Source organism: Peribacillus sp. V2I11 (assembly GCF_030817135.1).
GTDB lineage: Bacteria > Bacillota > Bacilli > Bacillales > DSM-1321 > Peribacillus > Peribacillus simplex.
The window spans coordinates 3,581,273-3,811,958 of record NZ_JAUSYW010000001.1 but is presented as its reverse complement, the minus strand read 5'-3'; the positions used below and the strand labels follow the sequence as shown (position 1 = coordinate 3,811,958).

Annotated in this window: 234 protein-coding genes, 8 pseudogenes, 6 riboswitches and 2 other annotated features (2 of these 250 cut by a window edge); of the genes and pseudogenes, 68 read left to right on the top strand and 174 right to left on the bottom strand. The window is 41.6% G+C overall.

Annotated elements, in window-relative coordinates:
- Window positions 1-158, top strand: partial view of a YtpI family protein gene (locus tag QFZ73_RS18660; protein WP_034309143.1) — the 3' portion only. It extends 145 nt beyond the left edge of the window; 158 of the gene's 303 nt are visible here — the last part of the coding sequence; the start codon falls outside the window, past its left edge; the stop codon is at window positions 156-158.
- A gap of 27 nt (window positions 159-185) precedes the next feature.
- On the opposite strand, the gene QFZ73_RS18655 is transcribed toward QFZ73_RS18660, so the two are convergent.
- The 3 genes from QFZ73_RS18655 to QFZ73_RS18645 form a co-directional block, all read right to left on the bottom strand.
- On the bottom strand, window positions 186-1,505 hold the full coding sequence (locus QFZ73_RS18655) for a DRTGG domain-containing protein (RefSeq protein WP_137018167.1): 1,320 nt from the start codon (window positions 1,503-1,505) through the stop codon (window positions 186-188).
- A gap of 71 nt (window positions 1,506-1,576) precedes the next feature.
- Window positions 1,577-1,801, bottom strand: coding sequence for a hypothetical protein (locus tag QFZ73_RS18650; RefSeq protein ID WP_133349657.1), 225 nt, complete (start codon window positions 1,799-1,801; stop codon window positions 1,577-1,579).
- Window positions 1,802-1,988: 187 nt separating this feature from the next.
- A complete protein-coding gene (locus QFZ73_RS18645) occupies window positions 1,989-2,669 on the bottom strand; it encodes a metal-dependent hydrolase (RefSeq protein ID WP_307269269.1) in 681 nt (226 codons plus the stop codon).
- A gap of 119 nt (window positions 2,670-2,788) precedes the next feature.
- Here QFZ73_RS18645 and QFZ73_RS18640 point away from each other — a divergent pair, with 119 nt between their 5' ends.
- Window positions 2,789-3,886 (top strand): M24 family metallopeptidase, encoded by a 1,098-nt coding sequence (locus QFZ73_RS18640; protein ID WP_251429271.1) that lies wholly within the window; start codon window positions 2,789-2,791, stop codon window positions 3,884-3,886.
- 459 nt (window positions 3,887-4,345) lie between these two features.
- Here the strand turns inward: QFZ73_RS18640 and QFZ73_RS18635 are convergent.
- Both QFZ73_RS18635 and QFZ73_RS18625 read right to left on the bottom strand, forming a co-directional pair.
- A pseudogene (locus QFZ73_RS18635) lies at window positions 4,346-4,992 on the bottom strand (RNA-guided endonuclease TnpB family protein); the annotation flags it as partial.
- Between the two features lie 219 nt (window positions 4,993-5,211).
- Window positions 5,212-5,391 carry a hypothetical protein gene (locus QFZ73_RS18625; RefSeq protein ID WP_307269260.1) on the bottom strand — a complete coding sequence of 60 codons (180 nt, stop codon included), beginning with the start codon at window positions 5,389-5,391 and terminating at the stop codon, window positions 5,212-5,214.
- 238 nt (window positions 5,392-5,629) lie between these two features.
- Here QFZ73_RS18625 and QFZ73_RS18620 point away from each other — a divergent pair, with 238 nt between their 5' ends.
- A complete protein-coding gene (locus QFZ73_RS18620) occupies window positions 5,630-6,064 on the top strand; it encodes a universal stress protein (protein ID WP_214791049.1) in 435 nt (144 codons plus the stop codon).
- A 55-nt stretch (window positions 6,065-6,119) separates the two neighbouring features.
- Here QFZ73_RS18620 and argH read toward each other — a convergent pair whose 3' ends face one another.
- Together argH and QFZ73_RS18610 are read right to left on the bottom strand one after the other, a co-directional pair.
- Window positions 6,120-7,499 carry an argininosuccinate lyase gene (argH, locus tag QFZ73_RS18615; RefSeq protein ID WP_307269257.1) on the bottom strand — a complete coding sequence of 460 codons (1,380 nt, stop codon included), beginning with the start codon at window positions 7,497-7,499 and terminating at the stop codon, window positions 6,120-6,122.
- Window positions 7,496-8,701 (bottom strand): argininosuccinate synthase, encoded by a 1,206-nt coding sequence (locus QFZ73_RS18610; RefSeq protein ID WP_251429280.1) that lies wholly within the window; start codon window positions 8,699-8,701, stop codon window positions 7,496-7,498. Before QFZ73_RS18610 ends, argH begins: the two co-directional genes overlap by 4 nt.
- A 213-nt stretch (window positions 8,702-8,914) precedes the next feature.
- On the opposite strand from QFZ73_RS18610, the gene QFZ73_RS18605 reads away from it, so the two are divergent.
- Window positions 8,915-9,229 (top strand): hypothetical protein, encoded by a 315-nt coding sequence (locus tag QFZ73_RS18605; RefSeq protein WP_307269252.1) that lies wholly within the window; start codon window positions 8,915-8,917, stop codon window positions 9,227-9,229.
- Window positions 9,230-9,281: 52 nt separating this feature from the next.
- Here the strand turns inward: QFZ73_RS18605 and QFZ73_RS18600 are convergent, their stop codons facing one another.
- The 5 genes from QFZ73_RS18600 to QFZ73_RS18580 all read right to left on the bottom strand — a co-directional run bounded on the left by QFZ73_RS18600 (window position 9,282) and on the right by QFZ73_RS18580 (window position 13,231).
- Entirely contained in the window at window positions 9,282-9,794 is a 513-nt protein-coding gene (locus tag QFZ73_RS18600; protein WP_144480523.1) for a MogA/MoaB family molybdenum cofactor biosynthesis protein, read from the bottom strand.
- Complete coding sequence (locus QFZ73_RS18595; RefSeq protein ID WP_307269245.1) at window positions 9,791-10,153, bottom strand: EcsC family protein; 363 nt, start codon at window positions 10,151-10,153, stop codon at window positions 9,791-9,793. Before QFZ73_RS18595 ends, QFZ73_RS18600 begins: the two co-directional genes overlap by 4 nt.
- A gap of 1 nt (window position 10,154) precedes the next feature.
- Window positions 10,155-10,634, bottom strand: a complete 480-nt coding sequence (locus QFZ73_RS18590; protein WP_307269242.1) for an EcsC family protein — start codon at window positions 10,632-10,634, stop codon at window positions 10,155-10,157.
- A 227-nt stretch (window positions 10,635-10,861) separates the two neighbouring features.
- Window positions 10,862-12,067 (bottom strand): acetate kinase, encoded by a 1,206-nt coding sequence (locus QFZ73_RS18585; protein WP_307269239.1) that lies wholly within the window; start codon window positions 12,065-12,067, stop codon window positions 10,862-10,864.
- A 177-nt stretch (window positions 12,068-12,244) separates the two neighbouring features.
- The gene (locus QFZ73_RS18580; protein WP_307269236.1) at window positions 12,245-13,231 is read right to left on the bottom strand and encodes a class I SAM-dependent methyltransferase; all 987 of its coding nucleotides are present in this window, start codon (window positions 13,229-13,231) and stop codon (window positions 12,245-12,247) included.
- A 546-nt stretch (window positions 13,232-13,777) separates the two neighbouring features.
- Here QFZ73_RS18580 and QFZ73_RS18575 point away from each other — a divergent pair.
- Entirely contained in the window at window positions 13,778-14,134 is a 357-nt protein-coding gene (locus QFZ73_RS18575) for a hypothetical protein (protein ID WP_251429295.1), read from the top strand.
- 167 nt (window positions 14,135-14,301) lie between these two features.
- On the opposite strand, the gene tpx is transcribed toward QFZ73_RS18575, so the two are convergent.
- The 6 genes and pseudogenes from tpx to QFZ73_RS18545 all read right to left on the bottom strand — a co-directional run bounded on the left by tpx (window position 14,302) and on the right by QFZ73_RS18545 (window position 18,501).
- Window positions 14,302-14,802: a thiol peroxidase gene (gene tpx / locus QFZ73_RS18570; RefSeq protein ID WP_251429298.1), complete on the bottom strand. Its 501-nt coding sequence runs from the start codon at window positions 14,800-14,802 to the stop codon at window positions 14,302-14,304.
- Window positions 14,803-14,979: 177 nt separating this feature from the next.
- Window positions 14,980-15,456: a GerW family sporulation protein gene (gene ytfJ, locus QFZ73_RS18565; protein ID WP_063232707.1), complete on the bottom strand. Its 477-nt coding sequence runs from the start codon at window positions 15,454-15,456 to the stop codon at window positions 14,980-14,982.
- Window positions 15,457-15,471: 15 nt separating this feature from the next.
- Window positions 15,472-16,164 (bottom strand): DUF2953 domain-containing protein, encoded by a 693-nt coding sequence (locus tag QFZ73_RS18560; protein WP_307269229.1) that lies wholly within the window; start codon window positions 16,162-16,164, stop codon window positions 15,472-15,474.
- A 99-nt stretch (window positions 16,165-16,263) separates the two neighbouring features.
- On the bottom strand, window positions 16,264-16,806 hold the full coding sequence (locus tag QFZ73_RS18555) for an RDD family protein (RefSeq protein WP_251429307.1): 543 nt from the start codon (window positions 16,804-16,806) through the stop codon (window positions 16,264-16,266).
- A 12-nt stretch (window positions 16,807-16,818) separates the two neighbouring features.
- Window positions 16,819-17,820 carry a signal peptide peptidase SppA gene (gene sppA, locus QFZ73_RS18550; RefSeq protein ID WP_307269224.1) on the bottom strand — a complete coding sequence of 334 codons (1,002 nt, stop codon included), beginning with the start codon at window positions 17,818-17,820 and terminating at the stop codon, window positions 16,819-16,821.
- A 307-nt stretch (window positions 17,821-18,127) separates the two neighbouring features.
- Window positions 18,128-18,501: pseudogene (locus QFZ73_RS18545) on the bottom strand (4-hydroxythreonine-4-phosphate dehydrogenase PdxA).
- A gap of 242 nt (window positions 18,502-18,743) precedes the next feature.
- Here QFZ73_RS18545 and QFZ73_RS18540 point away from each other — a divergent pair.
- Window positions 18,744-19,544, top strand: a complete 801-nt coding sequence (locus QFZ73_RS18540; RefSeq protein ID WP_307269221.1) for an NAD kinase — start codon at window positions 18,744-18,746, stop codon at window positions 19,542-19,544.
- 34 nt (window positions 19,545-19,578) lie between these two features.
- Here the strand turns inward: QFZ73_RS18540 and QFZ73_RS18535 are convergent, their stop codons facing one another.
- From QFZ73_RS18535 to QFZ73_RS18515, 5 genes and pseudogenes are all read right to left on the bottom strand, one after another.
- Window positions 19,579-20,343 (bottom strand): TatD family hydrolase, encoded by a 765-nt coding sequence (locus QFZ73_RS18535; RefSeq protein ID WP_251429499.1) that lies wholly within the window; start codon window positions 20,341-20,343, stop codon window positions 19,579-19,581.
- 21 nt (window positions 20,344-20,364) lie between these two features.
- Window positions 20,365-21,108 carry an ABC transporter ATP-binding protein gene (locus tag QFZ73_RS18530; protein ID WP_251429316.1) on the bottom strand — a complete coding sequence of 248 codons (744 nt, stop codon included), beginning with the start codon at window positions 21,106-21,108 and terminating at the stop codon, window positions 20,365-20,367.
- Window positions 21,092-21,875 (bottom strand): annotated as a pseudogene (locus QFZ73_RS18525) (ABC transporter permease). The gene QFZ73_RS18530 and the pseudogene QFZ73_RS18525 overlap by 17 nt, the downstream one beginning before the upstream one ends.
- On the bottom strand, window positions 21,872-22,156 hold the full coding sequence (locus QFZ73_RS18520) for a thiamine-binding protein (protein WP_034309193.1): 285 nt from the start codon (window positions 22,154-22,156) through the stop codon (window positions 21,872-21,874). Before QFZ73_RS18520 ends, QFZ73_RS18525 begins: the two are co-directional and overlap by 4 nt.
- 11 nt (window positions 22,157-22,167) lie before the next feature.
- Window positions 22,168-23,172: an ABC transporter substrate-binding protein gene (locus QFZ73_RS18515; RefSeq protein WP_251429322.1), complete on the bottom strand. Its 1,005-nt coding sequence runs from the start codon at window positions 23,170-23,172 to the stop codon at window positions 22,168-22,170.
- Window positions 23,173-23,307: 135 nt separating this feature from the next.
- Window positions 23,308-23,417, bottom strand: a riboswitch (TPP riboswitch).
- 302 nt (window positions 23,418-23,719) lie between these two features.
- Between QFZ73_RS18515 and QFZ73_RS18510 the strand changes: the two genes are divergently transcribed.
- On the top strand, window positions 23,720-24,547 hold the full coding sequence (locus QFZ73_RS18510; RefSeq protein WP_307269216.1) for a protein-glutamine gamma-glutamyltransferase: 828 nt from the start codon (window positions 23,720-23,722) through the stop codon (window positions 24,545-24,547).
- A gap of 91 nt (window positions 24,548-24,638) precedes the next feature.
- Here the strand turns inward: QFZ73_RS18510 and rarD are convergent, their stop codons facing one another.
- The 7 genes from rarD to ezrA all read right to left on the bottom strand — a co-directional run bounded on the left by rarD (window position 24,639) and on the right by ezrA (window position 34,011).
- Window positions 24,639-25,568: an EamA family transporter RarD gene (gene rarD / locus QFZ73_RS18505; protein WP_307269213.1), complete on the bottom strand. Its 930-nt coding sequence runs from the start codon at window positions 25,566-25,568 to the stop codon at window positions 24,639-24,641.
- Between the two features lie 80 nt (window positions 25,569-25,648).
- Entirely contained in the window at window positions 25,649-27,250 is a 1,602-nt protein-coding gene (locus QFZ73_RS18500) for an amidohydrolase (protein WP_251429331.1), read from the bottom strand.
- Window positions 27,251-27,402: 152 nt separating this feature from the next.
- On the bottom strand, window positions 27,403-28,986 hold the full coding sequence (gene mbcS, locus QFZ73_RS18495) for an acyl-CoA synthetase MbcS (RefSeq protein ID WP_307269208.1): 1,584 nt from the start codon (window positions 28,984-28,986) through the stop codon (window positions 27,403-27,405).
- A gap of 455 nt (window positions 28,987-29,441) precedes the next feature.
- A complete protein-coding gene (locus QFZ73_RS18490; protein WP_251429337.1) occupies window positions 29,442-29,648 on the bottom strand; it encodes an alpha/beta-type small acid-soluble spore protein in 207 nt (68 codons plus the stop codon).
- An 82-nt stretch (window positions 29,649-29,730) separates the two neighbouring features.
- Window positions 29,731-30,942, bottom strand: a complete 1,212-nt coding sequence (gene thiI / locus QFZ73_RS18485; RefSeq protein WP_251429340.1) for a tRNA uracil 4-sulfurtransferase ThiI — start codon at window positions 30,940-30,942, stop codon at window positions 29,731-29,733.
- Window positions 30,939-32,087 carry a cysteine desulfurase family protein gene (locus QFZ73_RS18480; protein ID WP_251429343.1) on the bottom strand — a complete coding sequence of 383 codons (1,149 nt, stop codon included), beginning with the start codon at window positions 32,085-32,087 and terminating at the stop codon, window positions 30,939-30,941. Before QFZ73_RS18480 ends, thiI begins: the two co-directional genes overlap by 4 nt.
- Window positions 32,088-32,316: 229 nt before the next feature.
- Window positions 32,317-34,011 (bottom strand): septation ring formation regulator EzrA, encoded by a 1,695-nt coding sequence (gene ezrA, locus QFZ73_RS18475; protein WP_307269200.1) that lies wholly within the window; start codon window positions 34,009-34,011, stop codon window positions 32,317-32,319.
- A gap of 168 nt (window positions 34,012-34,179) precedes the next feature.
- On the opposite strand from ezrA, the gene hisJ reads away from it, so the two are divergent.
- Entirely contained in the window at window positions 34,180-34,983 is an 804-nt protein-coding gene (hisJ, locus tag QFZ73_RS18470; protein WP_307269197.1) for a histidinol-phosphatase HisJ, read from the top strand.
- Window position 34,984: 1 nt separating this feature from the next.
- Here hisJ and refZ read toward each other — a convergent pair whose 3' ends face one another.
- Window positions 34,985-35,641, bottom strand: a complete 657-nt coding sequence (gene refZ, locus QFZ73_RS18465; RefSeq protein ID WP_251429352.1) for a forespore capture DNA-binding protein RefZ — start codon at window positions 35,639-35,641, stop codon at window positions 34,985-34,987.
- 154 nt (window positions 35,642-35,795) lie between these two features.
- Here refZ and QFZ73_RS18460 point away from each other — a divergent pair, with 154 nt between their 5' ends.
- Together QFZ73_RS18460 and rpsD are read left to right on the top strand one after the other, a co-directional pair.
- The gene (locus QFZ73_RS18460; RefSeq protein ID WP_307269192.1) at window positions 35,796-36,275 is read left to right on the top strand and encodes a GAF domain-containing protein; all 480 of its coding nucleotides are present in this window, start codon (window positions 35,796-35,798) and stop codon (window positions 36,273-36,275) included.
- 549 nt (window positions 36,276-36,824) lie between these two features.
- Window positions 36,825-37,427 (top strand): 30S ribosomal protein S4, encoded by a 603-nt coding sequence (gene rpsD / locus QFZ73_RS18455; protein WP_063232686.1) that lies wholly within the window; start codon window positions 36,825-36,827, stop codon window positions 37,425-37,427.
- Between the two features lie 96 nt (window positions 37,428-37,523).
- Here the strand turns inward: rpsD and tyrS are convergent, their stop codons facing one another.
- Window positions 37,524-38,780, bottom strand: coding sequence for a tyrosine--tRNA ligase (gene tyrS, locus QFZ73_RS18450; RefSeq protein ID WP_307269187.1), 1,257 nt, complete (start codon window positions 38,778-38,780; stop codon window positions 37,524-37,526).
- 66 nt (window positions 38,781-38,846) lie between these two features.
- Window positions 38,847-39,065 (bottom strand) — a binding site (T-box leader).
- Window positions 39,066-39,214: 149 nt separating this feature from the next.
- Here tyrS and QFZ73_RS18445 point away from each other — a divergent pair.
- The gene (locus QFZ73_RS18445; protein ID WP_307269184.1) at window positions 39,215-42,250 is read left to right on the top strand and encodes a transglycosylase domain-containing protein; all 3,036 of its coding nucleotides are present in this window, start codon (window positions 39,215-39,217) and stop codon (window positions 42,248-42,250) included.
- Between the two features lie 132 nt (window positions 42,251-42,382).
- On the opposite strand, the gene acsA is transcribed toward QFZ73_RS18445, so the two are convergent.
- The gene (gene acsA / locus QFZ73_RS18440; RefSeq protein WP_251429364.1) at window positions 42,383-44,101 is read right to left on the bottom strand and encodes an acetate--CoA ligase; all 1,719 of its coding nucleotides are present in this window, start codon (window positions 44,099-44,101) and stop codon (window positions 42,383-42,385) included.
- A gap of 323 nt (window positions 44,102-44,424) precedes the next feature.
- Here acsA and QFZ73_RS18435 point away from each other — a divergent pair, with 323 nt between their 5' ends.
- The 3 genes from QFZ73_RS18435 to QFZ73_RS18425 are packed head-to-tail and all read left to right on the top strand — an operon-like array spanning window position 44,425 to window position 46,910.
- Window positions 44,425-45,057 (top strand): GNAT family N-acetyltransferase, encoded by a 633-nt coding sequence (locus QFZ73_RS18435; RefSeq protein WP_251429367.1) that lies wholly within the window; start codon window positions 44,425-44,427, stop codon window positions 45,055-45,057.
- 28 nt (window positions 45,058-45,085) lie between these two features.
- Entirely contained in the window at window positions 45,086-45,736 is a 651-nt protein-coding gene (locus QFZ73_RS18430; RefSeq protein WP_251429370.1) for an acetoin utilization AcuB family protein, read from the top strand.
- On the top strand, window positions 45,729-46,910 hold the full coding sequence (locus tag QFZ73_RS18425; protein WP_251429372.1) for an acetoin utilization protein AcuC: 1,182 nt from the start codon (window positions 45,729-45,731) through the stop codon (window positions 46,908-46,910). The genes QFZ73_RS18430 and QFZ73_RS18425 overlap by 8 nt, the downstream gene beginning before the upstream one ends.
- A 91-nt stretch (window positions 46,911-47,001) precedes the next feature.
- Here the strand turns inward: QFZ73_RS18425 and ccpA are convergent, their stop codons facing one another.
- The 6 genes from ccpA to QFZ73_RS18395 all read right to left on the bottom strand — a co-directional run bounded on the left by ccpA (window position 47,002) and on the right by QFZ73_RS18395 (window position 51,615).
- On the bottom strand, window positions 47,002-48,006 hold the full coding sequence (ccpA, locus tag QFZ73_RS18420) for a catabolite control protein A (protein WP_063232680.1): 1,005 nt from the start codon (window positions 48,004-48,006) through the stop codon (window positions 47,002-47,004).
- Between the two features lie 381 nt (window positions 48,007-48,387).
- Complete coding sequence (locus tag QFZ73_RS18415; protein WP_063232679.1) at window positions 48,388-49,464, bottom strand: bifunctional 3-deoxy-7-phosphoheptulonate synthase/chorismate mutase; 1,077 nt, start codon at window positions 49,462-49,464, stop codon at window positions 48,388-48,390.
- A gap of 291 nt (window positions 49,465-49,755) precedes the next feature.
- A complete protein-coding gene (locus tag QFZ73_RS18410; protein WP_307269173.1) occupies window positions 49,756-49,926 on the bottom strand; it encodes a hypothetical protein in 171 nt (56 codons plus the stop codon).
- Between the two features lie 103 nt (window positions 49,927-50,029).
- Window positions 50,030-50,356 carry a bacillithiol system redox-active protein YtxJ gene (ytxJ, locus tag QFZ73_RS18405; RefSeq protein WP_307269170.1) on the bottom strand — a complete coding sequence of 109 codons (327 nt, stop codon included), beginning with the start codon at window positions 50,354-50,356 and terminating at the stop codon, window positions 50,030-50,032.
- Window positions 50,357-50,485: 129 nt separating this feature from the next.
- A complete protein-coding gene (locus QFZ73_RS18400; protein WP_307269167.1) occupies window positions 50,486-51,058 on the bottom strand; it encodes a YtxH domain-containing protein in 573 nt (190 codons plus the stop codon).
- Between the two features lie 47 nt (window positions 51,059-51,105).
- On the bottom strand, window positions 51,106-51,615 hold the full coding sequence (locus QFZ73_RS18395) for a DUF948 domain-containing protein (RefSeq protein WP_307269162.1): 510 nt from the start codon (window positions 51,613-51,615) through the stop codon (window positions 51,106-51,108).
- Between the two features lie 229 nt (window positions 51,616-51,844).
- On the opposite strand from QFZ73_RS18395, the gene QFZ73_RS18390 reads away from it, so the two are divergent.
- Window positions 51,845-52,957, top strand: coding sequence for an aminopeptidase (locus tag QFZ73_RS18390; RefSeq protein ID WP_307269159.1), 1,113 nt, complete (start codon window positions 51,845-51,847; stop codon window positions 52,955-52,957).
- 79 nt (window positions 52,958-53,036) lie between these two features.
- On the opposite strand, the gene murC is transcribed toward QFZ73_RS18390, so the two are convergent.
- From murC to QFZ73_RS18355, 7 genes are all read right to left on the bottom strand, one after another.
- Window positions 53,037-54,341 (bottom strand): UDP-N-acetylmuramate--L-alanine ligase, encoded by a 1,305-nt coding sequence (gene murC, locus QFZ73_RS18385; protein WP_251429383.1) that lies wholly within the window; start codon window positions 54,339-54,341, stop codon window positions 53,037-53,039.
- 285 nt (window positions 54,342-54,626) lie between these two features.
- A complete protein-coding gene (locus QFZ73_RS18380) occupies window positions 54,627-57,467 on the bottom strand; it encodes a DNA translocase FtsK (RefSeq protein ID WP_373458956.1) in 2,841 nt (946 codons plus the stop codon).
- Window positions 57,468-57,892: 425 nt separating this feature from the next.
- On the bottom strand, window positions 57,893-59,080 hold the full coding sequence (locus tag QFZ73_RS18375; RefSeq protein WP_307272899.1) for an amidohydrolase: 1,188 nt from the start codon (window positions 59,078-59,080) through the stop codon (window positions 57,893-57,895).
- 201 nt (window positions 59,081-59,281) lie between these two features.
- Complete coding sequence (locus QFZ73_RS18370; protein ID WP_307269154.1) at window positions 59,282-59,716, bottom strand: hypothetical protein; 435 nt, start codon at window positions 59,714-59,716, stop codon at window positions 59,282-59,284.
- A gap of 391 nt (window positions 59,717-60,107) precedes the next feature.
- Window positions 60,108-60,209, bottom strand: a riboswitch (glycine riboswitch).
- A gap of 286 nt (window positions 60,210-60,495) precedes the next feature.
- Window positions 60,496-61,302 (bottom strand): DUF1444 domain-containing protein, encoded by an 807-nt coding sequence (locus tag QFZ73_RS18365; RefSeq protein WP_251429389.1) that lies wholly within the window; start codon window positions 61,300-61,302, stop codon window positions 60,496-60,498.
- A gap of 50 nt (window positions 61,303-61,352) precedes the next feature.
- On the bottom strand, window positions 61,353-61,664 hold the full coding sequence (locus QFZ73_RS18360; RefSeq protein ID WP_207436825.1) for a thioredoxin family protein: 312 nt from the start codon (window positions 61,662-61,664) through the stop codon (window positions 61,353-61,355).
- Between the two features lie 108 nt (window positions 61,665-61,772).
- Window positions 61,773-62,279 carry a hypothetical protein gene (locus QFZ73_RS18355; RefSeq protein WP_307269149.1) on the bottom strand — a complete coding sequence of 169 codons (507 nt, stop codon included), beginning with the start codon at window positions 62,277-62,279 and terminating at the stop codon, window positions 61,773-61,775.
- Between the two features lie 122 nt (window positions 62,280-62,401).
- On the opposite strand from QFZ73_RS18355, the gene QFZ73_RS18350 reads away from it, so the two are divergent.
- Window positions 62,402-62,851: a YtoQ family protein gene (locus tag QFZ73_RS18350; protein WP_251429394.1), complete on the top strand. Its 450-nt coding sequence runs from the start codon at window positions 62,402-62,404 to the stop codon at window positions 62,849-62,851.
- Window positions 62,852-62,980: 129 nt separating this feature from the next.
- On the opposite strand, the gene QFZ73_RS18345 is transcribed toward QFZ73_RS18350, so the two are convergent.
- The 3 genes from QFZ73_RS18345 to QFZ73_RS18335 all read right to left on the bottom strand — a co-directional run bounded on the left by QFZ73_RS18345 (window position 62,981) and on the right by QFZ73_RS18335 (window position 65,645).
- Complete coding sequence (locus QFZ73_RS18345) at window positions 62,981-63,850, bottom strand: AraC family transcriptional regulator (protein ID WP_251429397.1); 870 nt, start codon at window positions 63,848-63,850, stop codon at window positions 62,981-62,983.
- 118 nt (window positions 63,851-63,968) lie between these two features.
- Window positions 63,969-64,490, bottom strand: coding sequence for a DUF84 family protein (locus QFZ73_RS18340; protein ID WP_251429508.1), 522 nt, complete (start codon window positions 64,488-64,490; stop codon window positions 63,969-63,971).
- A gap of 81 nt (window positions 64,491-64,571) precedes the next feature.
- Window positions 64,572-65,645, bottom strand: coding sequence for a M42 family metallopeptidase (locus QFZ73_RS18335; protein ID WP_307269142.1), 1,074 nt, complete (start codon window positions 65,643-65,645; stop codon window positions 64,572-64,574).
- 178 nt (window positions 65,646-65,823) lie between these two features.
- On the opposite strand from QFZ73_RS18335, the gene QFZ73_RS18330 reads away from it, so the two are divergent.
- Complete coding sequence (locus tag QFZ73_RS18330) at window positions 65,824-66,141, top strand: PepSY domain-containing protein (protein ID WP_251429402.1); 318 nt, start codon at window positions 65,824-65,826, stop codon at window positions 66,139-66,141.
- A gap of 58 nt (window positions 66,142-66,199) precedes the next feature.
- Here QFZ73_RS18330 and QFZ73_RS18325 read toward each other — a convergent pair.
- From QFZ73_RS18325 to trmB, 3 genes are all read right to left on the bottom strand, one after another.
- Window positions 66,200-67,359, bottom strand: a protein-coding gene (locus QFZ73_RS18325; RefSeq protein WP_373458955.1) for an IS3 family transposase whose coding sequence is annotated in 2 segments (ribosomal slippage) — window positions 66,200-67,101 and window positions 67,101-67,359 — 1,161 coding nt in all. Because the reading frame shifts where the segments join, the coding sequence is not laid out codon by codon here.
- Window positions 67,360-67,481: 122 nt separating this feature from the next.
- Complete coding sequence (locus tag QFZ73_RS18320; protein WP_307269137.1) at window positions 67,482-68,327, bottom strand: YtnP family quorum-quenching lactonase; 846 nt, start codon at window positions 68,325-68,327, stop codon at window positions 67,482-67,484.
- A 141-nt stretch (window positions 68,328-68,468) separates the two neighbouring features.
- Entirely contained in the window at window positions 68,469-69,107 is a 639-nt protein-coding gene (gene trmB, locus QFZ73_RS18315; RefSeq protein WP_207436817.1) for a tRNA (guanosine(46)-N7)-methyltransferase TrmB, read from the bottom strand.
- Between the two features lie 252 nt (window positions 69,108-69,359).
- Here trmB and QFZ73_RS18310 point away from each other — a divergent pair, with 252 nt between their 5' ends.
- Window positions 69,360-69,635, top strand: coding sequence for a YtzH-like family protein (locus QFZ73_RS18310; protein WP_034309293.1), 276 nt, complete (start codon window positions 69,360-69,362; stop codon window positions 69,633-69,635).
- Here the strand turns inward: QFZ73_RS18310 and QFZ73_RS18305 are convergent, their stop codons facing one another.
- From QFZ73_RS18305 to QFZ73_RS18270, 8 genes are all read right to left on the bottom strand, one after another.
- Window positions 69,636-70,418, bottom strand: a complete 783-nt coding sequence (locus QFZ73_RS18305) for a phosphotransferase family protein (protein ID WP_251429408.1) — start codon at window positions 70,416-70,418, stop codon at window positions 69,636-69,638.
- A 292-nt stretch (window positions 70,419-70,710) separates the two neighbouring features.
- On the bottom strand, window positions 70,711-71,682 hold the full coding sequence (locus QFZ73_RS18300) for a diacylglycerol/lipid kinase family protein (protein WP_307269128.1): 972 nt from the start codon (window positions 71,680-71,682) through the stop codon (window positions 70,711-70,713).
- Between the two features lie 180 nt (window positions 71,683-71,862).
- The gene (locus QFZ73_RS18295; protein ID WP_307269126.1) at window positions 71,863-72,372 is read right to left on the bottom strand and encodes a hypothetical protein; all 510 of its coding nucleotides are present in this window, start codon (window positions 72,370-72,372) and stop codon (window positions 71,863-71,865) included.
- 235 nt (window positions 72,373-72,607) lie between these two features.
- Window positions 72,608-73,165, bottom strand: a complete 558-nt coding sequence (gene thpR, locus QFZ73_RS18290; protein ID WP_307272891.1) for an RNA 2',3'-cyclic phosphodiesterase — start codon at window positions 73,163-73,165, stop codon at window positions 72,608-72,610.
- Between the two features lie 460 nt (window positions 73,166-73,625).
- Entirely contained in the window at window positions 73,626-74,864 is a 1,239-nt protein-coding gene (locus QFZ73_RS18285) for an Nramp family divalent metal transporter (RefSeq protein ID WP_307269124.1), read from the bottom strand.
- A gap of 216 nt (window positions 74,865-75,080) precedes the next feature.
- The gene (gene dat / locus QFZ73_RS18280) at window positions 75,081-75,935 is read right to left on the bottom strand and encodes a D-amino-acid transaminase (RefSeq protein WP_307269121.1); all 855 of its coding nucleotides are present in this window, start codon (window positions 75,933-75,935) and stop codon (window positions 75,081-75,083) included.
- 21 nt (window positions 75,936-75,956) lie between these two features.
- Window positions 75,957-77,369 (bottom strand): dipeptidase PepV, encoded by a 1,413-nt coding sequence (pepV, locus tag QFZ73_RS18275; protein ID WP_307269118.1) that lies wholly within the window; start codon window positions 77,367-77,369, stop codon window positions 75,957-75,959.
- A gap of 156 nt (window positions 77,370-77,525) precedes the next feature.
- Complete coding sequence (locus tag QFZ73_RS18270; RefSeq protein ID WP_307269115.1) at window positions 77,526-78,863, bottom strand: MATE family efflux transporter; 1,338 nt, start codon at window positions 78,861-78,863, stop codon at window positions 77,526-77,528.
- A 515-nt stretch (window positions 78,864-79,378) separates the two neighbouring features.
- Between QFZ73_RS18270 and QFZ73_RS18265 the strand changes: the two genes are divergently transcribed.
- Window positions 79,379-80,062, top strand: a complete 684-nt coding sequence (locus QFZ73_RS18265) for an SDR family NAD(P)-dependent oxidoreductase (RefSeq protein ID WP_307269112.1) — start codon at window positions 79,379-79,381, stop codon at window positions 80,060-80,062.
- Window positions 80,063-80,150: 88 nt separating this feature from the next.
- Here the strand turns inward: QFZ73_RS18265 and QFZ73_RS18260 are convergent, their stop codons facing one another.
- From QFZ73_RS18260 to QFZ73_RS18220, 9 genes are all read right to left on the bottom strand, one after another.
- Window positions 80,151-80,636 (bottom strand): DedA family protein, encoded by a 486-nt coding sequence (locus QFZ73_RS18260; protein WP_063232654.1) that lies wholly within the window; start codon window positions 80,634-80,636, stop codon window positions 80,151-80,153.
- Window positions 80,637-80,895: 259 nt separating this feature from the next.
- Window positions 80,896-81,477 carry a signal peptidase I gene (gene lepB / locus QFZ73_RS18255; RefSeq protein ID WP_307269107.1) on the bottom strand — a complete coding sequence of 194 codons (582 nt, stop codon included), beginning with the start codon at window positions 81,475-81,477 and terminating at the stop codon, window positions 80,896-80,898.
- 64 nt (window positions 81,478-81,541) lie between these two features.
- Entirely contained in the window at window positions 81,542-81,706 is a 165-nt protein-coding gene (locus QFZ73_RS18250) for a hypothetical protein (protein ID WP_307269102.1), read from the bottom strand.
- A gap of 35 nt (window positions 81,707-81,741) precedes the next feature.
- On the bottom strand, window positions 81,742-81,924 hold the full coding sequence (locus QFZ73_RS18245; RefSeq protein WP_307269097.1) for a hypothetical protein: 183 nt from the start codon (window positions 81,922-81,924) through the stop codon (window positions 81,742-81,744).
- A 147-nt stretch (window positions 81,925-82,071) separates the two neighbouring features.
- Window positions 82,072-83,046 (bottom strand): immunoglobulin-like domain-containing protein, encoded by a 975-nt coding sequence (locus QFZ73_RS18240; RefSeq protein WP_307269094.1) that lies wholly within the window; start codon window positions 83,044-83,046, stop codon window positions 82,072-82,074.
- Complete coding sequence (locus QFZ73_RS18235; protein WP_307269090.1) at window positions 83,021-83,986, bottom strand: transglycosylase SLT domain-containing protein; 966 nt, start codon at window positions 83,984-83,986, stop codon at window positions 83,021-83,023. The genes QFZ73_RS18240 and QFZ73_RS18235 overlap by 26 nt, the downstream gene beginning before the upstream one ends.
- 176 nt (window positions 83,987-84,162) lie before the next feature.
- A complete protein-coding gene (locus tag QFZ73_RS18230; RefSeq protein WP_251429449.1) occupies window positions 84,163-84,573 on the bottom strand; it encodes a DUF4064 domain-containing protein in 411 nt (136 codons plus the stop codon).
- Window positions 84,574-84,891: 318 nt separating this feature from the next.
- Window positions 84,892-86,340 carry a uroporphyrinogen-III C-methyltransferase gene (cobA, locus tag QFZ73_RS18225; RefSeq protein WP_307269083.1) on the bottom strand — a complete coding sequence of 483 codons (1,449 nt, stop codon included), beginning with the start codon at window positions 86,338-86,340 and terminating at the stop codon, window positions 84,892-84,894.
- A gap of 13 nt (window positions 86,341-86,353) precedes the next feature.
- Window positions 86,354-87,169, bottom strand: coding sequence for a uroporphyrinogen-III synthase (locus QFZ73_RS18220; protein ID WP_307269080.1), 816 nt, complete (start codon window positions 87,167-87,169; stop codon window positions 86,354-86,356).
- Window positions 87,170-87,248: 79 nt separating this feature from the next.
- On the opposite strand from QFZ73_RS18220, the gene QFZ73_RS18215 reads away from it, so the two are divergent.
- Window positions 87,249-87,551, top strand: coding sequence for a hypothetical protein (locus tag QFZ73_RS18215; protein ID WP_307269077.1), 303 nt, complete (start codon window positions 87,249-87,251; stop codon window positions 87,549-87,551).
- Window positions 87,552-87,726: 175 nt separating this feature from the next.
- Here QFZ73_RS18215 and QFZ73_RS18210 read toward each other — a convergent pair whose 3' ends face one another.
- The 3 genes from QFZ73_RS18210 to QFZ73_RS18200 all read right to left on the bottom strand — a co-directional run bounded on the left by QFZ73_RS18210 (window position 87,727) and on the right by QFZ73_RS18200 (window position 89,381).
- Entirely contained in the window at window positions 87,727-88,008 is a 282-nt protein-coding gene (locus tag QFZ73_RS18210) for a hypothetical protein (RefSeq protein WP_251429459.1), read from the bottom strand.
- A gap of 132 nt (window positions 88,009-88,140) precedes the next feature.
- Window positions 88,141-88,851, bottom strand: a complete 711-nt coding sequence (locus QFZ73_RS18205; RefSeq protein WP_307269072.1) for a DsbA family oxidoreductase — start codon at window positions 88,849-88,851, stop codon at window positions 88,141-88,143.
- 74 nt (window positions 88,852-88,925) lie between these two features.
- On the bottom strand, window positions 88,926-89,381 hold the full coding sequence (locus tag QFZ73_RS18200; protein ID WP_063232644.1) for an RrF2 family transcriptional regulator: 456 nt from the start codon (window positions 89,379-89,381) through the stop codon (window positions 88,926-88,928).
- A gap of 136 nt (window positions 89,382-89,517) precedes the next feature.
- On the opposite strand from QFZ73_RS18200, the gene QFZ73_RS18195 reads away from it, so the two are divergent.
- Window positions 89,518-90,414, top strand: a complete 897-nt coding sequence (locus QFZ73_RS18195; RefSeq protein WP_307269069.1) for a DMT family transporter — start codon at window positions 89,518-89,520, stop codon at window positions 90,412-90,414.
- A gap of 57 nt (window positions 90,415-90,471) precedes the next feature.
- On the opposite strand, the gene QFZ73_RS18190 is transcribed toward QFZ73_RS18195, so the two are convergent.
- Entirely contained in the window at window positions 90,472-90,912 is a 441-nt protein-coding gene (locus tag QFZ73_RS18190) for a ferritin-like domain-containing protein (protein ID WP_251429466.1), read from the bottom strand.
- Window positions 90,913-91,032: 120 nt separating this feature from the next.
- Here QFZ73_RS18190 and QFZ73_RS18185 point away from each other — a divergent pair.
- Window positions 91,033-91,134 (top strand): annotated as a pseudogene (locus QFZ73_RS18185) (hypothetical protein); the annotation flags it as partial.
- A gap of 63 nt (window positions 91,135-91,197) precedes the next feature.
- On the opposite strand, the gene QFZ73_RS18180 reads toward QFZ73_RS18185, so the two are convergent.
- The 3 genes from QFZ73_RS18180 to QFZ73_RS18170 all read right to left on the bottom strand — a co-directional run bounded on the left by QFZ73_RS18180 (window position 91,198) and on the right by QFZ73_RS18170 (window position 93,759).
- The gene (locus QFZ73_RS18180) at window positions 91,198-91,962 is read right to left on the bottom strand and encodes a TIGR03943 family putative permease subunit (protein WP_251429469.1); all 765 of its coding nucleotides are present in this window, start codon (window positions 91,960-91,962) and stop codon (window positions 91,198-91,200) included.
- Window positions 91,962-92,972, bottom strand: coding sequence for a permease (locus QFZ73_RS18175; protein WP_251429472.1), 1,011 nt, complete (start codon window positions 92,970-92,972; stop codon window positions 91,962-91,964). Before QFZ73_RS18175 ends, QFZ73_RS18180 begins: the two co-directional genes overlap by 1 nt.
- Before the next feature lie 118 nt (window positions 92,973-93,090).
- Window positions 93,091-93,759 (bottom strand): YdeI/OmpD-associated family protein, encoded by a 669-nt coding sequence (locus QFZ73_RS18170; protein WP_307269061.1) that lies wholly within the window; start codon window positions 93,757-93,759, stop codon window positions 93,091-93,093.
- A gap of 720 nt (window positions 93,760-94,479) precedes the next feature.
- On the opposite strand from QFZ73_RS18170, the gene QFZ73_RS18165 reads away from it, so the two are divergent.
- Window positions 94,480-94,983 carry a DinB family protein gene (locus QFZ73_RS18165; protein ID WP_251429478.1) on the top strand — a complete coding sequence of 168 codons (504 nt, stop codon included), beginning with the start codon at window positions 94,480-94,482 and terminating at the stop codon, window positions 94,981-94,983.
- A 164-nt stretch (window positions 94,984-95,147) separates the two neighbouring features.
- Here the strand turns inward: QFZ73_RS18165 and QFZ73_RS18160 are convergent.
- From QFZ73_RS18160 to QFZ73_RS18140, 5 genes and pseudogenes are all read right to left on the bottom strand, one after another.
- Window positions 95,148-95,495, bottom strand: a pseudogene (locus tag QFZ73_RS18160) (PhnE/PtxC family ABC transporter permease); the annotation flags it as partial.
- A gap of 136 nt (window positions 95,496-95,631) precedes the next feature.
- On the bottom strand, window positions 95,632-96,249 hold the full coding sequence (phnH, locus tag QFZ73_RS18155) for a phosphonate C-P lyase system protein PhnH (protein ID WP_307269056.1): 618 nt from the start codon (window positions 96,247-96,249) through the stop codon (window positions 95,632-95,634).
- Window positions 96,250-96,264: 15 nt separating this feature from the next.
- Entirely contained in the window at window positions 96,265-96,687 is a 423-nt protein-coding gene (phnG, locus tag QFZ73_RS18150) for a phosphonate C-P lyase system protein PhnG (RefSeq protein ID WP_307269054.1), read from the bottom strand.
- 279 nt (window positions 96,688-96,966) lie between these two features.
- Complete coding sequence (locus QFZ73_RS18145; RefSeq protein ID WP_307269051.1) at window positions 96,967-97,668, bottom strand: GntR family transcriptional regulator; 702 nt, start codon at window positions 97,666-97,668, stop codon at window positions 96,967-96,969.
- Between the two features lie 242 nt (window positions 97,669-97,910).
- Window positions 97,911-98,795 carry a PHP domain-containing protein gene (locus QFZ73_RS18140; protein ID WP_307269048.1) on the bottom strand — a complete coding sequence of 295 codons (885 nt, stop codon included), beginning with the start codon at window positions 98,793-98,795 and terminating at the stop codon, window positions 97,911-97,913.
- Between the two features lie 298 nt (window positions 98,796-99,093).
- Between QFZ73_RS18140 and QFZ73_RS18135 the strand changes: the two genes are divergently transcribed.
- From QFZ73_RS18135 to QFZ73_RS18125, 3 genes are all read left to right on the top strand, one after another.
- Window positions 99,094-99,291 carry a hypothetical protein gene (locus tag QFZ73_RS18135; protein ID WP_307269045.1) on the top strand — a complete coding sequence of 66 codons (198 nt, stop codon included), beginning with the start codon at window positions 99,094-99,096 and terminating at the stop codon, window positions 99,289-99,291.
- Between the two features lie 122 nt (window positions 99,292-99,413).
- Window positions 99,414-100,397, top strand: a complete 984-nt coding sequence (guaC, locus tag QFZ73_RS18130; RefSeq protein ID WP_063232623.1) for a GMP reductase — start codon at window positions 99,414-99,416, stop codon at window positions 100,395-100,397.
- A gap of 91 nt (window positions 100,398-100,488) precedes the next feature.
- A protein-coding gene (locus QFZ73_RS18125) for an IS3 family transposase (RefSeq protein ID WP_307269041.1) occupies window positions 100,489-101,837 on the top strand; the annotation gives its coding sequence in 2 pieces (ribosomal slippage) (window positions 100,489-100,933 and window positions 100,933-101,837; 1,350 coding nt in all).
- Window positions 101,838-101,891: 54 nt separating this feature from the next.
- Here QFZ73_RS18125 and QFZ73_RS18120 read toward each other — a convergent pair.
- The gene (locus tag QFZ73_RS18120; RefSeq protein ID WP_307269038.1) at window positions 101,892-102,233 is read right to left on the bottom strand and encodes a zinc ribbon domain-containing protein YjdM; all 342 of its coding nucleotides are present in this window, start codon (window positions 102,231-102,233) and stop codon (window positions 101,892-101,894) included.
- Between the two features lie 159 nt (window positions 102,234-102,392).
- On the opposite strand from QFZ73_RS18120, the gene QFZ73_RS18115 reads away from it, so the two are divergent.
- From QFZ73_RS18115 to QFZ73_RS18100, 4 genes are all read left to right on the top strand, one after another.
- Window positions 102,393-103,082, top strand: coding sequence for a response regulator transcription factor (locus QFZ73_RS18115; protein WP_251430009.1), 690 nt, complete (start codon window positions 102,393-102,395; stop codon window positions 103,080-103,082).
- Window positions 103,079-104,083, top strand: a complete 1,005-nt coding sequence (locus QFZ73_RS18110; RefSeq protein ID WP_307269035.1) for a sensor histidine kinase — start codon at window positions 103,079-103,081, stop codon at window positions 104,081-104,083. The genes QFZ73_RS18115 and QFZ73_RS18110 overlap by 4 nt, the downstream gene beginning before the upstream one ends.
- A 100-nt stretch (window positions 104,084-104,183) precedes the next feature.
- Window positions 104,184-104,945 carry an ABC transporter ATP-binding protein gene (locus tag QFZ73_RS18105; RefSeq protein ID WP_251429926.1) on the top strand — a complete coding sequence of 254 codons (762 nt, stop codon included), beginning with the start codon at window positions 104,184-104,186 and terminating at the stop codon, window positions 104,943-104,945.
- The gene (locus QFZ73_RS18100) at window positions 104,935-106,881 is read left to right on the top strand and encodes an FtsX-like permease family protein (protein ID WP_307269032.1); all 1,947 of its coding nucleotides are present in this window, start codon (window positions 104,935-104,937) and stop codon (window positions 106,879-106,881) included. Before QFZ73_RS18105 ends, QFZ73_RS18100 begins: the two co-directional genes overlap by 11 nt.
- A 283-nt stretch (window positions 106,882-107,164) precedes the next feature.
- Here QFZ73_RS18100 and QFZ73_RS18095 read toward each other — a convergent pair.
- Window positions 107,165-108,199: pseudogene (locus QFZ73_RS18095) on the bottom strand (NAD(P)/FAD-dependent oxidoreductase); the annotation flags it as partial.
- A gap of 467 nt (window positions 108,200-108,666) precedes the next feature.
- Here QFZ73_RS18095 and QFZ73_RS18090 point away from each other — a divergent pair.
- Window positions 108,667-108,939 carry a DeoR/GlpR family DNA-binding transcription regulator gene (locus QFZ73_RS18090; protein ID WP_307272887.1) on the top strand — a complete coding sequence of 91 codons (273 nt, stop codon included), beginning with the start codon at window positions 108,667-108,669 and terminating at the stop codon, window positions 108,937-108,939.
- 928 nt (window positions 108,940-109,867) lie between these two features.
- Here QFZ73_RS18090 and QFZ73_RS18085 read toward each other — a convergent pair.
- Window positions 109,868-110,218, bottom strand: a complete 351-nt coding sequence (locus tag QFZ73_RS18085; protein WP_207440067.1) for a hypothetical protein — start codon at window positions 110,216-110,218, stop codon at window positions 109,868-109,870.
- Between the two features lie 537 nt (window positions 110,219-110,755).
- On the opposite strand from QFZ73_RS18085, the gene QFZ73_RS18080 reads away from it, so the two are divergent.
- Window positions 110,756-110,977, top strand: coding sequence for a DeoR family transcriptional regulator (locus tag QFZ73_RS18080; protein WP_034309346.1), 222 nt, complete (start codon window positions 110,756-110,758; stop codon window positions 110,975-110,977).
- Window positions 110,978-111,062: 85 nt separating this feature from the next.
- Here the strand turns inward: QFZ73_RS18080 and QFZ73_RS18075 are convergent, their stop codons facing one another.
- Together QFZ73_RS18075 and QFZ73_RS18070 are read right to left on the bottom strand one after the other, a co-directional pair.
- Complete coding sequence (locus tag QFZ73_RS18075; RefSeq protein WP_307269027.1) at window positions 111,063-111,785, bottom strand: pseudouridine synthase; 723 nt, start codon at window positions 111,783-111,785, stop codon at window positions 111,063-111,065.
- A gap of 123 nt (window positions 111,786-111,908) precedes the next feature.
- Window positions 111,909-113,510 (bottom strand): putative polysaccharide biosynthesis protein, encoded by a 1,602-nt coding sequence (locus QFZ73_RS18070; RefSeq protein WP_251429903.1) that lies wholly within the window; start codon window positions 113,508-113,510, stop codon window positions 111,909-111,911.
- A gap of 205 nt (window positions 113,511-113,715) precedes the next feature.
- Between QFZ73_RS18070 and QFZ73_RS18065 the strand changes: the two genes are divergently transcribed.
- Window positions 113,716-114,981: a BaiN/RdsA family NAD(P)/FAD-dependent oxidoreductase gene (locus QFZ73_RS18065; protein ID WP_144477186.1), complete on the top strand. Its 1,266-nt coding sequence runs from the start codon at window positions 113,716-113,718 to the stop codon at window positions 114,979-114,981.
- A 191-nt stretch (window positions 114,982-115,172) separates the two neighbouring features.
- Here QFZ73_RS18065 and QFZ73_RS18060 read toward each other — a convergent pair whose 3' ends face one another.
- The 3 genes from QFZ73_RS18060 to QFZ73_RS18050 all read right to left on the bottom strand — a co-directional run bounded on the left by QFZ73_RS18060 (window position 115,173) and on the right by QFZ73_RS18050 (window position 116,478).
- Window positions 115,173-115,538 carry an MGMT family protein gene (locus QFZ73_RS18060; protein WP_307269020.1) on the bottom strand — a complete coding sequence of 122 codons (366 nt, stop codon included), beginning with the start codon at window positions 115,536-115,538 and terminating at the stop codon, window positions 115,173-115,175.
- Window positions 115,507-116,127: an MEDS domain-containing protein gene (locus tag QFZ73_RS18055; protein WP_307269017.1), complete on the bottom strand. Its 621-nt coding sequence runs from the start codon at window positions 116,125-116,127 to the stop codon at window positions 115,507-115,509. Before QFZ73_RS18055 ends, QFZ73_RS18060 begins: the two co-directional genes overlap by 32 nt.
- Window positions 116,128-116,307: 180 nt before the next feature.
- A complete protein-coding gene (locus QFZ73_RS18050) occupies window positions 116,308-116,478 on the bottom strand; it encodes a hypothetical protein (RefSeq protein ID WP_251429898.1) in 171 nt (56 codons plus the stop codon).
- 147 nt (window positions 116,479-116,625) lie between these two features.
- Between QFZ73_RS18050 and QFZ73_RS18045 the strand changes: the two genes are divergently transcribed.
- Window positions 116,626-117,555: an SDR family oxidoreductase gene (locus QFZ73_RS18045; RefSeq protein WP_307269010.1), complete on the top strand. Its 930-nt coding sequence runs from the start codon at window positions 116,626-116,628 to the stop codon at window positions 117,553-117,555.
- 115 nt (window positions 117,556-117,670) lie between these two features.
- On the opposite strand, the gene QFZ73_RS18040 is transcribed toward QFZ73_RS18045, so the two are convergent.
- From QFZ73_RS18040 to QFZ73_RS18015, 6 genes are all read right to left on the bottom strand, one after another.
- Entirely contained in the window at window positions 117,671-117,856 is a 186-nt protein-coding gene (locus QFZ73_RS18040; protein WP_048682016.1) for a sporulation protein Cse60, read from the bottom strand.
- 63 nt (window positions 117,857-117,919) lie between these two features.
- A complete protein-coding gene (locus QFZ73_RS18035; RefSeq protein ID WP_251429894.1) occupies window positions 117,920-119,002 on the bottom strand; it encodes a tartrate dehydrogenase in 1,083 nt (360 codons plus the stop codon).
- A gap of 269 nt (window positions 119,003-119,271) precedes the next feature.
- Window positions 119,272-119,583, bottom strand: coding sequence for a rhodanese-like domain-containing protein (locus QFZ73_RS18030; protein WP_034309364.1), 312 nt, complete (start codon window positions 119,581-119,583; stop codon window positions 119,272-119,274).
- Between the two features lie 162 nt (window positions 119,584-119,745).
- Window positions 119,746-120,774: an NADH:flavin oxidoreductase/NADH oxidase gene (locus QFZ73_RS18025; RefSeq protein WP_307268995.1), complete on the bottom strand. Its 1,029-nt coding sequence runs from the start codon at window positions 120,772-120,774 to the stop codon at window positions 119,746-119,748.
- Between the two features lie 197 nt (window positions 120,775-120,971).
- Window positions 120,972-121,814 (bottom strand): aldo/keto reductase, encoded by an 843-nt coding sequence (locus QFZ73_RS18020; RefSeq protein ID WP_307268992.1) that lies wholly within the window; start codon window positions 121,812-121,814, stop codon window positions 120,972-120,974.
- A 201-nt stretch (window positions 121,815-122,015) separates the two neighbouring features.
- Window positions 122,016-123,221 carry an MFS transporter gene (locus QFZ73_RS18015; protein WP_251429886.1) on the bottom strand — a complete coding sequence of 402 codons (1,206 nt, stop codon included), beginning with the start codon at window positions 123,219-123,221 and terminating at the stop codon, window positions 122,016-122,018.
- 186 nt (window positions 123,222-123,407) lie between these two features.
- Between QFZ73_RS18015 and QFZ73_RS18010 the strand changes: the two genes are divergently transcribed.
- The 3 genes from QFZ73_RS18010 to QFZ73_RS18000 all read left to right on the top strand — a co-directional run bounded on the left by QFZ73_RS18010 (window position 123,408) and on the right by QFZ73_RS18000 (window position 125,465).
- Window positions 123,408-123,779, top strand: coding sequence for a winged helix-turn-helix transcriptional regulator (locus tag QFZ73_RS18010; protein WP_063232600.1), 372 nt, complete (start codon window positions 123,408-123,410; stop codon window positions 123,777-123,779).
- A 192-nt stretch (window positions 123,780-123,971) separates the two neighbouring features.
- The gene (locus QFZ73_RS18005) at window positions 123,972-124,283 is read left to right on the top strand and encodes a hypothetical protein (RefSeq protein ID WP_307268986.1); all 312 of its coding nucleotides are present in this window, start codon (window positions 123,972-123,974) and stop codon (window positions 124,281-124,283) included.
- A gap of 39 nt (window positions 124,284-124,322) precedes the next feature.
- On the top strand, window positions 124,323-125,465 hold the full coding sequence (locus QFZ73_RS18000; RefSeq protein WP_307268984.1) for a CAP domain-containing protein: 1,143 nt from the start codon (window positions 124,323-124,325) through the stop codon (window positions 125,463-125,465).
- Window positions 125,466-125,554: 89 nt separating this feature from the next.
- Here the strand turns inward: QFZ73_RS18000 and QFZ73_RS17995 are convergent, their stop codons facing one another.
- Window positions 125,555-126,748 carry a NupC/NupG family nucleoside CNT transporter gene (locus tag QFZ73_RS17995; protein ID WP_144477206.1) on the bottom strand — a complete coding sequence of 398 codons (1,194 nt, stop codon included), beginning with the start codon at window positions 126,746-126,748 and terminating at the stop codon, window positions 125,555-125,557.
- Between the two features lie 177 nt (window positions 126,749-126,925).
- Window positions 126,926-127,026, bottom strand: a riboswitch (purine riboswitch).
- Between the two features lie 261 nt (window positions 127,027-127,287).
- Between QFZ73_RS17995 and QFZ73_RS17990 the strand changes: the two genes are divergently transcribed.
- Complete coding sequence (locus QFZ73_RS17990; protein WP_307268978.1) at window positions 127,288-127,992, top strand: DUF421 domain-containing protein; 705 nt, start codon at window positions 127,288-127,290, stop codon at window positions 127,990-127,992.
- A 155-nt stretch (window positions 127,993-128,147) separates the two neighbouring features.
- Here the strand turns inward: QFZ73_RS17990 and QFZ73_RS17985 are convergent, their stop codons facing one another.
- Window positions 128,148-128,894, bottom strand: coding sequence for an alpha/beta hydrolase (locus QFZ73_RS17985; RefSeq protein ID WP_307268974.1), 747 nt, complete (start codon window positions 128,892-128,894; stop codon window positions 128,148-128,150).
- Between the two features lie 310 nt (window positions 128,895-129,204).
- Here QFZ73_RS17985 and QFZ73_RS17980 point away from each other — a divergent pair, with 310 nt between their 5' ends.
- The gene (locus tag QFZ73_RS17980; RefSeq protein ID WP_251429874.1) at window positions 129,205-129,525 is read left to right on the top strand and encodes a PadR family transcriptional regulator; all 321 of its coding nucleotides are present in this window, start codon (window positions 129,205-129,207) and stop codon (window positions 129,523-129,525) included.
- A gap of 426 nt (window positions 129,526-129,951) precedes the next feature.
- Here the strand turns inward: QFZ73_RS17980 and QFZ73_RS17975 are convergent, their stop codons facing one another.
- Both QFZ73_RS17975 and QFZ73_RS17970 read right to left on the bottom strand, forming a co-directional pair.
- Window positions 129,952-130,101: a hypothetical protein gene (locus QFZ73_RS17975; RefSeq protein ID WP_155726451.1), complete on the bottom strand. Its 150-nt coding sequence runs from the start codon at window positions 130,099-130,101 to the stop codon at window positions 129,952-129,954.
- 21 nt (window positions 130,102-130,122) lie between these two features.
- Window positions 130,123-130,665 (bottom strand): VUT family protein, encoded by a 543-nt coding sequence (locus QFZ73_RS17970; RefSeq protein ID WP_307268966.1) that lies wholly within the window; start codon window positions 130,663-130,665, stop codon window positions 130,123-130,125.
- Window positions 130,666-130,715: 50 nt separating this feature from the next.
- Window positions 130,716-130,758, bottom strand: a riboswitch (PreQ1 riboswitch).
- Between the two features lie 273 nt (window positions 130,759-131,031).
- Between QFZ73_RS17970 and QFZ73_RS17965 the strand changes: the two genes are divergently transcribed.
- Entirely contained in the window at window positions 131,032-131,514 is a 483-nt protein-coding gene (locus QFZ73_RS17965) for an SRPBCC family protein (RefSeq protein ID WP_251429870.1), read from the top strand.
- A gap of 29 nt (window positions 131,515-131,543) precedes the next feature.
- On the top strand, window positions 131,544-131,984 hold the full coding sequence (locus QFZ73_RS17960; protein ID WP_307268960.1) for an SRPBCC family protein: 441 nt from the start codon (window positions 131,544-131,546) through the stop codon (window positions 131,982-131,984).
- 177 nt (window positions 131,985-132,161) lie between these two features.
- On the opposite strand, the gene QFZ73_RS17955 is transcribed toward QFZ73_RS17960, so the two are convergent.
- Complete coding sequence (locus tag QFZ73_RS17955) at window positions 132,162-133,133, bottom strand: HD domain-containing protein (RefSeq protein WP_307268957.1); 972 nt, start codon at window positions 133,131-133,133, stop codon at window positions 132,162-132,164.
- Between the two features lie 46 nt (window positions 133,134-133,179).
- Complete coding sequence (locus QFZ73_RS17950) at window positions 133,180-133,461, bottom strand: hypothetical protein (protein ID WP_251429862.1); 282 nt, start codon at window positions 133,459-133,461, stop codon at window positions 133,180-133,182.
- Between the two features lie 250 nt (window positions 133,462-133,711).
- On the opposite strand from QFZ73_RS17950, the gene QFZ73_RS17945 reads away from it, so the two are divergent.
- Both QFZ73_RS17945 and QFZ73_RS17940 read left to right on the top strand, forming a co-directional pair.
- Window positions 133,712-134,281: a TetR/AcrR family transcriptional regulator gene (locus tag QFZ73_RS17945; RefSeq protein ID WP_307268952.1), complete on the top strand. Its 570-nt coding sequence runs from the start codon at window positions 133,712-133,714 to the stop codon at window positions 134,279-134,281.
- A 53-nt stretch (window positions 134,282-134,334) separates the two neighbouring features.
- Window positions 134,335-134,682: a DUF4260 domain-containing protein gene (locus tag QFZ73_RS17940; RefSeq protein WP_307268949.1), complete on the top strand. Its 348-nt coding sequence runs from the start codon at window positions 134,335-134,337 to the stop codon at window positions 134,680-134,682.
- 63 nt (window positions 134,683-134,745) lie between these two features.
- Here the strand turns inward: QFZ73_RS17940 and queE are convergent, their stop codons facing one another.
- The 3 genes from queE to queC are packed head-to-tail and all read right to left on the bottom strand — an operon-like array spanning window position 134,746 to window position 136,602.
- Window positions 134,746-135,474, bottom strand: a complete 729-nt coding sequence (queE, locus tag QFZ73_RS17935) for a 7-carboxy-7-deazaguanine synthase QueE (RefSeq protein ID WP_307268946.1) — start codon at window positions 135,472-135,474, stop codon at window positions 134,746-134,748.
- On the bottom strand, window positions 135,467-135,937 hold the full coding sequence (gene queD / locus QFZ73_RS17930; protein WP_076366231.1) for a 6-carboxytetrahydropterin synthase QueD: 471 nt from the start codon (window positions 135,935-135,937) through the stop codon (window positions 135,467-135,469). Before queD ends, queE begins: the two co-directional genes overlap by 8 nt.
- A complete protein-coding gene (queC, locus tag QFZ73_RS17925) occupies window positions 135,937-136,602 on the bottom strand; it encodes a 7-cyano-7-deazaguanine synthase QueC (RefSeq protein ID WP_034309401.1) in 666 nt (221 codons plus the stop codon). The genes queD and queC overlap by 1 nt, the downstream gene beginning before the upstream one ends.
- A gap of 55 nt (window positions 136,603-136,657) precedes the next feature.
- Window positions 136,658-136,700, bottom strand: a riboswitch (PreQ1 riboswitch).
- A 494-nt stretch (window positions 136,701-137,194) separates the two neighbouring features.
- Here queC and QFZ73_RS17920 point away from each other — a divergent pair.
- The 9 genes from QFZ73_RS17920 (at window position 137,195) to QFZ73_RS17885 (ending at window position 145,553) form a co-directional block, all read left to right on the top strand.
- A complete protein-coding gene (locus tag QFZ73_RS17920) occupies window positions 137,195-138,094 on the top strand; it encodes a methyl-accepting chemotaxis protein (RefSeq protein ID WP_307268938.1) in 900 nt (299 codons plus the stop codon).
- Complete coding sequence (locus QFZ73_RS28970; RefSeq protein ID WP_373458954.1) at window positions 138,012-138,242, top strand: methyl-accepting chemotaxis protein; 231 nt, start codon at window positions 138,012-138,014, stop codon at window positions 138,240-138,242. The genes QFZ73_RS17920 and QFZ73_RS28970 overlap by 83 nt, the downstream gene beginning before the upstream one ends.
- A 747-nt stretch (window positions 138,243-138,989) precedes the next feature.
- Window positions 138,990-139,202 (top strand): hypothetical protein, encoded by a 213-nt coding sequence (locus QFZ73_RS17915; protein WP_251429842.1) that lies wholly within the window; start codon window positions 138,990-138,992, stop codon window positions 139,200-139,202.
- Window positions 139,203-139,980: 778 nt separating this feature from the next.
- On the top strand, window positions 139,981-141,162 hold the full coding sequence (pgsB, locus tag QFZ73_RS17910; protein ID WP_251429838.1) for a poly-gamma-glutamate synthase PgsB: 1,182 nt from the start codon (window positions 139,981-139,983) through the stop codon (window positions 141,160-141,162).
- 15 nt (window positions 141,163-141,177) lie between these two features.
- A complete protein-coding gene (pgsC, locus tag QFZ73_RS17905) occupies window positions 141,178-141,627 on the top strand; it encodes a poly-gamma-glutamate biosynthesis protein PgsC (RefSeq protein WP_048687555.1) in 450 nt (149 codons plus the stop codon).
- A gap of 26 nt (window positions 141,628-141,653) precedes the next feature.
- Window positions 141,654-142,967, top strand: coding sequence for a CapA family protein (locus QFZ73_RS17900; protein WP_307268928.1), 1,314 nt, complete (start codon window positions 141,654-141,656; stop codon window positions 142,965-142,967).
- 69 nt (window positions 142,968-143,036) lie between these two features.
- Window positions 143,037-144,620 (top strand): gamma-glutamyltransferase family protein, encoded by a 1,584-nt coding sequence (locus tag QFZ73_RS17895; RefSeq protein WP_307268925.1) that lies wholly within the window; start codon window positions 143,037-143,039, stop codon window positions 144,618-144,620.
- Between the two features lie 69 nt (window positions 144,621-144,689).
- On the top strand, window positions 144,690-144,839 hold the full coding sequence (locus QFZ73_RS17890; RefSeq protein WP_285847037.1) for a CapE family protein: 150 nt from the start codon (window positions 144,690-144,692) through the stop codon (window positions 144,837-144,839).
- 84 nt (window positions 144,840-144,923) lie between these two features.
- Entirely contained in the window at window positions 144,924-145,553 is a 630-nt protein-coding gene (locus QFZ73_RS17885; protein WP_307268922.1) for a poly-gamma-glutamate hydrolase family protein, read from the top strand.
- Between the two features lie 5 nt (window positions 145,554-145,558).
- Here the strand turns inward: QFZ73_RS17885 and QFZ73_RS17880 are convergent, their stop codons facing one another.
- Window positions 145,559-146,761 carry a C40 family peptidase gene (locus QFZ73_RS17880; RefSeq protein ID WP_307268919.1) on the bottom strand — a complete coding sequence of 401 codons (1,203 nt, stop codon included), beginning with the start codon at window positions 146,759-146,761 and terminating at the stop codon, window positions 145,559-145,561.
- Window positions 146,762-147,171: 410 nt separating this feature from the next.
- Here QFZ73_RS17880 and QFZ73_RS17875 point away from each other — a divergent pair, with 410 nt between their 5' ends.
- Complete coding sequence (locus QFZ73_RS17875; RefSeq protein ID WP_251430000.1) at window positions 147,172-147,453, top strand: hypothetical protein; 282 nt, start codon at window positions 147,172-147,174, stop codon at window positions 147,451-147,453.
- 575 nt (window positions 147,454-148,028) lie between these two features.
- Here the strand turns inward: QFZ73_RS17875 and QFZ73_RS17870 are convergent.
- The 5 genes from QFZ73_RS17870 to QFZ73_RS17850 all read right to left on the bottom strand — a co-directional run bounded on the left by QFZ73_RS17870 (window position 148,029) and on the right by QFZ73_RS17850 (window position 151,219).
- Window positions 148,029-148,544, bottom strand: coding sequence for a methyl-accepting chemotaxis protein (locus QFZ73_RS17870; protein ID WP_307268916.1), 516 nt, complete (start codon window positions 148,542-148,544; stop codon window positions 148,029-148,031).
- Complete coding sequence (locus tag QFZ73_RS17865) at window positions 148,532-148,726, bottom strand: hypothetical protein (protein WP_307268914.1); 195 nt, start codon at window positions 148,724-148,726, stop codon at window positions 148,532-148,534. Before QFZ73_RS17865 ends, QFZ73_RS17870 begins: the two co-directional genes overlap by 13 nt.
- A 913-nt stretch (window positions 148,727-149,639) precedes the next feature.
- Complete coding sequence (locus tag QFZ73_RS17860) at window positions 149,640-150,131, bottom strand: SRPBCC family protein (protein WP_307268912.1); 492 nt, start codon at window positions 150,129-150,131, stop codon at window positions 149,640-149,642.
- Window positions 150,132-150,153: 22 nt separating this feature from the next.
- On the bottom strand, window positions 150,154-150,666 hold the full coding sequence (locus QFZ73_RS17855; protein ID WP_307268909.1) for a GNAT family N-acetyltransferase: 513 nt from the start codon (window positions 150,664-150,666) through the stop codon (window positions 150,154-150,156).
- A 34-nt stretch (window positions 150,667-150,700) separates the two neighbouring features.
- Window positions 150,701-151,219 (bottom strand): YfiT family bacillithiol transferase, encoded by a 519-nt coding sequence (locus QFZ73_RS17850; protein ID WP_373458953.1) that lies wholly within the window; start codon window positions 151,217-151,219, stop codon window positions 150,701-150,703.
- Window positions 151,220-151,712: 493 nt separating this feature from the next.
- Between QFZ73_RS17850 and QFZ73_RS17845 the strand changes: the two genes are divergently transcribed.
- Complete coding sequence (locus QFZ73_RS17845) at window positions 151,713-152,150, top strand: GNAT family N-acetyltransferase (RefSeq protein WP_251429811.1); 438 nt, start codon at window positions 151,713-151,715, stop codon at window positions 152,148-152,150.
- A gap of 59 nt (window positions 152,151-152,209) precedes the next feature.
- On the opposite strand, the gene QFZ73_RS17840 is transcribed toward QFZ73_RS17845, so the two are convergent.
- Window positions 152,210-152,494 carry a transition state genes transcriptional regulator AbrB gene (locus tag QFZ73_RS17840; RefSeq protein WP_053536026.1) on the bottom strand — a complete coding sequence of 95 codons (285 nt, stop codon included), beginning with the start codon at window positions 152,492-152,494 and terminating at the stop codon, window positions 152,210-152,212.
- Window positions 152,495-152,999: 505 nt separating this feature from the next.
- On the opposite strand from QFZ73_RS17840, the gene QFZ73_RS17835 reads away from it, so the two are divergent.
- The 3 genes from QFZ73_RS17835 (at window position 153,000) to QFZ73_RS17825 (ending at window position 155,011) form a co-directional block, all read left to right on the top strand.
- Window positions 153,000-153,971, top strand: a complete 972-nt coding sequence (locus QFZ73_RS17835; RefSeq protein WP_307268897.1) for a DMT family transporter — start codon at window positions 153,000-153,002, stop codon at window positions 153,969-153,971.
- Window positions 153,972-154,182: 211 nt separating this feature from the next.
- A riboswitch (guanidine-I (ykkC/yxkD leader) is annotated at window positions 154,183-154,283 on the top strand.
- 72 nt (window positions 154,284-154,355) lie between these two features.
- Window positions 154,356-154,697: a DMT family transporter gene (locus QFZ73_RS17830; protein ID WP_307268894.1), complete on the top strand. Its 342-nt coding sequence runs from the start codon at window positions 154,356-154,358 to the stop codon at window positions 154,695-154,697.
- Complete coding sequence (locus QFZ73_RS17825; RefSeq protein WP_063232560.1) at window positions 154,697-155,011, top strand: DMT family transporter; 315 nt, start codon at window positions 154,697-154,699, stop codon at window positions 155,009-155,011. The genes QFZ73_RS17830 and QFZ73_RS17825 overlap by 1 nt, the downstream gene beginning before the upstream one ends.
- Window positions 155,012-155,204: 193 nt before the next feature.
- On the opposite strand, the gene QFZ73_RS17820 is transcribed toward QFZ73_RS17825, so the two are convergent.
- The 17 genes from QFZ73_RS17820 to pruA all read right to left on the bottom strand — a co-directional run bounded on the left by QFZ73_RS17820 (window position 155,205) and on the right by pruA (window position 174,464).
- A complete protein-coding gene (locus tag QFZ73_RS17820) occupies window positions 155,205-155,996 on the bottom strand; it encodes a DUF817 domain-containing protein (protein WP_307272882.1) in 792 nt (263 codons plus the stop codon).
- 80 nt (window positions 155,997-156,076) lie between these two features.
- Complete coding sequence (locus QFZ73_RS17815; RefSeq protein WP_307268891.1) at window positions 156,077-156,298, bottom strand: helix-turn-helix domain-containing protein; 222 nt, start codon at window positions 156,296-156,298, stop codon at window positions 156,077-156,079.
- A 10-nt stretch (window positions 156,299-156,308) separates the two neighbouring features.
- Window positions 156,309-156,791 carry a DUF2975 domain-containing protein gene (locus QFZ73_RS17810; RefSeq protein WP_307268888.1) on the bottom strand — a complete coding sequence of 161 codons (483 nt, stop codon included), beginning with the start codon at window positions 156,789-156,791 and terminating at the stop codon, window positions 156,309-156,311.
- A 227-nt stretch (window positions 156,792-157,018) separates the two neighbouring features.
- A complete protein-coding gene (locus QFZ73_RS17805) occupies window positions 157,019-160,228 on the bottom strand; it encodes a DEAD/DEAH box helicase (RefSeq protein ID WP_307268886.1) in 3,210 nt (1,069 codons plus the stop codon).
- A 172-nt stretch (window positions 160,229-160,400) separates the two neighbouring features.
- Window positions 160,401-160,631, bottom strand: coding sequence for a YczF family membrane protein (locus QFZ73_RS17800; RefSeq protein WP_251429798.1), 231 nt, complete (start codon window positions 160,629-160,631; stop codon window positions 160,401-160,403).
- A 19-nt stretch (window positions 160,632-160,650) separates the two neighbouring features.
- Window positions 160,651-161,769, bottom strand: coding sequence for a GerAB/ArcD/ProY family transporter (locus QFZ73_RS17795; protein WP_307268880.1), 1,119 nt, complete (start codon window positions 161,767-161,769; stop codon window positions 160,651-160,653).
- A 21-nt stretch (window positions 161,770-161,790) separates the two neighbouring features.
- On the bottom strand, window positions 161,791-163,014 hold the full coding sequence (locus tag QFZ73_RS17790; protein WP_285847036.1) for a Ger(x)C family spore germination protein: 1,224 nt from the start codon (window positions 163,012-163,014) through the stop codon (window positions 161,791-161,793).
- Entirely contained in the window at window positions 163,004-164,641 is a 1,638-nt protein-coding gene (locus QFZ73_RS17785; RefSeq protein ID WP_307268875.1) for a spore germination protein, read from the bottom strand. Before QFZ73_RS17785 ends, QFZ73_RS17790 begins: the two co-directional genes overlap by 11 nt.
- Before the next feature lie 179 nt (window positions 164,642-164,820).
- Window positions 164,821-165,432, bottom strand: a complete 612-nt coding sequence (locus tag QFZ73_RS17780) for a DedA family protein (RefSeq protein WP_307268872.1) — start codon at window positions 165,430-165,432, stop codon at window positions 164,821-164,823.
- Between the two features lie 83 nt (window positions 165,433-165,515).
- Window positions 165,516-166,166, bottom strand: coding sequence for a phosphatase PAP2 family protein (locus tag QFZ73_RS17775; protein WP_307268871.1), 651 nt, complete (start codon window positions 166,164-166,166; stop codon window positions 165,516-165,518).
- A gap of 312 nt (window positions 166,167-166,478) precedes the next feature.
- A complete protein-coding gene (locus QFZ73_RS17770) occupies window positions 166,479-167,717 on the bottom strand; it encodes a cytochrome P450 (RefSeq protein ID WP_307272879.1) in 1,239 nt (412 codons plus the stop codon).
- A 766-nt stretch (window positions 167,718-168,483) separates the two neighbouring features.
- On the bottom strand, window positions 168,484-168,663 hold the full coding sequence (locus QFZ73_RS17765; protein ID WP_251429783.1) for a DUF4083 domain-containing protein: 180 nt from the start codon (window positions 168,661-168,663) through the stop codon (window positions 168,484-168,486).
- 132 nt (window positions 168,664-168,795) lie between these two features.
- Window positions 168,796-169,473 carry a DUF975 family protein gene (locus QFZ73_RS17760; protein WP_307268865.1) on the bottom strand — a complete coding sequence of 226 codons (678 nt, stop codon included), beginning with the start codon at window positions 169,471-169,473 and terminating at the stop codon, window positions 168,796-168,798.
- A gap of 651 nt (window positions 169,474-170,124) precedes the next feature.
- Complete coding sequence (locus QFZ73_RS17755) at window positions 170,125-170,379, bottom strand: biotin/lipoyl attachment domain-containing protein (RefSeq protein ID WP_307268862.1); 255 nt, start codon at window positions 170,377-170,379, stop codon at window positions 170,125-170,127.
- A 37-nt stretch (window positions 170,380-170,416) separates the two neighbouring features.
- Window positions 170,417-171,682 (bottom strand): Glu/Leu/Phe/Val family dehydrogenase, encoded by a 1,266-nt coding sequence (locus QFZ73_RS17750; RefSeq protein WP_307268858.1) that lies wholly within the window; start codon window positions 171,680-171,682, stop codon window positions 170,417-170,419.
- Between the two features lie 22 nt (window positions 171,683-171,704).
- Window positions 171,705-172,898, bottom strand: a complete 1,194-nt coding sequence (locus tag QFZ73_RS17745; protein WP_307268853.1) for an ornithine--oxo-acid transaminase — start codon at window positions 172,896-172,898, stop codon at window positions 171,705-171,707.
- Window positions 172,899-172,916: 18 nt separating this feature from the next.
- Window positions 172,917-174,464, bottom strand: a complete 1,548-nt coding sequence (pruA, locus tag QFZ73_RS17740; RefSeq protein ID WP_251429773.1) for an L-glutamate gamma-semialdehyde dehydrogenase — start codon at window positions 174,462-174,464, stop codon at window positions 172,917-172,919.
- 383 nt (window positions 174,465-174,847) lie between these two features.
- Here pruA and QFZ73_RS17735 point away from each other — a divergent pair, with 383 nt between their 5' ends.
- Window positions 174,848-176,260 carry a sigma-54 interaction domain-containing protein gene (locus QFZ73_RS17735; protein ID WP_307268848.1) on the top strand — a complete coding sequence of 471 codons (1,413 nt, stop codon included), beginning with the start codon at window positions 174,848-174,850 and terminating at the stop codon, window positions 176,258-176,260.
- Window positions 176,261-176,320: 60 nt separating this feature from the next.
- On the opposite strand, the pseudogene QFZ73_RS17730 reads toward QFZ73_RS17735, so the two are convergent.
- The 16 genes and pseudogenes from QFZ73_RS17730 to QFZ73_RS17655 form a co-directional block, all read right to left on the bottom strand.
- Window positions 176,321-177,006, bottom strand: a pseudogene (locus tag QFZ73_RS17730) (FMN-dependent NADH-azoreductase).
- A 38-nt stretch (window positions 177,007-177,044) separates the two neighbouring features.
- Window positions 177,045-177,893, bottom strand: coding sequence for a VOC family protein (locus QFZ73_RS17725; protein ID WP_307268843.1), 849 nt, complete (start codon window positions 177,891-177,893; stop codon window positions 177,045-177,047).
- Window positions 177,894-177,897: 4 nt separating this feature from the next.
- On the bottom strand, window positions 177,898-178,302 hold the full coding sequence (locus tag QFZ73_RS17720) for a DoxX family protein (protein WP_307268841.1): 405 nt from the start codon (window positions 178,300-178,302) through the stop codon (window positions 177,898-177,900).
- 139 nt (window positions 178,303-178,441) lie between these two features.
- Window positions 178,442-179,095 (bottom strand): nicotianamine synthase family protein, encoded by a 654-nt coding sequence (locus QFZ73_RS17715; RefSeq protein ID WP_307268839.1) that lies wholly within the window; start codon window positions 179,093-179,095, stop codon window positions 178,442-178,444.
- 49 nt (window positions 179,096-179,144) lie between these two features.
- Window positions 179,145-179,357, bottom strand: a pseudogene (locus QFZ73_RS17710) (MATE family efflux transporter); the annotation flags it as partial.
- 76 nt (window positions 179,358-179,433) lie between these two features.
- Entirely contained in the window at window positions 179,434-180,198 is a 765-nt protein-coding gene (locus QFZ73_RS17705) for an ABC transporter ATP-binding protein (protein ID WP_251429740.1), read from the bottom strand.
- Window positions 180,195-180,992, bottom strand: coding sequence for an ABC transporter ATP-binding protein (locus QFZ73_RS17700; RefSeq protein WP_307268833.1), 798 nt, complete (start codon window positions 180,990-180,992; stop codon window positions 180,195-180,197). Before QFZ73_RS17700 ends, QFZ73_RS17705 begins: the two co-directional genes overlap by 4 nt.
- Window positions 180,989-181,828, bottom strand: a complete 840-nt coding sequence (gene nikC / locus QFZ73_RS17695) for a nickel transporter permease (RefSeq protein ID WP_373458952.1) — start codon at window positions 181,826-181,828, stop codon at window positions 180,989-180,991. Before nikC ends, QFZ73_RS17700 begins: the two co-directional genes overlap by 4 nt.
- Entirely contained in the window at window positions 181,819-182,772 is a 954-nt protein-coding gene (gene nikB, locus QFZ73_RS17690) for a nickel ABC transporter permease (protein ID WP_251429734.1), read from the bottom strand. Before nikB ends, nikC begins: the two co-directional genes overlap by 10 nt.
- A complete protein-coding gene (gene nikA, locus QFZ73_RS17685; protein WP_307268829.1) occupies window positions 182,773-184,302 on the bottom strand; it encodes a nickel ABC transporter substrate-binding protein in 1,530 nt (509 codons plus the stop codon).
- A gap of 849 nt (window positions 184,303-185,151) precedes the next feature.
- Window positions 185,152-186,294 carry a mannitol-1-phosphate 5-dehydrogenase gene (locus tag QFZ73_RS17680; RefSeq protein WP_307268826.1) on the bottom strand — a complete coding sequence of 381 codons (1,143 nt, stop codon included), beginning with the start codon at window positions 186,292-186,294 and terminating at the stop codon, window positions 185,152-185,154.
- A 5-nt stretch (window positions 186,295-186,299) separates the two neighbouring features.
- Window positions 186,300-188,390, bottom strand: a complete 2,091-nt coding sequence (locus QFZ73_RS17675) for a BglG family transcription antiterminator (RefSeq protein ID WP_307268822.1) — start codon at window positions 188,388-188,390, stop codon at window positions 186,300-186,302.
- A gap of 86 nt (window positions 188,391-188,476) precedes the next feature.
- Window positions 188,477-190,420, bottom strand: coding sequence for a PTS mannitol transporter subunit IICBA (locus QFZ73_RS17670; RefSeq protein ID WP_307268820.1), 1,944 nt, complete (start codon window positions 190,418-190,420; stop codon window positions 188,477-188,479).
- 207 nt (window positions 190,421-190,627) lie between these two features.
- Complete coding sequence (locus QFZ73_RS17665) at window positions 190,628-191,920, bottom strand: CitMHS family transporter (RefSeq protein ID WP_251429719.1); 1,293 nt, start codon at window positions 191,918-191,920, stop codon at window positions 190,628-190,630.
- 396 nt (window positions 191,921-192,316) lie between these two features.
- Window positions 192,317-193,006: a response regulator gene (locus QFZ73_RS17660; RefSeq protein ID WP_307268816.1), complete on the bottom strand. Its 690-nt coding sequence runs from the start codon at window positions 193,004-193,006 to the stop codon at window positions 192,317-192,319.
- Window positions 193,000-194,595: an ATP-binding protein gene (locus QFZ73_RS17655; protein WP_251429713.1), complete on the bottom strand. Its 1,596-nt coding sequence runs from the start codon at window positions 194,593-194,595 to the stop codon at window positions 193,000-193,002. The genes QFZ73_RS17660 and QFZ73_RS17655 overlap by 7 nt, the downstream gene beginning before the upstream one ends.
- 173 nt (window positions 194,596-194,768) lie before the next feature.
- Here QFZ73_RS17655 and QFZ73_RS17650 point away from each other — a divergent pair, with 173 nt between their 5' ends.
- Entirely contained in the window at window positions 194,769-195,134 is a 366-nt protein-coding gene (locus tag QFZ73_RS17650; RefSeq protein ID WP_251429710.1) for a hypothetical protein, read from the top strand.
- Window positions 195,135-195,168: 34 nt separating this feature from the next.
- Here the strand turns inward: QFZ73_RS17650 and QFZ73_RS17645 are convergent, their stop codons facing one another.
- Together QFZ73_RS17645 and QFZ73_RS17640 are read right to left on the bottom strand one after the other, a co-directional pair.
- Window positions 195,169-195,549: a collagen-like protein gene (locus QFZ73_RS17645; protein ID WP_373458951.1), complete on the bottom strand. Its 381-nt coding sequence runs from the start codon at window positions 195,547-195,549 to the stop codon at window positions 195,169-195,171.
- 181 nt (window positions 195,550-195,730) lie between these two features.
- A complete protein-coding gene (locus QFZ73_RS17640) occupies window positions 195,731-196,657 on the bottom strand; it encodes a DNA-3-methyladenine glycosylase family protein (protein WP_373458950.1) in 927 nt (308 codons plus the stop codon).
- Between the two features lie 197 nt (window positions 196,658-196,854).
- Between QFZ73_RS17640 and QFZ73_RS17635 the strand changes: the two genes are divergently transcribed.
- Both QFZ73_RS17635 and QFZ73_RS17630 read left to right on the top strand, forming a co-directional pair.
- Window positions 196,855-197,451, top strand: a complete 597-nt coding sequence (locus tag QFZ73_RS17635; RefSeq protein ID WP_307268811.1) for a bifunctional transcriptional activator/DNA repair enzyme AdaA — start codon at window positions 196,855-196,857, stop codon at window positions 197,449-197,451.
- Window positions 197,441-197,965, top strand: coding sequence for a methylated-DNA--[protein]-cysteine S-methyltransferase (locus QFZ73_RS17630; protein ID WP_251429704.1), 525 nt, complete (start codon window positions 197,441-197,443; stop codon window positions 197,963-197,965). The genes QFZ73_RS17635 and QFZ73_RS17630 overlap by 11 nt, the downstream gene beginning before the upstream one ends.
- Before the next feature lie 64 nt (window positions 197,966-198,029).
- Here the strand turns inward: QFZ73_RS17630 and QFZ73_RS17625 are convergent, their stop codons facing one another.
- The 4 genes from QFZ73_RS17625 to QFZ73_RS17610 form a co-directional block, all read right to left on the bottom strand.
- Window positions 198,030-198,473 (bottom strand): DUF2690 domain-containing protein, encoded by a 444-nt coding sequence (locus tag QFZ73_RS17625; protein WP_373459016.1) that lies wholly within the window; start codon window positions 198,471-198,473, stop codon window positions 198,030-198,032.
- 85 nt (window positions 198,474-198,558) lie between these two features.
- A complete protein-coding gene (locus QFZ73_RS17620; protein WP_373458949.1) occupies window positions 198,559-199,020 on the bottom strand; it encodes a YjfA family protein in 462 nt (153 codons plus the stop codon).
- Window positions 199,021-199,379: 359 nt separating this feature from the next.
- On the bottom strand, window positions 199,380-200,006 hold the full coding sequence (locus QFZ73_RS17615; RefSeq protein ID WP_307268802.1) for an NUDIX hydrolase: 627 nt from the start codon (window positions 200,004-200,006) through the stop codon (window positions 199,380-199,382).
- A 37-nt stretch (window positions 200,007-200,043) separates the two neighbouring features.
- On the bottom strand, window positions 200,044-200,310 hold the full coding sequence (locus QFZ73_RS17610; protein WP_251429692.1) for a transporter suffix domain-containing protein: 267 nt from the start codon (window positions 200,308-200,310) through the stop codon (window positions 200,044-200,046).
- Between the two features lie 282 nt (window positions 200,311-200,592).
- On the opposite strand from QFZ73_RS17610, the gene QFZ73_RS17605 reads away from it, so the two are divergent.
- The gene (locus QFZ73_RS17605) at window positions 200,593-201,273 is read left to right on the top strand and encodes a copper homeostasis protein CutC (protein ID WP_307268796.1); all 681 of its coding nucleotides are present in this window, start codon (window positions 200,593-200,595) and stop codon (window positions 201,271-201,273) included.
- Here the strand turns inward: QFZ73_RS17605 and QFZ73_RS28965 are convergent.
- From QFZ73_RS28965 to QFZ73_RS17595, 3 genes are all read right to left on the bottom strand, one after another.
- Complete coding sequence (locus QFZ73_RS28965) at window positions 201,262-201,624, bottom strand: UPF0715 family protein (protein WP_373459015.1); 363 nt, start codon at window positions 201,622-201,624, stop codon at window positions 201,262-201,264. The two genes, QFZ73_RS17605 and QFZ73_RS28965, sit on opposite strands and share 12 nt — an antisense overlap.
- 635 nt (window positions 201,625-202,259) lie before the next feature.
- Complete coding sequence (locus QFZ73_RS17600) at window positions 202,260-202,997, bottom strand: MerR family transcriptional regulator (protein WP_307268792.1); 738 nt, start codon at window positions 202,995-202,997, stop codon at window positions 202,260-202,262.
- Window positions 202,998-203,513: 516 nt separating this feature from the next.
- Entirely contained in the window at window positions 203,514-204,362 is an 849-nt protein-coding gene (locus tag QFZ73_RS17595) for a pentapeptide repeat-containing protein (protein ID WP_307268789.1), read from the bottom strand.
- Between the two features lie 285 nt (window positions 204,363-204,647).
- Between QFZ73_RS17595 and yyaC the strand changes: the two genes are divergently transcribed.
- Window positions 204,648-205,220, top strand: a complete 573-nt coding sequence (gene yyaC / locus QFZ73_RS17590; RefSeq protein ID WP_307268786.1) for a spore protease YyaC — start codon at window positions 204,648-204,650, stop codon at window positions 205,218-205,220.
- 151 nt (window positions 205,221-205,371) lie between these two features.
- Here yyaC and QFZ73_RS17585 read toward each other — a convergent pair whose 3' ends face one another.
- The 6 genes from QFZ73_RS17585 to QFZ73_RS17560 form a co-directional block, all read right to left on the bottom strand.
- The gene (locus QFZ73_RS17585; RefSeq protein WP_307268783.1) at window positions 205,372-205,539 is read right to left on the bottom strand and encodes a hypothetical protein; all 168 of its coding nucleotides are present in this window, start codon (window positions 205,537-205,539) and stop codon (window positions 205,372-205,374) included.
- 58 nt (window positions 205,540-205,597) lie between these two features.
- Window positions 205,598-206,908, bottom strand: coding sequence for a CitMHS family transporter (locus QFZ73_RS17580; protein WP_251429675.1), 1,311 nt, complete (start codon window positions 206,906-206,908; stop codon window positions 205,598-205,600).
- A gap of 203 nt (window positions 206,909-207,111) precedes the next feature.
- The gene (locus tag QFZ73_RS17575; protein WP_307268778.1) at window positions 207,112-207,816 is read right to left on the bottom strand and encodes a response regulator; all 705 of its coding nucleotides are present in this window, start codon (window positions 207,814-207,816) and stop codon (window positions 207,112-207,114) included.
- Between the two features lie 2 nt (window positions 207,817-207,818).
- Entirely contained in the window at window positions 207,819-209,423 is a 1,605-nt protein-coding gene (locus QFZ73_RS17570) for an ATP-binding protein (protein WP_251429601.1), read from the bottom strand.
- Window positions 209,424-209,615: 192 nt separating this feature from the next.
- Complete coding sequence (locus tag QFZ73_RS17565; protein ID WP_307268775.1) at window positions 209,616-210,074, bottom strand: VOC family protein; 459 nt, start codon at window positions 210,072-210,074, stop codon at window positions 209,616-209,618.
- 144 nt (window positions 210,075-210,218) lie between these two features.
- Window positions 210,219-210,734 carry a GNAT family N-acetyltransferase gene (locus QFZ73_RS17560; protein WP_307268772.1) on the bottom strand — a complete coding sequence of 172 codons (516 nt, stop codon included), beginning with the start codon at window positions 210,732-210,734 and terminating at the stop codon, window positions 210,219-210,221.
- Between the two features lie 328 nt (window positions 210,735-211,062).
- Here QFZ73_RS17560 and QFZ73_RS17555 point away from each other — a divergent pair, with 328 nt between their 5' ends.
- From QFZ73_RS17555 to QFZ73_RS17545, 3 genes are all read left to right on the top strand, one after another.
- Window positions 211,063-211,629, top strand: a complete 567-nt coding sequence (locus QFZ73_RS17555; protein WP_251429592.1) for a sigma-70 family RNA polymerase sigma factor — start codon at window positions 211,063-211,065, stop codon at window positions 211,627-211,629.
- Entirely contained in the window at window positions 211,626-212,765 is a 1,140-nt protein-coding gene (locus QFZ73_RS17550) for a DUF4179 domain-containing protein (RefSeq protein WP_307268767.1), read from the top strand. Before QFZ73_RS17555 ends, QFZ73_RS17550 begins: the two co-directional genes overlap by 4 nt.
- A 233-nt stretch (window positions 212,766-212,998) precedes the next feature.
- The gene (locus tag QFZ73_RS17545) at window positions 212,999-214,387 is read left to right on the top strand and encodes an L-cystine transporter (RefSeq protein ID WP_251429587.1); all 1,389 of its coding nucleotides are present in this window, start codon (window positions 212,999-213,001) and stop codon (window positions 214,385-214,387) included.
- A gap of 57 nt (window positions 214,388-214,444) precedes the next feature.
- Here the strand turns inward: QFZ73_RS17545 and QFZ73_RS17540 are convergent, their stop codons facing one another.
- The 13 genes from QFZ73_RS17540 to QFZ73_RS17480 form a co-directional block, all read right to left on the bottom strand.
- Window positions 214,445-215,101: a phosphatase PAP2 family protein gene (locus QFZ73_RS17540; protein WP_307268763.1), complete on the bottom strand. Its 657-nt coding sequence runs from the start codon at window positions 215,099-215,101 to the stop codon at window positions 214,445-214,447.
- A 233-nt stretch (window positions 215,102-215,334) separates the two neighbouring features.
- Window positions 215,335-216,684 carry an amino acid permease gene (locus tag QFZ73_RS17535; RefSeq protein ID WP_251429573.1) on the bottom strand — a complete coding sequence of 450 codons (1,350 nt, stop codon included), beginning with the start codon at window positions 216,682-216,684 and terminating at the stop codon, window positions 215,335-215,337.
- Window positions 216,685-216,743: 59 nt separating this feature from the next.
- Window positions 216,744-216,980: a binding site (T-box leader), on the bottom strand.
- A 539-nt stretch (window positions 216,981-217,519) separates the two neighbouring features.
- A complete protein-coding gene (locus QFZ73_RS17530) occupies window positions 217,520-218,215 on the bottom strand; it encodes a cupin-like domain-containing protein (protein ID WP_307268759.1) in 696 nt (231 codons plus the stop codon).
- Window positions 218,216-218,228: 13 nt separating this feature from the next.
- Entirely contained in the window at window positions 218,229-219,302 is a 1,074-nt protein-coding gene (locus tag QFZ73_RS17525) for a TldD/PmbA family protein (RefSeq protein ID WP_307268756.1), read from the bottom strand.
- Window positions 219,299-220,537: a peptide arginase family protein gene (locus tag QFZ73_RS17520; protein WP_307268753.1), complete on the bottom strand. Its 1,239-nt coding sequence runs from the start codon at window positions 220,535-220,537 to the stop codon at window positions 219,299-219,301. Before QFZ73_RS17520 ends, QFZ73_RS17525 begins: the two co-directional genes overlap by 4 nt.
- Window positions 220,527-221,321 carry a hypothetical protein gene (locus QFZ73_RS17515; protein WP_307268750.1) on the bottom strand — a complete coding sequence of 265 codons (795 nt, stop codon included), beginning with the start codon at window positions 221,319-221,321 and terminating at the stop codon, window positions 220,527-220,529. Before QFZ73_RS17515 ends, QFZ73_RS17520 begins: the two co-directional genes overlap by 11 nt.
- Window positions 221,306-222,271 (bottom strand): multinuclear nonheme iron-dependent oxidase, encoded by a 966-nt coding sequence (locus QFZ73_RS17510; protein WP_307268747.1) that lies wholly within the window; start codon window positions 222,269-222,271, stop codon window positions 221,306-221,308. Before QFZ73_RS17510 ends, QFZ73_RS17515 begins: the two co-directional genes overlap by 16 nt.
- Before the next feature lie 29 nt (window positions 222,272-222,300).
- Window positions 222,301-224,184, bottom strand: coding sequence for a B12-binding domain-containing radical SAM protein (locus QFZ73_RS17505; RefSeq protein WP_307268745.1), 1,884 nt, complete (start codon window positions 224,182-224,184; stop codon window positions 222,301-222,303).
- 96 nt (window positions 224,185-224,280) lie between these two features.
- A complete protein-coding gene (locus QFZ73_RS17500) occupies window positions 224,281-224,415 on the bottom strand; it encodes a hypothetical protein (RefSeq protein ID WP_285289419.1) in 135 nt (44 codons plus the stop codon).
- Window positions 224,416-224,467: 52 nt separating this feature from the next.
- Complete coding sequence (locus tag QFZ73_RS17495) at window positions 224,468-224,602, bottom strand: hypothetical protein (RefSeq protein ID WP_260286709.1); 135 nt, start codon at window positions 224,600-224,602, stop codon at window positions 224,468-224,470.
- A gap of 52 nt (window positions 224,603-224,654) precedes the next feature.
- A complete protein-coding gene (locus QFZ73_RS17490) occupies window positions 224,655-224,789 on the bottom strand; it encodes a hypothetical protein (protein WP_285847023.1) in 135 nt (44 codons plus the stop codon).
- 71 nt (window positions 224,790-224,860) lie between these two features.
- The gene (locus tag QFZ73_RS17485; protein WP_307268735.1) at window positions 224,861-226,252 is read right to left on the bottom strand and encodes an MFS transporter; all 1,392 of its coding nucleotides are present in this window, start codon (window positions 226,250-226,252) and stop codon (window positions 224,861-224,863) included.
- A gap of 87 nt (window positions 226,253-226,339) precedes the next feature.
- On the bottom strand, window positions 226,340-226,468 hold the full coding sequence (locus QFZ73_RS17480; RefSeq protein ID WP_285847022.1) for a hypothetical protein: 129 nt from the start codon (window positions 226,466-226,468) through the stop codon (window positions 226,340-226,342).
- A 168-nt stretch (window positions 226,469-226,636) separates the two neighbouring features.
- Here QFZ73_RS17480 and QFZ73_RS17475 point away from each other — a divergent pair, with 168 nt between their 5' ends.
- Together QFZ73_RS17475 and QFZ73_RS17470 are read left to right on the top strand one after the other, a co-directional pair.
- Window positions 226,637-227,542 carry a helix-turn-helix domain-containing protein gene (locus tag QFZ73_RS17475; protein WP_307268732.1) on the top strand — a complete coding sequence of 302 codons (906 nt, stop codon included), beginning with the start codon at window positions 226,637-226,639 and terminating at the stop codon, window positions 227,540-227,542.
- Between the two features lie 505 nt (window positions 227,543-228,047).
- Complete coding sequence (locus QFZ73_RS17470; RefSeq protein WP_251429547.1) at window positions 228,048-229,211, top strand: MFS transporter; 1,164 nt, start codon at window positions 228,048-228,050, stop codon at window positions 229,209-229,211.
- Between the two features lie 489 nt (window positions 229,212-229,700).
- Here QFZ73_RS17470 and QFZ73_RS17465 read toward each other — a convergent pair whose 3' ends face one another.
- Window positions 229,701-230,342, bottom strand: coding sequence for a response regulator transcription factor (locus QFZ73_RS17465; RefSeq protein ID WP_053536075.1), 642 nt, complete (start codon window positions 230,340-230,342; stop codon window positions 229,701-229,703).
- Window positions 230,335-230,686 carry the 3' portion of a sensor histidine kinase gene (locus tag QFZ73_RS17460; protein ID WP_307268719.1) on the bottom strand. Its footprint extends 695 nt past the window's final position, so only the last 352 of its 1,047 coding nucleotides appear in the window; its start codon lies beyond the right edge, outside the window; the stop codon is at window positions 230,335-230,337. Before QFZ73_RS17460 ends, QFZ73_RS17465 begins: the two co-directional genes overlap by 8 nt.

Below are 230,686 nucleotides of genomic sequence, written 5' to 3'. Positions count from 1 at the left end.
TCGGAATCAATCAGCTTTTTCTATTCCACACGACCATCACTTATATCATTGCTGCCGTTTTCATCTTCGTTGGCCTATTCAGTATTTGGGGCGGCTATAAAATGTATAAATTTTACCTGCCGCATGCAATCGAAGAAGCTGCAAATCAAAAAGGATAATCGAATTCCGATTATCCTTCTTATTTTTCATGATCGGTCCAGCAATTGGCAAGTCAACATCGCCTTGCCGACCAGTTTTCCTTGGTTAAACACCTCGACATCCACTTTTCCGAATTTACGTCCTACATCAAGGACACGCGGATGGATTTCAAGCGTACTGTCGATCTGGACTGGTTTGATGAAGTAGATGGTCATGTTTTCCACGACCAAGTCACCGCGCTTATAGCTTCGAAGTGCACGGTTGGCCGAGTCGGTGACCAATGTCGTGAACACACCGCTTGAGATGGTCCCAAGGTAATTGGTCATCTGCGGAGTGACGCCATAGTTATACACTTCCTCGCCCTTGCCACGATTCGAAGTCATCACTAGCTGGCTGGTGATCGTATCGTCGATCGTTTCGCCGACCTGAGGCTGCCTTTGACTCATTTGCAGTGCCTTCAGCACATCCTGCCTGCTCACGATACCCTTTAGGATATGACTGTCATTAACGACCGGGATTAACTCAATTCCTTCCCAAACCATCATATGTGCAGAAGATGCCACACTCATTTTATCGCCTACGGTCATCGGGTTTTTCGTCATCACCTTATCAATGAGCGTCAGCTCTTCCTGTCCGATGATATCTTTTGATGTGACCATTCCTTGAACCTTCATATTGTCATCGACAACAGGGAAACGGCTATGCCCGGATTCCTGATTCAGTTCATGCCAAGTCTGAACCCGGTCACCCACTGTTAAAAAGGTCGTTTCCTGTACGGGTGTCAAAATATCCTCCACCAGCAAGATTTCCTTTTTGATCAATTGGTCATAGATCGCCCGATTGATCATCGTTGCGACGGTAAACGTATCGTAACTCGTTGAGATGACTGGCATCTCCAATTCATCGGCTAACCTTTTAACAGGCTCTTCCGTATCGAATCCCCCGGTGATCAGCACCGCTGCACCCGCTTTTAACGCGTGCTCGTGGGCCTGTGTACGGTTCCCGACGATCAGCAGGTTTCCTGCACCTGTATATCTCATCATGGCATCCAGCTTCATTGCCCCGATGACGAATTTATTTAATGTCTTATGAAGTCCCGTTTTCCCACCAAGAACTTGTCCGTCAACAATATTGACTACCTCTGCGAAAGTGAGCTTTTCAATATTCTCTTTTTTCTTTTTCTCAATACGGATCGTGCCTACCCGCTCAATAGAGCTCACGTAGCCCTGGTTCTCCGCCTCTTTAATTGCCCGGTATGCCGTACCTTCACTAACATTCAATGCTTTCGCAATTTGACGGACGGAAATCTTTTCGCCAACAGGGAGCCCATCGATATGTTTTAATATTTGTTCATGCTTTGTAGCCAAGCGCTTCACCCTTTTCACGGTATTCCTATTCTTCATTATAAGGTCAAAGAGCCTAGTTTATCAAACAACTACTAGTATTGGCGCAACCTTTTGTATTCCAGCTGGCGTTTTACCTTTTGTTTCTTAGGAGAATATAGTATGCCCGTCAAGTTTCCAGCTACCGCCAACAATGCAAACAACAGCCAGGATCCAGCAAACAGACTCTCCAGACCGCCACTTTCCAACGACAAACGCGGCACGGCATAATACAGCATCACACCGCATAAAAGCAAACACAGCAATAATCTCTGTTTCATCCAATCCCCCCTTTTTTCATCTATTCATTTTATGCCTGTGAAAGGAAAAAAGACTTGGCTGCTGAACGAGACTTTACTTTCCTATCGCTGGAATTCTCTGCGTAAAAGGCAAATGCCAAAGGGAAATCCGTCATTTCGGTCGGCTATCCACATAAAAAACGGAAGCCTCTGCAGGCTCCCGCTCTTATTAAAATTCTATTTCATCCCCGGCTTCCATGATCAGCCCATTTCCCTCTTCAAGCAAGTCGATGAATTTGCCAGGATCCTGTTTGATGACAGGGAAAGTATTGTAATGAATCGGCACGACTTGTTTGGCTTGAAGGAATTTCGCTGCAAGTGCTGCATCTTCCGGGCCCATGGTGTAATTGTCGCCGATTGGCAAGAATGCCAAGTCAATCGGATGTCGCTCCCCGATCAGTTTCATATCGGAAAATACCGCTGTATCCCCTGCATGATAGATCGTTTTCCCTTCTATCGTAAGCAATATGCCAGCAGGCATTCCCAGATAAATGATTTGCCCCTCCCCGTTATTGAATCCCGTTCCATGGAAAGCTGGCGTCAGTTTCACTTTTCCAAAGTCGAACTCGAAAGCTCCGCCGATGCTCATCCCGTGGGTCCTAACCCCTTGAGCACCCAGGTAGTCGGCAATCTCTGCAATGCCGATGACAAGTGCATCATGCCTTTTGGCCAATTCGACCGTATCACCGACGTGGTCATTATGGCCATGTGTTAAGATGATCACATCCGGTTTCACATCTTCTACCTTCAAATCGGTCAATTCGTTTCCAGTAATGAATGGATCGATTAAAATCGTTTTACCATTCGTTTCGACTTTTACAACTGCATGTCCATGAAAAGATACTTTCATTTTTGATGCTCCCTTCCCAAACCCACTAATTTTTTTATGTAGCTTTCTTAGGCCTTTCCCATTTACTATACTTTTAAATATTGCTAAGGTAATTATATCTTATTAATGGAGGTATCGTCATGAATGAACGTTTGACAGAACTACAAAATTGGCTACAGGCCAATGGGAATGAAGCCGCTTTACTTACATCTACAGAGAGCATCTTCTATTTGAGCGGTTTTTTTAGTGATCCTCACGAAAGACTGCTGGCACTTGCCATTTTTGCAAATGCCGACCCATTCCTTGTCTGCCCGCAGATGGAAGTTCCGGATGCTAAACAGGCTGGATGGTCTGGAGATATCATCGGTTACACCGACATTGAAGATCCATGGGAAAAAGTTAAGCAAGCAGTGGAGAATCGCGGGTTAACCATTCATACAATGGCCATTGAAAAAGAGCATATGAATGTAGAACGTTATGAAAAGGTCCAACAATACTTCGGAGCACCAAAGCTCGTTTCCGCAGAAGAAAAACTTCAAAGGATGCGAATGATCAAATCGGAAGATGAAATGGTCAAAATCCGTGAAGCATGCCGCCTTGCCGACTTTGCGATTGAAGTGGGTGTCAGCGAAATTCATGAGGGTAAAACGGAAATGGAAATCCTTGCAGCGATAGAATACGAATTGAAAAAGGCCGGAGTCAGCCAAATGTCTTTTTCCACCATGGTCCTGACTGGTAAAAATGGCGCTTCCCCACATGGCACACCCGGGAATACGAAGGTTCAGCGCGGCGACCTTGTCCTCTTTGACCTGGGCGTCGTTCATGAAGGGTACTGCTCTGACATCACTAGAACGGTTGCTTACGGAGATATCAATGATAAACAGGCAGAAATATATGAAACTGTACTTAGAGCACAAGAAGCTGCCGTTGCAGCCAGTAAACCTGGTGTATCCTGTTCCGAGATAGACTTGACTGCCAGAAACATCATCAGGAATAAAGGATACGGTGAATTCTTCCCGCACAGGCTCGGCCACGGACTTGGGATCAGCGTCCATGAGTATCCATCATTGACTGAAACGAATTCCCTCGAACTCCAATCCGGAATGGTTTATACCATCGAACCTGGCATTTATGTTCCAAATGTTGCAGGCGTCAGGATTGAAGATGATCTACTGATCACCGATACCGGCTGTGAGGTTTTGACCAAATTCCCGAAGAGCCTGCAAATCATAAAGTGATGATGATGCATTAACCATTTAATATAAAGACCCGGATACCCCCTCCTTCATTTAAGACGGGGGTATCTATTAATCAAAATTCATTTTACTAATCGGTCCGCAGTTCAAGCTTCACTGCTTTATCACTGCCGTCAAACCAAATGACCAGCCATTCACTATCAATTCTTATGATTTCACTCCCGGCACCAAGAAAATAACTACATTATCATTCTATTTAAAATATTCCGTTTCCGTTGGGGATCCTAAAAGCGTGATCACTTCTTCTTTTGTCTTGCCTATCAATTCATGTTCATTCATTCAACCAGATATACTCTTCCTTCATCATCATTTAACCATCTTTCAGTGGTGAACCTTGATTCATTTTCATTTATTCCTACATAAAAACACTTTGAACTACCCGCCTCTTATCGACCTTACAGTCTGATTGAAGTGGGGGATTCCTAAGAACATTAGCCTATCGGACATTTTTTTTTCGACCGTCCGGAAGAATTTTGGGTTTTGATAGACCGTACCATCTGAAAGAATCGCAAAGTTCTTCAAACCAACATCTACACCGCACGAACGATTCGTTTTAGGAAGTACTGGTACATCGGTTTCCGCTAAAACGGAAATGAAATATTTCCCCGAAGGGTTCCGCCTGATTGTGGCATTGATGATTCGCCCTTCGACTTCGCTCCTTTTAGCAAAGCGTACTAGACCGAGTTTGGGCAATTTGATTTGGTTTCCTATCATTCCGATATTTCCATTCGTATGTTTAGTCGTGTAGGACTGGACCGGATTCTTTTTCGATTTGAAGCGTGGTGACCTGTTTTGCTTTTTATAATATCGATTATAGGAATCTGCTAGATTTTCAACCGATTTCTGTAAGGCTATACTGTCTAATTCTTTCAGGAAAGAATACTCTTTCTTTAAAGCTGGAAGTTCTTTGATCGTTGCGTATTTATTCAGAATAGAACCTTTCCATTCATTAAAGGGTAATTGGCCGTTCTGCTTCGCCTAAAAAGAAAGCTATAGACATAACGGGAGGAGCCAATCGTTTTATTGATGAAAACTAGTTGTTCTTTCGTTGGATAGATTCGAAATTTATAAGCTTTGTTTACAAACATTGGTTTCACCCCCTAACCAGGGAACTTACGTTTTCCAAAAGATTACTTTGGCTTATGCCAACCGCCATTCATCTCCCCCTTATATTTGGGGTCTCCCCCTTCACAAGCTTGAAGAGGAAGTCTTCTGGCGGGAAATGATAAAATAGAAGAGAAAAGCCAAGGCTTGATATGATTATAAATCTAATTTTGATTTTCCTTTTATTATGCTGATCGGTATGTTTACATGAAATCCATTGAAAGAATAGTAAAAGAACAAATGGAAGCAGCAGTGCTGATATACTCATTAAACTGATCGGAAGCATGTACAGCATTGATGAAAGAAATATAAATGAAATAGATCAAAGCATACAAAAGCACGTATAAATATAATGCATAGTTTAATATTCTTGAAACACTCAAAGAAAAAACTCCCCTCCTACATTGAATTTACAAATAAGGTAAAAAAGTTGAGAGTTTCGTTCATTCAATGATTGTGCTATCTTTTCATGATAATAAGGGTAGAATCATTTTTTTCATTTTGCGTTTTCCAGATCATTGGCTAAAACATTCGCTAATTTGTTACAATTGAAATCAGATCCATTAGGTAAATCATTGTATAATAGGAATGAAATAGAAGGAGGAGATTCACTTGAATAGTATAGATTATAAAAATATTCTTGTAGCAGTGGACGGTTCCGAAGAAGCAGAGTGGGCCCTAAAAAAGGCAATCTATTTAGCAAAACTCAGTGACGCTACCCTTGTGCTCACACATATCGTGGATACAAGGAATTTCCCTACTGTCGAAGCTTATGATATGACTATCCGTGATCACTCTGAAACCTTTGCCAATGAGCTATTGGACAAGTATAAAACGGAAGCCATTGCATCCGGGATTGCAAAGGTCCAAACAGAAGTTGCATATGGTTCCCCTAAAGTTCAAATTCCAAGGGATTTAGCGAAAAAGCATTCGATCGATTTAATTGTATGCGGTGCAACGGGCCTTAACGCAGTCGAACGTTTCCTTATCGGCAGCGTGTCGGAAGGCATCGTTCGCCATTCTAACTGTGATGTAATGGTCGTGCGCACGAATTGATAAAAGAAAATGATAAAAAGCTCGTTCGCCAAATTGGTGAACGAGCTTTTTCCTGTTATTCACTTACCAGTTTTTCCGCTTTTTCAATCGCCAGCAAGACTTGGGCAAAACCTGTACCGCCCGCACTGTTACGGCGTTTAACTGCTTCATAAGGATTTAATGCATCATAAATATCATGTTCAAACAACTCGGAAGCTTCCTGGAATTGCTCAATGCTTAGGTCCACTAAATAGCAGCCATTCTGGACACAGAACAATACAAGCTTCCCGACCACTTCGTGCGCCTTACGGAAAGGCATTCCCTTTGAAGCTAGGTAATCAGCTAACTCCGTTGCATTCGAGAAGTCATTTCTTGTTGCTTTTTCCATTACGTCCGTTTTCACCTTCATCGTTGAAATCATGCCGGCAAATATTTTAAGTGAACCAACAATGGTCTTAACCGTATCAAAAACGCCTTCTTTATCTTCTTGCATATCTTTGTTATAAGCAAGCGGCAGTCCTTTCAAAACAGTCAATAACCCCGTTAGGTTACCATATACCCGTCCTGTTTTACCACGGATCAATTCCGCCATATCAGGGTTTTTCTTTTGCGGCATGATGCTGCTTCCAGTGGAAAACGCATCATCCAATTCAATGAATTGGAACTCCTGGCTTGACCAAAGAATGATTTCTTCGCTGAAACGGGATAGATGCATCATCATTGTCGCACTGTTGCTCATGAATTCAATGGCAAAATCACGATCACTTACCGCATCAAGGCTGTTTTCGTAAATCCCGTCAAACCCCAATAGCTCGGCACTGAGGGCACGGTCAATCGGGAAAGTCGTCCCAGCTAATGCCCCAGCACCCAATGGAGAAATGTTGATCCTTTTGAAACTCTCGGTGAAGCGCTGCTTATCACGCTCAAGCATCCAAAAATAAGCCATTAAGTGGTGGGCAAATGAAATGGGCTGTGCACGCTGCAAATGTGTATAACCTGGAATTAGTGTTTCCACATTTTTCTTGGATTGTCCCAAAATCGCTATTTGCAAATCATTGATGAGTTCCAGAATCACTTTCGTTTGGTTCCGCATATACAGATGGAGGTCGGTCGCAACTTGGTCATTACGGCTTCTTCCTGTATGAAGCTTTCCGCCAACTGGACCGATTTCGCTTATTAGCATACTTTCCAGGTTAAGATGGATATCTTCCATCTCAACCTTAAAAGTCAATTCACCCTTCTCAGCTTTTTCCTGCAAACTTTTCAGACCCGCAATGATCTGATCCGCATCTTCTTCAGGTAAAATGCTGCATTTCTTTAGCATGGTTACATGAGCTAAACTGCCTTGGATATCTTCAAGGACAAGTTCCTGGTCAAAGGAAATGGAAGCTCCAAACTCATCTACCCATTCTTCGGCAGATTTCGTGAATCTTCCTCCCCAAAGCTTGCTGCTCACACTGTCACCTTCTTGTTATTGACCATGCTGTTCACTTTCGTTGGAAGTCCCCATAACTTAATGAATCCAACTGCTGCATCATGATCGAACTCGTCTGCTTTTGTATAGGTAGCCAATTTTTCGTCATATAGGGAGTACTCGGATTTTCTTCCTTCAACAATCGCATGACCTTTGAATAGTTTCACACGGACCGTACCCGTTACATTCACTTGTGTTTCTTTCAGGAATGCAGCCAAAGCTTTTTGAAGCGGAGAGAACCAAAGTCCTTCATAAATCAATTCAGTCATTTTCTTCTCGATCACCGGTTTGAAGTGAGCCAATTCTTTTACAAGCGTGATATCTTCAAGTTCTTTGTGTGCAGCTATCAATGTCATCGCACCAGGAGCTTCATAGACTTCACGTGATTTGATTCCTACTAATCTATTTTCAACGTGATCGATACGTCCAACTCCGTGTTTGCCGGCAATTTGATTCAACTCGACAATCAGGTCAGCCAATTTATAGTTTTTATCATTCAATGTAACTGGCACACCTTGTTCAAAACCAATTTCAATGATATCAGCAGTATCTGGCGTACATTCAAGGCTTGCAGTCAAATCATATGCATCCTCCGGTGGAGCTGCCCAAGGATCTTCCAGGATTCCACATTCGTTACTTCTTCCCCAAAGGTTTTGGTCAATCGAGAACGGACTCGCCATGCCAATCGGAACGGGAATGCCATTTTTCGCTGCATATTCAATCTCCTCTTCACGAGACCATTTCCAGTCACGAACAGGTGCAAGAACTTGCAAATCAGGGTTCAATGCCGAGATGGATACTTCGAAACGCACTTGGTCATTTCCTTTTCCCGTACAACCGTGCGCAACGGCTACAGCGTTTTCCGCTTCAGCCACTTCCACTAATTTCTTCGCGATCAGCGGACGAGATAAAGCTGATACCAATGGATATTTCCCTTCATACAAAGTATGTGCCTGAAGAGCAGTCAATGCGAATTCATCAGCGAATTCGTCCTTCGCATCAATGACATAGGAACTTACAGCACCAACAGTGATCGCCTTTTCTTTAATGAAGTCCAAATCTTTCCCTTCACCGACATCCAAACAGCATGCCACAACTTCGTACCCTTGATCTTGTAACCATTTAATTGCAACGGAAGTATCCAAACCTCCGGAATATGCTAAAACAACTTTTTGATTTTCCATTTCCATCGTCCTTTCGTGTGAATAAAAATTCATCGTTTGTTATTTTTATTCAATCTATGATTAGTACTTTATCATCTTTATTAAAGGAATACAAGGGGTATTTTAAAGATTTCGCTAAATAATCCGCTAATATTTTCAGGGAATTTACACATTGGATGCTTCCGCGAGAATATAGTAAACTAGGAGTATGATAATTCGAAAAGCGGAGGGCATATGAAAAAACTATTTACCTATGATGAACGGCTTGGCATCTCAATTCCCGATTTGAATCTGGAGTGGGATGAATATACAAAAGGCGAGCGACAGCAAATACTCGTACACTGGGAGAATATCCGGGGAAGCATCCCGGACCGCATCAAGGAACTGGAATCCACCATTAACCGAAAGCAGTTTCGGCTCTCCGATGAGGGTAATTTCGCCAAATCATGCCAGCTCAATTCCGAAATTGCGGAACTTGCTTCCATCATCAATGATTTATGGCTATGGTATCGTGCCAATCAAGTCGTAAGTGAAAAGATGCATAATTAAGGCCTATTCCATGCAAAAAAACCACAGTTTAAAACTGTGGCTTTTTTTGCTCTTATAAATCCTTGCGAAGTTCACCAACGACATGTCCCAATTCCGGAAGAATCAATTTATTCATCGCTAGCCGAACCGCCCCTGATGAGCCTGGGGTGGAAAAAACCGCTTTGTTGTTCACGACTCCGGCAATCGCCCTGGATAGAATGGCGGCAGACCCGATATCCTCTTGATAGCTGAGCATTCGAAAAATCTCGCCAAAACCGGGAATTTCCTTGGTCATCAACTCTTTGACCGCCTCGATCGTTACATCCCTATTGGCGATGCCAGTGCCACCATTTGTTAATATGACATCAACCATGCTGCTTTGGCTACCAGAAGTGACCGCATCCTGAATCGCTTTCCGCTCATCTTTAACGATTACATATTCCGTCACTTCATGACCATTCGATTTCAGCAATTCCATCATCAGTGCTCCGCTTTTATCCGTTTCTTCATTACGCGTATCGCTGACGGTTATCACCATGCAGCGAACTGCCTCCGTGATGGCTTTTTTATGATTCTTGACACTCATTCTCCATCAGCCTTCTTCTCCAGTAAATAACGATATTGATAGAACTTCTGGGCAAATTCACTGACACTCCGGGTCATTTGATAATTGGATCCAGCCCCGATGGCCATGCTGATGAATGGTATGCCCCGAACCAGTTTTTTTCGAAAAACAATAATGGATAATGCTTTCAACATCTGCTTCAGCGGCTGTTCCATCCAGGTAGGGTTCGTCAGTTCTTCGATCCCTAAATAAAAATAGTCATCTTCTGCGGTCTGGACCTCGCGGATCAATTCTTCCCAGGCTATTCCTTGGAGCCTCTTTGGCATCGCTCCTGCATTGAATACCTTAAGGGCCAACATCATTTCAAACGGCGTATTCACCTCAACACCATAAAGACATCGCAATCAGCTGTACGATCCTTACATTGATGACCATCATGGCTGGAATATCGCTCCCCAGCAGAAGCAGACCTCCTGATCCGCTCATCCCGCCTTGTGCAAATGAATATAAGCGATGCTTAGCGATATGCTGATTGGCTATGTAATTCAACTGATCGATCGATAAGTGATTCAAATCACTCAACGTTTCGATTTCTTCATTAAACACGCGCGCAGATGCTAAAATCCGCTCTCTTGCATCTATTTGAACTTGTGAGCTCTGAACCATGGCATGCAAATGAAAAAGCCAGGTATCAAGCTTTTCAAAAAACTGTTGTTGGACGTTTTCCGGAAGCAGGGCGAACCCCTGCTCCAACCATTTATCATACAATGCAGCAAGGTCCGTTTGTTCATATTGATAAAGTTTTTCCTGCCATTCACTAATTTCATTCCAAACTTTCATTTCCCGGTTCGTGAATTCCATGCATCAAGCCTCCTATGTACAGAATTGGTGGATTCTCCCTTAAGTATACCATAGAAGGAAGCTTTTCAGAGAATAGATAGTGGAGGTCCAGCGTTCCAGGGGATGTGCTGCATGGTCATAAAATCCATGATTTAAGGCGGATTTCCTTGGATGAGATTCGATATACTGCATTCACGGGAAAGACCCCTTACCAGAGAGATAAGGGGATTAGTATAAAAAACAGGAAGTCATGTTTTCCAAGTTTCGCTCAAAGCTATTTTCATGGTATCCCTGACGATCATGATTTCTTCATTAGTGGGGATGACCATGACTTTCACAGGGGAATAGGGAGCATTGATGAACGCTTCCTTACCCTTGGTGCGATTGAGATCCTTATCCCAATATACCCCCATGAATTCAAGTCCCTCCAAGATTAGCCCCCTAATGGTTTGACTGTTTTCACCGATGCCCGCTGTAAAAATGATTCCGTCCACACCTCCCATTTTAGCTGAATAGGAGCCTATGTACTTGTGAATTCGGTCTGCAAACACTTTAAGTGCGAGTTCGGCCCGCTCATTGCCTTTATCCGCTTCAACTTGAATATCGCGCAGGTCGCTGGAAAACCCGGAAAGGGCCAGAATGCCGCTTTTCTTATTCAGGACATCCAGCACTTCATCTGCTGTTTTTCCCGTCTTCTCCATGATATAAGGAATCAGTGCAGGGTCGATGTTCCCTGAACGCGTTCCCATAGTAACTCCGGCCAATGGCGTAAATCCCATTGAAGTATCAATCGATTTGCCGCCCTTTATGGCCGTAATGCTGGCACCATTCCCTAAATGGCATGATATCAATCGAAGCTGTTCAATTGGTCGGCCAATCATTTCGGCAGCCCGCTGGGATACATATTTATGTGAAGTGCCATGGAACCCATATTTCCTTATTCCATAATTTCCATAATATTCAAGAGGCAAACTGTACAAATAGGAACCTGCTGCCATCGTTTGATGGAAGGCAGTGTCGAATACCGCAACCGCCGGCACATCATCCAGAATTTGCCTGAAGGCTTTGATCCCGGTGATATTGGCGGGATTATGAAGGGGTGCCAACTCGGAAAGCTTTTCGATTTCCCCTATTACGTCCTCCGTAATCAAGACCGAGTCGCTGAATATCTCACCGCCATGCACCACCCGATGCCCTACGCCATCTATTTCTTCAAAGGAGTCAATGATGCGATGGTCAATCAGCTTTTTCAACAAAAGCCCTACAGCCACTTCATGATTGGGTATATACATCGTTTCAGAAACCTTTTCGTCTTCGACGCTTAAGGTAAATGCGGAATTTTTCAAGCCGATTCTTTCCACAAGACCTTTTGTAATCACTTTTTCACTTGGCATCTCAAAAAGCTGAAACTTCAAAGAAGAGCTGCCCGCATTAATAGCCATGATTTTTGACATCCATCCTGCTCCTTTACTCTAAGCTAGTTCTTCCAATGTTCATCTCAACGAAACATGCAGTGCATTGTACAATCTTATCATGGCAAGCGGATTCAACCAAATAATAATGAAAAATTGCAAATAATCACTTTTCAAAAAAAAATGAAAGCCAATGCCTGCGGCATCAGCTTTCATTGACTATTTTTCCTCTTTAAACCAATCGTCCATCTGTTGCATGACAGACCTGGTCGCTTCGAAATCCGACAACTTCGGAAGTTGTACGAGCAATGCCTTCTTCGGTGCTTCAATGCCCTCTTTTTTCTTTTGAAGGATCAGGATGCTTTTCGCTGCCGCTTCACTCTTAAACATGGAAAGCGGCAGTTGCACCATCCCTTGGATATGTGTATGCTTCTTCAGGAAATCATTGAGTTTCGGAGCTTCCTCCGAGACGAACAGGTTATTCGGGACAATGAAGAATAGGTGCCCGCCATCCTTCGCGTGTTTAACACCTTGTTCAATAAACAAATGGTGTGCATAAGAATGTCCCTTATCGGCCTTCAATTCATATTCAGCTGCCCGCACATCATTCGGGTAATAACCAATCGGCAAATCACTGACCACAACATCTGAAGGATCTATGAAAAGCGGCTCCAAGCTGTCCTGATTGAAAAATTGCAGCGGATGTTCTTGCAGGTTTGCACCTGCATAAGCAAGCCTGATCAAGGTTTCATCAATCTCGACACCATATGAAGCGATGTTTTTATCAGTAAGTTGATTCAAGATCGCAAATAGTAAATTCCCCGTTCCGATGGCTGGATCGAGCATGACTATCTCTTTTTGGTCCTTGGTGAATTTACCGACTAAATAGCTGACGAACATGCCGACTGCATCAGGGGTCATATGATGATTCGGCTGAACGCTCTGCTGCATGCCTTTTAGAATAGTAAGCTGGTACGCTTTACGGATTGCTTCCTTCTCATATTTCTCTGGTGAAAAATCTGCATAATGCTTCACTAACCTCTTCTTCGATACTTCACTTATTTCCTCCTGCAGGACTTTCCCTTGGAAGAAATTCTCGCCCGTTTCACCCAGGGCATCCAGATACGTACATGATAGTTCGCTTTGCAATATTTGGGCTGTTTCATCAAATTCATAAAATAATTGTTCAACTGGGGTAGACTTCACTTATTAATTCCTCCTGTTTGCTTCTGTCCCTATTTTAAAGGTAAGAAGAAAGAGTTACAAGCCGTACGTCCTGCTTATCATTCTTCGTTTGTTTCACGCACTGTTTTCCGATTTGAAAGTCCGCATATGAGGAAACTCTCGCACGCCACTCTTCTTTCAAAATTTTTAACCATGAGTAATTAAAAGGTAAATAAAATACAGGGTGTACAATTTGGACGTTGATTTCCGCTCCAGGCACGCGCTTTCCGCGAGCGGTCTGCCCTCGGCATACGCCTGCGGGGTCTCCCTAGACGCACTTTTCCCGCAGGAGTCCCGCACCTTCCTCTCCAATCATCTTTGTTATAAAATTTAGATATAAACCATACCGAGGAGTTGAAGATATTGCTTTGGGTCAGTTGGTTCGGGAACATCATTTGCTCACAGTTACGTTTTCCGAAGCCCTTTTGTCTACAAACTGAAATACAGGGGTGTTGCCCTGTATTTTTTATTATTTGGAAAGGCTCAATGAATGCCCAAACAGAATACCATACATGAGGTGGTGATCTTATGGATAATGAATATCAATACTATCATGGGCCGGTTAATCCAATAAATCAGCAACATGGTATACAGTCAGCAGATGAACTGAACAGGCAGCAACACGGTATACAGTCAGCAGATGAATTCAACAGGCAGCAACAAGGGTTTCAACAAGGGTTTCGTCAAGGGTATCGACAAGGGTATCGTCAAGGGTATCGAGATGGATATCGAGCAGGGCAACAAGCGGGGTTTTTTCCAGGACCCCATCAAAGACAAATGCCGTCGTGGCCTAATGAAATTGACATAAAAGTAGGTACACCTAATGGTCAAGAGTGGTCTGGCAAGATTGTTTTACCACTAAATGGTCCGACTTTAGAGCCTTAACTAAATCCAGCATATATAAATGAAACTCGTGAAAAATCATAAAAATCATTGCATTAGAAAACGAACGCCCCTGTCCACTTCAACGACAAGGTGTTTACTCAACAAGAAAATCAACATTAAAACAAAAGAACCGGGCACATTGTGCCCGGTTTCTTAGAATCCGCATCTTATTTTGCCGCTTTAGCCGCTTCGATTGCACCTTCGTAATTTGGATGGTCGGTACCTTCACTCACATATTCTACATATGTGATTTCATCAGAGCTGTTCACTACGAATACAGAGCGAGCCAATAGACGAAGTTCCTGCATGACGACACCATATGCTTCACCGAATGAAAGGTCACGGTGATCGGAAAGAACTTGAACATTGTCCAAGCCACTAGCAGCACACCAGCGTTTTTGCGCGAAAGGAAGATCGTTACTGATCGTCAGTACTTTCACATTATCCAATTTTGCCGCTTCTTCATTGAATTTACGTGTCTGTGCATCACATACACCTGTATCCACGGATGGAACCACGCTGATAATGCGGACAGAACCTTTGGAGTCGCTTAATGTAACCGGTGATAAATCATTAGCCAATACTGTAAAATCAGGTGCTTTGTCCCCAACTTTTAGTTCTTGTCCCACTAAAGTGATCGGGTTGTTTTTAAATGTAACTGAAGCCATTAATAATTCCTCCCTTTTCTGCTATATGTACAAGCATAATAATATTTGTTTTGCCGGAATTTTGCAATTAATTGAATTGGGAAATGTGAATGGTGCTTGCACATGTCCGACATCCAATCTTTTTATGCTGATGGCAGACTGCAGAAAAAAGAAAACTCGGCAGATGCCGAGTCACAGTTAGAAATCTATATCCTGTTTAGGTTCTTGGTACCTCTTGACAGCTGGTTGACTGCCGCCTTGATTACTTCCTTGCTTTTGATTACTGTCTTTCTTGGATAGCATGGACTGAATCTTATCGACGACTTGTGGAGCTAAATCCATCATTTTTTCGAGAAGGTGCGTCCCTTCATCCAGATGAATCATTTTCACCCCATGGGAACCGACAATCAAAAAGGCAATTGGTGTTATGGAAACCCCACCGCCGCTACCGCCTCCAAAAGGCTGCTTGGAATCACCTTGCTGTCCTTGATGGTTACCGTCCATAACAAATTCGCTGCCACCGGCTGCAAAACCAAATCCAACTTTGGATACGGTTAAAATGACACTTCCATCCGGAGTTTCCACCGGATCTCCGATGATCGTGTTGACATCGACCATTTCTTTCAGATTTTCCATCGCTTCTTTCATTAAACCTTGGATCGGATGATCTGACATTTAAATTCCTCCACTCTAGAACGATTGTTTATTGGAATCACCTGATAGCTTCGCTAATTTACTGGACTTGAAATGCGGCTTTCCGCCTTTCCAATAACGAAGCAGTTTTATTCCAGTCACCATAGCCTGCCCGATTCTAAATTGTAATATGCAGGAAATCGACGTGTTTGCCTGCCATTTCTGAAAGTCGGGTGTAATGGAATAGGAGGGCATGATCCGGAAGTTGAAATAGGTTGTCAGCAAACCGATGGTTGAACCTTTAAGTGCCCAGCATGCTCCAGTTAAAACACCGGTGTGTGCAGCGTTTTTAGTACCGACCATACTATGCCAGGTGAACTTTTTGACTTGGACTTTCCCTGTGAATTGAAGGACGATCCTATGAAATCCGATTATATGCTGAAGCATCTCCAGACTGTCTGCGAATCCGTCACGCAAATCTTCGGCTGTGAATTTTTTCTTTTCTTCCTTTTCGGTTTTCCCGTTCATTTCTTGCTCTTCCTTTACTACTACAGTTGCCGAGTCATCTTCCATTTTGATGACCGGAACCTTGAATGTATAGTGAAAAAGCCCATACCAAGCCGATAATTTAATATGTATTAGATCATTCGTTTGGACACGTTTGTAGTCGATTGACACTCTTACTTTAGTGAAAACAACAATTAGCAGCACCAAAATGAGGATACCCATAATCAAAAAAAGCCACTTCATGCACCCACACCCCTTCAGCCTATCATTATCGGCATATGCAAAAAAAATAAACCTGCAAAAGCGAAAATCACGCTCTTACAGATTTATGAATGGAAGAAATCATCTTCTGATCAACACAACGCCCGTGTCTGCAAAGACATCATGCAAAGCCTGTTTCTTCGGTAAAAGGCCTGCCAAGAGATAGCCAATCCAAGTGACTTTTGAAATATAGCGGCCAATCAGCTCCCTGAACAATATCGTACCCCATGAAATGGTTTTTTTCTCTTCCTTCAATGCAACGACTTTCAGTCCAAAAATCATCTTGCCAAGGGTTTGGTTCAAGAATTTGGTCATCAAAACAAAGTATAAGAAGAATACGGCCCCTGTTAAGAAGCCCTCTGCGGAAAACCAGAGATCATCTGTCCCTTCATAAAATTTGAAGATGGGATGAATCAAAATCCGGTTCAAACTTCCGATAACCAATAGATCGGCTAAATAGGCCCAAAACCTCATCCAAAAACCGGCAAAATGCACTTTTTTGACTTCGTCATCATCCACGGCCTTCTTTAATGGTGTAAATTCCTGCTGCTGAACGGGAACCCCTGGATCTGCCATTAGATTGGATGAAGCGATTTGTTCATTGTTTTCATTTCGTTCCGTCATCCTTCAGCCCCCCTATTCCGCATACAAATACATTAAGCGTGGAGAATTTGAAGAGGAAAGGACTTTTGTCAAGACTGCCGTTTCCACATCATTTCCCAACATTTTTTGTGCACCCATACTGAATAATGAACCGAAACCTGCCTCATCTGTATAACGGATTACTTGAGCATCCTTTTTACCGATATCAGTTTTCATCGCGGCAATTACATCATCCAAATGGCCGAAATCATCGATTAGATGGTTTTCTTTAGCCTGACGACCATCATAAATGCGGCCATCGGCTATTTCCCTTACTTCCTTCTCTGTCATACCGCGTCCGTCTGCAATGACTTTTACAAATTGATCATAAGAATTATTAATCATATTTTGCAGTATTTCGCGTTCTTCCCCAGTCATTTCCCGGGTCGGGCTCATAATATCTTTGTGCGGTCCGCTTTTGATGGTTTCGAACTCAACACCATACTTCTTGGCCAGCTTCTCGTAATTATACCCATGCATGATGACGCCAAGCGAACCCGTCATCGTTTCTGGGCTGGCGTATATCTTATCGGCTGGTGCAGAAATATAATATCCGCCTGAAGCCGCCATGGACCCCATTGATACATAGACAGGTTTTTTCACTTTCTTGATATCAAGGATCTTATCATAGATTTCTGCACTTTCGACGACACCGCCGCCTGGAGAATTCACCCGAAGGATGATTCCTTTGATATCGTCATTTTCCTCTGCCATCTTCAGCTTATCCATGAAGGCACGGTGATTATATGTTGCTGAACTAAGTAATGAGGCTTCTCCTGTATCTTGAATCGTGCCCTCTACATCAAATACGGCAATAACATTAGAGATATCATCGCCTTCTATGACTTCCTCGTAAAATGCACTTTCGGAAGCAAATAATTCATCAATGATATTTTCCGTGTCCGCTGTAAATAGAGTCGTAGCTGCCCCTACAGCAATAGAAACAAAAAATAAAACGGCTGCAATTCCAAGTGCCGCCCAACGCTTTCCATTCATCTGTTTTCCCCCTTAAATATATGTATCCTTCTTACCATACGAACTAATGACGAAAATGTTTCATTCCATGATAAACTAAGATATATAAAATTGTAGCAAATAATCCTCTAATTGGAAATGCATTGGTGCATTTTGCACAATCTCCATTTATATTTCATCTCCATTGATACAAGGAGGGATCATGATATACATGGAAATAAATATTTCATTTTTCTCCAAGTTATTCTTAGCCTGAGCAGTAAATGCCTTAAACGGAAAATCAGCCAAACCAAAAAGCTGCCTGGATTCATCCCGGCAGCTTCTATTTTCATTGCTTTGGAGCTAATTCAATTGCTGACTGAATGGCCGCAAGCATACTTTTTTCATCAGCGATGTTCTTCCCAGCGATATCAAAGGCTGCGCCATGATCTACGGAAGTTCGGACAATGCCGCCTGTGAGCCCTACTGTAATATTGACCCCAGCCTCAATTCCCATAACCTTGATTGGGGTATGTCCCTGATCATGATAACAGGCAATGACAATATCAAAATCTCCACGGCCAGCCCTGAAGAACAATGTATCTGCAGGAAGCGGCCCGCTTACATTGATTCCCTCACCCGTGCCCTTTCTATTCCAGGCAATAATTTCTCTTCTTCTTCACCATTTCCAAATAAGCCATTTTCCCCTGCATGAGGGTTTATACCATAAACAGCAATGCTTGGGTTTTGGAAGTCCGCCTTTGTCAGCGTTCAATATCCGCTTTTTCTGCAGTGGAGTTTTCGATACTGCTTCCTCAAACGAATAACAAAAGTGCGTCATTCCATGATAAACTATGTCATGTAAAAGTGTAAGAAATGTGCAGCTGCATTTAGTATTGGCGGCTTTCCCTTCTCAAAAAGAAAAGAAAGCCCTTTCATCACCATACATACTAGGGGGGAACATGATGAACACTCGAAGGAATATTTATTTTTTCCATGCACCGAATGCAGAGCTGCTTAGCAAGGTTGAATACTTGTCAGACTTGGCGAAGCAACATTCGTATGAAGTCATCCAGGATTTCACAAAAGCAAACATCATCGTAAGCATCGGTGATGACGGCACATTCCTGCAGGCAGCCCGTAAAACCGGGTTCAGGGATGACTGTTTATATGCGGGCATTTCCACCACAGGTAACTTGAATATGTATTGCGATTTCCACTTGGAAGACAGTGATAAAATGATCGATGCCATGACAAGAGAGCAAATAGAGGTGCGTAAATATCCAACCATCGATATCCAATTGGACGATCAGCCCTCCTTTTATGCCCTTAATGAACTCAGTATCCGTTCTTCCATCACCAAAACGTTCATCATGGATATTTTCATTGATGAACTCCATTTTGAAACTTTTCGCGGGGACGGAATCATCATTGCGACTCCGACAGGAAGCACCGCCTATAATAAATCGGTCAATGGGGCCGTTGTCGATCCCCTTCTCCCTTGCTTTCAAGTGAGCGAGCTTGCTTCCATCAATAATAATACCTATCGGACCTTAGGTTCCTCATTCATCCTAAGCGGTGATAAGACGTTGACCGTCCACCTTGAACAAAACGGACCAAGCTATCCGATCATCGGAATGGACAATGAAGCCTTAAGCATCAATCATGTCGAAAAGGTAAAGGTACGGTTAAGCGGTAAAGTCATCAAGACCGTTAAGCTAAGAGACAATTCCTTTTGGGAAAAGGTTAAAAGGACCTTTCTATAACGAACTAAAGGTACCGGGATGATAACCGGTACCTTTATATTTGATAAAAATCTTTCGTATTTTGATAAAGGATTTCATAGACATCCTCAATCGGCATTCCTTTAATCGAAGCAATTTGACGCACACTGTCATGCATCATGCCGGGATGGGTCCATTTCCCATTGAAAACCCCTTCAAACGGCCATGGGCCATCCGTTTCAATCATCATCAGCTTAAGTGGGTATGCCGAAACTAATTCCTGTATTTCCCTTTCATAACAAACATCAGGTGTAATCGAAATGCTGTAGCCCTTTTCGGCCATTCTTTCGACTGTCCGGATATCGCCTTTAAACCAATGAAAGTGTGCCTTTGTGATTTGATGCTTATCCAAAAGGTCGCAAACGATAGGTGCATCGTCATGGACGGCATGAAGGATAACCGGCTTTTCAACCTCTTTGGCTAGGGCCAGGAACCTCTCCAGTATCACTATATACGCTGAGTTATCAATATCGGGATTTTCCTGCCTTAAGTAATAGGGCAGCCCAACTTCACCTACGGCAACCATATCTTGATGATGTTCCCGCATCCAGTTCAATAATTCGTTCACTACTTCATCACTCGGAAGGGACTGCTCTGGATGAAAGCCAAAGGCAGGCTTAATTCGTGAATCCTTGAGTGAAAGCTGATAATTGTTAATCGAAGAAGCCAAATTCATGGAAACAGTCAGCAAGGATTCCATATGAACCTTTTCCATGTCTGTCAGGATCTGCTTCCGTTTACTTTCATCATACCGATCCAAATGGATATGGCTGTCGATCATTCTCAAGTTTAATCGCCTCCCTTAAGTAGAAAAAGTTGGCTTTAGTGCTGTATATAATTCTCTCTTCATATGAAAAAATTCATCACTGAGAAGCTGTTCTTCTCTTCTTGGCCTTGGAAATGGAACTTCCACTTCTTTGATGACAGCAGCCGGTTTTGCTGATAACACATAAATTCTATCTGATAGGAAAACCGCTTCATCTATGCTATGAGTAACAAAAAGCACCGACCTCCGATTTTCTTCCCAAACCGACAACAGCCATTTTTGCATTTGCAATCTTGTCAGTTCATCCAAGGCAGAAAAGGGTTCGTCCAGGCACATCAAGTCCTGTGGACTTAAGATACTCCGAATGAATGCTGCCCTTTGCTTCATGCCTCCGGATAATTCATGCGGATATGCTTTCTCGTACTCTTCTAATCCAGCTTTCATCAAAAGGGCTTTTGCCTTTTCTTTATCTCTGATCCCAGCAAGTTCACTTCCAAGTAAAACATTTTCCAATACCGATCTCCAAGGTAAAAGGGAAGGCTGCTGGGGCATATAGCTGATATGGCCCTTTAAGCCATTTATCTTTTTACCATCCAATGAAATGATGCCATGTTCCGGCTTCAAAATGCCGCCAATTAAGTGGAACAATGTACTTTTACCGCTGCCCGATGGCCCAAGGATCGTGACAAATTCCCCATCATCCACATGGAAATTCATATTCTCCAATATATTCTGTTTACCATCGAAAGAATAAGAGACGTCATCAATTTCCAGTTTCATCCTTTTCGCCCTCCTTTCTCTTCCAAGAAACTAAGTATTTCTCCAGGAAGGTGATGATTCCAAAAAAGATCAGACTCATTCCCATAATGATGAAAATGGCAACAAACACCCGATCTGTCCTGAACGCAGAGGAAGCGAGGGTCATATAAACACCAATCCCCGATTTTGCCCCAAGCCATTCCGAAATAACCGCACCCATTACACTATAGGTGGCCGAAATTTTCAGGCCGGAGAAAATGAGCGGGATCGAGTGAGGAAGTTCCAGCTTCCAAAATAACTGGTTTTTTCCCGCTCCCATCATCTTGAAATAATGCTTAAGTTCGTATGGTGTCTGGCGAAAACCGTCCAATGATGCAACCGCTACCGGAAAAAAACATACAAGCGAAATCACTATTAACTTAGGCAGCATGCCAAAGCCAAACCAGATCACCAAAAGCGGCGCCAAAACTATGATAGGTATATTTTGTGATAGTATGAGCAGAGGATAAACCGCGTCCTTCACACCTGGAAATAGGTGTAGGATTGCCGCGATTAATAAGCCGATGCAGCTTCCAATAAAAAAAACCCGACAACGCAAGCCCGGTAGTGGATATAAGTTGTCCGTAAAGATTGCGGTACGACTCCATTCCTTCAATGAAAATGGCCGATGGAGCGGGAAGCAGCCATTCTTCAACTTTCAATAAGACTGTCACTGACTCCCATACTATCAGCAACAATAATAAAAGAAAGAAGGGAGCCCCCTTCTTCCAAATTCCCCTTCCGATCATGCCCGATATTTCTCCGTTAACGTATCCATCGTAATCCCGCTTGGCTGATATAATATTTTCACTTGGGAAATGACATTCGGTGATCCAATTTCAATCATTCTTACATTCATTTTTTCTATCACGGCAAAAAGTTCGGAAAGCTCACCCTCCATTGTCGTTTCAAGCGGGTGAACCTCATACTTGACACCTGATTCTTCAATGATCTTGATTGCTTCATCCACCATGGGGATGACATTTTCCCCTTTAGGAATAATTTGGATACTAATTAATGAATTGGCCATTGTATTTCCTCCTATTTTGGTAAAAATTCATTGGTAAATGCCTTTTCAGGATCGAAATCACCTTCAAGAAGCTTATTTTCAGTCATCCAATCACTGTAATCCTTCCAGATTTCAAGCTTTTGTTCACCCCATCGCGGAGCATCATCCTGATACTTGGCTGCAAGCCACTCCTGGCTTTTCTTCACTAGTTTTGCATCAAGATCCGGTGCAGACTTAATTAACATGTCTGCTGCATCATCAGGATTCTTAATCGCAAACTGGTACCCTTTCGATGCTGCATGAACGAATGCTTTAACAGTCTCGGGATCCTCTTTTATCATCTTTTCATTTGTTGTCAAAACAGGCGTATAGTAATCAAGCTTATCAGAGTATTCGGTTAAGTAAACCATATTAAGCTTTTCATTTCGCAACTCGGCCTCAATGCCTGTCCATCCATAATAAATCCAGGCAAAATCTATATCCCTTTTAACCGAAGTGAAAAAATCCGTGTCTCCTGTATTGACTATGTCCACTTTATTTACATCCGCATTCTCTTTTTTCATGAGTGAATCTATAATGGCCTTTTCAACTGGAGACCCCCAGCCACCATACGTTTTCCCTTCAAAATCCTTTGGAGTTTTAATGTTCTTTGCCTCAGGGGAAGCGAATCCAGAGGTATTATGCTGGATGACGGCAGCTACCGAAACAATTGGCACGCCTTGCACGCGGGCCTGCGTAATGCCCTCCTGGTAACTCACGCCAAATTCAGATTTCCCTGAAGCGACAAGCTTATCAGCTCCAGCTTCACCCGGCATGATAATTTCCACATCAAGACCTTGTTCTTTAAAATAACCTTTTTCCTTGGCTACATACAATCCTGTATGGTTTGTATTCGGTGTCCAATCGAGCACGACCGATACCTTTTTTAATTCTTCATTTCCTTCATTTTTGGATGCTTCTTCTTTTTCATTAGTTCCGCCTGCACCGCATCCAGCCAAAAGGAACAATGAAGTTAACAGTGGTAAGAATTTATTCAAGTTTTTATCCTCCTACACATCATATAAGATCCATATGCCGGAACCATAATGGGGACTCCAGGTTCTATTCAAATACTGGATAAAAAAGCAAAAAACGCCCGAAGATGAATTCGGACGTTAACATACAAAACAGAAAGTCAGTAATAATATGTTCCCTCCGCTGGCATCATCCAGATCAGGTTCAAAGAGTCAGCATCTAAAGGATGCAATCTCAGCCAGCAGTACTGGCCCCCCTACATTTCTCGCACATATGAACATTTCTCTCTCATTATATCAATTCATAGGGAAAAAGGAATACTAATTTGCTTCTTCTCACTAATTGGAAAGGTATTCCTTGCACTTTAGGATATCTAGCAAAACATCTTTTGAACGAAAAATCATTGAAAGCAAAATAATTCTGCCGCTTTTCATTTCCAATCATTCTTGGCTGACACGTTCCAAATAGTCATTTCTTTGCTGGTATTCATATAATGAGCATTACCTGTAGACATTTCTGTTTACTGGTTTTATAAACCCTTAATTTCATAAGCAAAAGGTGGATATGATCATGATAAAGATTAATCACAAATGGTTAGATGTCAGTCAAATCCAACCAGGTATAGCATCTACTAAATCGCTTGAAATTCTTCAATTGCTGGCGGAAGATTCTAACGTTTTTGAATACCGGAACTTTGGAGATTTCAATTTCGAGATACAACTGAGGAACCGAGTCATTGAGGCAGCTTTTGCGTTGGACAAAAGTGATGCAGAATTTTCCACACTTGAGGAATCGGAATGCAATAATCAATATTGGCGCCTTTCCAAGGGTGGCACCTTTACACTTCAGCCAGGGATTCTCCCTCATGCAGCACTCGTTGACATTTTCATAAATGGAAGGCTTTATGCTTTCGAATGCGGGACAGCGATAGTCGTCACTTTTTTAAAGGCCATTTTGGATTTGATCGGCCCTAGGAATTTCGACCATCTTTTTTCAGACCTATTTTTATATGACTTTCGCCCTCCACAGAATATGGCTCTCATTATTCATCAAGGAAGGGATTATTTACCAGGTGATTGCGTTTACTTCAAAAACCCTGATCACGACGAGGCAACTCCTGAATGGCAAGGTGAAAATGCCATATTATTAGGGAGAAACCTCTTTTATGGCCATGGAATCGGGATTACCAGTTCACAGGGAATCATCGATGAATTAAATAGCAATAGAATGCCGAACGCCACCATATCGGCATTCCTGACAGATCATATCATTTTCCTGGATAGTTCCTTCTATAGACAATTCCAAATAAATATCCCCCGTGCAAAGCCCGATCACAGTCCTGTCAGCCTTTCCAATTGTATTGTTTCTGAAATAGGACCGAAGATTTACCTTTCATGACCCTGGCATTTCCCCTATGCCGTAAAACCGTTTTATTAAATACCGGAATAAAAAAATGCTTGGGAGGATCTCCCAAGCATCTTTTTATTATTCACGCACCAATATTCCCTTTGCCTTTGAACCTGCGGGCACTTGCCTGACCCCATTTCGTTATGGATAGTGTATAAACAGCCAAGGCTGACCATATGAACAAAAAGGCTAAAAGATGTGCTTTGGTAAAACTTTCATGATAGACGAATACCCCGATCAATAAAGATAAGGTCGGAGCGATATACTGAAAAATGCCAAGCATCGATAACGGGATCTTCTCCGCCCCTTTTGCAAAATATAAAAGCGGCAACGCCGTGACAATCCCGCCGCCCACCAATAGCAAGCTTGTGCTTCCCTCTGTAAAGAATTGCATTTCCGATCGGTTCATCAAGTATATCAGGTAACCCAGGGCCAGAGGCGTTACCATCATCGTTTCGAGCGTCAGCCCGATCGCCGACTCGGCCTTGATCATTTTTTTTGCCAGACCGTATAATCCAAAGGTCATGGCCAAAACAAGAGAGATCCACGGAATCGTGCCGAAATGAATGCCAAGGATCAAGACTCCGGTTCCTGCAAGCAGGAATGAAATGATTTGGGCCCCGCTCAATTTTTCTTTTAAGACTATCACTCCCAATAGTACACTGACTAGCGGATTGATATAATATCCAAGGCTCGTGTCGAGGATCCGTCCTGAGTTAACGGCCCAGATGAACACTCCCCAATTAGCTGTAACAAGCAGTGACGCCGTTAGTAATGCCACACAGAGTTTGGGGTTTCCCATTATGTTTTTGACATAATCAAGAAACGCTTGCCACTTTTTCATGAACATCAATAAAACCAGCATGAACACGAAAGACCATAATACCCTCTGAGCCAAAATTTCCGTTGCACCGACTCCCTGAAGGAACTTCCAGTAAATCGGCACGATTCCCCACATCATGTAAGAAAGGGCAGCATAGATCGCCCCTTCTTTTTGTTGATCGACTTTCATAACCTTCCTTCTTTCCATTTACATTCCTTTATCTAATTCCATCTAACAATTTTGTATGTCCATTTCTTTTTTAGCAACTGTTATTTTTTATCATACATGATTTTGTCATCGATGACCGTCATGACAGCCTCGGCTTTTAGGAGATCATCCGGCGCTGCAGCAAAGACATCAAGATTAAACACGGTAAAATCGGCATCGTACCCTTTAATGATCACACCGCGACGTTTTTCCTGGCCGATTGCTGCAGCACTCCCTTTTGTATACAGTGCAAAGGCCTCGTAAACGGAAAGCCTTTCACCAAAACCATAAACGGTACGGTCCTCACTGTTGATTTTCATCCTTGTGACAGCTGCATGAATGCCCAAAATTGGATTCAATGGCTCAATGGGTGCATCCGACCCGCCCGCACAAATGATGCCCAAATTCAAATAGGTTTTCCAGGCATAAGAGGACTCCAATAGATTGGCTGGAACCTTTTCTTCCACCCACGGAAAATCGGACGGGACGAAACCCGGCTGGATATCAAAGATTACCTGCAGCTTTGCCGCCCGCTTCAACAGCTCCGGCCGGACAATCTGCGCATGGATGAGCCGGTCCCTCTGTCCCTTTTTCGGGGGGAGGGCTTCAATTGCATTCAAGACGTATTCAAAAGCGAGATCGCCAATCGCATGGACAGCAATCGGCATTCCGGCATCCCTTGCTTTTTTCACCCATTCCTGAAGCTCTTTTTCAGTGAATATCGCGACTCCATTCGTATTCTTTTGATCTACATATGGCTCGCTCAACAGGGCTGTGCGTCCGCCTAATGAGCCGTCGGTAAATATCTTCATGCTGTCGAATTTGATATATCGCGTACCTTTCTGATAGCCGCCGCCTGCTGCCAGCATTTCTTCAAACGCTTCGTGATGGACGAGTAAATTGGCGCGAAAGGCCATTTCCCGGTCCTCGATTACCGATTTAAACGCCTGATATGTCGGCATGAAGCCATTGTAATAATGGAGGTCCTCAGTATGTCCGCCAGTCAAACCTAGCTTATATGCGTCTTCTATGGCCTCTGCGAGCGCGTTTTCGATATACTCTTGATCAATGCCGGGAAGACTGTCTAAAATAAGGTTCTGCGCCTGACTTTCTTTAAATAAACCATTTAAACGTCCGTCAGGATAACGGCAGATCACCCCGCCTGAAGGTTCTTTAATATCTTCTTTAATATCCGCTTCCAAAAGGGCACGGGAATTGACCACCAAGGCATGACGGCAGATCCTTTTCAATACGATGGGATGTTCTTTCGATATTGCGTCAAGCTCATCCCGTAATATCAATTCAGGACTCGGCCATTCGTTTTCATTCCACCCTTCGGCAACAATCCACTTTCCAGCCGGGGTCTTTGAGCACTTTTCCTTCAAGGATTTCATGATGGACTCCCTGCTATCCATCAAAGAGAGGTCTAAACGAAGCAGCCTTTCACCATGCCCGACCAAATGAAGGTGACTATCCACTAACCCTGGCAGCATCGTTTGTCCTTTTAGGTCGATTTCCCTGGAAATATTGCCGGCATATTCATTTTTCAAATGGTCCAGGCTGCCGGTATCAACAATTACCCCCTTTTCAGTGAAGACTGCCTCCACGTGATCGTTTTCTTTAACCATCGTATAAATCGACCCATTGAACCATAACGTTCCCATTCCGGCTTTACACTCCTTATTAAATGATTGTTACTGTGCAGATATGCAGTAAGTGTACCATCTCATATCACGAATTCCCATATTTATGCTTTTATCCAAGCCCCCGTCAATAAAAAAACGCCAGCCATGGGGGCTGACGGCAATGCTTTCGATCAATTGTTAAGGAGTGCTTCTTCCCTTTTCCGTAAATCCACCCGTTTGATTTTACCCGATGTCGTTTTGGGCAGCTCTTCTAAAAATTCGATTTTCCTTGGATATTTATATGGGGCAGTCAATTCTTTCACGTGCGATTGAAGCATCTTGATCAAGTCTTGGCTGTTCGGATCGATATCATCCATCAAGACTACATATGCCTTGACCACATTGCCCCTTATTTCATCAGGACTTGCTATAACGGCACACTCTTTAACATATGGATGCTTAACGAGTGCATCTTCCACTTCAAACGGTCCAATTGTATATCCCGAGCTGATGATGATATCATCAGAACGACCCTCAAACCAGAAATAACCATCCTCATCCTTTTTCGCTTGATCCCCGGTGATATAATAGTCCCCACGGAATTGCTGCGATGTTCGCTCGGGATCTTTAAAATATTCTTTAAAGAGTGCAGGTGTATCGACATGTACGGCAATATCCCCCACTACGCCAGGAGAACAGGGTTTACCGGAATCATCAATGATTTCCACATGGTTGCCCGGAGTAGGTTTGCCCATGGAGCCCAATTTAATTTCCATGCCTTTCGTTACACCTACCAACAGGGTATTTTCGGTCTGTCCATATCCATCACGCACTTCAATATGGAAATGGTTTTTAAAGACCTCGAACACTTTTTGATTTAAAGGCTCACCCGCTGATACTGCACTATGAAGATGTGATAAATCATAGTCATCAAGGTTATCCACCTTTGCAATCAATCGATACTCGGTTGGTGTGGAGCATAATGCATTCACTTTGTAGTCCTGAAGCAGCTGAAGATATTTTTTCGCCTCGAACTTCCCATGATAGGCAAGGCCGGTCGCTCCTGTTCCCAGAACCGCCAGGAAAGGACTCCAGATCCACTTTTGCCAACCTGGGCCTGCAGTGGCCCAAACCACATCCGTTTCGCTGATGCCCAGCCAGTTTGCAGCAGACGTTTTCAAATGGGCATAAGCCCATCCATGTGTATGGACGACCCCTTTGGGATTTCCTGTCGTTCCGGAAGTATACGATAAGAACGCCATATCCTCACTCTTCGTGTCGGCCATAGTCAGTTGATCGGATTCCACATCGGCAAGCTCATTCAAATCCAGCCAATTTTCGATTCGTTTTCCGATTGAAAATTTCAGGAGGCTTTTCGCCCCTTCTATTTCATTCAATTCATGAGTATATTCATGATAACTGATGATTCCTTTGACATCACCATGGTTGACTCGATACTGCAAGTCCTTCGCACGAAGCATTTCAGAACAAGGGATAACAATCATGCCAATTTTCAATGCGGCTAAATACACTTGATAAGCTTCCACCAAACGAGGGATTATGATAAGGACCGTATCACCTTTACCCAGTCCTTTTTTCTTGAAGGCATTTCCAATTTTATTTGCACTTTTTAATAAATTCTCATATGTAAGTTGTTTTTTATCTCCGGTTTCGTTCTCCCAAAGTACGGCAACTTTTTCTGGATCTTTTGCATAACGTTCCATTTCACTCACTAAGTTGTAATGTTCCGGAGCCAATAAGTCTTCACGCTTCATATTCTTCCCCTCCAATTATGAACTCTTAGTACCTACTCATTATACAAGATATTTCCCTAATATTTCTATGTATTTTAACAAATAAATAAAGAGAGCGGGTGTTAGAACCCGCTCTCTGCAGACTGTAGACAAACTCAAAGAAAAGCGAGTTTGCCTGTTTTTTATTTATTTTCAATTGCTTTCAGAAATCCGCTCCCTTTCCGCCGACTGTCTGCCAAGCCTCATCATAGCAAGCATCTGTGGGGTCTCGGCTAGCCAGTTTTTCGGCAGGAGTGTCGCAAATTTCTTCAATCCAGTGAGTTTTCATATTATATACAACAGTAAAAAATCATGTAGTATAACAAAGTTTTGTTTAAAATAATGGTCCGCACTTTATTCGGCCGCTCACGAATTTTGTCCGCAAACTTAAAGAGAGCGGGTGTTAGAACCCGCTCTCTGTAGCCATATTTATTAAATTATCTGTTGAATCCTCCGCCTAATTGTTGTTCAGCCATTTGAACAAGGCGTTTTGTGATTTCTCCACCAACTGAACCGTTAGCGCGAGATGTTGTGTCGGCACCAAGTTGTACGCCGAATTCTGTAGCGATTTCATATTTCATTTGTTCAAGAGCTTGTTCAACTCCAGGTACCAATAATTCGTTTGAGTTGTTGTTGTTTGCCATGTGTTTTTCACCTCCTTGTGATTATAGAGTGTGTTAAAACACATGGCTTCATTCGCACTATTTCATTGGTAATTACAGGATATTAAAATAAGTCTTCCATCGCTTCTTCCTTATCGAAAGTCTGACCAGGTTTAACCGTCAATACTTCTGTTTCGGAGACCGCTTTTTCAATCAAGGATTCAAAGTCGACGAAGCTTTCATAGTAATTGACTTTTTCACGTTTCGGTTTCGTTTTTGGGCTTGCCGGCGTAAAGACCGTACAGCAATCCTCGTATGGCAGGTTGGATATTTCAAAAGTATCAAGCTCTCTTGCAATTTTGATGATTTCTGTCTTATCCATGGTAATCAGCGGACGCAGGATCGGTGTATTCGTCACCTCATTGATGGCAAACATGCTGCTCATCGTCTGGCTTGCAACCTGTCCAAGGCTTTCACCGGTAATCAGTGCCATGGCTTCTTCCTTTTCACGGATTCGATCGGCGACCCGCATCATTAAACGACGGGTTGTAGTCATTGAATAGTTTTCCGGGATTTGTTTTTGAATCAATAATTGGATTTCCGTAAATGGAACGATATGCACTTTCATGCTTCCATTTATTTCTGCCAGCTTGCCCGCCAAATCAATGACCTTTTGACGTGAACGTTCGCTTGTGAACGGTGGGCTGTAAAAATGGATCGCTTCCACGTCCAATCCCCGTTTCATCGAAAGGAATCCCGCAACAGGACTATCAATCCCGCCTGAAAGCATCAGCATCGCCTTCCCGCTTGAACCGAATGGAAGACCGCCTGCCCCTTGGATGATTTCACCTGTCAAATACACGGCTTCGCGTCTCACTTCCACTAGCAGGTTCAAATCAGGGTTCTTTACATCCACTTTTAAATCTTCTGTATTTCGAAGCAAATGCCCGCCGATCGCCCTGTTAATTTCATCGGTATTATATGGAAAATCCTTGTCCGCGCGTTTTGTCGTGATTTTGAACGTGTTTACCTCCTCAAGAGTATGATTAAGGTAATACAATGCTGCCGTTTTCATCACTTCCAGATCACGCTCTATTTTTATCGCAGGGCTTAATGACTGAATTCCAAAAATGCCTTTCAATCGGTCAATGACAGGCTTATGGTCCGCACCGTTCAGGAGAACGTACATCCGCTCCCGGTTGGCTGTAAGAACTACGCCCTCTATATCTTTTAAACTCCAGCGGATATGTGCCTTCATTTTGTCTACAAAGCCTTTACGGTTTCTCTTTTTCGTGGAGATTTCTCCATAACGGATAATTATATGATCAAATTTCATTTTGCAACCCTCATTATTTTTTCTAAATTAGCGACTATTTTCTGTATCGCCGCCAGAACTTGCTTTGCTTCTTCCATTTCATTGCCATAGGTAGTACTAATTCGGATGACGCTTTCGGAACGAGCTGAATTATGGAACATCGCATCCACCGTTTTACTTATCGACCTTTTTTTCGAAGAACAGGCACTAGTCGTCGAAACATATATTCCTTCCGATTCAAGTGCATGCAGCAATACCTCGGATTTAAGTCCCGGAACGGAAAAATTCACAATATGGGGTGCACCCTCTTCGGGACTGTTAACCAACACCCCGTCCATTTCCTTCAAACCTTTATATAAATAAGTTTTGATTTGCTGCAGTTTATCATGATACAGCAATTGATTGTTCATACTAATACGCAAAGCCTTCGATAAGGCGACGATTCCCGCGACATTTTCGGTGCCGCTCCTGATTTTCGTTTCTTGATTGCCGCCATGGAAAAGAGGATCGACCCGAACGCCTTCACGAACATAAAGGATGCCCGTCCCCTTCAAGCCGTGAATCTTGTGGCCGGAGATTGTACATAAATCCACATTGGCATCACGCAATGATAACGTAACTTTGCCTGTACCCTGAACATTATCGACATGAAAGAGCACGTTTGGGTATTGTTTTAACAATTTGCCCACTTCAGCAATCGGCTGTATCGAGCCAACTTCATTATTAACATGCATGACGGAAACCAAAATGGTATCTTCCCTCAATGCATCCTTAAGATCCGTTACATCAATTTGCCCAAATTCGTTAACGGGAAGATATGTGATCTCATAACCCATTTTCGTCAATGATTGGCATGCATCCTCTACAGAAGGATGTTCAATCGCTGTCGTGATTATGTGTTTGCCGCGATTTCCCTGAGAGTGGACGGCCCCTTTAATGGCAAGATTATTTCCTTCCGTCCCCCCGGAAGTGAAATATATTTCCGAACTCTTCACCTTTAATAAATCAGCGATCTGCTTTCTTGCAGCGGAAAGCAGTTTTTCGGATTGCACCCCAAGTCCATGAAGCGAAGAGGGGTTCCCGAAATAGTCCGAAGTTACCTTCATGAATGATTCGATTACTTCGGGGTATGGTTTTGTCGTTGCACTATTGTCAAAATAAATCATGGGTTCACCTTCCATGTTTTTGTATCTATGATGGTCACTCTACTAAATATAAGTTTCAATGTTGCTGTTGCAACTTCTAATATTAACATAATTGAATTTGAAAGAGAATGTAAAACACTGGTCCATGTATGATAGGAGACCTGCTCCTTTTTATTCCCGTAGGATGATTCGACTTCCCACTTATCTATTCAGGGTCCGATAAAAGAAAAAAACCCGCCATGGCGGGTTTTCAGGAAAGGACTTCTTCTATGTTCGCCCCGATTTTTTGTAAACTGCCTGGATCGACCTTTTCTATGGCAGTGGCTGCCGTTTCCAATGCAGCTTGATATTCATAGCTTCGGAATTTGGCTTCGGCTTCCCTAAGGCTCTCGGCAACCATATCGTGACTGCTTCGATAACGATTTCCGAATTGGATCACCTTTTCGGCCAAATACATATGTTCGATCAATTCTTGCGCTTTTTCGTGGACCCTATTCACCTGTTGAATCGCTTTTTCCAAATAAATATAAACAGCGGCCATCTCAAGCGGCTTTTCTTCAAGTTTCCCCTGAACGTCATCCATGCATTCTTTAGCGTCCTGAAGCACCACTTTATACTCTTCTGGAAGACCTGGAATATTACTTTTTGCAATTAAACGTCCAGTATCGACCATTTTGCGTTTCAATTCGGCCAGTGAATCCCTGGCATCCATTTCATCTTTTCGTAAAGCCTGTAATTTAACGGTAAAGTCTTTCTGATTTTCCTGTAATTCCTTCAACTGTACAGACAGCCCCTGCATCTCTTCGCTGATAAGGGAGCTTGCCATCACATTATCCTCCATTTTCAAGACGAGCAATTGATGGCGTTTCGAAATCTGGGCAATCTGCTTTTCCATTTTCCGTTGTGCATCGAGCTCATTTTCCGTCAGATGATATGTGTGTTGAACATGTATGGTTTCAACTTTAAGTTTATCGTTTTCATATTCAAGATCACTTATCGTTTTCCTGAGAACTTCATCATTTTTCAAGATATACTGTTTTGAAAGTACTTCTTTTTCCAAAAGGTCATAAAGCACTTCAATGCTTTCGCGCATTTCTTTAATGCCTTTTTCCACGGCTTCCGTTTCGGCATTTTCCAATTGTGTTTTATATAGTTCCAGTTCCTCCTCAAGCCGTGATATTTCCTGCTCGAATTGGATATGGCTCAACAGATACCCTTGTCCTGACATCTCCTCATAACCATCCTTCAATTCATGAAGCTGGGAATGCAGCTCGGATTGGCTATCCACCAATAATTTAGGGAGCATTTCCATTTTAACTGACAGAACCGCCAATTTTTCCTTAATGGATAGAACAAGCTCCCTCGCATTCAAATAATTGCCGTTCACCGTCTCTTCTTCATACTTCTGAAGGATCTGCAATACTTCATCCAAGGAATTTTCCAGCTTATCAGCCGCTTTCCCGTAATTATGCCTATGCGCAAGCAAGGATTTCTTCAATTGACGGTAGGATTCTTTGATATCCTCAATTTCCAATCGATTCTTTTCCTCACTGCCTACAAGTTCATTCAGTTCGTATAAGATCTTTTTGATCATTTCCTCGATTTCATTCAGCTTGACTGTAATTTTGCGCTGTACCTCTTTTGATCGGCTGAAACGGTATTTATCGACGAATTCCTCGGCATCGAATAAAAGTGCTTCGACTTCGGGCATATGATCCGTAATGATGGCGTCCCATTCAATGCGCCAGTTTTCGAACATTTCCTCTGTTTCACCTGTCATGTTCAATTGTTTGACTTTAGAAAGCTCTTCCAGCACGGGGCGGTGCATGATGCTTATTTTCCAGGATTCCAGTCGATCGATTTCTTTAAAATATCTCTTTTTGAAAAAATAACCCCAAATGATGAAAATCAAAATTAATACAATTACCCCAATTATGTAATCCATGGTAAGCCCCCTGTTCTAGTCCTTACAGTCTTGCTCGTTTATATATCAATTTTAAAAATGTTAAATTTAATGCTTTTATGATACCATGTTAGCAATAATTTTTGACGAGAAAAATGATTTTTTTGTAGAAAATTGCTACAAATACCTATTTTTTGGGAGGGATGGACTATGAAAGCTGACGGTCATGTGCACACTCCGTTTTGCCCTCACGGTTCTACGGATAAATTCGATGAATATATTACGCGGGGAATCGAGCTAGGATTAAAGGAAATCACATTTACGGAACATGCTCCATTGCCACGAGATTTTCAAGATCCTACGCCTGAAAAAGACAGCGGCATGGACGCTGCCCTGCTCCTGGATTACTTTCAAGAGCTCCGCGTACTGAAAGAACGCTATAAAGACAAAATCCTGATCAAAACGGGTCTGGAGGTTGACTTTATAGAGGGATATGAAAAAGAAACAAAAGAATTCCTCGACGAAATCGGAGAATTCCTTGATGATAGTATACTTTCCGTCCACTTCATCAAGCATCAAAACAGCTGGCATTGCATCGATTTCAGCGAAAATGGGTTTGGTGAGATTGCCAATGAACTAGGTTCAGTGGAATCGGTGTATGCCAAATATTACGATACACTGGAAAGATCAATAGAAACTGATTTAGGCATTTATAAACCAAAACGGATCGGGCATATTACGCTTGTCCATAAATTCCAGCATCGATATCCGCCGGCATCAAGTTTTGACGGGCGGGTTTACAAGGTTCTCGATATGATCAAGGATCAAAGGTATGAACTGGATTATAATGGGGCCGGGTTTGTAAAGCCGCTATGCGGTGAACCCTACCCTCCTGAAAGATTTGCAAAGCGTGCTTTAGATCTCGGCATTCCGCTTATTTACGGTTCCGATGCCCATCAGGCTAAAGATTTGGGTCAGGGCCATCAGGCACTGATTGCAGGGTTCAACGGTTAACTCATGTATACACTTCAGGCCGGCCGGCTAACAGTGGCTGTAGGTCTTCGGCAATGAAAAGGGTATCTTGCAGAAAACGTCCGACTTCATTGGCATAAATATTCGTGTAATAGGCTTCCTGCGGGAAGACATGAAGCACATCCATCGCATAATGGGTATGCAGGACAGGGGCCGTCAATAAACCCTTCAATTGCAGCAGATACATGGGTACGGAGACCTGCTGGAAACTCCTGCTCTTGATTCCTTGTTCCAAAACATATTGAAAATAAGACTTTTCCTTTGTAAAATAAGTCGAATGAATTTCGCGGTTTAAATTGGAATCGAGTGATGATTCCCCATATATGAACCGTGCAGCAAGGAAGTTTTCCCTCTGGAAAGCGAGAATTTCCTTTACAAGATTCATCAAGCAATGCTGTGGGCCTTTAAGTTCCAGCAGTGTCATGTTCGTATCAAGGACCAGGATATATTCTTCTAAATAGGAAGTGAAACAGAATTCCAGCAACCCCTGCTTATTCTTGAAATAGTAGGCAATATTTGCAGCGTTCACTTTCGCTTTATTCGCAATATCCCGTATGGATGTAGCATGATAGCCTTTTAAATGAAATAAATGCAAGGCAGCTTCCACAATGGCTTGTTTCGTTGGCGTCTGGCGATTCATTCAGGCAATCCCTCGCTTTCTTTGAGACAAGTCTTGTGGACTACTTCTTCACGGAAGAGCCTGAATCCTTTAGTAAGTTCTCGACAATTTCCCAACAATAAAGCATCATGATTAGAAAGTGCTGTAAAAATATGCGGAAGACAGGTGAACGCTTTTGTTTAATGTCGAAATGTATCAAGGGAAAAAAGAAAAAAACTATGAACTGGTCCAAAAACAACTGCTTGCCTTAATCGAAGATGAAACGAATCGGATAGCAAATTTAGGCAATGCGGCAGCTTTACTTAATCAGTTCCTCGATGAGATTAACTGGGTCGGCTTTTATTTATACGAAGAAGGCCAATTAATACTGGGACCCTTCCAGGGCCTTCCAGCCTGTGTCCGCATTCCAATGGGCAAGGGCGTATGCGGAACTTCAGCGGCAACTGAAAAAACCCTGCGCATAGAGGATGTCCATCAATTCCCTGGACATATCGCCTGCGATGCGGCATCAAGATCTGAAATTGTCATACCGCTCATGAAGGATGGAAAATTGTACGGTGTCCTCGATATCGACAGCCCGGTTACGGACCGTTTTGATGAAATGGATCAGCAAGGACTTGAGAAGTTCGCTGAAATCCTTTCCAACCATCTATAAAATTTAAAGGGAGCGGCAATCCTTGCCTGCTCCCTTTTCCATTCCAGGACCGGATACATGTACATGTATCCGGTCCTTTCCTGAATTCTTCGCAATATATTACGCCTCATCAGCCCTTTTGACATTTTTAGGGAACCTTCTGATATTTCACTTTGAAATGATGCAAAAGAAACAGAATTGAACCACACCCATGGCAGGGGCTCACAAGAAATGTCGGAAACCATCCATTAAAGCTTACAATAGAACCCCCCTAAAAATTGTATTTTTAAAATATATTGTATTTCCTCGCTTCGATTCTCTTTATCTATTCCTTAATTAATCACAACTGTCCTTGACTCATTGAGCAGAATATTATACAATACTCCTTGTGTAAAATATTGCAGCCTATGTGACAGCCTTTATGTTCTCATTTTGTTCCTCAATACAGAGGTGTATCTCGTAACTCTCTGCTGCTAGGGCGAAGGTACATGAAAACAAAATGGTCATGATCGTACATTCACACGGTTTTTATTTTACCAAAATAAAAACATTTAAAGGAGGAGTCATCCTATGGCTCGTTATACTGGCCCAAGCTGGAAACTATCCCGCCGTTTAGGAATTTCCCTAACAGGTACTGGTAAAGAATTAGAAAAACGCCCTTATGCTCCAGGACAACATGGTCCTAACCAACGTAGAAAAATTTCTGAATACGGAATGCAACTACAAGAGAAACAAAAACTTCGTCACATGTACGGAATCACTGAACGTCAATTCCGTTCAATGTTCGACCGCGCTGGCAAACTTAAAGGTGTTCATGGTGAAAACTTCATGATTCTTCTTGAATCACGTCTTGACAACCTAGTTTACCGTCTTGGTTTAGCTCGTACACGTCGTCAAGCACGTCAACTTGTTAACCACGGTCACATCACTGTAGACGGAAGCCGCGTAGACATTCCATCTTACAAAGTGTCTCTTGGACAAACAATCGCAGTTCGTGAAAAATCACGTAACTTCTCAATCATCAAAGAATCAGTTGAAGCAACTAACTTCGTTCCTGATTTCCTTACTTTCGATGCTGAGAAATTAGAAGGTACTTTCACTCGTTTACCAGAACGTTCTGAATTGCCTGCTGAAATTAACGAAGCTCTTATCGTTGAGTTCTACTCTCGTTAATAACTTCAAAAACCCCATCCTTGGATGGGGTTTTTTTTGCACCTAAACACCCTTGCATGACAAAGCCCGGCTGGGATTCAGCCGGGCTTTGAACGATCATTTCACTAATGTGTATTTCTTCTTGCCGCGACGAACGAGGATGAACTCCCCTTCAATCTTGGCAGCTTCCGTCACTATATATTGCAGATCAGTCACTTTCTCCCCATTTATGGAGATTGCCCCATTCTGAATATCTTCACGGGCTTGACGCTTTGATGGCGAAATTTTCGCTTCAACGATCAAATCGACCAAACTGATATCCTCCTTGCTTTCACGTTCGAAGCTAGGGACATCTTTAAAGCCCAATTTGATTTCCGCTGCACTTAAATTCTTCACTTCACCGCTGAATAGGGCGGCAGAGATTTTGATTGCTTGGTCAAGAGCTTCCTGACCATGAATCAATCGGGTCATTTCTTCCCCTAAAGCTTTTTGCGCTTTACGCAAATGCGGTTCGGACTGTACGGATTGCTCTAACTCTTCAATCACTTCACGAGATAGGAATGTGAAGAATTTCAGGTATTTCACGACATCAGCATCGGCTGTATTGATCCAGAATTGGTAAAATTCATACGGAGTCGTCTTTTCCGGGTCAAGCCAAATCGCTCCGCCTTCCGTTTTACCGAATTTCGTTCCATCCGCTTTCGTCACGAGCGGGATCGTCATACCGAATGCTTTAGCACTCTCGTCATTGGATTTCCTGATCATTTCAAGGCCGGTCGTAATGTTGCCCCATTGATCACTGCCGCCTATTTGCAATTTACAGTCGTAATTGCTGTATAAATGACCGAAATCAATTCCTTGTAAGATCGTGTACGCAAATTCAGTGAAGGAAATTCCCGTATCCAAGCGGGAAGCAACCGTATCTTTTGCCAGCATGTAGTTAATGCCGATGTATTTCCCGTAATCACGCAGGAACGTAACCATATCGATTTTGCCTATCCAGTCATAGTTATTGACCATGACCGCACCATTTTCACCGTCGAATTCAAAGATATGGGATAGCTGCCCTTTTATGCAGTCTGCATTATAAAGCACTTTTTCCAGCGTTTGCAGCTGGCGTTCCTCTTTTTTACCGCTTGGATCACCGATAAGTCCAGTCGCACCGCCTACCAGCACAAGGGGACGATGACCGTGCTGCTGGAAACGGCGCAATGTCAAGAATGGCAAAAGATGTCCGATGTGCATACTATCCGCAGTTGGATCTACACCACAGTATAAAGAAATTTTCTCTTTTTCTAAAAGGTCCTTAAAACCCTCTTCATCCGTTTGTTGATAAATAATCCCTCTCCACTCGAGGTCTTTAAGCAATTCCATTAAAAATTCCTCCTCCATCTTAGAAAAAAACCGCAAAAAGCACACAAAAACGCCCCTTCATAAATATGAAGGGACGAATGAATTCGCGGTACCACCCAACTTGAGGACATAATATGCCCTCCGCTCAAGACGAATAACGGCCGTCAACCGTTTCCTGCTACTAATCACATTTCACAGCAAATGCTCAAGGAAGTAATTCATCATACCATTTGTACCGGTTTCCACTAACCACCGGCTCTCTGAAACAGGGATAGTCTGACTACTGGATCCTATCATCGCGATCATTTAATCATTTTATTATTGTTAATAAACTTTTATCATACATAAGAATCATTGTCAACATCACCCTTACAGATTCTAGAAAAATAAGAAAGATGCCCTTTCCCCTATCTGTTATATGCTATAATATATGTGATTTCAGGGGGTATGATACGATGAATAATAATCAAAAAGATAGATTTCTAACAGTCTGGAAGCAGCTGACCCGTTTTTTTCAAAATGAAAAAACACAAAAGAACGCGCGCGTTACATACCAAGTCATTTGGAATTTAACGCTGATCCTCATTATTGTCGGGATTCTAGGATTCTCATTCGCCGGCGGCGTCGGGGCCGGCTATTTCGCTGCCCTCGTCAATGATGAGCCGGTACGCTCAAAAGAAGATTTGAAAAAAGACATTTACAATTATGAAGAGACCTCTGAAGTATACTTTGCTGATAACGTATACTTGGGCAAGCTTAAGAGTGACCTTGAGCGTGAAGAAGTGTCCATCGATAAAGTTTCCGAGCATCTAAAAAATGCAGTCATCGCTACAGAGGATGAATATTTTTATGAGCATGACGGGGTTGTCCCGAAAGCCATCCTGCGTGCCGTTTACCAGGAATTTTCGAATGCAACCGTCCAATCGGGAGGAAGTACATTAACACAGCAGCTCATTAAAAACCAGGTCCTGACCAACGAAGTATCATTTGAACGGAAAGCAAAAGAAATCCTTCTTGCGCTCCGGGTCGAAAAGTTCTTTGAAAAAGAAGAGATTTTGGAAACCTACTTAAACGTCTCCACTTTGGGACGAAACTCTTCAGGCCGTAACATCGCTGGTGTCGAGTCCGCCGCTGAAGGTATTTTTGGCGTGGAGGCCAAAGATCTGACACTGCCCCAATCAGCCTTTATCGCTGGATTGCCACAAAGCCCTTTCGGTTATACACCATATACCCAGAAAGGAAAACTGAAAGAAAATCAAGAGCCCGGCATCAACCGGATGAAAACCGTTTTAAAGCGGATGCATAGTAACGGATACATAACAAAAGAAGAATATGATAAAGCAAACGCATACGATATAACAAAAGACTTTATCGGTAAAACGGAGATGCCATCCGAGAAATATCCATGGCTCACCTATGAAATCGAAAAACGCTCCATCGAAATCCTATCTGTCAGTCTCGCAAAAGAAGATGGATATGAAGAGAAAGATTTAAAGAATGATGATTTAAAAGATCAATATCTAGCACTTGCCGACCGTAAGCTGCGTCAAAACGGCTATCAGATTTATACGACAATCAATAAAAAGATTTATGACAAGATGCAGGAAGTAACGAAAAACTATCCGAATTACGGCTACGATAAAACGGCACAGGTCGTCGATCCGGATACGAAAGAAATGAAAACGGTAAGTGAGCCCGTTGAAGCCGGGGCCATTCTAATCGAAAATAAAACAGGAAAAATCATCAGTTTCGTAGGGGGCCGTGATTTCAAGCGGGAGCAGACGAACCATGCAACCGCATCACTGCGATCGAATGGATCAACGATGAAGCCGCTGCTCGTATATGGACCAGGGATCGAGTTAGGAAAGATCTCACCCGGAAGCGTATCGGCCAACGTACCCATTTCCATTCCAGCAGGAACAATGTGGCGTCCAGGGAACTATGGGGGCGGAAGCTATACGGGAGTAACGACAGCCCGTGAGGCCCTGAAGAATTCCTATAATATCCCGGCAGCGCTCTTTTACATGAAAATAATCAACCAAGGTCCAGCTTCCTATTTGGAAAAAATGGGCTTTACAACAGTGACGAAAGAGGATTACTCTAATCCTTCCATGTCATTGGGAGCTATGTCAAAAGGTGTAACCGTTGAAGAAAACGTCAATGCTTTTGGTACATTTGCCAATTCAGGGGAGTTCGTCGATGCCTATATGATCGATAAAATCGTATCGAAAGATGGCGAGGTCATCTATGAACATAAAGCGAAACCAGTGGAAGTATTTTCTCCGCAGGCCGCTTACCTGACGCTTGATATGATGCGGGATGTCGTAAACAGCGGGACGGCCGCTTCGGTCAGGAACCGACTTGCTTTCTCGAGTGATTGGGCAGGTAAGACCGGAACTTCACAAAACTATTGGGACGCTTGGTTCGTCGCTACCAATCCAAATGTATCATTCGGTACATGGCTGGGATATGACACACCGAAATCCTTGCAAGGGACCTATAATGGTCTTGAATATAATAAACGTAATATGTATTATTGGGCAGATCTGATCAATGCCGCATATAAAGTCGACCCTAAACTCATCGACCCCGATACGCGATTTGAAATGCCGGGCGGAATTGTAAGCCGTTCCTTCTGTGGTGTTTCAGGACTGCTGCCTTCAAGTTCATGCCAAAAGGCCGGACTTGTCAAATCGGATTTATTCATAGCCAAATATGCTCCATCCAAGGCGGATGATAGTTTCATAGATGGACGATATGTATCAGTCGGCAGCAAACGCTACGGAGCCCTTCCGCAAACGCCTGGCGAGTTCACAAGCGGCGGGTTCATGTTGAATCCCGATTCTTTTGCAGATATCGGATTGAAATATGTCGATGACCCGGGATCCGTGATTCCTGGAGGCGAAAAATCAGGAAATGTCGTCGGGGCGAAAGCGAAATTGAATGATAATGGCAAATCACCCGATCCCCTATCCATAACGATCAGTAACGGTAAGATTACATGGGGCCTGCATCATGAAGGAGATGTCGTCGGTTATCGTGTCTATAAAGACGGTAAAAAAGTGGCGAGCATCAATGCTGGGGAGGGCCTTGTTTACAAAGTCGGCTCAGGCGGTTCATATTATGTAACGGCCGTAGACATAGTCGGTAAAGAATCATCCCCTTCTCAACGTGTTGAAAGCGGCGCTAAAAAGACTGGTTCAAAAGAAGATTCCACAAAAAATAAAGATGATAGTGGAAAAGATAAAATAGCTAACGATATTAAAAAACCAGACTCAAAAGAAGAGAACGGTTCAGATAAAGAAAAAGAAACAGATATAGATAAAAATAAAGAGCCGGCTCAAGACAAAGATCAGAACAAAGATCAGAACAAAGAGAATACAGATAAAGAAAATCCAGAGACCGACAAAGATCAAGACACAGTCAATGATAAAGACACAGTCAATAATAAAGAGCAAGACACGGATAAAGCAGAAGAAGAGGAAGAATGACACTCTTTTTTGAACTAAAACAGGCTGTCGGGCCAGCCCGACAGCCTGTTTCCTTATAATCTCCCAAAAAAGGCATCCATGCAAATGACCATGGATGCCTTTTTCTTTCTCAAATACAGCATGAACCAGTTTTCAATCCTCCATCGATGATAAATCACCAGTTGGCAGATCAAGTTCCCAAGCTTTCAAGACACGGCGCATTATTTTACCGCTTCTTGTTTTAGGAAGTTTATCCCTGAATTCAATTTCACGAGGTGCAGCATGTGCTGCTAGACCATGCTTTACAAATGTACGAATTTCCTCAATCAACTCATCGTTTGCATCGTATCCGTCACGAAGGGCGATAAACGCTTTGATGATTTCCCCCCGAACCGGATCTGGCTTACCGATGACCCCCGCTTCAGCTACGGCTGGATGCTCGACCAACTTGCTTTCCACTTCGAAAGGTCCGACTCTCTCCCCTGCCGTCATGATGACATCATCAACCCGGCCTTGGAACCAGAAATAACCATCTTCATCCATATATGCGGAATCTCCGGAAACATACCAATCACCTGGCATAAAGTAAGATTCATATTTCGCTTCATTCTTCCAGACGGTCTTCATCATCGACGGCCATCCTTTCTTGATGGCAAGGTTCCCCATTCTATGCGGCGGAAGCTCGTTGCCTTGATCATCCACTATCGCCGCTTTCACACCAGGAATCGGTTTACCCATCGAACCTGGTTTGATTTCCAGGCAAGGATAATTACAGATGACCTGAGCCCCGGTCTCAGTCATCCACCATGTATCATGGATCCGGTGATTGAATACCTTCATTCCCCAACGCACCACTTCCGGGTTCAACGGTTCACCGACACTTAAAATATGGCGGAGAGAACTCAAATCGAACCGCTTAACGATTTCATCGCCTGCGCCCATCAGCATCCTGAAGGCAGTCGGGGCACTATACCATACCGTGACACCAAAATCCTCCAAGGTCTTGTACCAGGATTCAGGCTTGAATCGCCCGCCTACAATGACATTCGAGGTCCCTGTCAGCCAAGGTCCAAAGATACCGTATGACGTCCCTGTCACCCATCCAGGGTCCGCTGTGCACCAATACACATCCTCATCCTGTAAATCAAGGACCCATCTTGCCGTTTGATAATGCTGGATCATCGCGTTATGAACGTGAAGCACTCCTTTTGGTTTGCCTGTGGAACCGGAGGTATAGTGAAGAATCAGACCGTCATTCCGATCCACCCATTCAATTTCGAATTCTTTGTCTGCTTCTTTTAACTTTTTATTGAAGTGATGGTACTTTCCTTCTTCTTTTATGTTTTCCCCCACCAGGAATACATGCTTTAAATGGGGTAATTCATCCACTGGGACGCGCGGCAAAAGTTCAGGTGTCGTCACAATCACGCTTGCCTCACTATCTTCAAGGCGATCCCTTATGGCGCCTTCCATGAAAGCTTCGAACAACGGCCCTACGACCGCTCCCGTTTTAATCGCACCCAACAATGCAAAATAAAGCTCCGGGGAGCGAGGCATGAAGATGAAAACACGATCGCCTTTTTCAACATTGGCAATGTTCTTGAACACATTGGCCGCTTGGTTCGTATAATCTTTCATTTCCTTGAATGTATACTTTTCATTTCTTTTATCGTCTTTGTAATAAAGGGCTACTTTATTCTTTTTATATGTTTCGACATGGCGGTCAATGGCTTCATACGCAAGATTCACTTTACCGGTTTCGGACCAGGAGAATTCCTTTTCCGTCTCAGACCAGTCAAACTTCTTGTATTTTTCATCATAATTCTTTAAATTAAAATTACCTTCCACTACTGGTAACGCTTTCACATTCATACGACAAACTCCCCCTTCATTCTGCTCTATATTTTCATTATAGTATAAGAGTGGAATTATCTCAATTTTTAAAATATTGAATAATTCCATATTAGGGGAAATCCCGTTTGCTGAATTTTGAAAATTCCCAGTAGTGTTATATAGTAAATTTAAATCATATTGATGGCCGGGAAAGAAGAAGCACTGTAACAAAAGATTCAAATATGCCTTGAACTTTCTGAATTATGCCCCATGTTTTCAAGTATAATTTATGTAAGCTTTCCATTCGGTCAAACGAAACATGCGAGAGTGTAAGATTACTATATAACAAGGGTGATGAAAGAATGGAATATAATAAGACCTTTTATACTAAGGAACTGCAGACATTAAGCGGAACGCTCATCATCGAGGGGCCGTTAAGCGGCGAAAAAATGTCGGTTTATGAGTTTCACGAAGACTTGGTCGCCTTTCGCCCGCCTGCTTTGCAGCATAAAGCGTTAATAGAGATTGCAGACTTACCTGAGGGCAGGATCTTTATCGCCCGTGAAAATGAAACAATCGTGGGTTATGTAACTTACTTATATCCCGATCCCTTGGAGCGCTGGTCGGAAATCGAGATGGAGGACCTGATTGAGCTTGGTGCAATCGAGGTCATCCCTAAATACCGGGGTGCCTCCGTCGGGAAGAACTTAATCCGCCTTTCAATGGAAGACGATTCGGTTGAAGACTTCATCATCATCACCACTGAATACTATTGGCATTGGGATTTGAAAGGGACAGGGCTGAATATTTGGGACTATCGCAAGGTCATGGAAAAAATGATGAGTGCGGGTGGCTTGGTCTACTTTGCAACAGATGATCCTGAAATCAGTTCCCACCCGGCCAACTGCCTGATGGCCCGTATTGGCAAAAGAGTCCCGCCGGAATCCATCCAGAAGTTCGACCAATTGCGTTTTATGAATCGGTTTATGTATTAAAGAGGCGAGAGGAAGAGGAGGAAGGAAAATGATTGTTGAAACAATAATGAATGAGGATATTATCACCCTCACTCCAACGGATACAATCCATAGTGCTGTCTTGATCATTAAGGAGAATCGAATTCGCCATATACCCATTGTCGATGATAGCTTTCAACTTGTGGGATTAGTCAGCGACCGTGATATTCGGGATGCTGCCCCTTCTATATTCCGTACCGAAGAATACAAAAATGATTTACAAAAACCACTATCAAGCATCATGAAAACGGAAATAATCACGGGGCACCCGCTGGATTTCGTGGAAGAAATCGGCGCTGTTTTTTGTGATAACAATATCAGCTGCCTTCCCATCGTAAAGGGAAGGAAGTTAGTGGGCATCATAACAGGTTCTGATTTACTTCATTCATACGTTGAGTTGACTGGAGTCAATCAGCCCGGTTCCCAAATCGAAATCAGAATCCCGGATAAGGCAGGTTCGCTTCATGATATTGCCCATATTTTCAAAAGGCGCAATACGAATATCCTAAGCACCCTTGTTTATCCTGAAAAAAATGGAACCGATTATAAAATTCTTGTAATTCGTGTACAGACGATGAATCCATTTATGGTGGTGGAGGATTTGAAGAAAGAAGGCTATACCGTTTTATGGCCTAGCCTACCGGGGATTTCACATGAATGATACATCCCTTTTCGTCTATTCGGATGAACTCCTTACCTACAAATTCAACGATGAGCATCCATTCAATCAAAAACGGCTTAAACTCACGCTTGATTTATTAAAAAAACACCATGCCATCAATGATGATCAAATTATCAAGCCCAGAATGGCTACCGATGCAGAATTGGAGCTGATTCATGATCACCATTATGTAAACGCTGTCAGATTGGCAGGCCAGGGAAAGCTCCCCCCTGAAAAGGCAGTAAATTATGGGCTAGGAACAGAGGATACCCCTATCTTCCCCAAAATGCATGAGGCAAGCGCCTTGCTTGTAGGCGGTACCTTGACTGCTGTTGATGCCGTCATGACCGGTCAGTCCCTGCACGCACTTAATCTTGGCGGTGGCCTGCATCACGGTTTCCGTGGGAAAGCCTCGGGCTTTTGCATTTACAACGATAGTTCGGTCGCGATAAAATACCTGCAAAAAAAATATGGGGCGCGTGTCTTGTATGTCGATACCGATGCACATCATGGTGACGGAGTCCAATGGTCATTTTATGATGATCCGGATGTATGCACCCTATCCATCCATGAAACGGGGCGCTACTTATTTCCCGGCACCGGCAATATTAACGAGCGGGGCCAGGGAAAAGGCTACGGCTATTCATTCAACATCCCGGTCGATGCGTTCACTGAAGATGAATCCTGGCTCGATTGCTATAGGGCTTCCTTTAAAGAGGTCATTGAATTCTTCAAACCGGATGTCCTATTAACTCAAAACGGAGCCGACTCCCATTATTACGATCCGCTCACCCATTTATCTGCCACCATGAAGATTTATAGGGAAATACCAAAGTTGGCCCACGAAATGGCCCATAAGTATTGCGAAGGACGGTGGATTGCAGTAGGCGGCGGTGGCTATGATATATGGCGCGTTGTCCCGAGGGCTTGGGCGAGGGTCTGGCTTGAAATGACGAATAATGATATTTCAGGTCCCCTATCAAAGGAATGGCTCGATTGCTGGCAGCCTGAGTCCCCTGTCGCCCTACCGAATGAATGGGATGACATGGAGGATATATACGAACCCATTCCGAGGAAGCCTGAAATTACCGAGAAGAATGCCCTGACGCTTGAAAAGGTCCTTTATCCCATCAGGTCTTCCAAGCAAACGTCGAAAAGCAATGAACGAAGTTAACCAAAAGATCGTTGAAAAACGATCTTTTTTTGTTCGGGAATACATTTGAGAAACAAAAAGAGAGTGCCCTCGGGACACTCTCCAAACCAGTTTATTTCGTTGATTGACGGTTTTCAATCCGATGTGGCAGGATCACTTTTTCAAGACCTTCCTCCACTTGCTCTTTATTCATCAACTTTGTAAGAAGCCTCATCGCAACCGCACCTATATCATATAAAGGTTGAACGATCGTCGTGATTTGAGGACGCACCATCAATGTCAATCTCGTGTTATCGAAGCTGATCACTTCAAAGTCTTCCGGTACATTATACCCTTTGTCCTGTGCGGCATGGACAATTCCAAGCGCCATTTCATCAGCACCGGCGATGAATGCCGTCGGTCTGTTTTCAGCTTCCAGGTACTTTTCAAAAGACTCAATTCCTGAATCATATGTATAATCACCTTCAACGATATAACTTTCATCAAATGAAAGTCCAGCTTCTTTCAACCCTCGTTTATAACCAGTCAATTTCATTTCATTAATAAGCGCGGAAGGGTTTCCGCTTACAAAAGCGATATGCTTGTGGCCTTTTTTAGCGAAGAAGGTCACTGCGTCGAATGCCGCCGCCTCATAATCAATATTAACCGATGGAACCTGTCCGCTTTCATCCACCGAACCTGCCAGAACGATTGGAACCGGTGAATTCTTAAACTCTTTGACATGCTCATCAGAAATGTTGCCGCCCATGAATACGATACCATCCACTTGTTTTCCAAGCATCGTATTCAACAAATGGAACTCCTTATCTATATTCTCATCAGAACTGCTTAGAATGATATTGTATTTATACATGGTGGCTATATCTTCTATGCCCCGTGCCAATTCGGCAAAAAAGATGCTCGAGATATCCGGGATGATGACCCCGACTGTAGTCGTTTTCTTTGAAGCCAGTCCCCTTGCCACTGCATTGGGACGGTACCCTAACTTCTCAATCACATCGGAAACTTTCTTCCTTGTTGCAGGCTTTACATTTGGATTCCCGTTAACAACGCGGGAAACGGTGGCCATGGAAACATTCGCCTCACGCGCCACATCATAAATGGTTATATTATTCATTCATCCATTCCTCCATTTCTTTCATTTTCCCCATAAAAGACCCGAATTATTTCGGAAATAAATCTTTTATGCGTTTTCCTCTATAAGGAAGATTATTTTAGGAACGATCTGCCTAGCAAAAAATGCAGTCCTACTCTCTTCTCAGTCAAATATTCAATACCCTATTCAAGTATAAAATTCACATAGAAATCACTTTATGTATGACTCAATCTTCCGAACAGTTCTCATTCTTGTTATTTATCATACGATAGTCGAATCTTTCCTGCAATCCAATAGTGCTTATTTCGAAGCTTTTTCTGCAAAAATAGGTATTTTACCATTAAAAAAAGCCCTTGCCAAGTTGGTAAGGGCCGTAAGTAGATCATTTAAAGACTTTCCAGTTTATACAGTTACCCAGTTCAAACGTTTAATTTCATCGTAGAATTCATCAAATTGTTTGAAATCCATTTGCTGTGCAGAATCCGATAAAGCAACGGAAGGATCCGGATGCACTTCAGCCATAACACCGTCAGCACCGATTGCAAGAGCCGCTTTAGCCGTAGGAAGCAGGAGATCGCGACGTCCAGTTGAATGCGTTACATCAACCATGACCGGTAAATGAGTTTCTTGTTTTAAAATCGGTACAGCAGAGATATCAAGTGTATTTCTTGTTGCTTTTTCGTAAGTACGGATACCGCGTTCACAAAGGATGATGTTGCCATTGCCCTGCGACATGATGTATTCCGCTGCATGAATGAACTCTTCAATCGTTGCAGCCAATCCACGTTTTAAAAGAACTGGTTTATTCACGGCACCTGCCGCTTTTAGCAAGTCGAAGTTTTGCATGTTGCGCGCCCCGATTTGGATGACATCGATATGATCGATGGCCGCTTCGATATCGTTGGCACTCACGATTTCACTGATGACAGCCAAGCCGTATTCATCAGCAACGCGTTTAAGTATTTGTAAACCTTCCAAACCAAGCCCTTGGAAGTCATATGGAGATGTACGTGGCTTAAATGCACCGCCGCGCATCAATTTCAGACCTTTAGCTTTAATGACTTCCGCCACCGCAGCTGTCTGTTCATAAGATTCAACGGCACATGGCCCGAAAACGAAGCTAGGAATCCCGTTACCGATCAATTCACCCTTAATGTCGATGATAGTGTCTTCAGCCTTTTGTTTTCTTGATACAAGAAGCGTTTTCTTCTGATCATCCTTTTGTAGCTCCAAGCCCAATTTAAAGATCTCTTTGAAAATATGTTTAATCGAACCAAGATCAAGCGGTCCTTGATTATTGGCTTCGATAAGATCCAGCATTGTTCTTTCACGGACGGGATCGTAACGGTTTACACCTTGTTTTTCTTTAACGCGACCAATTTCCTGTACAAGTTCAGCACGTTGATTAATAAGATGTAATAACTGAAGGTTCACATCATCCAGTTGATTACGAAGTCCATCAAGCTCTTTGTTGCTCATTACAAATCCATCCCTTCGTTTTTTAAAATAGAAATCGGTTCAGCGGACTCAAACTAAAAAAAATCCCATCTGGATCCTCGAACATCCACCCCAATTGTTTTATCAATGAAAAATTTAGAATATTTCATGTATGATTAAATCAATTATAAATGAAGTGTCCAAAAATGTCACTATATTTTTCTTTAATAATTAAACGCTTTTAAGCATTAAAGTTATAAATGCATAAATGCGGGTGCTGCTCAACAATAAAAAACGATTTAGACTGAATATTGGAACAATCCGTTGTAGGAATTATATTGGAAATAGAACAAGAAAGCTATAATTTAATTGATATTTTATCTCAAGAGCATTTGGAACATGATCAAATAGTCTGCCTCTTGCCTGGAGCCATCCAAGAATGATTAAAGAGTTACAAGCTGCCTGGACTCCCTGCATGCTAATGAACAGGGAACGGCCTTTCAAGAAAAGGTTTCCCCTGGAGATCATTTAAAAATCCTTTTGCCCTCAGTTAATGATGGAATAATAAAAGGCCGGACCCCTTAAAAAAGGATCCGGCCTTCATAAATCATTCAGTAATGGCCTTGCTCAATGAATCATATGTAATTCGCCAATGAGATTCATTCCAGGCAGGTTTTCCACTTTTAAACAGGATGGCCTGAGGTGATTGATGTTTGACATCAAATGTTTCTGCCACATAATTGGATAGTGGACGAGCTTCCTGAACGGCTAAATAGCCCGTTTTAAGTTGTTCGTTACCTAAAATGTACCTCTCATACTGTTCAAATGCTTCAGCACTGACCGGGCATGTTACACTATGCTTGAAAAGCAGGAATGTATCCTCTTTTAGAAGCTCATTGAATTGTTCTTCTGTTTCGATTTTACTCATGACCATAAAACAGTCTCCTTTCCTTGTCCATATAAATTTTACCATCAAAAAGGCGATGAAGCCATCGAAGCACTTCACCGCCTTATTCTTCGTCCCTTTATGCCTCTTCATCCCCATTAAAGGAATCCAAGGAGTTTATTTCTTTAGGTTATTCTCTGTCTCATCAAATGCCTTTTTCGCTTCATCAAGTTTTAATTTTGCCGCATCCTTGTTTCCGCTTGTAGGATCTGCAGGATTATTTTCCGAGTCATTGCCGTTAGCAAAGTTCGTTTCGACGGATACGATAGGAGAATCGGAAGTTCCGGTTACATCTATATCCTTATTGCTTGAATTCGTCGTATCATCAGCCGCATCGCCGTTTTCTTTTCCCGTTTTTAGGCTTTTCACTTTATTGACGATATTTGAAGATTTGTTGGAAACGATTTCCGTGACGGAGCTTGTTTTTTCTTTTGCAGTATCAGCAAGGACTGTACCTTTTTCCATCGCCGTTTGTCTTAATCTTTCTGTTTTCTCTGAAATGTTTTTAGCTTGTTCATTGAAGTCATTCCTTAATTCCTTGCCTGTTTTCGGGGCCATGAACAAAGCTGTAGCCGCTCCGATCATCCCGCCGATCAAGGCGCCAATCATAAAGTCCTTCGAATTGATCGAGTCGCGTTCGTCCTCATAAGATTTCTGATAGTCCTTTGCCGCAAATTCTTTTTGAGTCATAATACATTCCCCTTTCAATTTTCAGTTCATTTTTATTTAACTAGATTTTAAGATCTAGAACGTAAAAACCTTTTTTTAGGTAGGTTATCAGTTTCCAGTGCTTCCCTTTCCAACTCCGCCCTTTCGGTTGGGGTCGGGGCAGCCTGTTTGCTTCTGGATTTCCATTTGTCCCTGATCTCCAAGGCTACATTGCTCCATTGTACAATTTGTGAGATTCGTTCTTGATTATTATCAATCTCTGCCTGCACTTTATGGGAAACCTTTTGGATGGAAGAATTAAAGCTAGAGATGGATGTGCCTACATCCTTCACGGCATCCACCACCGTGTTCAGGTTTTCTGACTTATGCTGTAAATCTTCTGCCAACGTATTCGTTTTATGTAATAACTGAGTAGTTTCGAGCGTTATGCCCTGCATTTGGCTCTCTAGTCCTGTCAGCGTCCGGGCCACACTGTCCAGGGTAGTTTGAAGTGATGTCAGTACCTTTGTTAGGAAAATAACAAGTACCAAAAAAGCTATCGCTGCAACAGCAGCACTTACGTATAAAATAATCTCCATTGGAACACCTCCGTAAAAAATCGACTTATTTAATAGCTGTTAGATATTAATTACCCCTTCCCTATTATTATAAACGTATTTATTTTTTCAATATACCCTATCAAACCCTAATCTGGAAATATTGTTGTCTGCATCCAGTTCCTCCATGAAATTCATGGGTGACACTTATGGCAGGAAATCGGGTATGATAGAAACGATAAGTCGAATTTAAACAATGGAGGTATTTTTTATGAAAGATCCCAGAATTGGTACATTGGCCAAAAACTTAATCAATTATTCCGTGAAGCTTCAAAAAGGTGAAAGAATCTTGATCGAAAACTTTGGTTTGCAGCGTGAACTTGTTAACGCACTTGTGAATGAAGCCTATGCAGCAGGTGGTTACCCATTCGTCCAGTTAAAGGATCACCAAGTGGATCGTGCCTTGCTGATGGGTGCCAAAGAAGAACAGTACAAGATGATGGGTGAGTTTGAAGCAAACGTAATGAACCAGATGGATGCTTATATCGGGCTTCGTGCCGGGGATAATATCAATGAACAATCCGATGTCCCTTCAGAGAAGATAGCGATTCATGGACAGACAGTCGGTAAAGTACATAGAAATATCCGCGTGCCAAAAACAAAATGGGTCGTACTTCGCTACCCGACAAATTCCATGGCCCAATTAGCCAAAATGAGCACAGAAGCATTCGAAGACTTTTATTTCGAAGTCTGCAACCTCGACTATGGCAAAATGAGCGCAGCAATGGACAACCTTGTTGAATTGATGGATAAAACGGATAAGGTCCGCTTATCTGGGCCCGGTACGGACCTAACCTTCTCCATCAAAGACATTAAAGCCATCAAATGTGCGGGTGAGCTGAACATTCCTGACGGTGAAGTATATACGGCTCCAGTTAAAGATTCCATCAATGGAGTGATTTCGTATAATACTCCGTCCCCTTATCAGGGTTTTACTTTTGAAAACGTGAAGTTAACATTCAAGGATGGAAAAATCGTTGAAGCGGTTGCGAATGATACGGAACGCATCAACAAAATTTTTGATACTGATGAAGGCGCACGATATGTCGGTGAATTTGCAATTGGTGTAAATCCTTATATTCTACACCCGATGCAAGATATCCTCTTTGATGAAAAAATTGATGGAAGTTTTCATTTCACTCCCGGACAATGCTATGATGATGCCTTTAACGGAAACCATTCAGACATTCACTGGGACCTGGTCAATATTCAGCGACCTGAATATGGCGGCGGGGAAATCCATTTTGATGACGTCTTGATACGTAAGGACGGACGCTTCGTTTTACCGGAACTGGAAAACTTAAATCCAGAAAATTTAAAATAACATAAAAACCAGCAGCATGACGTGCTGGGAAAAACCAATAAAAAACGACCGATCCGTTACTAACGGATGGTCGTTTTTTTTATTTTACCTGCAGTGAATGCTCATAGGCTGCTTGGAACTTTTGAATGTCCCCCGCACCCATGAATAACACGACACTGTTTTCATGATGTTGCAATATTGATGTTGTGTTCTCCGTAATCAGCTCGGCACCGGGAATCTTATCTTGAAGGTCTTCAATCGATAACTTCCCTTGATGTTCACGAGCAGATCCAAAAATTTCACATAAGTATACTTTGTCAGCCAAATTCAAGCTGTCGGCGAATTCATCCAGGAATGCCTGCGTTCTCGAGAAAGTATGCGGCTGGAATACCGCAACAACTTCACGCTCTGGATATTTCTGACGCGCCGAGTCAACAGTTGCAGAGATCTCGGTCGGATGGTGTGCATAATCATCAATGATGATCTGACTTCCGATTTCCTTTTCGGAGAACCGGCGTTTAACTCCGCCAAAAGTCCGCAATTGGGCTTTCACAGCTTCCGTATCCAAGTTTTCATATTTACAAAGTGCAATGACACCAAGTGCATTCAACACATTATGCTTTCCAAAAGTAGGAATAGTGAATGTATCATAGTAATTGTTCCTTACATGCACATCAAAAGTCGTGCCATCCGGAGTGACGGAAACATTTTTCGCTTGAAAATCATTTCCTTCTGCAAATCCGTAAAAAATAACCGGTACTTTCGCCTGAATATGTGGTAAATGCTCATCATCCCCGCACGCAATGATGCCTTTGTTGACTTGAAGGGCCATCGATTGGAAAGCCTCGAACACGTCTTCGACATTGGCGTAATAATCAGGATGATCAAAATCGATATTCGTCATGATTGCATAATCCGGATAATAGGAAAGGAAATGACGGCGATATTCACATGCTTCGAATACGAAGTAATCAGAATTCGCGATTCCTTTACCCGTTCCATCCCCAATCAAGAAGGATGTCGGTTTAGCGCCCCCCATTACATGGGCAAGTAAGCCGGTCGTCGATGTTTTACCATGAGCTCCCGTAACGGCCACGCTGATGAAGTTTTTCATGAAATCACCTAGGAAACGGTGATAACGGATAATAGGCAAATCAAGTTCTTTTGCCCTCACGATTTCCGGATGACTATCCGGAAACGCATTACCTGCAATGATGGTCATTCCAGGTTGAATATTTTCCTCGTTAAAAGGAAGGATTTTAATCCCGGCTTTTTCTAATGCCAATTGTGTAAAAAATTCTTTTTCGTAATCGGAACCCTGCACTTCAATATTCATATCATGCAGCATTTGTGCCAGAGCACTCATACCCGACCCTTTAATTCCCACAAAATGGTAAGCAGTCATAAAGCGAACCTCCACCAATCGTCTACCTGTATGACAGTATATGACGTCATCTTTTATTTGTTTTCCCATTACGAGACTTGTTAGTAACGCAATTTCTTCATAGGTTTTTCAAGCATATATTTTCATTCATTCATCAACAAAAAACTATTATATCACTTTTTTATTCATTCATCCATGTCAGGCAGATGCCAATTTATCAAATCATTGGATTTTCCCTCAAGTAAGGGGATAAAAAAGGGTTTTCACCCTTTCACATTATATACAATTTCCTTTTATTAGGTTCTCTTAATTAACATGTAAAAATTCCAGTTCTTCTTCCGTAATCAATACATCCCTGGGCCTTGAGCCCCTGGATTCGGAAACGACTCCCTGTTGCTCCATCATTTCTATTAGACGCGCTGCACGGTTATAACCGACACGGAAACGCCTTTGGACACTCGATGCAGATGCAGCCTGCTGGCTCACGACAAATTCACAGGCCTCGAAAAACAGTTCATCCGCTTCTTCCGTGACCTGGGCCCTGTTCAGCAAGTCTTCCTGTTCAAACAGATATTTCGGCTGCTGCTCCAGTTTAACATGGTTGACGACTTGATCGATTTCTTCATCACTCACAAAAGTCCCTTGCAGGCGCACCGTTTTTGAAGAGCCGTTTTCAGCGAATAACATATCTCCTCTTCCCAATAATTTTTCGGCACCGCCGCTATCGATGATTGTCCGGGAGTCGACTTGTGAAGAAACCGAAAAAGCGATCCTTGTCGGGATATTTGCCTTGATCAATCCAGTTATGACATCGACTGAAGGTCTTTGAGTGGCTACAATCAAATGGATGCCGCAGGCACGGGCCTTTTGAGCAATCCGGCAAATCGCTTCCTCTACATCAGCCGGGGACATCATCATTAGATCCGCAAGCTCATCGATGATCACCAGGATATAAGGCAGCTTGCTTGAATATTGACCGGCTTTTTCCGCTTGGTCATTAAAGCGGGTGATATCACGTACACCGGCATGTACAAACAATTCATAACGCCGTTCCATCTCCTCAACAGCCCATTTCAACGCAGCCGTAGCGGCTTTTACATCGGTTATGACTGGACTGACCAAATGCGGGATCCGGTTATATGGGGCAAGCTCGACCATTTTCGGATCGATCAACAGTAATTTCAACTCCTGCGGCGTCGCTTTATACAGCAAGCTGACCAGCATGGTGTTGATACAGACACTTTTCCCCGATCCCGTTTGCCCGGCTATCAATCCATGCGGCATCTTTCTCAAATCCGTGATAATCGGCTGACCGGATATATCGAGTCCTAAAGCCACAGCAAGCGGTGATTCATGCTCTTGAAACTCAGTACTTTCCAAAACCTCCCGCAAAAATACCGGTTTGCTTTTCCTGTTCGGAATCTCGATGCCAATTGTATGTTTACCCGGAATAGGCGCTTCCATCCGCATATCCTGAGCAGCAAGGCTTAACTTGATATCATCCATCAGGTTCGTCACTTTATTCACCTTCACCCCCGGCTCCGGATGCACCTCGAAACGAGTTACTGCAGGTCCTTGAGTGACATTGACGACCTTAGCACGGACATTGAAATTTTTCAATGTCTCATCAAGTAATAAAGTCTGTTCCTCGAGCCACTCATCATCATGAACAGCATAAGTGGGAGGTGTCAGCAATTCTATATTCGGAAACACATAGTATGGATTATCATCCGCTTCCACGGAGCCAAAAACTGCCGGGTTATCGCCCTGGCCACTTTCTGCTGCCGCCTCTGTATAAACTGCTTCTTGATACCCATTTCCAGAAATGGGGGTTTCCTGTTCAAAGAGCGGCTCAGGGTTCGAAACGATATTGGATTCAACTGTGTTCTCAGGCACGGCGGCGGTTTCTGAACCAACCTTAGTGTCCAGAAAGGTTGGTGTAATGACCGGAGTCTCCTCTTTCAAAATAACTCTGCCTTCCTCCGGTTTCCGTTCAGGAATTGCAGATGGTTTCGCTTGTACTGCCTCCGTTTCAGCAGCATCATTCATTGGTCGCTTATCAGGTGAAACTACTGCCCTTTCCGAATTAAAGCTTTTTTTTTCCGGCATCATTCTATTCATGAAGTCATTTTTTTCCCGATCTTGCTTAAGCATCATTACATTAAATGGGATATGTTTTTTTGGACGTTTATGCTGCACTTCAGGTATTGCCTCTGATTGATCACTTTCAGGCAGTGTCCCTTGACTGACGGATGGTTCAGTTGGTTGTACAGCAACCTCCCCAGGAACCGATATAGCTTCAGGCGGTGTGGCGTCCGCCTGTTCCATGATGGATACAGCAACTTCGCGTCCAAAATCGAGTTGGTCCTGTTCAATATCCTCTTTTTCTACCGCAGGCTCAATTACGTTAGGCTCGCTTACTGCTTCTTCTGGCAGGGATTCAATGGAATTCCTCCGAAAGAAAGCGGGTATCTCCGAATCTCCCCTTTTTTCTTCCGCTTGTTCCGGTATAAGAACGGATGGTTCTACCGTCAATTCCTCATGGGACACTTCTTTTGAGATATCAGGAATGGATACCGGAATCTCGATGGCAGGTTCTTCTTTTTTAAGGACAGGCATTTTGCTTTCTAATTCATATTCGACAATTTCTTCAGAAGGGACTATTTTTTTTTCCGGACGACGGAACCCATAAATGGGTGAAGGAATTTCCGTTGGGCGGAATGGAGTATTTGACGGGACTATTTTTGAGGTTTCCTCCCGATCAAAGCTTCTCCGTTTTGGTTCAGGATCCCTTACAGGCCTTCTCGTCGTTTCTTTGGTCACATTCTTCCCCTGTTTGGGTTCGTTTTCTTCCCTGTTTCTTTCCCTGGGCTTTCGTTTGTTCTGCTCCCGGTCTGGAATGAGCGGAAACTTGAACTGTCCTTTTGGATATTGAAACAGGATTTTCGTATCCGGGTCTGGCGTCTGGGACATTTTTTCCACTTTTTGATTATAAACCTTTATTTCTTCTTCCTTTGACTTCGAAAGCTTCGAAAAATCCATTTTCCTTAATGTCTCTTCATCAAGCGGTTCATCTATAATAATTTCTTCGATTTCAATAATTTCCTCTGCTTGGAACCATTTTTTCATCTTATTTAGCCATTTCAAAACTATCACTCTTTCTACATCTGTAGTATGTAACTAATTCTACCAGTTATTTTAAAAATATCGAGAAAATTTAAGCTAAATTGGGATTAGTATCTTTTTTTTTATCGAATTCTTACTAACTTAACGTATTTCGCAGAACTCCTACCCTATTAAACCCCTTCTGAAATGAGTTTAAACCTATCCATCACGAAATAACATTAGTCCCTAGTCTACTATTTAAATAAAACACCGCTGTTAAATCGCGTTTACAAAGAGATTAAGTTTTCATGCAGCCCATGAAGCAGACTGGCAATTCACTGCTTCATCCTTCACGAAACCTCCGGTGGCATCCAAATACCTGCCGAAACCCACAAAACACCGTTCGTTAATACCGAACGGTGTTTTGTGGGTTCCAGCGTTTTTTTTGTAAACAAAGACCAAAGGGACTATTTCCATTCATAAAAACTGCATACAACCTGCGCCACTGATTTGGAAGCGATCAAAAGGGCATCTTCATCAATGTCGAATTTAGGATGGTGATTGAAATATGCCTTCTCCACCCCTTTCGGTTTACAGCCAATGTAAAAGAAGCAGCCAGGAATCTTTTCTGCATAATATGAAAAATCTTCTGAACCTGAGAAAACCGGAAATTCCACGACCTTCTTAATATCTTTGTCATTCATGCTTTCCAGGCTATTTTTCACGAATCCAGTCAGTTCAGGGTCATTATATAACGGAGGATAATCCGGCACATATGCAAGTTCGCACTGAACATCAAATTCCGTTTCTATCCCTTTGACGATCCGGTGGATTTCCTTATCGATCAGCTGTTGGGTCTCTGCTGTCATATAACGGACATCCCCTTCAATTTCTATACGATCTTTTATGACATTAAAGCTTCCTTTTCCATCGAAGGAGCCGATTGTGACTACGCCCATATCAAAAGGGTTCAACCGACGGCTGACTACGGTTTGTACGGCTGTCACGAAGTGGGCGCCTGCCACAATGGCATCATTAGCCATATGCGGGGAGGAACCATGGCCGCCTACACCCTTTATCGCTAACTTGAAATAGGTCCGTCCAGCCATCGAATAGCCGCCGCGATACCCGACAACCCCTGCTGGATGAGAAGGAAATAAATGGATTCCGAAAACAGCATCCAGTTCATCCAAAAACCCTGATTCCATAATGCTTTTTGCTCCACCTGGGGGTGTTTCTTCTGCATGTTGATGGATTATTTTGATCGTACCTGATAAGGAATCTTTCAGCTCATTGATGCAGTCTGCCAATACCAATAAATACGCGGTATGCCCATCGTGTCCGCAGGCATGCATGACACCTTCATTTTTTGAACGGAACGGGACCTCCGCTTCTTCTGTAATCGGCAATGCATCGAAATCCGCACGGAGACCTATCGTTTTCCCTGGTTTTCCGCCTTCGATCGATACGATGATCCCTAATCCGTTTCCTACATTCGTTTGAATCGACACATCTTTCCCTTTATAAAAATCAATGATATATTGTGCCGTTTTCTCTTCTTTGAAGGATAGTTCCGGATTCTCGTGTAAATGACGGCGAATTTGAACCATTTCCCCTTTACGGGCTTCCAGCATGTTCATTAATTTGCTTTTCACGTTCACGATTATTCTCCCCCTATTTGATTATGATTTGTTGGTCAGGTATGCCTTTCGTGTCCCATGTATAGCATTTATACATCATGCTCTGTTAAATATCATTGTTGATAAACAGCGTAATAGTAAAGGACCCTGCTTGTAGGTCCTTACTTAGTTGCTTCACTAAAGCTTCGGATATTCTAGGTATTATTAAAAAGGATTCTATTGGAATATTTGCTGTTCACATTTCCAATATAAGCTCCCGGAGCTATTCCTTTCCAAAAAGGTGACTATAAATTTAGTTTTATAATCTGGATCTGAAAATGAAACTTTATGATTGTGTGTCCACCCTATTTTTCCTAATTTGCTGAAAAGATGCTGTTCATCTGTATCAATTTCTCTCATAATCCGTTCTCTTCTATAAAGAACTTCTTGTTCACAGACAATACTGCAAGAATATTTTCTGTTAGGGCTGCTTTTCTTCGCATAAATCCACTTGTTCTCAAAGTCCAGGTTTATTATTTTTTGATGGATATCCTTAAAAAGGCCAATATCACAATTAAGTTCCTTTGCTACTTGTTCTAAAGGTTTTTGCATAACTTCAAGTGTATATTCTTTTTTCCTTCGGTCCGTAGGCAAAGAGAAAAACTCTTTCATATTAATCTCAGCGAAAACGGATTTAAAATTAAACATAATAAACGAATCAGCGTCTAATTTGTTTATTATGCCTCAAGCCGGATACACAATTAATCAATATTCCCTTATATTCATCCGTTTTGAATTCCGGAAGCAAACGACTGTATAAAGAAGCGATACATCTTGTTTCCCTATAAAAGATTAAATTTGCCTGTCTATCCTCTGGAAAGAATAATTCAATATTTCTTATAATCGGCATAACTACCTCCGGAAAACCAATGAAAATCTTTTTATAATGCCGGAACTACATTTACCTCGTCTAAGCAAAAGCCGCTTCTGCTCAATTAATTGCAATGGACCCATTCTTATATTGGACGACAAAAAGGACGGAGAAGGGTTGCGTAAACTAACTGCTCCCTTCTCTGTCCTTTTACCTGAGAGTTTAGCTCCATTTTGGTCATGGAGATTTCCCCGTTGGCGGCACACTTCCTGCGCGCTCTCCAGAGTTGCGTCCAGCTGCGGTTCCATTTACCTGAGAGATTTGCTCCAAGGGATGTTTTTGGAACTTGCTCCTTCGGTGGCTCAATGCTTTGCAATCTCCCACAACGTTCATCCGCTTATATAGTTTGATATTCAGGGATTCATTTTTATATTTCCGAAATATTCCAATTATATTATTACCCATTAAATAACAAATATCAACTCTTTTCCTGATTCCCTTGTTGAAGTTAAGGAGACTCTACTAAACTTTAAAAGGACCGCTGCCAGATGCTGACACGGTCCTTTTGTGATTCAATATATTATTGTTCACGCTTTTTGTTTTTACCCATAATGAAGATGGGCTCCAACTCATTTTCTTCATAAAGGAATGATAGAGCCGTAATCGGAACATGACCGCTGGCAAAGAAGCTCATCGCCATTTGCGCAAGAATATCATAGCCCGTATCATTCTTCACATCGGCAATGATGATGACATCCTGATGGGGAATGGCCACAGCCATGGTTCCCTCGATCTTGTCCTTCATTTCCCGAAGCCAGGATTCATTCAGGATCCTGCTGGCATCATATCCATCATTCGTGTTCAAAAAATAAAATGCATTATCTGCAACGATATCCGACTTCATTTCAGTGGATAGGGAACGGGCATTGAAAAGGGCAATTTCACGGATCCTGTCACCCTGCCAATTTTCCCGTTGAATCATCTTTTCATCTATGAGACGGTAAGTTTTCCCTAAATCAAGGGCATAAAAAATCCGGGTTTCAGCCGTATGCTCATCGAATAAAAATGGATTTCCTTCTTCGGATTCCATTGGGAAGGAGGTCGAGCGAATGACTGGGAAAATGCATTTCTCCTTGCCCTCCATGCTGTGTTCTTCCCCCATCACATTCAGGGCCTCTTCCACGTAATAGGTAATTTCATCGATGGCTTTTTCCTGTACGTTTTCATAGTTAGCAAGTACAGGAGGCAACTCGATGGTGATCCCTTTCCCGGTCTTCACATTCTCCACCCGTAACGTATCTTGCTTGCTATCGAATTTGAATGTGCGATTCCCATCTTTTAGGCGTTCCTTCAAGATATTTTTCAGCTTCGTGCTATCCATTTTCATGACTGACCCTCCTCTTCATTGAAAAATCCCCAGCGAGAAGGGGAAATTGATTATAGTGATTGTATGAATTCCTCAATTTGTTCTTGTGTTTTGCGATCCTTGCTTACGAATCTGCCTAGCTCTTTGCCATTATCATACGCAATGAAACTTGGTATACCGAATACATCATTAGCTGCACACACATCGATGAATTCATCACGGTCAACATAAATGAATGTAAAGTCAGGAAATTTCGTTTCTATCTCAGGCATTATCGGTTCGATTACACGGCAATCTCCACACCATGTTGCTGAAAAAAGAAAGATATGTTTGCCTTCATTTTTCAATGCATCATATTGCTCAACGGTTTGTAAATTTTCCATTTGAATATTCCTCCTGCTCTAAATGACACCTTATTTTTTATAATCCCATCATACCAGACTCTCCGCGAATCAACCATTAATTCGGATCGGTTGAACGACCGGGTCATCTTATTTCTGGGGCACGGATGAAACGATTTCCATCATTTGTTTCGCATCGGTTTTTAATTGATCTTTATCCGTTTCGGTTGTCAGCTTCACCCCTCCGATCCCCACTGCAAGCTCATACTTTTCTTTCGGTATCTCTTTGATCGAGATAAAGCCGAATTTATCATCAGTTTGAAAAGAATGCAGCACTACATATTGATCCTTTTGTTGCTTCATTGCCAAATATAAAACGGAGCTGTCTTCTTTTTCATTTGGATTGACAAATAATATATAAATCTTATCACCTTTTTGTAAAATCAAATTATTATCATGTTCTTCTACTACCTTAAAATCCTTTGGCAGATAGACCTGAATAAGCCCTGCCTCGAGATCGGGCTGTTTTTCGTCGTCACGAAAAGCCACTTCTGCGGCCTTCATTGCCTTTTCGGTTTGCCTCTCAATACCTGAGCATCCCACAATCAAACTGCTTATTAACAGGAAAACAAGAAATTTTTTATTCGATAATGCCATCGTCATTCCTCCAGCCATCTCTTTTACTCACTTAAGGATACTATTATCCTTATTTATGAAATTCATCCATTTTCTCAAAACATGATACAATGAAAGCAATTTAAATACCGAGGAGGAAAACAATGAAATTAACCGTGTATCTTGCTGGGGAGATCCATTCAAATTGGAGAAGCGAGTTGAGAGATAAGACCGCTGCACTGAAACTTCCTTTAGAATTCGTCGGCCCGATGGAAAATCATGAACGCTCTGATAATATCGGTGAAGATATTCTTGGGGAACAGCCTAACCCCATTCTGAAGGATGCGGCCGCTTCCCAAATCAATAATTTGCGGACAGGTCTTTTGATGAAAAAAGCTGATCTTGTCGTCGCTCTGTTTGGGGAGAAATATAAACAGTGGAATACGGCCATGGACGCAAGCACCGCCGTTTCCCTGGGTAAACCGCTTATTTTGATTCGCCCGGAATCCCATCACCATGCCTTAAAGGAATTATCGGAAAAGGCGAGCGTCACGGTCGAATCCGTGAACCAAGCCATGAAGGTTCTATCTTATATTTTTGAAGAAGGGCTGTAAATCTCCCTTGCCAAGGGTTCAAGTATGAAGGACTGATCATTTCATATTCACCCAAATAAAAAGCTTGCAGGGGAAATTAGATGCCTAACCTCCCCTGCAAGCGAAAAACGAATAAATTTAGGTTGAACCTTATCCCTTTTTAATGGGTATCCAAATTTCGGAGTAATAGTCAGGGTTTGAAGCGTCGTCGTTCGCGTATACTTCCAATTCGGGAGTTCCTGCATGTTCATGACCGCTGGTAGGGAACCATTCGGAAAAAATTCGCTTCCAAGCTTGTTGGATGCTATCAGGCATAGGTCCGTGAACTTCGAATACAACCCACTTGGAAGCCGGTATAGTAAGGGCTGAAAACTCTTCAGGCACTTTCCCGGCATACTCTGCACCTATCCAATAATCCATCGTTTCATTTTTTTCCACTGCCCGCTTATCGACACATACACCAATCAAGCCATCTATTTGGCCATTGTTCAACTTCGCTAACCGATCTCCTGTCCCATCCGAATTCACTTTCTCCCATAACTTCGGAATCCCAATCAAATTCTCTTCATTAACCAAGGAAAACTCTTGCTTGATTCCAATCAATTGAAAGGAATCCCTTTCAAGGATATTGTATTTCATCGGTTTTGCCCCTTTCACAATCACCTGTATCACCAGGCGTTCATAGAATTTCATCTTCCCCATATACTTTCGGGCTTCGCTTGGAGATATCCCATGCTGCCTTCGAAAAGCTTTTGAGAATGCCTCGGGGGTGTCATAGCCATACTTGTAGGCTAAATCAATGACCTTGCCATTTGTGGATGAAATCTCCTGGGCGGCTAAGGTCAGTCTTCGACGCCGGATATATTCACCAATGGTAATATCCGTTAAGATGGTGAATGTCCGTTGAAAATGAAAAGCTGAGGCATTCGCCTGCCTGGAAATGCTCTCGATCGTCAGGTCCTCCAATAAGTGCTCCTCGATATATTCGATGGCCTTTTGGATTGATTCAACCCACCCCATTCCGCTCACCCCTTGTCACTATACTAGCAAGGCCGTTCAATAAAATCCTGTCTGATTCTGCTCTGTTTTGGCAGTGTTCGTTTCCATCATTCAAAACCCGCCTTTCCATGACAGTGATTCAAAAATCCTGATTTTTCATTCTCAGCTTATACTCGAATTGACCGGCTAGCATCCTCATGATATGAAGGAACATTTCCCCCCTGGTGATTCGCTCATTTGTAAACACGCCGATCGCTCCTTCCTTTTTGCTAATATTCTCTTGCCTTGTGAAGGCGTCCATCACAGGGCCTAACTCTTCACCGTCCTGCAGCTTCTCAGCAACAATTCCCGGCAGTGGGATTCTCGCTCCGCCAGCTACAAAGACCTCACCGTCCCTCGTGGCCATCGCACCCCAATTACACAGAAACAGGCCTTGTCCCATTTTCACGACACCGCCTTCGAGTCCGATACCCATTTCGGCATCACTGTGAATCAAGCAATTCCGGGCACGTGTCATTGCCCCCTCCATCGTTTCCTCATCTGAAAAAGGCTGTTCCGGGACCCCGCTCTCCACTTGAAGCGAAATGATTTCTGCATCTTCATATACGCCAAGCACGGCACTTACTTTCGCCGGATTCTTACTGCCTACTGCTATTTTCAATATCATTACCTTCCTTCTATATAAAAAAAGCTGATGGAAAAGGATTCATGACAGCATCCCATTCCATTTCAGCTTCCTTCATCAACCGTTTTTTATCAAGGTCTCGAATGTCGTTTTATCACAGGAACGAACCAATTTCCCAATCAGTTCACGTGCAGCGGCATAATCATCAATATGAATCATGGATGCATGTGTATGAATATAACGGGAACAAATGCCAATCACCCCGCTTGGAATGCCTTCGTTTGCAATATGGACCTGCCCGGCATCCGTGCCGCCTTGGGAAACGAAATATTGATACGGAATATCATTCGACTCGGCCGTATCAAGGATGAATTCCCTCATGCCGCGATGCGTAACCATCGAACGATCAAAAATGCGGAGCAGTGCCCCTTTCCCCAGCTGGCCAAATTCACTTTTACTGCCGGACATATCGTTCGCCGGACTTGCATCCAAAGCGAAAAAAAGATCCGGTTTGATCATATGAGCTGCCGTTTGCGCACCCCGTAATCCCACTTCCTCCTGGACGGTTGCTCCGGAATATAAGATATTCGGTAACGTTTCACCTTTTAAATCTTTTAACAATTCAATCGCAAGTCCGCAGCCGTAACGATTATCCCACGCTTTTGCGAGGATTTTTTTCTCATTGGCCATCGGCGTGAATGGACAAATCGGTACAATCTGCTGACCTGGCTTAATACCGATTCTCTTCACATCTTCCTTGTCGTCCGCCCCGATATCAATCAGCATATTTTTGATATCCATTGGTTTTGAGCGTTGCGATTCATCAAGCAAATGGGGTGGAATCGACCCGATGACACCAATGACCGGACCGTTATCGGTTATGATTTCGACTCTTTGGGCCAAAAGCACTTGACTCCACCAGCCTCCCAGGGTCTGAAAGCGAATCATTCCATTTTCCGTTACGGAGGTGACCATGAATCCCACTTCATCCATGTGCCCGGCAACTAGTACAGTCGGCCCATCCTCATTGCCTCTTTTTACGCCAAATATTCCGCCAAGGCGATCTTGGACGATTTCATCCGAATACTTTTCCAGCTCACTCTTCATGAAACTCCGAACTGCATGTTCATTTCCCGAGGCTCCCGGTAATTCCGTCAATGTTTTAAAAAGCTCCAAAGTCTCATGATTCATTTTTTCTACCCCTAACCTATGTATTGTTTCTTACTATTTTACAAAACTTAGCAACGTGTTACACTAGAAAGTTCTAATTTATCAGTTAATGGGTAAAATTTCAAATTATTAGTCAAATAAAGCGTACTTCTGTATACTAGAAGAAGTTATTTTAAAAAATGCAATGGAGGAGAAATCAATGAATTGGAAAACGTTTTTACTAGGTACTGCAGCTGGGTTTGCCGCTGGCTTTGCCACAAAACAACTATTGGATCAATCAAGTAAACCTTCTCCGGATAAAGTCTTGGCCCAAGTGAAGGAAACAGTCAAAAAGGATGGAAATATATATGGCTCATGGATCTTGATGAAGCCGGAGAACTTTTCAAAAAATGATTTGGACTATGAAGTGTACAAAGGCGGGATCACCAGAAACACAGAGGGTAAACGCGAGCAATTCGAATTTGTTGCAGATGCCTCGACAGGAACGATTTTGGAGCTTAATGCGCAAAATGATTGAAATAAAAATAGGAGGGCTGCACATAACCCTGTCAAGTAGACAATAAAAAAAGAGTATTTTAAGCTGCGGCCTTTTCTCGATATTCAATCGGGGAAAGGCCGTTAAATTTTTCTTGGAAGCGATCAGTATTATAGAATTCTATATACTCCTGAATAACTACATAAGCTTCCTCTGCTGTTTTTGGGCGTTCCAAATATAACTTCTCTGTTTTTATATGCGAGAAGAAACTTTCTATACACGCGTTATCATGACAATTGCCACGACGAGAGTGGCTTCCTTGAATACCGAGTTCTTTTACCTGCTTTTCGTATGATTTCGTCGTATATTGGAATCCTTGATCAGAGTGAAGAAGGGCACCCTTTTCAAAGGACTTGTCCCTTAACTGATTTAACGTATTATGAACCAATTCAAGATCGTTTCGCGTAGAAACTTCCCATGCCACAATTTCATTATTATACAAATCTAAAACGGCAGATAGGTAGACAAACGTGTCTCCAATCCGTACATAGGTTATATCTGTTACTAACTTTTGTAACATGGACTCTGCATAGAACTCACGGTTTAAAACATTTTTAAATACAACGGATCCTCTTCGACCATAGAAAGGGCGTTTCTTTCGAATAATAGATGTAACCCCCAATTCTCTCATCAATCGGCGAACACGCTTATGATTGACAACGATTCCCTCTCTGAATAAAGCTCGAGTCATCCGTTTATATCCGTAGTATGGATGTATCTTATGGATGGCTAATATATGTTCTTTTATCCATAGGTTTTTCTCAAGTCTCAGAGAACGTCTAGACTGAGTCTTCCTCCATTTGTAGTAACCAGCTCTTGAAACTTCACCGATTTTTAATAGCCACGCGAGTGGGTGTGTTTTCCTCAATCCATCAATCACTTTAAACCTTTCGGCTTTCAGGACCATTCCTTCCCATGTAGATTTGGATTGCGCTTTTTTAAATAGTCCACCTGCGCTTTCAGATAAGCATTTTCTTCTTCTACACTAGAAAAATTCTTACGGTTCCATACACCACGTTGGTCTTCAAAAGGCTCATTATTTTGCACTTTCTTTACCCAATTCGCTATTTGCGCATCACTTTTGATACCAAATCGCTCACGAAGCTGACGATATGACCAGCCTTCCTCCAACTTCAAACGAACAACTTCTCGCTTTAATTCTTCTGTATATGTTTGAAAGGTTTGCCCCTTTTTTGCCATAAAAAAATCCCCTCCAAGATAGACTGTTTAAGAGCATTTTATCATGCTCTCTTTTTACTCTGTCTACCTGTAGGGGATAATACCAGGCCGTCTAAATGACGTCCCTCCTTTTGCTTTCCCGCTTATCGCTTCCGTTTCAATTCGGCAATTATCTCCTTACCCGTTACATCCCATTTGATGGCACAGTAATGGGCATCATGGTAAAAGCTATACCAGGACCCATTTTCCAGTCCGGATTTCATCCACTTTTCCTTCGCCTCGATGGAAGTCATGGGATAATCGTCATAAGCGAGGACCCAGAGGACATTCGCATGCGCGTGCGTCGGCATGATATCTGCCATGTGAATCAATCTATCCCCACCATCTTCAATGATGATGATCGAATGACCATCACTATGACCCCCAGTATGGATCATTTTAATGCCGTCCGTAATTTCCTGCTCACCTTCAAAAGGACGTACTAGAGAAGCGACAGCCTTCCAGTTTTCTGACCAATATGTACTTTTTGAACGAATATTCGGGTTTTTCATTTCCTCCCATTCCGTTTTGGTCGTAATGATTTCTGCACGCTCGAAAACAGGCACCCAAGTTTCACCTTCACGTTTCGTCAAACCGCAGGCATGGTCGAAATGTAGATGGGTCATTAAAATGTAATCGATATCATTTGGCTGAATCCCAAGTCTGCCAAGATCTTCGATAAGATTGGATTCCTCCGTGACCCCAAAATTCCGTTTTTGCTTGTCATTCATCTTTCCATTACCAATACCGGAATCTATAAGCATGTTCAAACCATTTGCCTGCACCAAAATCGGATCCGTACGTAACTCGATTTGGTTATTTTCGTTAACAGGATACTTCTTGGACCAAAGCGGTTTCGGTACAACGCCAAACATCGCACCACCATCCAAGTGAGTCACACCGCCATTCAACCATGTTAATTTAATTTCCCCTATTTGCATCGTTTCCATTTTACCCCTCCTCTCCCTTTAGTTTAACACCCACTTCCATATATTGAAATTGATAACAATCAAGTCATTCTCGTGTATGAATCATACCGGCTTAAACAAAGTAAAAAACCAGATGCTGTGCACCTGGTTTCTGATTGATGATTATTGGAACATTGCTTCCAATCTGTATATCCGGTTGCCTTTACTTGAGAACTTTTCTTCATACTCAGTCATGATGTTGCCTTCAAAATTGCTGTTATGCAGATCAAGGCTTACATATTTCAAGAGCATGCCGTATTCGGAAATACTCTTCAAGGAAGATTCGAATAACCCTTGGTTATCCGTCTTGAAGTGAATCTCGCCTTTGTCTGGCAGAATACCTTCATATACTTCGAGGAAGGTCTTATACGTTAACCGACGTTTTGCATGACGTGATTTCGGCCATGGATCAGAGAAATTCAAGTAGACGCGATCCACATCACCTTTTGCAAAATAATCCCCTAAGTTCGCTGCGTCAACATTCAACAGCTTTAAATTTGGAACATCCGCTTCAATCAGCAAGTCCAGTGCAGCTACAATGACGCTTCTATATACTTCAATTCCAATGAAATTCACTTCAGGATGAGCTTTTGCCATTTCTGTGATGAAACGGCCTTTGCCCGTACCCACTTCAATATATAACGGATTATCGTTACCGAAAACTTCATGCCATTTACCTTTATGGCTCACTGGCTGCTGAATTACATATTGTGGAAAATCATTCAAACGGTCTTCAGCCCAAGGTTTATTTCTTAAACGCATGATGACACCCCTATTTATAATATAATCGTTCAAACCATAACATGAGTGGATGGATTCCTGCAAGTTGATTTTTTCAGGAAAAGCCTGCATGCACCCACTGATACAATAAAAAAACCGCCGGCCATCCAGGCGACAGTCTCTGTAGTTTTCATGTATAAAACTTTCCGCAAAACACACCATAAATAAGTGAAGGGCAGGCGAGAACCACCTGTGAATCCCTTGAATCCATATTTAAGAAAGGAGAGGTATTATATGCCGCTTTCCCATGAACATCAAATGTCACTATTAAAAGATATATTGACCAATCATCAAACAGACTGCTGCGGATCCGTTTCTGAATGTGAACAGGTTGAAAGGCTCGTCAAATCCTTAATGATCAATATGGAAATTGACAGCAATGTGAAAACGATACTGACGGAGATTTACGAATACAGTCAGACAGGCATCGGTACCGCCGATTTAGATGCACATATTTCAACCCACCAGAACGACTTGTCCCAGTGGGTGGATGATATAGATCAATTCTGATCAGCCAACCATCAATAATGCTTCCAGTTTTTGCAGTAATTCATTTCTTTCCTCGTACCTCTTTCTACGATGATGCCATTGGATGGAAAGCACAAGTTGTGAAACCGTGTGCCATTTCATCCTCATCTCCAGGCCTGCGTCAAGCTTCTTGCCGTAACGGGCAAGCCATTGATTCCATTCTTCCCTTGGGACATATGAATACAGGAGTATGCCGAGGTCAATGGCCGGATCGCCAATGACCGCTCCGTCCCAATCAATCAGGAACAATCCGTCGGTTTCGGTCATGAGCCAATTATTATGGTTCACATCGCAATGACAGACGACTTTTTCGTCGCATTCAATCAACAGGAGATTATTCTGTAAAAAATGGATGGCCTGCTTGATAATCGGAATATCCGTAATATCCGAAGATAACCCGATTTCTATGTCTGTAAGTATACTTTCAGGTCGTAAAGGGGATTTCCCAAGCCTTTTGAGCATGCTTAACAAAGGATCGGATTGATGAATTTTTTGAAGCAGCTTTGCGACTCTTATATTGTTCATTTCCTGCTGAGATAGCTCCCTGCCTTCCATCCAATGCTGGGCCGTAATTACATCCCCATTTTCCAGGCGTTTTGTCCACATTAACTTTGGAACAATTCCCTCAGCTGAAAGAACAGCTAAAAATGGCGATGAATTTCGTTTAAGGAAGAGCTTCTGCCCCTCTTTCTCGGCAATAAAGGCTTCCCCCGTAGCTCCTCCAGCAGGGGATATATCCCACTCCTGACCTAATAAATGTTCCAACTGGTTCACCTTCGATTTCCTCGCTTAATCATACAAATGTGGGTACGTTCACCTAGTGTATGTATTACCACTACTTTGAGTCCATGTTTTATAAAAAATCCGCCTGTTGGCGAAGCTGCATATATACTTGCATCGGGATGATACCCGCAATTAAAAACATCCTCATTTTAGAGAAATAAAAAAATAGCTATTGAGCAATTAAACAATAGCCATAAATTAAATTTTAGTTGAAAAATGGTTTCTTCGTCAAGTACTATAAAACGATTATACTCATAAAACAAAAACAAATAAATCATTTCATATTTTTGTATGGGCTATCACCCTTGAACATGACGCGAATTTTCTCTTTCAGAACCACTGCAGCTACTTCATCCGTACCAACAATTTCCCCATCAGACTGAACTTTTACTGACCCTTGATTCTTCATTTTTATCATTTTACCAGAAAAAGAATCAACATTTTTAATGTTTAGGTGACCGCCCCAAAAAACGGTGATGAAGACGGTCAATAATTTCAACAAAGTAATATCATGGACCGCAATCACGTTCTGGTTCGCAATGACGATGAACCAAACCTTTTTCAAAAGATGCCGATCTCCATTAACGATCAATTCCATGAAGCTCGGCTTGTAAGTAAATAACATTTTAATAAAAATGAACAGATAAATTAATTTACCCGCTCTGACAAAATTAAACCATTTTTTCAGAGGGGAACGGTCCGCTTCATCGGAAATTTCAGCATCAATGCCCATTCCCAGGCTGTTCACGAAATAACCCACCTTGCCATTCGTCTCGAACTGCCCAATATCAATGGTACTAAAGGCATTATCCTGAAATAAAGAAAGGGCTTCTTCCAGACTCTCAGTTTTTTGAATGCCCCTTACATAATCATTGCCGGACCCAGCCGCAAGGGAGCCGATGATAGCATGAGGGAAACCAATGGCGCCATTTATCATTTCATTAATCGTGCCATCTCCCCCGACAGCGATCATCCGGGTATCCAGATTCGTCCCTGATAGAATTTCCTTCGTCAATCTTGACGCATGCCCCTTTTCCCGTGTAAAAAACACCTCATGGGGAACAGCTTTTGATTTCAGTATTTCCTCTGCTTTTTTCCAAATCTTCAAACTCTCTTCATTTCCAGCCATTGGATTCACAATAAAATACACCGTTTCATTTAGGTGCGGCATGCTCATTTCCTTCTGTTTGGTTATATTCGGCTTCCCATTCAGGCCACAGGCTGGATGCAGTTTGGCAATATTCAAGCAAAGCCTGCGCCCCTTTTAACTGCTGTGCCGCCTTAAGAGGAGACGATATTGCCCGCATTCTTTCAAACCATTCCGGGAAGGTCCGTTTATCCAATATCGTACTATAATAAGGGGCCTCGGGATAATCGACATATCCATAAAATCACCTTTTTAATCGGCATGTTCACTTCATATAGCTCAAATAACTGTGAGACGATGTTCGTCATCATTTGCCCCCAACAAAGGATTGAGCACTTTTTTATCAGGATGCTCATGATGCCTGCGGACACAGAAACGACCACTCGAACCGATGAAAGCAGCGTCTTCCTCCGCTTCCTGACAAGTGATGCACCAAGTATCAACAGGGGTAAATAAAATGACTTCGACTTCAACAGGCGCATTTTTCAATAGAAAGATAGGTTTATATAATATGAGAAACGTATCAGGAAAACGCTGCAGAAAAAAGCGGAGCCTCTCATCCAAAAAGAATGATTGGTCCACAAATGACTTTTCACGAAGCGTCGAACTCCCCCATTTCATTTGAAAACGGAACAATTGATTTAAAAAAATTTGCTTTAATTCATCCAGACTGGCCGGACGGAACGGAAATCTTAATGAAAAAACATTTGTATCTTCAACCTGGTTCGGTATTAGCGGTCCTTCTGCCACTGCCTCCTGTTTACCTGTCCGGTCGAATATGCCTTTCACCTTTTTAATCAGGCCCTTTGACTCTTCCTGAGCGGATCAAATTTGACCTGTGTTTCACTTTCAGTATGTTCGCTATACAATCGATCTAGCTCGCCCGCATTATAAGCTGCCTTCAGTTTATCCCATTGCTGTTTTTTCAACCGTGCAAATTGTGTTGGATAATGATAAATATCCTGCTCATAATATAATCCTGCATCTTTATGAGTTGTGCCATTCGACCACCACCCATCTCTTTCTATTTTTGAAGGTTTATCGTGAAAATCTTCTCGTATGAAGGGGAAGCTCCAAGATGTGTTTGATATAACGAAACCTGATCGGCTTCAAAATGCTTATTCTCCAAATTCGCTGACTGGCGAACGCTCTCCAACGAAAAGGGACTATCCCCCTCGAATTTTCTTGCCAGCGTTATATGAGGCTTAAACGGCTTTTTATCAAGTTCAAAACCCGCTTCGATACAAGAATTATAGACTTTCCTTTGAATGGCAAAAAGCCTTTCTTGCTGATGGACGCCTGCCCATAGAATCCTTGGACTCTCACTCCTGCCAAAACCGCCGATATCGCCGAGTTCCAAGCCGAATGAGGCCTCATTGGCAAGCTCGCTTTCCACACGCCCCAAAGCATCCTCTTTCAATGTATCGGGAGCATTGCCCAAAAATGCCATCGTAATATGATAATCGGCTGGATGCAGCCATTTCTTAAATGGAAAGTCTGGCTTTAGTTGTTCCGTAACGGCATTTAAATAAGCCTTAATATCATCAGGCAATACTAAAGCAAAGAAAAAATGAGTATTCATGATCACTTACATTCCTTCCTGTTTTCCCTTTAACTTTACCATAATCACCATTGCATATACCTTTTCTTGGTCTTCCTTATAAATATTCCCTATCCTCCATACCCTGAACGAAGCCATGGTGGAAAATGCACGGGTGCGGGGCGGATTAATGAAAAATACAGCAAAAATCAAACAAAAAAGACTGTAGGCAAAAGGAGTTCTATCTAAATTTTTAAACATAGTTGATTGGAACGGAAGGTGCGAGACTTCTGCGGGAATAGCGAGTCCAAGGGAGACCCCACAGGCGCAAGTGCGCCGAGGAGGCTCCCGGACCGCCCGCGAAAAGCGAGTGCCTGAAGTGGAAATCAACGTCCAAATTTGTACAAGCCCAAAAAAAAACTGTAGACAAACTCGATTTTCATCGAGTTTGTCTACAGTCTGAAAGGACCAAAAAATTGGTCCTTCCCTTCTCTTTCTTCGTTTAGCTGAACAGCGTTTCGTATAGCAGGAACAAGTTCAGTCCGATGATGAGTACAGCTATAAGCCAAGCGACGCTTGAGGTGAGTTTATGGTTGACCAGGTTGCCCATGATTTTTTTATTGCTTGTAAACATGATCAATGGCACTAAGGCAAACGCGATGCCAAACGAGAGTACAACTTGGCTCATCACAAGTGCTTTGGATGGGTTCACTCCCCATAGTATTATGAGCAGGGGCGGAACGGTGGTAATGACCCTTCTTAAATAAATCGGTATATGTCTTTTAATGAATCCCTGCATGACTACATCACCTGTCATTACGCCAACGGATGAGCTGGATAAACCGGCAAATAATAATCCTACTCCAAAGAACGTCGCGACTGATGGCCCAAGCATGGCACCGAATTGTTGATAGGCAACTTCCAGGTCCTCAACTAGTGCTCCATTCTTATGAAATAGGGCAGCCGAAACAATGACCATGGCGGCATTGATCGCACCTGCAATCAACATGGCGATGACAATGTCAATTAGCTCAAAACGATAAATCCTTTTTCTTTCCAAATCGTTTATACCGACTATTCTTCTTTGAGTCAAAGAGGAATGAAGGTAAATCGCATGTGGCATAACGGTAGCCCCAAGCATACCGGCCGATAGCAAAATACTGTCCACTCCCTCGAATTTTGGGGTGAAGAGTCCTAAAACAACGGCTGAAGTGTCAGGTTTTGCATAAAAAACCTGAGCACCAAATGCTATCACAACGACAAATATCATGACAGTGATCAGAGCTTCGAATGTTCGGTAACCTCTGCGCTGGATTTCCAAAATGGCAAAAGAACCAATCGCTGCAATTATTGCCGATGTGATAAGCGGTAAGTCAAAAAGCAAATAAATTCCTAGTGCCGCTCCTATGAATTCAGCTAGGTCGGTTGCCATTATAACGGCTTCGGCCTGAATCCATAATAAGAATGATGTTTTTTTCGAAAATTTTTCCCTGCACAGCTCCGGAAGGTTCTTTCCCGTGGCTATCCCCAATTTAGCTGAAAGTGATTGGATTAGCACAGCCATTAAATTGGATGCGAAAATAACCCATAATAACGTATAGCCATATTTAGATCCGGCTGTAATATTGGTCGCATAATTCCCTGGATCAATATAGGCCACAGCTGCTATAAAGGCGGGCCCTAGATAGGGAAGCAGTTTTTTAAATCCTCTCGAAGAAGATTGATGCAACACATCAGACATATCTATTCCTACTCCTTTTTACACGCAACTCAAATTGTTGTAACAGGTAAACTTTTTAGGTTATTAGCAAGTATATTCCTGGTTCTTGAAAATGTCAAAACAAAAAGGGAGGATTGCATACTGATGCAATTAGCGTGAACGTCGATTCGGAAATGGCCATCTCGCTACCGGCTACACATATAAAAACCCCCTTGCCAGTGGCAAAGGGGCTTTTATCTATTTAACGGAACCGCATTGCTTCTCGATTTCCTCGGAAAACAGTTTCTGCAGTCTTTGGGTTATCGGACCGGGTTCCCCGGCTGCAATCGATTGGCCATCGATATTAACAATTGGTGTCACTTCGACGCTTGTGCTGGTATAAAGGACTTCGTCGGCTGCCATCATGTCCTCGACCGTGAAGGCTTCTTCGACATAGGGAATCCCATGATCAGCGGAAAGTTTCAGCATCACCTGACGGGTAATTCCATTCAGGATCAAGTTTGTGGCCGGATGCGTTTTAAGTAGCCCATCCACCACGATTGAGACATTTGACGAACTTCCCTCCGTAACCGTACCATCACGATGCTGGATCGCTTCATCACAACCGGCTTCGACCGCTTGCTGTTTAGCCATTATATTACCCAGTAGATTTAAACTCTTGATATTACAGCGCAGCCAGCGTATATCGTCGGTGGTAACAGCCTTGACCCCTGGCTTCATTTTTCCTGTATAAGGCATTTCCTTGGTATAGGCAACAAAGACCGGTTCCACCTCTGCTGTTGGAAAAGAGTGTGTACGCGGCGATACGCCCCTTGTCAGCTGCATATAGACGATACCGTCCTTCAGTTGATCTTCAGCGATCAGTTCTTTCATGCGGGTTTTGACTTCCGCTGCAGTAAAGGTAACTTTCATCTGTATCAACTTCGCACTGTCCATCAGCCGATTCAGATGCATGTCCCCCGCAAATAATTCGCCATTATAAACCCGGATGACTTCATAAACGCCATCACCGAATTGATATCCCCGGTCTTCAATATCTACCTTTACTTCGGACCTGCTTTTAAGGTCGCCGTTAAAAATGATTTTTCCCATGTCTTTCTCCCTCTTTGCCTCTTATTTAGCCAATTCATGAATGGCACGTGCATAAATGGACGTAGCCTTAAGCATATCCTCAATATTAATATATTCATCTTTCTGATGCGCAATGTCTTCGCTGCCAGGGAAAAGCGGGCCGAATGCAACGCCCTCTTTCAATGAACGGGCGTATGTGCCGCCGCCAATCGAAAGGAGTTCAGCTTTATCACCTGTCTCCGCTTCATAAACTTCCTGCAACGTCTTAATCAAGAAGCTTTCACTGTCCACATAATGTGGAGTTGAATGCGAATTGGTCTTCACTTTCAAATTATATGCCCCGAGTCTTTCCTCCAATGCCGCCTTTTGCTGTTCCCACTCGAACGTCACCGGATAACGCATACTGAAACCAATAGAGCTGTCCCCTTGTTTAGAATAATTGAAAACGCCGGCATTGACCGTCAATTCTCCTGTTTGCTCATCCGAATAAGCCACACCTAAATTATTTCCGCGGGAATCTTCAAACAAACGATCCTTAATGAAAGTGAAGTAGGCTTTCGCATGCGGATCAAGAGTAAGATCAGCTAAAAATACGGCTAAATGGAGACCTGCATTCTTTCCATTTTTCGGTTCCATCGCGTGTGCCGAGACACCATTCATTTCAAGCAGCACTTGATTTTTTTGCGGAACGGCTTGCCCCTTCAATGAGTATTTTTGCAAATAATCCTGATAGTTCGCAGCCACTTCAGCAGGGTTAGCCGCTTCCACAATAGCCGTAGCAAAATCCGGTACCATATTCGTCCTTCGACCTGAAGAAAATTCCATAACATTCACGTTTGAGTTCGTGCCATTTCCTGCATCGGCAGGGTGTATAACCGAGAAATCCCAGATTCCTTTTTCCGCACTGATGATCGGGAAGTCAGCATCTGGTGCGAAGCCGATCGAGGGCATTTCCTCCACTTCAAAGTACCGGTCAACGCAGCGCCAGTTCGATTCTTCATCGGTTCCAATGATCATCCTCACACGTTTGTTCAAAGGTTCTCCTAGCTCCCGGACCAGCTTCATCGCATGATAGGCAGCCATCGTCGGCCCTTTATCATCGATTGCCCCACGAGCATATATGCGGCCATTGCGGATTTCAGCGCCGAACGGATCGGAACTCCAGCCATCTCCCTCAGGTACCACGTCGACATGGCATAATATCCCGATTAACTCCTCGCCTTCACCCATTTCGATATGACCAGCGACATTATCGACATTTTTCACAGTAAACCCGTCTTTTTCGCCTAATTGCAGCATGAAATCAAGCGCTTCCTTCACCCCTTTACCGAATGGGGCCTCCTCTGTCGGATGTTCTTCATCCAGTACACTTTTTATTTTCAATAAGTTTTGTGTGTCCAGCAATAAGTCCATTTTTCGTTTTTCAACTTCTTCTCGCCAATTCAATTCACTCAAAATATGACAACTCCTCTTTTATATATATTTTTCATTTTATCACTTTTACTATCTGATTCGCCAAGCGTTGCTGCCTTTTCTTCATATTCCCGTATTATTGCTAACATCAAACTACCGATAAAATTCCTTACGCAAATAAAAAATCACCCTCTTTTATTAAAAAGAAGATGATTTCATTAGACTATCGTCATCCATAAGCGCTGTTACTTTTCGGTTTAGCCTTGGGATGTATAAGGCTAAAAACACGGAACGTCCTAAACTGAAAACCAGGAATGCAAGCCATAATCCATGATTGCCATGATGCGGGACAGCTGTGAATTGGACAAATAGAAAAGCCAATAGTGCAAGGAGCATTGAGTTCCTAACAGGAACAGCTTCAGTGGCACCGGTAAACACTCCATAAAAAACGAGTCCGATAAAAGCACTGAATGGGAATAGGACTATCCATAGTCCATATTCATGGGCCAGTTCGATGACGCCGGGAATATTCGTGAAAAGGAGAATGACCTTATCGCTAAATAGATAGTAAGATGCGGCAAGTATGAACGAAGCAAACAAACCCCACCGCGCCGATAGAGAGAGTGTTTTTTTATAAAGGTTTATATCTCTCGAACCAATCGCCTTCCCGACCAGAAGACTCGACGCGTTCGCGAAGCCATCAAAGCAATAGGCCATCAGGTAATGGATTTGAATGAGTACGGCATTAGCCGCCAGTGTCTCTGTCCCGAAAGTGGTTCCCTTGGCCGTAAAAAGATTGAAAACCGTGATCAGGCAAATGGTCCTGATAAATAAATCCCTGTTGACCACCATCATTTTTTTCAGGGAAGCCCGATCGAACCCCTCCCGGAATGAAAATGAATCCGGTACGTTAACCGCTTTCCGGATCACCCACAAGCCCAGTAAAAAAGCGGAAATCTCTGATATCAATGAAGCGGCAGCAACCCCTGATACAGACCATGAAAAGCCATTTACAAAAACGAGGCATAGGACTATATTGATCAAGTTCATGAAAACTTGAATGAACAAAGACGTTTTTATCCTGGATTTCCCCATTAACCAGCCTAAGATGACATAGTTCAATAAGGCAAAGGGTGCACCCCATATCCGGATGCCGAAATAATCTGCGGCAAAGGCGGAAACGTCCGATTCCGGACCGATTGCGCCTAACGAGACATTCAAAATGGGCTTTTGAATCACGATAAAAAGAAGACCGATGATCGCTGCAATGAAAAAAGGCCGAATCAAGGCCATCAGGCTTTGATTTTCATCCCTTGCCCCCTCCGCTTGTGCAGCGAAGGCAGATGTACTGACCCGAAGAAAACCAAAAAGCCAATACATCGTATTAAAAATAATGGTTCCGACAGCCACCCCGCCGATATAAGCGGGATCACTCAACTTTCCAACCACAGCCGTATCGACCGCACCGAGCAAGGGCGTACTCATCGTCGAAATCGTAAGCGGAATGGCCAAGGAAAGATACACTCTGTTATTCATAAAATGATGACCTCCTATGTACATAAAAGTTCTGAAAAGCCAGAATTGGAATGACGTTATAAAAATTTGTATATAAAGTACAAAAAGATTGCAGTATTCAATTTTAATCACTGGAATTGAACATATGGTGCTCCCCAACATGCATGAGATGCCTCTACAAGATTACTTGAGAAACGTTTCAAATAGAACGGGTTAAGCTATTTTAGATATTAATAATTTACGGTATCAAAATTTGAAGAATAAAAGATTGATATCGCTTTCAACCTGCAGCGGTTATGGGGAGTCAACTTTTCAAAGACATACATGTACTTTTTTATCCAGCAAGAATAAGGAAATTCGCAAGCCGGAAAATAAAATGCTTGACGGATTCTTGAAGGAGTTAAAGTATTGCTCGTTGATAATATCACTTTTGAACTATGCTTGAACATATATTCATCGTTATAACAACCAATTAGGAGTGATCATGATGGGAAGATTGACTAAAAGTAGCCATTATCACTGGCGGAGCATCTGGTATGGGCAGGGAAATGGCAGACCTATTCACAAAAGAAGGAGCACAAGTCATTGCGGCTGATATCAATGAAAAAGCTGTAGCTGTTGTGAATGAACTGGATAACGTCCATGGAACTGTACTTGATGTATCTTCAGACGAAAGCTGGAAAAAGGTGACGGATGAAGTTATCGCTAAATTTGGCAAAATCGACATTTTGGTTAACAATGCCGGTATCTCAACGGAAAAAGGAATTAACGATTCGACATTGGCCGATTGGCAGCTAATGTTAAGCATCAATGGATTTGGACAATTCCTTGGAATGAAACACGTTGTTCCTTACATGGCTAAAGAAGGTAAAGGCGCAGTTGTGAACATTTCTTCCTTTACTGCTCAAATCGGAATGGGCTTAAACTCTTATTCTGCTTCAAAAGGTGCCGTTCGTGCCATTTCCAAGGCTGCCGCAACGCAATATGGCCGCATGGGCGTCCGTGTCAATGCCGTATTCCCTGGTATCATCGAAACACCAATGACTCAAACATTAGAAGAGTCAAAAGAGTTAGTGAACCAAATGATCAAGGCAACTCCAATACAACGTTTGGGCCAGCCGGCGGATATTGCAAATGCCGTGCTTTATCTAGCATCCGATGACGCTTCATACGTAACTGGTGCCGAGCTTGTCATCGACGGTGGATACTCAGCTCAATAATTATAGGCAGAAATGGAAAAATCCGTTTTCTGGAATCCAGAAACGGGTTTTTCTGATTCAATAAAGAAATTTTGTAAGTTGTAATGAGTTAAGTTAACACCCCAATGAAATAGCCAAAAGTCGTAAATACCAAACACCAGCTGAAGGCCCCTGCTCCTGCAAAGATAAAGTACTTTCGTTTCCCCATTCCATTCATACCGGAAATGTAACTGGCGAAGTGACGGACTCCTGGGATGAAATAGGCTATGATAATGGTCCAAGGACCGTATTTATTGAACCATTTCTCCAATTTTTCCAACCTCGCGGGGGTCATTTTGATCCACTTACCGTGCTTCCTCAAAAAAGGCTTCCCCACCTTTTTCCCGATGAAATAACTGATAAGCATCCCGGATATCGATCCAAGGAAACTGACAAGGAATGCTCCCTGGACATTCAAAACGGAAATGGATGACAAATAGCCGACAAAAGTCATCATGAACTCATCAGGTACCGGCAAGCCAATAATCCCAATGGCCAACAGTCCATATATTGCAAAATAACCATAGTTTGATATTAAATCTTTTACAATATCCATCTAAAGTACTCCATCTCAGCACCCTTTTTTAAAGTAATCCATTTTCTTATTCGGGCCTGGGTAACGTGATTACTTCTTTTTAATAGGATAACCTAATTTAACCCAGATGAGTTGATTTTCAAAAAAAAATAGAAAAAAAAGAAGAATGGACGCGTTTTTTGTTGAAATACCTGTATGACGATGCTAATCAATGTTTCCCCTTTACGGAAATGAAAAACGGCAACAATAAAGCGGACTCTATACCTGAGTCCGCTTCTTCTTATTTCACAATCTTTATTTCGTTGATCGGCCAATACACTAGATTCGCCTTGCCTACAATTTCATCGACTGAAATCGTTCCGATTTCACGGCTATCCAAACTATTTTGACGATTGTCCCCCATGAGGAACAGCTGGCCTTCCGGCACTGTCATGCTGCCTGAAATATCTTCGAGCTTGAAGGATTCAGTCAGCGGCACTCCTGCTTCCATCTGATTCTTATATTTGTCCAAGTATGGTTCTTCATAAGCTTTCCCATTAATATAAAGCGTATCGTCTTTATATTCAATATGGTCACCTGGCAGACCAATAACCCTTTTTATATAATCTTTATCCACCGTTGCATGAAAAACGACAATATCAAACCGGTCTATATTATCGATATTCGTTCCAAACTTGGTAAGAACAATTCTTTCGTGGTCTTGCAGAGTCGGCATCATTGACTCACCGTCCACGACAATCGGTGCAAAAATATACGTTCGAATTAAAAAAGCTAGAATGACTGCAATCAATATCGCTTTTATCCATGAAAAAACTTCTTTTCTTTTTTCCAATCGAAGTCCCTCTCTCTGTTTTTTATTCATGCCATTATATCATAATCCTTTAATGATCACGTCATACAAATACCCGCATTTTACACATTATCAATTACTTCCATTTTTCATACTGGATTTCGATGCTTTCCAACTCTATTTCCCTGCGCTGCATTTGGGCTGGACAAATCGCATTATATGTACGGACTTTCTCATTTATTTCATCAATTCGTTTTATTAATTCAGATTCGGGTCCATTCATTTTTTTCAAACGAACCAATCCGGATAGCTCTTCCCAAATTTCTTTTTGCCATTTTATCCAAAGCGGAACGTAACCGGCATCCTTGCCTTCTTCAAGAAATTGTCATATATATTTCCCGATAGCGCCGACTCCAGAAGCGGTTTTCCAAAGCCAGGAGTATTCTTCAGCACGCCGTCTCGTTCATATTCCTTAAAAATCTGATCCATCCAGTTTACATGCCCGTGTTCTTTGCCCATAAACAATCCCCCTTCAGATCATTTACCAATACATCTATTTACAATTATAACATTTTTATCAATATCCACTCCACCCTTGAGGATCAATCCATGGACACTTTCTCCTATTATAAAGATGCATATCTTTCAGCCAAACACATTCATGCATCAAAAAAAGGATTCCCCTATTGCGAGAATCCTTTTTTTCCTTTTCCTTTTTACTTCTGCCTTGTTCTTCGAATTATCCGTAACGGTGTAAGTCAATGTATAGGTGCCTTTTTTCCTCGTATTCACAGTCCCTGTTATTTTAATCTTACTTGTTAAACTTCCATCAATATTATCTTTCGCAGATACACCTGATTCAGGATTGAATGCCGAGTTATAGGCAATGTTTTTGCTTTTGGCTCCGGAAATGACCGGCTTGGTGCTGTCAACCGTAATCTTTCTTGTGACTGTCGCTGCATTTTTCGATGAATCAGTGATTGTATACTTTAATGTATACGTTCCCTTTTTCTTTGTATTCACCGTACCTGTCACTTTGATTTTTCTAGTCAAGTTGCCATCCAGGTTATCTTTCGCAAATACGCCTGATTTAGGGTTAAATGTCGAATAATAGCCAACGGTTTTACTATTGGCTCCCGAGAAGACTGGCTTGGTGACATCTATCGTGATCTTTCTTGTGACCGTCGCTGCATTTTTCGATGAATCGGTGACCGTATACTTCAATGTATAGGTCCCCTTTTTCTTCGTATTCACTTTACCCGTCACTTTGATTTTTCTAGTCAAGTTGCCATCGGCATTATCCTTGGCACTCACGTTTGTTTTTGGATTGAATGAAGAATTAAGTTTGATGGTTTTATTCCCTGCACCTGAAATCACCGGCTTGACTTGATCATAAACGGTTATCTTCCTTGTGATCCTGGCAACATTCCCAGCCTTGTCAGCTACCGTAAAAGTCAAATTATAGGTGCCCACTTTCTTGGTATCCACCTTACCTTCCACACGTATGGCACTCGTTAAATCACCATCTTTATCATCCTTCGCCTTTACGCTGGTTTTAGGATTGAAAGTTGAGTTGAATGGAATCGATTTACCCGCTGCCCCTGAAATCACAGGCTTATTCGTATCCTTGATGGGTAACAATCGATGGCATTTTGGAAATATAAGCCGATGAAACATACCCCTTAATACTCTGGTCTTCCGTTTGTACGGGGTAAAAGACAAATTTATTTCCCTTAGATTCGTGATAGTCAAAATTCCCTGTGATGATCAAGCTTGTATTTGGTGGAACAGATACTGCACCTGCAGTAGTGCTTATTTCTTTCCTGATATTCGCGATGGATGTCGTCATCACCTTGTCTCCTGCCCTTAACCAATAAACAGAGTCATGCGTTTGATCTGTCAGTGTGTATACAAGATTTGTAAAGATGATATTTTCAGTGCTATCCCGATCATATTGAAAGTCCGAAGTTTTGAATGGATATTTTGCCAGTTTTGTATCATTCAAATAACTTTGGTTCTCTATCTCAGCAAAAACTTCCTCTTGGTAGGCATTCGCATTTATTTTCCCGTTTTCCTGGTAGAGAGGACTGTTAACCGGTTTTGTCCCATTGTAAGCCATGACAGGGAAATACCAGTTTTCGATGACCCTGCGTCCTGCATCTTTGATCTTGGGCAAATCCCTTCTGGAATACATGCCACTCAGTACCTCGACGCCTGCCCCGATATTGTAGGCAATATCATTTTCCAGCTTTTTCTGGTCATACCCACTTTTATTGGTAAGCTGCATTAGACCGATACCGCCATCGTCGGATTTAATCGGTGTACCGTCCTCATTAAATTGCCTCCAATCCCCGTTTTCCTGCGTAGCCACCGCTTTTACCACTTCAGGGGGGATTTCAGCATCTATTGCTGCATTCGTCAGTAAGCAGTTGATCTGCTTATGGGAAGGATTTTCATTGGGTTGAATCTCACCGTATGATGAACAAGCATTGTTTATTCCAGACTCTGCAAAAGCCTGTCCATTGAACAAACCGAGTGTTAAACAGGACATTATTCCAGCCTTCATTAAAGGTATCTTCATCGATCGAACTCCAGTCTATTTATATTTGAATCTATAATAATAGTAACATGATAGACTGGTGATTGCAGGTATAAAAAGGTATATCCCCCTAAAATATCCTTGCAGCATAAAAGGAGCTGACCCGCATTTTCGGGCCAGCTCCTCTGTTTTCAAATCACACTATGTATGGTGTCGGATCATACGATCACTTCCACCGTTTCCCTCTGCTTCCTTACAAGGCACATGATACCCGGTACGATGAAGAAAATAAGCGGCCAAACATGAAAGACCGTCAGAATGCCCGTAATGATCAAAAAGATTCCGGCTCCCTTCGCTTTGCCGCCTTTTAATAGAAAGATAGCGATCAAGCCGCCTGCCAAAGCAATGAACAGCGATATGATCCCCGCCCATAGTAAGCCCATGAACAGCTTGATTGACATATCTACCTCAGACGAGGAAAACTCAGAATCTGTCATTAATGAGTAATCCATCATATCTTTCAAATCGATACTGTTGAGATAAACGGCCGCTATGATCGTCACGATTAAAAAAATCGCAGCAATACATACGCCTATGATACTTAATGCGAATTCCCATGTCCGTTTCATTTGCTTCGCCTCCCTGAAAAAGTCACTTATTTATAATACCCAATCTGGGAAGGAGTAAAAGACTTTTATTCCATGCTCCTCAAAATCTTATGGGCAAGGCTAACCAAATCTATCCCTGCCATAACGACCCGGAGATAGGGCCGTCAGTACTCCTTCTTTTTCAATCGTTCATTTAATTCATCCGCTTCATTTTCCGGATTACGCAAATTTGTCATATGAATAACAGAATAATTAGAGCAAGTAGAATGATTGCCATAACACTGAATGCCAACAGCATGGATAACCTCCAAAGGAAAAAGACTCTGTTTTTATCAGAGCCTAAAAAACATTCCTATTCACGATCAAATCCACCAATAGTTCGACAGATGGTTCTTTGGGCATCATATCCATTGTAAATCCATAGTCTTTAAGTCTATTGCCGGTACTTTCCCCGATTACCCCGATGGAGGCTTGATTTAGCAAACCTTCAATATCCACGTCGGCCTTGTTCCCATATTCCATCAGCATGTCTACTGAATGCCGATTTGAAAATAGTACCGTTCCAACAGCTATCCCGCCCAGCATTCTCGGAAGGATTTCAAGGAATCTTTCATCGACAAATTTATCGATTGATTGAAAATAGTCTCCTTCCCCATGAGCAGGATCTCTTTGATTTCTGTTACGATCTCCAACAACCAACAGGGTTCCGGCTTCCGACATCTCGGATTTGAGCCCGGCCATCAGTCCCCGTTGCTGTAAAGCCTTTTTCGATTTCCTTGATAACACATAAAGTTTAGAAGTAATCCGGCGGAAATCAATAGCATGTTCAATGAGTGAGTCCAAGAATCCATCGGCACTTTCGGGCGAAGTGAAGAGAATCCTATCATACAAAAGAAAAGAGAGCAGCTGACTTTCTTCTATTTTCACTTTGGCTGCATGCCATTTAGGAAACTCGATGACTTCGCCGCCAAGTTCATTCAGGGCTTCTGCCAAGTAACTCTTTGCCGTCCCGGTCCGGGCCACTAAAAACCGTTGCCCGAATAGCGGCTTCTTTTCGAACCATTGCAGTTTTCCCCTTAGTGAAATGATATCTCCGACCAAGGTGATCGCAGGATTGCCAAGCGACCTTTCACTTACCCTTTCGACGATATCATCCAAGGTCCCCTCGACACTTTCCTGTCTTCCATAAGTGCCCCATTGTATGACGAGTGCCGGCGTATTCCCCGGCTTCCCATGGTTGATCAAATTTTCGCGGATATACGGAAGGTTGGCCACACCCATATAAAAGGCAACCGTATCTATACTATTCACAAGCCCGTTCCAATCTATATCCTTCTTCGTTCGGTCATGGCCCGTCACCATCGCAAAGGAACTTCCGTAATCCCGATGCGTGACGGGGACTCCTGCGTATATGGATGCGGCAATGCTGGACGTAACCCCCGGAATGACTTCGAATGGGATCCCCTCATCTTTCAACGCTTCCGCTTCCTCCCCGACTCTTCCAAAAACGGCAGGATCACCGCCTTTCAAACGGACGACCCTATGCCCTGCCAGTGCTTTGGAAACAAGCAGCTCATTGATGTTTCCTTGACTGATGCCATTCGTATAAGGTGTCTTGCCACAATATATCAATTCACAATCGAGTGTGGCAGCCTCCAACAGTTTGGGATTTAGCAATCTATCATATAAAATGACGTCCGCCTTTTCAATCGCTTTTTGACCTTTTACGGTAATCAGGCCCACATCACCCGGACCTGCACCCACAAAATAGACCTTGCCCTTGGTCATGCCGCACTCACCCCTATCTGCTTGCAATTCCCTGATAATATTTCACCAGCTCCACCATTGCACTGCCCATCCGTTGATCTTCAGGATAAATGACCCGCTCGATCCCTTCATCGATTACCACCTGCGCCGTTACCTTTCCGACCGCAAGAGCAATTACATCTGATGCAAACAGGTCGATTATCTTATCCTCCACACCTTGTTCACGGACAAATCTCATTAAATTCCGCGGCTGCGGTGCACTCGTGAACACAACTGAATCGATTTTGCCTTCAAGGATTTCTTGGATCAGCTGCTGCATCGTTTCTTTTTCGGGCGGTATATGTTCATATGGCAGGATTTCTTTATGTTCCACTTTTTGTTCATCCAACCAGTTCATCAAAAGAGGCGCCGGATCGCCGTGAAGCTGCAAAGCGACCTTAACACCTTCAGACAGTTGGCCTTCCAGATTGCGAACAAGCCCTGCCGTACTGCCATCATCATCACGGATTAATGGCTGCAGACCAAACTTTTTCAGCATATTCACCGTTTTATAGCCCCTAGCTGCAATTTTCATAGACTGCAAAGCTTCTATGAAACGATCTCCCGCGTCCATCTTCACTGCCGTTTTATATAATAATTCCGTCCCCACTCCCGTCGTGAGGATGATCCAATCGAACTCCCCTGCCATCAACCGGGTGACATCCTCTTCCAAATGGGAATCATCAAGGAAAACCGTCCCCTGTGCCGGGCGAACGAGCGGAACTCCCCCTAGATTTTGAACGATTTTACTAAGTTCTTCCGTCTTCCTCGCTCCCAATAAAGCAACGGTCCTGCCATTAAGCTTACTCATCCATGCCCCTCCTATATGTACATTCAATTAAATCCATCTCACCCATTATACAAATTTTCAGTCTTTGAAACTATAAAAAATGAATTCCAAATCAAAATCAACGCATTTTCTTTCTTGTTCCTATATGAAATCAATGGAAAAATGGTTTAGCAGCACTTTGCTTTTTATAAATCCCACTCTCGTGGAGGCTCGGGCTTTTACTCGTAAGTTTCGGGCTTTTACTCGTGAGTTTGGAGCTTTTACTCGTAAGTTTCAGGCTTTTACTCGTGAGTTTGGAGCTTTTACTCGTGAGTTTCAGGCTTTTACTCGTAAGTTTGGAGCTTTTACTCGTGAGTTTCGGGCTTTTACTCGTGAGTTTGAAGCAAATACTCTACAACAATAATAATATAGCGGGTTTTAAAAGATTGAATCAAAACAAGCTCTTCTTATCTTGGTTTAGTTCCGTTAGTAAGAAATATAATCCCATTTCCTCCATGGATCTTCAATTCCCTCATTTTACCTTTTCCTGCCAGTAAAAATATCAGCAAGGACAGCCAATTTTAACGATCTAACATTTATTAATTGTTATGGAGGGCCCTTTGGGCAATTTGCTTCTGCTCTTTTTTTACAAAAATATCATATTGACTAGTTTCATGGCGATTTTGAAAGTTTTCGGAACCTAAATTCATAGGCGTTTTCGTTTTGAATTGTATCCCTTCCCTTTCCAATTTCGCAATCACCTTAAAATAATTATCATTTCCGAATGCCGTATAAATACATGTCCAATATTTATAGGAAATCAGTTTGGCAGTTACTACACATGCAAGCACGAAAACTAGTATTCCAATTATTATATACACCCTTTAGCTTCCTTTCTTTTCAGGCTTTTTCGAAAAGCGATCCTGTACACTATATTCTTTGCCATACATAACATTTCCTTTTTACGTAAAAAAAGGAGACCCCAGTTTCGGGTCTCCTTCTTCATATCTTCATTATTTTTCCGGCACGTTACAAGAGCCGTCCGTACAAGCGTTGCCTGTTGCTGGATCATTGACCATTGTAATCGGGTTTTCCTCAGCCCATACTTTTTTTAGCGTATCCAGGAACGCTTCTGTTGGCTGGGCGCCGGAGATTCCATACTTGCGGTTAAAGACAAAGAATGGCACGCCTGTAATACCAAGCAGGCTTCCTTCTTGCTCATTTCCCCTAACCTCCGCCGTGAATGCCGATCCTGCCAGCATGGCTTCCGCCTCGGACTTTTCAAGGCCGGCCTCTTCAGCCAAACTAGCCAATGTAGCGTGATCGCCAATATGTTTGCCTTCCGTAAAGTATGCTTTAAATAGGTGTTCATTCATTTCTTTCTCTTTACCTTTTGATTCAGCAAAATGCATCAAGCGGTGAGCATCGAACGAATTCGTTAAGACCACTTTGTCCAAATGATAATCAAGTCCCAATTCTTTAGCCTGTTGAGTCAGGTTTTGATTGCTCGCCTCCACCTGCGCTTGAGACATGCCGTATTTCTTGGCCAGCATTTCATTTTGAGTCATATTGATATCCCGCTCAGCCTCTGGGTTCAACTCGAAACTGCGAAATGAAACCTCTACATGATCTTTATTTTCAAACTGCTTTAAAGCCTCTTCGAATCGACGCTTTCCTATATAACAGAACGGACATTGATAATCCGACCAAATTTCCACCTTCATGTAAATACCTCCTCATTTTAAATGCAATCGCATTAAGCACATTATATAATCCTGGGTATCCTCTTGCAAGGATATTACCCTAGACACTCATTTTCAAAATTGGTGAAGTCGACCTTTTTCATGAATTCTTCCAATGTATAGCCTTTTAGCAGGCGCAATGTTTCCTTTTCGGCTTCGTTCATGATCTCCTCCAATGCCGTATCCAGCTGCTTCCCGACTTCACCGCATTCGCTCGTTTCCATACAAACAAGACATTCCGGCCGTACCGCTTGATACACATCGGCCAAAGTCAGCTGAGAGGCAGGCACCTTCAAGCTATATCCGCCTTCCCGACCTTCCTTTGTTTCGACGATCCCCGCAGCTGCAAGCTGTGCCATCACCCTTCTTAAAAAAGTGGCATGTGACTTCACCTTTAAGGCGATTGCCGAACTTGTCAGGAGCTTTTCGCTTTGTGCAAGCCAAACCAGAGAGTGAATGGCAATAGCGAACCGCGGCGGACCAATTTGATTGTTTCGATTACCTGAAGACATGATTATCCCCCCTTACACCCCTATCCATGGTAAGGCCATTATACTATGTTACGTTCTCCCGAACAAATGGCCCCTTTGACTTAATCGGCACAATCATATAGTCTGAATAGTAAATCTTTATTACAGGAGAACTTCCATGAAGGAAAAATACCCCTATTTACTCGTCATCCTTGGGGCAATGCTGTGGGGAACCACCGGAACGGCCCAGTCATTCGCCCCCGATGGAGCCCATCCCATTGCAATAGGTGCCGTCCGCTTGGCAGTCGGCGGGGCCGCTTTATTGCTCATTGCAATCTGGCAAAAAAAATTGACGCGGTATAACTGGCCAATGCAAGAAACCATCTTAGCCACGTTAGGCATGGCCTGTTACCAGCCGCTATTTTTCATGGGTGTCAGCATGACCGGAATTGCCATCGGCACCATCATTACTCTTAGCAGCGCCCCCATCATCGCCGGATTCCTTGAATGGCTGTTCAGTAAAAAACGGCCATCATCAAGCTGGTGGATCGCCACAGGTTTATCGATTGCCGGATGCTTACTGCTTTTTTCCAATCAAGGATCAGTTGCCATCGATCCAATAGGTGCACTGCTTGCGCTGGGGGCCGGAGCTTCCTTTACGGTATACACATTGGCTAGTAAAAGGATTTTGGAGAAACAACCACCAGAAGCAACTGCCGCCGTCATCTTCAGTTTTAGCGCCCTGCTGTTGGCACCCGCTTTATTCATACTGGATATCAGCTGGATCGGCACTACGAATGGGCTGGCCATCAGCCTTCACCTTGGACTTCTTGCTACAGCAGCCGCCTACTTATTTTTTAATAAAGGGCTAATATCCGTTCCTTCATCAACAGCGGTTTCGTTATCACTCGCCGAACCGCTGACAGCCGCTCTTCTCGGTGTCTTCCTTGTCGGCGAGAGCTTGGCCCCCATGTCATGGATCGGGGTCGGATTGCTCTTATGCGGAATCATCTCTTTGACGATTTCACCAGGGCTACGAAAAAATCCTACATTGATGAACCAGGAGCTGTCCTAAAGTGAAAAAATGTCAGGATAATTTCCTGGCTTTTTTTCAATTTTCCTAATGAATGAATCAGCCTTTGAGTTTTACTAAGTAGAACAAAAACCAGACGGCATGGTTTTGTTCATCAGCAGCAGCACGCCGGAACGCCTTCCGAATGGTTCTATCAGCCGCACCATCTGCGACATCCAGATAAAAATCCACTGTTTCCTGTTCATCTTGAACGGCAAATTCCAATCCAGCTGCATAGGAGTCCGGGCATGGTTCCGTCACTTTAGGCTGTGGCTGAATCCCGGTCAAGCTGTTGTATATCCGGGTGAATGCTTGAAAATGTTTTATTTCATCTTCCCTTATTTCAATGATTTGTTTCCTCTGCTTTTCATCCGGCGCTAATGCTGCCAATTTCTCATAACACTGGATGGCACTATACTCGCCATTTATCGCCTTTTCAAGCTGAATCAACATATCCTGCTGTCTGTTCCAATCACCTTCATACTTTTCATGCCCATACATGGCATAATCCCTCCCTGTTCTTTATTCCATATAGTATGAAATACAGAGAACCAGGTGCCCATCAGATCATCGTATGCCTTGAAATATGAACGGGAGAGAGGTCTCGCCACAGGTATTCAACCATTCGGCGGTATAAATACAAGTGGAATGGAGTCTTATCATGGAATATATGGCCTCAAGGACTTTTCACATGAAAAAGGGGTCTTCGTACCGGCAAAATAATATTCCCCTTTCGGCACCAGTGGAAAACCCGGCAAAAGCATCCTTTTGCCGGGTTTTCCACTACTACTGAATGATTTGTACATTCTCATATAAATAAGCTTCTTCCGGTGCCTTTATTTTCTTCGACTCTTTTAAATCGATCACCGGTACGGGTTCCCCTTTATAGCTTCCTTTTTTTAATGTCCCTGTAATCGTATACCAATCATTCGTCTTCATTCCTTCCACATTCCCGTTGACCATATATCCGTATAACGTCGCATCGACCACACAGCAGGACATGGAGAGGCGGGAGATGGCCATTTGTTTTTTCGTAAATGTATCCTCACGGTATATGAACCCCGAAATCTCTATTTCCTTTCCCTCGATCGTATCAAGGTTGTTCAGTAAATCATCCAGTACTTCAAAATAATTATCATCGGTTACGGAGATTTTCTCCCCATTCGCATGTTTCCCTGAATCATATGAACTTACCATCTGTGTCTGCTGCTTCGCCATCCCTCTTTTCGCCAGCACTTCCCCGCTTAATGTAAAATCGGTCAAGATGAAGCCCAGAAGAATCGGAATGAAGAACAAACTATATTTCAGGACCAGTGCGGACGAGGAAGACTCTCCATTCGACCCGCAATCACAATGTTGTTCACCCTGTTTTTGTTTTTTCATTCGGAGAAGACTGATCACTAAAAAAGCAAAAAGGGCCGCCAATGCATATGGAACCATTTTGGGTGCAATCAATTTCGTCAAATATCCCGAAACATACAATTTAAAGATCATGAGGCCCAGTCCAAGCAGCAGCAATCCTTCAAGTCTTTGGATAAAAAAACGTTTCATCAGAAGCCCCCCTTACTGATCAATCCGCCTGCAATCAGGCATAGGCTGAAAACGACTGCGAAAACAAGCAGGACATACGTGACGACGAAGCTCCGTTTAAAACAGGACATCATGATCAGGACATTTTTCAAATCCAGCATGGGACCAAATACAAGGAAACCCAGTATGGATCCCGGCAGGAAACTATGGGAGAAGGAGGCGGCAACGAATGCATCAGCTGATGAACAGAGTGATAGCACAAACGCAATTCCCATCATCAATGCCGTGCCTTTTATTGGCGCCTGTCCCATATCGGCCATTACGGTCCGATCCATATACACTTGAAATACACTGGCAAACAAGGCCCCGATGATAAAGTATCTGCCGACCATAAAAAATTCCTGTGAAGTATGTTCAATGAAGCTTGTCCATTTACCGGACTGAATATCATGTTCATGCCCGTGTACCAGTTCCACCTTCTCCTCTTTCACCACATCTTTAGTGCTGAATATATGAATGAATAAACCTAAGATTATGGCCGTCAGGACACAAAGTATGATTCTTCCATATAGAATGGCCGGATTATTTTGGAACGCATAATAAGTTGAGCCGAACACGATGACATTCAATATCGGGGCCGTTACGAGCAAGACAACACCTGCATGGACCGGAACACCCTTTTGAATCAATCTCCGGACGACCGGGATGATTGCACATTCGCAAACCGGAATGATCAGCGCCGCCACTATCGCAGCAAAAATGGCCGTCAGGGGTCTTTTTGGTATCATCCGCTGAATGATTTCTTCACTGATGAACAACTGGATGAACGATGAGGCAATGGCCCCCAGGAACAGGAAAGGAATCGATTCTAAAAACAATCCCAAAAACACGACGAACACAGAGTGAAGCATCGGGTAGCCCGAGAGATCAATCGCTTTGGGAATGAACACATCGCCTAGAAAAAAGAATGCTAGCAGCAAAAACAGCAGAATCAATAATAGCAAATTTCCCGTGTAGCGTTTCAAAAGCATATTTTAACCACCTCGCAAATCAGAATTATTACGATTTAAGTTTGGATTCGGTCTAGTATATGCTTTTGATAGGATGAACAGAACAAGAAAAAAAGAGAATGGAAGACATTCCCCACCCTCACTTATTTCTTCGATATAAATCCCTGCTCTTGTATCCTTCTCCTAAAATCATTTTCATTTCCTGACGCCGTTTCACTTGGGTCGACTCTTGTTTGGCACTATACACGTAACGAGCCCAATCCTTGCGATATCCTGGGGTAAGTGATTGATAGAACGCAAGCAAATGAGGAGAATCCTGCAAATCTTTCTCAATTTCAGAAATCATTTCGATATAATCATCTACTGATTGGCTTGCTTTGGTAGATGGACGGTTTCTATTTTTCGAATCTTCTTTCAATCCGACTACCGTAAAGACATCATCCAATCCAACCATACGTGCAAACTTCAGGTCACTCGAGCCAACATAACCGTCTTCATCCGCACCAAGGCCTTGCATCAGATCATCACGATGAATATATGTGGCATATTCTTTATTCCCCTTCTTGGGATATGCCAAATAGATATAGCCGTTTTTACTCAAATGATTTTTCTCGATCACCTTATCCACGGGTCCTTTTAAAGAATCCATATCCAATACAAAGGCAAATATAAGATCATAGGCACTTTCATTAAGCTCTGTATCGTAATCCGGCAGCTCTGCTAAATAATCCGTCCCGGCTGGCAGATTCAAGACTGCAACCCGTTCATATTTATGTAAGTTCAGTTTTTCGACTATTGTTTTAGCCATTGCATTCACCATCCTAGTTCATTTTGTCCATCTTCAGTTTAAAAGCTCCCCATTCGGTTCGCAACCTCTCTCATATAAAATACAAAAAGACGATGTGTAAACCTTCCGTCTTTTTTCATATAATCATTTCTAGGAAAATATTAACTGTGCTATAATTCAGATATAATCAATTCCAATATCCAGCTTCTTTTAGTTTCTTTTTTCCCCTTGAATGCCAGCTTACATTTTCCGGTTCATCAGAGGAAGCACTGGACGTCGCATTCTTGTATTGAAGCGCAACATTCTAAGGAGGCATAAACTTAACTTTTTTGCATAGGCATGATAGGGTATCAAAGCTCCAGAAAAAATGTAGTCCCTGGGAAGTACAGAGCTGACTTCAGCTCTGCATTTCTTCCTCAAGACAACAAAAAAGCCACTCTTTGAAGCAAGGTCTTACACATGAAACATGCTTTTTTTATACAATGCGAGATATCTTTAACGATCTTTCCCAAAAAGAAACCTTCCTTAAATGCATAGTGTCACACCCCGGCAATCATTAGACATTCATATTCCATCAATGAATAAAAATCATAATCCTTGAAATCAATGTGTTTTTTATAAATACCACATCGTATAACCTTAGTTTTTATTGCATTTGTCATGCAGTCGATATCCCTTTTTTTCCTATCTAAAAAATTCCGTGATGCTTTCAAATGGGGGTGTCACAAAAGGGGAGTTCTCATGAATTATATCGAGTATGATTTGCTATTCGAATCAAGAAACCAGTTAATAGAGGTAATTACGGAGTTGGATGAAAAAATGCTCCACCATAGGCCTGCACCTGAAGTATGGAGCATCGCCCAAATTTGCCATCATTTATATCTTACGGAACAGGTTTTTACAGAAGCTATAGCAAATGGCATTCGTGAAAGGGACTTTAATAATATCATTCAAAAAAACATTTACCTGGTTACTAATAGAACAAAGAGATTCGTATCCCCTGACAACGTTTCACCCTCTTCAACCCCCTTTCAATTATCGGGCCTTATGGATTTGCTGGCAGAATCAAGGGATCGATTATTACAGGTTCTTTATGATATGGATTCAGATATCTTGTTAAATAGAAAGAAAGCCAAGCATCCCCTGTTCGGGGACCTCTCATTGGATCAATGGATTGAATTATTATCCTTACATGAACAAAGGCATATCAAACAGATACAAGAAATAAAGTCCGCCCTTATATAAGCCTTTCATGACAATGGCACCATTAGTAATCAGCCGGAGACAACATTTAAAAATTTTCAACATAAAGAGACCACTTCATTTTGTGGTCTTCTTTCATGCATGCTATGAAACGAACGTGACTGTCAGGGGCTGCACCATATTGATAGATGGGAAGAACCCTAGAATCAAGATGATACTTTCAGTTTTCTTTTGATTTGTGTTGCGAAGATTTCAAGACAGATTGCAATTATCAGGATAAAATAAGTGATTGCGCCAATTTCACTCAAGTCAAAGTAAAATCCACTTGCCATGAACATATCGAAGCCGATTCCTCCTGCGCCTGCCGCTGCGCCCATTGCGACCGCCACTGCAAAATTGATTTCAAAGCGCATGAAAGTCCATGAAATGATATAAGTGATCGAAGATGGAATGATGACTTGGAACACGATCTGCCACCAATTCGCACCGCTTGCTTGCAAGGCTTCTATCGCACCTTTATCTATTTCCTCGAAAGATTCCGAGTAGCATTTTATCTAACTCCTGGCCAGTAGAAGAAGGAAATGGTTTGATTAGACCCTCTGCCTGCATTATAAAATCACCCTCCTCACATAATTTGAGATCCATACTTTAAGCGTTTGATGGATTCCTCAATCGCCTTTGTTCCGCCCTTTACTGCAACATATCCCATATAATCTCACCCCCATTTTCTTTGATTTTAGTCGTTCTCGGTAAAGCTATTAAACGATCATGTTGATCCACAAAATACATATCGATTCCTAAAGGGAATTCTATGTTTTTTTCGTTCCTTGCACCCAGCCAGGCGGATACATACGGGAGGCTTATGAATGATTCCTGTTGAATTCCTGGTCCTGAAAGGATCATGGAGTCCCCTTTCGTTACATCCGGTACTTCTAGAATGATCATTGCCGATTCATGAGGGTTCAACAGATTTCCTACCTTTGCTTTATTCAAAGCTTCCTTCATTTGCTCCTCGAAGGCATCAAGTAAAATAAAGATAAAATCCGCTTCCTGCAAATCGACAGGTTTTGAATAAGTAAGCTGATTAATCATTCTTGACACCGCCTCCTCCTCCTTTGCAATGACCTTAAAAGTCACTTCAGGGTCAAGTACCGTGCGTGCAAGCAGGATGGTAGAAGAAAAGCATTCCATTTGAACATCCAACGTCTTGGCTTCCCTCTCCAAAACCACTAAAGTTCCAGGTCTTGAAGTCGCCGTTACAAGCTTTCTATAAACAGTTTGTATATCATGAACCACATCCAAATTCATTGCTTTCCCCCCTTATTAAACATCCATTGTTTCAAAGTTTACCTTGGTTCTTAAGATTGATCGGTTCAGCTCTTGAAGATTCTTCTGTTTATTCTTCTTCTCATTTTCTAAAACATGTGTCCATACTCTTGTTTCGCCAAGATCAGCCTGATAAGCAGCATCAATGATAGCTAAACTATGTGCCAGCTCTTCCCGATGTTCCTTAACGATACCAATCCCGATTGAATCCTGGATTTGGACCGTGCATTCAGTCACCAGCATTTCCCCTAGATAAAACAAGCTCTTTTTTGCCGTTTCCCTTGACTTTAGCAACACAAGGGCACTCTCTGGCTTTTGAATGACGGTAACTTTATATTTCATTTCTATTTCCTTGGCGAATTCCTTTGCAATGTCCTCAGAGCCTTGAATCAAAATCTCGGTTCTTTCCCTTCTTCTCATTCCATCGGCCTCCAAATGTTTTAGTTTCCCGCTACATCTTCAATGTATCTTGTTGCCAAGTGAACGTTCGTTAAGAAAGAGTAAATCTTTGTATGAAATTTGTTAAAGCCGGGCCTACACTATTCAAATTTCGTGCTATTACTCATTAATTCGAGCTTTACTCGTGAGTTTCGTACTTTTACTCGTGAATTCGGAGCATTTACTCGTGAGTTTTGTACTTTTACTCGTGAATTCAGAGCATTTACTCTTGAATTCGAGCGGTATCTGGAATGGAAGTTTTTATATAACATATGTGAAACAATCGCTTCGATAGATTATGACCGTGTGCTCAAGGACTTGATTGCTCCGCTTATCCCGGCATAACGATTCCACTTGCAAAAGTGGAAATAAACTTGAACACTGCAAAATATCCCGTTCGAAAAGAGTAGGAAAAATCACGTTCAGCGTGCTCCTGCTGGATTCGAATTCTACATAACCTCGCTGCCTATAATATTGGAACATAGAGGTAATATCAGGACCGTCATTATCTATTTCAGGAAATGTTGATTTTGCTACAAATGATGTATGAAGTGCAATCGGGAAACCGTCCATTAACCTAAGCCTGCCAATTTTATAGACCTTGTCATCACTTTCCACATCGAGGCTTTGAAAAATCTTCTGATCATAAGAAAGTTCTTCGCAAAAAATCGTACTCGTTTGAAAGGAAAACTGGAATTCATTCATTTTCTCGGTGAAACTAACATCTCCGGATAGAATTAACGGAATTTGCTTCTTGCTTTCCTGGACATAACTTCCCTTACCTTGCTTTGAATAGATAAAGCCTAAATCTTGAAGCTGCTCATATGCCTTCCTGACAATCATTCTGGGAACATTAAATTGATCAGCGAGTATATGCTCCGAAGGTAACTTCTTATCCAATTGAAAGGTCCCGCTCTTAATTTCCGATATCAAATGATCCACTAAAAAGTTTTTTTCCGCCAACAGAAATCCCCCTTTAAATTTTAGATCTACCCAATACCTATTTTCCCCTGTTAATGTCAGTGTAATGAGAAAATATGAAGCTACCATGAGTTTCTTGTAAAAAAAAAGTCCTGGTCAATCACCAGAACGAAAGGGAATACTTATTTTATGGATCTTTTCAATACAACATCCTTCATCGTTTAGTCTTTCAAACTGCTCGTCCAGCATATGAACAGGCCGCTTTCACAGCCAAATCCCTGGTTTCATAGATCAATATTTTTCAATACCACATCATTAATGGCCATGCTTTTTTTCCTTAATTTCAAAGCATCCACACATTCCTTTCCAGGGCTCATACTGCCAAGCCGAATCGGCTTCTCCCCATAATCCCCATGAAAATCTGAACCTCCTGTCTTAATGAGATTATACTGATCTGCATATGAAATCGCTCTTTCCTCTTCTGCATGACCATGATGCGGGTGAAGAACTTCAATCCCTTCAAGCCCTGCTTCCACAAGATCAGGAGTAATTTCGAAACTCCCGTATTGTCCAGGATGAGCAAGGACCGGAACGCCTCCGGCAGCACGAATCGCTTTCACAGCCAGAATGGCATCCACATACTCCATAGGTATAAAGGCAATGCCCGCCTCTTCTCCATTTTGGCCGCGACTGAAGATCTTCTTATACAAATCTCCATAGATAGAATCCGTATACCCCGATTCCCGCAGCGCTAGCATAATATGCTGTTTATAAATACCGGTTCCTCCCCTGAATTTAGAAACCTGATCCCAAGTTATTCGATATCCTGCATAGATTAGCCGCTCCACCATTTTTTCAGAAGCTGCATTCCTTTTTTCAATCAATGGATGACATAGCTCTTCAAGTGCCTTATGACCAGGCTCAACAAAATAGCCCAAAATATGTACACGCCTGCCTCTGGCAAAGTCATAACCAGAAATTTCTATACCGGGGATGATTTCAATTCCTATTTCCTTTCCCCGTTCCACCATCTCTTGCAATCTCATCGTTGTATCATGATTCGTAATCGCTAAATGGCCGATGCTCTCCCTTTTTGCAACCTCCAATAGTTCTTCAAAAGAACTGGAACCATCTGAAATGTTCGTATGACAATGTAATTCAACCTTCATGCCAATCCCCCTATTCTTTTTCGTTACCCATTATCATTTTAACTTAGTGACATGTCGGTCAACGTTAAGATGATGTAAAAAAAAGTAAAGGTGTAAAAGTCGTCAGATTGGTGAAAATACTTAAGTATTTCAGGCTGTAAACAAATAAAAACGTTGGAATTGATTTCAGGAATCCGACCCCTTTCCGCCGACTGTCTGCCAAGCCTCCTGCCGCAAGCATTTAGCAGGGTCTCGATTAGCCAGTTATTCGGCAGGAGAGTCGCAAATTTCTTTATCCAAAAGGTTACAGTAAAAAATCATGAAGGATAACCTAGGTTTTAAAATCATGCTTCGGGATGAGACCATTCCGAACCCACACAAAGTGATTGGAACGGGTGTACGAGACACCTGCGGGAAAAGTCCGTCCAGCCCGCGGAAAGCGAGTGCCCTACGTTCCAATCATGTTCGTTCGTATTTTTCAGCTTCCTGCCCTGTAACGGATTTTCCATCAAGTTGAAATAAAATTAAAATAAAACCATTAAAAATTTTGACTTACTGTCAAAAATGATGTACATTACCTAATGGGCGAACAATTTTTATATAAAAAGACAAAAATATTCGTATATAGAGGTGCATAACATGGAAAACGTGTTTGATTATGAAGATATTCAATTAATTCCTGCAAAATGTGTAGTAAATAGCCGTTCTGAGTGTGATACATCCGTTACTTTGGGTAAACATACATTCAAGTTACCTGTAGTACCTGCCAATATGCAAACGATCATTGATGAAAAGATTGCCATTTACTTGGCTGAAAACGGTTACTTTTATGTAATGCATCGTTTTGAGCCAGAAAAACGACTGACTTTCATTAAAGACATGCATTCAAGAGAATTGATCGCATCCATCAGCGTCGGCGTTAAAGAAGAAGAATACGGATTCATCGAACAATTATCGGAAGACAACATTGTACCTGAATACATTACGATAGATATTGCACACGGCCATTCCAATGCCGTGATAAAAATGATACAGCATATTAAAAAACATTTACCTGAAAGTTTTGTCATTGCAGGAAATGTGGGAACTCCTGAAGCGGTACGGGAATTGGAACATGCCGGTGCCGATGCTACAAAGGTGGGCATCGGGCCAGGGAAAGTATGCATCACTAAAATCAAGACTGGATTTGGAACGGGCGGCTGGCAACTAGCTGCACTTCGCTGGTGTGCAAAAGCGGCAAGCAAGCCAATCATAGCAGACGGCGGCATTCGCACGAACGGTGATATTGCTAAATCAGTTAGATTTGGCGCTTCGATGGTCATGATCGGTTCACTATTTGCCGGACATGAGGAATCTCCAGGTCAAACGATCGAGAAAGATGGAAAGGCCTTTAAAGAATACTTTGGTTCAGCTTCTGAATTCCAAAAAGGTGAAAAGAAAAACGTTGAAGGCAAAAAGATGTTTGTCGAGCACAAAGGCTCTTTGGAAGATACGTTGAAGGAAATGGAACAAGATCTTCAGTCTTCCATTTCATATGCCGGTGGAACCAAGTTGGAAGCCATCCGGAATGTGGATTATGTGGTCGTCAAGAATTCAATCTTTAACGGGGACAAAGTTTATTAAGAAGCAACGTAAAAAAGAACGGCCTAATCAATGGATTATGAACTGCACCCCAATTGTTAGACAACATCTAACAATTGGAGGTGCAGTTTTTTTGACTAAATATACGATAGACGAAAAATCAAATGCAGTTTTAGAGTACTTAGAAGGGAAAAAATCCTATAAATCCATTGCTCAAGAAAGAAATGTAGGTTTATCCCCTCTGAAAAGATGGGTCGCTCGCTATCTAAAACATGGGATGGAAGGACTTGTTTCATCCTATACAAATTACACTTTGCCCTTTAAACTAGAAGTACTTAAATATTTGAACGAATATGGGGCATCGATCAACGAGACCGCTGTACACTATAACCTTCCTTCCGATTCTACACTTTTGAATTGGGCAAATCAGTTTAAGGAAGGAGGTATAGACGCCCTTAAACCAAAGAAAAAGGGGCGTCTATCCATGAAAAAAGAAACTAAGAAAAAATCGCCAGCTAATGGCTCCCAAGAAGCACTTCTTGCCGAATTAGAATACTTACGTGCAGAGAATGCCTATCTAAAAAAGTTGAATGCCTTAGTTCAAGAAAAGGAAGCCTTACAAAGAAAGAAAAAGCGAAAGTAGTCCATGAACTAAGGAAACAATTTGATTTAAATCTACTTCTATCCATTTCTAAAATGGCACGGAGTACGTACTATTATTGGGTTAACGCCTTCGGGCGTGAGGATAAATACACAGAAATTAAATCCCTTATCAAAGAGATATTCCATACGCATAAAGGGCGTTATGGGTATCGGCGTATCACCCTAGAATTACGTAACCGAGGTGCTCGCATCAATCATAAAACAGTTCTCCGATTGATGAATGAACTAGGATTGAAGTCATTAGTTCGCATGAAGAAATACCGTTCGTACAAAGGGAACATCGGCAAGATTGCGCCCAACATTCTAGCACGTGATTTCAAGGCGGCAAAGTCCAATGAAAAATGGGTGACAGACGTCACAGAATTCCATCTAGCTGGGGAGAAACTATACTTATCGGCCATTCTAGACCTGTTTAATGGAGAAATCATCGCCCATAATATCGAATCTCGTCCTGTTTATCCGCTCGTTTCCAAAATGCTGGATAAAGCCTTTGATCGCTTGGAATCGAAAGATTCACCCATTCTCCATTCAGATCAGGGCTGGCATTATCAGATGAAACAATACTCGCATGATTTGAAAAAACATAACATTACACAAAGCATGTCCCGCAAAGGAAATTGTCTCGATAATGCGGTCATTGAAAACTTCTTTGGCTTATTAAAATCCGAATTACTCTATCTTCAAGAATTTAAAAGCATGGAGCATTTCAAACAAGAACTAGAAGAATATATCCATTACTACAATCATCAAAGAATCAAGGTAAAATTAAAAGGCATGAGCCCGGTAGATTACCGGGTTCATGCCCTCAAGGCTGCCTAAGTAAATAAAGTGTCTAACTTTTTGGGTTCACTTCATTAGGCCGTTCTTTTTTACTTATACCTTTTTAACAAATTGGGATTTTAATTTCATTGCACCAAAACCATCAATCTTGCAATCAATATCATGATCACCTTCAACTAGACGGATGCTTTTGACTTTAGTGCCCATTTTTAAGACGGATGAGCTCCCTTTCACTTTAAGATCCTTGATTACCGTAACGGTATCACCATCGTTCAAGGGATTTCCATTAGCATCTTTGATCGTCTTCTTTTGGTCTCCATTTTCCGTTTCCGCTTCCACCGTCCACTCATGGGCGCATTCCGGACAAACAAAAAGACTACCGTCTTCGTATGTATATTCTGAATCACATACAGGGCAATTAGGAAAATCAGACATAAATTCACTTCCTCCATTCGTTATTCCCAATTTTAATATAATAATGGTTTACATACAACCGGTAGGCGATTACAGCTTCTGTGTTCCTCCCTTCCTCTAGAACCTATAAAGGTTTTACTATATACTTTTAAGAAAAAGCTGGAAAGTGCGGTGAATCCATTGTTTAAACTACTATTGATAGAAGATGATACGACGTTATTCAATGAAATTAAAGATAGATTGGCGCAATGGTCTTATGATATTTACGGAATCGGCGATTTTAGTAAAGTGGTTCAGGAATTTACGGACATAAAACCTGATTTGGTCATCATTGATATACAGTTACCGAAGTTTGATGGGTTTCATTGGTGCAGAATGATCCGGACCCATTCCAATGTTCCCATCATCTTTTTATCCTCACGTGATCATCCTACCGACATGGTGATGTCCATGCAGCTTGGAGCTGATGATTTTATCCAGAAGCCTTTTCATTTTGATGTACTCATCGCAAAGATACAGGCCACCCTTCGCCGTGTCTATAATTACAATACCGAAAAGATCGAATTGAAAACCTGGTGCGGCGCAACTGTGGATTACGAGAAGAACACGGTCTCGGCCGAGACTGGCACAATCGAATTGACGAAAAATGAAATTTTCATCTTGAAAAAGCTCATTGAACAGAAAAACAAGATCGTAAGCCGTGAAGAATTGATCAACAGCTTATGGGATGACAAACGTTTCATAAGCGATAACACCCTTACAGTGAATGTGAACCGTTTACGAAAGAGGTTGGATGAACTGGGTTTAGGGCAATTTATCGAAACGAAGGTTGGACAGGGCTATATAGCCGTGGAAGAGGCAAATGCATGATCAGAAAATATCTCGTGGAAAGGTTCAGCTGGATCATATTCTACATACTTCTTCATCTATTCATTATCTTTGTCGCTTTTCTTGATTCGGCCATTCCGTTAAAGCCCATACTGTATATTGTTTTTTTATCATTGCTCATATTCAGTATGTTTTTGATATTCCGCTATAAAAAAGAAACATATTTTTATAAAAGTTTAGAAGCGCGGGAAGAAAACCTGGATATTACGAATATAGCCGAACCGGAAAGCCCTTTCGAAAAAATCATAGAAAACAGCATCATTAACCAAACCGAAATATTGAAGCAATCCGCATCAATTGGTCAAATGACTTTAGAGCAGGAGAAGGATGAATTATTATCTTGGATTCATGAAGTGAAGACACCATTGACGGCGATGCATTTAATGATTGACCGCTTGGATGATGAATTGCTGAAATCCCATTTGACTTATGAGTGGCTGCGCATTCACCTGCTTCTTGATCAGCAGCTCCATCAAAGGCGCATGCCTTTCATCGAAAATGATTTGTATATAGAGAAAACCGATTTGGAAACAATAATCTTTGATGAGATTAAAACGCTGCAATCATGGTGCATTCAAAAAGGGATCGGCTTCGACATACAATTGGATGTAACCGAAGTGCTTACTGATGCCAAATGGCTGGCCTTCATCATGAGGCAGCTCTTGACCAACTCGATTAAATACAGTGAAAACTCAGATATCACGATATATAGCCATGAACAAGCTGAACAAACGGTTCTTGAAGTGAAGGATTCTGGACGGGGCATCGACCCAAAGGATTTATCCCGCATATTTGATAAAGGATTTACTTCCACAACAAATCATCGTGACAATGCGGCAACTGGCATGGGTTTATATTTAACCAAGAATGCAGCCGAGTCCCTATTCATCTCCATTGACGTGAAATCAGAGCTTGGTACCGGAACGACAGTTACCTTGACCTTCCCAAAAAGAAATGATTTCGTGAATATCACAAGCATGTGACAAAAGTGTCACATGCTTTTATTCTTTGTTCGTCCAAACGAAGGAAAAGAAATACATGGCCTTTTATAATGAGGATATAGAAAAAAAGGAGTGTATCCAAATGAGTATATTAGAAGCGAAAAAAATCCATAAAAGCTATGGTAATAAATTCAATAAACAAGAAGTATTAAAGGGTCTCGATTTAAGCATACAAGAAGGTGAATTCGTAAGTATCATGGGTGCATCCGGTTCAGGTAAAACGACTTTGCTTAATGTCCTTTCCTCGATCGATAAAATCAGCAACGGCACCATTACGATTGATGGAAGAGTGATTTCAGGGATGAAGGAAAAGAAGTTGGCCGAATTCCGGAAGAACCATCTGGGCTTCATCTTCCAGGAATATAACTTATTGGACACACTGACTGTCAAAGAAAATATCCTTCTGCCCTTATCCATTACCAAAACGCCCAATAATGAAGCGGCACAAAAGTTTGATAACGTGGCGAAAGAACTGGGCATATATGAAGTGAAGGATAAATACCCAAATGAAATTTCCGGTGGCCAAAAACAGCGTACGTCTGCAGCACGGGCTTTCATCCATGATCCAAGCATCATTTTTGCGGATGAACCGACTGGGGCGCTTGACTCCAAATCAGCTTCCGATTTACTGAACAAACTGAGCGAAATGAATCAAAAGCGCAAGGCGACCATCATCATGGTAACCCATGATCCAGTGGCGGCCAGTTATTGCAGCCGAGTCATCTTCATTAAAGATGGGCAAATATATACACAATTGAATAAAGGTGAAGAATCCAGACAAACCTTCTTCAAGGACATCATGAAAACCCAAGGTGTATTGGGAGGGGTTCAAAATGAGCATTAATCAACTCATCTTTCGAAATCTGAAGAAGAATCTGAAGAACTATTATCTGTATGTGTTTGCCCTGGTATTCAGCGCTTCCCTTTACTTTGCCTTTGTCACCTTGCAATATGACCCATCGCTGGATGAAGCGGAGGGTACGGTGAAAGGGGCCGCCTCCATCAAGGCTGCATCGATCCTGCTTGTTGCGATCGTTTCCATATTCCTATTATATGCAAATAGCATTTTCTTAAAAAGACGCAGTAAAGAAATTGGCTTATTCCAATTGATAGGCATGACCAAGAACAGGATATTCCGTATCCTGAGTGTGGAAAACCTGATCCTTTATTTCTGTTCCGTATTCCTGGGGATCTTTGTAGGGTTTGCCGCTTCAAAATTGATCATCATGATACTATTTAAAATAATGGGTGTCCAGGCGATCGCGACCCTTAAATTTTCTTTTCAGCCGCTTGTGCAAACCATTCTCGTTTTTGGCGCCATCTATCTTGTCATCATGTTGATGAATTATGCCTTCATTAAAAGGCAGACCATCTTATCATTATTTAGAGTGAATTCAATGACGGAAGGAAAAGTGAAAAAGGTTTCGATGTTCGAAATGATCATAGGGATATTCGGAATCATCCTGATCATTGCCGGCTATGTCGTTTCATCCAAATTATTCGATGGAGCTTTTTCAGAGATGACCGAGCTTTTTATGGCCATGGTCTTCATTCTGGCATGCGTCATCATCGGTACTTACCTATTCTATAAAGGATCCGTAAGCTTCATCTTTAATATTGTCCGTAAAAAGAAAAATGGATATTTGAACATCAATGAAGTATTGTCCCTTTCATCCATCATGTTCCGGATGAAATCGAATGCGATATTATTGACGATCATCACGACCGTTTCGGCTTTGGCGATTGGGTTATTATCATTAAGCTATATCTCCTACTACTCTGCGGAGAAGAGTGCACAAAGCAGTATCCCTACCGATTTTTCCATGACGGATATGAAAGATGCGGATGCATTCAAAGAAGCTTTATCAGACAGTAAAATTGATTATGACGAAAAGGTGATCGATGTCATTCAAGTGGATGTCAATGTAAAGGAAATAATGGAAACCAGCCTGGAAGGAGTGAACTTCGATCCGGACATCATGACCGTTCCCGTCATCAGTGATGAATCCGTTAAAGGAATCAACCTCGCTGAAGACGAGACCCTTTTCAGCGGATACAGTAATATGATGGAGAAAGTCATGTCCTTGAAGGAATCCGGAAAGATTGAACTGAAGGGAAAACACGCAGTGATTCCGCAAACATATATGGGATTGAATGATGATACCTTCGTGTCTTATTACTTCACGAACGGCGGATTGCCCGTTGCCATTGTAGACCAAACGATATTCGACCGTTTGAAAAAGGATGTCGACCCGAAAATCCAAAAAGTATCATCTGTAAATATCGGCATTGATGTGAGAGATGAAGCTGAACTTGAAAAAGCGAATGATCTATTCAATAAAATGGGTTTCAAAGAAGAACATGTGAATGATTCCCAATTAGAAATGTTCAACACCCAGAAGAAGAATATGGGCCTTATCATGTTCATCGTCGGATTCTTGGGATTAACCTTCCTCATCACATCCGGTTGTATCCTGTATTTCAAACAAATGGATGAAAGTGAAGGTGAAAAATCCAATTATACCATCTTAAGAAAACTAGGATTCACGCGTGGTGACTTACTCAGGGGAATCCAAGCAAAACAAGTTTTCAATTTCGGCATTCCTTTAGTCGTCGGGCTGCTTCACAGTTATTTCGCAGTCCAATCAGGATGGTTCTTATTCGGGACCGAAGTTTGGGCACCGATGATCATCGTCATGGCATTATACACGGCATTGTATTCGATCTTCGGAATCCTATCCGTATTCCATTACAAGAAGGTCATTAAAGAATCTCTATAAGCTGCCAAAAGCTCCAGGGCCCATGAGGCCCTGGAGCTTTTGGACTGTGGAAAAATCCGAAGAAGTTCCAGCTGTTTTCGGAAATCCGCTCCCTTTCCGCCGACTGTCTGCCAAGTCTCCTGCCGCAAGCATCTAGCGGGGGCCTTGGCTAGCCAGTCATTCGGCAGGAGTGTCGCAAATTTCTTCGATCCAATCGGATTCAACATGGTTCGGGATGAAACATTTCGAACCGGCTTTCAGTTTCCGTTTCCTTTAAAGTACCCCAGCCGGTTTCATCATTTCCCTTGATCAATTCCCTGTTGCGCTTTTTAAAGATATCATTATGGGAAGAAACCATCCCCACTCCGTGAGCGTCAGGCTGGATATATTGCTTTGCTTTGTTTACGGCATTTGCTGCATCTTGAAAAGTACCTGCTATCAGGTTCAATTTACCTTCATGCTGTAAGATATCACCGGCAGCGTATATTCCATCCATCGAGGATTCACTTGAAGGAGTACCTTCAATATAATAATTGTCGGCTATGGCAATATCCACTTTACTATGTCGAAGCAGCGACGTATCACGCTCATAACCATGATTGATGATGACTTCATCGATCGGCAAGTAAGAAACCTCTCCCGTTGCGTGATTCGTCAGTTCAACATGTTCAATCGATTCATGATCAGCACAGGCGATCAGTTTTGTAATCGTCGTATTCAAGAAACAAACAGCAGAGCTTTCCATCAATTGCCTTGCTTGTGATTCATGACCTGCTAAACTATCTTTCCTGTACGTCAGATACACCTTTTTGGCGATGGGCTCCAATTCATTTGCCCAGTCTATTGCAGAATTCCCGCCGCCTGAAATGATCACCGTCTTATCCTTGAAACGATTGAAAGACTTAACCGTATAGTTTAAATTGGAGACTTCAAACCTTTCAGCCCCGTCTATTTCCAACTTTTGCGGATTCAGAATTCCGCCGCCAACCGCGACAATGATCGTTTTGGAAAAGTGCATTTGCCCTGAAGCGGTATGTAAAACGAAGATACCTTCTTCATTGCGTGTGATTGATTCCACTTTTTCATTCAAGACGACTGTTGGATTGAATGTTAAACCTTGCTCCACCAGCTGCTCAATTAATTTTTCCCCAGTAGTGGGTGTCAGCCCTCCTACATCCCAAATCATTTTCTCTGGGTATACATGAATTTTCCCGCCTAGCCGTGGCTGGTATTCAATCAGTTTAACTTTCATTTCTCTAAGTCCGCTATAAAAAGTGGAGTAAAGGCCTGCTGGCCCTCCTCCAATTACCGTTACATCAAATAAATCTTGCCGTTCCATTTACGTCCACTCCCCGGCAATCAAATGTGATTGATTATCATTCTCAATTAATCGTACACTCTTTTCTCACTTTTTACAATAAGCAGTCGTTAAATAACTCTGTTAAATTTCAAAAAAACGATTCAGTATACACGTATGAATGAGTTGAAAAAAAGCGAATGTAATGCTGTTCAGCGAAGTGGTAAGCGAAAAAAAGTGCAGCAACCCTTCATTCCTACTTAAGGACGAAAGTTGCTGCACTTTTTTTATACTGAATGTTAGCTTGAACGAGGTCTTTTCCCTTCTGCTATAAGAAGGTTGATGCGATCTATGAGTTCAGGTAGTTCCTCCATCGTTTTGATGGTAAAGTCTCCGTTTTGCATAAAAGGTGTCTGCGGAGGATATCGAGATTTTGATCATAGGGGGGGTAAAGTCAGGCGAAATGAACAATCCATTGTTGCGTTTGACTACTTATTCAACTTTAGTGAATTGAATATTTCAAAGCATTCATTTGTGCGAGTGGCATAACCGTTGAAAAAGGCATATCCGACTATAATTTAGAAGAAGCGAACACACGAAAAAAAATCATTGATTTATCCCAAGAAGTTTATGTTGCCGCTGACAGCAAAAAGTTCGGGAATGACGTGACCATCGGGATATCGTCACTGGATAAAATCGATTACATCATTACTGACGATCATTTACATAAAGATTTCATCTCTTCGTTTAAAGAGACCGACACACATTTAATTCTTTCTTAAAAGCAAGAAAAAACGGGAACTATACAGCAGTATAGTTCCCTTTTTTTTTGAGGGTTTTTAAAATTCGATTGTTGATTTCCTCTTCAGGCACTTGCTTTCCGCGGGCGGTCCAGAAAGCCTCCTCGGCGCTTTTGCGCCTGCGGGGTCTGCCCTGGACGCGCTATTCCCGCAGGAGTCTCGTACCTTCCGTTCCAATCAACTGGAATGTTTTTTTTAAAAAAACTGCAGGTAAACTCGCTTTTCTTTGAGTTTGTCGACCTAATGGGAATGGTCTCATCCCGAATCCCTTTCATGATTACCGAGGGGATTTTTACTACATTTTTAAAACAAAACTTGGTTATCCTTTATGTATTTTTAATGTTTTATATGATGAAAACTCTCTGAATTAAAGAAATTTGCGACACACCTGTCGAATTACTGGCTAACCGAGACGCAGGAGCTTGCGACGAGGAGGCTCGGCAGACAGTCGGCGGAAAGGGAGCGCATTTCTGAAATCAATTGGAACGTTTTCTTGAGGGTTTGTAAAATTCAATCATTGATTTCCACTCCAGGTACTCGCTTTCCGCGGGCGGTAAGGGAAGCCTCCTGGCGCTTTTTCGCCGAAGGGTCTCCCCTAGACGCGCTATTCCCGCAGGAGTCTCGAACACCCGCTCCAATCAACTTTGTTTTAAATTTTGATAGAAATCACCTTAGCAAATAACATATCCTATTTAAAGTTCCTTTCATGCAAAAGGAGCCATTCCTTTCTCCATAAGCCGCCCGCCTATACTGCTGCAGAAAGTCCACACATATGCTTACGTTTATATCAAGATGAATTTCTACTGGAACCCTGGATTTAAAGGAATGGTTGTGCTGGATTCCCGTTTAACGGTTCCGGACCAAATAAAAAATGCCCTTTCATATCAGGGCATTTTCATAATCCAATTTATTAATTTACGAATAGATATAACTTTCTATGATATTTCACAAATGCCTGTTGGTCCTTTTCCGTGTAGTCCATCCACTTCACTTTCTTGCATCTTTCCTCTAATCTCTCATTCAGTTCATCTTCTATTTCATTCATGAAACGAATGATTTCCCCATAAGGCATATTGAAATGACGGGCTGCGAGCCGGGGCGGGGAATGCTTTACCAGCAATCTCATGAATTGATCGACCGTGTCCGACTTCGAAGCAAGATAATCTTCTTCGTTCACGATGAATTCATACACTTGTTTTTTCACGCCAGAAAGTCTGGTCACTTCGTCGCGCAATAAAAACTCCATTAATCTTTCGTTCATATGGCTCTACCTCTAATTTGTTTATATTTAAATCCTTTAGATATGTATAAAAATCTATACTGCCCGATACCTCATTATGACATCGTAACCGCAAGCCAGCAAGCAATTCCTCCACCAACACACAAAGCGTAACAATTACGATTTATGATCCTTTTTTAAGTAAAATAACATGTATATGCCTTATAGTCAACGTTCGTGTTGTGTGACATCTTGGGATGCATATTAAGCATCCTTTATTGGCAAAATATGTTCGTGAACGAATGGATCAAATCTTTATTAATTTTTGTATATGTAAAGAGAATAAATTTGTTAAAATTTGATATAATAAATGTAATATTTAGTCAATTGGTATCTTTCCCTAGAATTTGCTTTTGCAAAGGGGTAGAATGAAGCTAATGACATCTTATTTTTTCTAAATGTTTCCGAGGAGTTATAGGGTGGGTATAGCAAGTACATAGTGACAGCTGAAATGCTGTCCGACATATCGGTTGTTTTCATTTGTTCAGAATAACAATGAAAAGAATAAGGAGTGATTTTTTGAAACCTTCAACAAATCGCATGTTAACCCGTATTAAATCCGTTTATATGTTCATTAGCAATAACGGTACGGTTTCTACTCAAGAGCTTGTAGAAGAATTTGGCATCACTCCTCGAACTGTGCAGCGCGATTTAAATGTCTTAGCATACAATGACCTTGTTCAAAGCCCAAGCCGAGGCCTTTGGACGACAACAAGTAAAAAGGTGAAGATGTCATCGTAAAAAGAACGACCACCCGAACAAGATCGATATGTAAAATACTTTGAGGCGGACAATATTGTCCGCCTCTTTTTTTTGTGTCCAGCTATCATTCAGTCGGTTGGCCCGCCTTTAACTGTTCAAGCTCCTCCGTCGTCAACTCACGGTATTCACCAAGCTCAAGTTCCTCATCAAGCTGTAAACTCCCCATGGAAAGACGCTTTAGGTAGACGACACGTTTGCCAACGGCCTCAAACATCCGCTTCACCTGATGGAACTTTCCTTCCATGATCGTCAGCTCGATATCCGATGTCAGACCTGATTTTAAAATGTTCAATTCACCTGGTTTTGTTTCGTATCCATCATCCAGGGTCACGCCGTTGCGGAATGCCTCGATATCCCGTTCCGTTACTTCGCCATCAATGACCGCAAAATATGTTTTAGGGACATGTTTCTTTGGGGAAAGCAGTTGGTGGGCAAGCTTTCCGTCATTCGTGATCAGCAATAAGCCTTCTGTGTCCTTATCAAGACGGCCTACAGGAAATGGCTCGAAAACCGAATCTTCTGGCTCCAGGATGTCGATGACTGTTTCTTGGTGTTTGTCTTCCGTTGCCGACAAAACGCCTGGCGGTTTATTCATCATTAAATATATGAATTCCCTGTATTCAACACGTTCACCATGAACCGTCACGATTTCCGTATCAGGGTCCACTTGTTCTTTCGGGTCCTTAAGCAGCCTTTCATTGACCTTGACGGCGCCGGATTTCAGGAGCTTTTTCACTTCTTTCCTGCTGCCATAACCAATATTGGATAAAATCTTATCTATTCTCATCGTTTCCTCCTAAAGCCTTTTTCAGTAAAAAGCCTTGCCCACTTTATGACAGGCAAGGCCAATATATTTTAATCTGGGGATTCACCATTCAATACCCTTTTTTTTACACTTCAAACCTCCAGCTTATAATCCTAATTTAGCTTTTAACCGATCGATCCGGGCACCGAACAAACGATGGGCAAGTTTGCTTTTCAAGGAAAGCGCCGCATAAATGAGAGCTCCAAAAATTGCACAAACGGCCACGATCAAAATCGCTTGGAAGCGCCCTTCCGTTGTAAGCCACAGCGATAATAAACTGAACATGCCCCATGCAGCCAGTCCCATTATCATTGAAAAAACAGTTATCAAAACAGATCTTCTGATGGTAAGGCTGTAACGATATCCAGTAAAGTAGGTAATGACATACAAATTCAGCAGCACAGCAGCCAAGTAGCCGAATGCCGTGGCATAAACGGATCCTTCCGTTTCAAACAACTTGATCATCGGGATATTCAAGCTCAATTTGATTAAAAAGCCAACAAGCAGGCTGAGCACCGTATATTTTTGCTGATTGATGCCTTGTAAAATGGCCGCCGAAACGGAAAAAAGCGCAAACAAGATGGAAACGGGCGCATATGCCTTCAGGACACTGATTCCAAGTGGATCATGGCTGTAAAAGGCACTATAGATTGGATCGGCTAGCACCGACATGCCAACGACCGCCGGAATTGTAATGAACAATAAAATTTGGAAGGCTTGGTTCAGCTGGCGGTTTAACTCTTCCGAATCCTCGCTTACATATGCCTTCGTCACCGATGGAAGAAGCGCCATCGAAAACCCGGTTGCAAGCGTCATCGGAATCAGGACAAGCTTTTGGGCATATACATTCAAAACCCCAAGGGCATCTTCTGCGACATGCTGCAACCCGATGGACGACATCGCCTTATTGAAAGACAATAGGTCCGCAAACTGAAACAATGGCATCGCGATTCCGACAAATATGAAAGGAATCGATGAAAGGAATATTTCTTTATAGATCTCCTTCAGGGAAATTTCCATCGTCCCCCGGTCTTTCTTCATCAAGCTGTCCAAATGGGGTTTTTGTTTTTTCCAATACCAAAATAACACCACTAAACCGCCGACAGCCCCGACCGTAGCCGCGAAGGTAGCTACTTGGATGGCTCTCACTAACTCTCCATCCAGGACATTCAAAACAACATACACACCAGCCAGAAGGAACACGATGCGGACAATTTGTTCGATAACCTGAGATATGGCCGTTGGTTCCATCGCTTCATGACCTTGAAAGAAGCCGCGGATGATGCTCATGAACGGTACAAAAATCAAGGCGAAGCTGACTGCCCGTATGATCTCCGTGACATCCCCGGCATCTTCCTGCCTGACCCCAAAGACTCCAGTAAACAGCGGGGCCATCGTATAGAGAATCAAAAATGCGAGAAAACCGGTGACAACCATTAATTTCAGGCTCGATTTAAATAACTTCTCACCGACGGCGTACTCCTCGAGCGCATTATACTTCGAAATGAATTTAGAAACAGCAAGCGGCATGCCTGCCGTTGCAAAGCTAATGAAAATGGTATATGGAACGTACCCATATTGATAGAGGGTAGCCCCTTTATTCCCAACCATATGTTCAAATGGGATGACGTAAAATAAACCAAGTATCTTGGAAATGATCGCTCCCAGCGTTAATATAAAAGCCCCTTTTAAAAACTTAGATGACATCTAATCCCTTCCTGCCTCTGTCAGTTACGTTTCACACGCTCTTTATCTTATCATATTAAAGTATTTTTTCTATAGAAAACTACACTCAAGTTTATCGTTTTCGAAGATAATACACAAACAAATAATTCCTTTTTGTCTACATTCGCAATCTGACGGGCTCTTGCTATATAATGAAGGGACTGAAAATGATAAAGTGGTGATCAATTTGAAATATGATGTAGTGGTAATTGGCGGCGGTCCTTCCGGATTGATGGCAGCAATTGCAGCCGGGGAAAAAGGTGCCCATGTCTTGTTAGTGGATAAAGGCGAGAAGCTTGGCAGGAAACTTGCAATCTCGGGCGGCGGACGCTGCAACGTGACGAACAGGCTCTCAATCGATGAAATCATTCAGCATATCCCTGGAAACGGGCGATTTCTATACAGTGCATTCTCAGAGTTCAATAATGAAGACATTATTCAATTCTTTGAAAAATTGGGCGTGGCTCTTAAAGAAGAGGACCATGGCCGGATGTTCCCTGTCAACGATAAAGCGCAAAGTGTCGTGGATGCCCTCCTGACGCGCCTGTCTAATTTAAAAGTAACGATCTATAAGAACTCTCCAGTTGCGGAAGTTCTCTATGAACATGGAAAAACAAGCGGTGTCCGGTTGAAAGATGGACAGACCATTGACACAGATGCAGTCGTGATTGCAGTCGGCGGGAAATCAGTTCCTCACACCGGTTCAACCGGAGACGGCTACGCATGGGCTAAAAAGGCGGGGCACACGATTACCGAACTGTTCCCAACTGAAGTTCCCGTACTCAGCCATGAAACATTCATTAAAGATCGAACACTTCAAGGCCTCGCACTTCGTGATGTTTCATTGAGTGTCCTCAACCCAAAAGGCAAGGCCCTGATCACACACCGAATGGACATGCTCTTCACCCATTTTGGCGTCTCCGGTCCTGCTGTTCTAAGATGCAGCCAATTCGTCGTGAAAGCGATGAAAAAATGGAACCTATCGGAAGTGACCATGAAACTCGATGCCCTGCCGGACCGAAACAAGGAAGAGGTTTTTCAAGACATCATGAAGGAAATCAAGGCCGAACCGAAAAAAGCCATTAAAAACACCTTAAAAGGTTTAGTTCCTGAACGATACCTTCACTTCCTGCTTGAGCGAAGCGGCATCGACCTTCAAGAACAAGGAGCGACGATATCAAATGAAAAAATCCGCCGCTTTGCAGAATTATGCAAGGACTTCCAATTCGGAGTACACGGCACACAGCCGCTCGAAAAAGCCTTCGTCACTGGAGGAGGCGTATCCGTCAAAGAAATACATCCAAAAGAAATGGCATCCAAACTAATGGACGGACTGTATTTCTGCGGTGAAATTCTGGATATACACGGATACACAGGCGGCTATAATATCACATCGGCATTAGTAACCGGAAGACTCGCCGGAATGAATGCTGCCATGTATGCCCGTTCATAATTCCTAAAAAGAGGCTGATCCGCTTGGATCAGCCTCTTTTAGATGCGATTCTGTAAGCCTATACATCCAATCGGTGTTTGTTAGGCATCCATTCCTGGTAGGCACCATTATTTCGGCCTTCATCGTACTCTAATGGCATCCGGAGCAGTTTTTGGCCGCAACCGCTCCGCCTCTTTTATCCGGCTTTCCGTTTAAAATATATCTGGATGATAACGAAAAGCTTCCAGGTCAATGGTATTCCGTTCCGTGAATGTGATGCCTTCACTCTCCAGCATCGCCTTCTGGTGTTCTGCGGCTCCCTCCGCTTTTATGCCGATTTCTCCCTTGGCATTGATTACCCGGTGCCAAGGAAGGTCATGTTTTTTGCTGCTTGAATGAAGGATCCTTACGACCTGCCGTGCACCGCGCGGACTTCCGGCGAGCTGTCCAATTTGACCATATGTCATCACCTTACCGGAAGGGATATGTTGTATGATATTAATCACCCGTTCAGTAAAACTGTCCAAATAACTCGCCCCTTTTTTTCTATCCGTTTGCCAATATCGTAATTTTTTCATCGGTTACCAGGACTCCATGATGCTCGATCAAGTTTGTTTTAAGCTCGGCAGGCACTCTGCAGTCATCGTACGCACAAACTGAAATCAATCCCCTTTCCTTGATCAGTTTGTCGATCCCTTTTTCATATTTGCCTATCGCTAAGCTGACTTGATCGTCATGGCCCCATTCAACATGGCCCCATGTCCGCACGTGCTGTTTACGTTCAGTGTATGTATCGATATTTTCCAAGAAATAATTAACCATCGTCGAAGGATGGAAGTCTCCATGAAAACAATAAAAATCAAAATTATTCATAAGATGCACTTGCTCCAATTGCTCCTCATTTAAATGAAGCTGCAATTTCTTGTACACGAAAGGAAAGATACGGTCATTTTCGACGACCAGGATATGGTCTCCCTGTTCAACACCCGCAATGATGAAAGTTGCCTCATTTTCAATGTAGGCTTCCAATTCATTAAAACAGTATAAAATATGGCCACCATCCGATTGCTGTATATTTTCTATTAGTTGTTTCATATTGTTATCCAAAATGGATCTCTCCTTTAAATACACCAGTCCGCTCAATGTATTATGTATAACTTTACCCATTATCTCCTTGTTTGTAAAATTCATAGAAGAATATAATCAGTTTTTCCTATTGTCAACTGCTATGATCTGGAATTTTGTCGAGTCGAATTGAGGCCGCTTTTAGTCCACTCATTGTAAGACCAAGGCAGCCCCATTCAGCAGATTCCGTTCTTCATGCATTTTCCCTTTTGATGTTCACCATTAAATCACAGGATAATACGGCACATAACGCGGGTTATAATAATAGGGCGGTCTTGGTCCTATGAGCGGCAATTCAAAGGCATTTGGGTTGGAATCATATAACAACTCCACTTTTGCATCCGATTGTTCGACCAATAATAACTTCACTTCTTCGCTATAATAATAGGGCATATAGGGGCCTCCAAAAACTTTTTTCTACCCTTCAGCATATTCGAGCTGCACGGCAACGAGCCCGTCCCCATACATGTTCTTCATGCACGGCATATATCTGATCATCATAAAGTAATCCGACTAAATCCTTTTTTAGGAGGACTCCTCATGGCAGAAGATAAGAAAAAGAAATCATCCGATAAAGGCTATCCCATGCATCCGAATTATGGAAAGATCACTCGTTATCAAGACGTTCCCATCACAGTTCCGGAGCAACGCCAATTCCGCCAACCTGGTGTAGAAAAATTAATGGTGCCCCGGCCCATCATTGAAAATCCCAATTATAGGGGCAGCGGGAAATTAACGGGAAAGGTCGCATTGATAACTGGCGGAGACAGTGGGATTGGCGCTGCGGCTGCCATCGCTTTTGCTAAAGAAGGCGCAGATGTTTCCATCGCTTATCTGGATGAACATGAGGATGCCAATCGGACTAAAACGAGAATTGAAGAGCTTGGACAACGTTGCTTACTGCTGCCTGGTGACTTGAGGGATAAGCAGCAATGTATCCATATCGTGGAAAACACCATCGAAACATTTGGAAAGCTCGATATTCTTTGTAACCATGTGGGTATTCAATTTCAGCAATTAAGCTTGCTTGATATTACGGATGAGCAATTCGATGATACCTTTAAAGTGAATATCTATTCCCACTTCTATACGACCCGTGCTGCCCTTCCCCATTTAAAAGCTGGGTCCTCCATCATTAATACATCTTCTGTCGTGACGTTTAATGGGAATAAGCAATTAATTGATTACACGGCGACTAAAGGGGCCAATATCGGTTTTACCCGTGCCTTGGCAAACAGTCTTGTCGATCAAGGCATCCGGGTGAACGCCGTTGCGCCCGGAAGGTTTTGGACACCCCTCATCCCGGCAAGTTTCTCGGCAGACGAAGTGACACAAGTCGATAACCCGATGGAGCGTCAAGGCCAGCCATTTGAACTGGCTCCCACCTTTGTCTATCTCGCTTCTGATGATTCCCGTTTTGTGACAGGACAAACACTTCATGTCAACGGTGGGGAAGCGACATCGTCCTAATTTCCACATCGAATATGCCCCCTTCCCAGGAAGTCAGGACGAAAAAAAGACTACCTTGGATTGCCCGCGTTGCAGCAATAGGTAGTCTAATATTGATTATAAGGCCAGCCGGCCTTTATTTTTTTTTATAGATGATCATCGCACTGAAACAGTAGATCTGTTCCTCTTCCTCTTCACCTGTAGTGGCGACATTGTATTTGATATCGACGATTTGATTATCACGAATGTCTTCCAGGAAAAAGTTCATTTCATCCTCTAAATCCTTTTCATGCTCATAATCAAATAATTTGACTTGTATCATCGGCTCTCCCCGCCTTTTACTATAATGATAGTTATTGTGCAGGATGCCCATTTTTCATGATGATTATACTTGATTTGTTTGTAAAGCGGATAATATTGCAACCACTTCTTCCCCGACTTCTTCTGTAGAAGCAGCACCGCCCATATCAGGAGTCAGCGCCTTTTTATCGATCATCAACTGTTCGATTACGTCCAACACTTTTGCACCCCAAACCTCGTGCCCAAAGAAATCGAGAATCTGACTGGCGGACCATATGGCCGCAAGTGGATTGGCGATGCCTTTATGTGCTATATCCGGGGCTGAACCATGAATCGGTTCGAACATTGAAGGGTAAATCCGTTCCGGGTTTAAATTGGCACCTGCCGCCAGTCCCATCCCGCCTGCAATGGCAGCACCTAAATCCGTGATGATGTCACCAAACAAATTGGAGGTGACAACGATTTGAAACCGTTCGGGCTGTTTGACAAAATACATGCTCGCTGCATCGACCAGATAGGAATTCGTTTCTACTTCCGGATACTCCTGTCCAACTTCTTCAAAAACCTGATCCCAAAAAACCATTGAATAATTCAATGCGTTCGCCTTGCTTATGCTCGTTAGCGTCCTTCCCGTCTTACGCGCCAGTTCATACGCATAACGGATGATCCTCTCCGTTCCTTTTCGTGAAAAAACCCCCGTCTGCAGTACCACTTCTTCTGGCTTGCCTTTAAAAAGCCATTCACCGGCACCGGAATATTCCCCTTCACTGTTTTCACGGATGACAACCATATCGATTTGGTCACGAGTCACGTCTTTTAATGGACAGGGTGCACCTTGAAGCAATTTAACGGGTCGAACATTCACATATTGGTCAAATCCCTTTCTGATTTTCAGCAGAAGTTCACGTAATGAAATATGGTCCGGGACACCAGGATAACCGACCGCTCCAAGATACACGGCGTCAAACTTCATCAGTTGTTCCAGTCCGTCGTCGGGCAGCATTTTGCCGTGCTCAAGATAATATTCACAGCCCCATGGAAAATATGTGAACTGGAAAGAAAAATCCCCGGCAATTGCAGCCACTTCTTTAAGTACCTTTACACCCTCATTAATCACCTCAGGGCCTATCCCATCACCCGCAATGACCGCTATTTCATGAACATTCATGCTTCAACTCTCCTTTTTCTATATTTTCTGATTTCAGCACCCTAATTTTAACATATAACTTTTGCATCCCCAGTCAGGAAAGGTTCATACAGAAAAAAGAGCCCTTTCATGATGAAAGGACTCTTTTTTTCACGCCTTCAAATATGCGCGTCTTTCCGCATATTCACGGCATTGTGAACAAACCATGATCTTTTTTCTTTCTTCATTCAAATAAGCCGTCATACTCTTGGATTTACGCTTACAAAAGTAACAGGTTTTTTTGAAGAACTTCACTTAACGATGACTTCGCCGTCCCATTCAAGCATTCCGCCAACCATGTTTGCCACTTTATATCCTTGTTCCTGAAGATAATGGCATACATTTTCACTGCGGCGTCCTGAACGGCAGATAAAAATATATTCTTTTTCTTTATCAAAATAGTCAAGGTTCGCCGGGATATCATTCATGCGAATATGTTTCGCGCCTTCGATCATGCCCTCTTGCACTTCTTCGTCTTCACGAACATCGACAAGTTCCATCGCTTCGCCTGCCTCAAGCTTTGCTTCCACTTCTTCAGTTGTAATGATTTTGATTTCTTCCATAATTAGCACCTCGAATTATCGTTTGATTTATCTTTTTCATTATAGCAAAATTTCCAGTTAAACATCACGTAATGGATTCGCGTATGCAAATTCCCTCATGCACTGAATGAAAAAACGCCAGTGAATATATTATTCGCCGGCGTTTTAAGGAATAAATTTGTATCAATGCTTGAATCCCAGTTGGTATTGTTTTGGGATCTCCGTTTTTTTATTCAAAGCTTTAGATGCTTCCAGTGCCCAATAAGGGTTTCGCAGCATTCCTCTGCCGACGGCAACCAAATCCGCTTCTTCATTACCAATGATCGAATTAGCAAGAATCGGATCATCTAATCGACCTACAGCAATCACCGGAATATCCAAAGCTTTTTTGATTTCCCTGGCCAACGGCGTTTGATAGCTAACATGCGTACCAGGTCTTCCGTCTGCTCCAATCGGGCCTTCTCCTCCAGAGCTTACATGGAACATATCGACGCCTGCTTCTTTAAAGACTTGTGAAAATGCAATGCTTTCTTCAATGCCATATCCGCCTTCAACATATTCTTTTGCAGAAATGCGCATGATTAAAGGCATGTCGGCAGGCATTTCGCTTTTCACTGCTTTAATGACTTCCACTCCGAACTTGGTCAGGTCCCTTCCATATTCGTCATCACGTTTATTCGTAAGCGGTGATGTGAATTGGTGGATTAGATACCCGTGTGCACCGTGTAATTCGATTACGTCAAATCCTGCTTGAACAGCCCTTCTGGCCGATGCCCGGAATTTATCGACCATTTCCTTCACTTCTTCCGTTTCTAAAGCTCTTGGTGTTTTATACGTCTCATCAAAGGCGATGGCTGATGGTGCCACCGGAGTTTCGGCATCCTCCGCTTTACGGCCTGCATGGGCAATTTGTATCCCGATTTTTGCACCGTATTGATGAACTTCCTTAACGATGTTGGAGAAAGCTCCAATTTGATCGTCGGACCATAATCCAAGATCGCGATTCGAAATGCGCCCATCAGGCTCCACATCGGTCATTTCAACTATAATTAACCCCGTGCCGCCAACTGCCCTGCTTACATAATGCTGCTGATGCCAGTTTGTTGGTATACCATCTTCCGCTTCGACGGAGTATTGGCACATCGGCGGCATGACGATCCTATTTTTAAGTTGAAGTTCTTTTATGCGATAAGGTGAAAATAAATCATTCATAATTTTTATCTCCTTTTTCATATAATGCATGCACATGCATTTATATCATCTCAGTAATACCGTGTCAACTAATCAGATTCCCGAAGCTGTCATTGTAAACGCCATCGAATGTTGGTACAGCATTTCCATCCCCAACAATGCGGAAATCCAATAAAAAAGAGAAAGACGGATATCCCGTCCCTCTCTTTCATACGTGATTAAAAGTCGAAATTATCAGGATCTGGACCAACACGGTGATTCTGATTCAATCCATCAATTTGGTTCATTTCTTCTTCCGTCAATTCGAAATCGAATACAGATGAGTTTTCTACAATACGATGTTCTTTAGTGGATTTTGGAATCGTTACAATCCCATTTTGTAAATCCCAGCGTAAAATGACCTGGGCAACAGATTTGCCGTGCTTGGTCGCAATTGCTTGTAAAACGTCATTATCCAGAAGTTCACCTTGCATCAATGGTGACCATGCTTCAAGTTGTATTCCTTGTTCCTTACAAAATGCCTGAACTTCTTTTTGAGTTAATCGCGGATGGCATTCCACTTGATTGACCATCGGCTTCACTTCTGCATCTTCCATTAAATCTTTAAGGTGGTGAATCTGGAAATTGCTCACACCGATCGCTTTCACTTTTCCTTCTTTATAAAGAGTTTCCAACGCTCTCCAAGCTTCTTTATATTTCCCTTTCACTGGCCAATGGATAAGATATAAATCCAAGTACTCCAAGCCAAGTTTCTTTAAGCTTTTTTCGTAAGCCGCAATTGTCGATTCATATCCCAAATCGGCATTCCAGACTTTTGATGTTACGAATAAGTCTTCCCTGGAGATTCCAGCTTCTTTCAATCCCTCACGGATCCCTTGTCCAACCCCTTCTTCATTTTCATAAATGGCAGCCGTATCGATACTGCGATAACCATGTTTAATGGCCACTTTAACTGCATTTACCAGCTCAGGTCCTTCTTCCACCTTAAATACGCCCAATCCGAACCAAGGCATTTTAACGCCGTTATGCAATGTTGTTGTATCTTGTAAATTTTTTACCATTATCATTCTACCTCCAAATTTTTTCTTCATTGTTTTTATAGATTGTAATGCGCTTAAGTATCAGTATCAGTATCAGTATCAGTATCATTACATCCCTTCAAGGAACCTTCCATCATTCGCTGAAGGGATGCAATGATACTTGGGTTTTTGATACTCTATACGCATAGCATGCTTTTTCTAACATGCATCACTTTTTTAATCCTATGCTGGTTTGTCCATTCCCTTGGTACGGTCTCTACTTTCCAAGGCCCGGCTCCACCCTGTTAAAATCACTGCTGCAAACACCATGACTCCACCTATCCACGCTGTATGGATCAGACCGATCGAATCCGTAATCACCCCTCCTAAGTAGGCACCAATGGCGATTCCTGCATTGAAGGCGGCAATATTGATGGCTGACGCCACGTCCACTGCACTCGGCACGAAACGCTCGGCTAACATGACGACATACACTTGAAGCCCCGGAACATTCATGAATGCAAACAATCCCATTAAAATGATCGTAATTAAACCAGCGATCTTAAACGGTGCCGTGAAAGTCAACACCACAAGTACAATGGCCTGAATAAGAAACATATAGAATAGGGCATTAATAGGATTGCGATTGGCTAATTTCCCGCCAAGGGTATTGCCTATTGCTATCGCTACTCCATATACTAGCAAAATCAAGGCCACAGTTCCTTCTTTAAACCCTGTCACTTCCTGAAGTAATGGCGACAGGTACGTGAAGACGACGAATGTACCTCCATACCCTAACGCTGTAATGATGAATACTAGCAGCAATCGGCCATTTGTCACCAATTTGATTTGGTCACGGAAAGTGGTCCGTGCAGCTTTTCTTAAATCGGATGGAACGAGGATGCCGTTCCCTATGAAAGCAATCAAGCCGATTGCCACAATGATGATGAAAGCGAATCTCCAGCCGAATTGCTGACCGATGAAGGTTCCAAAAGGAACTCCGGTAACCGTTGCCACCGTCAGACCTGTAAACATGATGGCGATGGCACTCGCCCTGCGGTTTTCAGGGACCAAATCTGCCGCAATCGTAGCGCCGATTGACATGAAGACACCATGTGCAAGCGCTGAAATAACACGTGCGATCAATAATACACCGACCGAGGTCGCAGATGCCGCTAATGCATTTCCGGCAATGAACACGACCATTATCCAAAGCAATAAAGTCTTTCGCGACATATTCGATGTCAGGGATGTCAGGATAGGTGCCCCGAACATGACCCCCAAGGCGTATAAGGATACCGTCAACCCCGCCGTCGTCACTGTAATGTGTAAATCCTTGGAAATGAGTGGTAATAATCCCACGCTGATGAACTCAGTTGTTCCTATCGCAAAGGCACTGATCGCTAAAGCCAGCAATGCCCATGTACTTCTATTTTTACTTGAAATCATATCCTCTTCTCCTTCTCGTCGTTTTGTACTATCATTGAAATTGCCTAAGCAACTTTTTTATATATGGTACAGTGGAATTCGGTGTGCAAATGTTATTATGAGATATAATACAAATAAAAAACAGTACGTACTTTAAAGTAATATAGGTACCTTAAAGTTCCTATAAAATAAGGAGGTATGCAAATCATGCAAAAAAAGAAGTACAATATATCAGTTGAAGCAACCCTGGAAGTACTGGGCGGGAAGTGGAAATGCGTAATCCTCTGCCATCTGACCCACGGAAAAAAGCGGACTAGTGAATTGAAGCGCCTTATGCCGAACATCACCCAAAAAATGTTGACGCAACAATTGCGGGAGCTGGAACAGGACGGTGTCATCAATCGGATCGTTTACAACCAAGTCCCTCCAAAAGTGGAATATGAACTAAGTGAGTATGGACAAAGCCTGGAAAGTATTCTCTCCGCACTATGTACTTGGGGGGAAAATCACATAACCAGAGTGTATGGAGATAAGTTTTCCGTTCTAGAGGAAAGTGTATTGAATGATCAATTGAAGTAATTCCAAACAAAAAAGATTAGCTCGAAGTGGCTAATCTTTTTTTGTTTATAATGAATTCTCCTAAAAAAATTTCACCATCGTACCATCCGTTTTATTCCCCTCCTTATTATTGGTATAATATGTAATACCACAGCATTTAAATTTTTTATTTTGTAAACGAAGAAGTATAATGGTGGAACCAAGGAGTGACATATGAGAGTCTTATTAGAATTGATACGCATCATATTAATTTTCGGGATAGCCGGAACAATCATTTCGATCATTGTAAACGGCATATATATAAACTTAGGAGTCAATATGAATCAGTATGGCTGGCTAGGCTCGATTGCGATCCTGATTTTATTATTCGTCTGGTATAGAAATAAACTTCAGTTCAGTGGCTGGTATTCGGGAAAAGGGAAGGAAAAGCTACCAAAAATGGCCTCACAAATACTCATTCTGTGTTCACTGTTTTTGTTATGTGCCCCACCTGTCTTAAGTATGCTGCAGATGATCTTTCAATAATCGGGATTCTATATCCTAGATAGAGCAGGAGTGAACGATTTGCGGAAATTGTTTAATATTGTGGTCCTCATACTCCTACTCAGTGGACTTTGGTATGGATATGGTAAAGATATTCAGGAGTCTGGGTTCAAAGCGGGGGTTGGTGCCTTTGCATCCGATGTTCGTTCCTTTATAAACGGGCCAGAGGTTTCGACTGCCTTGGAAAAACTGAGTACTGGAATCAGCAGCCTGATTGGCTCGCTGACGGAAACATTGAATACCGCTTCTGAAAAAGAATCGCAGGAAACGGAAAAAGTGGAAAAACCAGCACTGGAAGCACCTGCTGATGCATCATTTTCAGTCCGTAATATCGAAATGGGCGATACGAAAGCTGATGTGGAAAAAATGGCAGGTGAAGCTAAACGGAATACGCGGAATGAATATGGTGTAGACTGGTTTGCCTATCACGAAAATTATCAAAATTTCTTCATGGTTGCCTACGATAACAACAATAAAGTTGTTGGTTTATATACGAACCAAGATTTGATTTCTTCAAAGGAAGGCATAAAACGCGGCACTCCCAAAGAAACCGTGACTGGGAAAATGGGTGAGCCTGTAACAAAACTGCTCAAGGGAAACGTCTATTACCAGATTCGAAGTGACAGCGGCGAATACGATATGTTTGAAATGGATAATAGCTATGTGACCATTTTTTATGACAAACATGAGAAAAATACAGTCACAGCAATCCAAATCATCGACGCAAAACTCGAAAAGCAAAAAAGCGGCTATTTTGCAGAAGCCGGCCCCGGATTAAAGAAGGGCTTTGAATATCAATTATTCGATTTGACCAATGCATCACGGGTCAATCATGATCTCTCCGTGCTTTCATGGGATAAACAAGTGAAGGTCACTGCACAGGATCATAGTGCAGATATGGCCGTGAATCAATACTTCAACCATACAAACCTTGAAGGGGAATCACCTTTCGACCGGATGGAAGATGACAAAATCAAATTTCGAATGGCGGGGGAAAATCTGGCTGCCGGTCAGAATAGCAGTATCTTTGCCCATGAAGGCCTAATGAATTCCATTGGACACAGGGAAAACAAATTACAGAAGGATTTTGAATCGCTCGGTGTCGGAATTGCCTTCGATGAGGAAAATAAACCATATTATACGGAGAACTATTTGACGAAATAAAGTAAAAAGCTGTGCATGGGAAAATCCAGCACAGCTTTTTTCATACAGAGAGGGCATCCATTTATAATTATGGATGCCCATGTTTTAAATCACCAAACGAATAGTCCAACGACCATGGCACTTAGCAAGGAAACAGCCATCCCGCTAACCAGCAGCTTCCAAACATTCCTTCCGATAATGTTCGATTTCTCATCATTGAGGATGGAATTGAATGTTCCATAAATCATGCCCACTGTACTGAAGTTGGCAAATGACGTCAGATAAGTGACAGCCACAGCAACTGTATGCGGAGACAGTGTACTTACTTTATCTTTTAAATCGAGCAAGGCAACGAACTCATTTGTGGCAAGCTTGATTCCCATCAATTGAGCGACGTACATGGCATCATGTCCAGATAATCCAAGCAGGAATGCAAATGGACTAAAAATGACAGAGAAAATCTTTTGAATGGTCAATCCATCCACGAAGAAACCGAAAATGCCGTTTACGCTGGCCGTTAACGCCACATAGCCGATAACCATTGCCATGATGACGAATACCATTTTGGCCCCAACCAACATACTGTTGGAAATGGTGGAAAAGAAATCTTTACGTTCCTCTTTAGAAGGTACATAAACGACGTCTTCTTCTTTACTGACATCGACGGGATTCAGCATGTTAGCTATCAGCAAGGCATTTAAGCAGTTCAAGGGAATCGCTACAAAAACATAGGTTGCCGGTACCATGGACAGGTAGGCTCCAATGATTGAACCACTGATGCTGCTCATGCTCATGATTCCAAATGTCAAAAGACGCTGATCCTTAATCGCACTGAGTTGAAGGCGGAGAACGGCAAGTGCCTCGGTATTTCCTAGGAACATCATCTGAATCGAAAAGAAACTCTCAAGTTTTGGCAAACCGGATACTTTTGAGATGAGCCACCCCACTTTATCAATGATCCAGGTAAGTATACCGAAATACGATAAAACATCAAAAAACGTGATAATGAAGATAATTGGCATCAATGCGCTAAAAAAGAAATCCACTTGTTCATTTGCCATAAGTGAAGGAAAGACAAAAGAAATCCCTTCATTTGCACATTCAATCAACCAGGTGAAGAATGAAGCGATCAGATTGATGACCCATGCCCCAATTTTAGTCGATAACATGAACCATGTGATAAGAAATTCAAGAACCAGCAAGGTAAGAATGGCTTTCCACTTAACGTTCCTTTTATTAGGTGAACATAGGTAAACGATACCCATTACGACTAAAACACCTAGTATATTCAATAAGAAATACATGATTTCATCCCCTTTGGATATATTATTTCCCATTCATATTTTTTATATAAAAAGCCCTCACCTTTTTACACTTTCAGCCGCAGGAAGAAAGTGTGAAAAAGTAAGAGCCTTCATTGAAACCTGTTATGTGGATCAAGCTTTTTCTTCAAGCGAACCAACATAACCCTGTTCATCTCTTCTATTTTCATACTTCCTTGTAGTCCGGCATTACGGCTGCCAGGTAGAAACTATCAGACCATCATCACTGATATTATACAAGGATATTTTTTAAATAAATTTCTCAGGAAAGATATCATTTTAAATCAGTTTATTTTTAATTACAATACGTTTTACAGTTGTTATATTAATATAAATTTTTAGAAAACAGTTAAGAAAGTCTCCCAGGGTCCAATGTTGGGTAATACTTATGAAGGTGGCTTAAATTTAAACGGCCCATCTAAAGAGGTCATTAAATAAGCCGCCAGTGTGATAATCCTTGTTTCAATTCATCATACTAACTATTACATCTCCTTTATAGGAAATAAGGACGTGAATTTTTTGTGGATTTTTTTAATAGCCAGGAAACTCTTACTGCAATTCAGTGGACTTTAAGAGCCATTGTATCTTTCTTCTTCTTACTTTTTTCGGTTAAATTGATGGGGCAACGGTCTATTTCCCAGTTAAGATTACTTGATTTCATAATGGCATTAATTATTGGAAACATTCTTGCCCACCCTTTGTCTGATGAACAGTTAGGTTTGAAGGGCTCAATGATTACGACCTTTGTTTTAGTGATTTTATATATAATTAGTGTGTTTACGGGTCTTAAGTGGGGCAAACTCCGAAGGTTTTTTGACTCCGCCCCCTTTCCGCTTATCGAAAATGGACAAATCATTTACAAAAGCTTAGTAAGGGCCCGAATCTCCATCGATTTTTTATTATCGGAATTAAGAAAAGAAAAAGTCGAAGATATTCAAAAAGTGTCCCTCGCACTATGGGAACCGGGTGGTACCATTTCATTGTTTTTATACCCTCAGTATGAAGCAGTAACCCCAGCAGATATGCACCTAGCAACAAATGCCTTCATTTTTCCTAAAACGATCATTAAAGAGGGAAAGATTGATTCTAAAGAATTAAATCGGGGCGGTAAAGACGAAGCATGGCTGAAAAACAGAATCAAAATAACATATAATGCCGACGTGAACGATATTTTATTAGCAACTCTTGATAATAACGATAACGTAAAGGTCTTTTTCTACAAATAAATTCTTAAGAACACTTCCATAATCACTTTTGCAGCCAAAATAAAACCCCCTCAAGTATATAGTGTAAAGCTTACATATGAATGTAGGCTCCTTACACGTTCAACTTTAAGGGGATCATATGATAACCGGCGGTCTTCTTCAAGAAAACTCGCTTATTACTCCGACCAATTCAGTGTATTTAAGAACTTATACACATCCTCATACACCTGCTCACGTTCCTTACCCAAAGTGATAATATGACCGGATTTTTCATACCAGATCAAGTGTTTATGCTGCGTATCAACTTCATTGTAAATCGCTGAAGCACTCTCCGTATAGTCGGGATCATCCAAGCGCCCTTGTAAAACAAGAGTTGGTGATGTGATTAAATCTAAATTTTCACCTGTCTCATTTATCATATTCAACACATCTTTTAGTTGAGGCATAGGCTCTTCTTCCAGCAGCTTCACTTCTGCAGCAATTTGGTCTGCATCTTTGCCCTCAAACTTCTTATAAGCCTGTGCATAATTGAGCAAGCGGTTCTTTTGTCGATCGATACTTTTTCCTTGCGTCGGAGCGCACATTGAAACTACCCCTGTTACAGGCAATTCAATTCCCACTTTTAACGAGAAAACTCCTCCTAAAGAAATTCCTACAACTGCAATTTCCTCATAGCCTTCTTCTTTAAGGAATTTATAGCCATTAACTACATCTTCCCACCATTCCTTTGGACCCGTTTTAACAAGTTCCTCGGCTGATACTCCGTGCCCACTATAAAGAGGTCCGTGGCAAGTATAGTCGAGATCATTCAAGTATTTTCCTAACTTCTTCATATCTCCTGTACTTCCGGTAAACCCGTGAAGTAAAAGAACAGCTCTTTTTCCACCTCTGTATGTGAATGACTCAGGTGCTTTCACTTTCATCTATCTAGGACCTTCTTTCTCTGCTCTTGTTAATAAATAGAATCTATATGATTTTCGAAAAAAAATCAATTAATACCCCTTGAGTAGGGATTCTTCTATCCTATTCCGTATTCTCATTAAAACAATTAAATCATGTATATAGTATCGTTACCACACTCTTCACAACTCATCCGTTCCGAAGCACATTTTACTATGATTAAATTTATTTAGCAATCGTCATTTAACCATTTTTTTAAAGAAAAGTAAAATGCACCTTGTGATACGATGTACAACGTATTACACTTTAAAAATGAAAAGGAGGAGAATCTATTTGGATAAAGAACTAATGAAGGGAAGCATTGACCTCCTTTTGCTTTCACTTCTTTCACAAAAAAAGCTATACGGCTATGAAATCACGAAGATCTTGAAGGAAATGAGCTTGGGCAAATATCAAATAAGTGAAGGCACCCTTTACTCCGCCCTGAAACGGTTAGAAAAAAAAGAATTCATAAAAGGCCATTGGAAAGAGTCAGAATCAGGCCGCAGGAAATATTATCATGTCACCGAAAATGGACAAACCGAACTTGACCGGAAACGAGAATGCTTTTTCTTCCTGGAAAAATTAGTACGGAAAAGCGCAGAGCAATTCTAAACAAAATAAAAAGCTTCCTGCACCCATTATTGGAACGGCGCAGGAAGCTTTTTTTTGCTATTTACCCGTTAGTTTGGGCTGTACTCATGAATTTGCGCTGTTTACTCGTGAGTTCTGCTGTTTTACTCGTGAGTTTGCGCTGTTTACTCGTGAGTTTGCGCTGTTTACTCGTGAGTTTGCGCTGTTTACTCGTGAGGTTCTGCTGTTTTACTCGTGAGTTTGCGCTGTTTACTCGTGAGTTTGCGCTGTTTACTCGTGATTTCGTCCTGCACCATGAATTCGAACTGTTTACTCGTGAGTTTCGCACTTTTACTCGTGAGTTTGAGCTATTTACTCGTGAGTATTACTGTTTTACTCGTGAATTCATACTGGACTATGATTCAGCACGTTTACTGGTGCCTTACTTCTATCACGCAAAAAAAGGACCTAATTTGGTCCTTTTTTGTCTATTCCTTTATGCTTGCGATAATTGGCGCAGGAGAGCTTCATACATTCCCCTTGAACATGCGGGCCATATTTTTCACGAAAGGCCTCGAGGCAATAGCATTTATCTTCTTCTTTTTTTGTTCCATCCATCGAGTGCATCCCTCCTAGCATTTAACTGGAGACTACACGCTTCTCCAGTTCTATGTTGATTCGTCCCAACAGTACGGCACCGATTGTCTGAATGATAGTTTTAACGATGATTTGGCCGATAACCGCAGCGGGTACAGCTTCCCACGGTAATATATTGGCACCCAGTGGACTTAGGCCAATCACGACAAATATCACCGAATCGAAAAATCCTCCAACGATCCCGCTGTAAAACACCCTCCAACTCATCGGAAGTTTTAAACGGGTATAAATTTCCGTATCCGCTGTTTCTGCGACCACGAACGATAAGGCGGAAGCAAATACGATCAGTAAGGTATCCCCTAATAAAAATGATACACACGCAGATAAAATAAGTGCAGTGACGATACATATATAGGTCTTCGCGCGGCCAAATTTATTCTGGACCAGATCCCGAAAGATGAAGGTTCCCCCAATGAGCAATGTACCCATCGGAATGATGAACATGCCAAAATGTAATGGCGCAAAAGCTGCTGTAACCACATTCGCCGTGATGATGGATACTAAATACAATAAAATCCTTAACATTTCATAATTCTCCTTATACAGAAAAAACAGCACCCTAAGAAAGAGCACTGTTCTCCTTAGTTTTTTTGAGAGGGTAGCTAGAACCTCTTCCGCCCAGCGGATTATCATTTTCCTTATTTATCGTAGCTTGAAAGCGATTGGAAATCAAGAAGTTTCAATACGCCCGATTTTAGTCACTGGGAATGGTGCGAATCCGCGGATATCGTTTAGTATTAGCAATACACTTCAAATCTTCTTCAATGCAAAGACTCTGCCGATTTTTGTCGCAGAAAACTACTTGACCGGCTGTATATGAAAAGCAGACAATCATTGATAGAATAATGTTACGATCTTGATATGAGGATAAAAGCGAGGAGGAAAAGAATGATGAAAAAAACAGCGTTTGTCTATCCTATTTATATCGCAACCACACCAGAGAAGCTTTGGGAAGCCCTGACGAGCGGTGAAGTCACGAAGAAATATCACTTTGGGTGCCAAGCCCAGTCTGACTGGCAAGTAGGCTCAAGTGTTAAATATTTGCTGGAAGATGGGCGTATTACTGATTCTGGTAATGTACTTAAGTGTGAGCCGCTGCGCCTGCTCTCGTTCACATGGAACATGGCAGGAGACGAAACACCTCGCGAGCATCCTACTCGGGTCACTTTTGTCCTGCAGCAAATGGATGGTTCCACAGTGAAGTTAACGCTAAAGCATGAGGAGCTTTTGGAGACAGATTTCGAATATGATGACAATACCTTTGAAGGCTTGAATAATGGATGGCCAGCCATTCTGAGTAACCTGAAGAGCTTGCTTGAAACTGGACGGACCCTGCCGCCAATATCAGTAGATTGGGATAGTGGAAAACAATAAAAACAAATCGAAAGCGAGTTGATTTAGTAATGGATACTCAAATAACTACGAAATTTAAGATAATCAAGTCAGCTAATGAAGTGTTTGAAGCCATAGTGAATCCTGAAAAAATCGGGAATTTCTGGTTCTCATCGAGTTCGGAAAGATGGGAACAAGGCCGGACGCCTACATTGAGATACAACGAATACGATGCTGAAGTGGTTATTAATGTATTGGAAGTCGAGGAAAATAGGAAAATCGTGTTTGCGTGGGGCGGAAATGATCAAGAAACAGTTGTTACCATTACACTAAAAGAGTTGGATAATACGAGTACAATCATTGAAGTAAACGAATCAGGTTTGAGTGAAGATGACCCTGAAATAATAAACAAAATGATCGGACAAAAGGAAGGTTGGGTTTATACATTAACCTGTTTAAAGGGTTATTTAGAAAATGGCATTAATACTTTGAGAGCATCATTAGTTTTTTAATTATTAAAGGGTGCTGGTTCAGATGTATAAGGCATCCGTTAATCAAGCTCCTTCCTAGATGTCGATTGTTTAATTCAACTATTTTTTTACGGGAGGAGACTTAGATGTTTCCGAGAAAAAACTCAAGGATGAATAACACCCTTGAGTTTTTGACTTTCGTATGGTTTAACACGAAATTCAATCGGAAATCACTTTTAGATACATGCCCTTTGAAGCTTTTTTATAGGCTTCAATTCCCATTTTCTTGACTTTTTCTGATAAACTGGATGCTCTTACTAATTGGGTTCCTAGAATTACGGACGGATCTATCAGGCGCATTTTATTTTTCCGATGTATATCGTATTCCACTTGATCTTCTTTCACCTTTACGTTACCATGGATTCGTTTTAACAGGCTTTGCACTTCATGGTCTTCAGTCAAGCTTAACAAGGACATGACTTCTTCATCTGTACCGAGTAAGTCATCAAGGCTGATCAGTTTTTTAGCTAAAGCCAATTTTAAGGTCTTTGCCAAGATATCATAGCCATATATATTAAGTGGGTTCATGAAAAAATCAATAACTTCGCTGTAATACGTTTTCACAAACCATTCCGCCGATTCAATATTATCCAGATACATCCTTCCATTTATTATGATTACATGTTCTAGAAATTCTTTAATGGCTTCGATTGTGATATGTCCATATTGATACATATCCCGGAGAGTATAATCTACCCGATCGGCACATAACTCAGGTGCTGGCTGTTCAAGCAATTCCCATTTTGATTGAAAAATTACTTTACAATCATATCCATATTCCTTCAGTATAAATGGGATTTCGGATTCCGTAATGACTTGATCATATATCTTTTCATGATAATCTTCATCCTTACAATCCAGAACAAAATCAATAACATGTGAAAATGCAGTGTGGGATACGTCATGCAGTAAGCCCGCGATTTGTTCCTCTAATGAACCTCCAAGCGCTTTTATTAAAAGCATCACACCAATTGAATGGTCAAATCGTGTGACATCCCATTTCTCATTAACTAAATAACTTGCCCCGCCTTGATGTATCCCCTTCAATCTTTGGACCGGTTTGCTTACTATCAGCTCTTTCAGAACTCCCTCTACAATGTGTTGCCCATAGATACTATCCAAAACTATCAATAACTGCCGCCTCCCCCATTAGTTTACTCATTACAGGTAGGTGATTTCACTGATTCTTTTCTGTAAAAATTATTTCCCCCTTTTGATTTTGCTCATATTGCTTTTTTGCCAATTTTTTTATTTCCTCTTCATCATTCAAATCGATATCATCTGGATTGTCCTCATCAACTCCCTCTATGATCATCATTTCATTTAGTATTACCTGATCTCGTGGATACACTTTAATAAAGTCTTCTACAGGTTTTGTTTTATCTTTATAAGGTTTAGTGAATAAATAGCCGGTCAAAACTATGATAATTGATACCAAAATACTGAATTTCTTCTTCATTTATCCATCCCCTCAACGCTCTAATAATACCCTTATAATACCATATAAGGGTATTAACGGTACAAAATAAGTCAAACGCTGCAATGTCCTGAATCCTTCCCTGTTCAACATAGGTGCAATTACGCTTCAAAAAACGGCAAATTTCCACTTAAAAAACAGCACTTTATAATATGATCCAATAATTGACATTTGAAAATCAGTGAGATATCATCCTAATTAACCAATGGTCAATAAGTAAGGAGGTGACAAGATGTCGCCAAGGAAATCTGCAGGTAAAGAATTATCCAGGGACATGGTGTTGAATGAAGCTAGAAACCTTTTTGCAACGTTAGGGTATTCGAATGTCTCAATGAGGCAATTGGCTAAATCATTGGATTGCAGCCATGGAGCCATTTATTATCATTTTAAAAATAAGGCAGAAATATTTTATAGTTTGGTGAAAATGGATTTTTCCGTTTTAAATACCTTAATCGATGATATCATCATGTCGGAAAATGACCCTTCTATAAAAATGGAAAAGATTTTATTGTGCTTCTTGGAGTTCGGTTTAACCCAACAGAATCATTATTCCATCATGTTTTTATCGAAGGAAAAAGAAATTCAGCAGTTACTTCAATTTGATTCTAATAAAACATACGAAAAGCTAATCCAGTCCTTGACGGACCTAACGGACAACAAATTGAATCCTGCATCCATATGGTCGATTTTTCTTTCTCTTCACGGATTCATAACTTTTTATATTAATTCTGAACTATCTTATCAAGATGTGAAAGGTTTAGCTTATTTTCATGTAAAAAATATCATCAGAAACATCATATAATTTTTTTGAACTTTATTGATCATTGGTCAAATAAAACTTTGGGAGGTTTTAAAATGGTAAAGAAATTCCTTCATATTGAAGGTCTCATGGTTCTGTTAGCGGTGATTTACATCTATTCGTTATATGAATTCAGCTGGTGGATTTTCCTTTTATTGATTTTGTCTCCCGATGTTTCCATGCTGGCCTATCTGATCAATGATCGGACTGGAGCAAAGGTTTATAACTTATTTCACACTTATACCCTGTCCATCTTCATTATTTTGCTGGCCATTTTTCTAAAGTCGGATTCATTTATGATGACTGGTTTGATTTGGACCGCGCATATTGGAATGGATCGCTTTTTTGGGTATGGCCTTAAATACACAACATCCTTCAAAGCTACACACATTCAAAGGCTGTAATAAGCTTTCCGCATGTAAAAGGCAGTGTGATTACGCATCACACTGCCTCCTGCTCTCTTTTCTTTACACGCCCCGCTTGTTTCCCCATATATAGGTATGCAGCTGGGGCAGCACTTTCACATCATTCAATTCATCATCTGCTATCACTTTATCAATTAACTCTTCGTACTTCTTCAAAAGACCGCTGATCAATTGACGATCATCCACTGTCCTGCTATCGTCATTGCCGACCTGCAGATAAAAAGGAATATCCGGGTAACGCCCATGTACATGTTTGGCATATTGATAATCTTCGTCGTTAAAGACGACGATCTTCAATGAGACATGGTTTTCAGGATTTCGATTGGCAAGGTTCGAGATGATTTGGTCGAGCACCGTAAAGTCCGTGTTCATTCCAGAGCTCGGCGGTTTAGGTGAAATAGTCAGTTCATCAATATCGAGAAACCAATCCTGCCATCGGCTCCCTTGTGTTTCGACACCTATTTTCATTTTATTTTCATGTAAGATCGCTATCAAGCCGTTTAGGTTTTTCAGCAGAGCCGGGTTTCCGCCTGATATCGTCACGAAGGAAAAACCGGAACCCCCAATTCGCTTCAGCTCATCCCATATTTCTTCGGCAGTCATCTGGACGGTATCTTCCTTACCGGTGCCATCCCAAGTAAATGCGGAATCACACCAGGCACAGGAATAATCGCAGCCAGCCGTCCGAACGAACATGGTTTTTTGACCAATGACCATTCCCTCTCCTTGGATGGTCGGCCCGAAGATTTCCATAACCGGGAGTTTACTCACTTTCCATCCACTCCCGTCTGGCTTCGGCATAGCTTGTCGGCGTTTCGTATAGTCGAACAAATTCGACTCTAGCACCCTCATATTCTTTTAATGAAAGGGCTTCGGCCATTTTTTCATAAATCCAGACAACCATATTTTCAGCTGTTGTATTCATGAGCGGCAGGGTTTCATTCAAATAACGATGATCCAGGTGGATTTCAATTTCATTTTTCCATATATCCTTGATGTCCCCAAAATCTATCATCAACCCGCGTGAATCTGTATACCCGCTCAATCCGAAAATGACCTTATACGTGTGGCCATGCAGGTTCTTGCATTTTCCTTCATAGTCATGCAGATGGTGCGCCGCGTCAAAGGTGAATTCCTTACTCACGAGAACCCTCTTGTTTGTATACTTCAATTGGCTGCGCTGAATATCTTCATCTATTTTTTGGAGTTTATCCACTATAGTAAAACCGTACATCATGAAAGCACCTTCCGTCTGCTTACATAGTCATCCAGTCCTTTTTTCCGGAGATTACATGCCGGACAATCTCCACAGCCGTCGGAGATGATTCCGTTATAACAAGTCAGGGTCTTTTCGCGGACAAAGTCAAATGCGCCAAGCTGATCCGCAAGCTCCCATGTTTCCTCTTTATTAAGCCACATTAGCGGCGTATCAATCACGAATGACTGGTCCATCGACAAGTTCAGGGTCACATTCAACGATTTAATGAATACATCGCGGCAGTCAGGATATCCGCTGAAATCCGTTTCACAGACACCGGTGACAATATGTTTAGCGCCTATCTGACTCGCCAGCACTCCGGCAAACGAAAGGAACAGCAAATTCCTCCCCGGTACGAACGTCGACGGCAATTCCCCTTCTTCTCCGTCCGCCACGGCAATATCACTTCTCGTCAATGCATTCGGTGCCAGTTGGTTCAGCAGCGACATGTCAAGGATATGATGGTTCACGCCCAATTCCTTGGCAATGTTTTGAGCGCATTCGATTTCCAAGCTATGCCGCTGATTATAATCGAACGTCACCGCTTCCACTTCCTCAAATCTCTCCAATGCCCAAAACAGGCACGTCGTACTGTCCTGACCTCCGCTAAACACAACCACTGCCTTTTCTTTCTTCTTCATTTCTATAAAACTCCTTTTTACGGAAAAAAACAGCACCCTAAGAATAGAGCACTGTTTCTCCTTAGTTTTTTTGAGAGGGTAGCTAGAACCTCTTCCGCCTTAACGCGGAATATTATATTTTTCCAAGTCAATGGTAACTTGAAAACGATAAGAAATCAAGATGTTTATACTTAGTGAATAGTAGGCCTGATGGAAAATTTGGTTATCTTTTCATTGCTTAAACATCCCATTTTTAACCGATAAAAAGAGTGAATAAAATATCGATAAAGGGGTTCATTAATTTGAAAAGCATTAAAACAAAGGTATTGGTGGCATTTTCACTCATCATATCTTTATTCGTCATCTTAGGAGCATTCAACATTTATAGCAGCAACAAGTCACTGGTATATTCCCAGGATATGAAAAGGAACTTCCGCTTCTTATCCAAGACGAAAAGCTGCTATATAACCTAGCACAAAGAACCGCATTCGCCAGAGCCTATATTCTATATGGTGACGATAGCTATAAAGAAAGGTTCTTACAATATACCGAAGAAAGCCTGGTCATCCAGGAGGATCTCCTGGCCATAAGCGATTCTGATAAAGCGAAGGAATTGATCGAGAAAAGCGTGGATTGGAGGACGATGATTGTAGACCGGGTATTTACACAATATGAAAATGGAAATGAAGAAAGCGCTAAAGAGATACTCAAAAATGAAGTGGCGCCAATTAGCAATGAAGTGATGGAGGGTTTCAAGGAGCTTGCTTCGGAACGTGAGGAATTGATTGTCGCTTCAGGTAAAACCGTCGTCGCACGCGGGAAATCGGTTAAGACGACAAGTATCATCATATCCATTGCGGCAGTCCTTATCGGCCTTGTGCTGGCGTTTGTTACTGCCAGCCTCATTACCACCCCCCTCCTTAAAATTAGGGACAGGATGAAAATGGCGGCTGACGGAGAGCTGAATCATGGGCCCTTGGAGAAAAAGTCATATGATGAAATGGGCGAATTAACGGTGTCAGCCAACCAAATGCAGAAAAACCTTCCTGATACGATCGAAAAAATGCTCGTTGCATCTCAATCCGTTTTCAATCAAAGCGAGGATCTGACTCAATCAGCAAATGAAGTGCAGCAGGGCAGCAAACAAATAGGGACTACGATGTATGAACTTCGGGAAGGTTCGGAGTCACAAGCCGACCGGGAATATGAAATGGTTCGCATGATGGATGATTTCACCGGCAGGATCGAGCTGGCCCACCTAGAAGGAGCGGATGTAGCTAAAAGTTCAACCGAAGTCCTTTCCTTAACCAAGGAGGGCACCACTTTAATGCGCAATTCGGTCCAACAGATGCAAAGTATTGATGGGATTGTCAAAAATGCCGTAGAGCAAGTGAAAGGGCTCGATTCTCAATCACAGCAAATTTCGCAGCTTGTGCAGGTCATCAAGGATAATATCCAATCAAACCAATCTATTGGCGCTGAATGCAGCCATAGAAGCCGCTCGTGCTGGTGAACATGGCAAAGGGGGGCCGATGAGCTGCGGAAACTCGCTGAAGAGGTCACACACTCCATTGGGGATATCACCAATATTGTCTCCGCCATTCAAACAGGTCCAAAAACGTCGTCCACTATCTGGAAGATGGTTATACACAAGTGGATGAATGCACGAAACAGATCACACTCACAGGCCGAACCTTTGAAACAATCAATCACTCTGTCGGAAATATGGAAAATGAAAATACAGCATATTACACACGAATTAAACTATATCTCCACAAATAGTAAAAAAATCAATCAAGCTATCGATCGCAGCCATTTCTGAAGGGTGCGCGTCAGGAATCGAACAAGTCTCCGCCTCCGCTCAGCAATCCAGCTCTTCAATGGATGAAATCACGAATCATGCCAGTGAACTTGCATCCTCGGCAGAGCTGCTGACTGAACAAGTTAAGAAACTCCAATTATGACACTAGCAATTTCCCGTCACATGAATGCGGGAAATTGCTCCTCCCATTATATGGGTTGTTTCATTTTCGTATATTCGGGGAATAAATAACTATATACAATAATAAACCATTAAAAAGCAAATCTATTAAAAGCGCTGGAAGTGAATATTTTCCTTTATTTTCAGAATATTTAGTGTATAATGAATATAAGGAATATTTTAACTGAAATAATCATTGCTTCCAATACCCGCTTTCTGCAAATCCCGACATTCCCTTTCAACACCATGCACGGTCACTTATACTCAGCAAGGATCCATTGCATGCTTACTCTCGAATCAAACTGTTCACAACTTTATTCACACAAAAACACGATTTCCACTCCAAATTTGTAAAAAAAGGTTAAATTTCACTGATGATATGTTACTATTAAACTAAGACCTTTTAACCCCATAAGGAGGAATTCATATGAAACGTTTTTTCAAATTCATCGCAGATTTTAACGAGAGAAAAGCATTGAAACGGGAAACCAAAGAATTCTTTCGCAAAGAATACGAAAATTATATGAAGATGAATCCTGACAATCAAGGAAAAAGGAGATTTGCTCCTAGACTTTATGTGATTGAAGGCGGTAAAAAGGACTCCACCCTTGAGATTTCTGACAGAAAGAAATCCAGTTAACCTGATTCCTTCCATAATCAGCTACGAATGCTGTAGCTCAAGACCCACATACGTTAAATCTCCATGATGAACGGATATTCGTGACCATTCCATTCATTTACAATATATCAGCCGAAAGCTCAGATATACTTCTGAGCTTTTTTTATTTTTCTTTCTTCTATAAACAGTATATCTATAGAAGAAACTAGGTATTTTTTAAAAAAATGGGTTAACTTTAGTTTATTTCATGTTTCAGGTAAAAGATCAATTATAGACCCATGGGTATTCCGAGGAAAATACTAAAAAAAAGAGATGTGTTCTTTTACTCATCTTTGTCCATATTCAAAAGAGTTCAACTAACTGAGTCGATAGATGCAATATCTCACATTGAATGACAAATGTATAAAAAATGTTGCGTTTATGTCAAACAATGGGTATAAACAATTATTGAACTGTAATAAACATCACTTTTTAAAAAAATTATTATTCAAATATGAACATTATGAATTAGGTTCAAATGCTCATAAAACCATTTTGATTCTGACTGAAATGGGGCTTTATTAAACTTTCCATAATTTAGTGTAAATAAACTTGGGATTCCCTCGATTCCCAGCCATATCTTTGTACTCATAAAACAATTTATCCTATTAGATACTATTACACTCTAATATACATTTATTTGAAAAAGCTGATAATAACTATATTACGATAGAATAATTGGCTCTTGCCTATTAAGTTTAAAATCATGTAGTGTGTATTCAGTAATTCAAATATTTGAAAAAAAGAGAGGTTAAAAAAAATGGCACCAATATTTATTTGTGCGATCTTTTTGCTTGGCTATGGCATTTTTGAACAAAAACGCCATCAGAAGCGTCTCGACTCCATCCCGGTACGTGTGAATGTGAATGGGATTCGAGGGAAATCGACTGTAACGCGTCTAATTACAGGTGTGATCCAGGAAGCAAAATACAAAACAGTAGGTAAAACAACCGGAACGTCAGCAAGAATGATCTATTGGTTTACCGACAAGGAAAAACCGATTGTACGCCGCCCAGAGGGACCGAACATAGGAGAACAACGGCGTGTAGTCAAAGAAGTTGCCGATTTAGGCACGGAAGCACTGGTTTGTGAATGTATGGCCGTACAGCCTGACTATCAATTAATCTTCCAAAATAAAATGATCCAAGCAAACATCGGGGTCATCGTGAATGTATTAGAAGACCATATGGATGTCATGGGGCCGACAATGGATGAGGTTGCAGAAGCATTCACTGCTACCATACCCTATAATGGTCACTTAATAACCATCGAAAGTGAATATTTGGACTTTTTCAAGAAAATTGCCAAAGAACGCAACTCAAAAGTAATCGTTGCAGACAATTCAAGAATTTCGGAAGATTTCTTACGCGAATTCGACTATATGGTATTTCCGGATAACGCATCACTGGCCTTGGCCGTTGCAGAAGCGTTAGGCATTGATGAAAAAACAGCTTTTCGCGGCATGTTGAATGCGCATCCCGATCCAGGGGCCATGCGGATTACCCGGTTTGGAGATCCAATCCAGCCAACTTTCTTTGTGAATGGCTTTGCAGCAAACGACGCGGCATCGACGCTGAATATCTGGGATCGTGTCAAAACGTTCGGATACAGCTCAGAACCTCCTATCGTCATCATGAACTGCCGTGCCGACCGTGTGGACCGTACCGAGCAGTTTGCTAGAGATGTATTGCCTTACATTAAATCTGAAATCGTCATTGCCATTGGTGAAACCACATCACCAATTACAAAGGTATTCGAGCAAGGTAAATTGGATACTAAAGAATATTGGGATTTAGAAAACTGGTCAACTGAAGAAATCGTGGCCCGTCTCCGCCCATTGATGAAAAATCGCATCGTCTACGGTGTCGGGAATATTCACGGTGCAGCGGAACCATTAATTGAAGCATTCATGAAATCTAAAACAAAGCAAAAAGCAAGTTAAGTAGGAGGAACCTTAATGTTTGGATCGGATTTATATGTAGCCCTAGTACTGGGAGTAACACTTAGCCTTATATTTTCAGAAAAGACGGGTGTCGTACCCGCAGGACTTATCGTGCCAGGTTATTTGGCATTAGTATTTGACCAATGGGAAATCATGCTTACAATCTTGATCATTAGTGTCGTAACTTATTTAATCGTCACTCACGGCCTTTCAAGATGGGTGATTTTATATGGAAGAAGAAAATTCGCAGCCATGATGGTGACCGGGATTTGCTTGAAACTCCTATTGGACTTAGTCTACCCCGTCATGCCATTTGAAATATTCGAGTTTCGGGGAATCGGTATAATCGTACCTGGATTGATAGCGAATACCATACAAAGACAAGGAATGCCATTGACACTTGGCAGCACGCTTTTATTATCCGGCTTGACTTTCGGTTTAATGAACGTGTACTACCTATTCTGAGGTGCAAAAAATGAAACGGACTTTAAATGCGAAAGAAAAAAACACTTATCTTTATTAAACGCACGAAGAAAAAGAATCTTAAATACACTGGAATCATACTACCTATATTACTAATCGCTTTAGTCATTACCACTTGGATGGGACGGGCTGAGGAAGTGAAAACAACCGCTTCAAAATCCGATCAACCATTGACAATGACAATGGTCGGTGATGTGATGATGGGACGTTATGTTGAAGAAGTGACGGAAAAGCACGGGTATGAATACCTCTTCCGTTATATGAAGCCATATTTTGCTAATTCAGACTATGTCAGTGGGAATTATGAACATACCGCTTTAAAAGCAGAGGTATCTAACTACAAGGAAGCAGATACGCCCATCCGGTTAAACTCCAATACTAGTGGTGTTCAAGCCGTTAAAGATGCTGGCTTCTCTGTAATGAATTTGGCCAATAACCATATGATGGACTATGAAGAACAAGGACTTCTTGACACGATTGATGAATTCAAAAGTACGGATATGCACTATGTCGGTGTTGGATCGAACACTACGGAAGCCAAAAATAGCATCGACTATGCGGATGTTAATGGCGTACGTGTCGCAACACTTGGCTTCACAGATGTTTACGGTAAGGATGCCGTGTCAAAAAGTGATAAAGCCGGCTTATTGAACTCCAACCCTGATTTATTATTTGAAATGATCGGCAAAGCAAGGAATGCCAAGCAAGGCAACGCAGACTTGGTTGTGGTGAATATGCACTGGGGACAAGAGTATTCAACATCTACAACCGCACGTCAAAAAGACTTGGCAAAGGCTATCATCGATGCGGGGGCTGACATCATCATCGGCCATCACCCCCATGTGCTTCAATCGTTTGATGTTTATAAAGATGGAATCATTTTCTATAGCTTAGGAAACTTCATTTTTGATCAAGGCTGGACACGCACAAAAGATTCAGCTATGGTACAATACCATTTAGCGGAAGACGGAAAAGCTAAAATCGATGTCGTTCCACTGCAAATTGAAGAAGCAACACCAAGGCCAGCTACCTCTTCAATCGACAAATCACGTGTTTACCGTCAGTTGACGAAGGAAACGAGTGAAAAAGCTCAATGGTCGAAAAAAGAGGATCGCATTGAGATTACCTTGGATCACAAGAAGGTAATCGACCATAAGGCTCAACGTGAGCTAGAAGAAAAAGCAGCACAAGCTGCGAAAGCTGCGAAAGCTGCACAAGCTGCGAAAGCTGCACAAGCTGCGAAAGCTGCACAAGCTGCGAAAGCTGCACAAGAGAAAAAAGAAGTACAAGCTACACAACAGAACATACAGCCCATTCAGTAAGGAACGATTGGATACTACTATGTGAAAAGAGAAACAACTTAGGAGCACAACGAAAAGGGGGATCAACCGATGATTAACCGTATGACGAGAAAAGTGATTATATCCCTTAGCATGTTCATATATATTGCTGGATGTTCGAAGACACCCCCTATTTCTGACACGAATGAACCGATAGATAGTAAAAACGCTCAATCATATGGGGTTAGTTCTTCAAACCCAATCGCAATAGATGTCGGGATGGATATATTGGAAAACGGCGGAACGGCGGCGGATGCCGCCATTGCCGTATCTTATGTATTAGGTGTAGTTGAACCTTATGGATCTGGATTGGGTGGCGGCGGCGGTATGCTGATTGCCCCGGAATCCGGCGATCCCAATTTTATCGATTATCGTGAATCCTCTCCGGAAGACCCGAGTTCAAGACATGATACAGGGATTCCAGGCTTAGTGGCCGGTATGCAGGTTATAAGTGATAAGTATGGGAGCGTACCAATGTCAGATCTTCTTCAGCCGGCGATAGAGCTGGCTGAAGGCGGATTTGAAGTCAGCAAATCGTTATCATCACGCTTAGAAGCAGCTCAGCCAAGGATATCTTCCGATGCGACTTCACTTTTTTATCCTGATGGTGATGCCATTGAACCTGGCAAAACCCTCGTCCAAGAAAGACTTGCTGAAACATTGAAGCAGATTCAAAAAGAAGGTCCTGATGGTTTTTATAAAGGGGAAATTGCGCGAGATATTAAAAGGGAATCAGATATCGACTTGAAGGATTTAAAGCGCTATGAGGTGAAAGAACATAAGCCGGTCCAAGGAACATTTGCCGGTTATGATGTTTTTACCGCCCCTCCACCCTTTTCAGGAATTACAGTTCTTGAAATGTTAAAGCTAGCCGAGGAAATGAACCTAGGCGATTCTTCAAGCAAATCAGCTTATATGAAAGTCTTGGGGGGCATCACAGATACTGCTTATCAAGATCGGTCCGACCACATTGGAGATGGAATAAGTCACTCTAAGGCGGAAAAATTGCTCTCCCCCATTCACTTGGACAATCTTAAAAGTAAGATCAAAAGTGAAAAATGGGAAGATAAAGAATCGAATGGCTCCGAAGAACATGAAAGTACGACACACTTTGTGATAATGGACAAGTATGGCACTGTCGTTTCCGCAACAAATACGCTCAGTAACTTTTTCGGATCTGGTGATTATACGAATGGATTTTTCCTTAACGATCAATTGAAAAATTTCCGGTCCGGCTTGAACTCTCAAGAGGCATATAAACGGTCAAGAACTTTCACCGCTCCTACCATTCTCAAGAAACCAGGGCAGGAATCGATCGGGATCGGTTCACCAGGCGGTGATAGGATTCCGCAAGTATTGATGCAGGTCCTTTATTCTTATACAGAGAATGAAGGCTCATTTCAGGATATCGTCGACCGTAATCGGTTCGTCTTTGATGGAAAGAAGATTTATACGGAATCCAGGCTTTCGGATGAAGTGATATCTAACTTGGAAGATTCAGGATATGAAGTCATCCAGAAGGTTTCCCCCATGTATTATGGCGGTGTTCAAGTTCTCGTTAAAAACGAGAAAAATGGACGATTATCCGGAGCTGGGGATAAAAGGAGAAATGGAAGCTGGAAAGCTCAGCAATAAAAGTGCAATCCAGCCCCTCCTTTTCTAAATATCATATGAATTTTATCGATGTATAAGGAGATTTGGAATATGAATATCATAAAAAAAATAACAAGCTGGGTTATACCTGTTCTTCTTGTAGCAGGCCTGCTTGTGACCATGAATACGTTTAAACGGACAGAAACTTTAACACCCGACGAGCAAAAGAAAATAGAACAATATACGACTGTCGAAAAATAAAAAAAGCTGGGGCATCCCCGCTTTTTTTATTTTTGCCGTCAACGGTATGGTAGATTAAATACACTAGAGATACGGAGGCTAACCATGATTGAAAATAACTATACTGATTTTTTTGAACTGCAGCAAAATGAACAAGAAGACCTCGATTACCGCATCATCGTTCATCACAGGAATCCTGATATTGCCGTTCTAGCCATACATGGCGGGAACATCGAACCTGGAACTAGCGAGATTGCAGCCGCGCTTGGAGAGAGACTTTGTGCAAGCACCTATCTATTCGAAGGACTTAAACCAAGGGGCAACCAGGTCCTCCATATAACATCCCGCTTGTTCAATGAACCGATGGGCGTTTCAATGGCAGCGAACGCACAGACTACCCTTTCCATCCATGGCCACTACGACGTACATAATGCGCTGGTTTACATAGGCGGAAGGAACAAACCCTATAAGAACCTTATTCAGCAATACCTCAACAAAGCTGGATTTCAAACTGATCATGCACCGCAGCACCTTTCAGGCATGAAAGGAAACAACATCACCAACACATCCAAAACGGGTGCAGGCGTGCAATTGGAACTTTCCACAAAGCTTCGAAAAAGCTTTTTCGAAGGTGATGACTTTACTAGTAAGAACAGGGTCAATCCATGTGATCTTTTTAAACGGTTCGTTACTGCCATTGAAAAAGCGACTCTGGCATATAAAGAGATTGAATAACCTTCTTAGTCGATGAGGCCTTCAGCTTGACCGAAGCTTTCGAATTTCTCGGCAAAATAACCTGACGAAAGATTGGAGATATGAACGCCGGTGTTTTCCGTTGTATTGAGAAAACGGCCATCACCCAGATAAATGCCTACATGGGTCACACCTAGCCTTGTTCCCGTGTCGCTAAAAAACACTAAATCCCCTGCCTTTGGATTTTTGATTTTGGGCACCAATGAGAAGTAATCCGCTGCGGAATCTCGTTTTACTGAAAGGCCCTGCTCCTTCATGACCCAATAAATGAATCCGCTGCAATCCATTCCGGTCATCGGATCTTCTCCCCCGAAAACATAGGTGAATCCGCGCAAAGTATATGCATACTTGATGACATCATATGCTTCATCATATGCAGCCTTCTGGTTTACATAAAACGGATATAACGGGTTGCTGTATAGTTGAAGATACTGCCCTTGCATCAACTCATTTGTACTTAACGCGTTACGACTTTTGATCGTACTCATGGAAATGCTGTAATTCTCCGATATACTATTAAGCGTTTCTCCCGTTTGGACGATATGCTCTCCTTTAGGCGTGTATGTTTTGTACGCCACTTGGTATTTTGTAAAGTAATCTTCTGTAGTGGATCTCACCTGAACCGTTTCTGCACCATATCCAGAATTGACAAATTGGTTTTCGCCGACATAAATACCTGCAGTCACGACTTTTAAGCTGTCTTTTTCCAGAAAGAATATAATATCCCCAGTTTTCGGAGTGTCTGTATCCATCCCTTGCTTATAAAAACCATCTGCTGTCAAACGGTCGACCGGCACATTTTGCTGGGAAAGCACCCAATGAATCAATCCGCTCGAATCAAACCCTTTTTCAGGCGTCTCCTCTCCAGCTGTCTTTTTAAACCCTATAAAAGATTTCGCATAGCTTGCAATTTTTTTCCCTCTCTCCGACCATTGATAGATGGAAGGAGTATACGCCGTTTGAATGATTGTTAACTTTTGTCCCGCAAATAACTTATCATCCGGTAAACCATTCGTTTTCATTAATTGCTCAGCCGATATATCATATGTCTTGGCGATCGATTCTACCGTTTCGCCAGAGATTACAGTATGCACAGGATCTGCAGCCTCGGCCTTTAAGCCAGGTAAAAAAGTGAAACTAACCATGAATACCAATGTAAGTATCATGCGGATTATTTTTCCATTAAACATTTTAACCCTTCCTTTATACGCTGAAATATTTTTAATTTACGATGTTCAAGTAAATTCCATCATATGAATCTTCTATCCTATCATCCACCCAAACAGACGAGCCTTAATGCTCATCACAACAATATCATTGGAGAACTGAATGAAACCTTTAGTCTATTTTTCACAAAAAAAATCATCTGTCGTGTTCAATGAAACACATTAAAAATAATTCATTATTCCTATACTGTTACTGTAAAATTTCACTTCATCGAGATAAGTTGAAAATCGAAGAATTCCTAGAGGATTTTATTTTTTTGTGCAAAATGGGTAAAGTTAGATTAGAGGAATCCCGGTCATGATGAAATCGTGCATATACGGCTTGCCCTACTTATGAAGAGGATAACGATATAGGAGTGAACAATTTGATAAAAATGACAGAGATAGCCCAGCAGGCAATTAAAGATATGCAGCATGGTTTGGGAGGGGAAACGTATTTGAGGTTTGGCATAAACAGGCCTTGCTGTAACCAGATGAACTATACATTAAGCTTGGCAATCTCTAAAAAGGAGCACGAGGAAATACTGATTTTATATGATATAAAAATGTTGATCGACCCATCGGACTCCCATTTTACAGATCAAACGGTAATTGATTACGAAGGCGATGGATTTTTGATCAGGAATCCGAATCCATTGGTATCACCCATCATCTAGCTGAAGTACATTAGGGGAAAGCATGAATAGCCTTCCCCTCGTTTCCATGAATCTATGGCATATTCACCTTTTTACTATGTGAAAGCTTCAAAAACACATTATCCATTGGCTGTCGTTAACTCAACCAGGTTGTTTTCTGCCTTTTATGGACACCACATTAACATCATCGAGGGAGGCATCATAGGATTTTTAATCTAGTAATCTATCTCTGTACACAGAATAAATCTTGGATATGCAGCAATGGAAAATGAGGAGATAGTGATGAGTGATGCGATCGCATTACTGGGCGGAGCAGTGTCACCATCGTCGTTATTGGTATGGCCACACAAAAATAGTCGCTTTTGGCCTTAAGCCATTGGACCCTACTTGTCCGATTCCTATATAATATTCCCCTTTGTAAAAAAAGCATGGATACTTGACCAGCCCCTCTAAATTGTACTTTTGTACTTCTAGTGTGATTTTGTCCACTAAAGAGAGATGCCCCGTTAAACGAATCAGGGTCAAGTGCCTGCAGAATGGTAAAATGGCAATACAACAAAAAAAGGGGGAACCACTTAGTGGCCTCCCCCGTTCCTCTAATTCTTTATCTGGAATTCCCCCAGCGTATCCTCCAAATCATTTATTAACTGTGTAAGCTGCTTTGTATATGGAGCAAGCTCATTGGATGAAGCGGCTTGTTCCTCCATCGATGATGCAATTTCTTCTGTTGAAGCTGTCTTTTGCTGTGATACGGCGATGATTTCTTCTATCACTTTAATAACCGTTTCTTTTTGTTGATTGATGCTTTCAATGGATTGTGTTTCTTCCTGAATTGAATTGGATATCCTCCCAACGGAATCCTCCAGCTCTTTCATGGCTTCTCTTACCGTATTTACGGCATTTTTCTGACCCTTGCTGATTTGATTCGTTTCATTGGACGTTTTCAGCAATTCCTCTGTATCTGACAGAATGCTTTGGATGATGGCTTGAATGTTTTTTGCAGCTTGTTTTGAATCATCAGCCAAGCTCCTTACTTCATTTGCCACGACAGCAAACCCTTTGCCGGACTCACCTGCCCTTGCCGCTTCTATGGATGCATTCAAAGATAACAAATTGGTTTTTCCGATATTTTCGAAATGGCATTCGTGACATCGGAAATGGTTTTTGATTTTTCCACAAGTCTTAAGCTCATACAGGTGACTGCTATAAACGCCATTTCAAGTTTATGGTATGACGTTTCCAAACCACTTACCTGTTGTTTACCTGACTCTATTTTTTCAGATGCAAGCTCCAATACGGATTGGGTCCCCCTCGAATTTTTTGATAACCCGTCGATTTATCCACTTAGAATCTGGATCGTGCTCGCACCATGCTCCGCTTGTTCAGATTGATTCGATGCACCCGCTGCAATCTCTTCTATCGCGCGTGAAACATCTGTAATGGCCTCACTATTTTCAGCAGCTATTTGACATTTGCGACACTCCTGCCGAATAACCGGCTAGACGAGACCCCACAGACGCTTGCTTTGATGAGGCTTGGCAGACAGTCGGCGGAAAGGGAGCGGATTTCTGAAATCAACTGGAAACGTTTTTTTATTAAAAAAACTGTAGGCAAACTCATTTTTCATCGAGTTTTCCCTACAGTCTGAGGAATGATTACCATAATTTCAAAACAAGAATTGGTTATAATCCATGATCTTTTATTCATTTATTCGGAATGAAACCTCATTAGATTGAAGAAATTTGCGACACTCCTGCCGAATAACTGGCTAGACAAGACCCCACAGACGCTTGCTTTGATGAGGCTTGGCAGACAGTCGGCGGAAAGGGAGAGGGTTTCTGAAATCAATTGGAACGTTTTTTAAATAAAAAAATGCAGGCAAACTCGCTTTCTTCGAATTTGTCTATAGTCCCTACAATAGAATATGTCGGTCTTTTGAATTCGCAGCTGATCCTTTCCATGAAAAGGAAAGGTGATAACTCATTTTGCTTTTTACCCGGCTTGATGAATTGCTGACCAATTGCACCTATTATTAAAATGATGATCGAAATGAGACTGTAGTCCTTAAAAAAGGAAGTAAATGGAATTTTCAGAAATAAAACCCCATCGTAATCAGTCGTCCTAACAGTAGAATCATTCCGATAACTATTTTATAGCAGAAGCATCACTTCGGTTTTAGGCCGTCTTCTATATCCACCGCATTCCACTCATCCATCCATTCGTTTGACGGCTGCGGCTTCCGTATATTCCATATGCCAATTTTCCCATTCACCCATTGGAAAGTCCTGATGGTGACCATCAAGTAAATCGCTCAACAAATCGAGGCAAACATGCCAGCCTGCCAAATCCTTTGGTGTATGATCATTAACAGGCTGGATGGATTCCTTCAATACTAATGAGCATCCATCCTTTTCAGGGGATACCTCGAAACGAACCCAGCCGTCCCCCCATTCAAAATCTAAAACGGCAGATTCCCGGAAATCCCTTATCTTCATATCAAAGGATTCCCCTGTCCCATCATTGAAATTGAATTTTATGTTCCCGTCTTTTCGAAGGTCCTTTATTTCCAGATTGGACATCCACTTTTCCAACTTATCATTCTCCGTTAAAGCACCCCATACCTTTTCCACTGAATGATTGAGCAGACGATCGAATCTTGCGATAATCCGATTACCATCTTTTTCGATTACAGCTTGCACTTAGATTCCCCCATTCGATTCGTTACCCGATCTTATTTTTAAAATAAAAAATGGTCGGATGGAATTCACCATTTACCGATTTCGCATAGTCAGGAATCCTTCCTGCCTGAATATATCCCAATGAAGTATACAAGGAGTTAGAAGGATCTCCTTCCCTTGTATCCAGGACCAATAATGTCCGTCCCTCCTGCTTGGCCCTCTTCTCAGCCTCTAGCATGAGTGAACGTCCTATGCCTTTTCGTCTATAACCAGTATGCGTCATTAATTTTGCGATTTCCGCACGATGGCCGCCGTTTTGCTTTGAACATAAATGTAACTGTACGCTCCCGACTATCTCACCCTGTAATTTCGCGACAAACAGAATCACATCAGGATTTAGGGCACTATCCCAATAATCAATTGCCCCAGACTGTTTCATGGGAGGTAAAAAACCAATGGACGCGCCATCATTCACAACTTGAACCAAAAGGTCGGAAAGTTCATTAAGATGGTATTCGATTGATGTTAATTGTTCGACTTTCACCTCAGCATTCACAGTAATCACAACCTTTCAGGAGATATAGTTATATTCACCATCCCTGGCGCTTTGATAAAGAAATAATATGAGCCAGATGATGGCGTCCGTGCCATGCATAAATGCCTATATTTTCACCGACATTCACCTCTCCTGAATCAGGATGGATGAATGTTCGGCTCAGGTCGTCTGCATGAAGACCCGATAAAAGTTTGCACATTCGGATATGTACACTTTCGATTAGTGATAGAGAAACTTCAATCGGTAAATCATAATCAGGCAGCTCTGCCCATTGCCCCTCCTCGTACGGTTTAATGACCGGACTTTCTTCCGTAAGGGCCAATTTAAAGCGAATAAACGCATTCATATGACTATCAGCAACATGATGCACCACTTGGCGCACCGTCCATCCTCCAGGCCGATAAGCCGTATCAAGCTGTTCATCATCCATGTTACCCACTGCCTCCTGGAGCATCCCAGGCAAAGCTTCAATCTCCCTGATCCATCCCTCGGCCACGCCACTAGTAATTTCCCCGTCAAACTGAAACTTACCAATCGGGTATCTTAAATCCATCTTCATTCCCCCTTGATGTTCGATAAAAATAGCATCCAGTAAATATTCTTTATCGATTAAGATAAATCCTTTTTACGGCTATTCTTTGTTTTGCAATAAGAGACAAAATACTGGAAAAGTAATCACCCAATTTTATTTAATAATGCTCCATTCTCGAGTAAAACGTCTTAATTCACGAGTAAATCGGCCAAACTCACGAGTATTTGCTCCAATTTCACGAGTAAATTGACCAAACTCACGAGTATTCGCTCCAATTTCACGAGTAAACGCTGATATCTCATGAGTTTGCTCCTACATTCTATGAGAAAACGCTTATAATCCATGAGTTTACTGCTCAACTTGGGTTTAATGGCCCTCTTCATGATGAAAAGAGTCAGGATGCTGGCAATTTGAGCTCCATCCTGATTTTTGGCTCTGAAAATGAGGTCCTGAATTTGTCGGAAGCATAATTAAATGGTAAATTGAGAGTATTCTAACAATTGGGGGTCCATTTATGAGCATACAGAAGGCTACATTACATGAGCTGGAATCACTGACGGAACTTTTTGATTTATACAGAGTATTTTATGAGCAAACATCTGATCCCGGCCGTGCAAGGGAGTTTTTAAGAGAAAGGCTGACAAATGGGGAGTCTGTGGTTTTTATGGCCTTTGATGAAGGAAATGCTATTGGTTTTGTACAATTATATCCTTCTTTTTCGTCTGTGAGTATGATGCGGTCATGGGTATTGAATGATTTATTCGTGAAGGAGTCCGCACGCAAAAAGGGATTTGGCGAGGAGTTATTGAACGCGTCCATCACTTTTGCGCGGGAAACAGGTGCCAAAGGGGTTTCACTGGAGACAGGCAAGGATAATGTAAAAGCACAGAAACTTTATGAAAAAATTGGTTTCGCCCGTGAATCGAACCATTTCTATTATTTCACCATTTAATAAAAAAAAGTGTAGGGAAACCTTCCCTACACTTGAATGCTATTTATCTAGTATATTAATTATTTAGCAGTTTCCATACTGGCTTGAATTTCTTTAATCAGAAGTTCGGCACCTTCAGGGCTAAGTATTAATTTACCGTCAGCAAGTTTCATATTGTCATCGGAAACTTCACCTGTAACCTGACATGTCATGTTTGGTTTATATTTTTGAAGGATGATGCGCTCTTGTTCTACATAAATCTCCAGAGCGTCTTTCTCATTAATTCCTAATGTTCGGCGTAGTTCAATTGGAATGACTACCCGTCCTAATTCGTCAACTTTACGTACAATACCTGTAGATTTCATTTAATTTACCTCACTAACTTTCTTGCGAATGTTGCATCTATATATTTCGTCACCATTCGACATCATTTGCACTTCTATAAAGATACCACTACCTACCATATTCGTCAATTCTCGTATCTTCGTATATTATCTGCCTCTATATGATTTTTATATAAAATATTAGTGCTTTCTTCATAACACGCGTCATAACAATGTTTCCCGCTTGTATTGTTGGTACATTTTGTTAATTTAATTTTTAAAATGAAAACGCCTTCATATAATTTCAACAGCCATTTCTCTATCATTCCATGTCGAATGATGGAGAATGAATTTCACTAGCCTACTAGAATCCTGTTGATTTTCTTTTGCTTTTGAAGGACAATTTAAATTGATCGCTTACAATTTTTCGAAAATTCATTCTGCTTTTGACATAGTGGATATTTCTGAAAAATCTTTCAGAAAGCCGAAACGATTGCCCTACTTCCAGAGTCTTACTGACTCATAAAACAGATTGAGGTGAGTCAAATTGCGTCCGATTATATTAGGCATTTGTTCTGCTTTCTTTTTTGCATTTACGTTTGTTTTAAATCAAGCCATGGAGTTATCTGGCGGAAGTTGGATATGGAGTGCTTCGCTGCGTTATATCTTTATGGTGCCTTTTCTGCTGTGTATCGTATTAGGCAGAAAAAATCTTCGTCCGCTTTTACGAGTGATGAGAGAAAAGCCCGGTCCTTGGCTGCTTTGGAGTTTTGTCGGATTTGGGTTATTTTATGCTCCTTTATGCTTTGCATCCGCCTACTCACCCGGCTGGCTAATCGCCGGCACTTGGCAAATCACGATCATTTCGGGTGCATTGCTTGCACCGCTGTTTTTTGAAAAAGTCCAAACCAAAGATGGCCTCGAAAGGCAAAGAGGCAAGGTTTCCGTGAAAGGCCTCCTCATGTCCATGATCATCCTGCTTGGAATCATCCTGATGCAACTGGAACACACCAAGCACATTTCAATGGCCAATCTTTGGCTGGGAGTGATTCCAATCGTCATCGCCTCGTTTGCATACCCTTTGGGAAATCGCAAAATGATGGAAGTATCCGAAGGACGTTTGGATGCTTACCAGCGTGTATTGGGAATGACTTTGGCGAGTCTGCCATTCTGGTTCCTGCTTTCATTGTACGGTTTCTTTACAGTAGGGGCGCCGACGAAGATGCAGAGTTTCCAATCCCTTTTGGTCGCACTATTTTCAGGTGTCATTGCCACGGTCCTTTTTTTCAAAGCGACCGATTTGGTAAGGGGAAATATGCAGAAATTAGCTTCAGTCGAAGCTACACAATCGATGGAGGTCCTTTTTGCCCTAGCCGGCGAATTGCTATTCCTATCTTTACCGATCCCTTCTCCGTTATCGTGGTTCGGCATCTTTATCGTCATCATAGGAATGATCCTGCATAGCTATGTATCACATAAAAAGGAAGGTTCATCCCGGAAACGGACCGTGAGTGCCTAAATAGCAAGTCAAAAAAGCCCCGGATAAGACTTCGGGGCTTTTTTGAGCTGAGCTGAAAACAGAAGCTGACTACGTTCTTTTTTTCCATTGACAGGTCATGATAAATTGATGATTTTTTAAAGTGGCAAAAAGCTCACCATCCATTTTTTTCATTAAACTTTTACCTTGAGTAAGTTCAAAAAGTATGTATAATGAAAGGTAATTGCATATGTCAAAGGTTTTCTAGGGTTCCGCAGTGCGTCTTATTGCTGGTCTGGTCCGAGAGAAAACTCACAGCATGCTGTGTCACGGAAGGATAAAAGCCTGGGAGAAACTGTTTAACGGTTATCTCTTGGGCTTTTTTTGTTTTTTTGATAAAGAATAAAATCGGAGGTGCGATATTTCATGAGCACAAACTGGATTAAAGTATTCATTGCAGCTTTTTTTGAAGTATTTTGGGTGATTGGCTTAAAACATGCAGATGACTCTTGGACTTGGTCTGGAACGGTCATTTCGATCATCAGCAGTTTTTATTTGATGATAATGGCTGGCAGGAAGCTTCCTGTCGGAACGGTATATGCCGTTTTTGTCGGTATGGGTACGGCGGGGACCGTTTTTTCCGAAATCATTTTCTTTGGGGAATCCTTCAAGCTGAGCAAAATGCTATTGATCCTCCTCTTATTATCAGGGGTGATCGGCTTGAAGCTAGTGACTGATGATAAAGCTGAGAAAGGGGATGAATCTTAATGGCTTGGGTCTCTTTAATCTTAGCGGGGTTATTTGAAATGTTTGGGGTTGCGATGATAAATAAATTGCACAAAGACCGTAATTGGCAATCCTTGCTTCTGTTATTCATCGGATTTGGAGCAAGTTTCCTATTTCTTGCTTTTGCCATGCAAACCTTGCCGATGGGGACGGCTTATGCTATCTGGACAGGGATCGGCGCATCAGGCGGAGCGATAATCGGAATGCTCTTATACGGGGAATCCAAAGATTGGCGAAGGGTCGTTTTTATAGCCATGGTCCTTGGCGCAGCAGTGGGATTAAAACTTGTTTCATAGGCAAGTCCCCCTTTAGGAGAAACCAGGAAGAAAAAGGAGTATGGCACCACATTACAAACACCATCCTGATATTACGTTATCAAGACCTATTTTATATAAAAGCATAGAAAATCAAAGACGACACATATATATATCCCTTATGTGCCGTCTTTTTACCTAACTTGAAATAAGGAGAAATTGTTGTGAAGTCATTTTATAAAAAATGACCAGCATCCATCTCCTCGGAGTCTTTCCCCTTAACCTGTTTTAGCGTCGCTACGATAAGAAAGCTAACAATCACTAATAATAGCCATGAGCTTACCTTTCCTAGATGAACGAGACTCCATGCATCGGTTTGGTTTGGATATTCCCAAGCTCCAAAGAACGTTGCGATATTTTCGGCTATCCATATAAAGAATCCGATAAGCACAAATGAAAGTGCGATGGGCATACGATATCGAGTTCCACCAACCTCGTATGTGACCCACGATCGCCAAAATACGAAAATTACAAGTCCAGATAACCACCAACGAACATCAATCCAATAATGATGGGTGAAAAAATTCAAATAAATTGCAGCTGCAAGAGATACAACGACCAAAAAAGGTGGCCACTTGACCAGTTCAACCTTTAACCTCCTCCATGCCTGGCACAGATAACTCGCTACACTTGCGTACATGAATCCGCTATACAGAGGCACTCCAAAAACTTTGAGATATCCTTCCTCTGGATAAGTCCAGGAACCCATATGTACCTTGAAAAGTTCAAGAGCAAGTCCAATAAGGTGGAACAATGTGATAACCTTTAGTTCATCCTTTGTTTCAAGCCCAGAACGCACCATCCACCGCTGCATCAGAAGGCAGATGATGAGCAGCCAGTCATACCGCGGCAGGAAGGGAAGCGAAATGAATTTTGTAATAGCCAAAGAGGCAAAAATAACGGCAGGAAACAAACATGATAATGCCTGCTCCCAACCAAAACGAACGAGTTGTTTCAGTGCTCTCATGATTCGTGCCTCCATTTTTTTAATGGTTAAATTCATGAGTAACTCCCCTTTGATTAAATCTTTCTTTTTCTCCCACTTTTTTAATCTTGGGTGGCTTCATCATTTCGGTATTCTAAAATATCTCCGGGTTGACATTCTAAAGCCTTACAAATCGCCTCTAAAGTTGTTAATCGAATCGCTTTTGCCTTGCCGTTTTTCAATATGGAAAGGTTAGCCATCGTTATTCCAACCCTCTCAGAAAGTTCTGTAACACTCATTTTCCTTTTAGCCAGCATCACATCAATATTGATTATAATTGCCAAGTCATTCACCTCAGACTATTAAGTCATTTTCTGATTTTATATCGATGGCTTCTTGTAAAAGCCTTTGAAGAACAGCAGCAAAGACTGCAATCACCATTGAAGCAAAAACAACGACCATTCCGATTAATATGATACCTGGGGCGTCGTCCATTTCCGCCAAGAGATAAAAGAGCGGCATGCCTGCCACATACAAGACACTGATTGTGATTGCACAATTTTTTATAGTCTTTAAAGCTCTTACAGATAATTCCGAGAAAGCTTTGTTCTTGTCAATATAGCTTAAAAGTTTAAAGGCTTGAAATAGAGCAAAGTAAAAAGGTATCGCCGATGCATACATATCGATTAAAACGAGATATTTCAAATAAGTCATATCCGGATATAATTCTGCTGCAAAATTCGCTATCTCAGGCACCACAAAGATGCACAAAGCAAGAACTGGAATTCCAATAAGGATAACAGCTATCTTTAAAAAGAGTGTTGTTCCTAGTTTCATAAAAAGCACCTCACTTATTTATTGTCCATTTAATCTAACACACGATTTATCGTTTTACAATAAAACATTATTGTTTTTTATTATATTATTATTGTTACCGAAATATCCTTTTCATTAAAAAAATAAAAAAAGCATTCCTCATTACAAAGAAATGCTCCATAACAACCATTCAATATATCACTTGTCCCCTTAATAACTATCTCGTTAACTTAGGCTTAATTGAAACCTTATATCATCAGGATTTCCCTGATATCCTCTTCTGTAAGTGCAGATGACGACTTGTCTCCAGGGTCGATGATTTCTTCAATAAGGTGTCTCTTTTTCTCTTGAAGTTCATTCATTTTTTCTTCGATTGTGCCACGGGCAATAAGTTTGATGACTTGAACCGCATTCTTCTGCCCCATTCGATGGGCACGGTCCGCCGCTTGTTCTTCAACTGCCGGATTCCACCAAAGGTCATATAGAATGACTGTATCGGCACCCGTCAGATTGAGACCCGTACCGCCCGCTTTCAATGAAATGAGGAATATATCCCGTTCTCCTGCATTAAACCGATTGCAGATTTCCACACGTTCCTTTGATGGGGTTTGTCCATCCAGGTAGAAAAAGGGCTGTCCCTTCATGGCCAAATCCCTGCCGATAATTTGAAGCATTTTTGTAAATTGTGAGAAAATCAGCACCCGTCTTCCAGAATGCTTCGATTCCTCGACAATTTGCATCAGTTGCTCATATTTTGCTGAACTGCCTTTATATCCGTCCACAAACAAGGCGGGGTGACAGCATATTTGCCGAAGCCGGGTCAAGCCAGCGAGGATCCTGATCCGATTTTTCCGGAGGGTGTCCTTGTCCAGGTGTTTCAGCGTATCATGCCGAAGCTTCGCCAGATAGGCGCCGTACAGTTTCTTCTGATCAGGAAGCAGTTCCATCGATTCCAGCGACTCGATTTTTTCCGGTAATTCCGCTAGTACATCCTCTTTCATTCTCCGCAGCAAAAATGGACGGATCCTGCGGGAAATCTGCTTCCTTGAGAGGTTGCTATATCCCTTTAACCCCATGAATAGTTCAGGGAATACGACGTGGAAAAGGGACCAGAGCTCTTCTAGTGAATTCTCGATGGGCGTACCGGTCAACGCGAAGCGATGTGCCGCTTTTATCTTCTTGGCTGCTCGTGCCGTTTGTGTCACTGGGTTCTTAAAGGCCTGTGCCTCATCGAAAAACACCGTATGGAAGTCCTCTTTTTCAAACGAAGTGATGTCTTTCCGGAGCAATGGATAAGAGGTGATCACTACATCCACGTCCTTCACTTCCTTAAGCAGCTTCGACCTTTCCGTCTTGTCGCCATCCACGACGACGGCTTGTATATCAGGAGCGAATTTAGTGAATTCGCTCAGCCAATTGTAGGTCAATGATGATGGGCAGACAATAAGCGCCGGAACCCTTTTCTTACGGATGTCAGGTAACTCGGATAAAATGAACGTGATGCTTTGCAGTGTTTTCCCCAGACCCATATCATCAGCAAGAATCCCGCCAAAACCGTATTGGGCAAGTATTTTCATCCATTTGTAGCCGTTTTTTTGATATTCGCGCAAGATCGGGCCTAGACTATTTGGCACCACGAACTCCAAGGCGCCCGGATTCCTGATATTATCCAAAAACTGACGGAATGATTCCTCCATTGTGAATGTCTGGCTGTCATTCACGGAATCAAGGAGCTGCAGCCCTTTTACGATTGGCATGTTCAGCGTGCTTTCCAGGTCTTCATCCTGTACGGGCAGTGCATTCAGAAAACGATTGATTTCCTCGTATTCCCTTGTTTCAAGGGAAAGCAGCGATCCATTCCTTAAACGATAGTACTTCCTTTTTTCTTCAAGCGCCGCTAAGACCTCACGTATTTGTTTATCTGGGATACCATCCATTTCAAATTTGAATTCGAGCCAATTAGTACGTTCTTTTTTAATTTTGACCCTAATGCGCGGTGCAGCATTCCCACGGGAAATCCGGTTTCTTACAGCCGTCGTGGCATAGATTTGTACCAGCTTTTGGAGTTTCGGAACGATGTGGTACAAAAACCCATACTCCAACTCTTCATTATGCAAGAAATAGCCGCCGTCCGTCTTGGCAAACTGGCTATCCTCCATAAGCTTTAGTATCTCCGCCTCCTTCTCCACATCCCTAATAAGCATGGAGACTGCCCTGGTTTCCTTTTTTTCCAAAGGATTGATCACGATATTTTCATAGTGGAATTCCAGCCCCGCTAGCAGCCTGTTTTTCACTCGATCCAAGTATAACTTTGCAACCAGAGGTGTCTTCAAAAACGTTTCGGTGATGGATCTTGCTATATGGACTTCACCGAGTCTTTTCAAACCTGGTACCACTTTATCCAGGAATAATTCCAGCTGGTCATGATGGATTGGAATTTGATTCATTCCCGAATCCTCCATCATTTGCTTTAACTCTGAAAGGCGCTGGCAATCCTCATTTTCGAGTTGAACCAATTTCCCTTCAAATAGAACCAATGTGTATGCATTCATGACGATCATCTCATGCAACCCATTAATTTCCAGTTGATACCCTTTGACCTCGCTTTCGGTAAAGTCAAACTGTAAAGGAAGCGGTCCGTTTGATAAACGAAAACCATTGAATGTATGGCTCCCATGGGAAAGCTTCACCAATGGCGCTCTTTCAAGGATGGGTACAAGCCTTCGAAAAGAAGATGGAGGCAAAAGTAATAAGTTATTGTCCAATGTATATTCTGTTTTGTCATTCAGGGCGTCAACATAGACTTTTTCATCCGTTATCACTTTAATGAGCTCCTGAAGCACGGAATCATTTTCATTCTGAAAACAATGCAATACCGGGTCATATATAAATGATAGGGACACTTGGGCAGGCTTTCCATCTTTAACTCGCTTCAGGAAATCCCGGACATTCGCCACATTGAAAGAACCGATTTTCATTTCCAGTCCTAACATATATTGTTCCGTTCCCATCCATACTGGTTTACACGTAAATTCCGCTTCAAGCATCTTTCTTTTTTCAAAGTGGCGCTGATGACCGCTTTTGCGTACAGGCTGATTGTTGAAAAGGGTCAACAAGCCCTCTGACAACTTCTTATTAGAACTGTATGCATGCAGGCCCTCAGGAATCGTTCCATCTCGCTGATGGTCGTAAACCGACAGCAGGACGGCTGCAATATGCTGGCAATCCCTTTGGAAGGAAGCTAGCGAAGGACAGCTGCATTTCGTCTGAAATCCGCCGGCAGCATCCACTTCAATCGTGACATGGAAGTCTTCCTTTCCTTTAACCGTTGCTTCACAACCAGCATGACGGTAACTTTCAAATGTCACTTTATTGGCACGATGAAAAGCTTCCCCTCTTTTGAAGGAGACGGCCCCGCACATGTCTTTTATGATTTTTTGATTTATTTTGATATCCAAAATTGCCGTCCTCCTCCCGAGGTTTTGTTGTTGAGTGATTTTAAAATCCGCTGAAAAATATACTCATTTTATCATCATACTATGAAATGGGTTTACGGGGTTGTAAAAAAGCAAAAAGACAAACTCCCATATACGGAGTTCATCTCTATTTCAGCAAGGGGAATTCGCACCATCATTGTTGTCCTTTGGTGTTGCCTTTCTTTTTTTTTCGATAAAAGAAGCTGAACACAAGGAATGCAAGAAGAATGAGAAAAAGGATAAGTTCAACAGGGTCCTTCACCAAAAATGGGTTAAAGGCATGCTTGATTGAATTATCCAAATCAAATCCCATTAATATATCCATACCTAAAGATATGACCACCAAAGGGGCTAGGATCAAAACTGTAATACCAAAGATCTTCATTTCTCATCAATTCCACCTTTTAGGAACTTATTTTGGTGCTTGTCTTCCTTTTTTTTCGATTTTTAAAAAAGGCAATGATCAAGAGAAGCAACGGGATGATCACCTGAAATGGCAGATGGATGTAATTTGGCACGGCACCTAGCCCTTCGTGGATATGTTCCGTATAGCTGCTTGCCATAATAATTGAAATCAATAAAATGATCATGCCAACAGGGTAAGCAAGTCTGGAGGGCTGTTTAACATTGAAAACATTCGCCGTACCCGTTACCGCTACATAAGTAAATACACTTATCTTGATGAACCCGCCAATCATCAACAAAAACAAGAAGTATACATCGAGACGTTCAAGAAAGCCAGCGACCTCTATTGACTGAATGAGGGTAAGGAGAGGGTATTGCGAACGTGTTGTAAGGTCCACACCAAGTACAGCAATATTCACGGCCATTATTATCGCGAGAAAAATACCGCTAGTCGCCAAGCTCCCCATTCCAATTTTTTTCAGTCGCTGAGGTTCTTTCAAATAAGGGAAAATCATTAAAAAGACAATGATCTCGCCAAATGGAAAGAATACGGTTTCAGTGAAACCCATTTTCATCATCTCTGTCCCGCTCATTTCAAAAATGGGTTTTAAGTTATTTAAATGGATCATGCCTGAAAGGACAATCAGAAGCATGAAGGTCATTAAAAGTAAATTCTCCAAGACAAAGAATAGTTCCCCCGTCCTCGCCAATACTTCTATCCCTTTACGGACCGTATACACCACGACTAAAATGAATACCGCGTTCGCAAAAAATAACGGAACTTGAGGATAGGCAAAAGTAAGCAGTGTTTCTCCAAAATCCCTCAGAACCCTTGCAGCAAGATAGATGAAATAAAGGATGTATAGAAAAGCTACGATCCTGCCCAGAAAATTCCCCAATATATGTTTTACAAACTCCGTTAACAGCAGATCAGGGTAGTATTGGAAAAGGCCATAATAAATGAAAAATAATAAAAATCCGCCTATCATCGCAATAAGGATGACTAGCCAAGCAGCCTGCTTGGCTTCACCTGCAAGCGGAACCAAAAGTGCACTGCCCATTTCAAACAGGAAAATAAGGACGAACAGCTGGTAAGCGCTGATTTTTGCCTTTTCCATGAGGATGCCACTTCCTTTCCATTATTGATCATCCTTTTTTAAATTTGAAAGAAACGGTTTATTACGTATTCCGGTACGGCGAATGAAAGTTTCTACCTGTACATCCACTTCCAGCTTGGGAAAGGAATCATTGTCCCAGTTCTTTTCGATTTTTTTCCATTCTTTCGGGTGGGATTCGTGCATGAGTTCACCAAATCCAAAAGTATCGGATTTATTTTTTTGTGCTCGTACGATTGCATCTTCCATCTCCTTCTTCAAGTCTTTTGCTAACTTCTTTTCAAGATCTATCAGAACATGCGTATCGGTTAGATTCAAAGGCACATTCACCTCTCGTATATCTCCTTCTGCCCGGACCTTTATCAATATTTTTGGTTTGCCATTTACCAATTTTGCCCCGACGTTGGTTTTTTGGCGGAGCACATGATAGCTGATTGCATTTTTTTTATCTTTCCAATCAATGAATAAATTAGTTTGTTCAATCCTATCCATTACCCACATTGATCCCTTTGCCTTATCGCCATCGAGCCAGTCAATCAATTTACCATCTTTAAAAACACCTATTCCTGCAGCATTGGGATTTGCCTTGATATCCGAAAACTGGGTATTCTCCATTTTATTCTCTTCACCTATGTTACCCTTTACGGTAAATCCGCTTATTACCGGTTCCTTTCCGGTACTTACAAGATTTTTGATCACTTCTTGAAGATTGATGCTGATATTTTCCCCCTGCTGTTTTTCCGAGGTTTCAATCGTCTTAATGACTTTTTCAGCTGATACCTTATCGAGTGCCGTTAACGCTTCAACTATATCCCTTGCTTTCACACCCCGGGCAATCACGATCCTCGTAGTTGCCCTGAATTCCGGTGAACGCTCAAATGCATCGAAAATATCGTTGAGTCCCTCTTTTCTTGCAATTTCCTCACCGATGACAATCAAGTTTGCATGGGCAAAATACATATCTCGCGAGAGTTTAGTTGTAGCGATACTATCCAGTTCAAGCACATTGTAGCCGGTGGCCCTATAAACGGATATGGGTGGATTAGTTCCGCCGCCGCCCTGAAGAGCTCCGGCAACATTGCCTGGATTTATGATTTGGAACGTTCCCACTATCTTTCCGTCTTTATTTTTATCGATTCCCACTGCAGAGACGATGGCCATTTCGTTTAACTCCCTTTTATTCCAACAGCCGGAGGTGAATATAGTGCATATCAACATCAAGAGCAGAACCAGTCTTTTACGATTCATTGCCTTCACCTTTTTTCTCGTCAGAAGTTTTCATTCCACGCGATTCAGGAGGCAATGGTCTTTGATTTCCGCCTTCCCTTATCAGATTATTTTCGTTGGATAATAATTTTGGCCTTTCCTTGAACGCCCACATAGGTCTTCTGAAGAATGTGTCGCCCAACCCTTCCGGATTCAGAGGGGCGAGCGGTGTCATATAAGGAACTCCAAGCGAACGCAGGCTGCATAAATGGACAATAAGGACGAAAAAGGCTAAAATCATCCCATAAAAACCTAAAGCTCCGGCACAAATGATGAATCCGAACCGAACAATGCGGGCAGAAATCGCTATGGAATAAGAAGGGGTTGCAAAACTGGCAATCGCCGTGATCGAGACGATGATGACCATTGCCGGCGATACGATACCAGCCTGGACTGCCGCCTGCCCGATGACCAAAGCTCCGACAATGGACATTGTCGAACCAACAGCCTTTGGCATCCGAAGACTTGCTTCCCTTAATATTTCAAAGGTCATTTCCATAAGAATCGCTTCAACGACGGCCGGCAAAGGAACCGTTTCCCTTTGGGCTGCGACAATGACCAGCAACTTCGTTGGGATCATTTCCTGATGATAAGTCGTGGCTGCAACATAGACAGCCGGCCCGACTATAGAGATAATGAAAACGATTATCCGTAAAAAACGTGTGGCTGAAGCAATGTCGAAGCGATTATAGTAGTCTTCGACAGATTGGAAAAATTGTACGAATAATGCCGGGGCTATCAAGACAAAAGGCGTTCCATTAACGAATATCGCCACTCTTCCTTCCAGGAGATTTCCCGCGACCATATCCGGTCTTTCTGTATGGTTAAGGGTCGGGAATGGGGTCATGACCTGGTCTTCTATCAATTGTTCAATATATCCTGATTCAAGAATGCTATCGATGTTAATTCGATTTAAGCGCTTCTTGACCTCCTCGACGATCCCTTCTTTGACAATTCCATTTATATACATGATGGAAACGTCCGTTTTTGTCACCGTGCCTATTTTCATCGACTCTATCCATAAATCCGGGGTATTGATGATCCTGCGTAACATGGCGATGTTCGTTCCATTCGATTCCGTGAACCCTTCTCTTGATCCCCGGACAGTCAAATGCGTGCTTGGCTCCTGAATCGAGCGCTTTTCTCCCCCTTTTGTACTGGCAACCAGGGCGATGTTGATACCATCAACAAAAATGATGCTGTCCCCTGATAATAATGACAAAAATAGTTTTTCCCAGTCCTTGACGGTTTCTACACCACCGAGGGAAACCACGTCCTCAGAGATTATATCCAACGCTTCTTGTGGAAGTATTTTTTCCGATAGATGAGGATTTTTCATGATTGATTCAATTAAAAAGTCCGTAACGCTTGGATTATCAATCAGACCCTGCACATACAAAATAGAAGTTTTCATCTCCGGATTTTGACCGATTTTCAACGTTCGGATAATGATGTCCGGACTGTTTCCCGTCTTTTTCTTCACGATTTCCAGATTGGCCGAAATGGAACTTTCAATATAATCAGGCGTTTTACTTTTGGATTGACTTTCATCTTCCTTTTTCTTTTTACTTTGCTTCACTTGTCTCTTTTGTTTGAAAAAAGAAGCCATAGCACCGAACCTCATTCCTTTTTCGTTTCACTCATTTTGTCCAAAGCATTCCCCCTTTATTCTGAGTTCTGCCTTCTTCCTTCCATACAAAAAAGGCTGTCGCAATGACAGCCTTTGGCGTTCATATTCGGTATGCATTGAAAGTGCCGATTCGAACGGCCCAATCAACTAAACTGAGATTATACTTTGCCTTTATTCCTTCTAAAAATCAAAACAACGAAAGTAATGAATAGCAAGGCCAATATCGCATAAACGATGTTTGAATAAATGTCCATATACCCTACAATATCTTCCCACGAAGATCCAACAGCTGCCCCGATATTCACTAAGATGATGTTCCAAATTAATGTTCCGGATGTTGTGTAAAGCAGAAAGAGCCAAAAGCTCATATGGGACATGCCTGCCGGAATCGAGATCAAGCTTCTGATCAGCGGAACCAGTCTACAGAAAAACACGGTCCATGACCCGTACTTGTCAAACCATGAATTCGCCTTATGGACGTCCGATACCGTTAACCGAAGGATATGGCCCCATCTTTCCACGAACTTTTCAATGACCTTAACATCAAGAAGTAAACCAATTCCATAAAGGACGACTGCCCCTGCCACTGACCCAAGAGTCGATGCGATCACGACGCCCATAATCGTCATATTCGCTTTTGTCGTCATGTAACCGCCAAAAGTAAGAATGACCTCAGACGGGATCGGCGGGAAAATATTTTCCAATGCTATTAATAGAAAGATTCCCATATACCCAAAATCATTCATGAATTCCGTAATCCAGTTTTCCATTTAATACGCTCCTAACTTTCTTGAATCAACAGCTGACTTGTTACCTGCCGGCTGCTTATCTTGCAATAACCTTGCTTCCTTCATTAACGATCTTTGTTCTTCCGCCGGTCTTGATACCTTTGGAAAAACCAAATGGAAATCGCAATCCAACAACCACCCGCCAAATATCCGGCAATGATATCACTAGGATAATGGACCCCCAAATATATTCGGCTTATACCTATCGAGAGGATCATCATCATGCTGAACAGAATCAATAGAATCCTTGCCCACATAGCCGTAATGTGACGCCATAGCAGAAATGTAAGAATACCGTATAAAGAGAATGCATTCATGGCATGTCCACTAGGGAAACTGTACCCCCCTATTTCGATGAGTCGATGTAAATCGGGCCGGGCGCGTTGAAAGAATAGCTTAACCATCAAATTGAGAAGAGGTGAACCAACCATGACTGCAGTGAATAGGACTAGTTCCAAACGATGCTTCAAAACCCTATATAAGAAAAACAAAATGACCAAGGAAAGGATGATCAGGAAACCGGTAGAACCTATGTAGGTAAAGAACTTCATGATGTCCGTCAGAAGAGGAGACTCCCATCCCTGCACCAAGGAAATGACCTCTTCATCAAATTTCAGGTATTCATTTGCACTTATGGTAAATGCCATGAAACTGAACCCGATTAAAGAAAGTACACTTATTATAAAGGCAATGGTTAATTGCTGCTTTAATTTCATAATAACATCCTTTCATTTATTAAAACTGTTTCATATGGAAATTTCCATTTTATCATATCTTCTTCATTGCATGGTGAGTGTAATTGCTTCATCGCCCGCCAACCTAATTCGGGGAACATGCCTCGGCACAAAATTTTCTACTTTATCATACTACTCTATTCGTCATTGTCACCTCAACTTCGGGTTACTATGGATTTCCTGTCGAACGGTTCAGGAGTGACATTTAACGCATACCATTCAACATGAATGCCATGCTTCCCTACTAACAAGGAAAAAACCTTATGCAGGTTTGTGCACAAGGTTTTTCGTTTTTTAAACTGTACGGAATGCCTTAAGCGGCAGTGATGTCAAAGTTTGACCGGTCGCTGAATCGGTAAGATTCTCTTCTAACTGGAACGATGGCACCGCTTCAATATGCTTGAATTTCTTCAGGAATGTAGTAAGCGCAATCTTTGCTTCCAGCCTGGCTAGCGGCGCTCCCAGGCAGAAATGAGGGCCATTTCCGAAGGTTAGATGTTTCTTATTATTAGGGCGGTGGATATTAAGGGTGAAGGCGTCTTCAAACATCTCTTCATCCAAATTAGCTGCACTCATCCAAACGACCACGTTATCCCCTTCTTTCAATTCCACTCCCAATAAATCGTTATCTTCCTTTACGGTGCGATCCAATTTAATAAGATTGAATCGGAAACGAAGCATTTCTTCGACCGCCTGCGGCACTAGATCCAGGTTTTCATGTAACTCTTGATAAACTTCCTTGTCATCATATAACAGGGAATAAAAGCTAATGGCCAGTAAATGACTTGTTGTCTCGACACCCGCTCCTAAAATCAGCATGGTCGTCCGGACAACCTCATCATCCGTAAACATTTCCCCATCCACTTCTGACTTCAATAGATCTGAGATGATATCATCTGCCGGGTTTAATCGTTTTTGCACCACAATCGGATACAAATACTGATAGTATTCTTTTGCTGCCACTTGCTTCAATTCATTTACTTCTTCTTGTTTTTCTTTATCAAAAGGAAGGAATAAGATATCCACCCATTTCTTAAACAATAAACGATCTTTCGAGGGAACGCCCATCAAATCCGACATGACAATGATCGGGAGCGGACTCGCAAATGATTGCACAATTTCGATTTCCGTTTCCTCATCCATTTCTCCAATCAATTCATCTGCAATTTCCTGAATGCGGGGTTCCCAGTTTTGAAGACTTCTAGGTGTGAATGCTGCGGCCAGCAGTGAACGGCGTTTTCTATGCTCAGGTGGATCGGCTTCAGTGATTTTGATCTTATCAGGCACAGAACCTTCATCACTATCCGTTCCAACCGATATGGTAGTCCGTTTCCGAACACTCGAAAAATGCTTATAATCACTGAGAACCCGCTTCACATCTTCATATTTAAAAACATTCCACGTATCCGTTCCTTCGTGATAACTCACCGGGTCATTTTCTAACATCCGTTTACACCAAGCGTACGGACTAAATTCCTCCGACCGTGTTTTAAACCTAGTAATTTCTTTTACTGCAATAATTTCTTTCATGATACCGACTCCTCCGACTTCTCAAAAGTTACCTAACAAAAGGATCGAATGTTCAGCATTCCCATCTCCGTCGATTTGTTATAGGGTCGAGCATTCCTGATAGACTTTTCACCAAATCCTTACATACACATCTATTCCATTATAGGGTAAAATCCCGCAACAAACCATGCATCTTCCATACCAGCAGCCTTACATGAAATTTGCCCCACAATCCCAACAACCCTATGTAAAACTGCTTATTTTTGACAATTCTCTTTCTTTTTCTATTTTTTCATGTCTCTCAATTGATGCTTAAAATCCAATCCCCTTTTTCAACTTCGGAGACAGTGCTTTTCACTAAGTTATTTCAGTATAGATAATTTAATGATTTCCGGAGTTTGAATCGGAATGACTCCACTGCATAGAAAAACGGCTGCACGATGCAGCCGTCAAGTTTGCAGACAAAATGGGGTTCGAAATGTCTCACCCCGAATAACTGGATAACCGAGACCCCATAGACCCTTGCTTTGATGCGGCTTGGCAGACAGTCGGCGGAAAGGGAGCGGATTTCTGAAATCAAGCTGGAACGTTTTTTTGTGGGTTTGTAAATCTGATCGTTGATTTCCACTTCAGGCACTCGCCCGCGGGGTATCCCTTGGACACGCTTTTCCCACATGAGTCTCGTACCTTCCTGTTCAATCAACTGGAACGTTTTTCAAATAAAAAACTGCAGGCAAACTCGCTTTTCTTCGAGTGTGTCTACAGTCTGAACGGCTGCACGATACAGCCGTCAATTCTTGCCCCTTTTAATCAGTTCATGTAAATCATCCATTTTCTTTTCCATGATATCCAGTCTGGTTTTACGCTGCTTGATGGAACGGAAAAGGGATACGGTCCCAACGATGATCAGGATTAGAAATACAAGGCAAAACAATTGGTATATCAGATCCGCAATATTATACCCACTCACTATGTAATCCCCCTAATGGCATTCTCCGTATTCTATTATACACCAGGTAAAATGAACAATTTAGCCTTTTTAAGGGGAATCGGGAATTAAAGGGATAAAAAAACCGATAGCCATTTGCTATCGGTTAATCTTTTATACCTCTATTTGTTGATCGTCAAAATCTTCTTGAGGCACGATTAATTCATTATAGAATGCTGCCATTGTTGTTCCGCAATAAGGAATCAACCATAGTAAACCAATTCCCAGCGTGAACATACAAAGGATGCCCCACCCGATGAAGCTTAGGTGCATAAGGAAATACTTCCATTTCAAGCCCTTCATTCTTTTTCTGCTTTCTTTAATGGCATCAAGCACCGTGTATTCAGGATGATCCTTCAATAAGAAAAACAGCTGCGAATAGGCGATGCATTTGATGATACCCGGAATGATTAATAATAATGACCATAAAAAAATGAAAATAGCTTGTAAGATGGATGCCCCAATAAGCTTGAAAGAGGTTTTTCCATCTTTATAGATAGCGAATACTTCTGGAATATCAGGGTTTCCTTCCCTAACTAAATTCAGGTAGAACCAAGTGGTTGAAATGGCAAGCGGGATTAAGGCAATGGAAAAGACCAAGCTGAAGGTATCAGACCATAACGGTGTTTCTTCCTGCATGAGCCATTTTGAAAACCCACCGCTTCCGATCACTTCGACAATTAAAGGGAAAATGAGGTTGATCAAGAACAACAGAAACATAAGCGAAACAGTTACTCCCCATTTACCTCCCAACGACTGAAGGGCTTTCCTTTTTAATTCTGAGATTCTCATACGCTGATTTATCTCCCCTTTTTTAAATGGCGGAATTCTGAATGAAATTTGGATACATTCAGAAAAACCACTATTTATTTGATGTCTATCTCACTTCGTATTCAAGCCGCGGGCTTAAATTCCTAGAAAGCACACACAGATAGAGTCAAGCGGTTTACCCGGTTTCGAGCAGCCATGATCAACTCCTTTCTGGCCCTTGGTCTATTGGCTTGTTTGTTCATAACAGTTTATGAAAGGGAATATGGCAATATGCCATTTATCACCTTCAGTGCCACGAACCCATCAATTCCTTCCAAAAACTTCGCGGAGCCACGGCTTGTTAAGACTACTGTCTGCGAAGGCGCTTTTATTTTTCACTATAGAAGGTTCCTTTCATCCGTTCCAAGAAAGTGAAAGGGACGAAAAGGAAATCCGTTCTCTTTTCGTCCCCTATTATTTTCACTTAGTTTTCTCCCATTCTTCCTGATGAACCAAAGAACCGCCCATATAGGTTCCTTCCACTTGAATCCTATCGATTTCCTCCGGTCCAATCGAATATTATCTTTTTCAAACTTTTTCCTGGCCTTGTCATCACCAATTAAATGATCCAACAAAAAAAGAGCATCCCAAAGCCGAATCACCTCCGCCTTTGGAACACCCTTTTTCCTATAATCAATCAGAGCCAGTTATAACGAAATCGTCTTGGAGCAAAGCTAAAGGAAGCTTTCTATTTATAGGATCCCCTGCCGAAACATTAATTTCAGTAATGTGTCCACTGGCACCTATTGAAACATCAATCAATTCCCCATCTTCCGTCTTCACTAAAAAGAGCCTCTCCCATTCATAAACATAGGAATTCTTTTGAACGTAAACTTGTTCGACGGTCCCATCCTGAGCACACTCGATGGTATGAATCGGTTTTAACACGGAATCACTCCTCCACTCCCCATTATTAGACTAAAGCTTATACCCAGCCGCGGAATATCGAGGCTTCTGCCATTTTTCTGACACCCACCATATACGCTGCCAGCCTCATATCCACTTTTCTTATCTCGGACATTTCATATACTTGATTAAATGAATTGACCAATAACTCTTTTAATTTGGTTTGGACTTCTGCATCTTCCCAATAATAACCTTGATTATTTTGAACCCATTCAAAGTAAGAAACTGTCACACCACCTGAACTTGCCAATACATCAGGTACGAGAAGCACATTGCGTTCCGTCAAGATCTTGGTTGCCTCCAATGTGGTAGGTCCATTCGCTGCCTCCACGACAATTTGGGCCTTGATAAGATGTGCATTTTCTTTGGTGATTTGATTGGAAATGGCAGCAGGCACTAAAATATCACAATCTTGTTCCAGAAGTTCCTGATTGGTGATTGTATTATCGAATAGTGTCGTTACCGTTCCAAAGCTATCCCTTTTATCAAGTAAGTAATCGATATCCAGACCATCCGGGTTATATATGGCACCATATGCATCCGATATACCAATCACTTTCGCACCTGCATCATGCATGAATTTGGCCAAAAAGCTTCCTGCGTTCCCAAACCCTTGGACGATGATGCGTGCACCTTTCAATTCTATGCCCTTACGCTTTGCCGCTTCCTCGATACAGATGGTGACACCTTGTGCAGTCGCCTTTTCCCTACCGTGTGAACCGCCAAGTACCAGTGGCTTACCTGTAATGAAACCAGGAGAATCGTGTTCTCTTATTCTACTGTACTCATCCATCATCCATGCCATGATTTGTGAATTCGTATAAACATCCGGGGCCGGAATATCTTTGGTCGGCCCCACTATTTGGCTGATTGCCCGAACGTATCCACGGCTAAGCCTTTCCAATTCACCTATGGACATTTGGCGCGGATCACAGATGATGCCGCCTTTTCCTCCGCCATATGGCAGATTCACGATTCCGCATTTCAAACTCATCCACATTGAAAGTGCTTTGACTTCTTCCTCATCGACTTCGGGATGAAAACGGATTCCGCCTTTCGTCGGACCGACAGCATCGTTGTGCTGGGCACGGTATCCAGTGAAAATCTTCGTCGTATTGTCATCCATCTTAATTGGAATCCGGACGGTCAGCATCCGAAGAGGTTCCTTCAAAAGCTCGAACACTTCTTCAGAATAGCCAAGCTTATCCAGCGCCTCCTTGATTACGACCTGTGTTGAATCAAGCAAGCTGGCAGTTTCTTTTTCTTCTTTGATCGTTGTACTCAATGGAATTCACCTCATAGGTATATTAGGATAAAACTCTTTTAATGCGTTCGATTGCCCAATCCAAGTCTTCTTTTGTAATCACTAATGGCGGAGCAAAACGGATGACTGTATCATGTGTTTCTTTACATAGCAGTTTTTCTTCTTTAAGCTGCTCACAATAAGGTCTTGCTGCTTCTGTTAATTCGACCCCGATGAATAACCCTCTGCCTCGGATATCTTTAATCATTGGATTCTTGATTTCTTTTAAACTATCCATGAAGTATTGTCCAAGCTCCAATGAACGTTCCGCTAGCTTCTCTTCTTCAAGGACTTCCAATGAAGCGATGGAAACCGCACATGCCAATGGATTGCCGCCGAATGTAGAACCATGGGAACCAGGATTGAATACGCCAAGGATTTCACGGTTCGCAGCTACGCAAGAGATTGGGAAAACCCCGCCGCCCAGCGCCTTACCTAAAATGTACATATCCGGAACTACTCCATCCCAGTCAGAGGCGAACATTTTTCCTGAACGTCCAAGTCCCGACTGAATTTCATCAGAAACGAATAGGACATTATTTTCTTTACATAACTCGTAAGCTTCTTTTAGGAATCCTTGTGGCGGTATGATGATTCCTGCTTCACCTTGAATCGGTTCGATTAAAAATCCAGCCGTTTGCGGTGTAATCGCTTCTTTCAATGCATTAAGATCGCCGTAAGGGATAAGCTTGATCCCTGGCAGCATCGGTCCAAAGCCCCTTCTATATTCCTCATCGGATGACAAGGACACGGCTGCCATCGTACGGCCATGGAAGTTCCCGATACAAGCAATGATTTCAGCTTGGTTTTCTGCGATTCCCTTAACATCATAACCCCAGCGCCTAACAGCTTTGATTGCTGTTTCAACGGCTTCAGCACCCGTATTCATAGGCAGTGCCATGTCTTTTTGCGTAATGCGTGAAACCATTTCATACCATGGGCCTAATTTATCACTATGGAATGCACGGGACGTTAATGTTACGCGATCAGCTTGTTTTTTTAATTCGTCGATGATTTTCGGATGTCTGTGGCCTTGGTTCACTGCTGAATAGGCACTAAGCATATCCATATATTTGTTGCCTTCAGGATCTTCCACCCAAACTCCTTCTGCCTTCGAAATGACGATTGGAAGTGGATTATAATTGTTTGCACCATATTGTTCTGTTTGCTCGATTAATTTTTCCGTTAATGTTGTCATGTTGATTCCCCCTAAAATTTATAGCGTTTCAGATGTTGTTTTTCCTTGAAGGTGAAGAACTAAATAATCAGGACCGCCCGCTTTTGAATCTGTACCTGACATATTGAATCCGCCAAATGGCTGGTATCCTACAATGGCACCAGTACAGCCGCGATTGAAGTACAAGTTACCTACGTGGAAATCCTCACGTGCTTGTTCGATATGTTCAATATTGTTCGAGATGACCGCACCCGTCAATCCATAATCCGTGTTATTGGCAATCTCGATTGCATGATTGAAATCTTTTGCCTTACAGAACGCAACCACTGGTCCGAAAATCTCCTCTTTCATGACTCGTGCGTTCTCATCCACATCGGCAATGATAGTTGGCTGGATGAAGAAACCTTTTGAATTGTCTCCTTCTCCACCTGCAACAAGTTTCCCTTCTTTTTTACCGATTTCAACATAGCTCATGACTTTATCGTAAGCTGCTTGATCGATAACCGGCCCCATGAAGTTGTTTACATCCGTTGGTTCGCCGACTGTTTTTTCTTTCGTTAATTCAATGACACGATTCAAGACTTGGTCATATACATCTTCCACTACGACGGTACGTGAACAAGCAGAACATTTTTGACCGGAGAATCCGAATGCAGAAGCGACGATTGATTGTGCCGCCAATTCCAGATCAGCCTCTTTATCAACAACGATCGTATCTTTACCGCCCATTTCAGCGATGACACGTTTTAACCAGATTTGGCCTTCATGAACTTTTGACGCACGCTCATAAATACGGATTCCAACATCACGAGATCCGGTGAAGCTGATGAAACGTGTACGAGGATGATCTACCAAATAATCACCAACTTCAGCACCGCTTCCTGGAATGAAGTTCACAACTCCTGCAGGCAAGCCCGCTTCTTCCAACACTTCAATGAATTTAGCTGCAATGACCGGTGTTGTACTGGCCGGTTTCAATAAGACCGTATTACCTGAAACAAGAGCCGCCGTCGTCATGCCTGCCATGATCGCAAACGGGAAGTTCCAAGGTGAGATGATGACACCGACACCAAGCGGAATATAATTGAAAGCATTGTGTTCAATCGGACGGCTTTCCACTGGCATGCCGTCTTTCAGCTTAAGCATTTGACGTGCATAGTATTCCATGAAGTCGATCGCTTCCGCTGTATCTGCATCCGCTTCATTCCAAGGCTTTCCTGCTTCTTTTACCAATAGAGCCGAGAAATAGTGTTTTCTTCTCCGAACGATGGCTGCAGCCCTGAATAAAATATTTGCACGCACTTCCGCTTTCGTTTTTCTCCAAGTTTGGAATGTCTTATCTGCCGCTTGCATCGCTTGCTCAGCAAGATCCTTGTTCGCTTTGGATACGGTTCCAATAACTTCTTCTTTATTTGCTGGGTTTACAGAGGTAATGACTTCATCAGTAAACACTTTTTCACCATTAATGATCAGCGGATATTTCTTCCCTAAATCATTAGCTACATCATTCAATGCCACTTGAAAAGCTTTATTGTTTTCTTCGATTTTAAAATTAGTAAATGGTTCGTGTTTATATGGTTGGACCATTATGGCTCATCTCCCTAAAGTTTAATGTTTTTTACTTCTCCCTTATTTAACAAGCAATTTCCGTGCCAACTTTTCATTTTTTCGAAAAAATAATGTTTTTTCTTGAAATATGCAATGAAATTCAGCACTTTTGGGGCAAAATCGACATAGTATGCCATTATTTTTTGCTCTAATCCTATTTTTGCCGCTTAAACCTCACACTTTTTATTAATGCAAGATTCGTGCCAACTAGAAAAAACATAAAAAACAGTATTTTTTCACTTTTTCCGCAAAATACCTTTGCACTTCGATGCAAAATAATCTTGCTGTGCAAATTTTATTTGCGCCTTTGCTTCAATTCCTCTACAATAGCTCTAAGAAAAGAAGAAAAACGGGAGGCATTCATGTATTTAGATCAAATCATTAAAATAGAAGGTTTCCAAACCATCCTCTATTCGCTTGTGGATGTAATCGATATTGGGATACATATAATCGATATAAAAGGGCGGACCATTGTATATAACAAGAAAATGGCAGAAATTGAAGGAATGGATTCAGAAGAAGTATTAGGGAAGAAGATTCACGAAATCTTTAAATTCAAGGAAGAAACGGAGAGTACATTAATAAGGGCACTTCATTCGGGTAAGGCAACCGAGAACTCGAAGCAGACCTACTTCAATAATCTTGGCCAGGAAATTACCACAATCAATAATACGTTTCCGATTTTGGATCAAAAGCAAAATATCATCGGAGCCATTGAAGTGGCAAAGGATATAACGAATCTTGAAAGAATCATTAAGGATAATATCTTAAATAAGGGCGATACCAAATATACGTTTGACAGCATCATCGGAACGAGTGAAAATTTCTTGGAAGTCATAGAAAAGAGCAAGCGCTCGACCAGAACGGCATCCTCCATCCTAATCGTAGGGGAAACGGGCACCGGAAAAGAGCTCTTCGCCCAAAGCATCCATAATGGCAGCAACCGTTCGACACATCCTTTCATCAGCCAAAACTGTGCTGCCCTGCCAGATAGTCTAATTGAAGGAATACTCTTCGGCACAAAGAAAGGCGCTTTCACCGGATCGATTGAAAGGCCTGGATTATTCGAACAGGCACAGGGCGGTACTATCCTGCTAGATGAAATCAACTCATTAAATCCGAACATGCAAGCGAAGTTATTACGTGCCCTTCAAGAAAGGACGATTCGCCGTGTTGGGGATACAAAAGATAAAAAAATTGACGTTCGCGTCATTGCAACGATAAATGAAGATCCGATAGATGCCATTTCAAATGATCATTTACGAAAGGATTTATACTACCGATTAAGTGTCGTTTCGTTATTCATCCCGCCTCTTCGTGAACGGAAAGAGGATATTCCTTTGCTGGCGCAATCCTTCATCGAGAAATTCAATGCACTTTTCGAATTGAATATAGAAGGAATCAGCGAAGAGGTCTACTCGCTTTTTTATGATTACGACTGGCCCGGGAATGTAAGGGAACTTGAACATATCATTGAGGGGGCCATGAATTTAATGGAACCTGGCGATACAAAGATTGCCATCACCCACCTTCCGACCCTTTTTAGGAAAAAAGCCCATTTGGAAGACATTCATCCCGAAAGAAAAGAGACCCATGCAAATGGGGATTTACAAGAGTCGACCTTATCTCTTGATGATTATATCGCCAATACTGAAAAGCAATACTTGGAGAAGATATTGAAGGAACATGGCATGAATATCTCCCAAGCAGCCAAGGCCCTGAATATTAGCCGCCAAAGTCTTCAATACCGCTTGAAAAAGTATCAGGTCAAATAACACAAAAAAGGCCCCCATTGATAGTGAGGGCCTTTTGCCTGCTATTTTTTCACTTCGCAATCAGAATGTTTCAGCCGCTTTTGCAACGTTTTCCAAACCATCCGCAATGATTTTTTGTGTCCGATCCGGATACTGATTATGTCCTTGGATGACAACGACCTCCGGATTGTTGATCCCCCACAGGCCAATGATATTTTTCACTAAATTCACGGCCATTTCAGCAGAAGCCATTCCTTCTAATGCATAATCAGAACCGCGGGCGTTCAATAGCATGACTTTTTTATCACCAGCATACCCGACAGGACCTTCCGCCGTATAATTGAACATTTTACCGGCTTGTGCCAAATAAGAAAGATATGTGATTAGCGGTGCAGGAACCGTTGAGTTCCATAGAGGGAAAGCGAATACCACTTTATCCATCGCCAGGAATTGATTTAAATATCGGTCAACCAGTTTGGCCGCATTTTCTTCTTCGGCTGTCAGTTCAAGACCTTGGTTGCGTTTATATAACCCGGTAATCGCCGTATTTCCATAGTAAGGAAGTTCTTCTTTAAATAAATCCAGCTCGGTCACTTCATCTGCACGGTGTGTCTCTTTATATGCTTTTAAGAAGGTGTCATACATTTTCGAGCTGATGGCCTGTTCTGCAGGACGATCGTTCACTTTGACAAATAATACTTTTGTCATTTTTCCATTCTCCTTGCCGCAGTTTCTTTATTTCCAAATAATCTACTTAAGAATCCCATTATTCCCACCATTACTTTCTATATTAATTCTTACAATTTCAGACGACTAGATGAATCTCATTGCCTGATGGATCTTTTACAGCGAAAAACCCTTCTTTTTCCGTGACGACAGCCCCGATTCCTTTCAGTTGTTCCGTTACTTTGTTTCTCGCTTCCTCATCTGCAAAAACGAGAGTATACCAGTTTAGCCCCACACTATTTTCCTTTGGAGCAGGGGCGCCAACGCCATTCCAAGTGTTCAACCCGATGTGATGATGATATCCACCGGTTGAAGTAAAGAGCGCTCCTCCATATCGATTCACGACGGTAAACCCAAGACCTTGCATGTAAAACTCCTCCGTTTTACGTAAATCGGCTACATGCAGATGTATATGCCCCATTATGGTACCTGCAGGCAGTTTGCTCCACTCACCATCGCTTTCTTTCAGAAGGTCATTCCCATCCAACGGATCCGTGCCCATTGCGACTTCCCCATCGGCCCATCTCCAATCAGTGGATGGCCGGTCAGAGTATACTTCAATGCCATTGCCATCCGGATCGGTAATGTACAGCGCTTCACTCACTTCATGATCCCCCGCTCCAAATGGATATTTCGTTTGAAGTAAATGGCGCAAAAAAATTGATAAATCGGCACGGCTTGGCAGTAAAAGGGCAAAGTGATATAAGCCCGTCGTCCGCCCTTCTTTCGGAATCACATCAGCAGGCTGCTCAAGTGTCAGCAACGGAGTTTTTCCGTCTGTCGTTAAAACAGCTTGCCGGTCGTTTTTCTTCAATACTTGAAGACCGATGATTTCTTGATAAAACAGAATGGCATTATTCAAATCCAAAACATTTATACTGACTTCGCCAACAAAAGTAATTGGTTTTTGATGAAAATTTTTATCCATATTTTCACTTCCCTTTTTTATTGAAAATCACATGATCTAAAGAAAGAACCGTGCGGTTTGCACACGCTAGATAGACAGACATGGCCAGCAGTGCCAAGTCCAGTTCGTAACCCGCTGCTTGCCCGTTTCCAAGAAATCCAGCAGGTAATTTAGCCGTGAAAATCGCCCCCGCCATAATGACCGCAAATAGGACGGAAATGATTCGTGTTCCCAAACCCAGTATAACCGCAAGTCCTCCGATCAATTCGATTCCTGCAACGATATACGCCAAGAACCCAGGAATGCCAAGGCTATCGAAAAATCCGGCCGTATTTCCTATACCCCCTTGAAACTTTGAAACGCCGTGAATGAAAAAAGTAATACCTAAAATCACCCTTAAAAAAACTTGACCTGCATCATTTTTATTCATGTATGAATTCTCCTTTTGTCGGTTACTTTATGTAAGTGATTATATTTTAATAAGTTCATAATGTCAAGTAAGTTTGTTGGAATTTCTTTTTTCCCCTAAATAAAAACGAATTGCCGAAGCAACTCGTTCCATGGTTTCACTATTTAAATGTGTAATAAATGGTTGAATTGATGATGAAAGAATCCGCAATCGTTCTCCCGACTTCCTCACACGCCACTTTACTGAACTTTGTCGCATCAACGGGTTCGTATAATAATTGATGAATGCTGTCCACCGACCGTATTGCTACAGTTGCATCAGGATTCGTCTGAAATATCCGTTCCAGTATTTCTTCTTTATTAGGAACCAGGCTGGCAATCCATACAAGATCAAACTCCGTGTAGTCATGAAGTGCACCATCATTCAAGATATAGTCTGAATTCCCTTCGTTATCCAGTTCCTGGACGATGCGACTGCCAAGTGAATGGGCTTGTTCATCTATATCGAGACATGTCATCTTCGTACCCAACTCCCGATGAAGCAGCAAAGGACTTAATGGCAGAGGACCCGTCCCTACAAATGCGAATGATTGAATATCATTTTTCACCTTTTTCAATTCATTGATTTCCGTTTGAATCAGTTCTCTATAGTTAACCCAATAAATGAAAGAACGGAAGTCATCCAGGGAGTTCACCTTGCCAACAAATAATTTGGCATAATGATCCTCCATCAATGTTTCAGCAATCGTCAGGTTTTCAAGCATGGTACCCCGAATCGATCGGATTTCATCATGGTTGAGAATTTCTTCTGCCATGTGCTGGTCCAACGGTTTCGAAATCATGGAAACCAGTTCGGTTAAAACGTGATTGTGCAGCAAATCTCGAAGTGCTCACCCGCAAAAACCCAAACAGCCAATACAAAGTATTGAAAATAACAGTGCCTATAGCTACGCCGCCCAAATAAGCAGGGTTTGGTAACTGACCCACAACAGCGGTGTCCACCGCACCTATCAATGGCGTCGTTATCGTCGATATGGTCAGAGGAATGGCCAAGGCCAAATATGATCGATGGTTCACCTTACTTCCTCCTTAAGAATCAAACTTCAATTAATCGAAATCAATACAATTTAATTCTCAAATAAACACAACCTCATTATTCAAACATCGAAATCAGTTCTTTTGTGTATGAATGGCGATCGCTGCAAAAAAGCTGTTCGTTTTCGAAAGAATCGACAATAACCCCCCCTTTCATCACCATGATCCGTTGGCTCATCTCCTGTACAGCCGATAGATCATGAGAAATAAAAAGGTAAGAAATATCCAAAGTCTCCCGCAGCCCGCCTAACAATTTCAGCACTGCCGCTTGTGACAGAACGTCCAGGCTTGAAGCCGGTTCATCCAATATAATGAGGGCAGGTTCAATGCTGATTGCCCGTGCAATGGTCACCCGCTGCTTTTGTCCGCCGCTTAGCTCATGCGGGTAACGTTCAGCAAAACTCTTTGGAAGCTCCACGGTTTCCAGCAGCTGTCCGATAAAGTTCGCTTCACTTGTATACGTAAAATGTTTCATATTGACCTGGCTGCCAAATTGAAGATATGGATCCATTAATGAATCTTTTATCCTTAGTTTTGGATTCAAAGCCGATGCAGGATTTTGCAAAACGGCCTGGATGTTCTTGCGATACGGTTTTAAACTGCGTTCGCTTTTGTTTTGCAGCGCGGTTCCTTCAAATAGGATGCTGCCCTGGTCAAAAGATTCAATCTGAAGAATGAGTCTTGCCAGTGTGCTTTTTCCGCAGCCGCTCTCCCCCACTAACCCGAGGCATTCCTTCCTATCGATGCTGAAATTTACGTTCCTTAGTATTTCCACTCCGTTATCATAGCTTTTATGAACATTTCGTACGTCTAATAAACTCATCCTGACACCCCTTCCAGCTTAAATGGGATTCTGCTCAATGATGGTGATGATTGAATCAGTTTATTCGTATAAGCATGCTGCGGATGATTCAATACCTGATTTTTATCACCGGTCTCAATGATGGCCCCGTCTTTCATGACCGCAATGCGGTCCGCATACTTCTTGACATGACGTAAATCGTGGGTAATGAACAAGACCGCACATCCGGTTTCTTTTTGGAGCCTTGATAACAGCTGTAAGACCTTAAAGGATGATACACTGTCCAAGGCTGTAGTCGGTTCATCCGCTATCAATATATCCGGTTCAAGCAGCAGGGCTATCGAAATGGATACGCGTTGAAGCTGCCCACCGCTTAATTGGAAAGGGTATCTGCCGTAGATATCTTCATTCAGGCCCACCGATATGAGCGCCTTGACCGCTTGCTGCCTCCTTGCCTTTTTGGAAAGGTTCAAATGTGTTCGCTGATATTCGTCGAAATGTTGACCGATGGTAAGGAACGGCGTGAATGAACCCTGGTAATCTTGAAAAATATAAGCCAGGCGCTTTCCGCGAATCTTCCTGATTTCAGAGGAAGATAGCGTTAATAAATTCTTTTCCCCGTACCATATTTCCCCCTTCGCCTGGAGATTGGGTGCAAGCAGCTGACATATTGCCATGGCCGTCATGCTTTTGCCGCTCCCACTTTGTCCGACAAGTGCAAACCACTCACCTTCCTGCACATCCAATGAAAGATCCTTGACGATATGACTTTGCTTTCCCATGATATGCAGCTGCCTCACGGATAAAATGCTCATGATTCCACCTCCTTTTTCACATCGAATGCATCGCGCAAATAATCACCGAGTATGTTGGATAAAAGGACGACAAATACGATGGCGAGCCCCGGATAAATCATCAGCAGCATATTGGATTGAAAGTATGGCCGGGCATCATTCAGCATGGCTCCCCACTCTGGTGCCGGCGGCTGCGCCCCGAGCCCGATATATGATAAGGAAGATATGAGCAAAATGATTTTCCCTAAATCGAGGCTAGAAAGGACAAGCACGTTCCCGATCAGGTGCGGAAATAGATGCTTCCGCATAATCCCAAATGAACTTAATCCATTGATTTTAGCAGCTGTGACATAATCCTTCTGACGTTCGGTGATCACCGTACTTCGCACAAGCCGGGCATAATTCACCCATTTCACCAGAACGATCGCCAACAGGAGATTTTCGATTCCTGGTCCTAATAAGCCACTAAGCACAATGGCAACGATCGTATCAGGGAATGCGAGAAACGCGTCTGCAATGCGCATGAAGATCCGATCGATCAGACCTCCTTTAAAACCGGCAATCACCCCGAACGGGACGCCGATGATAACAGCAGCAAACAAAGATAAGAAACCGTAGCCAACCGTCAGCTGTGCGCCAAGCAGAAGACGTGTCAATACATCACGCCCTAGATGATCCGTCCCTAACGGATGTTCCATGCTCGCCGGCCATAGCCTTTCTCCCAGATTGACCAGTGCCGGATCATGTTTCAGAATAAGAAAGGTGTAAGCCGTAACGGCAAGGACTGTAGCCATCACCGTAAAAAGGACGGTCATTCTCCAGCGCCTTTTGGATTTTCTCTTGATAACTAACTCCATTTTCCATGCTTCCTTTCCTTCAGTCTTAGCTCCGGATTTAAATAGCGATAGGATAAATCCACGGCACTATTAACCATGAATACAATGACGGCCATGACCAACAGGTACCCTTGGATGACTGGATAATCCCGTGACCGAATCGAGTCCACGACCATCTTACCTATGCCTGGATAGGCAAAAATCACTTCGATCACCACCACACCGCCGATCAGGCTGCCAAGGCTGACACCGAATACGGTAATGACCGGGGGCAAGCTATAACGAAATGCATGAGCAAAGAATATCCGCATTTCTGAAATCCCCCTTGATCGGGCAGCCCTGATGAAATCATGACTGAGGGACTCTATCAAACTCGAACGCAGCAACCGGACGTACACACTTGTGATGGCCAGCCCCAACGTGACTGACGGCAGAATCAAAGAACGAAATCCGTCCCTGCCCATTGTTGGAAGGGCTCCCCATCGTACCGCAAATAAATCTATCAAGAGCAGCCCCAGCCAAAAGCTAGGAATGGCTGCGCCTAACAAAGAAACGGCACGGCTTATCTGATCAATCCAGCTTCCCCTGTACAAGGCAGCAAGCGAACCTAATGGAATGGCTATACCAACCATCACAAGCAATGCGCCAACCGCCAGCTCAAGTGTTGCAGGCAGCCCGCTCATGATCATCTCCATCACAGGCTGATTCGTCAGATAAGAATGCCCAAAATCCAATTGGATAAAGTCCATAAACCAATCGCCATACTGCACTAACAGCGGATCATTGAACCCCAATTCTTCACGAAGCTCGTTGACTTGCTCGTTTGTGATCGATACATCATCCACTTGAAGTATCGAGAGAACCGGGTCTCCTGGAGCAAGCCGAACAAAAAGGAAAGAGATAAATGTAATCACAAGGACAAAAATAACAACTTCAATGAATCGCCGGACTAAGATGCGGAACATTCACTTCACATCCAGTTCATTCGTCAGCATGTAATATTCGCTTCTCGAAGTAATCCAGTTTTCAACTTTATCGGCATCATAAGCAACAAGTGTATTCGGATGTAAAATGAAAGAATTATACACTTGTTCATCCACATACATCGCAATCCCCTCAGCTAAATCCGATCGCTTCTCCTGTCCGACCGTTACGTTCAGCTTATCAATCAGGGACGTAAGGTGATCATCATCGGCCCCACTGAAGTTCAAGGCTCCCTTTGGATGATAAGTAGCATTTAAATAATAACCGGCATCCCCGCGCGGAGCCGTTAAATTGCTGTAGGTCGTTAAATCCCAATCGCGATTGGCAGCCATATACTCTTCAGGGATTTCTATTTGCTTGATTTTCACATCAATCCCCAACTTGCCGGCATCCGATTGAAAAACTTGGGCAATTAACGGCAGGTCGGCACGTGAACTGTATGTAAGAAGTGTAAACGTTAACGGTTTGCCGTCTTTTTGCATGACACCATTCACTTTCATATATCCCGCCTGATCAAGAAACCGCTTAGCCGCTTCCATTCCATTCTCTTTTTTCGGATAGTCCGGAGCAAAAGAGAAAGTGGATGGAAATGGCCCTGTTGCCACTTCCGCATGACCATGTAAAATCGTATCCGCAATGGATGAACGGTCGATCAAGGCATCTATCGCCTTTCGGACGTGTATATCCTGCAATGCTTTACGTTCCAAATTCATCGTCATTTGATGTACGCGGAAAGTGGATGTCGATTCAACCTTCACACCCTCTATCGCCTCTAAATTCTCCAGGCTTTCCACTTCCGGACGGAAAACAATATCGGCGTCTCCCGATTCAAGGGCAAGAGACCGTGCATTGGCATCTTCATTAAACGAAAACCTGGCACTATCAAGCTTTGCGGCTCCATCCCAGTAAGACTCATACCGGATTAAATCAACAGCCGTACCTGGTATGAATTTCGAAACGGCAAATGGCCCTGTTCCTATCGGCTTGTTTATATAGTCACTTTCCTTCACGTCAATAATCGAAGTATTTGGATGGACCAATTCAGAAGGAAATTCCGGAAAGGGAACCTCCGTCTTAATGGTCAGCGCATTCCCGTCCGCTTCAATCGATTCAATGCGCAAAGCATTCTTGATCGCCAGACTATCTTTCATCGCCCTCTCCAAGGAAGCCTTCACCGCTTTGCCATCCATCGGCTTGCCATTCTGAAAAGTCACACCCTCCCTTAACTCAAAATTCCATAATTGACCATCCTTGCTATCCCAGCTTTTCGCCAGCCAAGGTTCGATGGTCAAATCCTTATCATTGAGATGCACCAATGTCTCGGTGATCCCAGCCCTTAGTGACACATAACTAGTATCAACATTCGGATCAAGCGAGCTAGTCGCAAAATTAAAAAGTAAGTTCACTTCCTTCCCCCCTGCCCCTTGATCTTTCGCAGACTCATTGGAACAAGCAGCCAAAAGAAAGAATGATAAACATACAATAAAAATCGATTTACATTTTCTTAACACGATATATTTCCCCCATTACCTCTACTATTTTTATTGGCCGCTGTAGAATCGTATTGATTACGATTTAGATTGCAGCTTTATTATCATGACGAACCAGGTAACGTATTGCCGAATGCTCATCCGAAATCAAACTAAATGCTACTTGAGATTAAGCATCCATTCACGAGTATTTGCTCCGCACATGAGCAACAGCTCTAAATCGCGTGCAATACCCGCAAAATCTTGTGTAAAATCAACCAACTCGTGTTTGAACACCAATTCACGAGTATTTGCTCTAAACTCACGAGTATTTGCTCCATACTCATGAGTATCAGCTCTAAATCTCGTGCAATACCCGCAATATCTTGTGTAAAATCAACCAACTCGTGTTTGAACACCAATTCACGAGTATTTGTTCCAAACTCACGAGTATTTGTGCTAAACTCACGAGTATTTACTCCAAATTCACGAGTATTTGCCTAAACTCACGAGTGTTTGCTCCATACTCATGAGCAACAGCTCTAAATCGCGTGCAATACCCGCAAAACTTTATATAAATGCACCAAACTCTCGATTTACTTCACTAATCGGCCTTTTGTAAACCCTAAACTCAGGCAATTCCCTATCTTTTCAACATAAATACTCCTTTCACTAAAATAAATCAAAATGATTACGATTTATAATTTATAAAAATCTAAATGTCACTCTTGTCTTGGCTGTCTTTCATTATAAAACGTAACAATTACTGTTTACAAGGTTTTTTTGTTATCTTTCAAGGTTATGCTGCGATATCGGATGTTAGATTCCTTCTTTAATTGGCTTTTGATTAGGAAAAAACTCCTGAAAAAGGATTTCAGGAGTTTTTCGCTTTTATTTCAAGTTGTTGTAGTGGTTGATGACTTCTTTGGTTATTTCGCTATTTTCGTCCAAGCCGCTAACTTCCTTAAGTGCGGTAGCTACACCGTGTTCTTTGATCATCGTTTGCAGTTTAAGGGCTTCTTCATCTTCATTAAAATCAAAGAGTAATGCGGCCGCTATCGCTTTCGCCAGATTAGTATAGGAAAGCCCGGCTTTCTTAGCTTCTACGGCGGGACGCACGAGACGGTCGTTTGGCCCGAGCTTACGCAGCGGTGAACGTCCGACTCTATTCACCGAGTCCTTGAGGTAGGAGTTTTTGAATCGATTAATGATTTTTTCGATATACTGCTTATGCTCATCTGCGTCCAAATCGTATTGCTTTATTAAATAAGCGCCCGTTTCCCCTAGGGTTTTCTTGACTTGCTCTACAATGCCTGCGTCCTCCAATGACTGGTCAATCGTCGATTTTTCATTTTTGAGATAACCTAGGTAAGCAATGACGGCATGTCCTGTATTAACGGTAAACAGTTTTCTCTCAATGAATGGAGCGAGTTCTTTTACAATGGTCATCCCTTCAATGTCAGGTATGTTTTCATTCGTTTCAACGACCCATTCATAATAAGGTTCCACCAAAACATCGAGTGATCCTTCGTTATTTTGTATAGGAACGATACGATCGACAGCTGAGTTAAAGAAGTATACTTTATCGGCTAGATTTTCCTTTGTATCTTGATCCAAGTTTTCTAGAATGTAGCCTTCTAAAAGGTCTGTTGCCGATATTTGGTTTTCACAAGCGATCACATATAGTTTTTCATCGGTTTCCTTCACTCTTGAGGCTAATCCTTTTGCAATTAAAGGAGCGATATGCGGCAATATATTAGGACCGATAGCAGTGGTGAGGTAGGTTGCTTCTGAAATTGCTTTTATGATTTCCTCTTCCTGCTTTATGCTGTTTAATCCCGAAACATTTTCTACTGTGACGGATTCTTGTTGATCAGTGGCCAGTTTGACTTGATATTGCTTTTTATCATTTAACTGATCGATGATTTGATCCGCTATGTCTACAAAAGTCACATGATATCCAGATTGTGAAAAGAGCGCTCCGATAAATCCTCTTCCAATGTTTCCTGCACCGAAATGTACTGCTTGTTTCATTACAATCATCCCTTTATCAAGTTAGTATATAAATAGTCCAAAAATATGGCTTCCAGCCTTCTGTTAATCATTTCTTCGTCCGAAGATGAAAAAATCATGATGGCTTCATTGCTTTCAATTAAGCTTGAACTTATTAAGCTGACGATTTCCTGCTGCTTCACACTCAATTCTTCAGGTGCCAGCATCAGCAGTAAATTTTTCATATGGACGTCATTTCCGTCCATACCTTTGACCAGACGATATTCCTTCAGGTGGGCCACCTGGAATATCAGTTCTTTCACATTCTTATGTCTCGTATGAAAAAGGCCCATTCCAGTGCCAGGAATGCCTAAACCACCTTTTTTTTCCCGTTCGTTCAAGGATCCGACCACATCATCAGCACCCATTAGCAGTTCTTCCGCTTCAGCGATCCTGACCATTTCTTCAATGATTTCTGGATGTCCTTTCAGATGCGGCAGCCGATAAAACCGGAAATTATCCATGATCGACTCGATGCTCTGCTGGGCATCCTTCAATTCCTGCAGCACTTCTTTCAATTCGCCATCCTCTTTTTTAGTCACGGTATCCTTATGGGCTGAATGACTGCCATAACGCTTATTCCTCGTGAAGTTTTCGATATTCTTCCTTAAATAATTCCTGATGTTCAATATATTCTCTTCACTCAAAAGAGGGGAAACAAGGATATAATCACTATCGATATACGGAAGCCTGACGGTAGAAATGATCACATCATAATTTTTCAGGCTGCCCTGCTGCTGGATGTCTTTGATCGTCTTGATTTCTACAGTCTCGATTTCGATGATTTCCTTTTTGATCCGGCTTGCAAGCATCTTCGAAGTACCTATGCCTGTCGGGCAAACGATGAGTGCCCTTATTGATATTTCTTCCTCCCGCAGCACTAATGCAGATCCGAAATGAAGGACGATGAAGGCTATTTCATCTTCAGGAAATTCTTTTATTTCTTTGAATCCCTTTTCCAGACTGGTCTTTACTGCCAAAAAGAGAACCGGATATTTTCGTTTAATATCTTCGGTTAAGGGGTTGTACAACCCCATTTCCTGTTTGATCCGGAAAAGTGATGGTTCCATATGGGCAAGGAGCCCTTGATACAATGGGAAATCCTTGGTCAAATCGATTTGCAGTTGTGCCGAAACATCTTTTATCAGGTTTCTTATCAGCTGGCCAAGCAACACACTGTCGTATGGAACGGCATCAGCTGCATGAAGCTTGGAACCTTTAAGGATGGCGGCGAGGTAGCTTATATCATCGATGGTAAAAGAGACTTCCAGCATGGTGCTGAGTTCCTTGCCTATTTTATTCATGAGATTATTCTCATCGGAAAGTTCGCTTATTTTCTTGAAGTCCTTCTCCAAAAAAAATTGGCCTTCATTCCTTTGCAGGGTTACATAAATATGTACAATTAACCCTATATACCCGCTATCCGCCAAACGAGAATGGACACTGTTAAAGGTTGAATTCAGCACCCCATCAATAGCCAGAAGATATTCGGGATCGAAATAGTCGAGAATTTTCGCTTCTGGGAATTTTCCTTCCTGCAACAAAAATAAACTTTCAATCAGCTCTTCATTAAAGAAGTGCAAGAAATAGGCTGCCTGGGCTTTCCGTTTATTTCCTTCTGTGCCGGCAAGCTCTATTCCGACTCCCCTTTTTCTGGTAATCACGATATTAAAATTCTTTAACCATTCAGTCAGTTCGTCCAAATAGGTTGTAAGAGTCGTAATGCTTATACCGAGATCACCCGCAAGAACTTGAGTTTTATATGATTCTTCCTGCAGTAGAGCTAAAAGAAGATGCAACTTTCTTTCTTGTGGCGTTTGATCGATCGGATGATTGCCCATCAGGTGCTGTACAAGCCGAAAGACTTGTTCATTCTTCCCGTCGATGGACAGTCCCTCATGTGTATTGCGTGTTAAATGCAACTCAAATGATTGCAGGATTTTTTCTATGGACTTCAGATCACGTTGAACCGTCCGGACACTAACATTCAATTGTGCCGCAATGGATAAGGCTGTATGTTTTCCTGAAGTTCTTATGATCAATTCTATGATTGATTTTTCCCTTGAAGTAATATACATGCTACCAACTCATTTCAGGTGGAGTAACACGAGAAAATACTGAATAGAAAAGCGTAAAACGCTTTTCTATTCTTGGTTAAGAGTATTTAATTATTTTCGACTTTTATAATATCCATCAATTCCCTGGCTGATGTGGCTTTAACCATCTTTTCGATATTCTCCATCTCAGAGCAGGTAACTGCAATGCCAGATAGAATTTCAAGATGTGTCCCGTCCTTGCCGGCAATGCCGAATATCAATCGTGCCTTTTGGCCGTCAAAGTCGACACCATCAGGAATTTGTAAAACGGTAAATCCAGATTTAAGGACATCTTTCTTAGCTTCCTCGGTTCCGTGCGGAATGGCTACATCATTCCCCATATAGGTTGAAGTCAATTCATCACGGGCAATCATTGCTTCAATATAGCTTTCCTTAACGTAACCTGCATTGACCAAAGCTCTTCCCGCAAAGCGGATTGCTTCTTCCTTATTGGCGAATTGTTGATTAAGGAAGATGTTTTCTTCGCGAAGCAATTCATTATCATCCTGCTCATCCTCGTTGATGCCAGGCTCGATTGAATGTTCACGAACACCGGGAACCTTCTCTTCAGCATCTTCGACGATTTCTTGCAGCTCATCGGTACCGTCATCCTGAAGCCGGGCAAGCAATGAATCGTATTCAGGGCTCGATAGGAAATTATCGACGGATACATGATAAGCATGCGGCACTTTATTCTGTGCCCTTGGAGTTAATTCTTCCTGTGTTATGACGATTTGGGCATCAGCAGGAATATTTGAGATCGCCGTATTGGTAACAGCGATATTCAATCCGGCTTCCTTCACCTTCTTGCGGAGCAGCGAAGCCCCCATCGCACTTGATCCCATCCCAGCATCGCAGGCAAATATTATTTTGCTGACATTTGTTGGCATCGTTCCCGGATCTGAAGAGAATACATCGGCTACAGAGCTTTTCTTGCCTTTCATTTCTTGCATTTTTTTCGCGGCATCTTCAATATTCTCTTCGGATTGCTTTCCTGTTTTCAAGATGAATGCACCGATGATGAAAGAAACAAGGGCCGCTACGATCACGCCTGCAAAGTTAGCAATATATGCGCCCGCATTATGCGGAGTTACTGCTGTAATGGCAAGTATGCTTCCTGGAGAAGCTGGAGCGAACAATCCTCCGCCCAGTAGGACCAATGTGAAAACCCCACTCATGCCTCCAAGAATGACGGCTAAGAATAACATCGGCTTCATTAGGATATAAGGGAAATAAATTTCATGGATCCCGCCGAAGAAATGAATGATGGCAGCTCCTGGCGCCGATTTCTTCGCCGTTCCCTTTCCAAAAAAGCAATAGGCAAGCAATACGCCGATACCTGGTCCAGGATTCGATTCCAGAAGGAACAGGATGGAAGCCCCAGTTTGTTTAACTTGCTCTACACCGATTGGTGATAGTACACCATGATTGATGGCATTGTTCAAGAACAATACCTTGGCAGGCTCGATCAGGATACTTGTCAACGGCAGTAAACCTGTACCGACAAGCCAATCGACTCCTGCTACAAGCCAGCCTGTAAATACGTCTACAGCAGGCCCGATGGCCAAGAAGGAGAGAATGGACAATAAGCCGCCAATTATCCCCGCCGAAAAATTATTAACAAGCATTTCAAAACCGGCTTTTATTTTCCCTTCAATCAATTGATCGAATTTCTTGATGACATAACCGCCGAACGGTCCCATTATCATGGCTCCAAGGAACATCGGGATATCAGATCCGACGATGACGCCCATTGTCGCAATGGCACCGACTACGCCGCCACGGTGGTCATGGATTAGCTTACCACCCGTATACCCAATTAAAAGCGGCAGTAAAAACGTAACCATCGGTGTAACCATTTTGGCAAGGCTTTCATTTGGCAGGAAACCGGATGGGATGAATAGGGCAGTGATTAGCCCCCATGCTATGAAAGCTGATATATTCGGCATGACCATTGAACTTAGAAAGTTACCGAACTTTTGAACTGCAACTTTTATATTAAAGTGAGCCATTTTGCTCTCTTCCCTTCATATTAATATAGTTTCCCTTATCTTAAGGTACGTACCTTAAGCCTTCAATAAAAGAAAAAGCTAACTTTGTCGCGAAAGAGAAGACAAACATAATGTATCTCACTTTTCCAGATTTATTCAGCGTTTGATGCAGATAGAAAAGAGTCCCGTTCGCATCTTGACGAACGGGACTCTTTTCTAAATGGAGTTTTATAGTGGGATGATTCCCAATAGGACAGATACCACTATCATGACAAGCGTCGATCCGCATGCCCATTTCAGGAAAGTGCGCTGCAATGCACCGAAATCTTCCCCTACCATTCCAACCAATAGATAGGTGGATGGAACAAGCGGGCTTAATAGATGGACCGGCAACCCTAATAGTGAAGCTCTACCGATCAGGGCAGGGTCAATTCCATAAGCAGCTCCCGCTTTAGCAAGTAATGGGAGCACACCATAATAAAATGCGTCATTAGACATGAAGAACGTGAAAGGTGCAGAGATGATGGCTGTGATGACAGCAAAATGTGCGCCCATTTGATCTGGAATATGCTGAATCAAAGAGTTTGCCATGGCATCGACCATTTCCGTACCGGCAAGGATTCCAGTGAAGACACCTGCAGCAAAAATCATAGAAATGACAGATAAAGCATTGTCCGCGTAGTTTGCCACACGCTCTTTTTGATCACTGAGTTTCGGGTAATTAACCGTAATGGCAATGGCAAAACCTATCATGAACAGGACCGCTGAAGGCATAAGTTCCATGATCAGTGCCACCAGCAAGGTAAGAGTCAATGCGTAATTGAATATTATCAATTTAGGGCGTTTAAGATAAGCATCTTCCGTTGCAGCCGCTTGCTGTGCCACAGCACGATAATCGACTTCTATGATCCCAATTCTCTTTCTTTCTTTTTTACCAAGGCAATATGCCATGAAAAGGACGAATAGGACTCCGCCAATCATCGCAGGAATGACAGGAGTGAAAACATCGGACATTTCAAGTTTTAAAGCGGTCATCACCCGTGCTGTAGGGCCTCCCCAAGGAAGAAGGTTCATGACTCCAGATGACGAAACAGCAATCCCGGCCAATACTAGCGGTCTCATTCCAATCCGTTTATATAGCGGAAGCATGGCTGAAATCGTTATCATATATGTGGTCGTACCATCTCCATCCAAGGAAATCAGCAAGGCCAGTACTGCCGTGCCGATGGCAATTTTGACTGGATCTCCTTTTACGACTTTAAGGATCGTATTGATGATCGGGTCAAAAACGCCAGCATCGATCAAAATTCCAAAGAAAAGGATCGCAAACAAAATCATGATGCCTGTTGGCGCCACATCTTTGATTCCTTCCAAAGCCATTTCCCCCATTTTACCGCCAAACCCACCAATAAGTGCAAAGGCACTTGGTACTGCAATCAAAGCTATCATGGCTGAAAGTCGCCCTGTCATAATTAAAATCATAAATACTACTATCATCAAGTATCCTAATAAAGCGAGCATATGATCACTCCTCAATTTCTAATTTTCTAATTTTCTAAATTGTATATGAAATCACTTTATCTGTAAGCGTTTTCAATTTATTGTGTTTTAAAACTATTTAATTAATTGTGTTCATTGTGTTCACGGGGTCGATTTTTCGAGGCTGAACGGACGTCACTCCCCGGGTTGAGCGGCGGGTTTCTAAAGGAAATTACACCACAATTTTTGCCTCCCCCGTCTCCCAATTAAAAATATTCTGCAGAAGGACCGATGGCCAATCAGTGATTTGCCAACCATTTTACTTACAATATATTAAGTCAATGATCCTCGCATTCTTTTGAAACCTCCCATTCCCTTTTACTACTGTACACATGCAAAAAAAACACCTCTAATCTTGAAGGTGCTTAACATTTATTTCTATTGAATTTTATAATATCTTCGCTCAGGTCTTCCCACTACCCCGTATACGACTTCCGCTTTACATTTCTTAACGGATATCAAGTATTCCAGATAGCGTCTCGCGGTTGTCCTGGAAGCACCGATTTGTCCGCTCACTTGCTCAGCCGACAAACCGATATGGCTTCCTTCGAGTACCTCGATCACTTTCGCCAAAGTGATTTCGTCGACCCCTTTCGGTAAGGCCGGCCCATCGTTCGTTTCCGAAACCGCAGATCCCTTTTTCAAAATGAGATCAACAAAATCTTGATCTATTTCTTGTTTGGATTTCATCAGATGGACTTTCTTCAGATACTCTTCGATAACCTGGTTGAAACGCTTCATTTCCACTGGTTTAATTAAATAATTCTCTACACCATAGTGAAGCGCCTTTTCAAGTTGTTCTTTATCCGTTGCCGCGGTAATCATGATGATATCCACATTCGGGAATTTTTTCCGTATGTCCGGAAGGAGGTCTGTACCAAGCTGATCTGGCATATAAACATCAAGCAAAAGCAGATCCGGGCTTTTTTGTTCCAAGATCCGAAGTGTTTTTTTGGCATTGACAGCTTTTCCGACCACTTCTATTTCATCAAAGTTTTTTAAGAATTTTTCATGGATATCCGCTACACGAAAATCATCTTCTGCGATGACTGCTCTTATATTCAGCATTCTTTCCCTCCTCTCTGTTCTTTAGGAAGATACACGGTGAATATGGTGTTTCCATCCTCACTTTGAACTTCGATGATGCCGCCCAGCTCTTTTACGACATGATCAGCATTCGAAAGTCCATAACCACTCGGACTTCCGCTGTTTTTCGAAGTGAAACCCCGATCGAAAATATGGGCGATGGCATCCTCAGGTATTCCTTTTCCGTTATCACTCACTTCAAATACCATATCATTTCCGATATCTGTGGCAAAAAATTTCACGAGCGGCTCTTCCATGCTTGAAACCGCTTCAAGTGCATTATCGATAATGTTGCCTAGAATCAATGTTAGTTGTGACAATTTTATATGATCCGGCAGTTTCTCCAGGTAACTTTGTGCATCTATTTCAAAGATGATCTTCTTCTCCGATGCTTTGCCTATCTTACCAAGTAACAGGGCTTGTACCTTTGTATCCTTTATCTGTTCGAACACGACACGGTTCAGGGAATGCAATTCGGATGTTTCGCTTTGAATCATTTCTATTGCTTCATCGTATTCCCCTAATTGTATCAATCCCGAAAGGACGTATAGTTTATTGGTGAATTCATGGGTTTGTGCCCTTAAATCCTCTGAATGCATCTTCACTTCAGATAATGTGTTGACCATTTCCTCGATTTCCGTTCGATCACGGAAAGAAGCGACAACACCGCTTACCCCTTCACTATCGAAGATTGGCGTACAATTAACGATAACGGATTTGTCTTTCCATGAAATCTCCTTATCCACTTGCGGGGCACCGGATTTCAGCACTTCGAATAGATATTTCGAAGGAAATAGGCCATCCACGTTCAAATGGCGAACGGACTCTTTAATATCCAGCAATTTTTTTGCCGGCTGATTCATCGAGGTAATCAACCCATTTTGGTCAATGGCCAGAATCCCTTCTTTCACCGATTGCAGCACTGCATTTTTTTCTTTATATAAATTGGCGATTTCAAATGGTTCCAGCCCCAATGTATCTTTACGTATGCTCCTTGCCAGCATATAACTGCCAATGATCGATATCATGATGGCCACTAAAGATACAATCATCTCTTTGGACAAATCCTTGAAAATTTGGGCGCGCACATCGTCCACTAAAAAACCGACGGAGACGATTCCGATTATTTTTCCATCCCCATTGAATACCGGTGACTTCCCCCGAATGGAAAGACCGAGTGATCCTGCCGCTTCGGAGACATAATATTCGCCTTTCCGAATGGCCCTGCTATTATCCCCGCCTTCCATCCGCTTCCCAATTTCGGAAGCCAGCGGATGGGAATAGCGAATTCCCTCTGCATTCCCTACAACGATGAACTCAGCCCCTGTTTCCCTGCGGATCTTTTCGGCTATCGGCTGGATTGTCGCAGCGGGATCATCCGTTTCAAAGGCCTCTATAACGGTAGGCATGAAGCTAATCGTCTTCGAAAGTTCCAACGCCAATTGACCTTTATCCTTTGCTATTTGCCTTCCTTCCATATAAGAAAAACTAGTCGTCAATAAAAGAATCAAAAACAGGCTCAACGATAAGACTAACCCGAGAATCTTGGTTTCCAGCGATACTTTCCTCATATTCAACAGCATCCTCTATTTTCATTTTCATTCACTAATTTTTATAGGAGCATAATGATTTTACCATTTCTATTAAATATTGAACATTGTTGGCCGTTTATTTCGCCACATTCAAAAATGAAAGGATTTAAGTAACAAAACAAGGTATAATTTAACAAAAATGGGAGGTCAAGATGAATTTCCTGAATCCTCTTCAAATGATTTATATGATCATCATCACCCTTTTGCTGATTTACGATTTTTTTCCAGTCTTTTTTCTTTCTGATATCGTTTCACCCGAGATACTTCTTGGGGTTATGATAGGATTATTTCTCAGTGTCCTATTTAAGAAAGATGGTCACGCCGATCATGGTGCGAGAATCAAGGAGCAGTTGTTTTACATCCTGTATCTCCTTTCCGTAGTGGGAGTGTTGACCGCTTCAGGGGGACAATCAGCGATAGGCATTTCTCTTAATGAGGTATTTCTTTGGATAGTGCTGCTTCTGTCTTGCTACCATACTTTTTCGTATTGGAAGAAAGCAAAACAATCTGAAACATAAAATGCTCAAAGGAAACATCTCCTTTGAGCATTTTTCAAAAACAGCTAAAAGAATTGATTTGTCTTGTATCGATACCAAAAATCGTCCAGAACCTACCATTCCACCTGAAGCCGACAACAGAACGCGGACCGACGAAAATGGGGTAATACCAGAAACTCGCACCATTGTTTAGCCATAAAAAAGTATTCCTGAACAGACAAAACGAAATGGCACCTGGATCTACGGCAAATGTTGAAGCCGATTGCTGGTGGGGAATGAACGCTGGCGGGGGAGCTGTTGGTGCTTGCGAACCGGGTGGCGGTCCTGGTTGACCTGGAAATTGAGGTAAACCAGGTATGCCCGGTAAGCCGGATAGACCGGGAAACTGCCGTTCAAGAAAAGCTTGATCTTCATAATGGTACATATACATGCTCATTCACCTCTATAAGATTGAATGTAATAAGTTATGATATATGGACTCAAGGTGTTTGGGCTGGAAATGCAATTTATCTCCGAAAATAGAGAAATATCGACAAAATCTATATTTTTATCTCCGAAATTAGAAATATATCGACGAAATCTATGTTTTATCTACGAAAATAAAAATATACACTAATTCAATATAGCAATCTCCATAAATAGAAGGTCGCATAGGATTCCCAATCGGCCCACGCTTCCGATAGTTTCCGGATTTCCGCTTTCGTTGGTTTTGCTTCCGTTTGCATGACCAGTTTCATGGAATTATGCAGCCCGACGTCATCGATGGGAAAGGCTGCTGGAAAACGCAAACAGCGCATCAGGACATAGTTCGCTGTCCACGGACCGATTCCCCGTATTTTGGTCAGCATTTTTTCAGCCTCTTTTACATCCTTTGCATTCAAAAGTGTCTCCTTTGTAAGTTCCCCTTCTGCAATCAGTTGGGCAACACCTATTAAATATTCACACTTCTTCACCGTCATCCTCAAATCGGCAAAATCTTCGACCGTCAATTTCGCGATCACATCAGGCTTCGGAAATAGCCAATATTGCTTTCCTGCGAATTCAACAAAATCACCAAATCCCTCCACAAGCCTCCGTTTCAAGGTATAGGCATAAGTCAAGTTAATCTGCTGTCCAAGTATTCCCCAGGCAATCGCTTCAAATAAATCAGGGATGCCCATATTTCTCAAACCGAAGAATTGGCTTACCGGCTTTTGCAATAAAGGGTCATTTTGGGCCAACTCATAAAAAGGAAGCAGATTTGTCTCAAGATCGAACCAGTGACGAATATATTGGGAAACAGCATTCTTTACCTTATTATCCAATGGTGCAATTCTTCCTGGAAATCGAACGGTCAGCTCCGTTTCATTCATCGTACTGATTTCTATTAAAAGTGCCTCGTTTTCGACAACAAGTGCACGATAAATCTTTTGATCAACAATATCGAACAGACATTCATTGGAGGATCTTGATAAGTATGTAAGATTTTCCGAAAAACTAAACTCTTTTGGTGTACGAATTCTCAATTCAGTCATGCCCTCATCATTTGAAAGCGTCTCTTTCATCCTGCTCCTCCTTTGTCCTATTCTCTTTATTCTAATGAAAAATGGGTACGTTATCTTGCTCTTTCCTTCAAATAGTGATTCATTCAACCCCCTTATTTTAACAAAGCTTATTGAGCAATTACGATATCTTGCTTTTATATTATCAAAATGTTTGTATATCATCCCTTTCTTGTATACTAAAAGGAGAGGTGAATGTAGTGAATCCGAAAAAAGCAGATTTCCCGAATGAATATTGGAAAGCTATTATAGATTGTGATACGGCATATGATGATCATTTTTTATACGGAGTAATTACGACAGGCATCTTTTGCAGGCCCTCCTGTAAATCCAGGGTGCCTAATAAGGAAAACGTGAGGATTTTCAAAAATGCCATGATGGCATTGGAAGAAGATTTCCGGCCTTGTAAACGATGTAAACCGGAAGGACTGAATTTGCCGACAGAAGAATGGGTTGAACAAATAGCCGAATGGATCGACACCCATTACAGCGAACCCCTCACATTGAACAAATTGGCGGATATTTCCCACGGCAGCCCCTATCATTTACAACGATCATTCAAGCGTGTGAAGGGGATATCGCCCACTGAATACATTCAGCGGCTTCGCCTTGAAAAAGCAACGAGGCTGCTGGAAAACTCCGAACAGCCGATAACTGAAATAGGCTTGGCTGTCGGGTTCTCGAGCACACCCTATTTCATGACGCTTTTCAAAAGTAAAATGGGGAATACCCCTTCAGGATATCGGAAAGCTTATCTTAAAACTCAAGCTTTGGAGCGTGAAGAATTTGAAGAATGATAAAGAACAAACCATTGATTGGGCCATATTGCATTATGATAGGTGGCAATTATATGTGGCCAAAACGGAAAAAGGGCTTTGCTATGTAGGCTCTCCCGGTCAAACGTATGAAGAACTGATGTCTTGGTTACAAAAACGCTTTCCAAAAGCGAGACTTATTGAAAATGAAAAAGCATTAAATCCCTATCTAAAAGAACTACAAGAATATTTCGAAGGAACCAGGCAGACTTTCTCTCTTCCCGCGGATGTACAAGGCACGCCCTTTCAACAAGAAATTTGGGCAGCGCTGAATCAAATACCTTATGGAAAAACCTGTTCCTATTCCGATATTGCCCAAATCATCCAAAGGCCTGCAGCTGTTCGGGCGGTCGGTACGGCAATTGGTGCCAATCCTGTTCTGATCACGGTGCCGTGTCACCGGGTTATCGGAAAAAACGGGGCCATTACCGGTTACCGTGGAGGTACGGAGATGAAACAATATCTCCTTCGATTGGAAGCAGAAATGAAACCGTGAGTACAATTTCCGACCGCAAAAAAAGCATCCGACCATTCGGATGCTTTTTTTGCGCCTTTGTTTTTTAGTACCAAATGGTCACTGCTTTTTTATAAGCATCACTATTAGGGATCGCGTGTATCCCTTGGGCCTGTGCTTTACGCGGGTCATAATCATATACCATTGGTGTATAGCACGAGGTCTGCCCGATATTCACAACACCATTGCCCCCGGAGCTGGCGCATGTATAAGCCTTGCCATCAGTACTTCGGACGATCCTGGCATCCGCTTCATGGTTGTATACGGCGGGGCGTGTTACGGTCACTTTTGCCCAGGCGGTTTTACAGACAGTGCTGAATTTCAATTCTACGTACGAATTGGAATCGATCCATTCTTTATCCTTCGTTACCGCCGAACTTGCACAACTATTATAGTATGGACTTTTTCCATCATATGTGTGTGTTTCGGCCAGTGCTTGATTTTTTCCAAATCCAAAGTCGACAAGAAACATAGACAGTGTCATCACCATGGATAAACCTATCATTTTAAGCTTTTTATTCAAATTCATTCATCCTTTCTTTGCAAAAATATAGATGAAGGTTTTTCCTTTTTCATTAATACCAGTCGGTTTCACCTGCTGTATATGGCCAAAAAGCGACAGCTTTTGCTTTTCGCGGATCTAAATCATATACCATTGGTGTATAGCATGACGTTTGACCTTTATTTATTTCACCATTTCCTCCAGGAGATGCACAGCTAAATTGTTTATTATCAGTATTTCGGACAACCAATGCCGTTGCCTCCCCATCTATTTTAGCCGGTCTGCTTAGAGTCATCTTTGCCCAAGCCGTTTTGCAAGTTGTGCTGAATTTCAACTCCAAAATGGCAGAAGCACCGTTGGCATAAATTTTCACGGACTTTTTCGTGACTGCGCTATTCGCACAACTATTATAGTAAGGACTTTTTCCATCATAAGGGTGTGTTTCTGCTGATGCTTTGCTGGCAAAAAAATCAAGGGAGCCAAACAGGACTAAAGAAGCTACAAAAAATGAAACGCTTAAAATCATTTTTTTCATTATTTCACTCATCCCCTTAACAAAATTTGTACACTGTTCATCTTACAATTTTGTCATTTTCTTACAAGTGATAAATTCCCTAGTTCCGAAAAACTACATGGGAACCTCCTTTAACTTGCATCCTGCAATCACTATAACAGTCTGGTATGTCTCGCTTAATAAACTGAATCACCACAGGACAAATTCATTATCCCTATGAGCAATTCAGGATAAATAAGGTAACAACTAAGGACAAATGCGTATCGAGCTGAGACAAAACGAGACAATAGACTGTCCGTGGACCGGAAAAACACAGGTCGATATACTTAATGTTTAAAAAGCCCCGACAAAACTCGAATCGTTTTGTCGGGGCTTTATTTTCATTTAGCGAGGTTCTCCCTGATCAATCTAATGATGCTTTCATAATAGGAAAGATCATGCGGCACGAACTCATCTCGTCCAACAAATCGATCGATCATCATCCTACGGCCTGCTTGATTCATTTCAAATCCCTTAATATTCACCTTGTCCTTCGCTTCGGACCAAAGCTCTTCGAAGTCATTCAGTTCAACCTTCACCATCCCGGAAACCTCTTCTGGCTGCAGGGTGAAATCATCGAAGCGATGTGCACTTTCATATAGAAAGACGTTTGCCAGTTCTTTATCGATGAAATCTTCTTTCGTTTGATGGTATTCAATAATCCCTAATGGAACCAACTCGTCAAAGGAAACGTCAATGCCTATTTCTTCTTTGATCTCCCTGACTCCGTCGTATACCGTTTCATGAGCCAGCAAATGACCGGCAGCCGTAATATCCAATAGATTCGGATAATCTTTTTTCATCGCACAACGATGTTGAAGATATAGGTAATCCACACCCGCTTCCCTACTGACGAACCAGCAGTGGAAAACCTCATGCCAATGTCCCAATCTATGTACTTCATCACGCGAAGCCACGCCGGTTTGAATGCGTTCGGAATCGAAAACTTTCAACAACTCAGTTTCCATGGAGCTTCACTCCCAGCCCTTTTTATAAAAAACAGCTTCATCCTTTTTCTTTTCTCCAATTTTTCGGGTTTAAATAACCTTTATATTTAGCTGCCACTTCCTTCCCAACCAAAAGCGCGCCTGCCCAAAACATGACTTCCGCAAAGACGATCGCACCTGTTATGACCCCCGCTTTAACCGCAGTCGAAAATGGCGTAAATGGAGCTACGACAGGAATGATCCAAGTGAGAAGGGAAATGATCAGGAATCCCATCCCTACTTTGTAAAACCTCGATTTCTTTACTTCCTTACTTTCTTTATCCAATTAAATAACCTCCGTCATGATGATTTTCATTTAATTCCTCCGCCAAACATTCCACTTTCAAATATACCATTGAATATATTCTTTTTTTTATACGTTCGAATGTTCATTTCGTTTCATAAATATGAGAAATAAAGAAATTCCATTTGAGGAAAACTAGAGCAGAGCAGGTATTTGATAAGAGGTCATTGTATCTTTAAAGAATTGACTTTACTATTCTTAATGGATTTAATAATCTTATACATACTATTCTTATAACACTTGCATGCAGGAAAGGAAAATCCAATGTACATTGAATTCATTGCCACATCGATAGAAGATGCCATTTTAATCGAAGAATCGGGCGCAGACCGAATCGAGCTTGTCAGTTCTTTAGCAGAGGGGGGATTAACTCCCAGCCACGCCCTGATTGAAGCTGTCGTCAATTCGGTAAAGATACCAGTCAACGTGATGGTAAGGCCCCATAGCCAGTCGTTTTGCTATACTCAAAACGATTTGGAAATTATGAAAAAAGATATCCAAATCATTCGTTCACTCGGAGCGAACGGGGTCGTATTGGGTGCATTAAATGAAAAAAATGAAATCAATCGACCATACCTCGAAGAACTATTGACGGTATGTGAAGGTTTGGAAATTACATTCCACCGAGCCATCGATGACACAAACGACCCAGTCATTTCAGCTGAAATCCTAGCACAATATCCAGAAATCACAACGATATTGACCTCAGGCGGGCATGGGGATTTCCCTAGCCGCATGCAAACCATTCAACAAATGAAAAGAGTCTGCGGCGACATACCTATACTGGTTGGAAGCGGCTTAAATAAGGATAATATCCTTTCTATCCATTCCGAATTGCATACCGGTCACTATCATTTCGGTACGGCCGTTCGAAAAAACAACAGTATCATCGAAGGAGTTACATTAGAAAAAGCTAAAGAAATCGTAAACATGCTAATGAAATAATGTCGGAAAGGGACCATTTCTTTGGTCCCTTTTATGATGCAGATCTCTTTTTTTGTAAAAAGACCGAGTCCCAAAACCAAAAAACAGGCCCGCAGAAAGGCTTATTGCATAGTAATTATTTGTAGTTAAAACATCCATACTGAAGTCAAAATTGAGCAGCGAACTATAAATGAATACAGCCAGCAAAGAGAAAAAAATATAAAGGCAAAAATAAATTAAACTGAATTTTTTAGGATGTTTATTGAAAAGGACCTGTACCGGAACAGCAAATATTAAATAAGGGAAAACGACATAAAAAGAAAACACGATAATGCCAGGCACCCCCCAGGAACCCTCGCTCAAAATAACCATCATCGTGGAAAGCGACAGACAGGAAGAGACTAGACTAAAAAAATAATAAGGAATCACATCGCTTAACTCCGATACCTTTTGACTCATTTTCCAAAGTTCCATTTTAACCAGCACCTCGCTATTAGGCAGACGCACAACAGCCTACCATAACATAATGGGAATTTTTACATAATCATTATACTATATAAATGGAGGTGTTTTTAACTATACATCGAATTATTCGTGTTTCTTGCCATCATCTTTTTAATAGTCATTTCCAATAGATTCTTACCCTGGTGGGTAAAAGCCGCCATTTTCGTTTATTACTCTGTCATTTCCTATATCTTCATTACCACAAAAAATAAAATTGATAAACAGTATGACAATATCACTCCTGTACCTGACGCTTACTGGGATAAAAATTCAGCGTGGGTTGACACTATGACTGGTTATTATTTATGGTCCTTTTTAATAATTCTCCTGTTTATCTATTTTAAATGGTTCACATGTGTGAAAAGCAAGGAAGCGAAGGGATGGGTGATAGTTAGTTTCATTCCATCATAGAGCGTAGGAGTTGGATATTGCCTGATATTCAGCTCCAAAATAAGAAGGTTGCCGGGGCAACCTTTCTTCATGAAATTTCTTAATCTTGAGATTTAATTTTTGTTTGCGTCAGCAAAGTGCCCCATCGCCTCACACATGAATTTTGCTAAACCATCACCGTATTGGTCGATATTTTTGGTGAAGCGTTGATCCTCCACGTACATTTGACCTAATCCTTTGAAAGCATCCAGTGAATATGTTCCGAAATTATTGTTCAAACAATCATACCATTCTTTAATTGCCTCTTGTGCCTCCACCGACTTGGGCGAAGCATTTCGGATTGACGCAAGTTTTATATAGATATCCGATACAATTTTCTGTGCATCTTTGGACATGCCCGCCACTTTAGCCTTCGACTCATCGACAGCTTTATCCCCCCAAAGCTTACGAGCTTCTTCTTCATATGGATTCTGACTGAAGTCAAATCCTTCAAATTTTTCTTTATTCGTCATTTGAATTTCCCCTTTCATATGCTTAATCGATTTTTCGACCGTCTTAATTAATTTATCGAGCTGACTGCGTTTCTCCAGTAACATTTTTTGATGTTGCTTTAACGCTTCTTGTTTATCAAACGAAGAGCTGCTTATCATTTGTTTTATTTCCTTTAATGGCATGCCAAGTTCCCTGAAAAACAGGATTTGCTGCAACATCTCAAGATTATCATTCGAATAAAGGCGATAACCTGCATCGGTTATTTCCTCTGGCGATAATAACCCGATCTCATCATAATAATGCAGTGTCCGCACACTGATGCCAACTAAATCGGCCAGCTCTTTCACTTTCATTGCCACTGCTTCTTACCTCCTTTCGATATCAATTACTTTAAAGCATTACGCAACGTCAGAGTCAAATGGATATATGAAAAGTTTCCGCCCAATTTGAAAAGACGATCCTTCCAAATGAAGAATCGCATGTTAGTCGGAATTCACTCTTTGTAAAAGCTTCGGATTAAAGCCAAATCTATGTATAAAAATTTCCCATTACTCGTGAGTTTTACGCTTTTACTCGTGAATTTCGGCGTTTTACTCGTGAGTTTGGTGCTTTTACTCGTGAGTTTCGGCGTTTTACTCGTGAATTTGGTGATTTTACTCGTGAATTAGGCTTTATCGTGAGTTTTACTCTTTTACTCGTGAGTTTCGGCGTTTTACTCGTGAGTTTAACGCTTTTACTCGTGAGTTTCGGCCTTTTACTCGTGAGTTTGATGCTTTTACTCATGAATTGTGCATTTTCACTTGTGAATTAAACAATTTTCTTATTCATGAGACGTTTGCTCTGCATGAAAGTTAGCTCCAATCTTACCTTTATTTCTACCTCCAATGATCGGGGATGCTTAGAGAAGGCGGTAATTTCGTCTTCATATCGCCCTTTGCCGAGTTAACCTGTGCTTGTGTGATAAAGAAACTTCCGGTGAGATCGGCACCGCTTAGATCAGCGTCCCTAAGGTCTGCACCGATAAGATCAGTCACTCTCATGTCAGCTTCTCTGAGGTCAGATGCAATTAACAAAGCTCCTCTTAAGTTCGCTCCCCTAAGGTCTGCACCTCTCAACTTTGCACCGATAAGGTCACTTCCCCTACCTATTTTGTTCTGTTTTATTTGTTTCTTCTTAAATGAAACCTTTGCACGTACCATTTCACTTGTGCGCAGAAGGAAATCGTTAACGATCGTTCTATGAGCTGGTACATTCAGGTCAATGATGGACTTTGGACTTTGTTTAGTGAGATGTTCCGTGTCTTCAAAAACAGCCTGCAATTCTCGGTGAAGAGGTTTCGCATCTTCTAAATTCAGTGCTTCATTTAAGTAGCAAAGCATTTCATGAAGTTGTTGCATAATAGGAAATACATCGAACATTTCCTTTGCTGACGCTGGGTTGTCTCTCCAATCGTTTCCACCATATGTGAGTTGAGATACCTTTTGACCGGCACCAAAGCATTCATATACCGTACAGCCTCGATATCCTTTTGCTCTGAGATTTTCATGGATGCTGCAACGATAATCTGATTGGAGGTTTGAACATGGTGTACCTCCATCCTTATCCAATGCAAAATCAGCGGATTTTGCATAAGGCAAAGCTACACAGCACAAACCAAAACAATTCTCACAGTCTGCACGTAAATGATTAAGAATCCTATCCTTATTCGTTAATTGATTAAACAACACTTACACTTCCTTCTATAAAACCAATCGTTTCATACTAGTAGATTTATTTTTTTTCTACTATTTTATCAAAAATCCCATTAATCTACATATTGACAATATACAATTAATCAAGAAATGATAATCCACTTGATATGGCGGCTGTAGTTTTGTTTGAGATCAATTGCGGTTCTGAAAATATGAAATTAATCATTAGAGGAAGGCAAGTGATTTCCATAACATATCGAGGAATAATTAATCATGTTATAATTTCTTCAAGATCGCGGAACTCTAGGGGGTGTAGGCATGTATCCTTTTAACGGCAGGAAAAAAGGCGAGACAAAAAAAGAAATGCAGTATTGCAACTACACGTTGGAAACAGAGGCAGAAGGGGAAATAGACGAAATGTCTTTTCAAATCGCAAGGATTCTTCGGCCAACGTCCAAAGAGATCATCTTTTTATGTATTGGTTCAGATCGTTCCACGGGAGATTCATTCGGGCCTTTAGTAGGGACGATGCTAAGAGAAAACCAAGTTCCTTACCATGTCTTCGGAACACTTGCAGAACCTGTTCACGCCCTTAATTTGAAAAGTGTTTTTAAAGAAATAAAAAAGCAATTTAAAAATCCCTTTATTTTTGGCATCGATGCTTGTTTGGGAGGTTATCATCAAATAGGTTCTATTTTTCTGACAAAAGGTTCTTTTAGCCCTGGTGAAGCCATGAGTAAATCATTACCTGAATTGGGTGATTATCACCTAAAAGCCGTCGTGAATTATTTAGATCCCCTTTTGCCCCACCAATCTTTAAACGGTACGAGACTGGATACTGTCATGAATCTTGCGAAGATTACCACAAAAATCATAGTTAAAGCCGTCTAAAATAATAGTAAAACCCCAATGAAGCCTTAGCTTTTTTGGGGTAAACAATTTGCTGTTTGATTTGTGTTTTAATTTTTGTAAAGTTCCGCTCCCAATTCCGTAATTACCCTTTTAACTAGCCCATAAACACCTCTACGATTCATTGCTATCATCATGATTCCTGTCCAACCTGATAGGCTAAACCTGGGTCATTGAAGTAAATAACTTCTGATAGAATCCTATTGCCCTGAATATTACGGAAAACTTCCCTTGCGGCTTGTTCTGTTTCAAATTCATACATGACAATACCTCTGTTTTTATAGAGTGTGATGATCCACATTGAAAATCCTCCAATTATCAATTTCATGATCGTAAGATAGGGTTACCGTCCCTTTTCACTAAATGACTCCCAAGATTATCGCTGCTATTGTCATGACAGTGACAGTCCCTAATGCCCATTTCACGGCAAACCGTTGTAAATCCCCGAAGTCAGTGCCCACTAAACCTATTAGCAAATGTGCTGCAGCTACCAAAGGACTCAATACGTGTATCGGCTGCCCTATTAACGAAGCGCGTCCTATTTCTGCCGCGCTAATTCCATAAGCATCAGCGGCCTGTGCGATAATGGGAAGTACGCCAAAATAGAATGCATTATTTGACATAAAGAAAGTAAAAGGGGCACTGGCATACGCAACAATTACCGGTAAAAATGGTCCTAAAGATTCTGGGATCAGCGAGACCAACGTAATGGCCATTGCATCAATCATTTTCGTTCCAGACATGATGCCGGTAAAAATCCCGGCTGCAATGACAATGGAAACGACGGCCAATGCATTTTTCGAATGAATGGCGATTCGATCCTGCTGATCCTTCAAATCAGGGTAATTGACCAATAGCGCAACGGCGAATGCAATCATGAATAAAATGGTTAAAGACATAAAATCAATGATTAATGATGCCATGAGCACAATCGTTAAAATGAAGTTGAACCAGACCAATTTCGGTCGACGATAATCACGGGAGACCGTTGTTGCCGCTAACTCGGAATTAGCCTCCGAATTCATTTCTTTTGTGTGATCATGCTGGATCTCCACTACGCCCAGTCTCTTTCGTTCCCCTTTTCCCAATATAAAAGCCACAACAAGAACCCAAATCAGGCCAAATCCCATGACAGGAATCATTGGCAAGAACAATTCCGAGGCGTCAAGGTTCAACGAGGCCATCGCCATGGCGGAAGCTCCCCCCCACGGTGTCATATTCATTACACCCATGGATAACATGGCTACAGTGGCTAATATTATTTTGTTCATCCCGAGACGCTTATAAAGGGGTAAAAGCGCTGAGACGGTAATGATGTAAGTAGTTGTCCCGTCCCCATCCAATGCGACGGTCATTGAGAGAATCGCGGTTCCTAAAACTATTTTTAATGGATCTCCTTTTACTATTTTCAATATTTTAGAAATGAGAGGATCGAATAAACCGGAATCTATCATTATTCCAAAATATAAAATAGCAAATAAAATCATTATGGCTGTGGAAGCTATTCCTTCAACACCGTCCTGCATCATGGGTCCCAGTTCTGTAAAGAATCCTCCAATCACTCCAAATACGATTGGAACGAGCATAATGGCCACTAGTGCCGATAGTCGCTTCGACATAATTAAATACATGAATACAGCAATCATGGAAAATCCTAAAATGGATAACATCTTCAAGCTCCCTTCTTTATTGATTAAACGTTTACCATTATCTTTTTGATAGCGCTTTCTTTAGAGACTATCATCCATTAAGCCTTATTCACATATAAAGAAAGTAATAAGAGTTTTTTTTATAAATGGAGTTTTATTCATTTTTTCCACGCCAGAAAAAGAAAAAAACCCCATTGATGAAAACCAATTTCATCAACAGGGATTTAAAGGTGTTTTAACTTATATTTTCTTTCTGGCCTTCCAACACTTCCATACAAAACCTCAACTTCCATTTCATCACAGGAAACTAAATACTCCAGATATCTGCGCATGGTTGAATAACTAATTCCAACGAGTTGACCTATTTCATCAGCATTTAAACTGCCATTGACGTTTTGAATCTTACTTCTGACCATTTTCAAGGTATGTTTGTCAATTCCCTTGGGAAGAAGATTCATTTGGACATCATTTGCCGTATTTGGATTACTTATGGTCCGAAAAAGAGTATCGACTTTATCTTGATTTACTAAGTTGTTATTATGCAGCTGCCGTCTCGTCAGGTCGTATTGGTTGAGCGTCGCAAGAAGCTTATCGATTATGATCGGTTTTATAAGGTAACCAAAAGCCCCTCCCCTAATCGCTTCACTGACTGTTTCGGTATCATTCGCGGCGGTGATCAGAATTACATCAATTCCCCGGTATTCCCTCCTAATTTCCCGAAGAAGGTCAATTCCATTCATATCCGGTAAAAAGATATCCAATAAAATTAAGTCCGGTTGTGCGGCATGCAAAATATTTAATGCTTGCTTGCCTGTGCTAGCTGTAGCTATGACAGTGAATTGATCAAGTTGATTCGTAAATTGTTTATATATATTCACTGCATTTTCGTCATCTTCAACAATGACGACTGTAATCGGTCCTTTGGACATTCTTAAGCCTCCTTTTCTGCTTTTAAATCCTTCGGGATGACGATGGTAAATCTTGCTCCTCCCAAATAACTGCGATCTATATAAATTTCACCGCTTAAAAGACCAATGGAGTTTTTTACAATGGCCAAGCCGATCCCATGATTTTCCCCATTTTTAGTCGTATAACCATCTGTAAAAATAATATCTCCCATGGCATCAGGGATTCCTGGACCGTTATCCTCGATATCAAATATAATTTCGTTTCCTAAATCCGTAAACGAAATTTTGACCTTTCCCTCATTTTTGTTCTTTTGCCGTGCTGCCTCCATCGCATTATCGATGACATTGCCAATAACGGAAACCAAGTGATGGGAATCCTCAGGTTTTAATGAACTATTTAAATTGCTTTCCTGTTCTATTTCTAATATAACCTGCAGTTCTTTTGAACGGTTTATCTTTCCTAGTAAACAGGCGGCTAATAAAGGATCTTTAACTGATGACATAAGAAAAGAAATGATATCTTGCCTCTCCCTCACTTCTGAAGAGATGATGTCCAATGCCCTATCGTATTGTTTTAAACTAAGTAATCCATAAATGGTATTTAATTTGTTTAAAAACTCATGGTTTTGCGCCCGCATATTTTCTGAAAATGCCTTGATTTCTGAAAATTCATCTGTTAATTGTTCAATTTCGGATACTGTTCTAATTGTTAGAACGATGCCCCTGATTTCATTATGATTTAAGATAGGGGATAAATCCAAAATGTATAGCTGTTGGCCTAAAAGTAACTTACGATTGAACTGTCCCCCTTTTGTGCTGATCACCATTTTGATGAGTTTTTCTAAATGCCCATTTACAATCCGCTTACCCACCATAAGCTGATGATCATGAAACATTTCACGTGCTCTTTTATTCATGGAAGTAACCTGTTTTTCAATATTAATCGTAATGGTAGCATATCGGATGGCATCAAGTGTCGCTTCCCTTTCTTGAAAAAGAAAAGAAATTTCCTCCGGCTCTAGACCTAAAATAAGCTTTTTTATACGTCGCGCTATAAATATTGCCCATACGATTCCAACAATGATTGGGATAAGTGACAAATGAATAATCTTCATTTTATAATTGGAAAGTTGATCCTGCACATTCTCTATCAAAAACCCTACAGATGAAACACCGATAACTTCCCCTTTATCATTCCAGATAGGCGCCTTTGCTTTAATCGCTGGCCCCGATATCCCATTTCCCTGATAAATAATTGATTTGTGTTCATTGAGCACTGCATCATTACTCGTAGCCGTAGGTTTACCGATATATTCTGGATTAGGATGAGAGTAGCGAAGTCCTTTATGATTCGCAATGGTTACATAATCGGCACCCGTTGTTTGACGAATCATTTCTGATGCGGGTTGGATCACCTCTGATGGCTGATCTTCGTTAAATCCCTGGATGATCGTTGGATTTTGAGCGGCTAATTTGGCCACCGTCATTGCTTGCTTACCCATATGGTTTTCGACGATGTCTTCCAGCAGTGTAGAGAATAGAATGCTCACAAGCAAGGTACTGATAAAAACAACGAATATGATAAGTAACGTCATTTGGGTTAATAAGTTCACTCTAATTTTAAACATCTACATTTATGCCCTAAGCCTTTCCGTATTTATCACTCATACTGGTATAGTGAATTTTTCCACTTTCCAACAAAACAATGATCGTTCCTTGTCACATGGACCTGAATAAAATAATAGCAAATTTCTATGTAACAAAACAGTTTAGTTTATACCGTGGTTGAGGCCAGGCGGGATTCTTTTCCTTTACAAAGTTCACCTGGTTAATAGGTCTTCCCATTCTTCAAGTGAAAGTTTTTCGGTCATTTGCTTATATGCATCAGGGACTTTTACCGAACACATAAGTTCGAGACTATTGCCATCGGGATCATTGAAATAGACGGAAGCGTTCCCTTGGTTCGGACGCACAAAGGGTTCAATCGATGTCCTTTTTCCAAAGGGGACGACTTCTATTTTTAGAGATTGGAGCCAAGTTAATGCATTTTTCATATTTTCATAAGATACCCGAAAGGCGATATGCCTTACTGAAGGGTGGTATGGAGTTTGATATTCTTTCCCTTCCCATAAGCCGACCCAGCTTTTGTTTTCCTCTATCCAAAAGAAGGCAGTATCTTCATCCCTCCAAGCTAGTTTCAAGCCTATTTTCTTATAAAAATCCATTGAGATGGTCAGGTCCTTGACGGGTAAATGGGCTTCATATAAACCTTCTATCATATTACATTCTCCTCTCTCCTTTTAAGTAAATGAACTCTTTTGCCGGGAAAATATCTCGCGATCATTTCTTCATTGCTTCATCTCTTAAATCCTTTGCAATTTAAAATATGGTTTAATGCGATATATTAATAGAAGAAAATGGATTTATAAGTTCTTACTATAATGGTAGAATGTTAGCCTTTGAACCGTATCCGCACTAATTTCCTCATTAATCGAAATCCGTTCAAAACCGTTTTTCACCAAAACCTTTTGGGAGGCAATATTGCCGCTTGTCGTTTTGGCATGTATTTGAGTCACATTCAATTCCGGCGCCAGATTAACCAAAAGCTTTAAAGCTTCGTTCGCAATCCCTTTTTGCGTAAACGCTTCACCGATTCTATAACCGACATGAGCCGTACCATTAATCGGGTCGATATCCACAAGATTAATCCTGCCGACGATTATGCCTGAACCATCCTTAATCAAATAAAAAGAAGAGATAGCATCTTCTTGTTCTTTTAATAATTCCTTATGCCTGATTTCAAACGTTCCAAAGCTATAATAATCATCTCCCCGGCCCGGAACCGTTTGCTCGAAAAACCTTCTATTCTTGCATGTATATATCCATAATTCCTTCATCCTTTCCAAAACGCTAAGCATATGAGATTTGATATCTTCCATACCCTCTCATTCAAGAAAACCAAGGGCTTATCCTTCCTGATAAATATATATAGAATATTTTTTCATTCAACAGTCTTTAGCAGCAATCAAGTGTTTTGTTAAAGAATCTATTTTTGATCGTTCGATTTTGCCAACAAACCGTTTATATGGATAACACTGTCGCATACTGACAAAATTTGATACCCTCAATACCATATCACTCCAAGTGCTAATGGAACCATCATACCCACTAATTTCTATAAAAATCTAAAATAGTTGAGAATAAATCTTTTTACACGCGTTGTATTAAGTGTAAAAGCTTTTACAAAAAAACAAGGGGAATCATGTCATGAAGTCTACTGAAAGAAATTTTATCGAACGGTTGCAACGCCAAGAAGAAGACGCATTGGAATTTATAGTCGATACCTATTTACCACTAATCAAGGGCGTCACATATAAGGTTCTCTCTCCTCTTAGGAACGACGGTGTCCTGGAGGAATGCATCAATGATATTTTTCTCTCAATCTGGAACCATTCGAAAAAGTTCCATGGGGATGCAACAGATTTCAGAAAATGGATTTGTGCGATCGCTAAGTTTAAAGCGATTGATCACTACCGAAAAACCGTGAAGAAAATGGAGTATACGTCAAGTTATACCGAGATAGATTCAGAAAAATCTGCAGAAGATGAACTGATTATATCGGAAGACAGAAAAGAACTACTTCAGTTAATCGATCTTTTAGAGCCTGTAGATCGGGATATTTTTATCATGAAGTACTTTCTAGGTTTTAAAAATGAGGATATATCAATAAAACTCGGGTTGACCAAAGCATCAATAGATAATCGAATTTATAGGGGAAAAAAGAAGCTAAGTCAAAAAGCTACGAATCTTAAGTTAGGAGGCAGTGTCGTATGAAGGATATTTATGAATTATTAAATGATATAGACATAGACGAAACTGAATTTAAGGAAATGGAAGTCACCGAACTAGAAAAAGCTAAAGTCAAAAGAACCCTAAAAAAATCAATAAGCAAGAAGAAAAAAATGAAACGTTGGCAAAAGAATGTTCTTGCTGCTTCGATTATATTCGGTTTATCCACCGCAACGATTGGATTCTCGTTTACCGCTTCTGCTAAAAGCATACCTTTGATAGGAGATATTTTCAGCTATTTTAGTAATGAAAACTCAGGTCTCTCCGATGATATCAAGAATAAAGGTAAGGGTCTTTTTAGTGATTATAAGGCCTACTCTAACGAAATTGGGTTTAGCGAAGAAAGCAATGGCCTTACTTTCACGATAAATGACGCCATTTATGACGGAAAAACGGTAACCATCACTTATACTATTGAAAGCGAAGAAGATTTGGGTAACGGATCATTCTTTATTCCCAGCCCGAATATAAAAGAAATGAAAGCCCAAGGAGGATCGGATGGAATTTCAAAAGTAGCTGATAAAAAATATGTAGGCTTATTAACGGTTAGTAACTTAGAAGATCTTAAAGTAGATAAGGTAAATATAGACTGGGATATAAACAGCATTAGTATTACCGATATGGATAAAGAGATAAAAGGAAATTGGAACTTTGCTTTCTCTCTAAAGGCAACTGAAAGCTACGAGAAGGTCATCAATAAAAGTGTAGATCAACATGGTGTAAAAGTATCCGTCGAAAAACTATCGATCTCACCAATGTCCTTTGTGGTTGATTATCATCAAGAAGTGTCCGACTCAGTCAAAAACAAGTGGGATGATGCCTATGTGGAGTTGACCATTAAAGATGACTTAGGGAATGTATACGATGGTCAAGAAAACGGAGGAAGCGGTATTGATTCTTATAATGTAAACTTCAGCAAAACATTCCAAAAAATCGATCCAGATGCTACGCAACTGATTGCGACACCACATGTAACATTACGTAATTTCACTTCAGAGAACCACGGAGAAGTAACCATAACGGAAGATGGTGAAGAAAAGGTGTCATCCTTCCCAACAAAACCAGGAAGTGCTCCCAAGGAGTTGGTATTGGATGATATCGTGATTGATTTGAAGAAATAACAATTTTACCTGCAAGAGGTATACTGAACCCTAGATCCCAGAGTGGAGAAAGGCTCATGTATCCCTCTTTTTTGTGACTTCTTATTCAGTCCATGAATATGGATACATACATGAATTCCTTGAAAAGTCAAAAATAAATTATTTTCTTCTGGTAAAAAATCAACGGATGATGTATCATAGTCTTCAGATATTCATTATTCTCATTTGGTTAATCGGAATTAGGAGGAATATATATGATTGGTTATGTGTTTTTAAATCTTGCCATAATGCTCGTTCTTTTAGGCGTTTTATTTTACATGAATAAGAAACATATTTCCTTTACAAAAAGGGTCTTTACTGGACTTGGTTTAGGGATTGTATTCGGACTTCTTTTGCAGTATTTCTATGAACCTCAGTCAGAAGCGATCGTTAAATCGGTCGATTGGTTTAACATCGTAGGTTCCGGCTATGTCAAGTTCCTGCAAATGATCGTCATGCCGCTTGTCTTCATTTCGATCTTATCCGCATTCACAAGATTGAAACTGACTAGCAATATTGGAAAGATCAGTGTCCTGATCATCGGAATCCTGCTTGGAACGACTGCGATTGCAGCAGCTGTCGGGATCACCTCGGCAACTGTATTCAATTTGGAAGCCGTTCAAATTGAGCAAGGGGAAGCGGAGTTAAGCCGCGGGGATCAAATATCGGAAACATACGGTACGATTCAGGATAAAACGATGCCGCAGCAAATCCTTGAGTTGATTCCGTCCAATCCGTTCCTTGATTTAACGGGAGCACGTCCGACATCAACCATATCCGTTGTAATTTTCGCTGCATTTCTTGGGATTGCCTATTTAGGGATCAAAAGGAAGCAGCCTGAACATGCTGAATTTTTTGCTAAAATAGTAGATACATTGCACAGCATCACCATGCGCGTAGTTACATTGATCCTGCGTTTAACGCCATACGGGATCTTGGCGATCATGACGAAGACGGTAGCTACGAGTGATTTGGATGCCATCCTGAAATTGGGGAAATTCGTCGGTGCCTCTTATGTCGCCCTGATTGTCATGTTCCTCATCCATCTTTTATTGCTGATGCTTGCAGGATTGAACCCAATCGTATATTTAAGAAAAGCTTTCCCGGTATTATCGTTTGCCTTCACTTCAAGAACAAGTGCAGGAGCTCTTCCATTGAACATCCAAACACAGAAACAACTAGGGGTGTCAGAAGGTATTGCCAACTTTGCCGGATCCTTCGGCTTGTCGATCGGTCAAAACGGCTGTGCCGGAATCTATCCGGCCATGTTAGCGGTCATGATCGCTCCAACGGTTGGAATCAACCCACTAGACCCTTCATTTATAGCCATGTTGATTGCCATCGTGGCCATTAGCTCTTTCGGGGTTGCAGGTGTAGGCGGAGGAGCAACATTCGCTGCCATCCTGGTATTATCTGCAATGAACTTGCCAATCGCCTTGGCCGGACTGTTGATTTCCGTCGAGCCATTGATCGATATGGGAAGAACGGCTGTGAATGTCAGCGGAAGCATGACTTCCGGTATTCTGACTAGTAAAATGACGGGCGACCTGGATAAGGAACAGTTCAGCGAAGAATCATCTTTGAAAATTGAAGCTGAAATGTAAAAAGAAAAAAGCATCGTACTTCCTGTTATGGGAGGTTCGATGCTTTTTTTCATATGGTCACTTTTTAATTTGCCTCGCTGTGTAATGATTGGCCTGAAAAGCCGATAGGGCTTGGAACATATACTGGACAGCTGCATATACCCCACATGCAAGGAGTATTCCTGCGAGTACATCCAATACAGCATGCTGTTTCGTAAATAGCGTGGAGAGGATGATCAGTGTTCCGAATGCTATGACACTGGCAAACTCCCATTTATGCTGTTCTTTCCGTTTATGGGCGACGATCATCATGATGAATGTAGTCAGTACATGAATGCTGGGAAGACAGTTGACAGGTTGATCATGACTATAAACGATTCGCATTAAATGGGCAAAGATATCGTTCCCCACCACTTCTGGACGCGGGACTGTCGTTTGCCAAAGGCAATATACAAGAAAACAGAGAAGTTTCCCCGATATCAAACTGCCTAATCCTACGAAATAGTGCTTTCGGTCAACAAAACAGTAGTAAATCAGCAATCCATAGATATACGGATACCAAAGTAAATAAGGAACGACAAATTCTTTAATAAAGGGAATCTCCCCATCTATTATAGTCGTAACATCGACAGCATGACCTGAAGATTGGTTGATGATTGAATAGATGGAACTAGTGATCACCAAAAGTAATAAATAATATAACGGGTGAAAGGATAGTATGGAATTGTTTTTCATGGCTCGCTCCGACTTTCAATATAATGGTTTTTTTCCAAAGATTATTATACAACATTTTTCACTGGATTAACTCTTTAAATGCTAAAGTTAATGATTCCCATGAACTAGTAAAATGGATATCTCTTACTTTTCATCAGACCAAGACTACATAACGAAAGCCATGGCATATATACCACGGCTTGAAACTGAAACTTATATGCGAGAAGGCAAAAGTGCTGATATCCCCGCTTTCTCTAGATTTTGTTATGGCGTTTTTTCCATACAAACGTTAAGGAAATGAAGATGTAGATGCAAAGTGTAATGATCGTAACGATTATGGATGTCGTGAAAATGATGCCGATCAGGATCGTTATTAAAGCGATGATCGCAGCCCAAGTCGTATACGGGAACCATTTTACTGAATAGGCACTTGTTTTTTCTGACTGTTGTTTACGTGATTTCAAATGGGCGAAAGCAATGATCAACCAGATGAATAATACCGTATATCCCAGCGAACCCATTAGGAATTCGAAGGTCTTGCTTCCAGCAAATAAGGAAATCAATACACCGCCGTATAAAGCGGAAGTACACATTAAGATTGCGGGAACAGGTACTTTCTTTTTGGATAACCGGGAAAATATTTTCGGAATGCGACCATCCACGGCTTGTGTATACAGAACGCGGGATGAACCATACAACCCGGAGTTCATCGATGAAATGATCGCTAATAGAACAACGGCGTTCATAATATGGTCGGCACCTGGAATACCGATCATTTGAAAGACCATTACAAACGGACTTTCCTGCACCCCGTTTACTTCGTCCCAAGGAATTAAGCTAACGATGATGAAAAAAGGAATGATATAGAAAGAAATGATCCTGACCAATGTACTGCGAACGGCTTTTGGAACCACTTTTTCAGGATTTTTCGTTTCAGCTAATGTAACCCCGATGATTTCCGTACCGCCATATGAATAGATTACCACCAGCATCGCCGTGATCAACCCTTTCGATCCATTCGGAAAGAAACCGCCATGCTCAGTCAAGTTAGAAAAACCGACGGCTGTATGATCACCAAAAGTAACGAGCAGCAACAATAATCCAGCCATGATGAATACAATGATGACGGTAATTTTAATTAAAGCAAGCCAGTACTCCGTTTCAGCAAAAACCTTTACCGACAGCAAGTTAACCGCAGTAACTAAAACCGAAACAGCTAATGCCAGTATCCAGATTGGATATCCAGGCAGCCAATATTGAATGAAAATCGCCGCAACCACTGATTCGGCCGCGATATTCAATACCCACATTTTCCAATAGATCCAATCCAGGAAATAGGCAGGATACTCTCCTAAAATCGATTGGACCAAATCCCTGAATGTTCGTGCACCGCTATTGCGGACCGCCATTTCAGCTAAACCTTGCATGATGAATAATAGGATGATGCCCCCTATCAAGTACGCAATGATTACGGAAGGGCCTGCCATATCAATGGCTGAACTGCTTCCTTTAAATAAACCTGCCCCGATGGCACCGCCTAATGCCATCATCGTAATATGCCTTGAAGTCATTGTCCTCTGTAAATTCCGTTTGTCCGTTTCCATATCCTTACCCCCCCAAAATCAAAAAAAGCATATCGTCTCTTCCTTCATAATCAAATGAAGAAAGAGACGATATGCCTTAAGCTTACCGCGGTACCACTCTTATTGGCTCATTTAAGAACCCTGCTTTAAAAACCTTGTAACGAAGGTCAATCGTTAAAACAAAAGAATAGAATAATTCCTATCTTTCGCTTTACCACTCCCAGGCAAGTTCAAAGTATCATTGGACTGCGTTGCACCAACCCGCAGCTCTCTTTACCGAATAATGAGCTTTTACTACTCCTGATCATTGCGTTTCAAAAATTATATCTGAATATTTTTAATAATATCCCATACTATACGGACTCAAAGTAAATTTGTCAATAACTTTCTTAGGATAATATTTTCAAAGAAACAAATCATGGGAAACCGTGTTGAGCCAGCCATATGAAATCCGTAAAATGCTATTTAAAATAAAGTTGATGCAAGTACTCTGGGGAGAGTTATTCAAGATGTTTGGCCATGGACCTAAAGAGTTATCAAGAACTCTTCTAAATGGAATAACCAACAATTAACACAGCTCCTATTTGCCTTTTTTTCTGAGATGATTCACATTAGACTTTTATCTTTAAGAGTACAAGAAGAATCGTTAAATTCGTATGGAGGTTTTTTGAAGAAAAGCAGGCGTGCTTACGAGGGGTAAAACGGGTTCAGAAGGTAAAAAGAAAAACAGCCCTATGGCTGATTTCCCGATTTCATTAAGGTATGGCGGCACCACTAAAATCCACTTGAATGTTTGTAAGCCGCTAAATTTAGTAAATATGAGTTTTTAACCTGTACACTTAAAAGGAATAAAGGATTATTCCCTTTCATCTTTATACCAAAAATTCTCACTAACCGAGAAAGAAGTTTCGATATTACGAACGGCATGCCACCAATTTTTAGGTGTGTACATTAATTCTCCAGAAAACTGTTCCACAATGTAGGGCGTGGTATATTTGAAATCTGGATCCTCCTTTAAATCAAAATCGAATAAATCATGCTTAAATTCTTTCACATACTCAGTATCATCAGGACTGAAAAAAATCCACTTTTTTTGGCCAAATACTACTGCATTCCAATTATGTGATTTCTCAAAATCCTGGTGTATTGGGGTTCCTGTTCCAACCGAACCAAGGAAAATCCATTTTAATTTCTTGTTGTTTTTTGTCTTGATTGTATTATGGTTGAATAGAGATGGGGTTTCAAAATAACTCTCTAAATCCTCATTGCCCATGATGGAAAAAGGCCAGTCACAATACAATTTTTCTGGGTTATCATTTAATATACCGATGAATTTACCAAGTTTTGATTTGTAAAATTTTTTTTCTTGATCATATCCTGATTTCCTTATGATGATTTCCCTTTCTCCATAATTAGACTGGAGATAGTCTGTATCCCAGTCCCTAGAAGGCCATAAATCTACTAATCCAGTTATTATCAGTGGCTTTTTACCCGCATAATTTTCTTCAAAATTCGTTAGTGATAATTGTTTATAGTGTATCTTTTCTATCAATTCGCTCATCCTTTCAGAGTACGGGATAAAGTGTTAGATTTTCAAAATGAATATGAGGTGACCCTTGGGTGACACTAAGATTATTTTCACCATTCTTATTACAACCGAAAACCGGATTAAAGAAAAGCAGTTCATTGCTAAGGGACTTAATAGCTTTAGCTGAATCAAGTTTGTTTCCTTTAATATCAAATCTTCTAAGTATTTTATTGGTTACTTTCCCATTTTTAATGACCAAACCATATGATGGACGGATTACAAAATTCAAACCAAGTGACCCCCCACCCCAGGCACCTCTGCAATAAATACCATTGTCGATTCCTGAAATTATCTCCTGTACTTCCATATTGCCAGAATCCAAATAAGTTGTTGACATTCTTGGCATCGCAAGTGAAGATATGCCAACGCTTCTTGCATTACAGGAAGATTGTAAGCCTAGGAGCTTACAAGTTTTTGCATTATGCATCAAACCTACGGTTATCCCGTCCTTTATTAAGTGAGTCCTAAATGTTTCATTCTGTTCCGCATCCAATAAATAACTACCATTTTGCCCAGGAATGGTCGGGTCATCGAATACGTTAATTTTATATTCTGACCATTTGTATCCCATCGTTATTCCATTTGGCTTTAAATACTCCAGGTAATTATCTGCTTCTAAAGTATGACCAAAACATTCGTGTACATAATGAGATCCAGTCCATGGCTCAAGCACAATTTGTGTTTCAATCTTGCGTTCAAGTTGCTGACCATATATAGCAGCTTCTACTTCCGCTAAAATAACTTCAAAATGATCCATTAATTCAGAACATGGTGACTTATTAGTTCTTGTTTGCCATAATACTGGAATAATAGATGTTGAAGTCTCTATTAAAATCATGATAAGGATGGAATACTTTAATTCATTACTGCTTAATCCAATACGAAGTTTAAAAGACTTCCAATGTCTTAAGTGATCATAGCCATCCCGTTCAATGAATTTTAAACAATGATTTAATTCTTCTTGAAGAAACTTATTCTTTTCATTATCGCACCTTGGTGAAACAACCCCTTCAACAGTTGAATCATATGATATTAAATATTCATTGTTCATGGTTTCGTATCAGCTCGACTAATTACTGATTGCGAAGGGTCGTAATGGATCTTTCCATCAAAATCCAATAATTTCATTCCTAGTTTTGATGCGAATGCTTCACCCAATATATAACCCTCTATTCTCATAGGTAATAATTCGATGCACTCTTTTGATAAATCATATCCTTTTTGATACAGCTCCAAGCGAAGGCAACATATTAAACGTAATATTAGGCCATGTGCCTCGATGGTATCCACTATATTTCCAGTTTTACTAAACCAATTTAAAGCCTCTTCATAATTACCATCCTTGAAAAAGTGAATGCCTAAAACATAGGCAGCCCAATATGAATCATCACCCGTTTTAGTCGCTATTTGATAGCAACTCTTAGCAAGTTCAATTTCACCAGACTGGGTATAGAGAATCGATTTCAATTTCCACCCTATTGCTCCTAATGGTCTCAATTCAAAGTTTAATTCATCTATTTCTGCTAGACTCAACTTTTTATTTGATGAAATTTTCTCCATCGTTACCTTCGGGGAAAATTTATCTTCCTTGGAATATACAATCTCCCTCCCCATTTGCCCGGCTATATACTCCCCCATCCACCTGAAACTTTCAGGCAGAAACCCACTTTTGATAGAATAGGTCATTGTTTTCACTTGATTAAAGAGGCCTAAATCGTTCAATACATTTAAGGTTTCGTCTATATCATTGGATAAATCATTAGTCTTGGGATCATAAAAATAATCCAAATCGATATCTACAATAACCTGTTCATTAATTATGAATTCTCCCAGATATTCAATAGTCGTGACATGTAACTCAATATTATTTAATTGTACAGAAGCAGAATTTTTTCCGTTTCTAAAGCTTGATATGAATTCTTTTCCATGGTTGGGTACAAGGGATAAAAGCCCCCAAAGTAATTCACTAAACCCTTTTTCTCCTAACATACGAGGGTATACCCATATAATTTTCCGAAAAAGACCCTCTTGTATTGCGGCGTACAAAAAGTCATCAATCCCATACGAATATCTTCCATCTTCCCTACAAGGAATATCTTTTTTCAATTCATCAATACACAGACCCTCTTTAATGAACTGACTGATTCTTTTCATTTTTGAATTTTCTATGAACTTTAAATCTAAGTGTTGATCAAAATAAACCAAGGTACTATTCCCAGGAATTTCATTGACCCAATATGAAAATACTTCACTATGTTCCTCATATACATATATTTTATCCATCATTCTTGATTAATCCTAAGTTTAGAATCCAATCTATCTGGTCTTGATTGAACTTTTGTTGGCGGTTTATTTCCCTTGAACCTCCTATTTCTACCATTTCTAATATACTTGGGTGAATGGGGCCCCTAATTAAATTTTTTTCGGTCGCTGCATATAGCCATATAACCTTTTCGGAATCACTAGCTACTTTTTTTCCACTTAGTGCCTCGGATATTTCTTTAGAATATGTTTGGTACGCATAGTGAATATGACCATTATTTTTAACCAGGTCACTATCTATTCTGAAAAATGGGTGTTTATTGACTGTTAGTATGGATAAAATGGCATTTAAAAATTCGTGTTTTAATAGTAAATGATTATTATCAGCCGCAAGGATAAACTCTTCGTTTTCAGACAAATAATTGTAAAACGCTTCCTCGATACATGTCCCTTCCCCTGCATAGGGCAATTCCATATAACACTCGAAATGTTTGGACGCCAGGAACTTATGCATTAGCAGCGTTATATCGGTATCAAGGAATTCTAAAGCCTGAAAAACACCGGGAAAAGATGTTCTTAAACCACCTTCATGTTCAATATTTCCACTCATTAAATTTCTTACAATCGTTGTAGCCGTTGCTACAAGCTCTTCTTTATCTATTGTTTTTATGTGATTTAAATTATCAGCTGATAAATTCAATTCATTGAATTCATCATTTAAAAAGTAATTTCTATATTGGTAATCATATAATAAATTGTAAAGTAACTCGTCCAGTGAATAATTCTTCGGTTTTAAATCATTTGCCATTTTTCAACTGCCTCCTTCATTCTTTGATAATTTTTCTGTGACTTCGGAATTAATATTCCTTCATCTGTATATTTAGGGTCTTCATATGTAATGGCTTTTAAATTAGGGCATAAAGGAAGCAAGTAATCTAAAAGCTGGATTTGTTCATCCATTAAAACTCCATGATGCAGATCTCTGAATTTCCCTTTAATAATTTGACAACCAGAAAGATGCAATTCAAAACAGTTTTCAAAAGGCAATTTTTCTAAACCATTTAACATCTTTTCATTTGTATTCCCTAACAACCATTGATAACTAAGGATATGACCAATATCTATAGTGATAGGGGAGTTTGTCTCCTCGACCAATGTTCTGAAATAATCAAATCCATTTATTTCCCCAATAAAGAAGTTAGTACCTTCAGTGAATCCAGGAAACTCAACTGAAACTGGAACAGCCAGTTCAGATTGGTATTCGTTGATGTTCTTTATACAAGCTTCCAATCCTGCTGGTGTCATATATGGTGGTAAAGGGAAAGGGACGGTTTTCCCTTTTATTGACCACAGGCCAAGATCTTCTACAATCCATCTTATGTCATATCTTTCTATAATCTTATTTGTGAATTCTATGATTTCTGTTTTTTTGTAATACTCGGTAGCCCCCATATTTAATATCGTTTGATGGAATGCTCTCGCCTTTAGATGTGGATTGGCTTCAAATAATCTATCATAGGCATCAAAGTAGTCCTCGGCTTTTAACACACTTCTATTTTTCGGTTGAAAAGCAAAGAAAATATAATTAAACTCGTCTTTATAATTTTGAAAAAAGCCTTTCATCTTAGGCGTGATGTCGTCATGGTCCCCTTTGCTGGAAAAACCTATATCTTCCCCCCAAGGTAAATCCATGCCTAAACCAAGTCCAAGTTTTTCCTTTACATTTGGAAATTTTATTTTCTGATAGACTGTGCTCATTTGCCATTCCTCCCCATAAGTTATTTTATTTAAGGGTTAATCACACCTTTTTCGACAAAATACTCTAGGTACTTTTTATCGTCTGCCTTGCTGATTACCAGTGTGTTTCCGAATGCTTCTAAGGAATCTGGCACTAAGAAGATTCTTTGCCATACAAAATCCATGATATACGTTTTATCTAACTTAATGATTTTAGTCCATGGGTTTATGAATAAGGTATTTGAAGTGATATCCTGTCCTTCCCTTTTGTATTTATCAGGAGGAAGCTCATCATTCTTTTGGGGGTCGACATTTTTGTGCAGTTGCAAGAATCTATTCAGCTTTTCTTCAAACGTTTTTCCGTCAGAGTATTGAAATGTAGCTCCCATTCTACCCATCCCATAATTGAGTAATTTGTTTCCTCTTAGATTCTTGACTGATTGAATATGGATATCAGGATTATTTGTATCTTCATAAATATAGGTACCTGGTTCTAAAACGAGCATTTGCATGACGTCGATGCCAATTTTATCTTGATTTTTAAGTAAAAATTCCTCAGAACATTTAATTTCATCCTCGGTTTCACCAGGTAAGCCACCAATTATAGACATTCGCAGCGTAATGTTGGCATTATGTAAATTATCTATTATCTGTTGATAATTATTAGATTGCACTCCTTTATCCAAGGAATCTAAAATCCTTTGAGAATTGGTTTCATAGCCAACAGACATTAAAATACAACCTAAATTACTTAGTTCAAAACAAAATTCAGCGTCTAACAACACATTCTCAAGACGGTTCCGTGTACTGAATTTAATTTCATAACCTCTAGATTTAAGTATTTTGACTGCATTGACGACAAGCCTCAAATTAGTATTCTCATCTATGAAATTAATTCTATTAACCCCATAATTGTTAATGATATCCTCGCACTCGTTTGCTACTTGCCTTGCCGTTTTCTGCTGATAACTTTTTTCTTTTCTTGATCTATTACCATATGAACAAAAAGTGCATCGTCCCCAGTAACACCCCACACATGTAATCAAAGACATATGCACTTCTTCATCTAAATAGTTTTTGTACGGTAAATCTGAAAAATCAGGTGGTAAGGCATCGGTGATCCTATATGCAGACTTAGATGGGACATTTTCAACATTTTTTTCATTAAGCCAAACAATATCCGGCACCTCGCCGATTTGGCAATCGTATTTCAAATACCTGTCTAACATGAATAATGTTTCTTCACCTGCTGATATTCCTAAAGAATCCACAAATTGATTTAATCCATTCAGGCTAAAGAAAGATGATTGACGAATCATGATTTGTTGCCCACCCAGAATAATGTGGGTATTAGGGGAAAGTTCTCTAATCCACTTGCATATTAAAAGGGAAGGTAATATTTGGCTATAGTAAGCGATAGAAAGCGCGAAGATTTTGGGCTTATCGTTAAGAATTTTTTCTTTGATATTTCCGTATAAAACCTTTGTTGCAATATCACTTTTTTTCCAACTAAAATTCCTTACCGATTCAAGGATTTCTTCCAATGAGGTAATCTCAAGTTTTAAAAATGAATTTACTAGTAGTAGTTCTATGCCTTGTCTCACCAACCGAACGTCATACTTCAATAAATCAGAAGATCTTTTCTCAATAAATACATTATTGTAAAGTTGCTTTTGTTCTTTGAATAAGTATTTAGCCATTTCGACTTTATATATCAATTTTAAGTCTTTACTTCCGTTTTCATTGATGCTCACATATTCAGCTAAACAATCTTCACTAAAGAGGGTATGGCATAATTCAATATTTAAATCAATTTGACTTACACTCATTCCCTTGTTCCTCAAAAAACTAGTAATCATAGGTAAACTTAAATATGGAAAGAGCCTGGCTTCAGTTAGAGGAGGAAAAACTATCATAGCATCTGAATTTTCCATCTAAAGAAATTCTCCTTTAATTTATCCAAAGAGAGTGCTAGTTTCTTTAAAAGCTAACACTCTCTTTGAATCACCATTATGGATTTAAGATCTAACTTATTTTTCTACATCCGACACTGTACTGAAACGGAATGCATGAAATGCACTACCCACTTCTAGCTCTTTAGCTTCGATTACTTCAAGGTTTTCCACTAGCTTTTCCGCTTGTGTATTTTCCACTTGCTTAGTCATTTGTTTCACCTCCTTAACATTTGCAATGGATTGCCTGTAACTCTGTTCTAATCTATTTTTCTGCGTCCGACACTGTACTGAAACGGAATGCATGAAATGCACTACCCACTTCTAGCTCTTTAGCTTCGATTACTTCAAGGTTTTCCACTAGCTTTTCCGCTTGTGTATTTTCCACTTGCTTAGTCATATGTTTCACCTCCTTAACATTTGCAATGGATTGCCTGTAACTCTGTTCTAATCTATTTTTCTGCGTCCGTCACTGCACTGAAACGGAATGCATGAAATGCACTACCCACTTCTAGCTCTTTAGCTTCGATTACTTCAAGGTTTTCCACTAGCTTTTCCGCTTGTGTATTTTCCACTTCTTTAGTCATATGTTTCACCTCCTTTAAATCACTTCAAAGCTGTCTCTTCTTGCCATATTTCACTTTCAGCTAAACGAGAATTATACTTCTTCTTTCAAAGACAATTTTATATTGCTCTTTAGAAGCCTTTTATCATAAAAGACTGTTCCTATAGCCACCAAATATAATCCTATACAAATGAATAACACGTATGAAAAACCAACTTGGGAAAATTCGCCATGGTCAGTGCCATAATCCAATAAAGTGTTGAATACCCCCGCCGCGAAAGCCCCAGTTCCAAATTGCACCATCTGGAACAAACCCATATAAACCCCTGTTTCTTCCTCAGGAACGGACATCATAGCAATTTTATTTTGTGTGGGCATGGAAATGACACCGGCCAATCCAAAAAGGAGAAATGCAAATATGAAGAATATTAAGCTGCCATTAAACATTGTCAAAGTAAGGTTTACCATTCCAATTATGGAAATCGAAATAGATAAAAGTAAAAGGTTTCTATTGTCTTTTAAATCTGCAAGTTTACCTGCATACCCAGATAACAAAACGGCCAGTATCGAATCTGCCATAATGATATAGCCAACAATATCTGGCTGAATATTGTGTATATCCCGCATGTAACTTGGAATGTAAAGCACTATTACATTTGTGATGAGAAAAAGAACGAATATTCTAATAATTGATGATATAAAAATGGTGTTTTTTATTGCCTTTCTTGGAAGCAAAGAAGTATTTCCGTGGTTTGCCCGTTCATAAAATATAAATAAAATTAAACTCAATATCGTAACAGCAATAGAAAGTGACCGTTCCACTATACTAATTTCATCGTTGAATATGAATTGAAAACTGATTACCATAACTAGTAAAGCCAAACTGTTTTTTAAAGGTAAATGAAGGTTCGCCGTGATTCTTTTTTTTGATTTGGGAGTTATCATTAATACAAGAATTAAAGATATGCAACTTATGATAACCAATACTCCAAATATCATTTGCCAAGAGTAATATTTCATTACCAAACCACCAGCAGCTGGTCCAATAAGTGAGGCAGTCGCTAAAACTCCGGAAAACCATCCAAAAGCCCACCCTAATTTATTATCCTTAAAACTTTGCCTAATCAATAATACCTGTGCCGGTACTACCATTGCATCTGCAATTGCCTGAAGCGTCTGATAGACTAAAAACAAATTCCAATTATTTGTGGTTCCACTAAGAATCGTAGAAGCGATAAAGAGCGATAGGCCAAATATCAACAATTTTCTTGCTCCTAATATATCCGCCACTTTACCAAAAAGCGGAATGAGAAATGCGAAAAAAGAAAAGAATAGAATATTTCTAATTTGAAGTGTGGAATAAGAAATATTAAAAAAGTCTACAAGATTAGGGAACGCAATCGTCAACATGGACGTAGACATCACACTAGCTATAACACATGAAGAAATGGTTATAATCAATAATTGATCTTTATTTATTTTCATATAAATAATCCTTTTTTTATTTATTTTATTTAAATTCGCCTTTAGGCACATTCCTTTTTAACATAGGATGATATTGGTTTTTATATCTTAATGCTGATTCGGCAGATCATTTATTATAGGCCGATCATCTACAGCCAAATTGACGCTTGAATCGAATTGTAAAACCATCGCTAGCGTTAATAGAATGGAGAACCCAGATACTAATATTTTATTCATATACCCTAACCTCCTGATATTGATCGATACAACTAGTATAAACCATCCAGATATGGTACATTTTTCTTGTATCACTGCTACAGAGTATTTTTTTCGATAATTTTTTGGTGTTTCCAATGAAATACATAAAAAAATATAAAAGTATTTATATTTTGAGGAGTTGATAAAATGGATGCAATTATTCCTTTTAAGCTCGGAAATGTTCTCTACACTTTAAGAAAAAGGTCAGGCATAACACAAAAAGTCATGGCAGAGGGAATCATTACTCAAGCACAACTAAGCAACATAGAGAAGGGGAAAGTCATTCCATTAGCGACTACTTTATATGAGCTCTCATTACGTTTAGGTATCAGCATTGAAGATATACTTTTAGAAACTTATTCAGACCGAATGGAATATAGTGAGGAAGTGAAATCTCAAGTCAGGGTTTCCATTAGAAATAGAGAGTATCGGCAGGTAAAACGGATTCTCGAAGCAGAACAATACCATGCAGATTTCCAGTCACCTATCAATAAACAATTCATCCTCTGGCATTGGGGGATTGTAGCATATTATTGTGATAATGATATATTGAAATCCCTGGATTTTTTAGATCAAGCATTAGACTTATCTACTCATTTTCATATTTTTTCTGCTCAAAGAATAGAAATTTTGAATAGCAAAGCCATTATTTATAACGAAATTGCTGAATATAAAAAGTCAATTGCCTCTTATAAAGATGCCCTTAAGCAATTTCAACAACTTCCAAAAACGTCAATGAATTATAGAATTAAAGTCCGAATTCATTACGGATTGACAAAATCATTACATAAGGACGCACAATATTATGAATCCATAAAAATTTGCTCTGATGCTATTCAAATTTTAATCCGGGAAGAATCCATGTACCTTTTGGGAGAAGTTTTATATCAGCGTGCCCAATCCTTGCAGTCACTGAACAACATGGAAAGTGCCACAAAAGGGTATGAGGAGGCAAGGAATATATTCTTATTGCAGCAGAATTACGAATTTGAGAAAGTCGTTCAGGAAAGACTGTATGAGATAAAGAAATCTCTTAATGTGTATAAAGATTGAAGAATTCACTCAGCAAAATATGCAGTACTTTTTTGGTTAGTATAATGTCACTGATATATTCTAAATAATTTTTTTAGAGAATGTGTTTGTCTTGGAACGTAAAAAGACTGCATATCATCATTACCGATAATTAAGCATGAGAGTTAAGGAAAACGGTTATTTTATATTTCGTACACAAAAACCAATAACCTGTAAAAAAATCCTAATAACTACCTTTTTCAAACCATTCAAATAGGCGTCATGAACAGGATTAATAAAAGAAACCTAGCTTATTCAAGCTGGAAAGCAAAGGATAGCATAGGGGGTCCCTATCTATATTCCTCGATGTCATGAATTTTGAAAGGCATCCTACCCTCATGGGTCCAGAACCTCTTTGAAACCAACGCTATCATTCTATTTCCACCCATAAATATTAAAACTATTTTTTCAAATTCTGTCATCAATGATACAATGACAAGGTTGAAATCAATTCAATCTATAGAACACGTGAGGTATCATACTTACTATGAAAGCATTACGATTATTAAAGAGTTTTAACTTTTTATATTTTGGACTGCTTGCCATTTTCATTCCGTTTCTCCCAGTCTATCTGGCTGATCAAGGTTTGCGTCCAGCCCAAATCGGATTCATCATCGGTACAGGTGGTTTTGTCACCCTCATCACCCAGCCTTTATGGGGAATGATCAGTGACAAAACAAGGACTATACGAAAAGTCCTGTTGTTACTCATCTTTTTCTCGAGCGTAATCGGTTATTTCCTCTATGATTCAAGCGGTTATCTTCAGCTTATCCTGTTTGCCATGCTGCTATATTTCTTTCTGATGCCGATCGATCCCCTGACGGAAAGCCTCAATTTTACGATTGCAGAGAAATCCGGGATCAGTTACGGTTCCATCCGGACATATGGTGCATTGGGTTATGCGGTCATATCGCTGATCACCGGCTATGTTATGTCATATTTCGGAGCGAACAGCCTTGCCTTCCTTTTTGCGGGCATAGGTTTGATCAGTTTCATTGTCAGCTGGATGATGCCTGATGCACCCGTTTCAGGGAAACCTGTCACCTTAAGCAGCCTTAAGCATTTTTTCAGCAATAAAGAGACGCTTCTCTTTCTGTTATTGGTCTTCATCTGTGCTGTCCCAGCAAGGATGAACGATACTTTCCTTGGAGTGTATATCAGGGAACTTGGAGGAAGTGCCAAGCTTGTGGGCTTGACCTGGTTCTTAGCGGCGGGAAGTGAAATCGTTGTGTTCGCCCTAAGCTTCTGGTGGCTGCGTAAAGGTAAGGAAATCATCATCATTTCATTTGCAGCAGCGTTTTTCTTTATCCGTTATTTCGTCTCTGCGTGGATTACCGATCCACAGCTATTAGCTTATTTGCAAGTCATGCAGCTATTGACTTTCCCGATTTTCTACTCGGCAGCCATCCAATATCTGTATCGGATCGTTCCTGTGGAATGGCGTGCCACAGGCCAGACCGTACTGGCGCTGCTATTCTTCGGGGTTTCGGGAATCATTGCTTCTTATATAGGCGGAGCCATATATGGGGCTTTCGGCGGCAAGACCCTTTACCTGTTCATCTCCTCCATCTCCTTCATAGGAATGATATTCGCTTTGGTTCTTTATCGGATATATGGCAAGAGGCTCGATACTGCAGAGGACGCTGTATAATCCAAAAAACTGTATAAAAAAGAGCATGTTTTAATCAAAACATGCTCTTTTTGCATGATGTTTCCGTGAAAAAAAGGGGCAACCGTTAACATTAGCACGGTGAAGCAAAGCAGGATTGCAGTTGTCCTGTTTGAGAGTTTTACTTGTCCGTCATTTTTATAGAACCCTGAAAATTGAAGGCGGTTTTTATAGAGTCCATAAAGTAATGGAAAAATTGCCATACCAACAACCCATCCGCCTGAGGCATTCTCTACGGTTATACCAAAAATCGCATAGATTGAATTAATGATGAACCCCATTATCATTCCAATAACGAAATTATACGAAATAATTCTAAGATAACTCTTAACATCATTTCATCCGCTTTCTGCCTACTTTCCCGTTATCCGTAAAAAAAAGGCTGCAATTAGCAACCTTGAAAGAACTTTTACAGGATGGGATAATTCCCTAAATATAACAAACTTTAATCTTTTGGTAAATAGACGCTCTTTACTCTTCCTCTTGAACGAGCGAATGCTTAAATGCGTAAATCACTGCTTGCGTGCGGTCCTGCACGGCAAGCTTACTTAATATATTGCTAACATGCACTTTGGCTGTTTTCAGGGCTATGTATAGTTCATCCGCAATTTCCTGATTCGTTTTCCCTTGTGTCATCAGCAGCAAAATTTCCATTTCACGGTTTGTCAATTGATCATGAAGCTGAGTAATCTTTGGGCGACGGAGCTTTTCCATCATTTTTCCCGTCACTTCAGGTTCAAGTACGCTTTGCCCCTGGAAAGTGGAACGGACGGCTCTCGCAATCTCGCTGGCCTTTGATGTTTTCAACATATAGCTCGTCGCTCCGGCTTCCAATGCCGGGTACACTTTTTCATCATCCAGGAAGCTTGTCACAATGATGATCTTTGCTTCAGGCCATTTTTCGATAATTCGTTTCGTCGCTTCAATGCCGTCCATTTCCGGCATCACCAAATCCATCAAAATGATATCCGGACGCAATTCCATTGCCAGTTCGACAGCTTTCAAGCCATTGTCCGCTTCCCCGATCACTTCGATATCCGACTGTGCAGATAAATAAGCCGATACCCCTATCCTTACCATTTCATGGTCATCGACAAATAATACTTTAATCATCATGATCACCTCCAGCATTTAATAATGGGATTTTCACTTCAAGTTTCGTTCCTTTATTCGGAACGCTTACAAGGTGCATCGTTCCGCCTAATTCAACAGCCCGTTCATGCATGTTTTGCAAACCATATGATCCCGTTTTCGACTCCTCGACGTTAAAACCGATGCCGTCATCCGTTATCCGTAAAATGATCAGCCCATCACGAACGATCAATAGCACTTCAAGCGAGTTCGCTTTTGCATGTCTTAGTGTATTTGAAATCGATTCTTGTAAAATCCGAAACAGATGGTCCTCAATCCCCTTATCCAGAGTGACAGGCTCCATCTTCCAATTTATCTCCATCGTC

Coding starts and splice junctions, on each gene's coding strand:
- QFZ73_RS18415 (WP_063232679.1), bottom strand. CDS start 49,464: ATGAGCAACAAAGAGCTTGATGGACTTCGTAATCAACTGGATGATGTG.
- QFZ73_RS17575 (WP_307268778.1), bottom strand. CDS start 207,816: ATGTCCAAAGGACCGATTACAGTCGTCATTGTTGAAGATGACGAAAAT.
- QFZ73_RS17810 (WP_307268888.1), bottom strand. CDS start 156,791: ATGAAACTAGGAACAACACTCTTTTTAAAGATAGCTGTTATCCTTATT.
- QFZ73_RS18605 (WP_307269252.1), top strand. CDS start 8,915: ATGAAAAAACTATTTACCTATGATGAACGGCTTGGCATCTCAATTCCC.
- yyaC (WP_307268786.1), top strand. CDS start 204,648: ATGTATCCTTTTAACGGCAGGAAAAAAGGCGAGACAAAAAAAGAAATG.
- pruA (WP_251429773.1), bottom strand. CDS start 174,464: ATGGTCCAACCATATAAACACGAACCATTTACTAATTTTAAAATCGAA.
- QFZ73_RS18310 (WP_034309293.1), top strand. CDS start 69,360: ATGCCGCTTTCCCATGAACATCAAATGTCACTATTAAAAGATATATTG.
- thiI (WP_251429340.1), bottom strand. CDS start 30,942: ATGAAATTTGATCATATAATTATCCGTTATGGAGAAATCTCCACGAAA.
- dat (WP_307269121.1), bottom strand. CDS start 75,935: ATGGGAAAAATCATTTTTAACGGCGACCTTAAAAGCAGGTCCGAAGTA.
- QFZ73_RS18030 (WP_034309364.1), bottom strand. CDS start 119,583: ATGGAAGAAATCAAAATCATTACAACTGAAGAAGTGGAAGCAAAGCTT.
- QFZ73_RS18360 (WP_207436825.1), bottom strand. CDS start 61,664: ATGGAAAATTTACAAACCGTTGAGCAATATGATGCATTGAAAAATGAA.
- QFZ73_RS18585 (WP_307269239.1), bottom strand. CDS start 12,067: ATGTCAAAAATCATGGCTATTAATGCGGGCAGCTCTTCTTTGAAGTTT.
- QFZ73_RS28965 (WP_373459015.1), bottom strand. CDS start 201,624: ATGGTTATTTTGAGCGAGGGTTCCTGGGGGGTGCCTGGCATTATCGTG.
- QFZ73_RS18075 (WP_307269027.1), bottom strand. CDS start 111,785: ATGAGAATAGATAAGATTTTATCCAATATTGGTTATGGCAGCAGGAAA.
- QFZ73_RS18330 (WP_251429402.1), top strand. CDS start 65,824: ATGAATTGGAAAACGTTTTTACTAGGTACTGCAGCTGGGTTTGCCGCT.
- QFZ73_RS18020 (WP_307268992.1), bottom strand. CDS start 121,814: ATGGTAAAAAATTTACAAGATACAACAACATTGCATAACGGCGTTAAA.
- QFZ73_RS17535 (WP_251429573.1), bottom strand. CDS start 216,684: ATGGAAACGGACAAACGGAATTTACAGAGGACAATGACTTCAAGGCAT.
- QFZ73_RS17570 (WP_251429601.1), bottom strand. CDS start 209,423: ATGTTTAAAATTAGAGTGAACTTATTAACCCAAATGACGTTACTTATC.
- QFZ73_RS17795 (WP_307268880.1), bottom strand. CDS start 161,769: ATGGAAAAGGCAAAAATCAGCGCTTACCAGCTGTTCGTCCTTATTTTC.
- QFZ73_RS17840 (WP_053536026.1), bottom strand. CDS start 152,494: ATGAAATCTACAGGTATTGTACGTAAAGTTGACGAATTAGGACGGGTA.
- QFZ73_RS18140 (WP_307269048.1), bottom strand. CDS start 98,795: ATGAAGGTTGAATTACATTGTCATACGAACATTTCAGATGGTTCCAGT.
- QFZ73_RS17480 (WP_285847022.1), bottom strand. CDS start 226,468: ATGAATAAAATATTAGTATCTGGGTTCTCCATTCTATTAACGCTAGCG.
- QFZ73_RS17605 (WP_307268796.1), top strand. CDS start 200,593: ATGTACATTGAATTCATTGCCACATCGATAGAAGATGCCATTTTAATC.
- nikB (WP_251429734.1), bottom strand. CDS start 182,772: ATGTTCCGCATCTTAGTCCGGCGATTCATTGAAGTTGTTATTTTTGTC.
- QFZ73_RS18010 (WP_063232600.1), top strand. CDS start 123,408: ATGCAAAAAAAGAAGTACAATATATCAGTTGAAGCAACCCTGGAAGTA.
- QFZ73_RS18320 (WP_307269137.1), bottom strand. CDS start 68,327: ATGGAAACGATGCAAATAGGGGAAATTAAATTAACATGGTTGAATGGC.
- QFZ73_RS17500 (WP_285289419.1), bottom strand. CDS start 224,415: ATGACTAAGCAAGTGGAAAATACACAAGCGGAAAAGCTAGTGGAAAAC.
- acsA (WP_251429364.1), bottom strand. CDS start 44,101: ATGAATGTGAAAGCGTTACCAGTAGTGGAAGGTAATTTTAATTTAAAG.
- phnG (WP_307269054.1), bottom strand. CDS start 96,687: ATGAGAAGAAGGGAAAGAACCGAGATTTTGATTCAAGGCTCTGAGGAC.
- QFZ73_RS18245 (WP_307269097.1), bottom strand. CDS start 81,924: ATGGGCAAAGAACACGGGCATGTAAACTGGATGGATCAGATTTTTAAG.
- QFZ73_RS17650 (WP_251429710.1), top strand. CDS start 194,769: ATGAATTTCCTGAATCCTCTTCAAATGATTTATATGATCATCATCACC.
- QFZ73_RS17510 (WP_307268747.1), bottom strand. CDS start 222,271: ATGAGCACAGTCTATCAGAAAATAAAATTTCCAAATGTAAAGGAAAAA.
- QFZ73_RS17540 (WP_307268763.1), bottom strand. CDS start 215,101: ATGAAAAACAATTCCATACTATCCTTTCACCCGTTATATTATTTATTA.
- ezrA (WP_307269200.1), bottom strand. CDS start 34,011: ATGGATTACATAATTGGGGTAATTGTATTAATTTTGATTTTCATCATT.
- QFZ73_RS18510 (WP_307269216.1), top strand. CDS start 23,720: ATGATAAAGATTAATCACAAATGGTTAGATGTCAGTCAAATCCAACCA.
- QFZ73_RS18215 (WP_307269077.1), top strand. CDS start 87,249: ATGAATTCCAAATCAAAATCAACGCATTTTCTTTCTTGTTCCTATATG.
- rarD (WP_307269213.1), bottom strand. CDS start 25,568: ATGAAAGTCGATCAACAAAAAGAAGGGGCGATCTATGCTGCCCTTTCT.
- QFZ73_RS18200 (WP_063232644.1), bottom strand. CDS start 89,381: ATGTCTTCAGGTAATCGAAACAATCAAATTGGTCCGCCGCGGTTCGCT.
- QFZ73_RS18390 (WP_307269159.1), top strand. CDS start 51,845: ATGAAAGATCCCAGAATTGGTACATTGGCCAAAAACTTAATCAATTAT.
- QFZ73_RS17825 (WP_063232560.1), top strand. CDS start 154,697: ATGGCTTGGGTCTCTTTAATCTTAGCGGGGTTATTTGAAATGTTTGGG.
- QFZ73_RS17880 (WP_307268919.1), bottom strand. CDS start 146,761: ATGTTTAATGGAAAAATAATCCGCATGATACTTACATTGGTATTCATG.
- QFZ73_RS18425 (WP_251429372.1), top strand. CDS start 45,729: ATGAATGATACATCCCTTTTCGTCTATTCGGATGAACTCCTTACCTAC.
- QFZ73_RS18060 (WP_307269020.1), bottom strand. CDS start 115,538: ATGAAAAAATTACGATATTGGCAAACGGATAGAAAAAAAGGGGCGAGT.
- QFZ73_RS17940 (WP_307268949.1), top strand. CDS start 134,335: ATGGTAAAGAAATTCCTTCATATTGAAGGTCTCATGGTTCTGTTAGCG.
- QFZ73_RS18100 (WP_307269032.1), top strand. CDS start 104,935: ATGAGCATTAATCAACTCATCTTTCGAAATCTGAAGAAGAATCTGAAG.
- QFZ73_RS17620 (WP_373458949.1), bottom strand. CDS start 199,020: ATGAAAAAAATGATTTTAAGCGTTTCATTTTTTGTAGCTTCTTTAGTC.
- QFZ73_RS18435 (WP_251429367.1), top strand. CDS start 44,425: ATGGAATATAATAAGACCTTTTATACTAAGGAACTGCAGACATTAAGC.
- QFZ73_RS18400 (WP_307269167.1), bottom strand. CDS start 51,058: ATGACTCAAAAAGAATTTGCGGCAAAGGACTATCAGAAATCTTATGAG.
- QFZ73_RS17705 (WP_251429740.1), bottom strand. CDS start 180,198: ATGAGTTTATTAGACGTACGAAATGTTCATAAAAGCTATGATAACGGA.
- QFZ73_RS17640 (WP_373458950.1), bottom strand. CDS start 196,657: ATGAAAGAGACGCTTTCAAATGATGAGGGCATGACTGAATTGAGAATT.
- QFZ73_RS17735 (WP_307268848.1), top strand. CDS start 174,848: ATGTATTTAGATCAAATCATTAAAATAGAAGGTTTCCAAACCATCCTC.
- QFZ73_RS17780 (WP_307268872.1), bottom strand. CDS start 165,432: ATGGAAAACTGGATTACGGAATTCATGAATGATTTTGGGTATATGGGA.
- queD (WP_076366231.1), bottom strand. CDS start 135,937: ATGTACGGTTTTACTATAGTGGATAAACTCCAAAAAATAGATGAAGAT.
- guaC (WP_063232623.1), top strand. CDS start 99,414: ATGGAAAACGTGTTTGATTATGAAGATATTCAATTAATTCCTGCAAAA.
- QFZ73_RS18520 (WP_034309193.1), bottom strand. CDS start 22,156: ATGGCCAATTCATTAATTAGTATCCAAATTATTCCTAAAGGGGAAAAT.
- queC (WP_034309401.1), bottom strand. CDS start 136,602: ATGAAGAAGAAAGAAAAGGCAGTGGTTGTGTTTAGCGGAGGTCAGGAC.
- QFZ73_RS17975 (WP_155726451.1), bottom strand. CDS start 130,101: ATGGATGGAACAAAAAAAGAAGAAGATAAATGCTATTGCCTCGAGGCC.
- QFZ73_RS18070 (WP_251429903.1), bottom strand. CDS start 113,510: ATGTCATCTAAGTTTTTAAAAGGGGCTTTTATATTAACGCTGGGAGCG.
- QFZ73_RS17760 (WP_307268865.1), bottom strand. CDS start 169,473: ATGAGAATCTCAGAATTAAAAAGGAAAGCCCTTCAGTCGTTGGGAGGT.
- QFZ73_RS17800 (WP_251429798.1), bottom strand. CDS start 160,631: ATGAAGATCTTTGGTATTACAGTTTTGATCCTAGCCCCTTTGGTGGTC.
- QFZ73_RS18190 (WP_251429466.1), bottom strand. CDS start 90,912: ATGTATGGGCATGAAAAGTATGAAGGTGATTGGAACAGACAGCAGGAT.
- QFZ73_RS18270 (WP_307269115.1), bottom strand. CDS start 78,863: ATGAATAACAGAGTGTATCTTTCCTTGGCCATTCCGCTTACGATTTCG.
- QFZ73_RS18180 (WP_251429469.1), bottom strand. CDS start 91,962: ATGAAACGTTTTTTTATCCAAAGACTTGAAGGATTGCTGCTGCTTGGA.
- pgsB (WP_251429838.1), top strand. CDS start 139,981: ATGGCACCAATATTTATTTGTGCGATCTTTTTGCTTGGCTATGGCATT.
- phnH (WP_307269056.1), bottom strand. CDS start 96,249: ATGAATTTGGATGTGGTTCATGATATACAAACTGTTTATAGAAAGCTT.
- QFZ73_RS18105 (WP_251429926.1), top strand. CDS start 104,184: ATGAGTATATTAGAAGCGAAAAAAATCCATAAAAGCTATGGTAATAAA.
- QFZ73_RS18175 (WP_251429472.1), bottom strand. CDS start 92,972: ATGCTTTTGAAACGCTACACGGGAAATTTGCTATTATTGATTCTGCTG.
- QFZ73_RS17470 (WP_251429547.1), top strand. CDS start 228,048: ATGAAAGCATTACGATTATTAAAGAGTTTTAACTTTTTATATTTTGGA.
- QFZ73_RS18260 (WP_063232654.1), bottom strand. CDS start 80,636: ATGGATATTGTAAAAGATTTAATATCAAACTATGGTTATTTTGCAATA.
- QFZ73_RS18575 (WP_251429295.1), top strand. CDS start 13,778: ATGGATAATGAATATCAATACTATCATGGGCCGGTTAATCCAATAAAT.
- ytxJ (WP_307269170.1), bottom strand. CDS start 50,356: ATGGTCATGAGTAAAATCGAAACAGAAGAACAATTCAATGAGCTTCTA.
- QFZ73_RS18640 (WP_251429271.1), top strand. CDS start 2,789: ATGAATGAACGTTTGACAGAACTACAAAATTGGCTACAGGCCAATGGG.
- lepB (WP_307269107.1), bottom strand. CDS start 81,477: ATGAATAAAAAACAGAGAGAGGGACTTCGATTGGAAAAAAGAAAAGAA.
- QFZ73_RS18050 (WP_251429898.1), bottom strand. CDS start 116,478: ATGCCCTATTATTATAGCGAAGAAGTGAAGTTATTATTGGTCGAACAA.
- QFZ73_RS17465 (WP_053536075.1), bottom strand. CDS start 230,342: ATGATTAAAGTATTATTTGTCGATGACCATGAAATGGTAAGGATAGGG.
- QFZ73_RS18540 (WP_307269221.1), top strand. CDS start 18,744: ATGAACACTCGAAGGAATATTTATTTTTTCCATGCACCGAATGCAGAG.
- refZ (WP_251429352.1), bottom strand. CDS start 35,641: ATGAATCGCCAGACGCCAACGAAACAAGCCATTGTGGAAGCTGCCTTG.
- QFZ73_RS18195 (WP_307269069.1), top strand. CDS start 89,518: ATGAAGGAAAAATACCCCTATTTACTCGTCATCCTTGGGGCAATGCTG.
- QFZ73_RS18490 (WP_251429337.1), bottom strand. CDS start 29,648: ATGGCAAACAACAACAACTCAAACGAATTATTGGTACCTGGAGTTGAA.
- QFZ73_RS17885 (WP_307268922.1), top strand. CDS start 144,924: ATGATTGAAAATAACTATACTGATTTTTTTGAACTGCAGCAAAATGAA.
- QFZ73_RS18055 (WP_307269017.1), bottom strand. CDS start 116,127: ATGGGTAAAGTTATACATAATACATTGAGCGGACTGGTGTATTTAAAG.
- QFZ73_RS18040 (WP_048682016.1), bottom strand. CDS start 117,856: ATGATACAAGTCAAATTATTTGATTATGAGCATGAAAAGGATTTAGAG.
- QFZ73_RS18610 (WP_251429280.1), bottom strand. CDS start 8,701: ATGGAAAATCAAAAAGTTGTTTTAGCATATTCCGGAGGTTTGGATACT.
- QFZ73_RS17665 (WP_251429719.1), bottom strand. CDS start 191,920: ATGCTCGCTTTATTAGGATACTTGATGATAGTAGTATTTATGATTTTA.
- QFZ73_RS18650 (WP_133349657.1), bottom strand. CDS start 1,801: ATGAAACAGAGATTATTGCTGTGTTTGCTTTTATGCGGTGTGATGCTG.
- QFZ73_RS18345 (WP_251429397.1), bottom strand. CDS start 63,850: ATGGGGTGGGTTGAATCAATCCAAAAGGCCATCGAATATATCGAGGAG.
- QFZ73_RS17515 (WP_307268750.1), bottom strand. CDS start 221,321: ATGGCAAATGATTTAAAACCGAAGAATTATTCACTGGACGAGTTACTT.
- QFZ73_RS18005 (WP_307268986.1), top strand. CDS start 123,972: ATGAGAGTCTTATTAGAATTGATACGCATCATATTAATTTTCGGGATA.
- QFZ73_RS18220 (WP_307269080.1), bottom strand. CDS start 87,169: ATGAGTAAGCTTAATGGCAGGACCGTTGCTTTATTGGGAGCGAGGAAG.
- QFZ73_RS18370 (WP_307269154.1), bottom strand. CDS start 59,716: ATGAAAGAGTTTTTCTCTTTGCCTACGGACCGAAGGAAAAAAGAATAT.
- QFZ73_RS18480 (WP_251429343.1), bottom strand. CDS start 32,087: ATGATTTATTTTGACAATAGTGCAACGACAAAACCATACCCCGAAGTA.
- QFZ73_RS17875 (WP_251430000.1), top strand. CDS start 147,172: ATGACAGAGATAGCCCAGCAGGCAATTAAAGATATGCAGCATGGTTTG.
- rpsD (WP_063232686.1), top strand. CDS start 36,825: ATGGCTCGTTATACTGGCCCAAGCTGGAAACTATCCCGCCGTTTAGGA.
- QFZ73_RS17945 (WP_307268952.1), top strand. CDS start 133,712: ATGTCGCCAAGGAAATCTGCAGGTAAAGAATTATCCAGGGACATGGTG.
- QFZ73_RS17965 (WP_251429870.1), top strand. CDS start 131,032: ATGAAAAAAACAGCGTTTGTCTATCCTATTTATATCGCAACCACACCA.
- tyrS (WP_307269187.1), bottom strand. CDS start 38,780: ATGGAATTGCTTAAAGACCTCGAGTGGAGAGGGATTATTTATCAACAA.
- QFZ73_RS17545 (WP_251429587.1), top strand. CDS start 212,999: ATGATTGGTTATGTGTTTTTAAATCTTGCCATAATGCTCGTTCTTTTA.
- QFZ73_RS18235 (WP_307269090.1), bottom strand. CDS start 83,986: ATGAAGATACCTTTAATGAAGGCTGGAATAATGTCCTGTTTAACACTC.
- sppA (WP_307269224.1), bottom strand. CDS start 17,820: ATGAATGGAAAGCGTTGGGCGGCACTTGGAATTGCAGCCGTTTTATTT.
- QFZ73_RS18265 (WP_307269112.1), top strand. CDS start 79,379: ATGGGCAGGGAAATGGCAGACCTATTCACAAAAGAAGGAGCACAAGTC.
- QFZ73_RS17555 (WP_251429592.1), top strand. CDS start 211,063: ATGAAGTCTACTGAAAGAAATTTTATCGAACGGTTGCAACGCCAAGAA.
- QFZ73_RS17550 (WP_307268767.1), top strand. CDS start 211,626: ATGAAGGATATTTATGAATTATTAAATGATATAGACATAGACGAAACT.
- QFZ73_RS18500 (WP_251429331.1), bottom strand. CDS start 27,250: ATGGGAACGTTATGGTTCAATGGGTCGATTTATACGATGGTTAAAGAA.
- QFZ73_RS17845 (WP_251429811.1), top strand. CDS start 151,713: ATGAGCATACAGAAGGCTACATTACATGAGCTGGAATCACTGACGGAA.
- QFZ73_RS18015 (WP_251429886.1), bottom strand. CDS start 123,221: ATGATTTCAAGTAAAAATAGAAGTACATGGGCATTGCTGGCTTTAGCG.
- QFZ73_RS18165 (WP_251429478.1), top strand. CDS start 94,480: ATGAATTATATCGAGTATGATTTGCTATTCGAATCAAGAAACCAGTTA.
- QFZ73_RS17700 (WP_307268833.1), bottom strand. CDS start 180,992: ATGAGCATTTTATCCGTGAGGCAGCTGCATATCATGGGAAAGCAAAGT.
- QFZ73_RS17950 (WP_251429862.1), bottom strand. CDS start 133,461: ATGAAGAAGAAATTCAGTATTTTGGTATCAATTATCATAGTTTTGACC.
- thpR (WP_307272891.1), bottom strand. CDS start 73,165: ATGAATACTCATTTTTTCTTTGCTTTAGTATTGCCTGATGATATTAAG.
- QFZ73_RS17715 (WP_307268839.1), bottom strand. CDS start 179,095: ATGGCAGAAGAAATTCTCAACCATGATGAAATCCGATCGATTCGGGGT.
- QFZ73_RS17505 (WP_307268745.1), bottom strand. CDS start 224,184: ATGGAAAATTCAGATGCTATGATAGTTTTTCCTCCTCTAACTGAAGCC.
- QFZ73_RS18445 (WP_307269184.1), top strand. CDS start 39,215: ATGAATAATAATCAAAAAGATAGATTTCTAACAGTCTGGAAGCAGCTG.
- QFZ73_RS17495 (WP_260286709.1), bottom strand. CDS start 224,602: ATGACTAAGCAAGTGGAAAATACACAAGCGGAAAAGCTAGTGGAAAAC.
- cobA (WP_307269083.1), bottom strand. CDS start 86,340: ATGACCAAGGGCAAGGTCTATTTTGTGGGTGCAGGTCCGGGTGATGTG.
- QFZ73_RS17720 (WP_307268841.1), bottom strand. CDS start 178,302: ATGAATAAAAATGATGCAGGTCAAGTTTTTTTAAGGGTGATTTTAGGT.
- QFZ73_RS17655 (WP_251429713.1), bottom strand. CDS start 194,595: ATGAGGAAAGTATCGCTGGAAACCAAGATTCTCGGGTTAGTCTTATCG.
- QFZ73_RS18120 (WP_307269038.1), bottom strand. CDS start 102,233: ATGTCTGATTTTCCTAATTGCCCTGTATGTGATTCAGAATATACATAC.
- QFZ73_RS17820 (WP_307272882.1), bottom strand. CDS start 155,996: ATGAGAGCACTGAAACAACTCGTTCGTTTTGGTTGGGAGCAGGCATTA.
- QFZ73_RS17915 (WP_251429842.1), top strand. CDS start 138,990: ATGAAACGTTTTTTCAAATTCATCGCAGATTTTAACGAGAGAAAAGCA.
- QFZ73_RS18335 (WP_307269142.1), bottom strand. CDS start 65,645: ATGAATCATGAGACTTTGGAGCTTTTTAAAACATTGACGGAATTACCG.
- QFZ73_RS17890 (WP_285847037.1), top strand. CDS start 144,690: ATGAATATCATAAAAAAAATAACAAGCTGGGTTATACCTGTTCTTCTT.
- QFZ73_RS18285 (WP_307269124.1), bottom strand. CDS start 74,864: ATGTCTGATGTGTTGCATCAATCTTCTTCGAGAGGATTTAAAAAACTG.
- QFZ73_RS17680 (WP_307268826.1), bottom strand. CDS start 186,294: ATGAAACAAGCAGTACATTTCGGTGCAGGAAACATTGGAAGAGGATTT.
- QFZ73_RS18535 (WP_251429499.1), bottom strand. CDS start 20,343: ATGATCGACAGCCATATCCATTTGGATCGGTATGATGAAAGTAAACGG.
- QFZ73_RS18600 (WP_144480523.1), bottom strand. CDS start 9,794: ATGAGTGTCAAGAATCATAAAAAAGCCATCACGGAGGCAGTTCGCTGC.
- QFZ73_RS18025 (WP_307268995.1), bottom strand. CDS start 120,774: ATGAATGATTTATTTTCACCTTATCGCATAAAAGAACTTCAACTTAAA.
- QFZ73_RS17830 (WP_307268894.1), top strand. CDS start 154,356: ATGAGCACAAACTGGATTAAAGTATTCATTGCAGCTTTTTTTGAAGTA.
- QFZ73_RS17585 (WP_307268783.1), bottom strand. CDS start 205,539: ATGTGGATCATCACACTCTATAAAAACAGAGGTATTGTCATGTATGAA.
- pgsC (WP_048687555.1), top strand. CDS start 141,178: ATGTTTGGATCGGATTTATATGTAGCCCTAGTACTGGGAGTAACACTT.
- QFZ73_RS18085 (WP_207440067.1), bottom strand. CDS start 110,218: ATGAACGAAAGATTAATGGAGTTTTTATTGCGCGACGAAGTGACCAGA.
- murC (WP_251429383.1), bottom strand. CDS start 54,341: ATGACTGCTTACCATTTTGTGGGAATTAAAGGGTCGGGTATGAGTGCT.
- QFZ73_RS18530 (WP_251429316.1), bottom strand. CDS start 21,108: ATGAAACTGGAAATTGATGACGTCTCTTATTCTTTCGATGGTAAACAG.
- QFZ73_RS17675 (WP_307268822.1), bottom strand. CDS start 188,390: ATGTATATTACTTCAAGGGAAAAATCAATCATAGAATTGATCATAAGA.
- QFZ73_RS17475 (WP_307268732.1), top strand. CDS start 226,637: ATGGATGCAATTATTCCTTTTAAGCTCGGAAATGTTCTCTACACTTTA.
- hisJ (WP_307269197.1), top strand. CDS start 34,180: ATGAAAGCTGACGGTCATGTGCACACTCCGTTTTGCCCTCACGGTTCT.
- QFZ73_RS17900 (WP_307268928.1), top strand. CDS start 141,654: ATGCGAAAGAAAAAAACACTTATCTTTATTAAACGCACGAAGAAAAAG.
- tpx (WP_251429298.1), bottom strand. CDS start 14,802: ATGGCTTCAGTTACATTTAAAAACAACCCGATCACTTTAGTGGGACAA.
- QFZ73_RS17785 (WP_307268875.1), bottom strand. CDS start 164,641: ATGGCTTCTTTTTTCAAACAAAAGAGACAAGTGAAGCAAAGTAAAAAG.
- QFZ73_RS18555 (WP_251429307.1), bottom strand. CDS start 16,806: ATGACGGAACGAAATGAAAACAATGAACAAATCGCTTCATCCAATCTA.
- QFZ73_RS18045 (WP_307269010.1), top strand. CDS start 116,626: ATGGCAGAAGATAAGAAAAAGAAATCATCCGATAAAGGCTATCCCATG.
- QFZ73_RS17615 (WP_307268802.1), bottom strand. CDS start 200,006: ATGGAAACTGAGTTGTTGAAAGTTTTCGATTCCGAACGCATTCAAACC.
- QFZ73_RS18430 (WP_251429370.1), top strand. CDS start 45,086: ATGATTGTTGAAACAATAATGAATGAGGATATTATCACCCTCACTCCA.
- QFZ73_RS18135 (WP_307269045.1), top strand. CDS start 99,094: ATGAAGGATAACCTAGGTTTTAAAATCATGCTTCGGGATGAGACCATT.
- QFZ73_RS18590 (WP_307269242.1), bottom strand. CDS start 10,634: ATGGAATTCACGAACCGGGAAATGAAAGTTTGGAATGAAATTAGTGAA.
- QFZ73_RS17745 (WP_307268853.1), bottom strand. CDS start 172,898: ATGACAACATTAACGGAAAAATTAATCGAGCAAACAGAACAATATGGT.
- QFZ73_RS18110 (WP_307269035.1), top strand. CDS start 103,079: ATGATCAGAAAATATCTCGTGGAAAGGTTCAGCTGGATCATATTCTAC.
- QFZ73_RS17725 (WP_307268843.1), bottom strand. CDS start 177,893: ATGGATAAAAATTTTCATCAAAAACCAATTACTTTTGTTGGCGAAGTC.
- QFZ73_RS17790 (WP_285847036.1), bottom strand. CDS start 163,014: ATGAATCGTAAAAGACTGGTTCTGCTCTTGATGTTGATATGCACTATA.
- ccpA (WP_063232680.1), bottom strand. CDS start 48,006: ATGAATAATATAACCATTTATGATGTGGCGCGTGAGGCGAATGTTTCC.
- QFZ73_RS17485 (WP_307268735.1), bottom strand. CDS start 226,252: ATGAAAATAAATAAAGATCAATTATTGATTATAACCATTTCTTCATGT.
- QFZ73_RS17660 (WP_307268816.1), bottom strand. CDS start 193,006: ATGCTGAATATAAGAGCAGTCATCGCAGAAGATGATTTTCGTGTAGCG.
- QFZ73_RS18395 (WP_307269162.1), bottom strand. CDS start 51,615: ATGGAGATTATTTTATACGTAAGTGCTGCTGTTGCAGCGATAGCTTTT.
- QFZ73_RS18170 (WP_307269061.1), bottom strand. CDS start 93,759: ATGGCTAAAACAATAGTCGAAAAACTGAACTTACATAAATATGAACGG.
- QFZ73_RS17490 (WP_285847023.1), bottom strand. CDS start 224,789: ATGACTAAAGAAGTGGAAAATACACAAGCGGAAAAGCTAGTGGAAAAC.
- QFZ73_RS17775 (WP_307268871.1), bottom strand. CDS start 166,166: ATGAAATTAAAGCAGCAATTAACCATTGCCTTTATAATAAGTGTACTT.
- QFZ73_RS17525 (WP_307268756.1), bottom strand. CDS start 219,302: ATGAACAATGAATATTTAATATCATATGATTCAACTGTTGAAGGGGTT.
- QFZ73_RS17670 (WP_307268820.1), bottom strand. CDS start 190,420: ATGGCTCACTTTAATATAAAAGTTGCAGTTCAAAAGTTCGGTAACTTT.
- QFZ73_RS17560 (WP_307268772.1), bottom strand. CDS start 210,734: ATGGAAGATATCAAATCTCATATGCTTAGCGTTTTGGAAAGGATGAAG.
- QFZ73_RS17960 (WP_307268960.1), top strand. CDS start 131,544: ATGGATACTCAAATAACTACGAAATTTAAGATAATCAAGTCAGCTAAT.
- QFZ73_RS18560 (WP_307269229.1), bottom strand. CDS start 16,164: ATGAAGTGGCTTTTTTTGATTATGGGTATCCTCATTTTGGTGCTGCTA.
- QFZ73_RS18645 (WP_307269269.1), bottom strand. CDS start 2,669: ATGAAAGTATCTTTTCATGGACATGCAGTTGTAAAAGTCGAAACGAAT.
- QFZ73_RS17520 (WP_307268753.1), bottom strand. CDS start 220,537: ATGATGGATAAAATATATGTATATGAGGAACATAGTGAAGTATTTTCA.
- QFZ73_RS17565 (WP_307268775.1), bottom strand. CDS start 210,074: ATGATAGAAGGTTTATATGAAGCCCATTTACCCGTCAAGGACCTGACC.
- QFZ73_RS17895 (WP_307268925.1), top strand. CDS start 143,037: ATGATTAACCGTATGACGAGAAAAGTGATTATATCCCTTAGCATGTTC.
- QFZ73_RS18350 (WP_251429394.1), top strand. CDS start 62,402: ATGAAATTAACCGTGTATCTTGCTGGGGAGATCCATTCAAATTGGAGA.
- QFZ73_RS17625 (WP_373459016.1), bottom strand. CDS start 198,473: ATGGTGATGACACTGTCTATGTTTCTTGTCGACTTTGGATTTGGAAAA.
- QFZ73_RS17850 (WP_373458953.1), bottom strand. CDS start 151,219: ATGGATTTAAGATACCCGATTGGTAAGTTTCAGTTTGACGGGGAAATT.
- QFZ73_RS17970 (WP_307268966.1), bottom strand. CDS start 130,665: ATGTTAAGGATTTTATTGTATTTAGTATCCATCATCACGGCGAATGTG.
- QFZ73_RS17580 (WP_251429675.1), bottom strand. CDS start 206,908: ATGTTATCCATTTTAGGATTTTCCATGATTGCTGTATTCATGTATTTA.
- QFZ73_RS18230 (WP_251429449.1), bottom strand. CDS start 84,573: ATGAAACGGACATGGGAATTCGCATTAAGTATCATAGGCGTATGTATT.
- QFZ73_RS17995 (WP_144477206.1), bottom strand. CDS start 126,748: ATGTATTTCTTATTGAATATACTAGGTGTTTTAGTCGTAATGGGTATC.
- trmB (WP_207436817.1), bottom strand. CDS start 69,107: ATGCGTTTAAGAAATAAACCTTGGGCTGAAGACCGTTTGAATGATTTT.
- QFZ73_RS18205 (WP_307269072.1), bottom strand. CDS start 88,851: ATGAAGGTGGAAATTTGGTCGGATTATCAATGTCCGTTCTGTTATATA.
- QFZ73_RS18365 (WP_251429389.1), bottom strand. CDS start 61,302: ATGAAAATGGATAGCACGAAGCTGAAAAATATCTTGAAGGAACGCCTA.
- QFZ73_RS17985 (WP_307268974.1), bottom strand. CDS start 128,894: ATGAAAGTGAAAGCACCTGAGTCATTCACATACAGAGGTGGAAAAAGA.
- QFZ73_RS17645 (WP_373458951.1), bottom strand. CDS start 195,549: ATGAGCATGTATATGTACCATTATGAAGATCAAGCTTTTCTTGAACGG.
- mbcS (WP_307269208.1), bottom strand. CDS start 28,986: ATGAAGCGTGAAGACTTATTGGCTCCGGAACATTACAACTTAGTGAGT.
- ytfJ (WP_063232707.1), bottom strand. CDS start 15,456: ATGTCAGATCATCCGATCCAAGGTTTAATGAAAGAAGCGATGGAAAAT.
- QFZ73_RS18035 (WP_251429894.1), bottom strand. CDS start 119,002: ATGAATGTTCATGAAATAGCGGTCATTGCGGGTGATGGGATAGGCCCT.
- QFZ73_RS18355 (WP_307269149.1), bottom strand. CDS start 62,279: ATGGCATTATCGAATAAAAAATTTCTTGTTTTCCTGTTAATAAGCAGT.
- nikC (WP_373458952.1), bottom strand. CDS start 181,828: ATGGAGTTAGTTATCAAGAGAAAATCCAAAAGGCGCTGGAGAATGACC.